The 169,963-nt window shown below is 60.4% G+C and carries 145 protein-coding genes, 1 tRNA gene, 2 rRNA genes and 7 pseudogenes (1 of these 155 cut by a window edge); 64 read left to right on the top strand and 91 right to left on the bottom strand.

Annotated elements, in window-relative coordinates; translation table 11 throughout:
• The 3 genes from ACQY1K_RS20155 to ACQY1K_RS20145 all read left to right on the top strand — a co-directional run.
• A 23S ribosomal RNA gene (locus tag ACQY1K_RS20155) occupies positions 1-1,076 on the top strand; it begins 1,738 nt to the left of the window's first position.
• Positions 1,077-1,331: 255 nt separating this feature from the next.
• A 5S ribosomal RNA gene (rrf, locus tag ACQY1K_RS20150) occupies positions 1,332-1,446 on the top strand.
• A 258-nt stretch (positions 1,447-1,704) separates the two neighbouring features.
• Positions 1,705-1,781: transfer RNA gene (locus ACQY1K_RS20145), tRNA-Met, on the top strand.
• Positions 1,782-2,103: 322 nt separating this feature from the next.
• Here the strand turns inward: ACQY1K_RS20145 and ACQY1K_RS20140 are convergent.
• The 13 genes from ACQY1K_RS20140 to ACQY1K_RS20080 all read right to left on the bottom strand — a co-directional run bounded on the left by ACQY1K_RS20140 (position 2,104) and on the right by ACQY1K_RS20080 (position 14,473).
• Positions 2,104-3,242 (bottom strand): IS3 family transposase gene (locus ACQY1K_RS20140; RefSeq protein WP_430257338.1). Its coding sequence is split into 2 segments (ribosomal slippage): positions 2,104-2,975 and positions 2,975-3,242, totalling 1,140 coding nucleotides; the frame shifts between segments, so codons are not numbered across the junction.
• Between the two features lie 159 nt (positions 3,243-3,401).
• Positions 3,402-3,893, bottom strand: coding sequence for a heme-degrading domain-containing protein (locus tag ACQY1K_RS20135; protein ID WP_184656073.1), 492 nt, complete (start codon positions 3,891-3,893; stop codon positions 3,402-3,404).
• A 64-nt stretch (positions 3,894-3,957) separates the two neighbouring features.
• Positions 3,958-4,710 (bottom strand): ribonuclease activity regulator RraA, encoded by a 753-nt coding sequence (locus ACQY1K_RS20130; RefSeq protein WP_184656074.1) that lies wholly within the window; start codon positions 4,708-4,710, stop codon positions 3,958-3,960.
• 44 nt (positions 4,711-4,754) lie between these two features.
• A complete protein-coding gene (locus tag ACQY1K_RS20125) occupies positions 4,755-5,507 on the bottom strand; it encodes an SDR family NAD(P)-dependent oxidoreductase (protein ID WP_430260521.1) in 753 nt (250 codons plus the stop codon).
• Between the two features lie 2 nt (positions 5,508-5,509).
• A complete protein-coding gene (locus ACQY1K_RS20120) occupies positions 5,510-6,580 on the bottom strand; it encodes an ABC transporter ATP-binding protein (RefSeq protein ID WP_430260519.1) in 1,071 nt (356 codons plus the stop codon).
• Between the two features lie 25 nt (positions 6,581-6,605).
• Positions 6,606-7,421: an aldo/keto reductase gene (locus tag ACQY1K_RS20115; RefSeq protein WP_430260517.1), complete on the bottom strand. Its 816-nt coding sequence runs from the start codon at positions 7,419-7,421 to the stop codon at positions 6,606-6,608.
• Between the two features lie 16 nt (positions 7,422-7,437).
• Positions 7,438-8,289: a carbohydrate ABC transporter permease gene (locus ACQY1K_RS20110; protein WP_158478640.1), complete on the bottom strand. Its 852-nt coding sequence runs from the start codon at positions 8,287-8,289 to the stop codon at positions 7,438-7,440.
• Complete coding sequence (locus tag ACQY1K_RS20105) at positions 8,286-9,146, bottom strand: carbohydrate ABC transporter permease (RefSeq protein WP_430260515.1); 861 nt, start codon at positions 9,144-9,146, stop codon at positions 8,286-8,288. Before ACQY1K_RS20105 ends, ACQY1K_RS20110 begins: the two co-directional genes overlap by 4 nt.
• A 65-nt stretch (positions 9,147-9,211) precedes the next feature.
• Positions 9,212-10,414, bottom strand: coding sequence for an ABC transporter substrate-binding protein (locus ACQY1K_RS20100; protein ID WP_246454187.1), 1,203 nt, complete (start codon positions 10,412-10,414; stop codon positions 9,212-9,214).
• Positions 10,415-10,477: 63 nt separating this feature from the next.
• The gene (locus ACQY1K_RS20095; protein ID WP_430260513.1) at positions 10,478-11,608 is read right to left on the bottom strand and encodes a mannonate dehydratase; all 1,131 of its coding nucleotides are present in this window, start codon (positions 11,606-11,608) and stop codon (positions 10,478-10,480) included.
• 89 nt (positions 11,609-11,697) lie between these two features.
• Entirely contained in the window at positions 11,698-12,897 is a 1,200-nt protein-coding gene (gene dgoD, locus ACQY1K_RS20090) for a galactonate dehydratase (RefSeq protein WP_184656082.1), read from the bottom strand.
• A gap of 14 nt (positions 12,898-12,911) precedes the next feature.
• A complete protein-coding gene (locus tag ACQY1K_RS20085; RefSeq protein ID WP_430260511.1) occupies positions 12,912-14,039 on the bottom strand; it encodes an iron-containing alcohol dehydrogenase in 1,128 nt (375 codons plus the stop codon).
• A 2-nt stretch (positions 14,040-14,041) separates the two neighbouring features.
• Entirely contained in the window at positions 14,042-14,473 is a 432-nt protein-coding gene (locus ACQY1K_RS20080; protein WP_184656084.1) for a VOC family protein, read from the bottom strand.
• A gap of 221 nt (positions 14,474-14,694) precedes the next feature.
• Between ACQY1K_RS20080 and ACQY1K_RS20075 the strand changes: the two genes are divergently transcribed.
• The gene (locus ACQY1K_RS20075) at positions 14,695-15,477 is read left to right on the top strand and encodes an IclR family transcriptional regulator (RefSeq protein ID WP_184656085.1); all 783 of its coding nucleotides are present in this window, start codon (positions 14,695-14,697) and stop codon (positions 15,475-15,477) included.
• A 21-nt stretch (positions 15,478-15,498) separates the two neighbouring features.
• On the top strand, positions 15,499-16,695 hold the full coding sequence (locus ACQY1K_RS20070; protein WP_430260509.1) for a mandelate racemase/muconate lactonizing enzyme family protein: 1,197 nt from the start codon (positions 15,499-15,501) through the stop codon (positions 16,693-16,695).
• A gap of 175 nt (positions 16,696-16,870) precedes the next feature.
• Here the strand turns inward: ACQY1K_RS20070 and ACQY1K_RS20065 are convergent, their stop codons facing one another.
• From ACQY1K_RS20065 to ACQY1K_RS20015, 11 genes are all read right to left on the bottom strand, one after another.
• Complete coding sequence (locus ACQY1K_RS20065) at positions 16,871-17,884, bottom strand: Gfo/Idh/MocA family protein (RefSeq protein WP_430260507.1); 1,014 nt, start codon at positions 17,882-17,884, stop codon at positions 16,871-16,873.
• Positions 17,881-19,065, bottom strand: coding sequence for a mannonate dehydratase (gene uxuA / locus ACQY1K_RS20060; protein ID WP_184656088.1), 1,185 nt, complete (start codon positions 19,063-19,065; stop codon positions 17,881-17,883). Before uxuA ends, ACQY1K_RS20065 begins: the two co-directional genes overlap by 4 nt.
• Before the next feature lie 124 nt (positions 19,066-19,189).
• Complete coding sequence (locus ACQY1K_RS20055; RefSeq protein ID WP_430260505.1) at positions 19,190-20,257, bottom strand: ABC transporter ATP-binding protein; 1,068 nt, start codon at positions 20,255-20,257, stop codon at positions 19,190-19,192.
• Between the two features lie 12 nt (positions 20,258-20,269).
• Complete coding sequence (locus tag ACQY1K_RS20050; protein WP_430260503.1) at positions 20,270-21,487, bottom strand: AGE family epimerase/isomerase; 1,218 nt, start codon at positions 21,485-21,487, stop codon at positions 20,270-20,272.
• A gap of 5 nt (positions 21,488-21,492) precedes the next feature.
• Complete coding sequence (locus ACQY1K_RS20045) at positions 21,493-22,386, bottom strand: carbohydrate ABC transporter permease (protein WP_184656091.1); 894 nt, start codon at positions 22,384-22,386, stop codon at positions 21,493-21,495.
• Positions 22,383-23,270, bottom strand: coding sequence for a carbohydrate ABC transporter permease (locus tag ACQY1K_RS20040; protein WP_184656092.1), 888 nt, complete (start codon positions 23,268-23,270; stop codon positions 22,383-22,385). Before ACQY1K_RS20040 ends, ACQY1K_RS20045 begins: the two co-directional genes overlap by 4 nt.
• Positions 23,271-23,396: 126 nt before the next feature.
• The gene (locus ACQY1K_RS20035; RefSeq protein ID WP_430260501.1) at positions 23,397-24,701 is read right to left on the bottom strand and encodes an ABC transporter substrate-binding protein; all 1,305 of its coding nucleotides are present in this window, start codon (positions 24,699-24,701) and stop codon (positions 23,397-23,399) included.
• A 101-nt stretch (positions 24,702-24,802) separates the two neighbouring features.
• A complete protein-coding gene (locus ACQY1K_RS20030) occupies positions 24,803-26,053 on the bottom strand; it encodes a neutral/alkaline non-lysosomal ceramidase N-terminal domain-containing protein (RefSeq protein ID WP_430260499.1) in 1,251 nt (416 codons plus the stop codon).
• Positions 26,050-27,192 carry an N-acetylglucosamine-6-phosphate deacetylase gene (locus tag ACQY1K_RS20025; RefSeq protein ID WP_430260497.1) on the bottom strand — a complete coding sequence of 381 codons (1,143 nt, stop codon included), beginning with the start codon at positions 27,190-27,192 and terminating at the stop codon, positions 26,050-26,052. The genes ACQY1K_RS20030 and ACQY1K_RS20025 overlap by 4 nt, the downstream gene beginning before the upstream one ends.
• Positions 27,192-27,962 carry a sugar isomerase domain-containing protein gene (locus ACQY1K_RS20020; RefSeq protein ID WP_184656096.1) on the bottom strand — a complete coding sequence of 257 codons (771 nt, stop codon included), beginning with the start codon at positions 27,960-27,962 and terminating at the stop codon, positions 27,192-27,194. Before ACQY1K_RS20020 ends, ACQY1K_RS20025 begins: the two co-directional genes overlap by 1 nt.
• A gap of 16 nt (positions 27,963-27,978) precedes the next feature.
• Positions 27,979-28,767: a 6-phosphogluconolactonase gene (locus tag ACQY1K_RS20015; RefSeq protein ID WP_430260495.1), complete on the bottom strand. Its 789-nt coding sequence runs from the start codon at positions 28,765-28,767 to the stop codon at positions 27,979-27,981.
• 218 nt (positions 28,768-28,985) lie between these two features.
• On the opposite strand from ACQY1K_RS20015, the gene ACQY1K_RS20010 reads away from it, so the two are divergent.
• Positions 28,986-29,990, top strand: coding sequence for a LacI family DNA-binding transcriptional regulator (locus ACQY1K_RS20010; RefSeq protein ID WP_430260607.1), 1,005 nt, complete (start codon positions 28,986-28,988; stop codon positions 29,988-29,990).
• Between the two features lie 285 nt (positions 29,991-30,275).
• Here the strand turns inward: ACQY1K_RS20010 and ACQY1K_RS20005 are convergent.
• From ACQY1K_RS20005 to ACQY1K_RS19990, 4 genes and pseudogenes are all read right to left on the bottom strand, one after another.
• Positions 30,276-31,374 (bottom strand): annotated as a pseudogene (locus tag ACQY1K_RS20005) (IS3 family transposase).
• A gap of 160 nt (positions 31,375-31,534) precedes the next feature.
• The gene (locus ACQY1K_RS20000; RefSeq protein WP_430260493.1) at positions 31,535-32,074 is read right to left on the bottom strand and encodes a hypothetical protein; all 540 of its coding nucleotides are present in this window, start codon (positions 32,072-32,074) and stop codon (positions 31,535-31,537) included.
• 76 nt (positions 32,075-32,150) lie between these two features.
• Positions 32,151-32,888: a CPBP family intramembrane glutamic endopeptidase gene (locus ACQY1K_RS19995; RefSeq protein WP_430260491.1), complete on the bottom strand. Its 738-nt coding sequence runs from the start codon at positions 32,886-32,888 to the stop codon at positions 32,151-32,153.
• 51 nt (positions 32,889-32,939) lie between these two features.
• Positions 32,940-33,338 (bottom strand): hypothetical protein, encoded by a 399-nt coding sequence (locus ACQY1K_RS19990; RefSeq protein WP_430260489.1) that lies wholly within the window; start codon positions 33,336-33,338, stop codon positions 32,940-32,942.
• 271 nt (positions 33,339-33,609) lie between these two features.
• On the opposite strand from ACQY1K_RS19990, the gene ACQY1K_RS19985 reads away from it, so the two are divergent.
• Complete coding sequence (locus ACQY1K_RS19985; RefSeq protein ID WP_430260487.1) at positions 33,610-34,299, top strand: permease; 690 nt, start codon at positions 33,610-33,612, stop codon at positions 34,297-34,299.
• 217 nt (positions 34,300-34,516) lie between these two features.
• Here the strand turns inward: ACQY1K_RS19985 and ACQY1K_RS19980 are convergent, their stop codons facing one another.
• The gene (locus ACQY1K_RS19980) at positions 34,517-34,657 is read right to left on the bottom strand and encodes a hypothetical protein (RefSeq protein WP_430260485.1); all 141 of its coding nucleotides are present in this window, start codon (positions 34,655-34,657) and stop codon (positions 34,517-34,519) included.
• Between the two features lie 41 nt (positions 34,658-34,698).
• On the opposite strand from ACQY1K_RS19980, the gene ACQY1K_RS19975 reads away from it, so the two are divergent.
• The gene (locus tag ACQY1K_RS19975; RefSeq protein ID WP_430260483.1) at positions 34,699-35,148 is read left to right on the top strand and encodes a phage regulatory CII family protein; all 450 of its coding nucleotides are present in this window, start codon (positions 34,699-34,701) and stop codon (positions 35,146-35,148) included.
• A gap of 88 nt (positions 35,149-35,236) precedes the next feature.
• On the opposite strand, the pseudogene ACQY1K_RS19970 reads toward ACQY1K_RS19975, so the two are convergent.
• Positions 35,237-35,523, bottom strand: a pseudogene (locus tag ACQY1K_RS19970) (IS3 family transposase); the annotation flags it as partial.
• Between the two features lie 638 nt (positions 35,524-36,161).
• Between ACQY1K_RS19970 and ACQY1K_RS19965 the strand changes: the two are divergent.
• On the top strand, positions 36,162-36,377 hold the full coding sequence (locus tag ACQY1K_RS19965; RefSeq protein ID WP_430260481.1) for a hypothetical protein: 216 nt from the start codon (positions 36,162-36,164) through the stop codon (positions 36,375-36,377).
• Here ACQY1K_RS19965 and ACQY1K_RS19960 read toward each other — a convergent pair.
• A complete protein-coding gene (locus ACQY1K_RS19960) occupies positions 36,345-37,076 on the bottom strand; it encodes an SDR family NAD(P)-dependent oxidoreductase (RefSeq protein WP_113111297.1) in 732 nt (243 codons plus the stop codon). The two genes, ACQY1K_RS19965 and ACQY1K_RS19960, sit on opposite strands and share 33 nt — an antisense overlap.
• Positions 37,077-37,158: 82 nt before the next feature.
• Here ACQY1K_RS19960 and ACQY1K_RS19955 point away from each other — a divergent pair, with 82 nt between their 5' ends.
• A complete protein-coding gene (locus ACQY1K_RS19955; RefSeq protein ID WP_430260479.1) occupies positions 37,159-37,551 on the top strand; it encodes a winged helix-turn-helix transcriptional regulator in 393 nt (130 codons plus the stop codon).
• A gap of 187 nt (positions 37,552-37,738) precedes the next feature.
• Here ACQY1K_RS19955 and ACQY1K_RS19950 read toward each other — a convergent pair whose 3' ends face one another.
• Both ACQY1K_RS19950 and ACQY1K_RS19945 read right to left on the bottom strand, forming a co-directional pair.
• On the bottom strand, positions 37,739-38,242 hold the full coding sequence (locus ACQY1K_RS19950) for a hypothetical protein (protein WP_430260477.1): 504 nt from the start codon (positions 38,240-38,242) through the stop codon (positions 37,739-37,741).
• A 484-nt stretch (positions 38,243-38,726) separates the two neighbouring features.
• Positions 38,727-39,092 (bottom strand): winged helix-turn-helix transcriptional regulator, encoded by a 366-nt coding sequence (locus ACQY1K_RS19945; protein ID WP_430260475.1) that lies wholly within the window; start codon positions 39,090-39,092, stop codon positions 38,727-38,729.
• Positions 39,093-39,189: 97 nt separating this feature from the next.
• Here ACQY1K_RS19945 and ACQY1K_RS19940 point away from each other — a divergent pair, with 97 nt between their 5' ends.
• From ACQY1K_RS19940 to ACQY1K_RS19930, 3 genes are all read left to right on the top strand, one after another.
• Positions 39,190-39,390, top strand: a complete 201-nt coding sequence (locus ACQY1K_RS19940) for a hypothetical protein (RefSeq protein ID WP_430260473.1) — start codon at positions 39,190-39,192, stop codon at positions 39,388-39,390.
• Positions 39,391-39,516: 126 nt separating this feature from the next.
• The gene (locus ACQY1K_RS19935; RefSeq protein WP_430260471.1) at positions 39,517-40,200 is read left to right on the top strand and encodes an EthD family reductase; all 684 of its coding nucleotides are present in this window, start codon (positions 39,517-39,519) and stop codon (positions 40,198-40,200) included.
• 329 nt (positions 40,201-40,529) lie between these two features.
• Positions 40,530-40,787, top strand: coding sequence for a DUF3253 domain-containing protein (locus tag ACQY1K_RS19930; protein ID WP_430260469.1), 258 nt, complete (start codon positions 40,530-40,532; stop codon positions 40,785-40,787).
• Between the two features lie 163 nt (positions 40,788-40,950).
• On the opposite strand, the gene ACQY1K_RS19925 is transcribed toward ACQY1K_RS19930, so the two are convergent.
• Entirely contained in the window at positions 40,951-41,592 is a 642-nt protein-coding gene (locus ACQY1K_RS19925) for a DUF2461 family protein (protein ID WP_430260467.1), read from the bottom strand.
• Positions 41,593-41,815: 223 nt separating this feature from the next.
• Between ACQY1K_RS19925 and ACQY1K_RS19920 the strand changes: the two genes are divergently transcribed.
• Positions 41,816-41,980 carry a DUF2256 domain-containing protein gene (locus ACQY1K_RS19920; RefSeq protein ID WP_113111302.1) on the top strand — a complete coding sequence of 55 codons (165 nt, stop codon included), beginning with the start codon at positions 41,816-41,818 and terminating at the stop codon, positions 41,978-41,980.
• A 334-nt stretch (positions 41,981-42,314) separates the two neighbouring features.
• On the opposite strand, the pseudogene ACQY1K_RS19915 reads toward ACQY1K_RS19920, so the two are convergent.
• From ACQY1K_RS19915 to ACQY1K_RS19900, 4 genes and pseudogenes are all read right to left on the bottom strand, one after another.
• Positions 42,315-43,452: pseudogene (locus tag ACQY1K_RS19915) on the bottom strand (IS3 family transposase).
• A 229-nt stretch (positions 43,453-43,681) separates the two neighbouring features.
• Positions 43,682-44,560, bottom strand: coding sequence for an ABC transporter permease (locus ACQY1K_RS19910; RefSeq protein WP_430260465.1), 879 nt, complete (start codon positions 44,558-44,560; stop codon positions 43,682-43,684).
• Positions 44,557-45,498, bottom strand: coding sequence for an ABC transporter permease (locus tag ACQY1K_RS19905; RefSeq protein WP_062459243.1), 942 nt, complete (start codon positions 45,496-45,498; stop codon positions 44,557-44,559). Before ACQY1K_RS19905 ends, ACQY1K_RS19910 begins: the two co-directional genes overlap by 4 nt.
• Positions 45,499-45,576: 78 nt before the next feature.
• On the bottom strand, positions 45,577-47,082 hold the full coding sequence (locus ACQY1K_RS19900) for an ABC transporter substrate-binding protein (protein WP_430260463.1): 1,506 nt from the start codon (positions 47,080-47,082) through the stop codon (positions 45,577-45,579).
• A 217-nt stretch (positions 47,083-47,299) separates the two neighbouring features.
• On the opposite strand from ACQY1K_RS19900, the gene ACQY1K_RS19895 reads away from it, so the two are divergent.
• From ACQY1K_RS19895 to cysG, 14 genes are all read left to right on the top strand, one after another.
• Positions 47,300-48,502 (top strand): ROK family transcriptional regulator, encoded by a 1,203-nt coding sequence (locus ACQY1K_RS19895; RefSeq protein ID WP_430260461.1) that lies wholly within the window; start codon positions 47,300-47,302, stop codon positions 48,500-48,502.
• Positions 48,499-49,293, top strand: coding sequence for a glucosamine-6-phosphate deaminase (gene nagB / locus ACQY1K_RS19890; protein WP_430260459.1), 795 nt, complete (start codon positions 48,499-48,501; stop codon positions 49,291-49,293). The genes ACQY1K_RS19895 and nagB overlap by 4 nt, the downstream gene beginning before the upstream one ends.
• A complete protein-coding gene (gene ggt, locus ACQY1K_RS19885; protein ID WP_430260457.1) occupies positions 49,280-50,869 on the top strand; it encodes a gamma-glutamyltransferase in 1,590 nt (529 codons plus the stop codon). Before nagB ends, ggt (ACQY1K_RS19885) begins: the two co-directional genes overlap by 14 nt.
• A 10-nt stretch (positions 50,870-50,879) precedes the next feature.
• Complete coding sequence (locus ACQY1K_RS19880) at positions 50,880-52,502, top strand: ABC transporter ATP-binding protein (protein WP_113166284.1); 1,623 nt, start codon at positions 50,880-50,882, stop codon at positions 52,500-52,502.
• 586 nt (positions 52,503-53,088) lie between these two features.
• Entirely contained in the window at positions 53,089-53,688 is a 600-nt protein-coding gene (locus ACQY1K_RS19875) for an ANTAR domain-containing response regulator (RefSeq protein WP_062463239.1), read from the top strand.
• Positions 53,689-53,707: 19 nt separating this feature from the next.
• Positions 53,708-54,991, top strand: a complete 1,284-nt coding sequence (locus tag ACQY1K_RS19870; RefSeq protein ID WP_430260455.1) for a CmpA/NrtA family ABC transporter substrate-binding protein — start codon at positions 53,708-53,710, stop codon at positions 54,989-54,991.
• 349 nt (positions 54,992-55,340) lie between these two features.
• Positions 55,341-56,639 carry a CmpA/NrtA family ABC transporter substrate-binding protein gene (locus ACQY1K_RS19865; protein WP_430260453.1) on the top strand — a complete coding sequence of 433 codons (1,299 nt, stop codon included), beginning with the start codon at positions 55,341-55,343 and terminating at the stop codon, positions 56,637-56,639.
• Between the two features lie 74 nt (positions 56,640-56,713).
• Positions 56,714-57,619 carry a nitrate ABC transporter permease gene (gene ntrB, locus ACQY1K_RS19860; protein ID WP_192079055.1) on the top strand — a complete coding sequence of 302 codons (906 nt, stop codon included), beginning with the start codon at positions 56,714-56,716 and terminating at the stop codon, positions 57,617-57,619.
• A gap of 10 nt (positions 57,620-57,629) precedes the next feature.
• Complete coding sequence (locus tag ACQY1K_RS19855; protein ID WP_430260451.1) at positions 57,630-58,427, top strand: ABC transporter ATP-binding protein; 798 nt, start codon at positions 57,630-57,632, stop codon at positions 58,425-58,427.
• Positions 58,428-58,432: 5 nt separating this feature from the next.
• Positions 58,433-60,880: a nitrite reductase large subunit NirB gene (nirB, locus tag ACQY1K_RS19850; protein ID WP_430260449.1), complete on the top strand. Its 2,448-nt coding sequence runs from the start codon at positions 58,433-58,435 to the stop codon at positions 60,878-60,880.
• Positions 60,881-60,884: 4 nt separating this feature from the next.
• A complete protein-coding gene (nirD, locus tag ACQY1K_RS19845; protein ID WP_430260447.1) occupies positions 60,885-61,220 on the top strand; it encodes a nitrite reductase small subunit NirD in 336 nt (111 codons plus the stop codon).
• Positions 61,217-61,699, top strand: a complete 483-nt coding sequence (gene cynS / locus ACQY1K_RS19840) for a cyanase (protein ID WP_348635233.1) — start codon at positions 61,217-61,219, stop codon at positions 61,697-61,699. Before nirD ends, cynS begins: the two co-directional genes overlap by 4 nt.
• Positions 61,700-61,715: 16 nt before the next feature.
• Entirely contained in the window at positions 61,716-64,373 is a 2,658-nt protein-coding gene (locus ACQY1K_RS19835; RefSeq protein WP_430260445.1) for a molybdopterin-dependent oxidoreductase, read from the top strand.
• Positions 64,345-65,820: a siroheme synthase CysG gene (gene cysG / locus ACQY1K_RS19830; RefSeq protein WP_430260443.1), complete on the top strand. Its 1,476-nt coding sequence runs from the start codon at positions 64,345-64,347 to the stop codon at positions 65,818-65,820. Before ACQY1K_RS19835 ends, cysG begins: the two co-directional genes overlap by 29 nt.
• A 115-nt stretch (positions 65,821-65,935) precedes the next feature.
• On the opposite strand, the pseudogene ACQY1K_RS19825 reads toward cysG, so the two are convergent.
• The 5 genes and pseudogenes from ACQY1K_RS19825 to ACQY1K_RS19805 form a co-directional block, all read right to left on the bottom strand.
• Positions 65,936-66,234 (bottom strand): annotated as a pseudogene (locus ACQY1K_RS19825) (ethanolamine ammonia-lyase light chain EutC); the annotation flags it as partial.
• 96 nt (positions 66,235-66,330) lie between these two features.
• Positions 66,331-66,675: an ethanolamine ammonia-lyase subunit EutB gene (eutB, locus tag ACQY1K_RS19820; RefSeq protein ID WP_430260441.1), complete on the bottom strand. Its 345-nt coding sequence runs from the start codon at positions 66,673-66,675 to the stop codon at positions 66,331-66,333.
• A 48-nt stretch (positions 66,676-66,723) separates the two neighbouring features.
• Positions 66,724-67,347, bottom strand: a complete 624-nt coding sequence (locus tag ACQY1K_RS19815) for an exopolysaccharide biosynthesis protein (RefSeq protein ID WP_430260439.1) — start codon at positions 67,345-67,347, stop codon at positions 66,724-66,726.
• Positions 67,344-67,658 (bottom strand): hypothetical protein, encoded by a 315-nt coding sequence (locus tag ACQY1K_RS19810; protein WP_244473955.1) that lies wholly within the window; start codon positions 67,656-67,658, stop codon positions 67,344-67,346. The genes ACQY1K_RS19815 and ACQY1K_RS19810 overlap by 4 nt, the downstream gene beginning before the upstream one ends.
• 927 nt (positions 67,659-68,585) lie before the next feature.
• Positions 68,586-69,389: a helix-turn-helix domain-containing protein gene (locus ACQY1K_RS19805; RefSeq protein WP_162734844.1), complete on the bottom strand. Its 804-nt coding sequence runs from the start codon at positions 69,387-69,389 to the stop codon at positions 68,586-68,588.
• A gap of 113 nt (positions 69,390-69,502) precedes the next feature.
• Here ACQY1K_RS19805 and ACQY1K_RS19800 point away from each other — a divergent pair, with 113 nt between their 5' ends.
• From ACQY1K_RS19800 to ACQY1K_RS19740, 13 genes are all read left to right on the top strand, one after another.
• Complete coding sequence (locus tag ACQY1K_RS19800) at positions 69,503-70,816, top strand: MFS transporter (RefSeq protein WP_197978126.1); 1,314 nt, start codon at positions 69,503-69,505, stop codon at positions 70,814-70,816.
• A 19-nt stretch (positions 70,817-70,835) separates the two neighbouring features.
• Complete coding sequence (locus ACQY1K_RS19795; RefSeq protein ID WP_192087472.1) at positions 70,836-71,579, top strand: HpcH/HpaI aldolase family protein; 744 nt, start codon at positions 70,836-70,838, stop codon at positions 71,577-71,579.
• Positions 71,580-71,624: 45 nt separating this feature from the next.
• Positions 71,625-72,533 (top strand): hypothetical protein, encoded by a 909-nt coding sequence (locus ACQY1K_RS19790; protein ID WP_113166296.1) that lies wholly within the window; start codon positions 71,625-71,627, stop codon positions 72,531-72,533.
• 34 nt (positions 72,534-72,567) lie between these two features.
• A complete protein-coding gene (locus tag ACQY1K_RS19785; protein ID WP_113166297.1) occupies positions 72,568-73,539 on the top strand; it encodes a DUF6282 family protein in 972 nt (323 codons plus the stop codon).
• Positions 73,536-74,414 (top strand): 3-keto-5-aminohexanoate cleavage protein, encoded by an 879-nt coding sequence (locus ACQY1K_RS19780; RefSeq protein WP_430260435.1) that lies wholly within the window; start codon positions 73,536-73,538, stop codon positions 74,412-74,414. The genes ACQY1K_RS19785 and ACQY1K_RS19780 overlap by 4 nt, the downstream gene beginning before the upstream one ends.
• A gap of 1,398 nt (positions 74,415-75,812) precedes the next feature.
• The gene (locus tag ACQY1K_RS19775; RefSeq protein WP_430260433.1) at positions 75,813-76,940 is read left to right on the top strand and encodes a transporter substrate-binding protein; all 1,128 of its coding nucleotides are present in this window, start codon (positions 75,813-75,815) and stop codon (positions 76,938-76,940) included.
• On the top strand, positions 76,937-77,518 hold the full coding sequence (locus ACQY1K_RS19770) for an ANTAR domain-containing protein (RefSeq protein ID WP_113111355.1): 582 nt from the start codon (positions 76,937-76,939) through the stop codon (positions 77,516-77,518). Before ACQY1K_RS19775 ends, ACQY1K_RS19770 begins: the two co-directional genes overlap by 4 nt.
• Positions 77,518-78,366, top strand: a complete 849-nt coding sequence (locus ACQY1K_RS19765; protein ID WP_430260431.1) for an ABC transporter permease — start codon at positions 77,518-77,520, stop codon at positions 78,364-78,366. The genes ACQY1K_RS19770 and ACQY1K_RS19765 overlap by 1 nt, the downstream gene beginning before the upstream one ends.
• Positions 78,366-79,286, top strand: a complete 921-nt coding sequence (locus ACQY1K_RS19760; RefSeq protein WP_430260429.1) for an ABC transporter permease — start codon at positions 78,366-78,368, stop codon at positions 79,284-79,286. The genes ACQY1K_RS19765 and ACQY1K_RS19760 overlap by 1 nt, the downstream gene beginning before the upstream one ends.
• Positions 79,287-79,308: 22 nt before the next feature.
• The gene (locus ACQY1K_RS19755; RefSeq protein WP_430260427.1) at positions 79,309-80,937 is read left to right on the top strand and encodes an ABC transporter substrate-binding protein; all 1,629 of its coding nucleotides are present in this window, start codon (positions 79,309-79,311) and stop codon (positions 80,935-80,937) included.
• Positions 80,938-81,123: 186 nt separating this feature from the next.
• On the top strand, positions 81,124-82,068 hold the full coding sequence (locus ACQY1K_RS19750; protein ID WP_430260425.1) for an acetamidase/formamidase family protein: 945 nt from the start codon (positions 81,124-81,126) through the stop codon (positions 82,066-82,068).
• Positions 82,069-82,091: 23 nt separating this feature from the next.
• Positions 82,092-83,750: an ABC transporter ATP-binding protein gene (locus tag ACQY1K_RS19745; protein ID WP_430260605.1), complete on the top strand. Its 1,659-nt coding sequence runs from the start codon at positions 82,092-82,094 to the stop codon at positions 83,748-83,750.
• A gap of 236 nt (positions 83,751-83,986) precedes the next feature.
• On the top strand, positions 83,987-84,421 hold the full coding sequence (locus ACQY1K_RS19740) for an RbsD/FucU family protein (protein WP_162734845.1): 435 nt from the start codon (positions 83,987-83,989) through the stop codon (positions 84,419-84,421).
• 253 nt (positions 84,422-84,674) lie between these two features.
• On the opposite strand, the gene atzF is transcribed toward ACQY1K_RS19740, so the two are convergent.
• Genes atzF through ACQY1K_RS19690 form a run of 10 tightly spaced genes read right to left on the bottom strand, consistent with a single transcriptional unit; the run spans position 84,675 to position 95,085 of the window.
• Positions 84,675-86,492 carry an allophanate hydrolase gene (atzF, locus tag ACQY1K_RS19735; protein ID WP_430260423.1) on the bottom strand — a complete coding sequence of 606 codons (1,818 nt, stop codon included), beginning with the start codon at positions 86,490-86,492 and terminating at the stop codon, positions 84,675-84,677.
• Entirely contained in the window at positions 86,489-86,842 is a 354-nt protein-coding gene (locus ACQY1K_RS19730) for a cupin domain-containing protein (RefSeq protein ID WP_062460034.1), read from the bottom strand. The genes atzF and ACQY1K_RS19730 overlap by 4 nt, the downstream gene beginning before the upstream one ends.
• Positions 86,835-87,503 (bottom strand): cysteine hydrolase family protein, encoded by a 669-nt coding sequence (locus ACQY1K_RS19725; RefSeq protein WP_184655908.1) that lies wholly within the window; start codon positions 87,501-87,503, stop codon positions 86,835-86,837. Before ACQY1K_RS19725 ends, ACQY1K_RS19730 begins: the two co-directional genes overlap by 8 nt.
• Positions 87,503-89,053 carry an ABC transporter ATP-binding protein gene (locus ACQY1K_RS19720; RefSeq protein ID WP_430260420.1) on the bottom strand — a complete coding sequence of 517 codons (1,551 nt, stop codon included), beginning with the start codon at positions 89,051-89,053 and terminating at the stop codon, positions 87,503-87,505. Before ACQY1K_RS19720 ends, ACQY1K_RS19725 begins: the two co-directional genes overlap by 1 nt.
• A 1-nt stretch (position 89,054) precedes the next feature.
• The gene (locus ACQY1K_RS19715) at positions 89,055-90,119 is read right to left on the bottom strand and encodes a ring-opening amidohydrolase (RefSeq protein ID WP_430260418.1); all 1,065 of its coding nucleotides are present in this window, start codon (positions 90,117-90,119) and stop codon (positions 89,055-89,057) included.
• A gap of 17 nt (positions 90,120-90,136) precedes the next feature.
• Positions 90,137-90,838, bottom strand: coding sequence for a biuret amidohydrolase (biuH, locus tag ACQY1K_RS19710; RefSeq protein ID WP_430260416.1), 702 nt, complete (start codon positions 90,836-90,838; stop codon positions 90,137-90,139).
• 9 nt (positions 90,839-90,847) lie between these two features.
• Positions 90,848-91,864 (bottom strand): formamidase, encoded by a 1,017-nt coding sequence (locus ACQY1K_RS19705; RefSeq protein ID WP_430260414.1) that lies wholly within the window; start codon positions 91,862-91,864, stop codon positions 90,848-90,850.
• A gap of 13 nt (positions 91,865-91,877) precedes the next feature.
• Complete coding sequence (locus ACQY1K_RS19700) at positions 91,878-92,804, bottom strand: ABC transporter permease (protein ID WP_430260412.1); 927 nt, start codon at positions 92,802-92,804, stop codon at positions 91,878-91,880.
• The gene (locus ACQY1K_RS19695) at positions 92,804-93,934 is read right to left on the bottom strand and encodes an ABC transporter permease (protein ID WP_062460021.1); all 1,131 of its coding nucleotides are present in this window, start codon (positions 93,932-93,934) and stop codon (positions 92,804-92,806) included. The genes ACQY1K_RS19700 and ACQY1K_RS19695 overlap by 1 nt, the downstream gene beginning before the upstream one ends.
• Before the next feature lie 23 nt (positions 93,935-93,957).
• Positions 93,958-95,085, bottom strand: a complete 1,128-nt coding sequence (locus ACQY1K_RS19690) for a BMP family ABC transporter substrate-binding protein (RefSeq protein WP_430260409.1) — start codon at positions 95,083-95,085, stop codon at positions 93,958-93,960.
• A 323-nt stretch (positions 95,086-95,408) separates the two neighbouring features.
• On the opposite strand from ACQY1K_RS19690, the gene ACQY1K_RS19685 reads away from it, so the two are divergent.
• On the top strand, positions 95,409-96,083 hold the full coding sequence (locus tag ACQY1K_RS19685; RefSeq protein WP_430260407.1) for a GntR family transcriptional regulator: 675 nt from the start codon (positions 95,409-95,411) through the stop codon (positions 96,081-96,083).
• Positions 96,084-96,286: 203 nt separating this feature from the next.
• Positions 96,287-96,964, top strand: a complete 678-nt coding sequence (locus ACQY1K_RS19680; protein ID WP_430260405.1) for an HAD hydrolase-like protein — start codon at positions 96,287-96,289, stop codon at positions 96,962-96,964.
• A gap of 13 nt (positions 96,965-96,977) precedes the next feature.
• Here ACQY1K_RS19680 and ggt (ACQY1K_RS19675) read toward each other — a convergent pair whose 3' ends face one another.
• The 10 genes from ggt (ACQY1K_RS19675) to ACQY1K_RS19630 form a co-directional block, all read right to left on the bottom strand.
• The gene (gene ggt, locus ACQY1K_RS19675; RefSeq protein WP_430260403.1) at positions 96,978-98,567 is read right to left on the bottom strand and encodes a gamma-glutamyltransferase; all 1,590 of its coding nucleotides are present in this window, start codon (positions 98,565-98,567) and stop codon (positions 96,978-96,980) included.
• Between the two features lie 91 nt (positions 98,568-98,658).
• Entirely contained in the window at positions 98,659-99,429 is a 771-nt protein-coding gene (locus ACQY1K_RS19670) for a glutamine amidotransferase (protein ID WP_113111371.1), read from the bottom strand.
• 96 nt (positions 99,430-99,525) lie between these two features.
• A complete protein-coding gene (locus ACQY1K_RS19665; protein WP_158481543.1) occupies positions 99,526-100,368 on the bottom strand; it encodes an ABC transporter permease in 843 nt (280 codons plus the stop codon).
• Entirely contained in the window at positions 100,365-101,309 is a 945-nt protein-coding gene (locus ACQY1K_RS19660; protein ID WP_062460010.1) for an ABC transporter permease, read from the bottom strand. The genes ACQY1K_RS19665 and ACQY1K_RS19660 overlap by 4 nt, the downstream gene beginning before the upstream one ends.
• Position 101,310: 1 nt before the next feature.
• Positions 101,311-102,381, bottom strand: a complete 1,071-nt coding sequence (locus tag ACQY1K_RS19655) for an ABC transporter ATP-binding protein (protein ID WP_430260400.1) — start codon at positions 102,379-102,381, stop codon at positions 101,311-101,313.
• The gene (locus ACQY1K_RS19650; protein ID WP_430260398.1) at positions 102,378-103,370 is read right to left on the bottom strand and encodes an ABC transporter ATP-binding protein; all 993 of its coding nucleotides are present in this window, start codon (positions 103,368-103,370) and stop codon (positions 102,378-102,380) included. The genes ACQY1K_RS19655 and ACQY1K_RS19650 overlap by 4 nt, the downstream gene beginning before the upstream one ends.
• Positions 103,371-103,374: 4 nt before the next feature.
• Positions 103,375-104,277: a ribokinase gene (locus ACQY1K_RS19645; protein WP_430260396.1), complete on the bottom strand. Its 903-nt coding sequence runs from the start codon at positions 104,275-104,277 to the stop codon at positions 103,375-103,377.
• Between the two features lie 6 nt (positions 104,278-104,283).
• Positions 104,284-105,141: a BtpA/SgcQ family protein gene (locus ACQY1K_RS19640; protein ID WP_430260394.1), complete on the bottom strand. Its 858-nt coding sequence runs from the start codon at positions 105,139-105,141 to the stop codon at positions 104,284-104,286.
• A 95-nt stretch (positions 105,142-105,236) separates the two neighbouring features.
• Positions 105,237-106,757 carry an ABC transporter substrate-binding protein gene (locus ACQY1K_RS19635; protein WP_430260392.1) on the bottom strand — a complete coding sequence of 507 codons (1,521 nt, stop codon included), beginning with the start codon at positions 106,755-106,757 and terminating at the stop codon, positions 105,237-105,239.
• A 196-nt stretch (positions 106,758-106,953) separates the two neighbouring features.
• Positions 106,954-107,724 carry a GntR family transcriptional regulator gene (locus tag ACQY1K_RS19630; RefSeq protein ID WP_192087449.1) on the bottom strand — a complete coding sequence of 257 codons (771 nt, stop codon included), beginning with the start codon at positions 107,722-107,724 and terminating at the stop codon, positions 106,954-106,956.
• Between the two features lie 301 nt (positions 107,725-108,025).
• On the opposite strand from ACQY1K_RS19630, the pseudogene ACQY1K_RS19625 reads away from it, so the two are divergent.
• Positions 108,026-108,317: pseudogene (locus ACQY1K_RS19625) on the top strand (FCD domain-containing protein); the annotation flags it as partial.
• A 111-nt stretch (positions 108,318-108,428) separates the two neighbouring features.
• Here ACQY1K_RS19625 and ACQY1K_RS19620 read toward each other — a convergent pair.
• Positions 108,429-109,478, bottom strand: coding sequence for a DUF2278 family protein (locus ACQY1K_RS19620; protein ID WP_430260390.1), 1,050 nt, complete (start codon positions 109,476-109,478; stop codon positions 108,429-108,431).
• A 171-nt stretch (positions 109,479-109,649) separates the two neighbouring features.
• Positions 109,650-111,116 (bottom strand): ComEC/Rec2 family competence protein, encoded by a 1,467-nt coding sequence (locus tag ACQY1K_RS19615; RefSeq protein WP_174197796.1) that lies wholly within the window; start codon positions 111,114-111,116, stop codon positions 109,650-109,652.
• Positions 111,117-111,722: 606 nt separating this feature from the next.
• Here ACQY1K_RS19615 and ACQY1K_RS19610 point away from each other — a divergent pair.
• Positions 111,723-112,751, top strand: a complete 1,029-nt coding sequence (locus ACQY1K_RS19610) for a four-carbon acid sugar kinase family protein (protein ID WP_062459990.1) — start codon at positions 111,723-111,725, stop codon at positions 112,749-112,751.
• A gap of 2 nt (positions 112,752-112,753) precedes the next feature.
• Entirely contained in the window at positions 112,754-113,458 is a 705-nt protein-coding gene (locus ACQY1K_RS19605; RefSeq protein ID WP_430260387.1) for a FadR/GntR family transcriptional regulator, read from the top strand.
• Between the two features lie 93 nt (positions 113,459-113,551).
• On the opposite strand, the gene ACQY1K_RS19600 is transcribed toward ACQY1K_RS19605, so the two are convergent.
• From ACQY1K_RS19600 to ACQY1K_RS19590, 3 genes are read right to left on the bottom strand one after another with little or no spacing between them, the layout of a single operon-like run.
• Positions 113,552-114,673: an iron-containing alcohol dehydrogenase gene (locus ACQY1K_RS19600; RefSeq protein WP_430260385.1), complete on the bottom strand. Its 1,122-nt coding sequence runs from the start codon at positions 114,671-114,673 to the stop codon at positions 113,552-113,554.
• Entirely contained in the window at positions 114,670-115,629 is a 960-nt protein-coding gene (gene pdxA, locus ACQY1K_RS19595; RefSeq protein WP_062459984.1) for a 4-hydroxythreonine-4-phosphate dehydrogenase PdxA, read from the bottom strand. Before pdxA ends, ACQY1K_RS19600 begins: the two co-directional genes overlap by 4 nt.
• Positions 115,626-116,822 carry a sialidase family protein gene (locus tag ACQY1K_RS19590; RefSeq protein WP_430260383.1) on the bottom strand — a complete coding sequence of 399 codons (1,197 nt, stop codon included), beginning with the start codon at positions 116,820-116,822 and terminating at the stop codon, positions 115,626-115,628. Before ACQY1K_RS19590 ends, pdxA begins: the two co-directional genes overlap by 4 nt.
• Positions 116,823-117,170: 348 nt before the next feature.
• On the opposite strand from ACQY1K_RS19590, the gene ACQY1K_RS19585 reads away from it, so the two are divergent.
• The 5 genes from ACQY1K_RS19585 (at position 117,171) to ACQY1K_RS19565 (ending at position 123,159) form a co-directional block, all read left to right on the top strand.
• Complete coding sequence (locus ACQY1K_RS19585; RefSeq protein ID WP_209899673.1) at positions 117,171-118,688, top strand: ABC transporter substrate-binding protein; 1,518 nt, start codon at positions 117,171-117,173, stop codon at positions 118,686-118,688.
• Between the two features lie 97 nt (positions 118,689-118,785).
• Positions 118,786-119,700 carry an ABC transporter permease gene (locus ACQY1K_RS19580; protein WP_092663432.1) on the top strand — a complete coding sequence of 305 codons (915 nt, stop codon included), beginning with the start codon at positions 118,786-118,788 and terminating at the stop codon, positions 119,698-119,700.
• A gap of 14 nt (positions 119,701-119,714) precedes the next feature.
• Positions 119,715-120,644, top strand: a complete 930-nt coding sequence (locus tag ACQY1K_RS19575; RefSeq protein ID WP_371816266.1) for an ABC transporter permease — start codon at positions 119,715-119,717, stop codon at positions 120,642-120,644.
• Complete coding sequence (locus tag ACQY1K_RS19570; RefSeq protein WP_430260381.1) at positions 120,637-122,262, top strand: ABC transporter ATP-binding protein; 1,626 nt, start codon at positions 120,637-120,639, stop codon at positions 122,260-122,262. Before ACQY1K_RS19575 ends, ACQY1K_RS19570 begins: the two co-directional genes overlap by 8 nt.
• A gap of 15 nt (positions 122,263-122,277) precedes the next feature.
• Entirely contained in the window at positions 122,278-123,159 is an 882-nt protein-coding gene (locus ACQY1K_RS19565) for a dihydrodipicolinate synthase family protein (RefSeq protein WP_430260379.1), read from the top strand.
• Between the two features lie 209 nt (positions 123,160-123,368).
• Here the strand turns inward: ACQY1K_RS19565 and ACQY1K_RS19560 are convergent, their stop codons facing one another.
• Positions 123,369-124,268 (bottom strand): LysR family transcriptional regulator, encoded by a 900-nt coding sequence (locus ACQY1K_RS19560; protein ID WP_430260377.1) that lies wholly within the window; start codon positions 124,266-124,268, stop codon positions 123,369-123,371.
• Positions 124,269-124,383: 115 nt separating this feature from the next.
• On the opposite strand from ACQY1K_RS19560, the gene ACQY1K_RS19555 reads away from it, so the two are divergent.
• Complete coding sequence (locus tag ACQY1K_RS19555) at positions 124,384-125,556, top strand: L-talarate/galactarate dehydratase (protein ID WP_430260375.1); 1,173 nt, start codon at positions 124,384-124,386, stop codon at positions 125,554-125,556.
• Between the two features lie 3 nt (positions 125,557-125,559).
• Here the strand turns inward: ACQY1K_RS19555 and ACQY1K_RS19550 are convergent, their stop codons facing one another.
• Entirely contained in the window at positions 125,560-126,585 is a 1,026-nt protein-coding gene (locus ACQY1K_RS19550; RefSeq protein ID WP_430260373.1) for a LacI family DNA-binding transcriptional regulator, read from the bottom strand.
• A gap of 240 nt (positions 126,586-126,825) precedes the next feature.
• On the opposite strand from ACQY1K_RS19550, the gene ACQY1K_RS19545 reads away from it, so the two are divergent.
• The 8 genes and pseudogenes from ACQY1K_RS19545 (at position 126,826) to ACQY1K_RS19510 (ending at position 136,183) form a co-directional block, all read left to right on the top strand.
• A complete protein-coding gene (locus ACQY1K_RS19545; protein WP_430260371.1) occupies positions 126,826-127,806 on the top strand; it encodes a Bug family tripartite tricarboxylate transporter substrate binding protein in 981 nt (326 codons plus the stop codon).
• Between the two features lie 62 nt (positions 127,807-127,868).
• On the top strand, positions 127,869-128,348 hold the full coding sequence (locus ACQY1K_RS19540; protein WP_430260369.1) for a tripartite tricarboxylate transporter TctB family protein: 480 nt from the start codon (positions 127,869-127,871) through the stop codon (positions 128,346-128,348).
• A gap of 51 nt (positions 128,349-128,399) precedes the next feature.
• Complete coding sequence (locus ACQY1K_RS19535) at positions 128,400-129,899, top strand: tripartite tricarboxylate transporter permease (protein WP_430260367.1); 1,500 nt, start codon at positions 128,400-128,402, stop codon at positions 129,897-129,899.
• Between the two features lie 49 nt (positions 129,900-129,948).
• The gene (araD, locus tag ACQY1K_RS19530; RefSeq protein ID WP_430260365.1) at positions 129,949-131,685 is read left to right on the top strand and encodes an L-arabinonate dehydratase; all 1,737 of its coding nucleotides are present in this window, start codon (positions 129,949-129,951) and stop codon (positions 131,683-131,685) included.
• Between the two features lie 20 nt (positions 131,686-131,705).
• The gene (locus ACQY1K_RS19525) at positions 131,706-132,416 is read left to right on the top strand and encodes a ribonuclease activity regulator RraA (protein ID WP_062577750.1); all 711 of its coding nucleotides are present in this window, start codon (positions 131,706-131,708) and stop codon (positions 132,414-132,416) included.
• 549 nt (positions 132,417-132,965) lie between these two features.
• Positions 132,966-133,301, top strand: coding sequence for a hypothetical protein (locus tag ACQY1K_RS19520; RefSeq protein ID WP_430260363.1), 336 nt, complete (start codon positions 132,966-132,968; stop codon positions 133,299-133,301).
• Positions 133,247-133,540 (top strand): annotated as a pseudogene (locus tag ACQY1K_RS19515) (histidine phosphatase family protein); the annotation flags it as partial. The gene ACQY1K_RS19520 and the pseudogene ACQY1K_RS19515, both read left to right, overlap by 55 nt.
• A gap of 474 nt (positions 133,541-134,014) precedes the next feature.
• A complete protein-coding gene (locus tag ACQY1K_RS19510) occupies positions 134,015-136,183 on the top strand; it encodes a methyl-accepting chemotaxis protein (protein WP_246454166.1) in 2,169 nt (722 codons plus the stop codon).
• Between the two features lie 255 nt (positions 136,184-136,438).
• Here ACQY1K_RS19510 and ACQY1K_RS19505 read toward each other — a convergent pair whose 3' ends face one another.
• Genes ACQY1K_RS19505 through ACQY1K_RS19470 form a run of 8 tightly spaced genes read right to left on the bottom strand, consistent with a single transcriptional unit; the run spans position 136,439 to position 144,895 of the window.
• On the bottom strand, positions 136,439-137,116 hold the full coding sequence (locus tag ACQY1K_RS19505) for an RraA family protein (protein ID WP_092665070.1): 678 nt from the start codon (positions 137,114-137,116) through the stop codon (positions 136,439-136,441).
• A gap of 7 nt (positions 137,117-137,123) precedes the next feature.
• Positions 137,124-138,140 (bottom strand): hydroxyacid dehydrogenase, encoded by a 1,017-nt coding sequence (locus ACQY1K_RS19500; RefSeq protein ID WP_430241594.1) that lies wholly within the window; start codon positions 138,138-138,140, stop codon positions 137,124-137,126.
• On the bottom strand, positions 138,140-138,985 hold the full coding sequence (locus ACQY1K_RS19495) for an HpcH/HpaI aldolase/citrate lyase family protein (RefSeq protein ID WP_192078861.1): 846 nt from the start codon (positions 138,983-138,985) through the stop codon (positions 138,140-138,142). The genes ACQY1K_RS19500 and ACQY1K_RS19495 overlap by 1 nt, the downstream gene beginning before the upstream one ends.
• Positions 138,982-140,187 (bottom strand): CaiB/BaiF CoA transferase family protein, encoded by a 1,206-nt coding sequence (locus tag ACQY1K_RS19490; protein WP_430260361.1) that lies wholly within the window; start codon positions 140,185-140,187, stop codon positions 138,982-138,984. The genes ACQY1K_RS19495 and ACQY1K_RS19490 overlap by 4 nt, the downstream gene beginning before the upstream one ends.
• A 7-nt stretch (positions 140,188-140,194) precedes the next feature.
• Entirely contained in the window at positions 140,195-141,271 is a 1,077-nt protein-coding gene (locus ACQY1K_RS19485) for an ABC transporter ATP-binding protein (RefSeq protein ID WP_062576983.1), read from the bottom strand.
• A complete protein-coding gene (locus tag ACQY1K_RS19480) occupies positions 141,264-142,982 on the bottom strand; it encodes an ABC transporter permease (protein ID WP_062576981.1) in 1,719 nt (572 codons plus the stop codon). Before ACQY1K_RS19480 ends, ACQY1K_RS19485 begins: the two co-directional genes overlap by 8 nt.
• 59 nt (positions 142,983-143,041) lie before the next feature.
• The gene (locus tag ACQY1K_RS19475) at positions 143,042-144,139 is read right to left on the bottom strand and encodes an ABC transporter substrate-binding protein (RefSeq protein ID WP_430260358.1); all 1,098 of its coding nucleotides are present in this window, start codon (positions 144,137-144,139) and stop codon (positions 143,042-143,044) included.
• Between the two features lie 3 nt (positions 144,140-144,142).
• A complete protein-coding gene (locus ACQY1K_RS19470) occupies positions 144,143-144,895 on the bottom strand; it encodes an IclR family transcriptional regulator (protein WP_430260356.1) in 753 nt (250 codons plus the stop codon).
• Between the two features lie 277 nt (positions 144,896-145,172).
• Here ACQY1K_RS19470 and ACQY1K_RS19465 point away from each other — a divergent pair, with 277 nt between their 5' ends.
• Positions 145,173-146,120 carry a YiiG family protein gene (locus ACQY1K_RS19465; protein WP_430260354.1) on the top strand — a complete coding sequence of 316 codons (948 nt, stop codon included), beginning with the start codon at positions 145,173-145,175 and terminating at the stop codon, positions 146,118-146,120.
• Positions 146,121-146,189: 69 nt separating this feature from the next.
• Positions 146,190-146,745: pseudogene (locus ACQY1K_RS19460) on the top strand (DUF1349 domain-containing protein); the annotation flags it as partial.
• A 341-nt stretch (positions 146,746-147,086) separates the two neighbouring features.
• Here the strand turns inward: ACQY1K_RS19460 and ACQY1K_RS19455 are convergent.
• From ACQY1K_RS19455 to ACQY1K_RS19435, 5 genes are all read right to left on the bottom strand, one after another.
• Positions 147,087-148,037 carry a DUF808 domain-containing protein gene (locus ACQY1K_RS19455; RefSeq protein ID WP_092665391.1) on the bottom strand — a complete coding sequence of 317 codons (951 nt, stop codon included), beginning with the start codon at positions 148,035-148,037 and terminating at the stop codon, positions 147,087-147,089.
• 152 nt (positions 148,038-148,189) lie between these two features.
• The gene (locus ACQY1K_RS19450; RefSeq protein WP_430260352.1) at positions 148,190-149,893 is read right to left on the bottom strand and encodes an ABC transporter permease; all 1,704 of its coding nucleotides are present in this window, start codon (positions 149,891-149,893) and stop codon (positions 148,190-148,192) included.
• 4 nt (positions 149,894-149,897) lie between these two features.
• Positions 149,898-150,875, bottom strand: coding sequence for an ABC transporter substrate-binding protein (locus ACQY1K_RS19445; RefSeq protein WP_430260350.1), 978 nt, complete (start codon positions 150,873-150,875; stop codon positions 149,898-149,900).
• A gap of 90 nt (positions 150,876-150,965) precedes the next feature.
• Positions 150,966-152,090 (bottom strand): ABC transporter ATP-binding protein, encoded by a 1,125-nt coding sequence (locus tag ACQY1K_RS19440; protein WP_430260348.1) that lies wholly within the window; start codon positions 152,088-152,090, stop codon positions 150,966-150,968.
• A gap of 223 nt (positions 152,091-152,313) precedes the next feature.
• A complete protein-coding gene (locus tag ACQY1K_RS19435; protein WP_174197535.1) occupies positions 152,314-152,694 on the bottom strand; it encodes a hypothetical protein in 381 nt (126 codons plus the stop codon).
• 729 nt (positions 152,695-153,423) lie between these two features.
• On the opposite strand from ACQY1K_RS19435, the gene ACQY1K_RS19430 reads away from it, so the two are divergent.
• The gene (locus ACQY1K_RS19430) at positions 153,424-155,499 is read left to right on the top strand and encodes a methyl-accepting chemotaxis protein (RefSeq protein ID WP_430260346.1); all 2,076 of its coding nucleotides are present in this window, start codon (positions 153,424-153,426) and stop codon (positions 155,497-155,499) included.
• Between the two features lie 132 nt (positions 155,500-155,631).
• Positions 155,632-155,760, top strand: coding sequence for a hypothetical protein (locus tag ACQY1K_RS19425; protein ID WP_430260344.1), 129 nt, complete (start codon positions 155,632-155,634; stop codon positions 155,758-155,760).
• A 199-nt stretch (positions 155,761-155,959) separates the two neighbouring features.
• Here ACQY1K_RS19425 and ACQY1K_RS19420 read toward each other — a convergent pair whose 3' ends face one another.
• From ACQY1K_RS19420 to ACQY1K_RS19385, 8 genes are all read right to left on the bottom strand, one after another.
• The gene (locus ACQY1K_RS19420; RefSeq protein WP_430260342.1) at positions 155,960-157,672 is read right to left on the bottom strand and encodes a hypothetical protein; all 1,713 of its coding nucleotides are present in this window, start codon (positions 157,670-157,672) and stop codon (positions 155,960-155,962) included.
• Positions 157,673-157,678: 6 nt separating this feature from the next.
• Positions 157,679-158,878 carry an HlyD family efflux transporter periplasmic adaptor subunit gene (locus ACQY1K_RS19415; RefSeq protein ID WP_062577794.1) on the bottom strand — a complete coding sequence of 400 codons (1,200 nt, stop codon included), beginning with the start codon at positions 158,876-158,878 and terminating at the stop codon, positions 157,679-157,681.
• 4 nt (positions 158,879-158,882) lie between these two features.
• The gene (locus tag ACQY1K_RS19410) at positions 158,883-161,090 is read right to left on the bottom strand and encodes a type I secretion system permease/ATPase (protein ID WP_430260340.1); all 2,208 of its coding nucleotides are present in this window, start codon (positions 161,088-161,090) and stop codon (positions 158,883-158,885) included.
• 84 nt (positions 161,091-161,174) lie between these two features.
• Positions 161,175-164,099 (bottom strand): BapA/Bap/LapF family large adhesin, encoded by a 2,925-nt coding sequence (locus ACQY1K_RS19405; RefSeq protein ID WP_430260338.1) that lies wholly within the window; start codon positions 164,097-164,099, stop codon positions 161,175-161,177.
• A 313-nt stretch (positions 164,100-164,412) separates the two neighbouring features.
• Positions 164,413-166,026 (bottom strand): TolC family protein, encoded by a 1,614-nt coding sequence (locus ACQY1K_RS19400; RefSeq protein ID WP_430260336.1) that lies wholly within the window; start codon positions 166,024-166,026, stop codon positions 164,413-164,415.
• Positions 166,027-166,373: 347 nt separating this feature from the next.
• Positions 166,374-166,811 (bottom strand): DUF6691 family protein, encoded by a 438-nt coding sequence (locus ACQY1K_RS19395; protein WP_430260603.1) that lies wholly within the window; start codon positions 166,809-166,811, stop codon positions 166,374-166,376.
• Positions 166,811-167,239, bottom strand: a complete 429-nt coding sequence (locus ACQY1K_RS19390; RefSeq protein WP_430260334.1) for a YeeE/YedE family protein — start codon at positions 167,237-167,239, stop codon at positions 166,811-166,813. The genes ACQY1K_RS19395 and ACQY1K_RS19390 overlap by 1 nt, the downstream gene beginning before the upstream one ends.
• Before the next feature lie 287 nt (positions 167,240-167,526).
• Entirely contained in the window at positions 167,527-169,545 is a 2,019-nt protein-coding gene (locus ACQY1K_RS19385) for a bifunctional diguanylate cyclase/phosphodiesterase (protein ID WP_430260332.1), read from the bottom strand.
• Positions 169,546-169,963: the final 418 nt, after the last annotated feature.

Raw genomic sequence — 169,963 nt, 5'->3', positions numbered from 1 at the left:
GTCGAAAGACGACGTATAGGGCCTGACGCCTGCCCGGTGCTGGAAGGTTAAAGGGAGAGGTGCAAGCTTTGAACTGAAGCCCCAGTAAACGGCGGCCGTAACTATAACGGTCCTAAGGTAGCGAAATTCCTTGTCGGGTAAGTTCCGACCTGCACGAATGGCGTAACGACTTCCCCGCTGTCTCCAACATAGACTCAGTGAAATTGAATTCCCCGTGAAGATGCGGGGTTCCTGCGGTTAGACGGAAAGACCCCGTGCACCTTTACTATAGCTTTACACTGGCATTCGTGTCGGCATGTGTAGGATAGGTGGTAGGCTTTGAAGCGGGGACGCCAGTTCTCGTGGAGCCATCCTTGAAATACCACCCTTATCGTCATGGATGTCTAACCGCGGTCCGTTATCCGGATCCGGGACAGTGTATGGTGGGTAGTTTGACTGGGGCGGTCGCCTCCGAAAGAGTAACGGAGGCGCGCGATGGTGGGCTCAGACCGGTCGGAAATCGGTCGTCGAGTGCAATGGCATAAGCCCGCCTGACTGCGAGACTGACAAGTCGAGCAGAGACGAAAGTCGGTCATAGTGATCCGGTGGTCCCGCGTGGAAGGGCCATCGCTCAACGGATAAAAGGTACGCCGGGGATAACAGGCTGATGACCCCCAAGAGTCCATATCGACGGGGTTGTTTGGCACCTCGATGTCGGCTCATCGCATCCTGGGGCTGGAGCAGGTCCCAAGGGTTTGGCTGTTCGCCAATTAAAGCGGTACGTGAGCTGGGTTCAGAACGTCGTGAGACAGTTCGGTCCCTATCTGCCGTGGGTGTAGGAATATTGACAGGATCTGTCCCTAGTACGAGAGGACCGGGATGGACATATCTCTGGTGGACCTGTTGTCGTGCCAACGGCATAGCAGGGTAGCTATATATGGAAGGGATAACCGCTGAAGGCATCTAAGCGGGAAACCCACCTGAAAACGAGTATTCCCTATCAGGGCCGTGGAAGACGACCACGTTGATAGGAGGCGTGTGGACGTGCAGTAATGCATGAAGCTTAGCCTTACTAATAGCCCGATTGGCTTCATCGTTCTCATTGACTATGCTCATCAAGGTGCTGCGCACCTTGATGATGACATCTGTTTTGTCCTGACGCGTGAACAACGCTCCGGACGGGCCGCCGGACGTTCGGCGACGGCCTCTGGCCTTGCGGAGCTACGCTCCGACAAACCAGCCGGCAAACAAAGACGTGTTCAACTAAGACAAAAGGGGGTTCGCCCCCGCCAGCTTCTCGACATAGTGTTGCAATGGTCGCCCATTGCAACGCATACATTGCCCTTAATCGACCTGGTGGTCATTGCGGGGTGGCTGCACCCGTTCCCTTTCCGAACACGGCCGTGAAACACCCCTGCGCCAATGGTACTCCGTCTTAAGACGCGGGAGAGTAGGTCGCTGCCAGGTCTATTAAAGGCAATGCCATCCATAAGGATGGACCAAACAATCTTCTCACACATAACAAACCGGCCCCTGGCCAAACCAAGGGCCGCTCCCAAAGCGGCCTTTTGTCGTTGCTGGGGTTTAACGAAATAATGGGACGTTCGGTCTGTAGCCGGTGCGTCCCTCACAGGAGACAAATCCTTCGGATTTGCTCCGGAACTACACGTAAACCGCAACGTGGTTTACGCAGACGCGAAATTTGGCAAAGCCAAATTCGCTTGGCGCGGGGTGGAGCAGCCCGGTAGCTCGTCAGGCTCATAACCTGAAGGCCGCAGGTTCAAATCCTGCCCCCGCAACCAAACAACACCTAAAATCACCCAAATCAAAGCCCCGCTCGGTCATCATCAGCGGGGCTTTTTGTCGTGCGCATCAGAGAACGCGATGGAGAAGGAAAGGGCGAGGGGGAAGGAGTCTTGCGGATGGCGACCGACCGTGTCTGGATTGACCTACGCCCTAAGCATAGCGATCTGCTCCCAAAAACCCCAGCGACCACATCCGTTAAGCACGCTCTAAAGCAAGTTTCTCACGCATGGTCTTCAACTCCTCAAGCTGGTCGTCAAAGAGCTGGCTCGGTTTGTCTGAACAGTTTCGGGCGTTTCGCTAAGTGGATTTCCGCCTCGATTATGCCGCCACCATCATTGGTGCCAGCGCGTTGAAGTAGGCCTGATCCGGCGTCCTCCGGTCAAGGGATGAATGTGGGCGTCGGCTATTGTAAAAGGTCAGATAGCGGCGGATGCCAGCGCGGGCCTCGGACACTGTTTTATAGGCGTGGAGGTAGACTTCCTCGTATTTGATCGAACGCCAGAGCCGCTCGACGAAGACGTTGTCCCGCCACGCACCCTTGCCATCCATCGAGATGGCAATCTCAGCCTTTTTCAGCACCGCCGTGAAGTCGACGGAGGTAAACTGCGAGCCCTGATCGGTGTTGAAGATGTCCGGCTTTCCGTAGCGGGCAAGCGCTTCCTCGACCGCTTCGATACAGAAGGCTGCTTCCATCGTGATCGACAGCCGCCACGACAAAACCCTCCGACTGAACCAGTCGACGACCGCGCAAAGATAGACGAAGCCCCGCGCCATGGGGATGTAGGTCAGGTCCATCGCCCAGACCTGGTTGGGGCGGGTGACCGCCAGCTTGCGGAGGAGATACGGATAGATTTTGTGACCGGGAGCCGGTTTCGAAGTGTTCGGGCGACGGTAGATCGCCTCGATGCCCATCTTCTTCATCAGCGTGGCGACGTGCAGCCGCCCAGTCTCCAGCCCTTCTCCCCTCAAGAGCCCTTGCAACATCCGACTTCCGGCAAATGGGTAGTCGAGATGCAACTCGTCGATCCGGCGCATCAGAGCCAGATCGCCGTCAGACACCGGACGCGGCGAATAATAGACGCTGCCACGGCTGAAGCCGAGAAGCTTCGCCTGGCGCACGACGGATAGCTTATGCTCGCGGTCGATCATTTCTTTCCGCTCAGCAATCCCGCCTTGCCGAGCGCTCCGGCTAAAAAATCATTCTCCAGCGTCAGCTCCCCGATCTTGGCGTGCAGCGTTTTGACATCGACGGTTGGACCCGCCGGTTCCGCCTTCGCTTCATCGCCGAAAACGCCTGTCGCTCCCTCAAGGAGCTGGTCTTTCCACTGCTTGATCTGGTTGGCGTGCACGTCGAACTGCTGGGACAGTTCCACCAGCGTCTGCTCGCCTCGAATGGCGGCGAGCGCCACTTTTGCCTTGAAAGCCGGGCTATGGTTCCGGCGCGGTCGTCTCGTCATGGTATCTCCTGTTCCTGGCATCTAAGCCGAAGTCAGGCAGAAATTCCACTTATCCCCGCTGTGCAGATTTCCCGAGCCACCTCTTCAAAGCCGGAATTTTCAATGCGGATCCGTCGCTGCAACTGCCCGCTCATCGGCGACCCGATGCGCGCGTCCTGACTATTCTCGCGACTCGTGACTGCCACGGCTTTTGAAGAGCTGTCTTAGTACTGACGTGACCAGTGCGTGATCCTCTATATCAGGTAGGCCACTGACCGCTACGACGCCGACGAGGCCGACGCCGCTCACCATGATGGGGACGCCGCCGCCGCTCGCGGCATAGTCCGCCTGCGCCAGGCGGTACCGGCTGTGGAAGTCGACGCCGTTCTTCTCACAGAGCAACCGCATATAGAGGGAGCTGTGCTGGAAATGCTCCACCACCAAGCGTTTGCGCCGGGCCCAGGCAATGTTGTCGGGCGTGGCTCCCGGCAGGAGCGTGGAAAACACCACGGCGCCCTGATGGGTGATCTCGATCGCGACCGGGAGGTTTGCCTCGGCCGCGATGCCGCGCATTTCGCTCCCCAGTTCCCAGGCCGTCCCGTAGTCAAACCTCGCAAGCGCAAGATCGCTTTCTTCGGCCATGAGGCCTTCGACAGTTTGCGGTGCTGGCATGGGTCTTCCTTCAATGGGCCGGGAGGGGCGTGACTGTCCTCCCGGCGATTGGAAACGGCAGGGATCAGAGACGGGATGCCTGTGCGTCCCGCCAGGCGAGGTACTCGTCCCGGACGCCCTCCGTGAGCGGATAATATTTGCGCAGGTCGCCACCCTCTGACAGCCGTATACGAGCAAATTCTTCCCATTCGGCGTGTTCGCTGGAACGCTCGATGACCTCGGGGGCCAGCGCCACGGGCACTACGATGACACCGTCGTCGTCGGCGACAATGATGTCGCCTGGCATGACCAGAACACCGCCGCAGGCGACCGGTACGTTGACGGCAAACGGGATCAGGTTTGTCTGGGCGTGGTAATTGGGCGTGACGCCGCGCACCCAGATGCCGAGATCGAGTTCCTTCGCCTTGGCGGAATCGCGGATGCAGCCATCCACCACGATGCCGGCGCCGCCACGACCGGCGAGGAAGGTCAGCATCATTTCCCCGAAGATGCCGCTTGCCATGTCGCCCCGTGCGTCAACGACGACCATATCGCCCGCCTGGGCGGGGTAAAGGACATGCCGATGCAGCTGGACTTCCGGGTTGTCGTACTCGTTGGCGCCGTAGAGGTCTTCGCGCTTCGGCATGCACTGCAGCGTCACAGCCGGCCCAGCCACCGATCGTCCATGATTTAGCGGCTGCGGGCCGCGGATCTGCGGGTCACGGATGCCCATGAGGCTGAGCTCACTGCTTGCGGTGGCGGTGCCGATCCTGGCGAGCGCATCGCAAAGCGCGCGGGGCGGGCGGGTGATGTCTTTGATGTCTGAAGGGGACTGCATTGCACTTAACCTCGATGTGGAGAATGGGCAGGTCGGCGGGTGGGTCAGACCCATCCGCCGTCGACGACGTAGTTCTGACTGGTGATGCCGCTTGCATCGTCGGATGCGAGGGAGAGCGCCAGCTTGGCGACATCCTCCGGCTGCAGCCGGCGCTTGAGCGCCTGCCGCTCGGCCCGCATCGCATCGGCCTCCGGTGTCAGCCAGAGTTCCAGCTGGCGCTTGGTCATGATCCATCCGGGCGTGATGGCATTGACGCGAATATCGAAGGGTCCGAAGTCACGCGCCAGGGAGCGGACAAGACCGATCACCGCGGATTTGGCGGCCGTGTAGAGCGGCATGCCGCCGAAACCTGCCATCCAGGTGATGGAGCTCATGCAGATGATCGAGCCACCGCCTGACTTCATGTCGGAAAACACCGCCTGCGAGGCGAAAAACTGATGCTTGAATTTGGTGTCCATGCGCTCGTCGAAATATTCCTCCGTCACGTCCTCGGCGGCATGGCGCTCGTCATGGGCGGCATTGTTGACGAGAACGGTGATCCCGCCGAAGGTTTCCCGCACCTTCTCGACGCCCGCCCGCAGGGCCTCGATGTGGCGCAGATCGACGGGCACGAAGAGCACGTGGCGCCCCTCTGCGGTGAGCGCCTGCATCAGCGCCTCGCCGGCTTCCACGTCGCGATCGAGAAAGCCGACGCGGGATCCCTGTTCGGCAAAGGCCCGCACGAGGGCAGCGCCGATGCCGCTTGCCCCGCCCGTCACCAAAACCGTCTTGCCCTGCAGATCCGGATAGATCGCCATGTTCAGGCCTCCGGAGACAGGGGGATGCGCAGGCCCGTTTGCGTATCGAAGAGGTGAATGTGATCGGGCATCAGCGAGAGCGCCAGGGTCTTGCCCGGCGCAAGCATGATGCGTTCGCGAAAGACGCCGACGACCTCGTGCCCGGCAAGCTGCATGAGAACGAGTGTTTCCGCTCCCGTCGGCTCGACGGTCAGGATTTCGGCGGGATGTCCCTGCGGATCGATGACCAGATGTTCTGGCCGGATGCCGAGCTTGACTTCCTGGCCCTCGAGGCGGGCTGCCGATGCAGGCACCGTCATGCGGGTTCCATCGGCGCCGAGGAAGTGACCGTCGACAATCCTGCCTGCGATGAGGTTCATGGCGGGCGAGCCGATGAAGCCGGCGACGAAGATGTTTGCAGGGCGGTCGTAGAGTTCGAGCGGCGACCCCACCTGTTCCAATCGGCCGGCGTTCATCACGACGATCTTGTCGGCCATGGTCATGGCCTCGACCTGGTCATGGGTCACGTAGACGGTGGTGGTCTTGAGACGATGGTGGTTCTGCTTGATCTCGGAGCGCATCTTGACGCGAAGCTTTGCGTCCAGATTGGACAGCGGCTCGTCGAACAGGAAGACTTCGGGGTTGCGCACCATGGCGCGGCCCATGGCAACGCGCTGGCGCTGGCCGCCGGAAAGCTGGCGGGGATAGCGCTGCAGGTAATCCTCGAGGTTGAGGGTCTTTGCCACATCGAGGACCCGATCGCGCACGTCCTGCTTCGGGGCCCGGGCGAGCTTGAGCGAGAAGCCCATGTTCTGCTCGACGGTCATGTGGGGATAGAGAGCATAGCTTTGGAACACCATGGCGATGTCCCGTTCCTTGGGCTGAAGCGCGTTGACGACGCGTCCGCCAATCGAAACCTCTCCGGCGGAGATGTCTTCCAGCCCTGCCAGCATGCGCAGGAGCGTGGATTTTCCGCAGCCGGAGGGGCCGACCAGCACCACGAATTCACCGTCGGTGATATCGATGTTGACGCCGTGCAGGACTTCCAGTGCGCCGTAGGACTTGCGAACGTCGTTGATTGTGAGCGGGGCCAAGAGTGTCTCCTGTCGCTGAAGCGGTTCAATCGTCCCAACGGGGAGATTTGGCGGGGTTGATGTGGCGCGCGCCGCGGTCAAGCGCGCCGATGCGCTGGATGTCTGCGTCCGACAGCTGAACCTTAAGGGCCGCGAAGTTGCGCTCGAGGTTCTGCCTGCTTCCGGAAGCCGGGATGACGGCATGGCCCTCGGCCATAAGGAAGGCGAGCGCAATGGCTGATGCCGTGACGCCATGGGCCGCGGCGATCTCCTGCAGCAGCGCGTCGTCGTTGACGGCACCCTTGTAGAGCGGCTGGTAGGCGGTGAGGCTCAACCCCTTGCTGCGGCAATAGGCGACCAGCCGCGGCGACTGGTGGTAGGGATGGATCTCGACCTGGTTGGTCACGAGCGCATCGGGTCCAAGGAGCGCCATGGCCTTTTCGAGCAGGGCGATCGGAAAGTTCGACACGCCGATCAGCCGTGTCAGGCCGCGCTGTTGGGCTTTGACGAGTTCCTGCATGTAGTCTTCGAAGGGCACGAGGTCGTCCTGCGACGGCCAGTGGATGAGCAGGAGGTCCACCTGGTCGAGGCCCAGCGTCTCCAGGCTTTCTTCCACGCTTGCCGCAAAATCCTGTCGCGCGAGATTTGTATCGGCCACCTTGGTGGTGATGAACAGGTCGGCGCGGGGCAGGCCGGAGCGGCCGACGGCCTCTCCCACATTGGCTTCCGTGCCGTAGCTCTGGGCGGTGTCGATGTGGCGGTAACCAATTTCGAGGGCGGCCAGAATGGCCTCGATGCCTTCCTCGCCGGTGCGCCCGAAGGTCCCAAGGCCGAGTTGGGGGATGGGGGACTGGTAGGTCATAGACTTCCTTTCAGTCTCAGCCCTTGGTCGCGCCGGCCGTGAGGCCGCCAACGAACAGGCGCTGCATGGATAGGAACAGGATGGCGATCGGGAGCGTCATGACGACGGATGCCGCCATGACGGCGCCCCAATCGGTGTTGAATTCCGTCGAGAATTCCGCAAGGCCGATGGGCAGCGTCTTCACCGAGGAGTCGGTCGCGAAGCAGAGTGCGAAGATGAACTCGTTCCAGGTGGTCACGAAGGCATAGACCATCACCGAAGCGATGCCCGGCAGCGACAGCGGGAGGGTGATGCGGAAGAGGCATTCGAGGCGGCTCGCGCCATCGATGATCGCCGCCTCTTCCAGCTCGACGGGAATGTTCTTGAAATAGCTCGTCAGCATCCAGACCGAGAGCGGCAGGGTGATGATCATGTAGACGAGGATCAGGCCCCAGTAGGTGTTGACTAGGCCTAGAAAGCGCAGCGTGATGAACAGCGGAACGATGATGGCCGCGGTAGGCAGGAGCTGGGCCACGAGCACCAGCGACTGCAGGAGCGGCTTGCCCTTGAACTTGAAGCGGGCAAAGCCGTAGGAGGCAAAGATCGCCAGGATCAGCGCAAGACCGGTCGAGCCCGCCGATACGATGACGCTGTTGAGGAAGTAACGCGGGATGTTCGATTGGAACAGCACGTTGCTGTAGTTCTGGAAGGTCGGGGTGTCGGGCCACCAGATCGGCGGCACGGTATAGAGCTCGCGCAGTGTCTTGACCGACGAGACGACCATCCACCAGAAGGGAAAGAGGCACACCAGCACCAGAAGCACGGAGCCGACGAGGATCAGCCATCCGGGCAGGCCAGGGCGGGTCAATTTAGAGGTCTTGCCGCTCATCGCGCTTCCTCCGGGTTGGAGGCCAGGGTTCGGATGTAGATAAAGACGATCACGATCGCGACGCCGAAGAACATCACCGAAAGGGCGACTGCCTGGCCGAACTGCATGCCGTCGAAGGCGGTGCGGAAGATCTGGATCGGCGTGATCAGCGTCTTGTTGGCGGGGCCGCCGCGGGTGATGGCGTAGATGATGGTGATATGGTTCAGCGCCCAGATGACCAGAAGCAGGGTGATGGCGACGATCACGGAGCGGACCTGCGGCAGCATGACGTACCAGACCTCTTCCCAGAAGCTGGCACCGTCGATCCGGGCGGCCTCATAGAGGTCGTTGGGAATGGACTGCAGGCCGGCCAGCACCATGATGGCCACGAAGGGGAACATCTTCCAGATGTTGATGGCGATCATCACGGGCATGACCGTGTTGCCGTTGGTCAGCCAGCCGATCGGCTTGTCGATCAGCCCGGGCGCCGTCAGCATGTAGTTGATGATGCCGAATTCGGTGTGCAGCATCCAGGCCCAGGTGGTGGCCGCCACGATGCCGGGCACCACCCAGGGCACCAGCGTCACCGAGCGGACGATCGCCCGCCCACGGAAATTCTGGTTCAGCAGGATTGCCGCCATGACGCCGAACAGGACCTGGAAGATGATTGAGCCGAGCACCCACCAGAGCGTGTTCCAGAAGGCAATGGGCGTGGCGCGGGCAGCAAGGACGCGGCGGAAATTTTCCAGGCCGACGAAGTTGCCGGCATTGTCCGTGACGCTGAGAAGTCCGGTATAGGCCACCGGGTAGGCAATCAGCATGCCGAGCACCATCAGTGCCGGCAGAATGAAGAGGTAGCCTGTCGATTGTTTTTGCATCGGTATCATCCTCCATCACCAGTGATCGGAGGGCAGCAGAAAGCCACCCTCCGGCCGTGCAGGCTTTAGAGGAGCCCTTCGATTTCAGAGGCGGCGCCATCCATGGCATCCTTCACGCTCTCGTCGCCGAGCAGGATGCGCTGAATGCCGTCGAAATAGGCCTGGGAGATCTGCACCCAGTTCGGATGGGCCGGTACCGGCCGCCCAAAGGGGAGCATGTCCTTGAAGACCTTGAGGATCGGATCGTTGAACCGCTCGGCGTTCATGGCCGAGATCCGCGCCGGGAAGGTATCGGTCAGAATTGCCTGGTTTTCCGACTTGGACAGAAAGGCAACGAGCTTCTTCGCTTCGTCCGGGTTCTTGGCGGAGCTCGGAACCACCAGGCTCCAGCCACCCAGGATCACGGCTGTCTTTGCCCCTTCCGGATGCGGAACGGGAATGACGCCGATGTCGATCTTCGGGTTTTCCTTGCGGATCGACTGGATGTCGAACTGGCCCGACTGGTACATCGAGACCTTCTCAGCGATGAAGAGACGGCGGTTCGCAGTGCCGTCATTTTCGAGCGTCGAGGACGGCGAAAGGTGGTTCTTGAAGAAGTCCGTATAGAAGCTGACGGCCTTCTCCGATTCCGGGCTGTCCACCAGAACCTTCTTGCCGTCGTCGGAGATGATCCCGCCGCCCAGCATCCACATGAAGGGGAGCGAGCGGAAGATGGTGTTGCCCACTTCGCCGCCGCCGGTGATGGCGAAACCGGACTTGCCGTTGACGGTCAGCTTCTTGGCCGCGTCAGCAAAGGCTTCCCAGGTCTGCGGGGGCTTGTCCGGGTCAAGCCCGACCGCCTTGAAGTCTCCCCGGTTGATGATGATCGCGTGGGTCTCGATCCGGTAGGGCGCACCCCAGAGCTTGCCGTTCCAGGTGTTGTACTGGAGAGCGGCGGGGATGTAGTCCTCGCGTTGCGTCACTGCCTCGTCGAGCGGAACGACCAGCTTGTTCTGGGCGTATCCGTTCACCCAGGCGTGCTGCACGTCGATCACGTCGGGAGCGGCGCCTGACTGGAGCGCCGTCAGGATGCGCTGGGGAAGGCCGTCCGTCGTGGTCGTCTCCAGCTTGACCGTCACACCCGGATTGGCCGCCTGGAATGTCTCCACCAGCTGGCGGGCCCGGGCCTCGTTGAAATTCGGCGTCCACCAGACTACCTGGCCCGCCCATGCGCTTGCCGACATGGCGAGAAAGGATGCCGTCGCGGCCATTGCCAATTTAATCGTCATCGTTTTCATGATCTCCTCCCAGAGTTCTTGCTGCATTTCCCAGACCTTGCGGCCAGTTCCGATCTATCGTGCGGACACCTTTGATGCTCGTGCCTCGACGTCTTGATGAAGCGGGGCCTGCGCCTTGGCGCGGCTCTCCTGCGCAAGGAGGCCTTTCATGTAGCCAACCGTATAGGCATGGCCGGCGTGCCAGGGTTCAGCGCAATCAAGCTCCGGAACATGGTCCGGCACCAGAACGCCGTCGTAACCCTCCTCCTTCAGGATGCGCAGGATCTTGCCCATGTCCACGTCGCCATCATCCACGAAGGTTTCGACGTAGTTCGGCACCGTTCCGCGGACGTTGCGGAAATGCACATAGGCAATGGCCTTGGCTCGGGCGAAGCGACGGGTCGTCTCGTAGATGTCGCCATCGGGCATTTCCGCCAGCGAGCCGATGCAAAACTCGAGCGCATTGGAAGGGCTGTCGACGATCGAGAGCAGCCGGTCGTATTTCGTGTGTTCGTTGACAAGGCGCGCCGTCCCCCGCAGCCGCTCGACCGGCGGGTCGTCCGGATGCGCTGCCAGCCGAACGCCGGCTTCCTCGGCCACAGGCACCAATTCCTGCAGGAACCATTCGAGCCGCGACCACAAGGTGGCGTCATCAACCGTTTCCGGCTGGGCGCTCTTCACCGCGGGACGATAGCGCATGTTCCCGACCATGCCGTCGGGCACCGGGGTCTGCGCCTCGATCTCGTCCATGGCGAAGACCGCTGTCACAGCGCCGCCGCGGGCGATCGGCTTGCGCTGCCATCCCCAGACGCCGGCGATCGAGAAGTTATAGCCGAGCACAGGGATGCCGGCGCGCCCCATATCGCGCACCATCTGCTGCAGATCGCGCATCTGCGCATGCTTTTTCGGACCGTCGAGCAGGATGTCTGACCAGAAATTGGGCGAGATGTTTTCCAGCGCTGCAATCCGCAAGCCGAGGCGCCCGAACATCTCAATGAGGGATGCCATGCGCTCGAAGCTCCAGAGCGGCGCGTCGATGCACTCTCCGTTGATCGGGCCGACACCTCCGGCTGCGTAGGCCGAACCATCTGCATTGCGCGTGTAGTCGGTCAGGTGAACGACAACGTCCTCGACGCCCAGCTGGCTGGCGAAGCGTGCGCCTGCCTCGCTCAGCAGCGGGCCGTAAAGGGAAAGTCCAATCCTCACGCAGCAATCCTCCGTTCGCCGCAGAAAGGTAGTTCAAATATGAATACTACCTGTTCTACATGTAACTATGTTGCCTGGGCCGGCATCTGTCAACGGTCTTGGCCGGGACCGGCGTCATTGCGGTCGCCCGAGAGCGTCTGCTTGCCGGTCGCAACGCCGCTGGTATTCATCGATCCATCGAAGAGCGGTACATTGGTCGCTTCATAGGGGAAGCGGGCGCAGGCTTCCTCGTTTAGCTCCACCCCAAGACCCGGTGCCGTCGGCGCCAGGATTGCGCCGTTTTCGAACTGCAGGGTTTCCCGCACCAGCTCCCGGCGCCAGGGAACGTCGATCGAGACGGTCTCGAAGACCGAGAAATTCGGCATGGCGACCGCCGCATGCAGCGTCATCGCGTTCATCACCGGGCCGACGGGATTGTGGGGTGCGACCGGGATGAGGTGCATGTGCGCGAGGTGAGCGATCCGCTTGGTTTCCGACAGGCCGCCGGCGTGGGAGACGTCCGGCTGCAGCACATCGACCGCCTTCTTGGAGAGGGCCTCGAGAAATTTGCCCGGCTCGTACCAGCGCTCGCCGGCCGCGATCGGCACGGGGCTTGCCGCCCGGACTTCAACCAGCGCGTCGATGCTTTCGGGCGGTGTCGGCTCCTCGATCCATGTCAGGTCGTAGGGCGCCAGCGCCCGGCACATGGCAATCGCAGTCGGCACGTTCAGCCTGCCGTGCACGTCAAGCATGAGGTTGATATCGGGACCCACGGTATCGCGGACGGCTTCGACAATCTCGATGGTCTGGCGCCGCTGCCGGCGATCCATCTCCAGATCCGCGGTGTCGAAGGGGTCCCATTTCAGCGCCCGGTAGCCCATGGCGACTGCCGCCTTCGCCTGGGATGCATATTGTTCGGGCGTGGTTGCGCCGAAGAACCAGTGATTGGCGTAGCATTCCACGCGGTCGCGGAACTTGCCGCCGAGCAGCTCATAGACCGGCACGCCAAGCGCCTTGCCCTTGATGTCGAGCAGGGCAGCTTCGATGCCGCCCAGGGCCGTGCGAAAGACCGCGCCGGTGCGCCAGTAGCTGTCCCGGTGCAGCTGTTCGACGATTGCATCGACTGCGAAGGGATCTCGACCGATGAGGACGCGCTCGAGCTCCTCCAGCGCCGCAACGATGGTCTTGGTCTTCCATTCCAGCGTCGCTTCGCCGACCCCGTCAATTCCGTCATCCGTATAAAGCTTCACGAAGACGAAGTTGGTGCGCTGGACATTGGCGACGAAGGTCTTGAGGGCCGTGATTTTCATGTACAGTCTTTCCTTCAGGCCAGGGCTTCCTGGAGCATCGTGCGATACTCCTGCCCGGACGGGGGAACAGGATTGGTGGCGTGGCTGTGGTCGGCGAGCGTCCGCTCGATCACGTAATCGGAGCAGTCGGGGGTGACGCCAAGGGCTGCGAGGCCGGTTGGAATGCCGAGCCGGCGGTTCAACTGGTCCAGCTCTCCTGAAATATCGGCGTCCGGCGCAAGTCCCATGGCTGCGCGCAGCCGCGCAAATTTGTCGACCGAGGCCGGCGCGTTGAACCGCAGCACGATCGGCATCAGGATGGCGTTCAGCGTTCCGTGGTGCAGGCGCGGCTCTTTCAGGCCACCCAGCGCATGGCTGAGCGAATGCACAGCGCCCAATCCCTTCTGGAAGGCGAGGCCGCCCTGCAGCGCGCCCATCATGACTTCGGTTCGCGCCTCGATATCACCGGGCGTGTCGAAGCTTCTGGGCAGGTTGCGCCAGATGCGACCGGCACCGTCGAGCGCAATCGCTTCGGCGGGCGGGTTGAAGCGGGGCGAAAGAAGGGTTTCGATGCAGTGGGACAGGCCGTCGAGCCCGGTTGCGGCAGTAAGCCCTGGGGGCAGTCCGAGCGTCAGAAGCGGATCGCAAATGGCGCGCCGCGGGATGAGGTGGGGGCTAATGAAGCCCAGCTTGCGGCCATCCTGAAGCGTCAGCAGGGAGGCGCGGCCGACCTCTGCCCCGGTGCCGGCCGTGGTGGGAATGGCAATGACCGGTGCAACGGCAGCGGTGATGCGGTCGACGCCGCCATAGATCGCGGCATAGGTTTCCAGCGGGCCATCATGGGTGGCCAGCAACGCCACGCCCTTGGCGAGATCGATCGGCGAGCCGCCGCCCAGCGCAACGATGCCGTCGCAGTCATGCGTCCGGTAAAGGGCAAGGGCATCCTGCACCGCCTGCTCGGTCGGATTGGATGGTGTGTCCAGATAGATCGCAGTCCCTTCCGGAAGCATCGCGCGGACCCGTTCCGCCAGGCCCGAGGCGGCAAGCCCCCGGTCGGAGATCAGCAGCGGTCGGGCAAGCTTCAGCTCGGCAATCGCGTTTTGCAATTGCTGGAGTTCGCCCGGCCCGAAGTCGATGGTCGTCAGATAGGTGATCCGCGCCATGATCAGTGTCCGTTCCGGCGTGCAATCGCCTGGGCCTGCATGCCGTCCGGCGCCATCTGCATGAGTTCGATGCGGTGGCCGTCCGGATCGGCGATCCAGGTCTGCCAGTTGCCGTCCAGGGCCTTGATCTTTGGCCGGATCAGAGCGATGCCCGCCGACTCCAGCTCGCGTACCGTCTGCTCGATATCCGGCACTGCGAGGCACATGTGGTTGTAGCCCAGCGCTTCCGGACCCGGAACGTTCTCGCCCTCTGCCTCGGGGAATATCTCCAGGTATTGATCATCGGTGATGCGCAGATAGACGAGCCAGAGCCGTCCATCGCGGTCGAGCCGCATCAACTCGCTGAAGCCGAGCTTGTCGATGTAGAAGGCAAGCGTGCGGTCGATGTCTTTGACGCGGATGGCGACATGGGCGATCGAGGAAACGGTCAGCATTTTAGAACTCCTATCGGTGTGCCAGACAGATCGGGAGGCATGGTTGGGCGCCGCGCGCGCAGCTGCCGGATGGGCCGGCAGCTGGGCGCAGACAAAGGTCACGAATGCTCCTCCGGGCGATATCCAAACAATTCCCTCCATGAATTATTCAGATATGAACTTTGACAGTTCAGATATGTATGCTAATACCGGAGCAGGGATTGTCAACAGGAAGGTTGCGGATGAGCGAAATCGTTGACGAAGGCGTGAGCAAGCATACCATTCCCGTGATCGACCGCCTGATGGACGTGCTCGGGGAGATCGAGAAGACGGACAAAGGGCTGACGATCAGCGATCTGACAAGCGCGCTCAAGCTTCCCCGCACCACGATCTACCGCATCGTCAACTCGCTCCAGCAGCATCAGGTCGTCTACCGCGACGAGAACGGTGCCTATCACCTCGGCCGCAGGCTGCTTGCGCTGGCGGCCCATGTGGGCGTGCGCGCGACGGACTACGATCTGGCGGCGATCAGCCAGCCGTTCCTCGACAAGCTTGCGGGGGATCTGGGCGAGGGCGTGAAGCTCAGCATTCTCGACCAGGACGGCGTGCTGGTGCTGGCGACGGCACAGGGCCGACGCGAATATGCGCTGACGGTGGCGCCCGGCCAGAGAATGCCGATCCATGCGGGGGCGGCCAGCAAGCTGCTGCTCGCCCATCTTTCGGAAGAGGATCTGGCCTACCAGATGTCGCGCCCGTTGAAGGGTTTCACCCCGAAGACCCTGACCGACCCGAAGCGGCTGCGCAGCGAGCTTGCCCGCATCCGCCGCCTCGGCTGGGCGCAGGACAAGGGCGAGAACGCGCCCAGCATCCAAGCCTATGCCACGCCCATCTTCACCCAGACGGGCAAGATGATCGCAGCGCTGAGCGTGCCTTTTCTCGCCGGTACGGCTCCCGGCCGGATGGAGGAGATCCGACTTGCGGCGCTCGCGACCGCCAAGGCCATCAGTGCCGCCATTCCTGTTTGACCCAGCCGCTGAGGAACAGCCATGAAGATCGTTGACGTCAGATGCGCCGTGATCGGCAAGAGCCCGGTCGTGCAGATTCTATCCGACGAGGGGATTTCCGGCTTTTCCCAGGCGGAAACCTGGAAACCCTATCTGAAGCCGCATATCCTTGCCTTCCGCGATGCGCTGATCGGCGAAGATCCGACGCTTGTGGAGCGTGTCATGCTGAAGATCCGCCAGCGCGGCGGCTTCAAGCCCTGGGGGAGTGCCGTCAGCGTCATCGAGATGGCGCTCTGGGATCTGGCCGGCAAGGCGGCGGGTGTGCCCGTGCATCGGCTGCTGGGGGGCAAGGTGCGTGACCGCGTGCGCGTCTACAACGGCTCGATGCGGTTTCCCTTCACCGGCCATGAGCCGCAGGACTATGCGGACGACATTGCCAAGATGATGGCGCTGTCTGAGGGCTTTACCATCATCAAGCAGCCGATCGGCTTTCATTCCGCGATGAAGCGGGAGGTGCCGGATTTCTATTACGGGGAGCCGAGTGCGAGCCCGTTCCATGGAGCGCTGGACCGCGGGCCGATCACCGAAAAGGGCCTGCGGCATTTCGTAGATTGCGTGGCGGCGATGAAGGAGGTTGCCGGTGACAAGGTCGGCCTTGCGCTGGATTGCGGGCCGGGATGGATGCTGCCGGATGCGATCCGGCTGTGTCGCATGCTCGAACCCTTCAACCTGCTCTGGCTGGAGGACCTGCTTTCCGGCGACTACACGCCCTGGGTCAACGCCGGTGTCTACAGGGAGCTCACCCGCGGCTCCACCACGCCGATCCATACGGGCGAGCAGATCTACCTGCGCCAGAATTTCAAGGAGCTGATCGAGAGCCATGCGGTGCATGTGGTCGGTCCCGATCCCGCCGATGTGGGCGGCATCGCCGAACTAAAATGGATTGCCGAATATGCGGATCTGCACGGCATCATGATGGCGCCGCATGGCACGGCAAACGGGCTTCTGGGCCTTGCCGCACTGATCCAGGTTTCGGCGACGCTGCCCGCCAATTTCATCGCCTTCGAGTATACGACGGCCGATCCCGCCTGGTGGTCCGACATCGTCCAAGGCCTGCCGACGCCGATCGTGATCGACGGAATGGTCGAGGTGCCCGACCGGCCCGGCATGGGCGTCACCTTCATCGAAGAGCGTGCCAAAGCGTATCTTTCGGCGGAGGATCAGGGCTTTTTCGATTGAAATTGCGTCTTCCTGGCAGAACTTCCTCAGACGACCGACACGCGCCGCCTCGACTTCGTCTCGACGAATTGCTTCGGCGGCCGTGATCGAACTAGGGCGGACGCAAAACGCGCCGTACGGGGCTTTTCGCGTTCTTGCGAACAGGCGGGGAGAAGCGTGCATCGATAGCCTGGATCTATGTCTCGGGTTGCCGCCTTCCGGCATCGATGATGCTACTGATAAAGGCTTGAGCACGTAGGGCGTCCTCTCCATCTACGGTGATGGGCAGCCCCGAGGTGATCGCCTTCACGAATTCTTCGATAAGCAGGCGATGCAACTCATGGCCGAATGCCATCGGGTCGCTTCCGCTTCCCGACGCGAGGTTTTGACCGGCCGTGATCCTACGGCCGCCCTGCAGCGTGGCGTCGAGACTGTCTCCGGTGAGGATCGCCGTCCCATTCGTGCAGATCAGCTCGATGCGGTCGGGGTAGCCGGGATAAGCGCAGGTCGTCGCGTTCAGCGTCCCCATGGCGCCATTTTCGAAATGAAACGTCGCATTCACCAGGTCTTCCTTTTCCATCCGGTGGATTGGGGAGGTCCGGACGGAAGCGGTGACGTCCAAGGGCTTGCCAGCGAGGGCCAGCAACAGATCGATCGTGTGGATCGCCTGGGTCAACAGAACACCGCCACCGTCGCGCGCAAGCGTGCCGCGACCTGGCTCGTCGTAATAGCTCTGCGGCCGCCAGTTGCGGACGCTCGCTGTCGCTTCAAGGATCGTTCCCAGCTGGCCTGACCGCAGAAGGTCCTGCGCCGTCCTAAACGATGATCGGAACCGGTTCTGCAGAACGACGGACAGCAGGACGCCGGCGTCGCGGGCAACCGAAACGATCGCTCGGGCACGCTCCAACGAGACATCGAGCGGTTTTTCGAGAAGGATGTGCTTGCCGGCCTTTGCCGCTTGTTCGACCAGTTCGAGATGGGTATTCGGTGGCGTCAGGATCAGCACCGCGTTGACCCGCTCGTCATGATAGATATCGGAAACTGTATCGGTCACCGGCAAGCCGTACTGCGCGGCAAAGGCAAGGCGGCGCGCCTCCGTCGGACTGTAGGCGGCGATCATGTCGACCTGATCGGCAAGGTCGATCAGGCTGCGGGCGTGGTGTCCCGCCGCCATGCCAAGACCGATGATCGCGACGCCCGGTTTCTTCATGATAGGCCCCCGAGTGCGTCGATGGTGCGCATCACGCCGCGCAGTTCGGCGAGACCCTTCAACCGGCCGATGCAGGAGTAGCCAGGGTTCACGCTCTTGCCAACGTCGTCGACGATCGCGTGTCCGTGGTCCGGCCTCATCGGGATCTCGTGATCCTGTCGACCCTCAGCAAGGCGGCGGCGCTCTTCTGCCATCAGCGCGTCGACCACGCGGATCATGTCAGTATCACCTTCCAGGTGCTCGGTCTCGTGGAAGGATCCGTCGCCTTGCTTCGTGACGTTGCGCAGATGCGCGAAATGGATGTCTGCCGCGAATTCCCGCGCCATCGATACCAGGTCGTTTTCCGGATTGGCGCCGTAGGATCCGGTGCAGAGCGTGATCCCGTTGGACGGCGAGGGCACGGCTCGAAGGAGGGCTCGCACATCCGAGGCCTTGCAGACCACGCGCGGCAGGCCGAAAAGAGGGAAGGGCGGGTCATCTGGATGGATTGCCATCTTCACGCCGGCCTCTTCGGCGACCGGAACGATCTCCGCCAAAAACTCGACAAGATTGGCACGAAATCCCTCGGTCGAAAGCTCGCCATAGACATCCAGCATGCGGTTGAGGCTCTGGCGGTCGTAGACGAATTCGCGAGCCGGCACCCATTCGATCAGGTTGCGCTCCAGCCTTGCGAGATCGCTCTTGCTCATGGCAGCAAGCCGCGCGCCGGCTTTGGCGATGCGGTCGGCCGGATGGTCGGTCTCGGCGCCTGGCCGCTTCAGGATGAAGACGTCGTAGGCGCAGAATTCGACGATGTCGAAGCGCAGGGCTGTACCGCCATGCGGCATCCGGTAGTCGAGATCGGTGCGTGTCCAGTCCGTGATTGCTATGAAATTGTAGCAGACGGTGCCGAGGCCGGCCTTGCCGACGGCGCGGATCGACGTCTTGTAGTTTTCGATGAGGTCGCGGTAGCGCCCCGTCCGTGTCTTGACGTCCTCGTGCACGATTATGCTTTCGACCACGGACCATGTCAGGCCGGCATCCTCGATCATCGCCTTGCGCTTGAGGATCTCATCCTCGGGCCACGCTCGGCCGTCGTTCAGATGATGCAGCGCCGTCACGACGCCGCTCGCGCCTGCCTGTCGTACGTGGGGGAGCGTCACTGTATCGTCCGGCCCGAACCAACGCCATGTCTGTTTCATTTCGCTGTGCCCTTGGCGAGTATCATCAGGGTATGCTCAACCCCGTATGCGTGGATTGATGAAAGATGTGCTGCGACGATCGTCCGGCTTCATTTGTAGCCACTTCTGTCCCAATCATCGGTGCTCAGCCGATGCGAATACCGGTATCGGTATCAAAGAGGTGGCCATTGCTCGGGTTGAAGCTGAGATGAAGCACGTCGCCGACCTTGATGATGACACGCTCGCGCAGCTGGGCCGATATCTTCTGTCCGTCGACCGTCCCCTGAACGAAGGTCTCGGCTCCGGTTGGTTCGACATTGGTCACGGTCATCGGAATGCCGTCGTCTGCCGCCGTGACGAACAGATGCTCGGGCCGGATCCCGTAAGTCACCACCGTCTCGGGTGAGGCCGTCACCTCGGCTGCCAGTGGCAGTTGGATGCCGTGCTCGGTGACTACACAGCGGCGGTCGTCGCCAACGCGCACGTTCAGAAAATTCATAGAGGGCGAGCCGATGAAGCTCGCGACAAACATGTTGGCCGGCCTGTCGTAGAGATCGAGCGGGGCGCCGACCTGTTCGACCAGGCCGTCCTTCATCACAACGATCCGATCGGCCATCGTCATTGCCTCGATCTGGTCGTGGGTGACGTAGACCGTCGTGGTTTTCAGCCGGGCGTGGATGTCCTTCAATTCGGCGCGCATCTGCACGCGCAGCTTGGCATCAAGGTTGGAAAGCGGTTCGTCGAACAGGAAGACCTTTGGATCGCGCACGATGGCGCGGCCCATGGCGACGCGCTGGCGTTGGCCGCCCGACAGCTGTTTCGGATAGCGTTCGAGATAGTCGGAAAGTCCGAGAATGCGCGCTGCATCCACGACCCGCTGGGCAATCTCATCCTTGGATTTCTTGGCGAGCCGGAGCGAGAAACCCATGTTCTCTGCAATCGTCATGTGCGGGTAAAGGGCATAATTCTGGAAGACCATGGCGATGTCACGGCTCTTGGGCTCGACATCGTTGATGATTTGGCCATCGATGCGCATCGTGCCGCTGGTGATCTCCTCGAGGCCGGCGATCATCCGCAACAGCGTGGACTTGCCGCATCCTGAGGGACCGACCAACACGACGAAGGCGCCGTCCGGCACTTCCACCGAGACGCCCTTGATGATTTCGAAATCTCCATAGGCCTTGCGGACGTTTTGGATTTCAACGGAAGCCATGATCTATCCTGACTATACGAGTGTAGCGGGCGTGAACTGGTCAGCAACGCGAATGGCTGCGAGCAGGCTCAGTCCGGTGTGGTAGGCCGGATCGAGATCCGGTGTGGCGGGCACGAAATCCACCGGGCCGTCCATGGTCATCGTCTGGTAGGCGATTGGCGGCGTGCCACGCCAGTAATGCCTGAAGAAAGCCGCGTGCGCAGTCTTCCAGAGGGCCAGGCTCTGGGCGCTGCCTGTGCGTCGGTGGACAAGTGCAGCGGATCGGATCGCCTCCGGCAGCGACCACCAGGGACAATAGGAGCTCTGCGGCTCGCCGGTCTCAACGGATACGGTGAGTGCAATGCCCGGTCCGACGAAACCCTTCTCGAAGGACGACAGGAGAATACGTTCGAGACTGGCGACCAATCCCGGATCGGCGTCATCGCCGAGATGGTCCATGGCGAAGCCGACGAACTCGATACCGTGACCGGGATTGCACGCATCTCCGCCCGGCACATTGCGCAGCAGTCCGGATTGGGCGTTAAAGTGCTGGTCGAGGATGTGGGCGATAAAGCGGTCTGCATAGCCAAGATGCGCAGCGTGGCCGAGGCGCTTCAGCATGCCGGCGGCGCCCAGCAGGATCATGCGCGGACCAAAATCGTCCGGCTGGTTGGCGATGCTGTCAGTGGAGAGCGGCCGGCGCTCGTCGATCTGGAAGTGCTGGGCCTCGATGGAGGCAACGACCCGATCGAAATAGGCAAGGTGATCGCCCAGATCAGGCAGGGCGTAGCGGCTTGCGGCTGCCACCAGGCCCTTGGCAACGAAGGCATCCGAATAGGAGTATATCAGCTCAGGTTTTTCCTGGGCGTGAACTACGCCGGATGCATCGGCATAGACCGCATTCATACTCTGGTCGTAGCAGAAATAGGCATGACCGCTCTGCTTATGCATGCTGGCAATCGCCTCATAGAGATGTCGGCCGGCAGTATCGAGTTTCCCGGCTAGAGGCGGCAGTTCCCGAGTGAAGAAATCTGCGTGAGTGACGAGGGCTTCGAGACCGCGTCCCTGGATCCAGCCATAGGTGTAAGCCGGCCCTCGAGCGCCATCGTCCAAACCGTAGTCCTGCAATGTCAGGCTGTTCTGCTTGGTATTCAGGAAACCGTTGCCAAGCGCCGGTCGTTGTAGCATCCAGTAGAGCGTGCCGGCGTTGGCTGCGGCATAGGTCCTGCGGGCCTCTTCGAAAAACTCCATCCCCGTCATTCCTTCAGACCGGTGCTGGCGACGCCCTGCACGAAATTGCGGCGCAGGATGACGAACAGCAGGATCGACGGAATGAGGACGGTCGCGGACGCAGCGCTCAGCCGGCCAAGATCGACGGTGAAGCCGGTCTGGAACAGGGCCAGCCCGACCTCGATCGTATAGCTTGATCGGGTTGTGGTGACGATCATCGGCCACGCGAAGGCGGTCCATGCCTGGAAGAACGCGAGCACCGCAAGCGCTCCGAGAGCGCCGCGCAGGAGCGGCAGAACGATGCGAAAGAAGATCCAGAACTCTCCGGCGCCGTCAATGCGTGCGGCTTCCAGCAACTCATCGGGAATGGAATGAATGACGTTCTGCCGGATCAGGAAGATGCCGAAGCTCATCACCAGATAACCGAGCAGGAGACCCCAGACAGAATTCAGGATGCCGAGGCTTTTGGCCTGGAAATAGAGCGGGATCATGTAGACTTCGAACGGCACGATCGCCGTCGCGAGAAACAATGCAAAGAGCACGTTCATCGTGGCGAAGCGGAATTTCCCGAAAACGTAACCGGCAATCGCTGACGTGGCGACGATGGCGATGGTCGACATGACCGCGAATGCGATGCTGTTGCCGATCCAGCGAAGCAGTGGCGTTTCCGAAAGAACCGCCTTGAAGTTGTCGAGCGTCGGGTCGCCCGGAACAATGGTTGGTGGCCAAGCGAGCATTTCTGCCGGCGTCTTGAAGGCGTTCGCGACAAGAAAGACGAGCGGCAGCAGCATCAGAACCGAAACGCTCAGGAGAAAGATGTCGATCGCCAGATTGGTCAGCTTCTTTTTTCGGCGCAGGCGTCCGCCTTCGGCCAGTTCCTCAGCAGTCTGCTCGGTGTGGCGCATGGTCTGGAAGGTCATGACTTGCCCCTTTCCCGCAGCATGGAAAACTGGATCAGCGTCAGTCCCAGCACGATGACCAGAAGTACGACTGCCTCCGACGCGGCATACCCGACGCGGTAATTGCGAAAACTGTTTTCCAGCATGTCGAGGACGAGCACGCGGACCTGCCGGCCCGGCGCGCCCTGCGCATCCGACGCCAGCACGAAAGCCTGCGCGTAGACATTGAAGCCGGAGACGAGCGTAACGACCGAGACGTAGAGTGTGATCGGCTTCAGCATCGGGATCGAGAGGTGCCAGAAACTCTGCGGACCGGAGGCACCGTCGAGCTTGGCCGCCTCATACAGCGAAACCGGCAGGTTCTTGAAGCCGACGAGATAGATCAGCACGGCATAACCGAGCGCCTGCCAGGAGCACAGGACGATGATGCAGATGACCGACAGCACCGGATCGAAAAGCCAGTTCTGCATCGGAATACCGATGAAATCGAGGAGCGCGTTCAGTGGCCCGAGCCGGGCGTCGAATATCCATTTCCAGGCCATCGCCGCCGGCACGAGCGAAACGACATGCGGGATGAAAACTGCGGTCTCGTAGAAACCCGCCATTCTCGAACGCGTCCGGTGAAAGAGCATTGCTGCGATAATCATCGCCATGGGAATCGTCAGGACCAGCACGCCGAAAGCGATGATCGTGGTGTTGACGAGCGCGTCGAGAAACAGGTGGTCGCCCATCAGTTCGCGGAAATTCGCGAGTCCGATGAAGGGCTTGTTCTTTGAAAGGATGTTCCACTGGAAGAGGCTCAGCCTCAAAGTGTCCGCGATCGGATAAAGCCGCACATAGGCGAAGATCGCCAGTGTCGGTAGGATCGCGAGGATCGCAAAGAAGAATCTCTTGCGCTTCAGCATGCGTTCGGCCCGTAGATCGTATGAGTTCGGAGCGGGGCGAGTCCGGCCGCTCTGGAGGCCGGACTTTGATTTTCATAATGGTTCGGCCGATCACAGGCGATCAGGCGAGCCTCAGACGCGACCGCGCTATTTTGTCAGCAGTCCCTCGCGATCGAGGATGGTGTTCACCTCGTCGCTGGTTTTCTTCAGGAAGGCATCGATCTTGGCGTCATCAGTGGCCATGGACGCGTCGGCGAATGCGACGACAAGCTGGGCCGCGACGCGGGTGAGAACTTCCTCGATCGGACCGATCGACGGCAGGGTGAAGAACTTGTAGCTCGTCGGATAATCGACGAAAGCCGTGAAGGCCGGCTGTTTCGCTGTCACCGATGTGTAGTCGATGCCAGCCCGGTTCGGCAGCCAGCCGACATTCTGCAGCAGCCAGACGAGGTTTTCTGGCGAGTTGGCGGCCTTGGCGAATTCCCAGCCGACCTTGCCGTCTTCACCGGCGACATAGAGGTTTGTCGGCAACGCGATCGAGCCTGTCGGTAGCGGTGCTGTTGCATATTTGAGGCCAGGAGCCTTCTTGGCGATGTCGCCGATCACCCAGGATTCGCGGATGAACATGGCAGTCTGGCCGCGCTCGAAGGCGTCGGCATCGGCTGGCATTTCCGGCGTTACGGACTTCTGCGTAAAGACGAGATCGAGATACTGCTTCAGCGCCTTTCGGCCGGCCTCGTTGGCGAAGTCGGTCTTCCATTTGCCCTCGCCGGCCGGCACCAGGATCGCGCCGCCGAACTGATGCAGGTTGGTCCAGAACTTTTCCGCGATACCCTGCCCACCGCCCGAAAGGCGCAGGCTCCAGCCCGACACTGTCGCCTTGCCGGAGGCATCCCGCTGGGTCAGCTTCTTGGCGTATTCTGTGAATTCTTCCATGGTCTTGGGCGGCGTGGTGAGGCCGGCAGCCTTGAACATGTCGGTGTTGTAGAAAAGCGAACCCTGGCCGCGGAACAGAGGCACGCCATAAACCTTGCCGTTGCTGCTTGCGATGTCGGAAAAGAACGTGCCGAAGTTCTTCGGATCCTTGACGAAGGTCGATATGTCGGACGGAGCTTCGGGCAGGAGATCGTTTTCGAGGTAGCGGGTCGCAGTCGATCCGGAAAGCTCGATGACGGTTACGCCGTCCTGGCCGCCGCCGGTCAGGCCGAGCGCGACGCGTTTTTCATGTTCACGCAGCGCGATTGCCTCGACCTTGACCTCAAGGTCGGGGTGGGCGGCTTTCATGCCATCCGCGACATGCTGGTAAAACGGCGCCATCTCGGGGTAGCCGCTCCAGACTGTAAGGGTCTCGGCAGAGGCGACCGTGATGCCGGACAGAAATGTTACGGCGAGAGCCGTGCTCATGGCGAGCGCGCGGGTGGAAATCTTGAGCTTGCTATATGCGTTTTTCATTTCCCAGTTCCCTTATGTTATTGCCAAAAAGCTGTCATGCAACCGGTTGCGTGTCAAGCATCAGATAGCCAATACTAGGCTTCACCTCGGCATCGATCTCTTCAGCGTCCAGGCGAGAGCGAGATTGCGCATGCGGCAAGTGCTTCGGCCGATCCCGGCGCGAAGGTCATCGGCAATCCGTAATACCGGTGTGCTTCATCCACCTCGTAGCCGCCGAATTCGAACTCGCCAGCCGGCGGGATATAGCCCGGATTGTCATCGGCAAAACCTATGACAAAGGCGGGTTTGCCGGGTCCGATTGCGGTGCGGATCGACAGCGCGGTTTCGGCGAAGATTTCCCCGGGCAGTGCAACTAGTAGCAGTCCGCCCCAGTCCAGCACCGTGACCCGCGCGGAAAGCGGAGAGGGCACAGTCGGCGCGACGCTTCGTGCCCAGGCGGCCCAGGAGCCGAGCAGGCTTTTGCGCGCCGGGTCTGCGGTGACCGCCTCTTGCCGCCAGCTTGTCTCGAGCACGTCGGGTGCTTCGGTCTCCCGGCGCTGAAACTCAAGCACCACATGGTCGTTGCGTGCAACGGCGTGTGGCGACATCGGGGTCTGCGGGGCAGACAGCGCCGCCTCCGCGATCTTGAGTCCGATCCGTTCCGCCGTTGCGTAGCTGCGCTCGGGATTGGCCGAGAGCGTGATCGAGGCATGTGCGGAATGACCGGTATTGGCGTCACCTGCACAGCCTGTCATGAACAGCGCCACCGCGCCGGGATGCGTCTCCTCCAACGCCTGCCGGACGAAATGCGGATAATCGGCGGTCCAGAGACGGTTATCAGCGCCCAGCACTACCGGATGACATGCATAGGCCGTCACCAGGGCGATCATGGCGCCGTCGGTGCCGCAAATGCGAAGGAGGGTCAGGGACGCGTCCACGGGTCCGCCCGGACGGCGCCTGTTGCGAGCAATCCCCGGGTCGTTACCCAGCCCAAAGGTGATGGTCGCCGGTCGTCGCGCTGCCGCAGCCGCGTCGATGGCGGCGATGCATGCATCTTCGAGACGCTCGAGATAGGCGGTATCGGTGGCAACACCCAGGCTGCCGGTCATGGAAGCTGGACCGCCATGCGTGTGGAGCGCAGCAACGACGATGTTGTCGCACTCCAGCACGCAACGTTCGCGGATCCGTGCGCTTATCGCCGCGTCGATGCCGATGACATCCGCTACCACGACTGCCGTATCGCCGATTACCACGGCGCGTGCCGTCAATGCGTCATGGGCGCCTTCGGCCGGCTGGTTGCGGGCGGCAAAGCCGGACATCGGAAGCCCGCATGTCGGCGTGATATCGATGATGGCCGCCCCGGCTTCTATCATCTGCCGAAGACCTTTTCGCCATGCACCCATGTCTCGCGCACATTGATGTTGCGATTGCCTTGGGGCCATCCGAAACGGATGAGATCGGCACGCGCTCCGACTTCCAGGCGACCACGCCCCCTGACGAGACGGCCGGGGTTTGCCGTTGCAAGCAGAAGTGCATCGGCAAGCGGAATACCGGCCATTTCGGCAGCCATGGCCACATTCGCGGACAGCGGCAGGCTTGCGCCGGCAAGATAGGGCGTCCCGGCAACGCCGATACGGCCTTCCGGCGAGACCTCGACATCACCACCAACCGGCTGCCGGTAAAGTCCGGGCGGCATGCCGGCGAGTGCCACCATGTCGGAAACGAGGATTGCCCGATCCATTCCCTTGGCGCGCAGCATCGCTTTAAATGTATCGGCCGGCAGATGCCAGCCGTCGGCGATAAAGCTTGCCGTGAGCCTGTCGTCGGCAAGCTGCGCCCAGATAAAATTCGGGTGACGTGGCAGGGTTGCGGCAGCTCCGTTGCCGAGATGAGTTGAGAGTGTGGCGCCCGCCTCAGCAGCCGCGTGAATCTGCTCGGGGGTCGCCGCAGTGTGGCCAAGAGCGACGATCACGCCGCGTGCGGTCAAGGCCCGGATGTAGTCCAGGGTGCCGTCGTGCTCGGGTGCCAGCGTGACCATCGACACAAGGCCGCCTGATACCCTCTGCCAGCGGTCGAATTCTGCGATCGATGGTGGCCGGACATGTGCCAGCGGATGGGCGCCGCGCGGACCGTCCCTGTCGGAAATCGACGGGCCTTCGACATGCACGCCAGGAACCATATCCGCGATCAGCTGATGGCCGGCGCGGCTTGCCGCTATCGCTTCCAGTGCCTGGGTGATGGATGCTTCGGAGGCGGTGATTAAAGTGGGCAACCAGGTGGTCACGCCGACGCTTAGCAGTTCCTTGCAGAGCGACAGCAGGAGGCTCGAAGTGACCGCGCCGGCATTGAGATCGAGACCATGGAAACCGTTGACCTGCAGATCGACAAGGCCTGCGGACAGGTAAGCGGTGGCGGTCTTTTCCGCCGGGCGTATGGCGGAAATCGTCCCATCGGCGATCTCGACCAAGATGCCCTTGCCGGTGCGGGGATCGATACCGTCGACGATCGCCATCAGAGTGCCTTCACCCGTCCTTGAAAGTTGTCGATGAAACGGCCGTTCGCCTCGTCGCCACCAGGCGCGTTGCCGCTGCGCCAGACGGGCGGTTCAATGCCCCGTTGGACAAGTTTCGCGACGGTGCGGATGACGAGGCAGTTGAGCGTGAAGGCGTTGGCGAAGGTCGAGATCGCAGCGATGTTTTCTCCCATTCCTGGCACTGAGACGACGGCATCGCCGATCGGAACCTTGCAATCGATGGCAATGTCGACAACGTCGTGCAGGTTCTGTTTCGTTGGATGGCGTGCCGGATGGCCCGGCGATGTATCGGCCGCATGCTGCCGTGAACTTATGCCAATCAGGAAGGCGCCACGCTTCCTGGCTTCGAGTGCCGCATCAATCAACGCAGCATTGATGCCATAGGCATTCACGAGGATCAGTAGGTCTGTATCTCTGAGGCGCTGGTTGGCGATCACCACCTTGCCGTAACCCGGCGTGCGTTCGATCGCCATGGAGCGCAGGGCGCCATTCGAGAGCAGCGTGCCCTCGTCGAGAATGGCGCTGACATGCATCAGCCCGCCAGCGCGGAAAAAGACTTCCTGTGCAGCGAGATTGGAATGACCGCCCGGCCCGTAGATATGGATCAGCCGGTCGGCGGCAATCTGATCGGCGAGCTTAGACGCAGCCTCGTCCAGTGGCACTTTTTCCTCGTCCATGACCTTGCGCATAAGGGCGTGGGTGGATGCGAGATAGCCTTCACAAAGCACATCTGCGTCGATTGTCGTCATGTCAGTGGCCGGGCGATCAGGCATCGGGGTCGGAGTCCTTGTCGATATAAAGCGTGCAGGCCGGGTGGTTGCGCAGGATGCTGGCCGGGCATTCCGTGGCGATCGGACCATAAAGCGTCTTTGCCACCGCTTCGCGCTTGATCGAGCCGGGCACGACGCAAAACAGACGTTCGGCGCGCAGCAGGCGCGGCACGGTCAGCGTCACGGCCTGATGCGGGACCGATGCGAAATCCGGGAAACAGTCGTCATCCACCTGCTGCTGGCGGCAGATATCATCCAGTACGACAACTTTGACGTCGAGCGGATCTTCGAAATCGGCGACCGGCGGATCGTTGAAGGCAATATGGCCGTTGACGCCGATGCCGAGGCAGACGATGTCGATCGGTGCCTCGTTCATCAGCGTAGCGTAACGGGCGACTTCCGCTTCCGCATTCGGTTCCGGCGTAATGCGGTGGACGGCGGCAAAGGGCAGCCGGTTGAAGACGTGCGCATCGAGCCAGTTGGCGAACCGCGCCGGTGAGGCCGGATCGAGGCCGATATATTCGTCCATATGGAAGGCCGTCACCCGATTCCAGTCAAGTCCGGGAACAGTGGCAAGAGCCGCCAGCATGTCGCCTTGGCTGGGGGCTGCCGCAAAGACCATGCGGACTGTCGGCTGCGATGCGAGGCGCTCTGCAAGGGCTGCCGCAATATCAGCCGCTGCGGCCGCGCCCATCTGCGCCCGCGTTGCAAAGCTTTCGACCGCCAGCTGGTCGAAGGTTCGCCGCGTTTTCGGCAAAGGACGAAGCGGGGTGGTAAGGCTCATGCGGTCTCCATTCCACGGCAGGTTCTGCCCATACGGAACTGGCCGTGCGGCGCTATTCGCTCGGCCGCATCCTTGCCGTTCCCCTGTTCTTGTTTATCGAAGACTTTCATGCAACCGGTTGCATGTCAAGTGGATGACTGGCAGTGTCCGGCTCGTCGATTGATGAGGCCGCGAACTTCGTGGTAATCGGCTTCAAGAGCGGAAAGTATCCAGAGACCATGATCAAGCGGGCGAAGGGCGTCACCATCAGCCAGGTTGCGGATGCAGCCGGAGTGGCGCGTTCCAGCGTCTCGCGCGCTTTCACCAGGCCCGACATGCTGTCGCCTGAAACCGTTGACCGGATTATGAAGGTCGCCGAGACACTGGGCTATGTGCCGAACCACACGGCGCGTGCACTCAGCACCGGCCGGCACGGCAATATCGGTCTGATCGTTCCCGACATCGCCAACCCATTCTTTCCGCCGCTGATCCAGGCCGGCCAGCTGGAGGCCGACCGTTCGGACTTCTGCATCTTTCTCGGTAATACGGAGGAGAATCCGAAGCAGGAGGACAAGCTGGTGGGGCGTTTTGCCGGCCAGGTCGAGGGCATCGTGCTGGTCTCATCGCGTCTTTCCGATGAGCGCATCCGGGCCCATGCTTCGCAACTGCCACTGGTTCTGATCAACCGCGATGTGGACGGAATCCCGCGCGTGCTGATCGACAGCAGCTCGGGTGTGCGGCAGGCCGTCGAACATCTGGCCGAGCTTGGTCACCGCAAGATCGTCTATGTGAGTGGCCCAGCAAATTCATGGTCAAACAAGCAACGCCGGACCGCAATCCGCAGTGCGGCGTCCGGACTCAAGGTGGACATCGAGACGGTGCCGGCCGTGCTTGCAAGCTACACCTCCGGCCGCAATGCCGTGAGCGCCATCCTTGCAACAGGCGCCACAGCAGCTGTTGCCTTCGATGATCTCACGGCGCAAGGCGTGCTGGCTGGGCTTGCCGAAAAGAAGGTCTCCGTTCCGAGAGATTTCAGCCTGATTGGCTGTGACGACGTCCTGGGTGCGGTGACCTATCCGGCGCTCACCTCGGTCTCGAACCGCTCGGTCGAGGCCGGCCGGGTCGCTGTGTCGCTGCTCATCGAAATGCTCCAGTCCAACGGGATACGTGATGCGCGCTACGTGCTGCAGACCCATCTGGTGATGAGGGAAACGACGATGGCGCTCGGGTACCGCGCGCCTTGACGGTGAAGTCGTCAGAGCCTTACCGGATCATTGGTCCAAACCATCACGGCGGCCGAAATTACAAGCCTCGGTGCCATCAGGCCCCCGCAACCAAATCATCATTATCGAAAAACACCCGTAGCCATAAGCTGCGGGTGTTTTGCGTTTGTGGCCTAACCGAAGCGCACTAACGACCGATACGGGTCTGCCAAAGACGGGTGACGCAGTATCCGATCGGTTTTGCACTTGACCTGAGACCCAACTCCCCTCCAGTTTTCGAGAGAGTCTTGGGTTTTCAATTTGGCCTCATGCTGCCTGTTTTTCCATAGCCATTTTCATTGCGAACTCTCTGGGTGTGATGTTGCCCAGCGACGAGTGGGGTCTGTTCCTGTTGTAATCCTCCTTCCATGCGGTGATGGCGGCGCGGGCCTGGGTGAGTGACGAGAACAGGGTCTCGTTGAGGCACTCGTCACGGAAGCTGCCGTTGAAGCTTTCGACGAAGCCGTTTTGCATCGGCTTGCCGGGGGCGATGTAGTGCCATTCGACCTTTGTCTCCTGGCACCATTTGAGGATGGCCATGCTGGTCATCTCCGTGCCGTTGTCCGAGACAATCGTCTTCGGCTTCCCCGTCTGACGATAAGGGTGTCCAACTCGCGGGCAAGCCGAGCGCCCGACAGAGATGTGTCGGCGACCAGGCACAGGCATTCGCGGGTGAAGTCGTCGACAACCGCCAGCACCCGGAAGCGGCGACCGTCGGTGAAGGCATCGCTGATGAAGTCCAAACTCCAGCGCTCGTTGGGGCGTGACGGCAGAGCCAGGGGGCGTCTTGTCCCCAAGGCCCGCTTTCGGCCGCCGCGCTTGCGCACCGTCAGCTTCTCCTCCCGATAGAGACGTCGAAGCTTCTTCAGGTTCATGACGATCCCCTGACGGTCGAGCATCACGTGGATGCGGCGATAACCGAAGCGTCGGCGCTCCGACGCCACTTTCGTCATTGCCTCCCGAATAGTCGCATCGTCAGGCCGCACGCTGCGGTATCGCATGCTCGACCGATCTAACGACAGAACCTCGCACGCCCGACGCTGGCTCACCCCATGCTGCGCACAGACATGAGCCACCACATCCCGCTTCACATCGGGCGTCACCATTTTTTTGACGCGACATCCTTCAGGATCGCATTGTCCAGCATGGCCTCGGCCAAGAGCTTCTTCAGCTTGGCGTTCTCGTCCTCGAGCGCCTTCAGCTTGCGGGCATCGGACACGTCCATGCCGCCATACTTCGCCTTGTATTTGTAGAAGGTTGCGTCCGAGATGCCGTGCTTGCGGCAGACGTCAACTGTCTTCGCACCCGCCTCCTGCTCCTTCAATATCCCGATGATCTGTTCTTCCGTGAACCGTGAACGCTTCATTCGTCCGTCTCCTCGTTGTGACGGACTCTACCAAAATCTGGCGGAAGTTTGGGGTCTCAGGTCACCCGCTCAAAACTTTAGTTTCTTAGTTGCGAGCTCAGGCGATCAGTCAAGTCGAGCGCGCAATTAAAATGGGTTCGTTAAATGCAGCTTCACACCGTTAATCGCGAACAACGCGTCTGAATGCACCGGACGAATCGAAGCGGCACTCGAACGTGGTGACCCGCGATCCCTCGGGTGGGAACTGGCCGTAGACAGTGAACCCGCCCCCCGTGCGCTCCACCGGGAGAGTAAGGATTTCCTGAGGCCTCCGACCGAACGTGGCTGATGCCTCTCCCTGGCAGAATTTACCCATGCTTCCGATGGAGACCCTCTGCCGCGACTTCGTTTCGATATCGCGTTGCGGCGGCGGTGAATACGCGTTGCCGCGGAACGGGAAGTCCGGCTTGTCTCCACGGGAGTTCGGACATTCGTAGCTCATGGAGTACCAGGTCACCGGTCCTGGAACGCTGTCGCCGAGGAGCCCTCCTGCGTGGCTCTCACTGAAGAGAACGTGGTATTCGCCACCGCAGACGCGCTGGGCCTCCTGGATGCATGCTCCGCTGCTGCCCTTGCACTTTGTCTGATGAACGTCGTTTGCAGACGCGGGGAGGGCCGACAGCAGGATCATTCCCATGAGAGATTTCGCTACGAGACGCATTCTAAGTCCTTTCGTTCGAACGTTGCGGCGCGAAGGCCATGAGTTGGATTTTTCGATGGCGACCGGCCTTCGGGGTTCACTCCACTGCATTGATGGGCACATGGCCGAACTCCAAAACGAAGACAAATCCAGTCCAGTCGTTGATGATATGGGCGCCCGCGGAGACCCAGAGATTTCTCGTGACGATATAGGCGAGCGTGAGTATCAGGCGGGCAAAACCGATGCCGATGAGAGACTGTGCAAAGTGCCAGTCATAGGTCGGCAGATGCGCCGCGCCGAAGAGCAGAGACGAAATGACAACGGCGATAACGATCCCCAACCTTCGTGACAGGTGCAAACGCTGCACGCACAGCCACAATACAGCGAGGAAAGGCAGTATTCCGAAAAGCTCTTCCCCTACCAACTGGATGCCGGTCACGAGAAGCGTGGCGCTCACCTGGGTTGCCGACATCGCGGCGATCGCATCCGCGACGGGATTGGAGTAAAGTTCGAAAAACTGTTGCAGGACCAAGCCCATCGCCATGGATCCCACCAGCGTAGCAACCCCGAACAGCACCATCAGCCCCACGGATCGAAATCCGACAGGACGGAACAGGCAGTTCCAGTGTGGCCCGGCTACCTTGCGAAGCGCCAACACGGGGACTGCGACGAACAGCAGCGCCGGAATGAGATTGTAGGGGAAGGTGCGAAGGGGAACGAGGGTGAGCACAAGCAGAGCGCTCGCCAACGATACAATGACAAGGAGCCAGCCCGGTCCATCAATTTCGACGGGCTTGCCGTTGTAGAACGGGAAATCGCGATCGGTTGAAATCACCCTTCGAACCTCGACATTTCCGGACGACCGTGTCGCACGCGGTTCGGATGACTACTCGACGTAGAGCGTGAGATCGTAACTCGCGGTCTCATTGCGCCTTGCGGCATTGCGCATCAGATAGACGTCGATGAGGTACTTGCCGCTGGACGGGATCGTGATGCTGGTGCCGTTTCCATCGATCGAACTGTTGTAGAGAGCCGCATCGGCGCCCGGAGCGGTCACATTGAAGTAGAGGCTTGTATTGCGGGAATCGAGCTGGACGCTCATCTTCTGGCCGGCCGTAACCGACAGCGCGTACTGAACCGTCTGGTAGCCTTTGACCGACGATTTGATGGTTGAGCTCGAGGATCCCGTAGCAAAACGAACCGTCTCGCGCCGCATCTCGTCGGCGACGGAGGGCACGGCTGCCATCATGGCGACCCCGAATATCAGGCTTTTCATCATCTTCATCGACTGGCTCCTCCCGTTCGATCTACGAGCAAAGTCTCTTGCACGGCTTGGCACCTTGACGAAGTTGCTCGGGTTCATGCGACGACCTCCCGGTGTCTATCTCAAAAACCTACATTAGCTGAAATGGCATGGGAAGCCTGTTCGGCCAAATCCTTCACCGTGGCAGCTGCACTGCCCGCGCGCAAAGACAGGGCACAGCACAGTGACGTCTGGTGCCGACACTGGTAAGAGGGTGCAACCACACGCAAGCATCAACGGGAAGGACTGGCACGTGGACTTCATGAAACTGCTGAAGTCGCTCGAAGAGCTCCTCTACGAGCTCGTGTCGTGGCTGGTCTTTTATCCCGTCACAATGTGGCGTGCCGTCGTCAGGCCACTCAGCATGATGCGCTACGCAGACATCGAACTCGCCGACGAGCCGGAAGAACAGTATCAGGACACGCTTAGTCCGCCCCTGTTCCTGCTCATTACGCTGCTTCTTTCACAGGCGCTGTCTGGAGCACTGCCATCGGTCTACGATCCGACGGAAGCTGCCCGCGAGCTCGGCTCGGGCTCCAATCTTCTGATCGCAAGGGGAGTGATCTTTGGCATCTTTCCGCTCTGCATGGCGGTGACTCTGCTACGATCGAAGAGGGTCAGGATCACCCGCAATTCGCTCCGCCCGCCCTTCTTCAGCCAGTGCTATGTCGCGGCACCCTTTGCCTTCCTTCTCGTGCTGGGCTTCGATTTTTTCAGCATGCCTCAGGAGCAGGGAAATCTCGCCGGCGGCGTCGCAGTTGCGGTTGCCACCATCTGGTACGCGCAGGCGCAGGTCCGCTGGTTCAGGCACGACCTCGGCGTCAGCGCGCTAAAAGCGATCGCTATTTTCGTCGGCGCATTCCTGTTTGCCACCATCACGGCGTTTACCGTTGCAGCGGTGATCACTCTCGACGCCAAGAGCATTGCTCCCGCCCCTGGTTGATTGACTGGTGGAGAAGAGCGACCGGTGGTGCCATGACGTCATTTTCGTCCGTGACGGATGATCAGCCACATGGGGATGAAAACTCCGATGACGGCCCAGAGAACTACGGAGGCACCGAAGTGAAGTCTTCCTGTTTCGGCAAGTGATATGCCGAGGACAATGGCCGCTACGGTTGTCACAAAGACTGTGACGGACATGATGATCCAGAAAAGCATTGTCATTCCATGATGATGTGATCGGCACGGTACTTCACAGGACCATCCCAGCCGACGGGGTCACGCCAGCCTTGCCGCAGATAGAATCTCAAACCGGCTCCGGCGATCAAAACGCGGGCGCCGTTTTGACGGCCTTGCAGCATCAGGGTCTCTGTGTGACGATCCAAAACTCAGGAGGGACCTCATGAACCGCGGCGAAGACTTTGCCCACATCGTCTACACGCTTCTCGTGGTGGAGAAGCAGATGTCGGTTGAGGAAGCGGCGGCCGCCTTGGGGATGAGCTACGCCTCGCTTCACTCGCGACTGATTGCTCGCAGCCCTTTTTCCGCCGACGAGATCCAGGCTCTGATCAGAGTGTTACCGGACCCGAGACTGGCGTCTTATCTTCTGGACGGAAGCGTCTTTGTGGCAGCGGAGCGTATAATGCCCCCGGTCGACCATCGCCTTGCCAACGAAGCGGTACAAAGGGGAGCGACAAAGGTCGTGGTCGAGGCGGCCGATATCCTTGAGCTTGTGGACGCTGTGTTGGCAGGCGGCGGTCTCGACCACCGTCACAAGAGGCTTCTACTGAAGGATATCGTTGAGGCCGAACGAGCGCTTGCAACACTTCGGTTGCAGATCGCAGATGCTTGACCGACGGAGACAGCAGGCCATCAACGATACAAGCGGTTCTGATCCAAGCTGCAAGATTGAACGGTGTAGCCGCCTGAAACCGTGTTTTCCAACTGATCACGAATTCGACCGCTTCGAAGTTCCCCCAAGGCCCGCCCCGATGGATGACCTCGGCTTGTAGAGACCGTTGATCGTTTCGGTGAGGGCGTTGTCGTAACTGTCGTCGACGCTTTCGATAGAAAGCTTGATGCCAGCTTCTGCCAACTGCATGGTGTATTTAACGCCCCTGTCCGAGTGATGCACGAGGCCGCCTCCATGAGCGGCATGCCGAGCTCGAAGAGCCCGCTTGAATGCATCGAGGACAAAGCGAGCATTCGCCGTCGGCTCGCCCGCCCACTCGTGCAGCGTGGCTGGCGAGCAGCCGATCTTGGCCGCTATAGATAAAACGGCAGCTCAGCGTGATGAATGCTCGGCTGGCGGTCCAGCACCATACGGATGGCAACCGCACGGACTTCAGGTGAAAACTCGTTCTTTGTCTTGGTCATGATGGCTCCACTTTCTCTGAAGTTGGAGCCTCCGGCAAACCCGGCGCGGTTCGAGCGCTCCTTCGACGGTGAGCGCCAGGAGAGCCATACTAAGGCTGAGAAGAACCACGAGCCCTTCGTGCTCTGTCAGCCTGACGGCGATTGCTCGGAATGCCGCGACAGACGGGTGAAGCGGCCGATACACTCTCGGGATCGCATTCCGGAACGAGTGGAGATGTGACCATGAAACGCCGGGAAATAGACGCAATCGGCAGGCACTTGAAACTGAACGACGTTGAGGTGCCGAGACCTGGTCCGAAGTGGTCTTGATAAACGGGAACGCAGTCGCACTGATTACCGTTACAGGATGGTTGTCGAGACAGGACGCGGACGCCTCACAATCTCCGATTCACGCCGTGCTCGGACCCTGCCGAAGAAGTCGTCGGTCTCGAAGAGGGTGCTGCACGGTTTGAATTGGGATCCAACGTCATCTCGGCGGAAACACCGGACTTGATCGACGGCCTGCGCACCGGTACTGCCCACACGCCTGCCTATCAGACCTTGTGTGGCTTCTGTCCGGGTGTGCTCGACGAATACGTCGCGATGCCGGATTCGACGGAAGACGCCAAAGCCCAGCAGGGACCAAGGATGTACCCGACCAATTTGGGACGGGTACATCGTTTCAGCGGCTTCTTAGACCTGCCGCAAGCCGCCGTCGACGCATAGTTCAGCACCGGCGATGTAGCTCGCGTCATCGCTCAACAAGAACAAGGCTGCCGCAGCCACTTCTGAAGGCCGCGCCATTCGTCCCATCGGGATTGGCGCAACAATTGCTGCGCGCGTGTCTTCGCCGACTGCAGCCATCATATCCGTATCTGTTGGGCCGGGTGCAACGACGTTGACCCGAATGCCCCTGGGTGCAAGTTCTGCCGTCCAGGTTCTGGCGTAGGATCGAACGGCCGCTTTGGTTGCGCAGTAGCTTCCGTAAGCCGCGTAACCCGCGTTCCCGGCAATGGACCCGACGAGGACAACCGCGCTGCCTTCTGGCATTGCTGGAAGAGCTGCCTGGAGGCCGAATACCATTCCGCGAACGTTGACGTCGAAATGGCGGTCGAAGTGCTCCGGTGTAATCTCGGTGATCTGCGAAGGTTCGGAAATACCTGCATTCAAAACAAGCGCGTCGATACGACCGTATGCTTTGCGCACTTGTTCGACAACGGCGACCATGTCTTCCGGCGAGCTTGCGTCGGCGGTAATGCCGACCGCGCCATGGCCGATGCCTTCGGCCGCCTTGTCGGCCTCTTCACCTCGACGGCTGGTGACGAAGACATTTGCGCCTTCTGCAGACAGCCGCTCGGCAATCGCGAGGCCAATACCTTTCGCGCCGCCAACGACCAATACAACCTTGTTACTCATGCGATCCATCGAAAATCCCTTTCACTGAGTAGTCTGGGAATGAAATACGATGGATATCTGATATCAATTACGCACCTGGAATAGCCTAGATATGGACGAGTATACCGACTTGGAAGCCCTCTCTCATCGCGCGCTTTGCGACATGCCCCTGGTTCGCCCGGTGCTCGATAAGATCGCTGACAAGTGGACAATCCTGATACTGACAGTCATCTGTCCACGACCCGCGCGTTTCAACGAAATCAAGCGGCGTCTCGACGGTATCACTCATAAGGCTCTGGCCGACGCATTGAAGAGGCTTGAGCGGAACGGCCTTGTGACGAGAACCGTACTCGCGACGCAGCCGATTGGCGTCGAATATGCGATCACTCCACTGGGCCATTCTCTGCGGCAGCCGTTTGAGGCATTGTGCGCGTGGGCAGCGGCTAACGGCGAGAAGGTCGAGGCAGCCACGCTACGCTATGACAAGACGGGTAATCGTCGTTGACCGTCTTGCAATGACCTCTGTTGGCGCCAAGCAAGCAAGTCGTCACAAATTTAGACGTCGGGTTTCGTCGCGCCAGGACGGATTGAACGCTCACCTCCGCGAAGTGGACGACTGCGTATTATTTCCGGTTATGTCTGCTGAATAAGGCGACAACGCTATGAGGATGCGTCATCCACAAAAAACAGTCTCAAGTTTCGCGCGGACTGATCGGCAGATTCACTAATCCTTGGTGGGAGGTCGTTCTCATACGCTGGAAGTTGTGTTTCCACACCGCCGGATGTGGAGACGATAGTTTTTGCAAGCTCTGCACGATCTTACATGGCAAGGTTTGCGCCTTCGCCCGCGAAAGGCGTGAGGATATTGACGTGACTTTGTGACACCACCCTATCGCCTTTGGAGGAATCGAGCCAATAAGCAGGGCTCTCAGGTCTTTCCGGTCAATTTCCGGGCGATTGCCGATAGGGTTGCCGGGACTGTCGAACAGAATACGACCTTCCTTGTCGACCACGCGTTTTGCATCTTCACCAGGCGGGACAAGATCAATGAAGGTGTCACAGAGCTCCGCAGCTTTCAGAGCGATCTGGCCGTTATGCTCATGGATATCGAGCAGCCCGCCTTGTCCTCTTGTTATCGCGGATAGCACTGCTTCATAGATGGTGGCGGGGGTGCCGTGGAGATGGAGTACGGGCAAGCGTCAGGCCACCGAGACCAGGGCCAATAATCGTAATTGCGTTTCGCAATGGAGCGCTCCTGCCAATGCATGCCTGTAGCGTTTGGAAACGCCGAGCCAGCTTGCCTGATCGCATAAGGCGGTTGCTTCGGGAGACGCTGATCAACCAGAACGCGGTGCTCGGCTGACTTGTACTCTATGGCCTAAAATAGCCAGTGGTTTTTCGCGGCACATATATAATGCATTTGGAACTGGAGAAAGAGAACGGTATCATGAGCGGTCGCACCGAGCGCTAGGCCATGTCCGCTGCTGGCGCAATTCTCAGGTTGTTGCGGACTTCTAACACCAACTAAGTCAAAGGTATTCTTGAGCAAGTCACGCTCGACAAACCTTAAAAGCTGTCTCCTATGACCAGCCCAATTCCTGTTCGCCTCCGACCAGCAAAGTCCAGCAATCCTTGGAGGCCGCGACGTCGCTGTTGAGGTCAAATCGGCGGCGCATCCGGTTACGCGGCGTCGCGGCCGTCGAACGCTTGGCGCGCCCGCTCCACCGCATCCAGATGCGCCATGGTCCAGGCATGGAGTGCCTGAAAAGGGCCGAGTAGCGAACAGCCAAGCGGCGAGATGGTGTATTCAACCCCAATTGGCGAGGTCTCTATGACCCGGCGGGAAATGAGGCCGTTGCGTTCCAGCCGCCGCAAGCATTGTGTCAGTGCCTTCTGCGTCACGCCCCCCAGGTGCCGCTTGATGCCATTGAAGCGCATAGGTCCCGCGTCCAGCACGCTGAGCACCATCATCGACCACTTGTCGGCGATATTGTCGAACAGCGAGCGGCTGGGACAGTTCTCATCAAAGTGCTGGCAGACGGGCATGGGGTTTCCTTGGTGATACCTAGGCGACTGTAAGTGCGTTCTTGCAACTTAGTAGCAGAAGTATACCTATCTCGCAAATCAAGGAGGGAGGCTCCCTATGACTTCAACCGACGGTCTGTTCCGATCCATCCGCGTCGGCTCGATGAAGCTAGCGAACTGGATCGTCATGCCGCTGATAATTCACAGCTTCGCCCCCACCGGATTCGCGGCCCGGCGCATCCCGCGTACTACCGGCTGCGGGCGGCAGGCGTCGTCGGCCTGCTCGACCGATCTGCTTCGTCTAACGTCGGTGAAGTAACGTGACGGGCCGATCAAGTCAGGGCGTTCGGTCAATCCCAAACAGCAAGATCATCCGCAGCCGGGAAAAGTCAGCCAGCTAAACAATTTAACCAAGTCAATCGACACAACACAGTCAGAACCTTCCGTGATCCGATTCTTCGCCCTCCTCCCCCGCCGCCCCGATATCGACCGCCAGCGCTTCCACGACCATTGGCGTCACCCGCACAGCACCATGGGACGCCAGATCCCGGGCATGCTCACCTACGTCCAAGGGCACCAGTTCGACACCGACCGCCTCGGCCCGGGTCAGGACAAGTACGACGGCGTTGCCATGCCGTCGTTCGACTCCCCGAAAGACGCCGCCGCACTGGTCGACGAGCCCTTGTTCGTCGACAACATCCGCCCCGACGAGCCGTTGTTCCAAGACCTGCCGAATGTCATCTTCTTCATCACCGAGGAGGATGTAATCGTCTCGCGGCCTCCAATGGGTGCCGTATCCGACGTTGATCGACAATGGGACGTGCTGGAGCGGCCGACCAGCATCCATCTCCTGCAGTTCGTGCACCTCGATGGCAATCCCGGCTGGGCGGGTGCTGATGACGCCGAGCTCGGCCTGCGGATCGGCGCGCTGCGTCACGCGGTGAACCGGCCGAGCGCCGAGGTGCACGGCGACGGCGCACCGTTCCTGGGCGCCCGCCAGTTGTGGTGGCCCACCCTGACGGCGTTCCAGGACGGCGTGGACACCGATCGGGCCGCCTTCGACGAGCTCCTCGCCCGAGCCGGTCAAGCCGTCACCATGTTGGCGGTCTCAGAGCGGTTTGTGCGGTGAGGCGGAGTTTTTTGGAGCGGCCGACAGGGCGCTAACCCTGCCGACCCTTTACGTCTTATCTGATCGGACTAACCCGCAGAGACACTGTCAAGCCGCTGCGGGTTAATCGGACTGAAGGGGAGCGCTGAAGGTCGCCATAGGGGGGTGAGAGGTTTTCGTATCGCTTTGCCTTAAGGAGGTCGATCTCTCCCCAGCTCAACACGGAGCCGTCCAGTCCACCACCACCGCTGTGAGGTGTATTCCGCAGAGATGGTCTTGCCTGATGCTTTGCTGAGACAATGTAACTGTCAAATGACCCGCGAGACAGTTCAATTAAATGGGGACGAGCCATGAGCGCGAATGCGGAATCGACCATTTTGAGTTTTGTCGCCAGTCGACCTGATGGGACGACGTGCCCGAGCGAAGTTGCGCGTAGCCTTGCAAATGATCACAATGCCCCGCTTGAGTGGCGTGACTACATGCCGGCCGTCCATGAAGCGGTTGATGCCTTGATTGTGCGAAGAGAGATCACCCTTTCCTGGAAATCTGTCGTAATGGGGGAGAGAGCCGGTCCATACCGTATAAGTGCTCGCAAGCAAAATCTCTAATGCCGAGACGTCTGCAGCCACCTTTTTAGCGTCCTAAACAATCTCAATGACAGGAAACCGATCAAGCACATCCCGACCGTGCTGATAGTCGCGAGCCTACTTTTTCGTCTCGATAAGCTTCGGGTCAGTAAGTGTGCGCGCAAGAGCCGTCCGGTTATCGGGACTACGGGAGCTTAGTCGTTGCCCGATTGATGTAATCGACCAGGGCGCGGGCAGCGGCGAATGATTTTACTATTTCCTCGACGAGATTGGAGGACACGAGCATCTCGTCAGAAACGTTGCGACAGGCTCCGAAGTTTTTGAGATTGAAAAAGTCGAGCGCGTCGTGATTTCTGACGTACCCGCTGGCGCTCAAATCATGACCGCCCGTCAGACCATTTGGGAAATATGTCCGAAATAATGGACCCTCGACGATCCCTCTCCATTTGCCGGTGTGGCTTGCGATTGTTTGCCGCAAAATGCGGGCAAGCCGTGGCGGGGGTAGCAGCGCTCCGCCTCCGCTGTATGAGCTGTGCGGAGAGATTTGCATGTAATATGTCGCGGCTGCGTTCTTCGAAGGCGAAACTCGCAACGTGATGCAGCAGGTGCCTTTCGAGATAGACGCGGCACTCAAACATTTGCGGGGATCTCGGTTGGCCTCATCTACGCGCTTGTCGATCGACCCTGTGCTATTAGCCAACGCTAGGGTGAATTCGATTAAGTCGCGGCGCGCGCAATCAAGTTCAGCTCGGTTGTCGTCAAGCCACTCGGCGCCGTGATTACTGGAGGCTTCCTCTAGAAAATCAAAAGTCGATCGGTTGATCATTCACTGTCTCAAACATGGCAAACTGGCCTGTCATAGGACAGGCGGAACATAAAGTGAGCGGAAATAGCTCAAGCGGACATGAAAAGAGTTGGAAGTCGGATGCTTCCAATCGCTGATTGCTACCCCCAGATAGGGTAGGGCTCGTGGAATTGCCACTTCGGTAACTGAGCGGCGATTGGTACGCTCGCATTTTCGTGAACACATTGTCTAGGAGAGGATCCATATGGCGAGAATGGTCAAGAAAGCGGATCTGCCGATAAAAACGTGTGCGACATGCGGCAAACCCTTTGCATGGAGGCTGAAGTGGGCCAAGAACTGGAGCGATGTGAAGTACTGTTCTGAACGCTGCCGCCGCTCTAAGCTAAAGCCACCACATCCAAAGTTATAGAATCCTGCCCGCCTGCAGATGCTTCGAAGGCTGCCGTACAAGCCGCGTCTGGCTATGGTGGAGCAAACTTAGGACATTCTGAGCTATTTTCGGTGACGAAAGATGGAGGCGAAGTGTCTTGGCACCATCACGGCTGCCGAAGAGATGATCCTAATGCCTTTGATCCTCTTGCTTTGCGGGTCGTATTGACCCCTGGCGCAACAGTGGCCCGATCAGGTCGTGACGTCTTCGCGCCCAGTCACAGCCGACATAACCCGGAAAAGACTGCCGAGTAGAGCTGGCTCGGTTTGTCTGAACAGTTTCGGGCGTTTCGCTAAGTGGATTTCCACCTCGATTATGCCGCCACCATCATTGGTGCCAGCGCGTTGAAGTAGGCCTGATCCGGCGTCCTCCGGTCAAGGGATGAATGTGGGCGTCGGCTATTGTAAAAGGTCAGATAGCGGCGGATGCCAGCGCGGGCCTCGGACACTGTTTTATAGGCGTGGAGGTAGACTTCCTCGTATTTGATCGAACGCCAGAGCCGCTCGACGAAGACGTTGTCCCGCCACGCACCCTTGCCATCCATCGAGATGGCAATCTCAGCCTTTTTCAGCACCGCCGTGAAGTCGACGGAGGTAAACTGCGAGCCCTGATCGGTGTTGAAGATGTCCGGCTTTCCGTAGCGGGCAAGCGCTTCCTCGACCGCTTCGATACAGAAGGCTGCTTCCATCGTGATCGACAGCCGCCACGACAAAACCCTCCGACTGAACCAGTCGACGACCGCGCAAAGATAGACGAAGCCCCGCGCCATGGGGATGTAGGTCAGGTCCATCGCCCAGACCTGGTTGGGGCGGGTGACCGCCAGCTTGCGGAGGAGATACGGATAGATTTTGTGACCGGGAGCCGGTTTCGAAGTGTTCGGGCGACGGTAGATCGCCTCGATGCCCATCTTCTTCATCAGCGTGGCGACGTGCAGCCGCCCAGTCTCCAGCCCTTCTCCCCTCAAGAGCCCTTGCAACATCCGACTTCCGGCAAATGGGTAGTCGAGATGCAACTCGTCGATCCGGCGCATCAGAGCCAGATCGCCGTCAGACACCGGACGCGGCGAATAATAGACGCTGCCACGGCTGAAGCCGAGAAGCTTCGCCTGGCGCACGACGGATAGCTTATGCTCGCGGTCGATCATTTCTTTCCGCTCAGCAATCCCGCCTTGCCGAGCGCTCCGGCTAAAAAATCATTCTCCAGCGTCAGCTCCCCGATCTTGGCGTGCAGCGTTTTGACATCGACGGTTGGACCCGCCGGTTCCGCCTTCGCTTCATCGCCGAAAACGCCTGTCGCTCCCTCAAGGAGCTGGTCTTTCCACTGCTTGATCTGGTTGGCGTGCACGTCGAACTGCTGGGACAGTTCCACCAGCGTCTGCTCGCCTCGAATGGCGGCGAGCGCCCTTTTGCCTTGAAAGCCGGGCTATGGTTCCGGCGCGGTCGTCTCGTCATGGTATCTCCTGTTCCTGGCATCTAAGCCGAAGTCAGGCAGAAATTCCACTTATCCCCGCTGTGCAGATTTCCCGAGCCACCTCTGTAAATGCCTCGGCAACCTCGATGAACAGGCTCCGTAGCGGCTGCTCGCCAGTCCACCTACAAAAGGCCCACCTCGAGTGAATCGGATTTCTACCCGATCGCCGCCACTGATTGCTTCAATCGCTTTTGCACCTTCGGTGACAAATCAGTCGTCGCGTCGCGGATCCAGCGCGTCGTTCAGTCCGTCTCCCAACAGATTGAAGCCCATGACGAGCAGGATGATCGCGACACCCGGCCAGATAGCCATCCAGGGTGACTCCGTCAGGAACTGCCGGGCGACATCGAGCATGGTTCCCCATGATGGAGACGGTGGACGTTGGCCGAGGCCAAGAAAGGCGAGGCTGGCTTCGGCAAGAACCGCAGTTGCCATGGTAATCGTCGCTTGGACGATGATCGGTGCCATAGCGTTCGGCAGGATGTAGGTCAGCATGATCTTCCTATGCGGCACTCCCAGCAGGCGGGCGGCGTCGACATAGTCTTCGGCCTTGACCGTCATGACCTGCCCGCGCGTCAGGCGCACAAAAATCGGCATGGCCGATATCCCGATCGCGATCATCGCGTTTTCAAGGCTTGCACCGAGAAAGGCGGCAAACGCGATCGCCAGCACCAGAAAGGGGCATGCGAGAAGCGCGTCCGTAATGCGCGAAATCACCATGTCGACGAGGCCGCCGAAATAGCCGGCGATCATGCCGAGCGGGACGCCGATGGCGATGGCGATGGCGACGGACACAACGCCGACAAGCAGTGAAGCCCGCGTGCCATAGATGATACGCGTCAGGATATCGCGGCCAAGGTCGTCCGTGCCGAACCAGTGAGCAACTGTCGACCCCTGCCGGATTGCCATCCAGTCGGACGCATTGGGCTGGTAGGGCGCGATCAGAGGCGCTGCAATCGCGACCAGCACGAAGAACAGGATGATCGTTCCTCCGATCATCACGCCGGGCTGGCGCAGGCACCGTGAAAGCACCGACTTTCTTGCACCTGACGTGCTCGGTAACTGAAGCGTGGCGTTCAACGTGTTCATCCGCGCAACCTCGGGCTTAGAATGACATAGGCAATATCGGCGAGAAGGTTCATCAGCAGGAAGAGTGCTGCCGAGCAGAGAACCACAGCCTGGACCACGGCGTAATCGCGGCTGAAAACACCATCGACGATCATCTTGCCAAAGCCCGGTATCCCGAACACCTGTTCGGTCAATACGGCACCCGACAGGAGTTCGCCCAAGTGCAGCGTGCTCATCGTGACGACGGGGACAAGGCTGTTGCGCAGGACGTGCCGCACGACGACGATGCGCTCCTTCAAGCCCTTTGCGCGGGCGGTGCGGACGTAGTCCTGCTTGAGCACCTGCAGCATTGCGCTTCTCGTATGGCGCATGACAATGGCCGCAGCAGCAGTTCCGAGCACTAGGCTGGGAAGAAGCGTGTGGCGCAGATTGTCGAGAGGACTATCGAAGAAGGCGACGTAGCCGCCAGAGGGAAACCATCCGAGCGTGACGGCAAAAAGCAGGATTAGCATGATGCCGAGCCAGAAGCTTGGCACGGAAAGCCCGGCAAGGCCGATGATGCTGACGCCGTAATCCGCCGCCGTTCCGCGCTTCAGCGCTGCGATGATACCGGCCGGAATGCCGATAAGCGTCGCAAGGATCATTGCCATGACCGACAGCTGGATCGTGACTGGCAGCTTCTGCGCAATCATCTCGCCGATCGGAAGCCGAGTACGGATCGATAGGCCGAAATCGCCTTGGACGATCCCGGCGAGCCACTTGCCGTATTGGACGTATAGCGGCTGATCGAGGCTGTACTTTTGCCGCAGATACTCGATGACGGCAGGATCGCGTTCCTCACCGGCCAGCGCGATCGCCGGATCACCGGGAAGGAACTTCAGCAGGCTGAAGACCAGGATCGAGACGAGCAGAAGTGTGGGTATGGCGATTGCCAGGCGACGCAGGACGTAGGAGAGCATGAGCTTTCTCGTGTGGTCCCGCCAGCACCACGGTCCGGCTGGCGGGATGATTTACACAATGCCCTGACGGGCTTGGGCTTACTTCGCAGGCTTTACGTCGGTCAGACGCAGGAGGCCGTCTGGATAAACCGTGATGCCGCTGACATCGGTGCGTGCCGCATAGAACCAGTTCGGGTGGTAAAGCGGAATCGTCGGCAGGTCGGCGAGGTAGATGCCGGTCGCCGTCCCGTAGAGAGCCTTACGTTTTTCGACGTCAGACGTCGCGCGCGCCTCTCCGAGGGCCTTATCCATTTCCGGGTTGCTATACTTGTTGACGTTCTGGCTGCCTTCCTTGCCGAAGAAGGAGATCAGTGTCGGGTCCGGATCGGCGCGGCCGCTCCAGTTGCCGATATAGGCCTGAAAGTTACCAGCGAGGTAGCGTTCGACGGCGGATGCCGTTTCGAGCGGAACCAGTTCGATCTGGAAGCCAGCTTCGCCCGCCATTGACTGGATGATCTGAGCAACGCGACCATCGGCGAGCGAGTTTTCGTAGGTGATCTCGACGACGGGTGCGTCGCCGCCGACTTCTTCAATGAGAGCCTTGGCCTTGTCGATGTCGCGGGCGGGAGCCGGATGCGCCTTGTCATAGAAAATGCTGGATGGCGGGATCATCTGATTGTCGGCAGAAAACTCGCCGGCGAAGGCAACCTTGTTGATGACGTTGCGGTCGATCGAGAGCTCGAGTGCCTGGCGAAGCCGTGGCTCCTTGCCGAGCGCGCCGCCCTTTTCGCCGTTGCCGACATTGATCATCAGATGTGAGACGGCAAGGCCGGGCGACGTGTGGAGCGCCAGCGCCTTGTTCCCGCGGACGGCGCCGAGGTCGGTCGGCGCGATGCGCTCGGCGATTTCGAGATCACCGGCCTGTAGCCGCGAAAGGCGCACGGTCGAATCCGGAATATAGAGGTACTGGACGTCATCGTAACCGATCGCCGCGGCATTCCAGTAGCCGTCGAATTTTTCGAGTGAGATCACGTCGCGCGCGCGGCGCTCCTTGAACTTGAAGGGGCCCGCGCAAACCGGGTTGGCGGAAAATTCCTTGCCTTCCGCGGCAGCCGCCGGAGACACCATCATGCCCGCGCGGTCGGACAGGACGGCGAGAAGCGGGGCGAAGGCCGATTTCAGCTTGAATGAAACATGGGTCGCATCAATAACGGTGACGGTTTCGACGGGCGAGAGCTCACCCTTGCGCTTGGAATCCTTCAGGGACTTCATGCGTTCGATATTGAACTTCACCGCGGCTGCGTCGAAGGGTGTCCCGTCCTGGAATTTGACACCGTCACGAAGGGTAAAAGTTATCTCCGTACCCTCAGCGTTCCAGACCCAGGCGGTTGCCAGCTGCGGTACGATCTCAAGCTTGGCGTCGATATCGACGAGCTTGTCGCACATTGCCGAAAATACGATACGGCCGGCGTAGGTGCCGGAGGTCGCGGGATCCAGCGCATCCGGATCGTCCTGCATGCCGACGCGTAAAGTCGCCGCCTGCGCGGTCGTGAATGTCATCGCGATCGCAGTCGCCATCATCGCCAGTTTGATGCTCGTTCCCATTATTTTTCCTCAAACCCGCGCAGAAGAGCGCTTTTTGCCCAGTTTTTGTACGTCGATCAGTGATGCACAGGAACATCCATATTGTAAAGCAGGATGACTAAATAATTTCCCTTCTTCACCGAACACATGGATTTCAAACGATTTTAGCCTTATTTCGATTGACAGACATATCCCGCCAGCTAACTTAGTCCGCAAAGATGACGAATTGAATGAGATCATGACCGATATTTCTGGATTGGCGCCCCTCACGCGACAAATCACCTCGCGTACCGTGCTCCGTACGATCATAGATAGTTCACCGATTTCACGCGCCGAGCTTGCCCGCGTCACCGGACTGTCGAAGCAGGCGATGTCGGAGATCGTGCGCGATCTCGAGGTCGACGGTTGGGTTCGTGAGACGGGACGCACACAAGGTGGCGTCGGGCGCAGCGCAGTCAACTACGAGCTCGATCCCGGCAAGGCTTTCCTCTTCGGCGTCGACATCGGCGGGACCAAGGTCCATGCGTCGATTGCGGACCTTTCCGGTAAAGTCGTGGAAGAAATCCTGGAGGCGACAGACACCCGTGGCGGAATGCATCTCGTCGAACAGCTGGCAGTGCTGCTGGACACTATGACGGCCAAGATCGGGATCGAGCCGCAGCTCGTGCGGATGGGCGCGGTCGGCATTCCTGGTGCGGTGGACCCAAAGACCCGTCGTATCACCATGATGCCGAATATCGCCGGCATGACCGATTTCGATTTCGAGGCGGCGCTGACCGGGCGCCTCGGCTTTCCGATGGTTCTCGAAAACGATGTCAATGTCGCGGCCAAGGGCGAGCAGGTCCTCGGCGAAGGGCAGGATATCGATAATTTCGTCTTCGTGGCGCTCGGAACCGGGATCGGGATGGGTATCATCAGCGAGAAGCGGCTCATTCGTGGTGCCCGTGGCGCAGCTGGCGAGATCTCGACCCTGCCGATCGGCGGCGACCCCTTCAATTCCTCTGCGTTCGGTTCCGGCGTGCTTGAAACATCTGTCGGCAGCGCCGCGATCCGGTCGCGGTATGCCGGAAACAGTGGCGTCGAAGGTTTGACGGTTCGCGAAATCTTTTCGCGACAAGACGGCGCTTCCCAGACAGTCATAGACGAAGTGGGCCGCACCGTTGCCGTTGCCATTGCGGCGATTGCCGCCGTGCTGGATCCGCAGCGGGTGATTTTTGGAGGCAGCGTTGGCTCCCGTGCGGAATTGATCGATCGGGTGGCGTACCATCTCACGCGCTGCATGCCCGTGCCGCCCGCCTGCGTCATCAGCTCGCTCGGAAACCGGGCTGGCATTCTTGGCGCCGTCGCAATTGCGCAGGAGGGGTTTTACCAAGCTCTGTTCGGCCTCCCTCTGCGCGGGGTCGAGCCGGTTACTCCGAAGTCCCTGGAAGGTGCTTTATGAACTCGATGCCACGGGACCTTCACCGCCCCACAATCCGGATCTATCAGACCCCCGAGCTTGCGTCCGAGGCTGTGGCTTCTCTGATACTGGAGCGGATTGCTGCGATGCCTGCCCTGACGCTTGGGCTTGCGACGGGTTCAACGCCACGAACGGTGTACAAGACGTTGATCGGTCAAACCGAGACGGTTTCATGGCGCGAGACGCGCTGCTTCAATCTCGACGAATATACCGGTCTTGGCCGGGATCATTCTGCGAGCTTTGCCTATTACATGCGCGAGCTGTTCTTCGATCATGTCGATGTCGACGTGACCCGAACGCACATTCCCGATGGCACCGCCACTGATCTCGACGCGGCCGCGAAGGCCTATGAACAGATGATCTCAGACAATGGCGGGATCGACTTGCAGTTGCTCGGCATCGGCCGCAACGGTCATATCGGTTTCAACGAGCCGGGCTCGGCACATGACAGCCGGTCGCGAAGGGTTCGGCTTGCGCAATCGACCATCGATGCCAACCGTCCGGATTTTCCAGACGGCGAAGATCCGCCGGAAACCGCGCTGACGATGGGCATCGGCACCATTCTCGAGGCACGTGAGATCGTGCTGCTTGCGACGGGGGCGGCGAAAGCCGAAGCCCTGGCGGCAGCGCTGCAGGGCCAGGTCAGCCTCGATTGTCCGGCTTCGTCCCTGCAACGGCATGCTGCAGTCACTGTATTCTGCGACGAAGCAGCCGCCGCCCAGCTGGACATCGAGCAATTGAAGATGACGGGGAATGTCCATGCAGCAACGTGATTTCTTTAGGCCGGGCCGGTCGGTGGCAATTTCCGATCGCGGTATGGCGGCAACCTCGCATCCGCAGGCAACCCTTGCTGCGGTGGACATTCTGCGCGCCGGCGGCAATGCCGTCGATGCGGCGGTGGCCGCTATCGCCCTACAATCGGTGATCGACCCCCATATGACGGGGATTGGTGGCGATTGCTTCGCGCTCTATACACCGGCTGGTGGCAAGCCGATTGCGCTCAACGGCTCAGGTCGTGCGCCGATGGCAGCCACACTCGATTACTTTTTCGAAAAAGGCATCACGAGCATTGCCGATGACAGCCCCCACGCGGTGACCGTGCCGGGCGCCGTTGATGCCTGGTGCCATCTCGTTGCGACCTATGGCGGGCGGGACATGGGCAGGGTGCTCGCCCCGGCTATTGAGGCTGCAGAAAAAGGCTATTGCATCACGCCGCGCGTCGAACTCGACTGGGTACGCTACGCCAACCGGGTGCAGAAATATCCGGATGCCGCCGCCTATTTCCTCCCGGGTGGTCGAGCACCAAAGACCGGCGAGCGGATGACCAACCTGGCGCTTGCGGCCACATTGCGTCGCATTGCCAGTGAAGGTCGCGACGCTTTCTATGCCGGGTCGGTCGCCGAAGAGATCACCACGCTGCTGAAGTCGCTCGGCGGACTGCACGAGGAGGGCGACTTTTCAACCTACCGTGCTTTCGAGACTGCTCCGATCAGCGCTTCTTATCGGGGCATGGATCTTCTCGAATGCCCGCCGAATGGCCAGGGGCTGGCAGCGCTTCTGATCGCCCGCATTCTCGGCGGCTTCGATCTTCGCGATCCCACCCTCTCGGAAGCGGACCGCATTCATCTTCTCGCGGAAGCCACCAAAGCTGCCTATGCGAGGCGCGACGCGCTGATCGCCGATCCGCAGCATATCACTTTCGATATCGCGGCACTTCTATCCGAACGATCGATCGAGGCGATGCGAGCGAAGATCAGCCTGGAACAGGCCACAGCACCCGGCATATGGGACGGTCCCGAGCACAAGGACACCGTCTACGTCTCCGTGGTCGATTGCGACGGCAATGCCATGTCGCTGATCAACTCGGTGTTCTTCGCCTTCGGCAGCGGCATCTATGCACCGAAATCAGGTGTACTTTTGCAGAACCGCGGCGCCGGCTTCGTCGTCAGGCAAGGCCACCCGAACGCGATCGGCCCCGGCAAGCTACCCTTCCATACGATCATTCCGGCGCAACTTGCCGAAAACGGACGCACCCGCATGGCCTTCGGGGTGATGGGCGGCCAGTATCAGGCGACGGGACACGCCCACCTTCTCAGCCAGATCCTCGACCGCGATCTCGATCCGCAGCAGGCGAGCGATCAGCCGCGAAGCTTTTGTCACAACGGCAAGCTGAGCCTCGAGCCGACGATTTCGCCGGACGTGAAAGCGGATCTAGAACGGCGTGGTCACGTGACCGAATGGGCGGACGAACCCATCGGAGGGTGCCAGGCAATCATGATCGACTACAAGCGCGGCGTTCTTCTGGGGGCATCCGACCACCGCAAGGACGGCATGGCACTCGGCTATTGAGGTAATCAGCATGTCATCTCCAATCCTGACGGTCAAAAATCTCCGGCTCGCGCTTCCGGAAGGCGGAGATCGCGAATATGCGCTCGACGATCTGACCTTCCATCTCGATGAACGGAAAATTCTCTGCATTGTCGGGGAATCCGGCTCGGGGAAATCGCTTTGTGCCCAGACCGTGATGGGCCTTTTGCCCAAAGCAATCCGCGTTGCCGGCGGAGAGATCCTGTTCGGTGGCCGCGATCTTCTGAAGGTCGACAAAGAGAGCCTGCGTGCCCTGCGCGGCAGCCAGATCGGAATGATCTTCCAGGAACCGATGACGGCGCTCAATCCGTCGATGCGGATCGTCGACCAAATCGCAGAAGTGTTCGAGGCCCATGGGCTGCTGACACCCGAGGAGCGCCGTGCGCAGGCGGTAAAACTCGCGACAGAAGTCGGCCTGCCTGATCCCGAGCGTATCATCCAGAGCTTTCCGCACCAGCTTTCCGGCGGTCAGCGTCAGCGTGCGATGATCGCCATGGCCCTGGCGCTCGAGCCTGTCGTGTTGATCGCGGACGAGCCGACGACCGCTCTCGACGTCACCACGCAGGCGCAAATTCTCCAGCTGATCCGAGACATCCAGCAACGGCGCGGAATGTCGGTGATCTTCATCACCCACGATTTCGGGGTCGTGGCCGATATTGCAGACGAAGTGCTAGTTCTCCAAAAGGGCATCGTCGTAGAGCAGGGCACAGCAGAAGACGTGCTGCGCCGACCAACCCACGAATACACGAAAGCCCTTCTTGCGGCCGTTCCGAACGGCGTTCCGCCGGTTCGTGCCGAGGTGGATGACAAGACCATCGCGATCTCGGTTGCCAACCTGCGCAAGACCTACGTGACAGGCGGCAGCCTGTTCAAACCGAAGCGCATTGTGCACGCGGTGAAAGATGTCAGCTTCGAGATCCGGCGCGGCGAGACACTTGGCATCATCGGTGAATCCGGTTCGGGAAAATCGACGGTGGCGAGGCTCGTCACAAGACTTGTCGAACCGGACAGTGGCAAGATCATGCTGGGAGGTGACGATTTCGGTGCGCTTCCGGCACGTGGCCTGCGCCATGCGCGCAAACGCATCCAGATGGTGTTCCAGGATCCCTTTGCCTCGCTCAATCCGCGTCGCAAGGTGGGCCTCAGCATCGCTGACGGTCCGATTGCCCATGGCGTGCCGAAAGGCGAAGCTCTGCAGCAGGCAGTTGATCTCCTGAAACTCGTTGGGCTCGATGCCCGTGCTATCGATCGCCTTCCGCACGAATTTTCAGGCGGCCAGCGGCAGCGTATCGGGTTGGCAAGAGCGCTTGCCCTAAAGCCAGACGTGCTGATCGCCGACGAATCCGTCTCGGCGCTGGATGTCACGATCCAGAAACAGGTCCTGGAGCTTCTCGAGGAACTGAAGGGAAAGCTAGATCTGGCGATGTTGTTCATCACCCACGACCTGCATGTTGCAGCCCAGGTCTGTGACCGCATTGCAGTCATGCAGCGCGGAGAGATCGTGGAAATGCGACCGACCCGAGAGTTGCTTGGCAATCCGCAGAATTCCTACACGCAGCTTCTGCTGGCGGCGATACCGGGTAAGTCGCTCGAACACCGTGTATCGATCAGCTAGTTGCTGATTTGTCGCGAACTCGTTTTCAGGCTGGCACGCCGGGTGCGAATACTTACCTAGAAGCGCCACACAACCCGTCTTACACCATAGAATCTTTGCAAACCTAGAGGGTAAGAAGAACTACTAGCGACCTCGTTGGTCCGATTCCTCCGAGTGCTGCACTTTGATTTGTGCTGGTGGCATTGCTGCCACCAGCGTTCGCCTGCGAGAGGGAATTGCGACGTTTCCTAGGCCAGCCACGGTTTTGCCCAGCTAGTTCTCTTTCCCATCACTCCAACTAGACACATGGCCTAAGAATTGCGTGTGACCGGGAGATAGTGAGCCGGGAGACGTCATTGGCAGTTTACGCGCCCATCCAATGCACCGTGATTGCGCTGAGCTGCATCGGAATGAGAGCGATCAGCGCATTTTCGCGCCATGATAGGATCAAAGCACTTGTATTGCGGGTCATTGCCGCACGCGATCTCGAAGTAAGGCATACCCTGACCGTCGTAAGCAACAGGAGTGCGTCTTTGCTCCGGGGTCGGGGGGCTGCGTCAAGCGTGGGTCGCTTGCATCTCGCATGCCATTGCTCTGTTGCCCCGGCATGAGCAGATCAAAAATCACCACCGACCTGACGATCCTGGTCATCGACGAGAACGCCATCCGGGGTTCGATCATTGAAGAGGGTTTGAACGAGGCAGGTCACCTGAATGTCAGGGTCATCCACGAAATGCAGGGCGTGGCGCGGCTGATCGAGACGATGGATCCGGATGTCATCATCATTGATATCGAAAATCCAAATCGTGACATGATGGAGCACATGTTCCAGCTCACCCGCATGATTTCGCGACCGATCGCCATGTTCGTGGACAGATCCGATACAGCGGCGATCGAGGCTGCTGTTGATGCCGGGGTTTCCGCCTATGTGGTCGACGGGCTGAAGAAGGAGAGGATCAAGCCGATCCTCGATATGGCGGTGAGCCGCTTCAATGCCTTCAGCCGGCTGCAGCGCGAACTCGCCGAGGCACGCAGTGCGCTTGAGGAGCGCAAGGTCATCGAGCGGGCCAAGGGCATTTTGATGAGGATGCGGGGGATGAGCGAAGAACAGGCATACGCGCTGCTACGCCAGACGGCGATGAACGAGAAGAAGAAGCTGGCAGACATCGCGCAAAGCGTCGTCACGGCTGCAGGAATGCTGCTTTGAGCGCGGCATCGATCGGAGAATGCTGGTGAGTGATCGTGTTTCCACGCAATCTGGCGACAGCGCCGTCAAAGCGCCGTCACGTGTCCGCGGCAAGGAGCAGAGGGTTCTGCGCGCGGGATACATCCCTTTGATGGATGCCGCGATCCTGATCGTTGCAGCCGAGCTCGGCTTTGCGGAAAGGGAGGGACTGCGTCTCGAACTGGTACGGGATGTCACCTGGGCCAATGTGCGGGACCGGCTGGCGTTTCGTCAGTTCGACATTGCCCATATGCTGTCGCCGATGCCGGTTGCCTCCATGCTGGGGCTGGGATCCAATCCTTCGCCGACGATCACACCCTTTTCGCTTGGCCGCGGCGGCAATGCCATCACGCTGTCGGCGCGGATCTTCGAGCGGATGAAGTCGTTGACGGGGCTTGCCGATGATGCGGGCGCGCTTGGCAATGCGAAGGCTCTCGCGGCTCTACTCGCCGACATGCGCGCCCGCGGCGAAGCCATGCCGACGCTTGGCATGACCTATCCGTTTTCCTCGCACAATTACGAGTTCCGCTACTGGCTGGCAGCTGGCGGCATCAATCCGGACCGCGACGTCAAGCTGGTCGTGGTGCCGCCGCCGCTGACATCCGATGCGCTTTCGGCAGGCGCGATCGATGGATTTTGCGTCGGTGCGCCCTGGAATATGATCGCCTCTGAACGCGGGACTGGCAGGATCGTCGCGGCCAAGCAGGACATATGGCCTCTGGCGCCGGAGAAAGTGCTGGGCATGCGGCCGGACTGGGCTGAGACCAATGCCGATACGGTGTCGCGCCTCATCGTCGCGTTCGACAGGGCGGCGCGGTGGTGCGACGACGCCCAGAATCACAACGAACTCGCAGAGATCCTCAGCTCTCCTGATTATATCGCTGCGCCAACGAGCATTATTCGAAGCGTCTTGAACGGAGAGTTCAATCTGGATGCGCAGGGCACGATGCGAGTCGTTCCAGGCTATTTTCTCTACCATGGCAAGGCGGCAAACTATCCGCGGCCGGATCAGGCAAGGTGGATCTATAGTCAGATGATACGCTGGGGGCAGACTGATTTCAGCGAAGAAGGCATGGCACGGGTCACGAGCGCCTTCCGGCCCGACCTCTACGAGATGGCGCTGGGCGCAAACGCGGCCACCCCGGATGAGCCGGGCGAACGAAGTGCATCGGGATATGAGGGCTTCATGGACGGGGAGATTTTCGACCCTCGTGATGTGCAGGCCTATGCGGAGCGTTTTGCGGTTCGCTCGACGTCATCAGGCGACGACGTGACCGAAGCGTAATCGCACGCGGTGCGCAAAGCTGAGGCATCTGCATCGAAAGTCAGGCTTCATAACGTGCAGCGCCGCTTGCCCTGCAATCGGCTACGCGTTCGGCAATTGCCCGAAAATGCAATCTAATCGTTCCCGTTGATGGCCTTATTTCGATCTGGCACGATGTTTGCTTGTATCTAACTGTCCGCGGTCAATGGCGATCGCAGGACAGATGAGCGCCCGATCAGGCGCAAATACCCATCCGACACCGACGTCGCATGCTCCCTTGCCGTCCGGCGCTTATCGCCCGGACCCGGCAGACGAGCACGCGGCGTTTTTCTGTTTCCGGATCTCCGTCACACCAGAGGGGCACAACGCTATGACGAAGACTACAGGAATGAACATCAACCGCCGGCAGATCCTGAAGATCAGTTCTGCCGTTGCTCTGGCAAGTGCTGTGCGTGCCGCATTTCCGTCCGGCGCCTTCGCCGCCTCGGCAGGTCCGGAAGTCAGCGGCCTCAAGATCGGCTACATCGCGCTTACCGACGCCGCGCCGCTGATCATTGCGCAGGAAAAAGGCCTGTTTGCCAAGCATGGTCTGCCGGATGTGGAAGTGCTCAAACAGGCATCCTGGGGCGCGACGCGCGACAATCTCGTGCTCGGCGGTGCCGCCAACGGCATCGACGGTGCGCATATCCTCACCCCGTTGCCCTATCTCATGTCCACCGGCAAGGTGACCCAGAACAACGTACCGGTGCCAATGTCGATCGTTGCACGCCTCAACCTCGACAGCCAAGGCATTTCGGTTGCCAAGGAATATGCCGGGACCGGGGTCCAGCTCGATGCTTCCAAGCTGCGGGAGGCGTTTGCCGCCAAGAAGGCTGCCGGCAGCGAGATCAAGGTCGCCATGACATTTCCCGGCGGCACCCATGATCTCTGGATCCGCTACTGGCTTGCCGCCGGCGGCATCGATCCGGACAAGGACGTGTCGACGATCGTGGTGCCGCCGCCGCAGATGGTGGCGAACATGAAGGTCGGCAACATGGACGCCTTCTGCGTCGGCGAGCCTTGGAACGAGCAGCTCGTCAACCAGGGTATCGGCTTCACTGCCTGCACCACCGGCGAGATGTGGAAAGGTCATCCGGAAAAGGCGCTCGGGCTTCGCTCCGACTGGATCGAGAAGAACCCGAATGCCGCGCGTGCGCTGATGATGGCCGTCATGGAAGCCCAGATGTGGGCCGACAGCATGGACAACAAGGAAGAGATGGCCGCCATTCTTGGCAAGCGCCAGTGGTTCAACGTGCCGCCGAAGGATGTTGCCGGACGCCTCAAGGGCACCATCAACTACGGCAACGGGCGCCTCGTCGAGAACACCGGGCTGGAGGTGAAGTTCTGGAAGGACCATGCCTCCTATCCGTTCAAGAGCCACGACGCCTGGTTCCTCACCGAGAACGTCCGCTGGGGCAAGTTCGCACCCGACACCGACATCAAGGCGCTGGTCGACAAGGTCAACCGCGAAGACATCTGGCGCGCGGCAGCAGCCGATCTGGGCATCGCTGCCGCCGACGTTCCGGCGTCGAGCTCGCGTGGAAAAGAGACCTTCTTCGACGGCAAGGTCTTCGATCCGGAAAACCCGAAGGCCTATCTCGAGAGCCTGACGATCAAGGCAAGTGCCTGAAGCAGCGGCCCCTCACGCGGCAGCGGATGAGGGGCCTGTCTTGTCCAGAACGAACATCACTTGAAGGGATCACCATGACTGCAACAGCCCGCAAGTCAGACCAGGCGACAACGCCAGAAACGCCGGCGGCGTCGGAGAAAAGCGCGACCGTTGTCATGATGGTCCAGCCCCCAGCCCGCAAGCTCAACATCCGGCATGCCGCCACTGCCGTCTGTCGCAACGTACTGCCGCCGCTGGTGGTGCTGATCGCGCTCCTCGCCATCTGGCAGATCGCCTGCTCCGGTGCTGGCGCTACTTTGCCACCGCCATCGCAGGTCTGGATCGACAGCTATGACCTGATCGCCCATCCGTTCTTCGATTTCGGGCCGCAGGACATAGGTCTTGCCTGGCGCGTGCTGATCTCGCTTCAGCGTGTCGCGATCGGCTTCGGGCTTGCAGCGGTGGTCGGCGTCTTCCTCGGCGCCCTTGTCGGGCAGTCGGTCTGGGCCATGCGGGGTCTCGACCCGATCTTCCAGATCCTGCGGACGGTGCCACCGCTTGCCTGGCTGCCGCTCTCGCTCGCCGCCTTCCAGAATTCCAATCCATCGGCGATCTTCGTGATCTTCATCACCTCGATCTGGCCTGTCATCATCAACACCGCCGTCGGCGTGCGCAACATTCCGGATGACTATCGCAACATCGCCCGGGTGCTGCGCCTCAATCAGCTCGAGTTCTTCATCCGCATCATGGTGCCGGCGGCAGCCCCTTACATCTTCACCGGCCTTCGCATCGGCATCGGCTTGTCGTGGCTTGCCATCGTTGCCGCGGAAATGCTGACCGGCGGCGTCGGCATCGGCTTCTTCATCTGGGATGCGTGGAATTCCTCGCGCCTCACCGATATCATCGTGGCGCTCGCCTATATCGGCGTGACCGGCTTCGTCCTCGACAAGCTGGTGGGCCTGCTCGGCTCGATCGTCACCCGCGGCACCGCCAGGAATTGAGGAGACGGCCATGAGCGCCTACCTGAAAATCGATCACGTCGACAAGAACTTCGAACGCGCCGGCACAAAAACAGAGGTGCTGAAGGACATCTCGCTCACCATCGACAAGGGCGAGTTCGTCTCCATCATCGGTCACTCCGGTTGTGGCAAGTCGACCCTGCAGAACCTGATCGCCGGCTTGACGCGGGTTTCCGCCGGTGCCGTCCTGCTCGAAAACGTAGAGGTCAATGCGCCGGGCCCGGAACGCGCCGTCGTTTTCCAGAACCATTCGCTGCTGCCGTGGCTGACCGTCTACGAAAACGTCAATCTTGCGGTCTCCAAGGTCTTTGCCGGCAGGAAGACGCGGGCCGAAAAGCATGACTGGGTGATGCGCAACCTGGACCTCGTCCAGATGGGGCATGCCAAGGACAAGCGCCCTTCCGAAATTTCCGGCGGTATGAAGCAGCGCGTCGGCATTGCCCGCGCGCTCGCCATGGAACCGAAGATCCTCCTGCTCGACGAACCTTTTGGTGCGCTCGATGCGCTTACCCGCGCCCATCTGCAGGATGCGGTGATGGAGATTCATTCCCGCCTCGGCAACACGATGATCATGATCACCCATGACGTCGACGAGGCCGTGCTGCTCTCCGACCGCATCGTCATGATGACCAACGGCCCGGCCGCCCGCATCGGTGAAGTGCTTGACGTGCCCATCCCGCGGGTGCGCGACCGCATCGCGCTCGCCGCCGACCGAACCTACCTCAAGTCCCGCGAAGCTGTGCTGAAGTTCCTCTACGAACGTCACCGCTTCGTCGAAGCTGCGGAGTAACCGACATGACGGAAAAGCTCGTTATCATCGGCAACGGCATGGCGCCCGGTCGCATGCTGGAAGAACTGTTCGAAAGGGCCCCCGGTCGTTTCGACGTGACCATCTTCAACGCCGAACCGCGCGTCAACTATGACCGCATCATGCTCTCGCCGGTGCTTTCGGGCGAGAAGTGCTACGACGACATCGTCATCCACAATGACCATTGGTACGCCACCCATGGCGTGACACTGCACAAGGGTGCAAGGGTCACTGAGATCGACCGCCAGGCGAAGACGGTCACCTCGGCCAACGGCATCACCGCAGCCTATGACAAGCTTGTCATCGCCACCGGTTCTCTCCCCTTCATCATCCCTGTTCCGGGCCACAAATTGCCCGGCGTTCTCGCCTACCGCGATCTTGCTGATGTCGAGAAGATGGTCGAGATTGCGGGCGCCAAGGGCCGCGCCATCGTCATCGGCGCCGGGCTGCTGGGCTTGGAGGCTGCTTACGGGCTGAAGCGGCAGGGCATGGAGGTGACCGTCATTCACCTCAACCCGACCATCATGGACCGTCAGCTCGATCCGCCGGCCGCCTATCTGCTCGAAAAGGCGCTGACCGAACGCGGCATCGACATCATCACCAAGGCCAATACCAAGCGGATCCTTGGCACCGACAAGGTCGAGGGTATCGAGCTGGATGACGGCCGCGTCATCACCGGCGATATGGTGATCATAGCCGTCGGCATCCGCCCGGCCTCGAGCCTTGCCAAGGATGCCGGCATCGCTGTCAACCGCGGCATCGTCGTCGACGACGGCATGATGACCTCTGACCCCAATGTCTTTTCGCTTGGCGAATGCGCCGAACACCGCGGGATCTGCTACGGGCTCGTTGCGCCCCTTTATGAAGCAGCCCGGGTTCTCGCTGATCGCCTCATCGGCGGGACCAGCGAATATCATGGCTCCGTCGTCAACACGAAGCTCAAGGTCACCGGCATCAACCTGTTTTCGGCAGGCGATTTTGCCGAAGCGCCCGACCGCGAGGAAATCGTGCTGCGCGATGCGTCCGCCGGTATCTACAAGCGGCTGGTGCTGAAGGACAATCGCATCATCGGCGCGGTACTCTACGGCGAGACGGCGGATGGCTCTTGGTTCTTCGACCTGATGAAACGCGGGACGGATATCTCGCAAATGCGCGACACCCTGATATTCGGCCAGTCCTACCAGGGAGGGTCTCCGCTGGACCCTATGGCGGCCGTTGCAGCCTTGCCGGATGATGCGGAAATCTGCGGCTGCAACGGCGTCTGTAAGGGCAAGATCACCACGACCATCACCGGTAAAGGGCTGACCTCGCTGGATGACGTCCGCGCTCACACAAAGGCATCCGCTTCCTGCGGCTCCTGCACCGGGCTCGTCGAGCAGCTGATGGCGCTGACGCTGGGCGATGCCTACAATCCGGCCGCCGTCACGCCGATGTGCACCTGTACCGAACTTGGCCACGACGACGTCCGCCGCCTAATCAAGGCCAAGGGTCTGAAGACCATTCCCGCCGTCATGCAGGAACTGGAATGGAAGACCTCCTGCGGCTGCGCCAAGTGCCGGCCTGCGCTCAACTACTATCTCGTCTGCGACTGGCCGGACGAATATGCCGACGACTACCAGTCGCGCTATATCAACGAGCGTGTGCACGCCAACATCCAGAAGGATGGCACCTATTCGGTCGTGCCGCGCATGTGGGGCGGTGTAACGAACGCCGCGGAACTGCGCGCCATCGCCGATGTCGTCGACAAGTTCGAAATACCGATGGTGAAGGTGACCGGCGGCCAGCGCATCGATTTGCTCGGCATCGAGAAGGAAGATCTGCCGGCCGTCTGGGCCGACCTCGGCAAGGCCGGATTCATCTCGGGTCAGGCCTATGCCAAAGGCTTGCGCACGGTAAAAACCTGCGTCGGTTCCGACTGGTGCCGCTTCGGCACGCAGGATTCGACCGGGTTCGGCATCCGCGTCGAGAAATTCATGTGGGGCTCGTGGACACCAGCCAAACTGAAACTTGCCGTCTCCGGCTGTCCGCGCAACTGCGCCGAAGCCACCTGCAAGGATATCGGAGTGATCTGCGTCGACAGCGGTTTCGAGATCCATTTCGCCGGTGCCGCCGGTCTCGACATCAAGGGCACGGATGTTTTGGGTCTGGTGAAAACCGAGGATGAGGCGCTGGAGCATATCGTGGCGCTCACCCAGATGTATCGCGAGCAGGGCCGTTACCTTGAGCGCATCTACAAGTGGGCCAAACGCATTGGCCATGACGAGATCCGCCGCCAGATCATGGGCGATCCCGAAAAACGCCGTGCCTATTACGACCGTTTCGTGTTCTCCCAGACATTCGCCCAGGTCGACCCCTGGTCGGAGCGTGTCTCGGGCAAGGACAAGCACGAGTTCAAGCCCATGGCGACCATCAGCTACAACCAGGCAGCGGAGTGAGGCGATGAACAGCAACTGGATGACGATCGGTCGAATAGACGACATTCCGCTGCGCGGGGCGCGTTGCGTAAAGACGCCGCAGGGTAAGGTTGCCGTGTTTCGCACGGCCGAAAACGAGGTCTTTGCAATCGAGGACCGTTGCCCGCACAAGGGCGGTCCGCTCTCCCAGGGCATCGTCCATGGCAAGGCAGTGACCTGCCCCTTGCACAACTGGGTGATCTCGCTTGAGAGCGGCCGCGCACTCGGCGCCGACGAAGGCTCCGTCGCGACACTGCCGCTGCGCAACACGGACGGCGAATTGTCCATCCTACTGGAGAGACGGCTGGATGCGGCCGAGTGAACACCCCCATCCCGCATATTCCCAAGGAGGCAATGATGCTGTCAAAATCAGACGTGACCGAGATGATCTACGAGAAGAAGCGGCAGGCCGGCCTGAGCTGGGCCTCGATCGCCGAAGGGATCGGCATGAGCGAGGTATTTGTTACCTCGGCCTGCCTTGGAATGAATGCGCTGCCACGCGTGAAGGCCGATCTTCTGGTGCGCGATCTCGGTCTGCCCCAGGAATGTGCTGTCGTCCTGGCGGAGTTCCCGACCAAGGTCTGGGGTCGCGATATCCCCACCGATCCCTGCATCTACCGGCTCTACGAGATCGTTGGAGTTTACGGCGAGACCCTGAAAGAGCTCATCCAGGAGAAATGCGGTAACGGCATCATGAGCGCCATCGATTTTGACATGGTGGTGGAGAAGGTTGCCAATCCGAAGGGCGACCGCATTGAGATTCGCATGAGCGGAAAATATCTCGGTTACAATAGTTGGTGAGATGCGGGAAGCCACCATGTCCGGTGTAACCAAGACGACCTGCCCCTATTGCGGTGTCGGCTGCGGCGTGATCGCCGCAGTCGACGACGAGGGCAAGATCAGCGTGGCGGGCGATCCTGACCATCCCGCCAATTACGGAAGGCTTTGTTCGAAAGGCTCGGCGCTGGCCGAAACGCTGGATATGGACGGTCGCGCACTTTACCCTCAAGTGCATGGCGAAAGAGCCGGCTGGGACGAAGCGCTCCATCTCGTTGCCGCAAACTTCCAGCTGACAATTTCCGAGCACGGGCCGGATGCCGTCGCCTTCTATGTTTCCGGGCAGATGCTGACCGAAGACTATTATGTCGCTAACAAGCTGATGAAGGGGTTTATCGGCTCCGCCAACATAGACACCAACTCACGCCTGTGCATGGCTTCGTCCGTTGCCGGTCATCGCCGCGCCTTCGGCGCCGATACCGTCCCGGCCTGCTATGAGGACCTGGAGCTGGCGGATCTGGTGGTCCTGGTCGGCTCGAACATGGCCTGGTGCCATCCTGTCCTTTACCAGCGTCTGGCGGCGGCCAAGGCTGCCCGGCCTTCCATGAAGGTGGTGGTGATCGACCCGCGCAAAACCGCGACCAGCGACATCGCCGATCTGCATCTGGCGGTGGCCGCCGATGGCGACATAGCCCTGTTCAACGGCCTGCTCACCTATCTGTCCGAGACCGGAGCGGTGGACGAAAGCTACGTGTCGAGGCACACATCCGGGTTCCCCGAAGCGTTGATGGCAGCGGCACCTGGCTCTGTCTCTGACCTTTCCGAGGCGACCGGCGTGTCCGGCATGCTCATCCGTCAGTTCTACCGTCTCTTCGGACAAACCGAGAAGGTCGTCACCTGCTACAGCCAGGGCGTCAACCAGTCTGCCGTCGGCACGGACAAGGTCAATGCCATCATCAACTGCCATCTCGCAACCGGCCGGATCGGTCGGCCTGGAATGGGACCGCTGTCGCTGACCGGCCAGCCGAACGCCATGGGCGGACGCGAAGTCGGCGGCCTCGCCAACATGCTGGCGGTCCACATGGCGATCGAGAACCCGGTGCATAGGGACCGGGTGCAGCGCTTCTGGAGTTCACCCACCATCGCCGACAGACCCGGCCTGAAGGCCGTCGACATGTTCGAGGCGGTGGCGGACGGGCGGATCAAGGCGATCTGGATCATGTCGACCAATCCGGTTGTCTCCATGCCCGATGCCGATGCGGTCAAGGCGGCCCTCAACGCATGCCCCTTCGTGGTGGTCTCGGACATCCAGCAGGATACCGATACGGCCCGGCTCGCCCATGTCCTGCTTCCGGCCACCGGCTGGGGCGAAAAATCCGGCACGGTGACGAATTCAGAGCGTCGGATCTCCCGGCAGAGACCGTTCCTATCTGAGCCGGCCGAGGCCCGCGCCGACTGGTGGCAGATGGCTGAGGTGGCTAGGCGTATGGGGTTCGGCCCGGCTTTCGATTACGGCGCTCCGGGCGAGATCTTCGCCGAGCACGCGGCCCTATCCGCGTTCGAGAACGAGGGCGAGCGCGATTTCGACATCGGCGCCCATGCCGCAATCAGCCACAGCGCTTATGAGGAGCTCCAGCCATTCCAGTGGCCGTCGCGTTGTGACGGTTCAACGCTTGCCCGTTTCTTCGCCGATGGTGGTTTCTTCACTGCCGATCGAAGGGCTCGTCTCGTACCGGTCGCGACACCCGCGCTGGAAAAGACGGATGCCTGTTTTCCCTTAACCCTCAATACGGGCCGGATCCGCGATCACTGGCATACGATGACGCGCACGGGAAAGAGTGCCCGGCTCTCCGCCCATATCGCGGAGCCCTTCTGCGAGATCCATCCGGCGGACGCGGCGAACGTCAGTATCGGCGATGCCGACCTCGTGCATGTCGAAGGCGAAAACGGCAGGTCGATCATCGTGCGCGCCCTGTTGACCGAACGGCAGATGCGGGGTTCAGTCTTCGTTCCCATGCACTGGACCGGCGAGACGGCGCCGAGTGCCCGCGTCGATACGCTTGTCCCCTCCCGCGTCGATCCGGTGTCCGGCCAGCCTGCCTTGAAGATGGCGCGCGTTTCCGTTGCCCGCCACGAGGCGCAGGCGCATGGCTTCCTGGTGACGGCGAAGCGTCCGCTCGACCTCCCGTTTGCCTATTGGGCGATCGCGAGAACCGAAGGCGGTTACCGACTGGAATTTGCGGGCGACCCGCCCGCCGATGGCTGGGAGGACTGGTTGCGGCGCAGCTTGCGGCTCGACGAGCGCCAGGACTTCTCCGGCTACCTCGACCGGCAGGCCGGGGATCACCGCCTGCTCGGCTTTGACGGAGAGCATCTCCTGGCAGCCTTGTTCGTGTCACGTGAACCAGTCAGCGTGTCGCGGCAATGGGCGGTCGAGCAGCTGAAGGAGCGGCATCTGGACAGCCGCACCCGTTCCATGCTCATAGCCGGCCGTCCGGCAGCGGGGCGACCGGACAAGGGCGCGATCGTCTGCTCTTGTTTTTCGGTCGGTATCAATGAGATTAGTGCCGCCGCCCATCGCGGTTGCCGTTCTGTGGAAGCCGTCGGCCTAGTCTTGAATGCCGGAACCAATTGCGGCTCCTGCCGCCCCGAAATCAGGAGGATCCTGGATGCGACGCAAACCCTTGCAGCAGAGTGACGGAAACGAACGCATCGCAGCACTCGCGAAGCTGCCGGTCTTCTGGAGCCTTACGGGCAAGCGGGCGGTCATGGCGGGCGGATCGGACGGCGCCGCCTGGAAGGCAGAGCTTCTGCAAGCCTGCGGTGCTGAGGTGGAGCTTTACTGCGAAACCGCCGAGCTTGGCGACACGATGAAGGCGCTGGTCGAGCGGACCGGGCTGACGCATCATGACCATCCCTGGCATTGCGGTATTTTCGCCGGGGCATCGCTGGCGCTCGCCGACTGCGAGACCGAAGCCGAGGCGCAGGCCTTCTACTGCGCGGCGCGCGCGGCTGGCATTCCCGTCAATGTGATCGACAAGCCTGCCTATTGCCAGTTCCAGTTCGGCTCTATCGTCAACCGGTCGCCGGTGATCGTGTCGATCTCGACGGATGGAGCGGCACCGATCCTGGCCCAGGCAATCCGCCAGCGGATCGAAACACTGCTGCCGCCGGCGCTGAAGCAATGGGCAGGCCTTGCCCAGTCGGTGCGGGAGGCGGTCAACCGCCGGCTTTCGCCGGGTCCGGCAAGACGCCTTTTCTGGGAGCGTTTCGTTGCCCGAAGCCTCTCGACCAACGAGCCACCAGCGCAAGATACCGCGGACCGGTTGCTCGCCACCGCCGAGCAGATCGCTTCGGTTCCGAGTTTGGGATTGGTGACCCTGGTCGGTGCGGGGCCGGGAGATGCCGAACTGCTCACGCTCAAGGCCATGCGGGCGCTGCAGGCCGCCGATGTCATCTTGTTCGATGATCTTGTCTCGCCGGAGGTGCTGGAACTGGCGAGGCGTGAGGCAAAGCGGTTCCTCGTCGGCAAGAGAGGCGGACGGGAGAGCTGTCGCCAGGATGACATCAACGACATGATGGTGCGGTTCGCAAAGGACGGCAAACGCGTTGTCCGGCTTAAATCCGGTGACCCGATGATCTTCGGGCGGGCAGGCGAAGAAATCGCCCGTCTGCAAAGCGAGGGCATTGCGGTAGACGTTGTGCCGGGCATCACCGCAGCGTCGGCCATGGCTGCGTCACTGAAGACATCGCTCACCAACCGCGACCACGCCCAGCAGGTCCGTTTCGTCACGGCCCATTCGCGGGATCATGAACTGCCCCAGACCGTCGACTGGGCCTCGCTCGCCAAACCCAACCAGACCTCCGTGTTCTACATGGGCGGACGCATGGCAGGCCAGATCGAGCAGCGCCTGATGGACAATGGGATGACAGCTGACACGCCCGTTGTCGTTGTCTCCTCCGTCAGCCGCACGCACGAACATCGCTGGGCTGGTCCGCTCGCAAGCCTTGGCGATGCCATGCGCACGATCGGCGTCGAGGAGCCTGTGCTGATCGGGGTCGGAGAGGTGTTCGGCGCGGTTGCCGGAGAACACGGTCAAAGTTTCGACCAGGAAGGGCAGGAGCATCGGGTTGGAAGCGTTTAAGCGATGCTGAGCGACGTCGCTGGGAGGGAGCGGCACTGGAACCGTTGAAACTCCCATCGATATCGACCGACCGATGCACCCGTCAGCAGCAAGCCCAATCCAAACCCCGACAAGCCTAGACGGGATCTTTCCGGTCATCGCTCAAGGCCGCCCGCGACAAAACGGCTGGATCGCTCTCATCCTTTAACTGCACTCCGGTGGCGCCTCGCGAAAAGCGCATTCAACGAGCCAGCTCAGCTTGTATGCTGCCGGCTCCGCATCAAGGCCTCCGGGCCTGATGTTCGACACACAGTTGCGATCGGCATCTGTTCGTCCAGGTTTGGGCGCGAGTGTCAGGTAAGCGCTGAGACTATCCGCGACCGAAAGCGCGGGTCGTTCGCCCACCAGGATGATCGTCATCCGCGCACCAAGTAAGTCTCAGCGCGGCGGTTGCGTCTCGCGGGATCTGGAGACTGTCGCGGATCACCGTTGCCGCAGCCTGAATCTTGCGCTCGGATATCGCGTCGCGCGTCATGCCGTCAGCCTCGGTAACCGGTGTTTCAGAGGGAGATCGCTGCGCAGTGAGCGAAGGCGGCCATCTTGATCTGCAATCTCCATGTCTTCAAGCCACCTAGCAAATTCCGGTGCCCGTTTGTCGCAGAGGAGCTCGTTGATGTAGAGCTGGTCATGGAACGACGTGGACTTGTAGTTCAGCATGGTATCGTTAGCGCCGGGGATTGCGATGATGTCGAGTGTCTGCAATTCTTGTCTCACTGGACGGTCCAGTTTGAACGGCTTTGCGTCCTGGACGCCTTTGAAGTCGCAGTCACGGATATCTGGGTGGACTGCGAGAAATGTGGCTGACGTCTGCTCCATTCTTTCAGCCCCCATGACGTTCGCACTTCCTGTCCGGGAGGGCGAACGTCAAAGCCACGGGATGGCGCCAGCCGCCATGTAAAGGAGCGCTCCCGTGATGCCGAGCGCGATGGCCGTCATACTAAGCCCGAGAAGAACCACGAGACCGTCGCGCTCGATCAGACCGATGGCGATCGCACAGAGTGCCGCAACGGGGGCAAGGTTTCCAAACGGGATTGGCAGAGCGACGGCGACTGCAAGGCAGAAGACCGGAAGCGCAAGCAGGTAGGGCATGCGTGGTCCGCCAAATGCCTTCATCCGACCCGGCCGGACAAATTGTTCGATCCGTCGGACCAACGGCGATGCATACCGCTCCAACGCTTCGAATGCCTTTGCCGATATGCGTTGATTGGCTAGCAGCGACGGAAGCCATAGGGATTCCAGTCCGATCGCGAATTGAAGCGAGACGATTGCGAGCGCGGAGCCGAATATCATCCCGAAAGGACCGGGGATCGGGATCAGCGCCGGCAGTGCCAGAAGAAGCATAACGAAACCGAAGCCGGACCTCCCTATGAGCTCGAGAGCGTCGGCAATCGTCAGGCCGTCCCGGGTGCGTGCGTTTGCTACAAGATGTGACAAGGTCTTGGACGCTGTGCCGGTATCGTGCTCGCCGTCGGGCCCTGCCAGGGTCAACCTTCCGCCTCGCGCGTATTTTTCGTGCTGATCAGTGCGCGCAACGCGCCGCAGCTCGGATCGGCACCATCAAACACCCGTTCAGGTGACATCCACCCAATCGAGATGCCGATCGCTGTAGCCGTCGCCCAGCCCGGCTCATTGCCGGCCTTGTCGATGAGGCGTGGAACCTCAATAGCGAGGCATTGGCGCGATTGCTGCACAAGCTCTACCGGCGCGTTAGCGTTATCGAGATGTTGCCGCATCTCGGCATGCAGCGGATCGATAACGAATAGCGTAAAAATCCATGCGGCAATGTCTGCGATCATCATCCTGGTCCCGTGTCTTACGGCATCTGTCGGTATGGGGTCCGACATCGTGAAAGCGCCGAAGACTTTCACCAGAGGGGCCCGGACCAGCGGGTCGAACATGATTTGGGAAGAGGAGTGGGAGTGTTCAAGGCTGTGGGGCCTTGACGGCGCAAGTCGGCCTGGTCGATCACACTGCAATCGCGTGAACAGAAAGCAATGCTGCATGCCATATTACCTCGTCACCCAGACGTCGCTCGTGGAGGGTGCGGATGAAGTTGAAGCCGCTCGGAAAGTCCTCACGAAGTTGAAGTCGGATTCCGCCGTGAGATTCACCGTCAAACACGATGAAGAGACTATCCGGCAGGTGACGGTTGCCAACGTCCCTGCATGGGAGCCGCGCAACCGACTGCGCAAGATCCTCGATCATCCCCGAAACGGATCCAGCAAGACATCGTGCTTGAGGCCTCAGGCGTCAATCAAGCCGATGCAAATGTCTCCAAGCGGCCTGTCCTGTCAGCCAGGAGTGTTATTCTAGGATTGAGCCTGTTTGCAGCCGGCGTAACAGCGGGGCTGGTCATCATGGCTTTATTTGATCGCACTCATGGATGATCCAAGGGAAACTTCCGGAAGACAGTTGAGAAGAGCTGCTACTGTTCCTTGAGGGGATCGTTCGGACTGGAAGCGTCACCGCCGCAACCGTTGAACTAGCCATGCGCCACAGCGTTTCAGCAAGCAGCTTTTTTTTGCTGCAAGCATGGTTAGGCATCCTGCCCTTCGAAGAAAATCGCAGAGGGATGATTTCGACAGCCGATGTCGGTTGCCTTGCGGAAGTGCTCGGTGGTGCTTTGACGGGATTCACGATGCGTTGGAAGTGACTTGCCCCCAAATTATCCAGTTTTGAGTTTGCTCTAGTGCAGTATAGACCCTCTTCGACTGAGCCGCATCGCATCACGTCGCGATTTGATGGTCTGAGCGAACTCTGCAGGTGTCAGCTACGTCTGCTTGGAACTGCTCACAACCGCTTGCGATCCGTAGTGATAGCTCATGAAGCGGTTCGCAGAATTTCGCTACTGCCTGCTCGACCGAAAAAGCCGAGTTGAAATAGGTGACGCCAACCGTTGCGAGGACTTTGTCATCCAGCATCACAGGCATCGCGATGGTGTTCGACGAGCGGGGTTCGCTCATCAAGTCGCGTAGCGAAAATCCTGCACGGCGGACGCGGCCGAGCATGTCTAGCGCATCCTGTCGCTCGACGCGCTCGTGGATGTCGAGGAGGTCCAGGAGCATTTCTCTCTCAGCTATTGGGCAGAAAGCTAAGTAGGCGCGACCTAGCGCCCGTGTAAGCAGGTCGAGGCGTAGGTTGATGGTGCCATGGAACGGAGAGTTAGGGCTATCTATGATAGTACTGAATCGCACAATGACGTTTCGTTCCTCCAGCGTGGCGACGGCAATCGGCCACTGATACTTGCGGGTGAATTCGATCGACCAAGGCCGAGCGGCTTCGATCACCAGCGGGTCGCGATGATAGCCGCAGCTAAGAGCCTTCACGTTCGACGTGACCTGGTAACCGCCCTGACGTCTATCGTTCGTAACGTAACCAGCCTCGCCCAGCGTTTTTAACAGGCGCACCAGAGTTGCCTTAGGTAGCCCTGTCGCCGCGTGTAGATCCTTCAGCGATGTGACGCGGCTGCGGTTCAATTCGCGCAATATATCGAACGCTCTGAGCACAGATTCAACGGTTTGACCGCTCATGCAAAATTCCACCAGGCGGAACAATAGATATAAGTCATGACCTGACCTGAGGGAATTTGCAACAATCGTTTTCGGAGAGGCACGAGCTTCGTGCAAGGGAGGAAAACATGTCAATGAGCTCATCAGTCAACGAGGCAAGTGTCATAAATCGCCTATCATGGCGGATCATGCCGATGGTGATCGGACTTTATCTTTGCGCGATCATCGATCGCTCGAACATCGGCTTTGCTAAGCTGCAGATGCTCGATGACCTGCATCTGTCAGAAGCAGGGTTCGCGTTCGGGTCCTCGATCTTTTTCCTCAGCTACGTTCTAGTGGAAGTGCCAAGCGCGCTGGCGGCCTACCGCTTTGGTGCCCGGCTGTGGTTTGCGCGCATCGCCTTGACCTGGGGACTGCTGACAGTCGTCCTCGCATTCTCGAATTCCGGCCTCACATTCTATTTCCTGCGTTTCCTGCTCGGGGCTGCCGAGGGAGGGCTTTATCCTGCGGTCATCTACTACCTGACGCTGTGGTATCCCGAACGCCATCGTGTTCGCGCCGTCGGTTTGCTGACGCTTGGAAGCGCTTTCGGCAACATGCTTTCGGCGCTGATCGCGGGTCCGCTGCTGGATCTGGATGGAGCGTTCGGCTTCACTGGCTGGCAGTGGGTGTTCATCGTCACCGGTATTCCGCCGATCCTGCTGTCCGTGGTGGTACTGAAATTTCTGCCGAACACGCCGGCCGACGCGACATTCCTGTCGGCCTCTGAAAAGTCCTGGCTTGGAACAAGCAATTCGGCTCCTAGGCACCATGCGAACCCGCTACGCGCGCTGATCGACCCCAAGGTCCTGTCGATGGCGCTTGTCTACATGCTCATCAATATCTCCCTGTTCGGGGTCATCTACTGGCTTCCGACAGTGATCAAGGGGTTCGGCGTCACCGGTACGCAGAACGGCCTGCTGAATGCCGTTCCCTGGGGCATTGCTGCGGTGCTGCTCATTACCCTGCCGCGACGGCTGCATACGGAAAAAGCGATCGTCAAGGCGACGATGGTCATCACGTTGATTGGCGTTATGTCGTTCGTGGCAGCCACGCAGCTCGACACCAATGTCCTTCGCTTCATCGCACTGGCCATTGGTGCCCCCTGCATCTCGATCCTCTTTCCGTGCTTTTGGTACTTTCCCTCGAAGCTCTTCCAGGGTGCACGCAGCGCAACCAGCATAGCGGTCATCAACACGATCGGGCTCATCGGTGGCTTCATTGCTCAGAACCTGATGCCGGGTGTCGCGCAGATGACCGGCACCGCCGTCGGCGCGATGATCGTGCCCGCCGCCTGCGTCGGCCTTCTCTTCATCATCACCGTCTTGCGCTTCCTGTCGATGCGCGGCGCCCCCGAGGCCGAAGTGCGGCCGGACTTTCACGCAACTGCAAGGCTCGATCATGACTGACATCTCGCAGAAAACCACAATGACCTTCCGTCAGCGCCTTATGGCCGGCGAGCGAATGCTCGGAAGTTTCATCAAGACGCCGACATCCCATTCGGTCGAGATTCTTGGCGATATTGGCTTCGACTTTGTCGTGGTTGACGAGGAGCATGCGCCCTTCGATCGAGCCGCAGTCGACGTCGCGGTTCTGGCGGCGAGGGCGGCCGGCACTGCGGCACTGGTGCGCGTCTCTTCCGAAGTGACGATCCTCAGCGCTCTCGACTGCGGGGCGGACGGCATTCTGGTTCCGCATGTGGCAAATGTCGCCAAGGCCAAATCGGTCGCCGCGGCATCGCGCTATCGCAATGGGACGCGGGGATACTCGCCCTCGGGGCGGTCCGGACGCTATGGCGCAGACGTGTCGTGGCCGTATATCGACCGGAGCGACGCCCGGATCGCGACGATCGCGATGATCGAGGATCCCTCCGCCCTGGACGATATCGACGCGATCGTCGCCGTCGACGGCATCGATGCGTTCTTCGTCGGTCGCGGCGACCTGACGCTGGCATTGAACGCCGCAAGCTCGTCGTCCGACGAGGTGACCGCGGCTGTGGTGAAAGTGTCCGTCGCCGCCGGAAAGGTGGGAAAGCCTGTCGCGGTGATGGCGGCTACGCGCGAGGAGGGCGATGTCTTCGCCGCGCTCGGGGCAACGGCCTTCATCCTCTCTTCCGATCAGGGCTTCATGCGCAAGGCCGGCCTTCAAATGCTGCAGGCATTCCGGGCCTAGCGGCTGCCCATCCCAGCCTCGATTTCAAAGAAAAGGACGTCTGTCATGTATGACGCAAGTGATCCACGTGCCAGTTTGGCGGCAGGAAAGCCTTTGAGTTCGCCCGCCGGGCCGGCCTTCCCGGCAAGCTATGCCCGGTTCTACGATCAGGAAGCGCAAGATACCGACGGGGCAGGGAAGACCTGGATCGTCCGGGGGCAAAATTTCGTCCTTCTCCACACTCAGGCAGAGGGCGAACTGCTGCTCGAGCGACGGGGCCAGCCGGACGAATATGTGCTGCTCATGCCGGACGAGGCCACGACGGCGGTCGTCGAAGCGGGCGGCGAAAACCGAACGATCGACGGTCACTCGCTGACTTTCCTACCACCTGGCGATAGCAGCGTACGTCTATCAGGTGGCGGCCATGTCGTTCGCCTGTTCACCAGCGCCGCCGGGGATCTTCTCGAACAGGCATCGAATGCTGCGCTCTATGCCACTGCCAACCCGGCCATCCCGCCGCTGGCCAGCTGGCCGGCGCCCGTGGATGGCTACCGCATCCGCAGCTACAGTCTCGCGGTTCAACCGGAGCCTGGACGCTTCGGCCGGATCTTTCGCGGTTCGACCTTCATGGTGAACTATCTCGAACCCAAGGACGGGCCTCGCGATCCGTCATTGCTGTCGCCACACGAGCACTCCGATTTCGAGCAGTGCAGCGTGGCCCTGTCGGGGGAATACATTCATCACCTGCGGTGGCCCTGGACGACCGACAAGGCGCAGTGGCGTGACGACAACCACGAGACCTGTGCCTCACCCTCGGTCGCCGTCATCCCGCCGCAGGTAATTCACACGTCGCAGGCGATCGGAGCCGGGATCAACCAGCTCGTCGACATCTTCTGCCCGCCGCGCGCCGATTTTTCCGCCAAGCCAGGCTGGGTCCTGAACGCAGAGGATTATCCGATTCCTGCCCGTCCGTGAGAGTTGCGTTCCTACCAGACAAGAGGTCAGTCCGATGAATATCGAACCGTTTCTGCCGCGCCATGACGGTGCATTCGAACTCGAACAGCCGGCGCGGGCCGGCGAGGTCGCGGACCTGTTGAAGGGTGCCGTCGACCTGCACTGCCACAGCGGCCCGGCGGCCATGCCGCGCATCCTCGACCACCGGGAAGCCATGCGCGAGGCCGCCGAGGCCGGGTTCCGGGCGTTGCTATTCAAGGATCACTATTATGTCGGCATGCCGCACGCGATCCTGTTGCAGTCCCTCTACCCGGAAGACCGCATCGAGCTATTCTCCGGAATTGCCTTGAACAACGCTACAGGGGGCATCAATCCCCATGCCGTCGACCACGCGGTCGCGCTCGGGGCAGCGATCGTCTGGATGCCGACACTGTCGGCCGCCAATCACTTGGCCGATGCCGGAAAGCAGACGAAGACATTTCCGAAGACGACCCGTAGAATGTTGCCCGTCGAGCCGCTGAGCGTGCTGGACGCGAATGGTGCACTGACCGATAAAACCAAGCAGGTTCTCGACATCATCGCCGAAGCCGACATCATCTTATCCGGTGGCCACCTGTCGGCAGGCGAGTTGCACGTCCTGTTCGAGGAAGCAGGGGCGCGGGGTGTGAAAAAGATGCTCGTCAACCACCCAACCTACGTGATCGGCTGCACCGACGAGGATATCCGCCAGCTTGTCGGGCTCGGTGCCCATATGGAGCATTCGATCGGCATGTTCGTCGGAGGCAAGTCACTGAAGTTCACCCCGCAGGATCTGGCTCATCTGATCGAGGTCGCCGGCATCGATCGCACGATACTATCGTCCGATCTCGGCCTCATCGGCAGTCCGCGCCCGGTCGCAGGCTTCCGCGCTGTTGTCCAGACGCTGCTCGATCTCGATTTTCCCGCCGCGGAAATCCGCAAGCTGATCGGCGGTAATGCCGCATCGCTCCTCGATCTGCAGCATATCGGAGAAGGCGCATTTCGATGAGAGCCACGATCCTCACCTGTGCGGTAACAGGCAACCTGACGGCGCGCGAACAGCATCCCAGCCTGCCGGTCACGCCCGACGAAATTGCCGACGCGTGCATTGCTGCGGGCAAGGCCGGAGCGGCGATCGCCCACATCCACGTCCGCGACCCGCACACCGGCAAACAGAGCATGGAGCTCGCCTATTATCGCGAAGTTCTCGAGCGGATTAGGGTAAGTGGCAGCGATATCATCATCAACCTGACGACTGGGCCGGGTGGCCGCTATGTGCCGAGCGACGAGGACCCCGGCATTGCTGCTCCAGCCTCGACCATCATGCCGCCGGAGCGGCGCGTCGAGCACATTGCTGCCCTGAGGCCGGAAATCGCCACGCTCGATCTCAACACGATGTTTTCCGGAACTGCCGTAGTGATCAATACGCCGCGCAACGTACGGATCATGGCCGAAGTCATTGTGGCGGCCGGCGCTCGACCGGAGCTGGAGGTTTTCGACAGCGGCGACATCCACCTCGCGCACGATCTGATCACAGATAGCACGCTTTCTTCGCCGGCCATGATCCAGATCGTCACTGGTGTTAAATACGGCGCCGCATCTACCCCCGAAACGCTCGTCTACATGAAATCCCTGTTGCCATCCGGCTCCCACTGGGGCGCCTTCGGCGTCGGCAGGCTTGCCTTCCCGATGCTGGCGCAGTCCTTCCTTCTAGGCGGGCATGTGCGGATTGGACTTGAGGACGCGGTCTATATCGAGCGAGGGCGTCTGGCGAAGGATAATGCTGAAATGGTAGAGAAGGGGGTGCGTCTCGTCCAAAATCTGGGTGGTGTGATCGCAAGCGCAACAGAGGCCCGAAAGATTCTCGGGTTGCAGGGCAAATAGGCATGGTAGCAGCCCATAGAGAGTTGTGCGTCGAGGCAACCAACCGCGTCAAATTCCTTGATCGACAGGCCCTAGTTGGTATCGACATTCAGGACTTTTAAAGTTGAGGTAAATGCACCCAAACATTTGGCCGATGGGGTTCCATACAAGTTTCTGAGCAATCAGGCTCCCCGCAACCAATGAAACGCGTAAATTCGACCATTCCGGATATCTGGTTTTGAGCTCCTCGTCACTACTGTCGAGGGGCTTTTAAAGTCTCTCTTCCGTGCCGGTTTCGCCAAACGCTATCCGCGCCATCGGATCGTTGCTGGCTGCAGCAAGGAACTGCTGTTTCAGCTTGGCAATCTTTTCCTAAAAATCCTCCGCCATCGCCTCTGTGTTGCCTAGTACTGAACTACCTTCTCTCTCCGGGTCTATCTGGGAAGAAATGACCGTGTGCAGGCTCGGCAGCTAGAAGCGAGCGACAGACGTACGAGCAATAGTGCTCGTCCCGATGGCAGCCATTGACCTGAAATCTCTGAACTTCATGTCGGATCAGTTAATTGGCGAGCTCAGGTTCCGAGTTCGAACGTAGGTAGACGACTGCACAAGAAATGACTGTGTTTCGCCGCTGAGATATCGCTTCCAGGTCTGCTTGTTTGCGCATGAGCTAAATTGAATCATCGAAGATCGCGATACGCCGAGGATAATTGTCGTCGACGACGGCAGCTAGTTCACGAGCAACGCAGTCCTGCAACGGACCGATCAGGTCAATGTCGATTTGCCATGCGTCGTACGTGGCAAGCCAATTTGAAACGCCTACGCCGAAAGCTCCAACAGGCAGCTGCGCGACGAGTTCTTTGATCCGTGGTTATCAAGGCCTTCAGACTGGCCAATCGTTGCAACCACCACCGACCGCAGTCTGGCATCTGCCGGCCTACACCTGCGTCGTGCGCTCAGACCATCGAACCGCTACGTGACGCGGCTCAAGGCGCCGTAAGTGCTACACACAGCCGGGCTACCGTCCAGGCTATACTGACCCGACACCGGTGGATCGACGCTAAGCTGGATAGAATTTTAAGGCGCGCTCCAACTGAGGCTCTTTCCGTTAATAGCAAACAATGCCTATGTGCTTGGTTCGCGCCGTCAGTAAATTACCCGGGCTCAGAGCGGTCGCCTCGTCCCTGTCGTCGACTGCCGCGTTTTGTGCCGCTTATGACGAAGCCATACGCGACACAGTCAAGTCGAAGACCCGTCGCACTTGACAACAGAGTGCTGCCTGTATTTTACTCAAGCTCGCGGAATAGGCATGCGCCGCCGCATCACATGACTTTGATTGTCTCCAGGCAGTTTCGCCTCACATCGCCCCGCCCCGTGCGGGATCTGCGTTGTGGGGTATTTTGGTTTTGGTGCACCCGCATGAACGACCCGATCAAGATTGGCATTCTCTTTTCGACAACCGGCCCCTATGGGTCGATGGGTCGGGACGCGCGCGACGGTGCCGATCTCGCGATTGCCGAATTCGGCGACGCGTCTGATGGCGGCGTCGATGCTGTGTTCTTCGATCCACACGCGGATCTTGCCGCCTATCTGGATGGTGCCCGCAATCTGCTACGACAGGGATGCCGCCACATCGTCGGCACCATCACCTCGGCTGCCCGCAAGGAAGTCCTGCCGCTGATCGAAAAGCATGACGGTCTTCTCTGGTACATGTGCCCCTACGAGGGGTTCGAGGCCAATGAGAGCGTCATCTATCTCGGCGGCTGTCCGAACCAGCACCTCCTGCCGCTGTTCGAGTATCTGATCCCCCGCTATGGCAAGCGGCCCTATCTGGTCGGCGCCAACTATGTCTGGGGCTGGGAAATGAACCGGCTTGCGCGAGAACTGGTGGGCAATGCCGGCGGCGAGGTTCTCGGTGAGCGTTACCTGCCGCTTGATGAAACCGCCGTCGAACGGATCATCGCGGAGATCGAGCAGCGGCGTCCGAGCTTCATTCTGAACAATCTCATCGGGCCGTCCAGCTATGCGTTTCTGGCCGCCATGCGGGCGCTGGCTGACAGGGATCCTGCGTTTCGACCCGAGGTCTGCCCGGTCGTCAGCTGTGACCTGATGGAATGCGAACTTGCCGATATCGCGCCGGGTGCTGCCACCGGGCAGCTGTGCGCCGCCTCCTATTTCGATACGCTGGCGACGTCCGAAAACCGTCGCTTCAAGCAGAATGTTCATGCGAGGTTCGGCGAGCGCCGGGTGTCGAGCGTCTTTGCGAGCGCCTATACGGCGGTCAAACTGGCGCTTGCGGCGATTGCTGCCGCTAAAACCGACGACCCGCGGGCCGTGCGACAGCAGCTCAGCCGCCAGCCCTGGCCGAGCCTGTTCGGGCCGCTTGCCATCGATGCGGAAACCAACCATGCGGCGCTGCCCTTCCATCTCGGCCGCATCAACGGCGACAACGGTTTCGACGTGATCGCTTCACGGCCGCCGCTTGCGGCAGATCCTTATCTCACCGGCGGCAATCGTCTGCAGCCGAGACTGCGGGTGGTGTCATGAGGCAGACCCCGACTTTCGCCGGCTCAAAGGTCACGATCCTCCACCGCGAAGACGGCAATACCGAAAAGCTCGTGCGCCAGCTTCGGCTGCTCGGTGTCGAGGCAAATGTCCAGTGGGCGCCGCTATCGCCCGGCGATCTGCCCGACATCATCATGGTCGATGCGGACCAGGGCTGGGACGATCTCCTGCCGTTCGACAGGCAGGCACCGCTTCGCCCCGTCGTCGCACTGCTCGGATCGGAAGCGCCCGGTCGCATTGCCTGGGCGCTGTCGCAAGGGGCGGGCGCCATCATCGCCAAGCCCGTCGCCAGTTCCGCCGTCTATCCCGCGCTCGTCATGGCGCTGTCCATCCAGCAGGAGCGCGAGGAAGCACAGGATCGCATCCGGCATCTGGAGGAGCGCTCGCGCCTGAGGCCGCTGGTCTATGCGGCGGTCGAGCGTCTGATGGTCTCGCATGCAATCGGCGAGGATCAGGCCTATCGGACGCTGCGCGAATGCGCGATGCGCCGCCGGTTGCCGATGGAGCAGATCGCTGCCTTTATCGTCGCCGGCGCCGAACCGCTCCCGGAGGCAATCTGATGCGGGTGATGAAAGAGCTTCTGAGGCAGCCGGTCGCGTTATTCGGCATTCTCATCGTCCTCACTGTCGTCATTGCAGCGCTCGCCGCGCCGATGATCGCGCCGTTCGATCCTGACAACCAGATGTTCGACGGGCTTTCGCTGGAGGGTGCGCCGCTGCCGCCGGGCGGAGCGTTCCTGCTCGGCACCGATACGCTGGGCCGGGATCTGTTCTCGCGTCTTCTCTACGGTGCCCGGACCTCGCTGATCATCGGGCTCGTCGCCAATGGCGTGGCGGTCACGATCGGGCTGTTCGTCGGCATCGTCGCAGGTTACGTGCGCGGCTTCTTCGGCACGCTCCTGATGCGGTTTACCGATCTGATGATGGCGTTTCCGGCGCTGCTGCTGGCAATCGTGCTTGCCGCCCTGCTTCGCCCGAGCCTCTGGATCGTCGCGATGGTGATCGCGCTGGTCAATTGGGTGCAGGTCGCCCGCATCGTCTATACCGAAACCCGCGGGCTGGTGGAGCGCGACTTCATCATGGCCGAACGCTCGCTCGGTGCGGGCCACGGGCGGATCCTGTTCCTGCATATTCTGCCGCATCTGATGCCGACGGCGATCGTCTGGGGCACGCTCGGCATTGCAACGACCGTGCTTCTGGAAGCGACGCTGTCCTTCCTCGGGATCGGCGTGCAGCCGCCGCAGCCGTCCTGGGGCAATATCATCTTCGAGAGCCAGAGCTATTTCCAGGCGGCACCGTGGCTGGTGTTTTTCCCCGGCGCGATCATTCTACTGACGGCACTCTCCTTCAACCTCGTCGGTGACGCCCTTCGCGACATTCTCGATCCGACGCAGCGGGGGCGAGGCTGATGGCGATGCTCTTTCTCCGGCGCGTGGTGCAGATGGCGCTGATCCTGCTCGGGGTCGCGGCGATCACCTTTGTGCTGCTCTACGCCCTGCCGGCGGATCCGGCCCGGATGATTGCCGGCCGCAGCGCAACGGCGCAGACGGTCGCCAACATCCGCCGCGAACTCGGCCTCGACCAGTCGTTGCCGGTGCAGTTCTGGTCCTATCTCTCCAACCTGCTGCAGGGCAATCTCGGTCGCTCCTATGCGCAGAAGACCGAAGTGGCGACGCTGATCATGGCGCGGCTGCCGGCCACCCTGACGCTGATGTTTTCCGGCATCGTCGTCGAAGTGGTGCTCGGGCTGACGCTTGGAACGATCGCTGCCGTCCGCCGCGGCGGGTTTGTCGACCGGGTGGTGATGATGGCATCCTTTGTCGGCGTGTCGGCGCCGCAATTCGTGGTGGCGCTGCTGCTGCTTTATGTGTTTGCCGCAACGCTCGGCTGGTTTCCGATGAGCGGCTACGGCACGTTTTCGCATGTGGTTCTGCCGGCCGCCACGCTCGGCGTGCTCGGTGCCGGGTGGTATGCCCGCATGGTCCGCTCGGCAATGATCGACGTGCTCAACCAGGATTACGTGCGCACGGCCCGCGCCAAGGGGTTGTCGTCGCGCCGCATCACCTTCCGCCATGCGCTGCCCAATGCGGTGCTGCCGGTCATCGCCATGATTGGCATCGATATCGGCCAGTTCATGGGGGGTGTCGTCGTGGTGGAGGCCGTCTACGGCTGGCCGGGCATCGGCCAGCTGGCGTGGCAGGCGATCCAGCAGGTGGATATCCCGATCATCATGGGCGTGACGCTCACTTCCGCGCTCGCCATCATTCTCGGCAACCTCGTTGCAGACCTTATCGCGCCGGTCATCGACCCGCGCATTAGAACCCGCTGACAGCAACAAAAAGGGGAACGACATGTTCAAACGCTGGCTTCGAAACACAACCGTTGCAACCATGGTGGCAATCGCCCCCGTGGGCACCATGTCCGCCATGGCGCAGGGCGCACCGCAGCAGGGCGGCGATATCGTCGTCACCTACAAGGACGACATCACCACGCTCGATCCGGCGATCGGTTACGACTGGGTCAACTGGTCGATGATCAAGAGCCTCTATTCACGGCTGATGGATTACGAGCCGGGCACGCCGAACCCGGTGCCGTCGCTCGCCGAAAGCTTCGAGGTCGCTCCGGACGGGCTGACCTACACGTTCAAGCTCCGCAAGGGTGTAAAATTTTCGAACGGTCGCGAAGTCGTCGCCTCCGACGTCAAATACTCGATCGAGCGTGCCGTCGATCCGAAGACGCAAGGCCCCGGTGCCGGCTTCTTCGGCGCCATCAATGGCTTCGAGGACGTGACGGGCGGCAAGTCGACGACATTGTCGGGCATTGAGACGCCGGACGCCGGCACGGTCGTGTTCAAGCTGTCGCGCCCGGATGCGACCTTCCTGCACGTGCTCGCCATCAACTTCGCCTCGGTCGTGCCGAAGGAAGCCGTTGAGGCAGCTGGTGGTGATTTCGGCAAGAGCCCTGTCGGCTCCGGCACCTTCACTCTCAAGGAATGGACGATCGGTCAGCGTCTCGTGTTCGAGAAGAACCCGGCCTATTACGTCAAGGACATGCCGCATATCGACAAGTTCACCGTGGAAGTCGGCCAGGAACCTCTCGTCGCATTGCTGCGTCTGCAGAAGGGCGAGGTCGATATCGCCGGTGACGGCATCCCGCCGGCAAAGTTCCTGGAAATCAAGAACTCGCCCGACGGCGCCCAGATCATTGTCGACGGCGCGCAGCTGCATACGGGCTACATCATGCTCAATACCAAGATGAAGCCGTTCGACAACGTCAAGGTGCGCCAGGCCCTCAACATGGCGGTCAACAAGGATCGCGTCGCGCGCATCCTCAACGGTCGCGCCACGCCGGCCAATCAGCCGCTGCCGCCGCTGATGCCCGGTTACGACAAGTCGTTTACCGGCTATGCCTACGACGTTGCCAAAGCCAAGGCGCTGCTTGCGGAAGCGGGCTTTGCCGATGGTTTCGAGACGGTGCTCTACTCGACGAATACCGATCCGCAGCCGCGCATTGCCCAGGCCATCCAGCAGGATCTGGCAGCGATCGGCGTCAAGGCTGAAATCCGGGCGCTTGCCCAGGCGAACGTGATTGCTGCCGGCGGCACCGAAGGCGAAGCGCCGATGATCTGGTCGGGCGGCATGGCCTGGATCGCCGACTTCCCGGATGCGTCGAACTTCTACGGCCCGATCCTCGGCTGCGCCGGCGCGGTACAGGGCGGATGGAACTGGTCCTGGTACTGCAACAAGGATCTCGATGCCCGCGCCGTGGCGGCAGATTCGATGTCCGATCCTGCAAAGGCTGCGGAGCGTACCGCTGCCTGGGGCAAGGTCTTCACCGACATCATGGCTGATGCGCCATGGGTTCCGGTGATCAATGAGCGCCGCGTCGTTGCCAAGTCGCTGCGCATGGGCGGTGCCGACAACATCTACATCGATCCGACTCGCGTCATCAACTACGACGCGATCTTCGTGAAGCAGTAGACGCTTTCGGCTTTCGCCTGAGGTCGATACCCCCTCTGGCCTGCCGGCCATCTCCCCCACAAGGGCGAGAAAATCCGCAGCGACGTCCAGTTTCGATCGCGGACGGAGCGGCAGGCTAGCCCCTTCCCCTTGTGGGGAGGGGTCGGGAAGGGGACTTGCCAACAAAAGATACCAGGGAGAACATTCATGTGCATAGCCTGTACCCACACCATTCACCGCGCTCAGCATAATTTCGGCTGGAACAAGGATTTCGAACCGGCCGTGGTCGCGAAATCGGGCGAGACGATCCATTTCGAGTGCCTAGACTCCTCCGGCGGCCAGCTCGGTCGCGATGCGACGCTGGAGACGCTGAACAGTCTCGATTTCGGCAAGATCAATCCTGTTTCCGGACCTGTTTATGTGGAAGGCGCCAAGCCCGGTGACGCGCTGAAGGTCACGCTGCGCAAGTTCATTCCGTCAGGCGTCGGCTGGACGGCCAACATTCCGGGCTTCGGTCTTCTGGCCGACCAGTTCAAGGACCCGGCGCTGCATGTCTGGACCTATGATACCGCCACCATGGCGCCGTCGCTGTTCGGCCCCGGTGGACGGGTGCCGCTGAAGCCGTTTGCCGGGACGATCGGTGTCGCTCCTGCCGAAGCGGGCACCCATTCGGTCGTGCCGCCGCGCCGGGTCGGGGGCAATCTCGATATTCGCGACCTGTCGGCGGGCGTCACGCTCTACCTCCCGGTTGAAGTCGAGGGTGCGCTGTTCTCGATCGGCGATACGCATGCCGCCCAGGGCGACGGCGAGGTCTGCGGCACGGCGATCGAAAGCCAGATGAATGTCGAGGCGACCATCGAGCTGGTCAAGGATGCAAAGCTCCAGTCGCCGCGCTTCACCGTGACCGAGCCGGTGACCCGCCATCTCGACGGCGCCGGATACGAAGTCACGACCGGCATCGGGCCGGACCTGATGACCGGTGCGCGCGAAAGCGTCATGCGGATGATCGATCTGCTGACCGTCGAGCATGGGTTGAACCCGGTCGATGCCTATATGCTCTGCTCCGTCTGCGGCGATCTCAGGATCAGCGAGATCGTCGATGCGCCGAACTGGGTGGTGTCGTTCTACTTCCCGCGGATCGTCTTCGCGTGAACGAGCATTCCGCCACAGCTGCAATGCCGATCCTCAGCGTCCGCGATCTCGATGTCGATGCGCGAACGCCAGAGGGGCGTAAGCCGGTTCTGCGAAACGTGAGCTTCGATCTGGCAGCCGGCGAAACGCTCTGCATCGCGGGTGAATCCGGGTCGGGCAAATCCGTCACCTCGCTGTCGATCATGGGACTGTTGCCGAAGGCCTCTCTCACTGTCACCGCGGGCAAGATCCTGCTTGGCGATCGCGACCTGACATCGCTTTCCGATCGGGCGATGCGCGCGGTGCGGGGCGGCGATATCGCGATGATCTTCCAGGAGCCGATGACCTCGCTCAATCCCGTGATCTCGATCGGCGCGCAGCTGACCGAAGCGATCCGCGAGCATCAGGGTCGCGACAATGCGGGTGCCGTGGCGCTTCAGATGCTCGACGCGGTGCATATGACCGAACCGGCGCGCCGGATGAAGCAGTTTCCGCACGAGCTTTCCGGCGGCATGCGGCAGCGGGTGATGATCGCCATGGCGCTGTCCTGCCGGCCGAAAGTGCTGATCGCCGACGAGCCGACAACCGCGCTCGACGTGACGGTGCAGGCGCAGATCCTGAAGCTGATGCGCGAGTTGAAGCGCGAGTTCGACACCTCGATCATCATGATCACCCACGATATGGGCGTGGTGGCGGAAATGGCCGACCGTGTCGTGATCCTGCAGAACGGCAGCATCGTCGAGCAGGGCGGCGTCATCGATATCTTCCACCGACCGCAGGCGGCCTACACGCAGCAATTGCTGGCCGCCGTTCCGATCCTTGGTGCGCATGCGGGAACCGACGGTCCGCCGCGGGTCTCGGCCGAGCCGAAGCAGCCGGTTTCCGCGCCGGATCGTTCGCCTGTCCTCAATGTCCGCGATCTCGGCGTCAGCTATGGCAGCGTCGCCGGCCGCCTGTTCAAGGGCAAGCCGCCGGTGAATGCGGTCAGCGACGTCGCTTTCGATATCCTGCCCGGCGAGACGCTGGGTCTGGTCGGCGAAAGCGGATCGGGCAAATCGACAACCGGAAAGGCGGTCCTCGGCCTTATTCCCTTCAGCGGCCATGTGATGATCGGCGGCCGCGAGATCGGCATGCTCAGCCAGCGCGATATGCAGCCGGTGCGCCGCTCGGCGCAGATGATCTTCCAGGATCCCTATGCCTCGCTTGATCCGCGCATGGCTGTCGGGCGCGCCATCGCCGAACCCTTGGTCATCCACGGTATCGGCAACAGAACCGAGCGGCAGGACCGTGTCGCAGACCTGCTTCGCCGCGTCGGGCTGCCGCCGGAGGCCGCCAGCCGTTATCCGCACGAGTTTTCAGGCGGCCAGCGCCAACGCATCTGCATCGCCCGGGCGCTGGCTCTCGAACCCAAGCTCATCGTCGCCGACGAAAGCGTTGCGGCGCTCGACGTCTCGGTCAGGGCGCGCGTGCTGGACCTGATGCTGGAACTGCAGGAGACGATGGGGATCGCCTATCTGTTCATTTCCCATGACATGGCGGTGATCGAGCGCATGTCCCACAATGTCGCCGTGATGCGCGGCGGGGCGATCGTCGAGATGGGCAGCCGCCGGGACGTCTTCGAACAGCCAAAGAACGACTATACGCGGGCGTTGATGGCTGCGGTGCCGATCCCCGATCCCGCTGCGCGTCGCCATCACGGTTAAGGCGACGCGTATTCGTGGATTGCCTGACCTCGATGCGGGACTGTCTTGCCACGGTGACGCGGCTGACGATAGACGCTTTACGACGAGGATAACGTTGGAGCGTCAACACGTATGCCGAACACAAGACACGGATTTCGTTGCTACTCATCGATTTTTTTGACAGCTTGTGCCGCAGATAGCCTTGGCCATCACACCAACGATACAACTCTATCAGCTATAACGGAACTCGTATGACAATGTTGAAGAACATCCCAAAGCATTTGAGCCCGGATGTGCTGTGGGCACTCGCAGCAATGGGGCACGGTGATTGTCTGGCTGTGGTTGATGCCAACTACCCAGCTTATTCTCGTCATCAACGTGTCTTACCGATTGTGGGAGTGCCGCTCGTTTCAATCATCGCCGATATATTGAAGTTGATGCCGGTCGACGACTTTCTCGAAAAACCCGTAGTTAAAATGGTCCCTGACGGAGACCCGAGCTACGCCGCGTCGGTTCATTACGATGTCGAAAAGATAGTAAACGATACGGAGGAGCGGCAGGTTAGCTTCGAGCCCGTCGAGAGGACGAAGTTTTACGACGTTGCGGCTCGCGCGTTCGCTGTTGTCGCGACTACGGATGACAGGCCCTTTGGTTGTTTCATTTTCACAAAGGGCGTCATCCGATCCGTCTAGTTTCCGTCGGCGCCGTCGGTTCGATTTTGCAAGACTTCTGATATGGTTAGGCGTCCTTTGATCTTTGATTCAGAGCTTTCGGGATCATGACGTGGATGCGCTTTTTCATGTTGACGACCTGCGTGATGCGAATATCGGCCGCCAAGCTGCAGCGGGCGTGCATGTCACCGGAGCCGTCTGCGGCTACGTCGGATCGAGTGCTGTCAGGTTAGAAGCAGATCGAGGTTAGGTAGAGACTACATGCCGCCAGCAATCAGCCGCTTTTGCAATAGGCGCGCCAGCCTCCGTATCGGCTAATGTCGTTTGCGCCTGTCTCGAGCGCGATCTGTTCGCACAGGAACCCCTTTGCCGACGTTCCGTCCGACAGCGAGACCGTGCCGATCCCGAGAGGCGCGGGGATTGCCGCCACAAACCGGCCGAAGGCTGCGGGCGTCAGGCGCCAGATCTCGACTTCGATCTCGGTACCCTGATTCTGGCCCACCTTCACCATGCCCGGCTTGGCGGGAACCGTGCCGGCGAGGGCGTAAAGGCGGTAGTCGGTGGACGTCCGTGTCGTTCGGGAGAATTGGCCGTCGAGGTCGATGAGCTGATGATTGAGCGGCATTCCCGAAAGATGCGCGCCGACCACGACCAGATCGATCAGATCATCTGCCGGCACGACAGGCGGTGCCTCGGTCGGAGCCGGTAGCGGCCAGCCTGTCGCGCCGAGCGTCAGCCCGCTCGCGGCGTGAAGATCGCGGGCAAGCGTCGCTGTCAGCCCTTCCTTGCCGGCCGGTGCGAGAAGGGTGACGCTTGCCGGCAGGCCGTCCGGTCGCTTCCCGGTCGGGACGGCGATGCCGCACATATCGAGCAGATTGACGAAATTCGTATAGGTGCCGAGGCGGGAATTCTCCCGGATCGGTTCGGCTTCCAGCTCCGCGACCGTGAAATGGCGCGGTGCCGTGGGCACGCAGAACAGATCGACGGAACCGATGACCGGCGCGAGTTTCTTCTTCAGCGCCTGCAGCGCATAAAGGCCGTTGAAAGCATCGGCCGCCGAGAGGGCTTTCGCTCCGCCATAGATGCTGCGCGTTACCGGATGGAACGTGTCCTCATGCGCGTCGAAGAAGTCCTTCACGGCTGCGTAGCGTTCTGCAACCCAGGCGCCTTCGTAAAGCAGGTCCGCTACCTCGTAGAAATCGGCAAAGGGAATTTCGACGAGCTTGTGTCCGAGGCCCGTCAGTGCGGCGAGGGCCTGTGCGTAGGCCGCTTCCATCGACGCGTCGCCGAAGAACCTCAGGTCGGCCGCTGCGGGAACGCCGATCGTCAGCACGGGAGGCGCCGCGCGATAGCCTGTGGTCGGGATCGCCCTCGAATAGGCGTCGGTCTCATCCGGTCGGGCTGCGACGGAAAACACGGTCCAGGCGTCCTCCACCGTCAACGCGAAGACCGAAACGCAATCCAGCGTCCGGCACGCGGGAATGACCCCCGTGGTGGAAAAGGCGCCAAGGCTTGGTTTCAAGCCGACGATATTGTTGAGGCCGGCCGGAATGCGCCCGGAACCCGCCGTGTCCGTTCCTAGCGCGAACGAGACGATACCGTGTGCGGTGGCAACGGCCGATCCTGACGATGAGCCGCCCGGCACGAGTGTCGGGTCAATGGCATTCTTCGGGACCGGGTAGGGCGAGCGCAGGCCGACAAGGCCGGTGGCGAACTGGTCGAGATTGGTCTTGCCGATCACCAGCGCTCCCGCCTCCTTCAGCAGGCGCACGATGGTCGCATCTTTTTCCGGCGTGTAGGCGTAGTCCGGGCAGGCGGCGGTGGTTGGCATGCCCGCGACGTCGATATTGTCTTTTACCGCAAAGGGTATGCCGAACAGCAGCTTTGCGGGATCGAAGGCGCCGAGCTTTTCCGCTTCCGCCAGGATCTCGAGTTTATCGCCCAGGTGGATGAAGATACCGGGGTCATCGACCTCGGCAATCCGGGCAAACACGCGCTCGACGATCTCGGTGACGGTGCCGCCGTTGCGATAGAAATTCGACAGCGAGACGATGTCGAATGCGGGTAGATCCGTCGATGTGGAGTAAGTCATGCCATGCTCTCTTCAAGTATCTTCACGGGCCGGTCCCACTGGATCAGCACCACACATCCCTTATCGCTCCAGACCGAATGCTCGGTGCCGGCGGCGTTGACCACGTAACTGCCCTCACCGTAATCCCCCGCTTCATCGGACTGCACGCCGTTGAGAACGAGGATGGTTTCGAGCCCCTGATGGAGGTGGCGTGGCACGGATGCTCCCGGCTGATACTTCAGGATCGCCACGCCCGGTTGGTCGCCCTCGAACGCTCTGATCCAGTGGATCGTCACGTCTTTGCGGAACGGTCCGAATTCCAGGTCCTTCCAGCCTCCAGACGTCAGCATGGCGCGTGTCGTTTCAGGCATGGGGCAGTCCCTTCAGGATGTCGTCGATATGCGCCGTCCAGCCAACGATGGCGCCCTGGGCGCGGATCATGGCGATGGCGGCGGCCTTGAATTCGGGGAAATAGCTTTCGGTCGCCTCCTCGCAGAGCAGGCATTCATAGCCGCGGTCGTTTGCTTCCCGCATGGTCGTCTGCACGCAGACTTCGGTGGTCACGCCGGCAAAGACGAGCTGGGTGATGCCCTTCTCCTTTAGGATTTCGCCGAGTGCCGTCGCATAGAACGCGCCCTTGCCGGGCTTTTCGATCACCTCTTCGCCGGCGATCGGGGCGAGTTCGGGCAGGATTGCCGTGCCCGGTTCTCCCGCAATCAGCACACGGCCCATCGGCCCTTCGTCGCCGATCCGGAGAGAGGGGTTGCCGCGATCCCGCTTGGCAGGCGGCAGGTCCGAGAGATCGGGCCTGTGACATTCCATCGTGTGGATGACAGGCAGGCCCGCGGCGCGAAAACCTTCGATAAGCCGCTTCACGTCCGGCACGATCCGGGTGATACGAGAGACGTCGTTGCCGAGGCTTGCGCCGAAGCCGCCGGCTTCGGCAAAATCGCGCTGCATGTCGATCACAACAAGCGCCATCTCGGCAGGTCGCAATGGAAAATCGAACGGTTCGGCCTTGATCATCGACATCAGTGGTGCCCCGCCATATGTGCCCCGATCACGCCGATGTCGGCGCCACGCGCCGGCGTCTCGTAGACGAGCCGTCCCTCGGAAATGACGATGATGCGGTCGGACATTTCGAGAAGCTCGTCGAGATCTTCAGAAAGCAGCAACACGGCCGTTCCAGCATTGCGCGCCTTCATGATGCGGGCGCGGATTTCTGCAACGGCCGAGAAATCCAGCCCGAAACACGGGTTGGAAACGATCAGCAGATCGACATCGCCTGTCAGTTCGCGGGCAAGCACGGCACGCTGAACATTGCCGCCGGAAAGCGCCGCAATCGGTGATGACGACGATGCGGTCTTCACCTTGAAATCGGAAATGAGCGACGTAGCCCGTTTTTTCATGCCGGCCTTGGAGAGCCACATTGCATCCCGGCCATCGGCCTTGAGGTCGAAGGTTCGGAAGGAAAGGTTCTCGCTGACCGTCATCCTTGGCGCGCAGGCATTTTGCAGCGGCTCTTCGGGAATGAAACGTACATTGTTAGCCCGCGTCTCGGCGCGAGTTGCCCCATAGGCCGAGCCGTTGACCTCGATGCTGCCGGCGCTGAGAGGTCGCTGACCGGACAGGATCTCGGCAAATTCCTTTTGTCCGTTGCCGGATATGCCGGCGATCCCGACGATCTCGCCTTCGCGGACCGAGAGGTCGTCGATCTCGATCGTCCTCAGCCCAGATCGATCCGGCGCCCTGACGTTGCTGAGCCTGAGCACCGTTTCCGCAGATTGGTTGACAGGCGCGCGGCTGTCGAGTTCGGCGAGTTTCACATTGCCGATCATCATCGCGGCCATGTCGGCGGTCGAGAGGTCACTGACCTTTCCCGTCCCGACCAGCTTGCCGCGACGCAGGATCGAGACGTCGTCGGCGAATTTGGTGATCTCGTGAAACTTGTGGGATATCATCAGCACGGTCAGCCCGCCGCTCTCCGTCATCCCGCGCACGAGGCCCAGCATCTCGTCGGCTTCGGCGGGCGTCAGAACTGATGTCGGCTCGTCGAGAATGAGGAAGGACCGGCCGAGATAGAGCTGCTTGACGATTTCAAGCTTCTGTTTCTCGCCAGCGGCAAGCTCGCTGACCGGTCGGTCGAGCGGGATCTTGAACGGCATACGCTCCATGAATTCAGCGAGTTCGCGGCGCTCCTTCGTCCAGTTGATCACGGCCGGCACTTGAGCCCGGCTGATCACGAGGTTCTCGGCACCGGTCAGCGAAGGGACGAGGGTGAAATGCTGGTAGACCATCCCGAGCCTGTAGGTCGCCGCATCCCTTGGAGAAGCGATCGCGACTTCGCGTCCGTCGACCGAAAGCGAGCCCGACGTCGCGTGGTAAAAGCCCATGATGCATTTGACCAGGGTCGACTTGCCGGCGCCGTTCTCGCCGAGAAGCGCGTGGAAGGATCCGGCTGGAACGCTGATCGAAACGTCATCCAGCGCCGTGAACGCGCCGAACCGCATGGTCATTCCCAATGTGTCGATGCTGGCAGCCTTGCCACGCTCCGGAAGAGGGGTATCGCGAACAATGCTCACTTCATCTCTCCTTTTCAACAATGATAGCGACAGGCCCGCCGCCGGGTGGTCCCTGGTGCTCGGCGCCACCAGAGACATAGAGATCGGTCATGCCGAAGACGCCCGCGAGCACGCCGCCGACAAAGGCGCGGGCATGGCGGGTGCCGGCAATGTCTGAATCGTCCAGCATCGTGTGACGCCGGCCACCGACCATGCCGGATGGGTCGGGTTCCGCCTTGGCCAGTACGGCGGCAATCGTCGTCCTTTCCGGCAGGCGCGCACGGGCGCCGTGCACGGAAGCAGTATCGATGGCGCTCGCCATGACGGCGTGATCGATCGCAAGCGGTCCGCTCCAGGCTCGGCTCATTCCAAGTACGATGATCTCGTGATCGGTCAGTTCGACGCCGGCGGATGCGGATGCGCGACGTGAAAAGAGGTCGTGACGGGAGCCGATGACCTCATCGGTAATGGTTGCGGCATCGACTTCGCCAAGTGCTAGGGCGACGCCCAGCGCCGAGGCTCCACGCGAAAGTCCCATGGACTTGAGTGTCTCGCGCGTGGCGACGGCGTGCCCCGTACTGTCTGCTTCGCCGATGCGGGCAAGCGTCAGAAGCGGGCATTTGATCTGGACGAAATGGACGTCCGCGGGGTCGTCGATGCCTGCATCCGCCATCGCGGTTCTTACGCCTTCGGCGACCATAAGCGCCTGTTCACGACGCCCGAGATGATGGAATGGGAGGTGGGGCGTTCTGGATGTACCGATGGCGAGAGCGGGCCCGCCTGCATCTGCGGCGTCATCAATCAAGCTCTCACGCGCAAAAACCGTCCAGTGTGGCGACAGGGCTCCTTCGGTGCCACCGGACATCACCAGCGAGACACCCTCGACGCCGTGGCGCGCGAACAGTGCCTCGAAACTCGCCGTGGCGAAGCCCCGCGTGAAATCGTTGACGCATCCGTTGCCCTCCGTCTTTCCGAGGATCGCAACGACGTTTTCCGGCTTCAGCCCTGCCGCGAACAGGGCTTCTACGCCCGATACATCGGACGGACCGCTCGCCGCAATGCGAAAGACGTGAGCACGCCTGGTCATGGTGGCGGCTTGCATCATCACGGGAGTGCCTCGATCAGCATTTTCGAGCTGGCCACCGCGCCGAAGACGCCGCCCTGCATCTTGACCATCTTGATCGCAGCGAGGTGGTTGCCGTAATCGGTCGCGCCGCAGCAATCCTCCAGAAGCAGGCATTCGAAGCCGCGGTCATTGGCCTCACGCATGGTCGTCGAGACGCAGACATCTGTTGTGATGCCTGTCAGAATGAGGTTCTCGATGCGCTTCTGGTGGAGGATCAGCTCCAGATCCGTCGCGCAGAAAGAACCCTTGCCGGGCTTGTCTATGATCGTTTCACCCTCGATCGGATAGAGTTCCGGGATGATGTCCCAGCCCGGCTCGCCGCGGGTCAGGATGCGGCCGCAGGGGCCGGGATCGCCGATGCCAGCACCGATGCGCTGCGAGCGCCAGCGCTTGTTGGCAGGTAAGTCGGCGAGATCGGGACGGTGGCCTTCGCGGGTGTGGATGATGTGGTAGCCTTTGGCACGCATGGCCGCGAGCACCGATCTGATCGGCTCGATCGGCGCCTGCACCAGCGACAGGTCGTATCCCATGTGGTCGACATATCCGCCTTTTCCGCAGAAGTCGGTCTGCATGTCGATGATGATGAGGGCGGTGTTGTCTGGCCGCAGCTTGCCGTTATAGGGCCAGGGATAGGGATCGGCGCCGATATAGGTTCCGGTTGTTTCAACCATTGTGTCCATGATCTTCTCCTATTCCGCTGCTGGCTTTAGGGTTTCGCCATAACGGCGCGACGGCTTGTCGAAACCGCAGGATGTGCCGTCGGTGACCTTGACCTCATTCTCCCAGGGCAGCCGGTATTTGCCGGCGATCAGGTCGTGCATGTAGCTGTAGGGTGCATCGCCGGCGCCGCCTTCGACAGCGACGTAGCCGCGGTGGCCGAACTGGTAGATGTTGTTTTCCACGCCCCAGCCGCGCCGTGCCTCGCGCACAAGATCCGGACGGACTTCGGCTGTGATGATTTCGTTCGGCCGGCCTGACGTCCCGTGGGCGATGACTGACCCGTCGAAATTGCAGATCATGCCTTCACCCATGCTGTCGAACGTACCGTCCGAGCCGCACATGCAGACATTGGCGGTGACCATGAGATTGCAGAAGGCATTCGACTGGTTGGTAAAGCGCCAGGCCTCGCGGATCGGCGCCGTATAGCCTGCCGTCCGGATCATGATTTCGGCACCCTTGTAGGCGCATTCGCGCGCCATCTCCGGGAACATGCCGTCATGGCAGATGATCAGTGCGAGCTTTGCGCCCTTGGGCCCGTCGATGACAGGTATGCCGAGATCGCCGGGTTCCCAGGGCTCGACCGGCACCCAGGGATGCATTTTGCGATAATAGAGCTTCAGCTCACCCTGGTCGTCGATGACGATGCCGGAATTGTAGGGCATGCCGCCCGGGTTCAGTTCCATGATCGAGAAGCAGCCCCAGATCGCATTTTTGCGGCAGGCTTGCTTGAACGCAGCGACCTCCGGCCCGTCCAGCGAGCACATGATCTCAGGATTGATGTCCATCGAGAGACCGTGCAGCGCATATTCTGGGAAGACGACGAGATCCATGCCGGGCTGGTTGCGCCGCGCCTTCGCGACGAGATCGACGATCACCTGCGTCTGGCGGGCAAGGTCCGCTTTCGTCACTGTCACCGGCAATTGCAGCTGCACGAGGCCGATGCCAACGCCGTGTTCGGATTTGTTGAGGCCGCCTAAGCCATTCATGTCGCAACTCCTATCATTTCGTCAGGGAAAGCGCGCCCGGCGCGCCGGAAAGCGCGCGGTGGGGCGAGGATGTGGCAATCAGTATGGCAAGCGTCAGCACGTAAGGCGCCGCGTAGAAGAGGTAGTAGCCCTGCGTCACGCCCACCGATTGCAGCGCCGGTCCAAGCGCGCCTGTCCCGCCGAAGAGAAGTGCTGCTAGGAAGCAGTGGATCGGGTTCCAGCGGGCAAAGATCACGAGCGCCACGGCCATGAGGCCCTGGTCGGAGGAAATGCCCTCGTTCCAGGAGCCGGGATAGTAGAGCGAGAGATAGGCTCCGCCGACAGCCGCCAGCGATCCACCGAGCGCGGTGGCAAGCAACCGCACGCGGTCCGGGTTGATGCCCATCGCGCGGGCCGCATCGGTGGAGTCCCCGACGACGCGCAGGATGAGGCCGGGACGGGTATTGCGGAAGGCCCAGAACAGAAAGAGAGAAAGGGCAAAGCCGATGAAGAAGAGGACATTGATATTCAACGCCGCCTGGACCTGCGGATAGGACGACCAGTTGCCGAGCGGGATGGAGGGAAGTTTTGGCGCAGAAGGCTGGATGAAGGGCTTGCCGAGGAAGAAGGCGAACCCGAGCCCGAACTGCATCATGGCAATGCCGATCGCGATGTCGTTGACGCGCGGGAAGCGGCAGATGAAGCCATGAATGAGCCCGAAGACCGCTCCTGCCGCCATGGCCGCGAGCACACCGAGCCATGGCGAACCGGTGAGGACGGCGACGGCGTAGGCCGTCATGGCACCGAAAACGAGCGTGCCTTCCAATCCGAGATTGATGCGTCCGGAACGCTCGGTAATGGCTTCGCCGAGCGAGACGAAAATAAACGGAGTAGAGACGCGGATTGCCCCGGCGAGGATCGCAAGCGGCACGCCCCAGAGACCAATGTTTGTCTCGTCCATCACGTTCTCCTTTTCCAGAGGTCGGGATTGAAGACCTTGAACCTGCCGTAAAAGGTCTCGCAGAAGAGGATGACGATGAAGAGCGTGCCCTGCAGCGCAACGACGGTCGCATCAGGCAGTCCCATCCGGCGCTGGATCAGGCCGCCGGATGCCTCGAGCCCTCCGAGCAGAAACGCGATCGGGATGATTGCCAGTGGATTGTGGCGCGCCAGAAATGCCACGAGAATGCCGGTGTAGCCGTAACCTGCCGCAATCGAGCCGTTCGCACTGCCCTGCACGGCCGCCACCTCCAGCATGCCGGCAAGCCCGGCGAATGTGCCGGCGATCGCCGTGAAGCCGACGATCAGTCGACCGACCGGCAAGCCCTGGATCTGTGCGGCGCGTACATTTCCGCCGGCCATCCGAGCGGCAAAGCCGTAGCTCGTCATCTCGATCAGGATCCAGGAGCCGACGCAGGCTATGATGCTGATGACGAGGCCCCAGTGAACATCCATTCCGGGGATATCGCCGATCATATATCCTGGTGGCAGCGGCATGGTGGAGGGCTTGTTCAGGCTTGCCGGATCCCGCAACAGCCCTTCCACGAGCTGGTTCATCAGCGCGATCGCGATATAGGCCAGCAGCAGCGACGAGATCGTTTCGTTGACGCCGCGGTAGTGCCGCAGAAACCCTACCGCACCGATCCAGATGCCGCCGACGATCATGGACGCAACCGCCATGACGATGAGCGCCGGATAGGGAGGAAGGAAGCCGGTCAGTGGTGCGGCAACCGCTGCGGCTGCAACGCCGCCGAGCACGAGCGCGCCTTCTCCGCCGATGATGACCAGACCGAGGCGTGCCGGCAGTGCCACGCAGAGCGCTGTGAGGAGGAGGGGCGCTGCGCGCGAAAGGCTGTTTTGCAGCGAAAACCAGCTGCCGAAACCGCCGGTATACATGAGCTGGAAGAGCGCGACCGGCGACTTGCCGATCGCGAGAATGAAGAGGGAAAAGAGCATGAGGCCTGCCAGAATGGCAGCAGACCCGATCACGACAGGCTCCGCCCGCCGCGCCAGCCATTCCAGAAGCGGGCGGAACGTGGCTCCTCCGCCGGCATTCAACGAGAGCGCTGGATCGTTTGCTTGTACCGTCATGACGCTTCTCCCTTCACCTGATGTCAGGAAGTGGAGCCGACCACGCCCTCGACGAGGTAGGCCATGCTTTCGAGATCGATCGCATCCTCCGCATAGGCCTTGTCGGCAGCGATTACGGCATTGCCCTTGTTGTCGTTGAGGGGGCCCTTGAACACGGAAAGCTTGCCGGTCATCGCCTCCGCAAGCGTCGCATCGAACATCTTGCGGCCTTTTTCCGATACGCCGGGACCGAGCGGGCTCATCTTGACGAAGCCGTCCTTCAGTCCACCACGAACGAAGTTCCCGAGCTTTTCTCCGGCCTGGGTCTTCTTGATGAAATCGGTATAGACGTTGCCCCAGGCCCATTCGGCACCGGTCAGGTATTTCTCTGGCGCAAGCGGGCTCTGGTCGGCGTGATAACCGCAAACGAACGCGCCGCGGCCGGCGGCGGTCTCGACAACGACCTTCGGGCTGTCGACGTGGCAGGTGATGACATCCACCCCCTGATCGACCAGCGCGTTGGTGGCTTCGGCTTCCTTGATGGCGAGCGACCACTCACCCGTGAAGATCACCTGGCAGGTGATGGTCGGGTCGACGGAACGAGCCCCGAGCAGGAATGCATTGACGTTCTGAACCACCTGCGGGATGGGCTTCGCCGCGACGAACCCGATCTTCTTGCTCTTGGTCGCGTTCCCGGCGGCAACGCCGTTCAAATATTGACCCTGATGGATGTAGCCGAAATAGGATCCCGTATTGGCCGGGTGCTTGCCCGCCTGCCACAGGCCACCGCAATGGCGGAACTGGGTGTCGGGATACTTCGCTGCCATAGCCAGCATGTGGGGATCGAAATAGCCGAACGACGTCGGGAAAACCAACGACGCGCCATCGAGGTTGATCATCGATTCCATCGTCTTCTGGACATCGACGGTCTCGGGCACGTTTTCCTCTTCGACGAGCGTGACACCCGGCATGGCCTTGATGACCGCAGCACCTTCGGCATGGGCCTGATTGTAACCGTAGTCATCCTTCGGTCCGACATAGATGAAGCCGACCGTCAGCGCGGTCTGCGCCAATGCCGTTCCCGGCGTGAGACCGGGAAGTGCGCTTGCGGCAAGTCCGGCCGCAGACACCTGCAGAAAATTCCGGCGGTTCATGGAAAGGAGTTTCGTCATCGTCATTCTCCCTCGCGGCGCTCGGCCGTTCGCTATTGGACAAGGGACAGCAAGCAACAGGCGTGCCACTTTGTAAGTCATTGAAAAAGCTGGTGCCGACTGAATAGATAACAAGAACTGACAAAACTGCATGCAGTTTTGGACGAGCGTGCTGATTTTAGTGTCACTGTATGAAAAATATTCGGAGAAACCGAGATGCGCTCCCAGCGCTATCTAGGATGTCTGGACGAAAAGCATTTAAGTTCAATGCATTGAGGAAAGCGTTGACATGGCGGAACACGAACTGCATCTGTATGCACTACGTCTAAAGCGCCGAGAGTGTCTTGACTGAGGTGAAGCGAAGAAGATTAGTCCGGGCCGGGACGACTGTGGAGCAGATGGTGAGAGCCATTGCCGATATGATCGTGACCGGCGAGATGCTGCCTGGCGAAAGGCTCGACGAGCTTTCTCTCGCCGCCCGGTTCGAAGTCTCCCGGACGCCTGTCCGGGAAGCGTTGCGGGAACTCGGCGCAATGAGCCTGGTTGGCCGGGAGCCCAATCGCAGCGCCGTCGTGATGATTGTGACGCAGGCCCGGCTCCACTCCATGTTCGAGGCCATGGCGGAACTGGAAGGCATCTGCGCGAGGCTCTCTGCCGAGCGCATGACGGTCGACGAGCGACGTGGCTTGGATATCGAACATCGCAGTTCGATACATCTCGTGCATTCGGGCTCGCCGGAGGACTATTCCGCTTACAACACCGAATTCCACAACAGGCTTTACCGAGGAGCTCACAACGATCACCTTCTCGAACTGGCAACACAGACCAGGGCAAGGCTGGCGCCATTTCGCCGCGCGCAGTTTCGTCTGACCGGGAGGCTCTCGAAGTCATACGATGAGCATGACCGGATCGTTACCGCCATTCTGCGCGCCGATTGCAAAGCCGCCGGGCAGGCGGCCTTCGACCATGTGTCGATCGTCAGCGACGCCAGCGCGGTTTTTGTTGCAGCGCATGGTTGAGGTTTTGACGTCGCGGATTTTCGAAAGGCTAGCTCTTCGAGAGGCGAGGACGACGGTTTGCTTCCCATCAAGGAGTGCGAATGTTGGGCTGTGACGAGATCTCCGCAAAATTGCATTGAGACCGTTGGGAAAGACTATATTTGTCTTATTCAACGGCATACCGATTGGTGCTGCTGTATGACCTGTCCAATGAAAGCGTTTTCATGCCGTATGCCGCCGCACCTGCAATTCTGCTAGATCTGGATGGAACTCTAATCGCGTCGGAACCCGGAATTCTGTCGAGCTGCAGGGCAGCCCTTCGTTCCCTTGGACATGATACTGATCCTGCCATGGACATCAGGTCGATCATTGGCCCGCCGATCGAGGACGTCATGCGGTACCTGCTCGGACAGTTCGGCGACGACCGGGTCACCGAAGGGGTCGATGCCTACCGGCAGGACTACGGGTCGCGAGGCCTTCTTCTGAGTGAGGTCTATGACGGTATCCCGGAAGCTCTTTCCAGGATGAAGAAAGAAGCCAGGCTTTTCCTCGCGACATCCAAGCGCGAAACGTTTGCGCGCCGCATACTGGAAGACAAAGGCCTAGATGCTCTGTTCACCGGTATTTATGGATCGACCCCGGCCGGCGACATCGACCATAAGCCTGAACTGATTGCGCACATCATCCAGCAGCATGAGCTTGACGCGGATCGTTGTGTCATGATCGGCGATCGAAAATACGATGTCACCGGCGCCCATGCCAACGGCATGCGGGCTGCGGGTGTGCTCTGGGGCTACGGTGAGCAAGCCGAACTGGAGAGCGCGGGAGCGGATCGCCTGGTCGTACAGACCGCGGAACTGGCCGATATCGCGCTTGGCATGGTGTCCAGCACCGAACGATAATCCAGGCTGTCGCTTAATAACCGAGCGCGATGCCGTCCTTGCGGTGGTCGGTGGCTCCCAGCAGAACGCCCCGCTCGTGGTCGATGTAGATTGCCTGCGCACCGCCGATCGGTTCGTCCGCCCAGACGGTTGTGTGGCCGCGACGTTCCAGATCCATCCGCACGTCGTCGGAAATGGTTGGCTCGAGACTGAGCTTGCCATCGAAATAGAAACTACGCGGCTGGTCGCTCGCCTGCTGCGGATCCATGTCTCGATCGAGGATTTGGCTCAGCAGATGGCAATGGCCGACCGCCTGGTATTGCCCGCCCATGACCCCGAAGGTCATGCGCGTCTTGCCGCCCTCGGCCAGCATGCCGGGGATGATCGTGTGGAAGGGCAGCTTGCCGGGGCCGATGGCGTTGGGGTGGCCTTGTCTGACCACGAAGCCCGCGCCGCGGTTCTGCAGCAGCACGCCGGAGCGTGGCGCGTAGATGCCGCTGCCAAATGCGAAGAAGATGGAGTTGATCAGCGAGACGGCGTTGCCGTCGCGGTCGACCACGGTCACGTAGACGGTGTCCTTATGCGTCGGACCTTCCCAAGTGCCAGCCGGAGCGGCCTTTTCAAGGCTGATCTTCGAGCGGATCGCGTCTATCGAGCGATCCGACAGGATGGCATCGACGTCGGCCGTCATATGGGCGGGATCGGCGATCACCTGGTCACGCCGGGCATAGGCTGCCTTCGATGCTTCGGCGAGAAGATGGATGCGGTCTGCCTCCGACAGCGTCGGATCGCGCAGGTCGAAGCCGTCGAGGATGCGCGCAATCATCAAAGCGGCAAGCCCCTGGCCGTTTGGCGGGCATTCCAGCACATCCCGGCCCCGATATTTGGCCGAGATGGGTGCGGTTTCAAAGGCGGCGAAACTGGAGAAGTCACTTTCCTCGTGCAAGCCACCTAGCGACTGCAACAGGCCGACGATCTCCTCGGCCACCAGGCCCTTGTAGAAGGCGTCGCGGCCGCCCGTCGCTATGGCGCGCAGGGTGGCGGCCAGCGCCGGGTTGGTCATCCGCTGGCCGGTCACCGGCGCCTTGCCGTTCGGCAGGAAGTAGCTTGCGGAGCCTGGGAACTTACCGACGCGGGGGCTGTAGCGCGCCCAATCGAGCGCGACGCGTGGGGTGATGCAATAGCCGTCCTCGGCAGCGGCAATCGCTGCGGCCAGAACACGGTTCATCCCGAGGCTACCATGGCTTTCGATCAGCCGGCACCAGGCATCCACTGCGCCGGGTACGGTTACGGCATGTGCGCTATCGTCGGGGATGGAGGAGAAGCCTTTGTCGATGAAATAGGCTAGCTCGGCCTTCTGGGGTGCACGGCCGGATCCGTTGAGCGCGACTGGCGTTCCGCCGGCCGGTGAATAGAGAGCAAAGCAATCGCCGCCGATGCCGGTCATCAGCGGGTCGATCACCGATTGCAGCGCCACCGCCGCCACCGCCGCATCGACCGCATTGCCGCCGGCGCGCAGGATATCGACCGCCGCCAAGGTCGCCTGGGGATGGGAGGTCGCAGCCATGCCGCGGTCCGAAATGGCGACCGAGCGTCCCGGCTTGAAAAAATCGCGCGATGTCATGGCATCTGCTCCTGATCTGCGAAGATTGGGTATCGGCGGCCGGCCGGTGGTCTCGCATCCGGCCAGCCGCGTGTTTCGTCGTGCGCTGCCGTCAGCGTGTTTCGGTCATCCAGCCGAGGATGTTTTTCCAGAGCCTAGCGTAACCTTCCCATTCGCAGAAAGCCGGCGAAAGCCAATGAGGGCCGATGTCCGAAGTCCACGCCACGGTGCGGCCTTCGCCATGGGTGCCGGTCACCAGCAGCGGATGGCCGCCTTGGTCTTCGGGCAGGCGGGCGAGCACGTCCACATCGGCGCGGTCGCGCACCTCCACCTCGTTGACGCCCAGAAGCAGAGGCCATTCGCCGCTAAGGCCGGCCATCACCGGATGGTCGGGCTTGAGGACGACGGCGGTCGAACCCTCGGGTATTTCAACCCGATCGTCGTAGGGCAGGCAGGTGACGGGCAGCGTGTCCTCTACGGCCGTGCGGCGCCAGCGTGCCTTGCCGTCGATGCCCTGGAACGAGAAATATCCGCCGACCATCAGCAGTCCTCCGCCCTTTTCCACCCAGGCCTTGATGAGCTTCAGCCGGTTGGGCACGGTCTTGGAATGCAGCCATACGGCCGGCGGCAGCAGCAGCGAGTTGGCGCCGATATCCGAGAGGATGATCGCATCGTAGGCGTCGAGCCCGGCCATCTCGAAGGGGAATTTCTCGACCGCGTCATGGGCCGGCATATAGGTCAATTCGTACTCGCTGCCATCGAGCGCCTTGACCAGCGGCTCGGCGCCGAGGTGGAAGGTGACGCTGCCGAACTGGTCGAAGCCCTTGTAATGGGTGGCGGAGCTGATCCAGCTTTCGCCGACGAGAAGCACTTTCTTGGTCATGTCTTACCGGTCCTCGTGAGGAGTTGGAATATCGCTCTTGGTGGCGTCGGTTGCACCTTGAGCGAGGTGGAAGATGGCGGGTCCAGTGGCATCGGCTCAGTCGCGCGGATCGAGACGGTCGCGTAAACCATCGCCGAAGATGTTGAAGCCGAGCACAGTCAGGAAGATTGCAGCACCCGGAAACCAGGCGAGCCAGGTTGCCTGGTCGATAAAGCTGATCGCATCACGCAGCATGCTGCCCCAAGTCGGGGTCGGCGGCTGGACGCCAAGACCGAGGAAGGAAAGATAGGACTCCGTGATGATCGACGAGGCAAGCAGCAGCGATGCCTGGACCAGGACGGGCGACAGGGCATTGGGCAAAACGCTGCGGGTCATGATCGTCAGATTGCTAAAGCCGAGCGCCCGGTTCGCCTTCACGTAATCGAGGCTGGAGACCAACATGGTCTGGGCGCGGGTCACCCGGGCGATGGTCGGCGTGTTGATGACGGCGATCGCGATGATCGTGTTGGTAAGCGACGCGCCAAGCGCCGCTGTGATGCCGAGTGCCAGCAGGATGCCCGGAAAGGCCAGTAGAACGTCCATGCAGCGCATCAGAACCGCATCTGTTCTGCCGCCCAGGTAGCCGGCAACAAGGCCGATCGGCAGGCCGACAAGAACCGCGCCACCGACACTGATCACGCCGACAAGCAGCGATACCCGTGCACCGGACAGGATACGCGACAGCACGTCGCGACCGAGATCGTCGGTACCGAGAAAATGATCGGCTGACGGTGGGGCAAGCGTTGCCATGAAATCGGCAGCGTCAGGCGCATAGGAGGACAAGACCGGTCCGAACACCGCAGCCAGGACAAGGATGCTGACCAGCGCCATGCCGAAGGCACTGCGGCTGTCTTCCACAAGACGGCGTATCAACGAGTGAGATGCGGGAGCTGTGGTCATGCACGTTTCCTCAGTCTGGGATCGAGCGTCGCGTAAAGAAGGTCGGTGGCAAGATTGATGAAGACGAAGAGTACGGCGGATGCCAGGATGGCGCCTTGCACCACGGGATAGTCACGCGCGAAGATCGCATCGACCGTCAGCTTGCCGATGCCCGGCCAAGCGAACACAGTCTCCGTTACCACCACGCCGCCCATCAACTGGCCGAGCTGCAGGCCGACCAGCGTCGTTACCGGGATCAGGGCGTTTCGCAGCGCATGTTTCCAGACCACACGTCGAAAGGGCAGGCCCTTGGCGCGCGCCGTCCGGATATAGTCCGCATTCAGCACGTCCAGCATGGCGGCGCGGGTCATGCGCATGGTCGACGCGGCCATGGCGACGCCGAGCGTGATCGCCGGCAGGGTGATGTGGCGTAAAGCGCCAACGGGATCTTCGCCGATAGGCACATAGCCGGAGGAGGGGAAAATCTGCAGACGGATCGACAGGAAGAGGACAAGCAGGATCGCCAGCCAGAAGCTCGGCAGCGAAAGGCCTGCCAGCGAAATCAGCGAGACGCTATAATCGGCGACGCTGTTGCGGCGTGCTGCGGAAATCACTCCGGCCGGAATGGCGATGACCAGCGAGATCAAAAGCGCCGCTAAGCCGAGCTGCATGGTCGGCACCATGGCGGTCATGACCATGCTGAGGACCGGTCGGCCCGACTGGATGGAACGACCGAGATCGCCGATCAGAAGATGCCCGAACCAGGAGATGAACCGGAGCGGCAAGGGCTCGTCTAGAGCAAATTTTGCGCGCAGCGCGGCGATCGCTTCCGGCGTGGCATCCATGCCGAGCATGGCGGTGATCGGATCTCCGGGGATCATCGCGAGCAGCGTGTAGGAGAGCACGCAGAGGCCGAAGAGGACCGGAATGACCGAGAGGACGCGGGTGACGATCAGCTTCATGTCAGATGTCCTCAGCCTGTTGCGTTTGGCGGTCACGAGCGCGGCGATAGGCGGCCATGCGGGCAGAGGCGGACGTGCCCGGCAGGGTGTCTGGGAGCGTTTCGACCTGCGGAAGCGTCGTGGCGAAGAAACAGGCCGACAGGTGGGCCGCATTCACGGGCACGAGTGGCGGCTCCTCCTGCGTGCATCGGTCCTGCACATAGGGACAGCGCGCGGCGAACCGGCAACCGGCGATGCGGTTGGTCGGATCGGGTGGCTCGCCTGTCAGAAGCACATGCGATTTTCTCTGGATCTCGACGCGGGGTGCAGCGGCCAGAAGCGCCCGGGTATAGGGATGCCTGGGATTGTCGAAGACTTCGCGGGTCGGCGCCTGCTCGACGATCCGGCCCGAATACATGACCGCGACATCGTGGGCCAGATGGCGAACGACGGCGAGATCGTGCGAGATGAAGATGAAGGCGACGCCGGTATCGCGCTGCAGGTCCTGCAGAAGGTTGACGACCTGCGCTTGCACGGAAACATCCAGCGCTGACACCGGCTCATCGCAGATAATCAGATCCGGCTGCACCGACAGCGCCCGGGCGATCGCGATGCGCTGCCTCTGGCCGCCGGAAAACTGGTGAGGGAAGCGGTCCAGCTGTTCGGCGGACAGACCGACCGCTTCCATCAGGGCGGCGGCGCGCTTCAATGCTTCCGGCCTGTCGCAAAGCCGATGCAGCAGCATGGGGCGGACCAGGACCTCGCGAATGCGTTCGCGAGGATCGAGCGATGCAAAGGGATCCTGAAAGACGACCTGAACCCGCCGACGAAAGCGGCGAAGGCCATTGCTGTCGAGAGCCATGGCATCCTCGCCGTCGAGACGGATGCTGCCGCTGTCGGGATCCTGAAGGCGCAGCAGCAGGGAGCCGACCGTGCTCTTGCCGCAGCCGGATTCACCGACGATCGCAAGCGTGCGGCCACGCTCGACCGAAATGCTGACAGTGTCGACCGCATAAAAGCGCTTCGGCTTTCCCCAGCCGGTGGAGACGGAAAACGATTTCACCAAATTTTCGGCGGCGAGCAGTGGCGTCATGCCAGGTCCTCCACGGGCGCGCGCCAGCAGGCGACATGGTGGTCGACGCCAATCTCGCGCAGTGGCGGGAGCTTGGCGCATTCGGTTGCAGCAAACGGACAGCGCGGCGCGAAACGGCAGCCGAGCTCCTCCTCCCAGGGCGGCGGCATGCGGCCGAGGATGGGCTCAAGGCGCTCCACCGTCGCGCCCAGATGCGGCATCGCTGCCAGGAGGGCCAGCGTGTAAGGGTGCTGGGCATCGGTAAACAGAGAGGCGGCCGGCGCTCTTTCGACAATGCGGCCGGCATACATGACCGCCACGTCGTCGGCGATTTCCGAAACCACGCCGAGATTGTGGGTGATGAACAGGATGCCCATGCCGGAGCGCTCGCGAAGCTCCATCAGCAAGGCAAGGATCTGCGCCTGAATGGTGACGTCGAGCGCCGTCGTCGGCTCGTCGGCGATCAGCAGCGACGGTTCGCAGGCCAGCGCCATGGCGATCATTACGCGCTGGCGCATGCCGCCTGACAGTTCGTGCGGATAGGCATCGAGCCTGCGCTCGGCGGCAGGAATATGAACGCTCTGCAAAGCCGCGAGCGCCTTTTTCCGGGCTTCGGCCGCGGATACCTTCTGATGAAGCTGGACTGCCTCGGCAATCTGGTCTCCGATTGTGAAGACCGGATTGAGACTGGTCATAGGCTCTTGAAAGATCATCGCCATGCGGCTGCCGCGCAGCTTGAGCATGTCGCGTTCGGTCAGAGTCTTGAGATCCTGGCCTTCGAACAGCGCCTTCTCTGCCGTCATTTCCGAAATATCGTCCGACATTAACCGCATCAGCGACATGGCGAAAACGCTCTTGCCGGATCCTGACTCTCCGACAACGCAAGTGATGCGGCCAGGGGCAATTTCCAGCGAAACATCCCTCACGATCCGAACTCGCTTGCCCGGCGGACCGAGGGCCACGGACATGCGATCGATGTCCAGAAGAAGGTTCTGTTCTGTTTGCGCCATCACGTCAGGCCTCCGTTTTGCAAAGGGCGGAGAGTTCGGCAGGGCTGGGCAGTGCGCGGAAGGCGCCGGGACGCGTGGCCGTGATGGATGCAGCAGATTGGGCATAGGCGATCGCTTTCTCCAACGAATGGCCGAGCGAGAGGGTCGCGCACAGCGCGCCGCAAAACGTGTCGCCGCAGCCGGTCGTGTCCCTGACCTTGACGGCAATCGCTTCGTGGTGCCGAGTGGTGCCGCTCGAGCGCACCAGACAGCCGTCGCCACCGAGCGTGATGATGGTGGTTTTTGCGCCTCGTTCGTGAAGCCTTGCAGCCGCAGCACGGGGATCATCCAGACCACTGATGGCTTCGGCCTCACCGCGATTGACGACAAGAATATCGCAGTGGGCAAGCAGCGGCGTGGCATCCCACCAGATCGGGGCCGGGTTGAAGACCGTATAGGCGCCGCGGTCGCGTGCGGCCTTGAACCCGGCAAGTGTCGTCTCCTGCGTCAGATTTCCCTGGGCAAGGAAGAGATCGCCTGCCTCAGTCTTGGCGGCGAAGCGGGACGCGGCTTCTTGAGAGAAGGCGGCGGCACAGGCGCCGGCGGTGACGATGCTGTTTTCGCCATCGGGCAAGACCATCAGGAGCGAAAAATCGCTTGAGCCTTCCGACCGCTGCGGTTCGAAGACCAGGTTTTGTTCGGCACCGAGGATTCGGATGATCTCCTCGCCCATGCCGTCATTGCCGATCGGGCCGGCAAAGCGCGTATCGGCCCCCGCGCGGGCGGCAACGACCGCCTGATTAAGGCCCTTGCCGCCAGGCGCACGCATGGCACCGTCGCCGAGCAGAGTTTCGCCCCGCTCGGGCAGGCGTGGCATCTGCAGGCTGATATCGAGCCCGGCATTGCCGAGTACAAGGACCTTAGCCACGCGCGGTCAGCTCCTTGCCTTCTTGACGGCCTGCATAAAGACGTTCAGGCGCTCGGGATCGACCGGGTTCCACCAGACGCCATCGCGTTTCAGGTAGCTTGCGACGATGACGGCGTCTGCGACCGAGAATATATCGCCGACATTGTCTGGCGTGACGCCGGAGCCGACGGCGACGGGAAGCGACGTGCCGCTATCGATGGTCTGGAGCTCTTCCATGGTGGCGGAATCGCCGGTGCGCTGGCCTGTGGCGATCGCTACGTCGGCGTCGAAGAATTCGTTGTCGCGGGCAAGTTCCTGGATGGTGCGGTCGCCGGTGATCGCATGGGCGCCGTGCTTGACGTGCACGTCGGCAAAGATCTTGATGTCGCGGGCGCGGAGGTACGCACGGTAGCGCGCAGCTTCTCCGGCAGGTCCGTCCATCAGGCCTTCGTTTGCGACATAGGCATTGGACCACTGGTTGACGCGCACGAAGGCGGCGCCAGCGGCCTTGGCGACGGCAATCGCCTGGATTGCCCCGTTGGCCAGAACATTAACGCCGACCGGAATGCCGGTTGCGCGACGCACCGCATCAGTCATGACAGCCATCGAAGCGGCGGTTTCCGGGCCGAGATTGTCCGGCTTGGCGAACGGGATGTCGCCGTGGTTCTCGACGATCAGGCCATCGACGCCGCCGGTCTTGTAACGCTCTGCCTCGGCAACGGCAAAATCGACAATCTCGGACATCGGCTGACCGTCATAATCCGGTGAGCCTGGAAGAGCGAGGGAATGGATCACTCCGATGACGGCCTTGCGGCGGCCGAAAATCTGCTCGATGGCATTTGGCTTCACGCGGAAGACCGGTTTTGCCTTTGGTGTTTCACTCATCTGGTTGCCTTTTTGCTTTTGCAGTCTTTTGGCACCGTCGCGACGCAGCAGGGCGCGCGACGGTGTGTCGTGAAGTTAGAGGAGAGCGGAAGGGGTCACTTCTGGAGCCACGCGTCTCCGAGGCGGAAGGCGGTGTCTGGGTAAGGGGTCCAGTGAAGCTTCTTGGTCGAGCCCTGCAGCGTCGAGTCAAAATGCAGGAACAGCATTCCGGCGTCGTCGGAAATCATCTGCTGTGCCTGCCTGTACATCGCCGCGCGTTCGGACTGGTCGGCGCTGACACGGGCCTTTTTCATCAGGCTGTCGACGTCATCATTGCTGTAGCCCGAGAAGTTGTTCGGACCGCCTTTGGTGAACCAGTTGTACATGTTGCCGTCCGGGTCCGGACGACCGGTCCAGGGTGACCAGGAGATATCGAAGTCCTTCTTCTGAAGGACCGAGATCAGGCTTGTCGCGTCAACCTGACGGACCGAGACCTTGAAGCCGGCTTCCTGCGCCTGCGCCTGGATGATCTGTGCGACGCGAAGCTGCAGGGGCGAGGCGACGACGGTGATCGCGAACGGCACACCGTCCGGATGGCCGGCCTCGGCTAGCAGTTGTTTGGCCTTTGCAACGTCACGCTTGTAGGGCTTGAAGTTCGGATCGAACGCCGAGGTGATCGGTGGTGGAACGGGGCCAAAGGCAGGCGAACCCGTATTGAAGTAGGCCACCTTGTTCACGACGTCCTTGTCGACGGAATACAGCAGCGCCTGACGGACCTTCATATCGTTGAAGGGGGGCTTGGTATTGTTGATCGAGAAGGCATTGAAGCCGAGGCCCGGAATGTCGGCCACATTGACAGATGGATCGGTCTTGATCTGCGCCAGGCTCTGCGGCGGGACGATGTCGACCAGTTGGAGATCGCCACTTTTCAGGCCGGCCGTGCGCAGCGTTTCGTCAGGGATTGGTCGAATGATGACCTTGTCGAGGGGGGCACGTCCCTTGTGATAGCCGTCGAAGGCAGAGAGCACCATCTGGCCGTTTTTGGTCCAGCTATCGAGCTTGAAAGGTCCGGCACCAACCCCCTTGGTTGCGAAATCAGGACCGAGTTTCTGCAGCGCGGTCGGCGAGACGAAAAGGCCCGCACGGTTCGTCATCACCAAGGGAAACTGCGCGTAGGGCTGAGAGAACTTGACGGTGAAAGCAAGCGGCCCCGTAACCTCAACCGATGCGATCGGGCCGAGATCCGAACGACGTGGCGAACCGGTCTTTTGGTCCAGCATGCGGTCGAGATTGAACTTCGCGGCTGCAGCGTCGTAAGGGGTTCCGTCCTGGAACGTCACGCCCGGCTTGATCTCGAACGTGTAGGTGAGGTCATCGACCTGTTTGTAACTGGCAATGCCCGGGACGACCTTGAGATCCGGCGTCATGGTCAGCAGGGGTTCGTAAATCAGGTATTGCTCGTAGAGCTCGAAATAGGAGGCGAAGAAGGCGGGATCCAGCGTCACGGGATCCGAGACGACGCCGATGTTCAGCGTGCCGCCTTTTTCGGGCGTCTGAGCGGAAGCTGCGACGGGCAAAAGAGACAGGGAGAGGGCTGCTAGGCCCAGAAACGAGCTGCGTATAGTCGTCAACGTCATGTTCCTTCTCTGGCGATTATTATTGTTGTTCTGTGTTCAGTATTCTTCGGGACGCACCTGTCCTGCGCCGGGAAGCCCGTCGGGACAGATGGATACGAATGTTGTGAGTATCGACGGCTGCCGAAACGGCACGGATAGCCGGCAGAGCCCCCGACCAAGCCGCGGGCTCCTGTGTTGCGATCAGCCTTTCGAGCTGTCAGGCTTTGATGAGCTTCACGTGGAAGCTGTAGCGTTCTGCGAGATAGTGCAGAACGACGTATTCCACTGGCTGCCTGTCGGGCATCCAGGAGGTTCGGTGGCAGATCAGCACGACCGCCGGCTGCCGGACGTTGAGGATGCGGGCCGTCATGGTGTCGGCCATTGCGGCTTCGATGCGTTCGTCGCCACCGGCGAAAACGATGTCGTCGCGCCGCAGTCTTTCGTAAAGCGAGCCGCTATCCAGTTCCTCGATCGTCGGAATACCCGACTTCTTGAACAGTTGCGGGCGCAGATATGTGATCGAGGTTGCAAGCGGCATGCCGTCCGCCAGCATTGTCCTGTCGATCTCCACCACGTCGTCGCCGGGCTGGAGTTGTAGCTCCAAAGCGATTGCCGCACTGGCGGACACGACCTTGACGGATCGTGTTCGATAGCCGGGTGTCAGACCGCGCCGACGCATGTCTTCCGAAAACGAGGAGATCTGGTTCAACGGACGCTCGACACGCGGTTCGATGACGATCGACCCGACGCCGGAGCGTCGCTTGATGAGACCTTCGGTTTCCAGATAGTCCAGAGCTGCCCGTGAGGTACTCCGGCTGACACCGAAGCGCTTGTTGATCTCCGCTTCCCCCGGCAGAACATCGCCAGGCTTGAAACTGCCGCTCTCGATGTCCGTCCGCAACCGGTCCGCAATCTGCGACCAGCGTGGTATCGGGCTTTCTTCAAGATCGGTATCATTCCAGCTCATGGCGATAGAGTATAACGTCATGACATTTCGTCAAGGCTATTTTTGAGCAATTTGCTGTGCGCTTAGTTTTTGGGCGAGTTGAGTATTATTGAACAGCGCTCGCCGATGGACGGTGCCGAGGTGGCCGTCGAAGTGCGGTCCCTCCAACGCGGTAAGTATGTTCGTGGTCGAGTGCTCCACCGCCTTGGAGCCCTCCATCTTGGGGTAAGGTCAAGTCGGGGCGGCAGGACGGCTCGTCAACATAAGCCGTCCCGTCGCAAACGGAGCGAGCGTTGCTCTTCCACCATCGCCAGCTTCCTCACATTCAAAAGCGCTGAACTCTGACATCATCGAACACCAACGCCGATCCATGGGAAAAGCCGAGGAGTTTATCGCAGCAGATATGCAGTTTCACACGCGCATCGCGCAGATCACCGGAAACCCGATCTTAATTGCAGTCAGTGAAGCGATGCTGGCATGGCTGATGACCTATTACACGGACGTGCTCATCTGGACCGGCAAGGAGAAATTCACGCTGGTTGAGCATGAAGAGCCTCCATCGACTGGCGGCTAAGGATGTTGGCGGTGCGGTCCTTACGCACCTTGGACGGTCGAGGGCATCGTACACGCGATAGCAAGACCATAAAGGGACGGATGTTCTGACGGCAGGTCGATGGTTCTCGTCCGTTCAACTTGAAGGCTCGGAAGCGGATGTCGCGATAGCGCTTCTCTGTGGTAAAGTTTGGTCACGGCTGAAATGGAATGGTTCGCCCAGGTTGGCGCGCCTGACCCTTGGTGTATGAAACGCCATGCACCTTGACGCCATCGACGTTCAACAGAGTTATGATCCCTCCCTTGTTAGACAAAGCGGCTGGTGACTTGATCTCGATGCTCATGGTCGCGCCAGCAGCGATCGTGCCGGACAGCGTCATCGTATTCTTCTGCTTATCCTTGATCATCCATCCATCGAGCTGAACGGCAACGTCGGCCGTATTCAGTAGGGTGACGGTCTCGCGTTCGGGGGTGCGCACGTCGTTGACAAGTGCTGCGATGATCCGCACCAGTCCATCAGGAACGTCAAACGGCGGAATTCGGTCGCGATCGACCGGCGTATGTGGCTCACCATCGTGAACTGGATTGGCCGGGACGATCGGATCGGCGCTATCGTCGTCGGAATGCCAAGCTTGCGTCTGAAACTTGAGGAAGATCGCCACCCACTGGTTTTCGTTCGGGAATTCGAAAATCAGCGCACCATCTTGGAATTTGCCGTTGTCGCTCGCGAATTTACCGGGCGGGTTACCCTGGTTCATATGGATATCATGAATGCCGCGACCTGGCTTGAAACCGAAATACTTGTCCGCTTTGTCGGGTTCTGGACCCCAGGTTTCGCCAAATGCATAGATCCAAGACTCTTCATCGGACATGGCGCGCTGCACATAAGCGTCGATCTTTTCGTTCAGGTCGTTGTCTGGCCCTGTGGCTGAAAGCGGCAAGGGCTTTAGCTCCCAAGGCTGCATGAGATTGCTCCGAATGAAGTTGAGAGCGATGCCATCTGGAACGCTTGCTGCGCGGTGAAGCCCCTCGGACAACGCCGCAATCTTTTCCGTGATCGGATGCTCAAAGGCCGAGCGGACCAAGAACTGTACTTCGCTCCCGTCCTGTGATCTGACATTGATCGCAATGCGATGCATGGTTCCGTTTTCGGATACCAAAACCTGATAGTGGGGATTTGCGCCTGTTGCGAGGCGGTTGTTCGTCGGACGTCCCTTCAGGACGGCGTAGTTTTTCAGCGGCATGTCAGGGCTCCCACAGTTAGAATTCATCGAATAGCAGTGTCGTGACAATTGCAGGTTGGTTGATCAGCTTGAGAACGACAGTTTCTGTAAAGTCTGACGTCCTCCGTTTGCGAGTGGATCAGTCAAAATGACAGGGCAAGCCAACGCGCCGCGTGCCTGCGGCAGTTTAGCCTAAAGCTTTGGCGCCGCCCGCCTCACGGCTTTTGCTGCGAACGAAATCTCGCCTGTGGCCGAGACCTTAAATCGATACGCCTCGTTCATAAATTTCTTGCCTGAGTGAGTGAAAGCGAGCACCCGCTCACCATCTGTCCTAACGTGAGAGATACCGAAATTGGTTCGCTCAAAAGCGAACACCTTCCTCGCGGCATCCTTGGGGTCATTCACAGAGCCAAGGACCTTGAAAAAAGCCGCGAGCTCAGTGCAGAATATGATGGAAGGTGTTGTTCGCCCGGCTTTTCCAAGAGCTGCTATAAGAGTGGCGCGTGGGTGAATGTATTCCTTAGCTTCGCTCTCGTCTCCTGACGAAATCAACGACACGACCGGAGAGACCTCCTTGAGAAACTCCATGTCGAAGTCGGCGGACCCATGGTGAGGCGCCTTCAGGATTTCCGCGCGGACGGCTGCACCGGGTAGCGCCTCTCGCAACCGTTGCCCGGCCTCCTGGTTCATGTCGCCGGTAAAGAGAAACCGAACGTTGCCGTAGCGGAGACGGAAGTTGATCGAATGTCCGTTGATCGTATGAGACGCGGAGGGAGAGCCAACCTTGGCGGCGACAGTCCCTAACATGAGATTTGCATCGTCCGGTGGTTCACCCAAAAACCGCAAGCCGACATCCTTGTCGATAATATCGGTAATGGGGCCAAGAAGCTCCACCGAGATATTGTCGGCGGCGAGAAAGTCGAAGGCACCTACACTTGTGTGATCAAGACGCCGCTTCTCAATCGGCTTCCCGGTTGCGCGTTCGACGCGTGGTCCCCACGCTTCGAGGGTCTCGACCCAAGTGTTGAACTTCCCGTTTCTGTCAACTTCCGGGACGGTAGCTTGATCGTCCACGAGGTCGACAATGAATATCCTTCCATCTGCCTCTACGGTCCTGCCGAACATCTCGGTTTCTTTTCGGCGTTCGCCGGTAAGCTTCTTCAGCGGGCGTTTCACGATGCCATTGTGAAAAATCCGCTTCGGGGCGACAAATATCCGCTTTTGAGGTCTCGTATCGGTTTCCGACTTTCGCAGTTCGGTAAGGCCATCAAAATGGTCGGCGTCACCGTGCGTGATGAGAATGAGATCGACAATCAGTGGATCGTCATCGCTTGTTTTCGGAAATCGCGCATTGGCATGCCGAGCAAAGAGCTGGTTGTCGCCGCCGTCGATGAAGATCACTTTACCGCTCGGCGTTTCGATGATCAGGCCATCGCCTTGCTGGACGTCGACCATCGACAGACGGAGCAATGCATCCGACCGAAGTCGAGCCCGCCCATCGATAAATCCTCGGTCTACAACTCCCCGGAGACCGACGATCTCAACCTCTTTCTTGCCCTCTGGCTCAGACAGGACATTGCAGCCATCACCCCAGTAGTACTGGGCTTCCGAACCGTCGGGTCGCCGAAGATTTACGATGTCGTCATCAAGATATTGCATCGAAACTCCTCCACAGAGAACGATCAGCAACAAAAGTTTAGATTAGTATTCTATCGAGTCAACTAGAGTCTAAGATTAAAATCGTTCAAAAGCAGTCATCAGTTATTCATAAGGTTCAAGAATACTGTATTTATTAATGCCATATAAAAAGAGTGACTGAACTCCGTCAAAGATGCGAAGCATAGGCCTTTAGTGCGGATCGCAGCGGTTTGCGCTTGCCTTGTCGGGTGGCGGATCGCGCACCGTGCTCTCTCGGTGTCCTGCTGAGGCGGGCAGTCAGGCAGGAGCATCAGTGTTATGTAAAGCAGCCGCGTGACGGCTGACGGCTCCTAAACCGATCGACCGTGTCTCAAATGGACGCGATCCAAGCCTGCCTCGATCTGGCAATTTGTGCGACAGATAGCAAGCTGAGGCTGTAGGAATGCTCCGGACGAAGACGCTCGCCAAGATTCGCAATGTCGACGAAAAAGTCGAGCAGCGCGTCAGCTGGCCCAGTCACGTCGTGGTTGACGGTGACCATACATTTGTCATTTCACTCCATACCCATGTTGACTTATAAGCGCTTTTCCGTGGTATAAAGCTTACAACATAGGTAGGTGGAGGCGTATGTTAGTCATTCTTGCGGACGACCTGACCGGTGCGCTCGACTCGGCGGCGCCTTTTGCCGGGCGAGGTATTCGCACCGACGTGGCGCTCAACCTTGATGCAATTACGGGGATCGTCGCCGATCGCCCCGACGTTCTGTCCATCAACCTCAACACCCGCGAAACAAGTGCCGGCGAAGCACGTGCCGCCACAGCTGCGACAATCACCTTGCTGCCGCCGGGAACGCGGCTGTTCAAGAAGGTCGATTCCCGCCTCAAGGGAAATATCGTTGCCGAACTGGACGCCATCCCTTTCACACGTGCCCTCGTTGCGCCTGGGATACCAGAGTTCGGTCGGGTGGTTGCGAACGGATGTGTCACCGGCTTTGGTATCGACGCTCCGATCGTGATCGCCGACAGGCTCGGTGCGCACACAGCTCGTGCCCATATCCCTGACGCTAGCTCAGCCGCCGACATGGACGTTGCGCTCGACGTCGCTGAGAACAACGGGACCGATCTGCTGATCGGCGCTCGCGGTCTTGCAGAAGCGCTCGCCCGTCGCATGACGAACAAGGTCGATGCGCAGGCAGCGACCATCCCGTCCGGTCCGATCACATTTGTCATCGGATCGCGCGATCCGATCACGCTTGCGCAGATCGACGCCCTGCGCAACGGCCACAGCCTGACGTATCTGCCTGCGCCGAACGGCCGGCTGGACGCGGAAAGTGGGACAAGACCTGATCTGACGCTGGTGCACGCGACGCCGGGTGAGGAAGAGCTCGATGCGCAGCTTGTGGCGGAAGCTCTGGCTGACGGCGTGCACGAGAACCTTGCCGGTTACGACGGAACGCTGCTTCTCTCCGGTGGAGCGACGGCCGAGGCGGTGCTGCGTCGGCTGGGCCTGTCGAGGCTGCGTCTGCATGGCGAATGCCTGCCGGGTCTTGGTCTTGCGTCGGCACAAGGGCGCTGCATTATTGCAAAATCGGGTGGCTTCGGTCATCCCCATACGTTGAAGCAAATTGCAGACATGGTCCTGCGAAAGGCAGGTTGACGATGGGACTGGAAACGGGAACCGCCCGCAAGGGCCTTGCGGATATCGTGTTCGAGCGGATGTTGCGCGCAATCAAGTCCGGTGCGTACAAGCCCGACGAGCGCCTGCCGACGGAACACGATCTGGCCGCCGAATTCGAGGTGTCCCGACCCGTCATCCGCGAAGCACTGAAACGGCTGCGCGACCAGAGCCTGATCTATTCAAGGCGCGGTGCCGGCAGTTTCGTCCGCTCGGTGGGCTTGCGCAATCCCCTCGGTTTCGGCCAATTGGAAAACGTCGCAGACCTTCTCAACTGTTACGAATTCCGCCTGACGATGGAGCCGGCTGCCGCCGCTGCCGCTGCCGCCCGTCACGATGCCGACAGTCTGAAGGCGATCCGCCAGGCGCTGGAACTGCTGCGCGATGCCACGAACCGTCAGTCACACCGCGAGGATGCCGACTTTCAGTTCCATCTCGCCATCGCCCGGGCCGGGCAGAACAATTATTTTACCACCGCCATGGAAGCCCTGAAGGATCATATTGCGGTCGGCATGAAATTCCATGGCGCCTCGATCAAGAGGGAAGCGTCCGGCCTGTCGCGCGTATTTGGCGAGCATGAAGCGATTGCGACGGCGATCGCCAACAGCAACGAGGATGATGCGCGCCGTCTGATGTTCGAGCATCTGAAGGGATCGCGGGAGAGGCTCTTTCAGTCGTCGCATCTCTAGCCTGGATCTTAAGGATCGCGAGCGATTTGACTTCGGTATGAGACGCAAAAGGCGGCGCTTCGCGGCACCGCCTTTTTCACTGGAGCGAGGTTCTCAGAAGCTCGCGCGATAGATCGCCAGAACGTCATCCACGCTCATATCGGCCGGGTTGTTGTCCATGAGGCGACGGATGGCATGCGCATCTGCGGCAAAGCGCGGAAGATCGGCTTTGGTCGCGCCATGTTTTGCCAATGACATCTCGATGCCGAGATCAGCACAGAAGCCATAGGCCTGCGCGGACAGGTCGGCCTGCGAGAGATTTTGGCCTAGCCCCAGCGCCTGTGCTACTTCCGCAGTCTTGTCCTTTGCCACTGGCGCGTTGAACGCCAAGACGTGGGGAAACACGATGGCATTGGCCAGTCCATGCGGCAGATGCAGCAGCGTGCCGAGCGGATAGGCGATGGCATGGCCTGCCGCGGTATTGACAGGCCCGAGGCAGATGCCGCCGTAATAGGACGCCAGCATCAGCCCTTCGCGGGCCTCACGATCTGCGCCGTCCTTGACCGCGCGGCCCAAGAACTTGCCGACGAGGTGAATGCCCATGCGCGCAAAACCGTCGATCATCGGATGCGAACGCTTGCTGGTGAAGGCCTCGACGCAATGCGCCATCGCATCGACGCCGGTTGCAGCGGTGACCGCCGGCGGAACCGAGTAGGTGAGTTCCGGGTCTAGCACTGCAAGATCGGCGATGAGGTGAGGGGATTCGACGGCAATCTTCGCGCCCTTTACGGGATCGGTGATCAGCGAGCGGATGCCGGCTTCCGAGCCTGTTCCGGCCGTTGTGGCAACCTGCGCCAGCCGCGTGCTGCGCCCTGCCACCTTGTTGGGGCCGGCGACATCGGACAGCGTCTGTTCGCTATCCCAGAGAGCGGCGACAAGCTTGGCCACGTCCATGACGGAACCGCCGCCGAGGCCGATAACGAGATCCGGCTTTGCGGCACGGGCAGCTGCCAGTGCGGCATCAAGCGTTTCGATCTCCGGCTCGCCGGGAATGGCATCGAACAGGGTAACCTTGCCCGGCAGTTTCAGTCGATCGATGAAGCCGGCTGTAATCGGTGTTGCGATTACCAGCGTGGAGGAAACCGCTCCAGCCCAGGTGCTGACCTCGCCGACGCTACCGGCGCCGATGACAAGTCGTTTTGGTTGATGCAAGACGATTAATGGAGCGCTGCTCATGTCTGCTCTCCCTTGCCGCCGGCTACCAGTTTGCGGGCATAGGCGATGGCCGACAGCATGTTTCCGTGGTTGGCGATGCCCTTGCCGGCGATGTCGAAGGCTGTGCCGTGGTCGACGGACGTGCGGTCGATGGTAAGATCGACGGAGACGTTCACGGCCGTATCGAAAGCGACGAGCTTGATCGGGATATGACCCTGATCGTGATACTGCGCGACGACGAGGTCGAAGCCGCCGGAATAGGCACGGTGGAACACGGTGTCGGCCGAGATCGGGCCATAGGCATCGATGCCTTCGGCGCGGGCGGCAGCCACTGCTGGCGCGATCTGGTCGTCATCCTCGGTGCCGAACAGGCCGTTTTCACCGCAATGCGGATTGATGCCTGCAACGGCGATGCGCGGACGCTCGTAACCGGTGCGCTTCAGGTGATTGTTGCCGGCCTTGATGGTGGCCAGCACCCGTTCGGTGGTTGCGCGGCGGATCGCTTCCTGCAGCGAGACATGGGTGGAAACGTGGATGACCTTCAGCTTTTCCGAAGCGAGCAGCATATAGGCGGCTGCCGATTTCGTCAGGCTGCGCAGCATGCCGGTATGGCCGTCGTAATGATGGCCGGCAAGGTTGAGCGCTTCCTTGTTGATCGGGGCTGTCACAATGCAGCCGATCACGCCGGCTTCGGAATCGCGCACGGCCTTTTCGATAAAGCGGAATGCCGCATCTCCGGCGACCGGTGAAAGCTGGCCCCAGGGTAGCGGTGCCCCTTCGATCGGCAGGTCAACGACATAGGCCGCAAGATCGATCTCGACGTTCAGCGCCTTGCGGGCGGCTTCCAGCGTCGGCAGGTTTCCATAGATGCGCGTGACCGCACGATCCGCGTCGCTCATTTCGGCCAGCGCCCGCACCGTGATTTCAGGTCCGACGCCGCAGGGGTCACCCATGGTGATGCCGATGATGTTGCTCATGCTTGTTCTCCCGCTGCTGAACTGGCCCAGCCTGGCGCCAGACGAACGTATTTGATGGAGCGCCTGTAATAGGTGTAGGCGATATGAAGACTGCCGTCGTTACCCTCAAGCAGCGACGGATAGGACATTTCCTTGTTGTGACCGTCGATCGAATTGTTCGACAGGCAGGTGCCGGGACCATCCTCGATGATGATCCGCTGCGAGAAGCTTTTTGCTCCGTCGTCGGAAATGCAGACGGCAACCGGCGCACGGGGCACACCCCAGATCGGCACGCAGCCGCCATCCGGATTGGCATCCGGCCGGTCGTCGCCTTCGCCCAACTCGTCGTAAAGCGAGGCGCGGCGGTCTGTGGACATGTCCGCATTGGTCGGGTTGCAGATCATCGCGATACGGCCATCCTGCAGGCGGGTTGCGGCGATCGATGAATTGTTGTTGGGAACGTCGGTCGCTTCGGGCGCGGACCATGTACGGCCGCCGTCGACACTCTCGGTGCGATAGACGAAATCGGCCTGCCTGCGGCGGAACACGGCGGCGTACTTGTTGTCTCCTATGGACACCGGGCTCATATGGACGCAGCCGGTCGACTGATCGAGGTCGTCCAGACGCCAAGTTTTGCCGTGATCTTCGGAAATGCCGAGGGCTGCGCGATCATGGCTGCCGTTCCATTTCTGGCCAGGACGCTGGATGCAGCGGAAGATCGGCAATAGCCAGGCTCCATCGTCGCGAACGGTCAGCGGTGCTCGAACGAAGCAGCCGCGCGGCAAATCGAGATAGCGTCCATCGCTGACCGTCAGTTTGGTCGCGTCACCGGCATCGCGATTTACCTCCGCCATGCGGATACGGCATTCGTCCTGATTGCCTGAAGGCTGAGACGTGTGGAACAGGAGCAGGCCGCCTTCAGGTGCCGCAAACAGAACCGGGTTCTGTTCGGAATGGGCGGGGTCGAAACTCAACCGCTGCGGCTCGCCCCATGTGTCAGACCCCGGCGCCAGAACGGAAGCAAAGATCGAGATATCCGACTTGCCTTCCAGCGTGCCGCCGAACCAGGCGCAGATCAGCGCGCCGTCTTCGGCGAGGTGCAGGAATGAGGCGTGGTTCTGGATCATCGGGGAAGCCAGCATGGCCTCGTGTCGTCCATTTCCGACGGCTTTCACCGTGCCGGTCATGACGGTTGCAATCTGTTCAGGCGTCATCGGCGTCTCCTCTGGCCACCGTGAAAATCACCAAAATAACAAAGTTGTCAAGTTTGAAGGACGTTGAAATTTGAAGATTGAGGCCAGTTCTTCAGCCTCATCATCATGATAATAAATGGATTTATCCTCACGAAAGTTTGTCCAAATCCTATAGCGGAATAATTAATTTGACAAACTTGGTCAGACATCAGATGGTCTGCGTCAGCCCGCTTATGTCTACGAAACGGACGGAGGCATCCCGACCGACGCACAGGGCCACACGGAGGAATGCCTGAAGCGCACAGTCGGGAGACCATCGCAAGATGAGCACTGACCAGTGCGATCCGCAGCTAGAGGGAGGAGAATGACATGAAAACTTCGCACCTACTCGGAGCCGTTCTGTGCTCCGTCCTCGCACTCGGTACCGGTTTTTCTCCGGCTCAGGCTGCGTCGAGTGACATCAAAATCGTCTTGCCTGAGGAAGCCGACCTGCTCGAGCCCTGCATGGCGACGCGCTCCAATATCGGCCGCGTCATCATGGAGAATGTCAGTGAAACGCTGACCGAGCTCGATGTGCGCGGCAAGCAGGGCGTTATGCCGCGGCTCGCCGAAAAGTGGGAGCAGACCGGAGACGGCACCTGGCGCTTTCATCTGCGCCAAGGCGTGACATTCTCCGACGGGAAAGCCTTCGGCGCCAAGGACGTCAAATACAGCTTCGATCGCATTTTCAGCGACAAGAACATCTGTGAATCCCGCCGTTACTTCGGCGGCATGAAGTTCGACGTTAAGATCGTCGACGACACCACCATCGACTTCAAGGTCGATCCGGTTCAGCCGATCCTGCCGCTGCTGCTGTCGCTGGTGACCATCGTTCCCGAGGGCACGCCGCTCGAATTCATCCGCGAGCCTGTCGGCACCGGCCCGTACAAGCTGTCCAACTGGACACCGGGCCAGCAGATCGTGCTCGACGCGCGTGACGACTACTGGGGCAAGAAGCCCGCCGTTACCAAGGCCACCTACCTTTTCCGTTCCGATCCGGCCGTGCGCGCCGCCATGGTTCAGACCGGCGAAGCCGATCTTGCTCCGTCGATCTCGCAGGTGGAAGCGACCAACGAGAAGACGGACTTCTCCTATCTCGACAGCGAAACCGTGTATCTTCGCATCGATGGCAATATCGCGCCGCTCAATGATGTCCGCGTCCGCAAGGCGCTGAACCTCGCCATCGACCGGGAGGCCTTTATCGGCACACTCGTGCCGCAGGACGCGGTTCTCGCAACGGCGCTTGTGCCGCCAACGACACTCGGCTGGAACCCGGATGTGAAAGTTTTCCCGTATGATCCGGACGAGGCGAAGAAGCTGCTCGATGAGGCAAAAGCTGACGGTGTTGCAGTCGACACGCCGATCACCGTCGTCGCGCGGACGGCCAATTTCCCGAACGTGACGGAAATCATGGAAGCCATCCAGGCTCAGTTGCAGGATGTCGGCTTCAAGATCGACCTCCGGTTTGTCGAAGTAGCCGAGCACGAGGTTTACTACTCGAAGCCGTTCAAGGAAGGTCGCGGTCCGCAGATCGTTGCCGCCATGCACGACAATTCCAAGGGTGATCCGTCCTTCACCATGTTCTTCAAATACGACTCGAAGGGCACCCAGTCGGGTTATTCCGATCCGAAGGTCGATGACCTCGTGTCCCGCGCCTCCGCTGCCACTGGTGATGAACGTGCAAAGTTGTGGTCGGAACTGATCGCCTACGTCCACGATGATCTCGTCGCTGACGTTCTGCTCTTCCACATGGTTGGTTATTCCCGCGTGTCCGAACGTCTCGACTTCAAGCCGAGCATCGCCACCAACTCGATGCTGCAGCTCTCCGAGATCGGCATCAAGAACTAACGCGGACCATACTCCGAGGACGTATTTTGATCGTCCCAATCGAAGTGAAATGGGCGGCGCTCCTGCCGCCGTCCATTCCAGCAAGATCGAGGTCACCATGCTCACTTTCGTTCGCAAGCGCGCCTTTGCCAGCCTCATCTCGCTCGTCGGGCTGCTGGTCATGGTGTTCTTCCTGTCGCGCCTGACAGGCGACCCGGCTTCCCTTTTTCTCCCCGTCGAAGCATCGGCCGAAATGAAGGCCGAGTTCCGTGCACTGCACGGCCTCGATCAGCCGCTTCTCGTGCAGTTCGGCCAGTATGTCGGCAATGTCGTGACCGGCGATCTCGGCGAAAGCCTGCGCAAGGCGCGCCCGGCGCTCGATGTCGTGCTCGAAGCCTTCACCTGGACGCTGTGGCTTGCCGTCATCACCATGACGCTGGTCACCATCGCGGCGATCGTCGTCGGCTCGCTTGCTGCGTTTCGCACTGGCGGCTTCTTCGACCGGTTTTCCTCGATGGTGTCGCTGATCGGTGCTTCCGTCCCGGATTTCTGGCTCGCGATCGTCGCAATCGTGGTGTTTGCCATCCAGCTGTCCTGGTTGCCGACCTCGGGCACGGGCACGCTCTCGCACTGGATCCTGCCGATCTGCGTTCTGTTCGTGCGCCCATTCGGTATCATCGTCCAGGTGGTGCGCGGCTCGATGATTTCGGCACTGTCTTCGGCTTACGTGAAGACTGCCCGCGCCAAGGGCGTCAAATCGGGGCCGATCATCTTTATCCACGCCCTGCGCAACGCCATGCTGCCGGTCATAACCGTCATCGGCGATCAGGCCGCCAGCCTTCTCAACGGCGCGGTGATCGTCGAAACCATCTTCGGTTTCCCGGGCGTCGGCAAGCTAATGATCGACAGCATCCTGCAGCGAGACTTCAACGTCGTGCTGGCGGCGATCCTTGTCACCGCTTTCGCCATCTTCCTCATGAACCTCGTGATCGATCTTGCCTACGCTCTGCTTGATCCACGCATCCGCTACTGAGGATCGACATGACAATGGCCGTCCCATCCCCCACGCCCGACAATACCATCGCCGCCGAGCCGGGCTTCTTCGTCCGCATGGCGCGTATGCTGTGGGCCGACAAGTTCGCGCTCTGCGCCGCGATATTTCTGGTGTTCGTCATTGTCATGGCGATCATCGGACCGACCCTTCTCGATGATCTCGCCACCAAGCAGAACCTTCGCGGCCGCAATCTGGCACCGTTCGATTTCAGCCGCGACTGGTTTATGTGGCTTGGAGCCGATGCGCTGGGTCGCCCGCTCTGGCCGCGCATCATTGTCGCCACGCAAAACACGATCATGGTCGCTGCCGGCGCCGTGCTGATTTCGGCTGTCATCGGCACGCTGCTCGGTCTGATCGCCGGCTTCGCGTCGGAGCGGACCAGCCAGGTCATCATGCGTATCGCCGACGTCATCATGTCCTTCCCGTCGCTGCTGGTTGCGGTGATCGTGCTTTATATTCTCGGCTCATCGATCCTCAACCTGATGCTGGTCCTGTCGATCACCCGTATCCCGGTCTATCTGCGCACCACCCGAGCGGAAGTTCTCGAAATTAAGAGCCGCATGTTCGTGCAGGCGGCCCGCGTCATGGGCGCATCGTCCAAGCGCATACTCTTTCGCCACATTCTGCCCGTCGTCTTTCCGACGCTGATGACGCTTGCCACGCTCGATTTTGCTTATGTGATGCTGGCCGAAAGCGCGCTTTCCTTCCTCGGCATCGGCATCCAGCCGCCGGAAATCACCTGGGGCCTGATGATTGCCCAGGGGCGCCAGTACCTCACCAATGCCTGGTGGCTGTCCTTCTGGCCCGGCCTTGCGATTATTCTGACCACGCTGTCGCTCAACCTTCTCTCCAACTGGCTGCGTATCGCGCTCGACCCGGTCCAGCGCTGGCGCCTGGAAATGAAAGGATCGAAACATGGCTGATCATCTTCTCGAGGTCCGCGATCTCTCCGTCGACTTTCACACCGTGTCCGGCACCGTCCACGCCGTGCGCAACATTTCCTACTATCTCGACCGTGGCGAAACGCTCGCCATCCTCGGCGAAAGCGGTTCTGGCAAATCGGTATCGTCGGCGGCGATCATGAACCTGATCGACATGCCGCCGGGCAAGATCACGTCCGGCGAGATCCTGCTCGACGGCAAGAATCTCTTGAAAATGTCTGGCGAGGCGCGCCGCGCGGTCAACGGCCGACGCATCGCCATGATCTTCCAGGATCCGCTCAGCCACCTCAACCCGGTTTATACCGTCGGATGGCAGATGCGCGAGGCGCTAAAAACCCACGGCATCAGCACCACACAGGCGCAGGCCGAAGCCTTGCGTCTCTTCAAGCGCGTGGCGCTGCCGGATCCTGAGGCTGCGCTCGACAAATATCCGCACGAGTTTTCCGGCGGCCAGCGTCAGCGCGTCATGATCGCCATGGCGCTGGCGCTCAAACCCGACCTGCTGATTGCCGATGAGCCGACCACCGCGCTCGATGTCACCGTGCAGGCGGAAGTGCTGGCACTTTTGAAGGAATTGCAGCGCGAAACGGGAATGGGTGTTCTGATCATCACCCACGATCTCGGCGTCGTCTCTGAGGTCGCCGACCGCGTCGTCGTCATGGAAAAGGGCCAGCTTGTCGAAAGCGGCACGGTGCGCGACGTCTACCGCAACCCTCAGCACGCCTACACCAAGAAGCTGATCGCCGCCGCCCCCGGCAAGGGCGACATGCACGAGCCGGACGCACACGGCGCATCGATCCTCAGCGTCAAGGATGTCCGCAAGTTCTATGGGGGATTCGAAGCGCTCAAGGGCGTGTCCTTCGAGCTGAAGCCCGGTGAAACCGTCGCCGTCGTTGGCGAAAGCGGGTCGGGAAAATCGACGCTTGCCCGCGTCCTGTTGCGCCTCGAAGAGCCAGATGGCGGCACTGCGCGCTGGAAGGGCAAGGACCTCTTCACGATGTCGCCGGGTGACCTGTTCAAGCTGCGCCGCGATCTGCAGATGGTCTTTCAGGACCCGACGCAGTCGCTCAATCCGCGCATGACGGTCTATCAGCTGATCTCCGAGGCCTGGGTCATCCACCCGGAAATCCTGCCCAAAGCCAAATGGCGGGAGCGTGCCGCCGAACTGCTCGATCAGGTCGGCCTGTCGCCTGAGCATATGGGGCGCTATCCGCACCAGTTTTCCGGCGGTCAGCGCCAGCGCATCGCCATTGCCCGCGCCCTTGCGCTCGAGCCGCAACTGATCGTCTGCGACGAGGCCGTGTCGGCACTCGACGTGTCTGTCCAGGCGCAGGTGATCCGGCTGCTCGACGGGTTGCGCAAGAAGATGGGCATCGCCTTTATTTTCATCGCCCACGACCTGCCGCTGGTGCGCGATTTCGCCGATTACGTGATGGTCATGCAGAAGGGCGAGGTCGTCGAGTTCGGCACTGTCGCGCAGGTCTTCGACAATCCGCAAATGCCCTATACGCAGGCGCTCCTCGCCGCGAGCCTCGATCCGGATCCGGATGTGCAGGCCGCAAACCGCAATGCCCGCCTCGCACGCGTTTCCCAGATTTGATCCCGGAGTAAAATAATGACCAAGAAAGCTTTCGTCGCGATCGTGACATGCTTCAACGACGACGAGACCATCAATTACGAGGCCACGCGCGCCCAGGTGCGCCGTCAGGTCGCGGCCGGCAACAATATCATGTGCGCCGGCACCAATGGTGATTTTTCGGCGCTCACCCACGGCGAAAAGATCAAGCTGCTCGAAGAAGTGGTCGATGAAGTCGGAGGCAAGGTCGATGTCATCGTGAACGCCGGCATGCCGGCCACTTTCGAAACGCTGCAGCTTGCCAAGGAATTTGACCGGATCGGCGTGACCGGCATCGCCGTCATCACGCCGTTCTTCATCGCCTGCACGCAGGATGGCTTGGTCCGCCACTTCTCGACGGTCGCTGATGCGGTCGACACCCCGGTCTATCTCTATGACATTCCCGCCCGTACCCAGAACCATATCGAGCCGGAAACCGCCCGCAAACTGGCGACCCACGGTAATATCGCGGGCATCAAGGATTCCGGTGGCGCGCAGGAAACGCTCGCCGCCTATCTTCAGGTCTCCAAGGACGTCGACGGTTTCGAAGTCTATTCCGGTCCCGACCATCTGGTGCTCTGGGCGCTGCAGAACGGCGCTGCGGGCTGCATTTCCGGTCTCGGAAACGCTATGCCTGACGCCTTGGCCGGCATCGTCGGCGGATTCAATTCAGGCGATATCGCAGAAGCCGAACGTCAGCAGGACATCTACACCGCTTTCCGCACCGATCTCTACGCCCACGGCTTCCCGCCGGCCATGGTCAAGCGCGCGCTCTACCTGCAGGACCCCTCCGTCGGCGCCAGCCGCCAGCCGGCACTGCTGCCGAATGCGGATCAGGACGCCCGCATCGGCGAAACGCTGAAGACGTTCGGACTGCTGTAAGCAACGACTGAGATATTGAAGGTCCGGACCGGAACCGTGCTGCAGTCATGCAGCGCTGACGCCTGATGCTGCGCTCAGCTATTCTGGGGCACTCGGCCATGAAGAGTGGAGTCAGGCAGCACGAGGCCCGATTAACGATCCAAGACTCGTCCGAGGACTGGATTGGCGAGGCATGCTCCCCAAATCGAGCGCCGGCTGCCTCTGCAGATCTAGCTGGAGAGATCACGCACTGCGGAGCTTCCAACAAGAGCGCGAATCTCCGGCAATAGGGGATTGCGGTTTTCGCTGCTCCATATGGCATGCAGTTCCGCGATGCATTCTTGCCTGAGGTCGAGCGGGCGGAAGACGACGTTGTCGAAGCATGCGTGGCGGGTTGCCGCGGGGACGATGGCGAGGCCGATGCCGGCGCTGACCAGCGACAGGATGGCCTGTGAATGCGTCATGCTCTGGACGATGTGGGGCGTGATGTTGTTGTCGGTCATCAATGCGGCGAGCTTTTCGTGTAGATAGCGGGCCTGGGGTGAGAACATGATGATCGGTTCGCCGTTCAGCGTCTCGAGCGGGGGCCTTCGCCTCGACGCCAGCGGGTGAGCCCGCGGGATGGCAAGCATCATCGGCTCCTGCACAACGCACAGGCTCTGCAGTTGATGCGCGCCGGAAAGCGGGCGGGAGAAGCCGAGGTCGACATCGCCGCGATTGATCGCCTGCAACTGTTCGGCCGTTTCCATCTGTACCAGGTCGAGTTCGATCTGCGGCGTAAGCGTCCGGGCGGCTGATATGAAGTGCGGCAGAAAGCCGTAGGTTGCGGCGCCGACGAAAGCGATCCGGATGGAGCCGGCGCTGCCGCGGGCGGCGCGGCGTGTTGCCGTTATCGCTGCATCGCCTTGTGCCAGAAGCTTTTGCGCTTCGGCTAGAAACGCGAGGCCCGCCGGGGTCAGCGTGACGCGCCGGCTGTTGCGCTCGAAGAGCGTCACGTCGAGTTGCTGTTCCAGCAATCTGATCCGCCGGCTGAGTGGCGGCTGGGTCATGTTCAACTGCCTCGCGGCGCGGCTGAAATTGAGTTCCGACGCGACGGCGACGAAGGATTTCACCTGAACCATATCGAGCATCTATTCAATTCCTGTATCGCTGAGCGACAATCTTCGGTTTGGACTTAAATGGATCGGACGCGTATTCGTCAAGCAGGACGCTCCTTGCGGGCGCACGACAGGAGGAGTTGGAGACATGGACGCGCAAATGGAAAAGAAGACTGCATCGCAGGCCGCCGTTGAGGCGGATAGCATCGCCTGGATCAAGCTGTCTTCGGTCTTCCTGCCGCTGAAGACACCGATCAGTGATGCGAAGGTGCTGACCGGGCGGCAACGCCCGCTCACCGAAGTGGCGTTCCTGTTTGCCGAGATCGAGACGAAGCATGGCCATTCCGGTATAGGGTTCAGCTATTCCAAGCGCGCCGGAGGACCTGGCCAGTACGAGCATGCCAAGGAAATTGCCGATGTGCTGATTGGCGAGGATCCGAACGATATCGGCAAGCTGTGGAACAAGCTGTGCTGGGCGGGGGCATCGGTTGGGCGCAGCGGGCTTGCGGTGCAGGCGATCGCGGCTTTTGATGTGGCGCTGTGGGACCTCAAGGCCAAGCGCGCCGGACTGCCCCTCGCAAAACTGCTGGGAGCGCATCGCGATAGCGTGCAGTGTTACAATACTTCTGGTGGGTTTCTCTCTTCTCCGATCGAGGAGGTTCTCGAGAATGTCGAACAGTCGATTGCCGACGGTATCGGCGGTATCAAGATCAAGGTGGGCCAGCCCGACCTAGCACTCGACCTCAAGCGAGTTGCTGCCGTGCACGAGCGTATCGGCGAGCGGGCGGCGATGATGGTCGATGCCAACCAGCAATGGGACCGCCCGACCGCCATGCGCTTCGGCCGCCTGATGGAGCCCTATCACCTGACCTGGATCGAGGAGCCGCTGGATGCCTATGACGTCGAGGGGCATGCCGCGCTTGCCGCCCAGTTCGATACGCCCATCGCCACCGGTGAGATGCTCACAAGTGTGCTGGAGCATGTGGCACTGATCCAGAACAATTCGGTCGATTTCATCCAGCCGGACGCCCCGCGAGTGGGCGGCATCACACCGTTTCTGAAGATCTGTGCGCTGGCGGAGACAAAGAAACTCCAGCTCGCCCCGCATTTCGCCATGGAAATACACCTGCATCTTGCCGCAGCCTATGAGCTGGAGCCGTGGGTGGAGCATTTCGACTGGCTCGATCCGCTGTTCAACGAACGGCTCGAGATCCAAGATGGGCGCATGCTGGTACCAAGTCGTCCGGGCCTCGGGATCACGCTTTCGGAACAGGCAGCCCACTGGACACGCGGCACGGCGGAGTTCGGCAAGCGGCCTTAAGGCTCAGGCGGTTCCCCGGGCGACGATGTGGAAATCGATGTTGATCATCGCTTCCACATTCTTGTCGCCCGCAATCTTTCTAAGGATCGACTGGGCCGCCTTTGTTCCGATATCGCGGCGGTCGATGCGCACGGTGGTCAGCGGCGGGTGGGTGTGAGGCGCGAAGTCGAAATCACCGAACCCGACGATGGCAAGTTCGTCCGGCATGCGGCATCCGCGGGCGTAAGCTTCCGCCAGTGCCCCGTGGGCGACGACGTCCGACGAGCAGAAAACGCCAAGCGTTCCTTCTCCGCGATCGAGAAGCTGTGCCATCGCCAGCCTTCCGTCGCGGAAGGTGGAGGGCGAATTCATTTCCAGGTCCGGCAGTTCGACATCGGCAACCCCCTTCAGCCGGCTGACGAAACCATCGCGGCGCTGGACGGCGCGGGGATCGTTGGCGCCAACCTGCGCATAACGGTCATATCCCCTAATGAGAAGATGTTCGGCAACCAGTGCACCGACAGCGGCATGCGAAAACCCGACGGCAGTATCGAGGGGCGAAGGTGTCGAATCCCAGATCTCGACGATTGGGAGGCCGGCGCCCGTCAGCATCGCGCGGGTTTCCTTGAGATGTGTGATGCCGGTAAGGATCACGCCATCGGGCCGGCGGGCAAGAATGGCGCGGGTCAGTTCCAGTTCGCGCGCTGGCTCATAGCCGGAAAGGCCGAGCAGAAGCTGATAGCCGGCAGAGACCAGTTCGGCATTGAGGCCTTCGATCGTTTCGGCAAAGATGGTGCTGGCGACAGAGGGAACGATCGCGGCGATGAGCCTGGTCCTTCGGGAAGCAAGGCCGCCCGCGAGAAGATTGGGCACATAGCCCGTCCTCGCAATGACCTTCTCGATCGCCTCCAGCGTCCGCGGTTTCACCAGAGCGGGCGTGTTGATGGCGCGCGACACAGTGACAGGCGAGACCCCTGCGAGCTTCGCGATATCGGCAAGTGTCACCGGGCTGTTGCTGGTCATGCGCTTGATATTGAAATCGTCTGTCATCGTGAGTGTCCCCGTCAAAATGAGTTACGCTTTCATTTCAGAACTAATCAAGTGGGCACGGAGAAAATCCTGCTTCTAGAAGCACAAAGCACTGATTCCAAACATTTTAAAAATTCACCTTGGAGGTTGCGATTGCGGATTTTGGCGATAGAATGAAAGCGCTACCATTTCTTCGGGAGGAGGGTTTCGAAGAGTGGTTTAATGGGACCGGCCAGATGCCGGACAAGTGGAGGAAGTATTATGAACCTCAAGCGTTTCATGACGTTGGCGGCCGCTACGGCCGTGATATCAGCAGTCGGCATGACGGCTAGCCGTGCGCAGGACTATCCGACCAAGACCGTGACCGTCGTCGTTCCCTTTGCGGCCGGCGGCAATACCGACACGTTCGGTCGCCTCGTCGCGGAAGAGCTCGACAAGCGGTTGGGCCAGCGTTTCATCGTTGAGAACAAGCCAGGCGCCGGCGGCAATATCGGCCTTGGCGATCTCGCGCGCTCCAAGCCTGATGGCTACACGATCGGCATGGGCACAGTCAGCTCGAACGCGATCAACCAGACACTTTACAAGAACCTGCCTTACGACCGGGAAAAGGGCTTTGCGCCGATTTCGCTGATCGCTAGCCTGCCCAACGTGCTTGTCGTCAACCCGGACAAGATCAAGGCGAACACTGTCGAGGAACTGGTCGCGTTCCTGAAAACGGAGCCCGGCAAGCATACCTACGCTTCATCAGGTGTCGGCACATCGATCCATCTTGCAGGCGAGCTGCTTGCGACAAAGACCGGCATCAAGATCACGCATGTGCCCTACAAGGGCAGCAGCCAGGCCATCATGGACGTTGTCGCCGGACATGTGGATATGATGTTCGACAATATTCCCACTGCCGCACAGCAAGTAAAGGCCGGAAAAGTGAAGGCGCTGGCCGTCACCAGCCTGGAAAAGGCCAATCTGCTCGCTGACGTGCCGACCATGGCAAGCGTCATCCCCGGCTTTGAGGCGACCTCGTGGCACGGGCTCTTTGCTCCTCCCGGCACGCCGCCGGAAATCGTCGAAAAGCTCAGCAAGGAAGTACAGGCGATCGTTGCCGATCCCGCGATGAAGGCAAAGCTCGAAGCGATGGGCGTGACGCCTATCGGCAATACGTCGGCCGAGTTCCAGGCTTTCATTGACAAGGAAACGACGAAGTGGGCCGAAGTCATCAAGACCGCCAACGTGCCGCTGCAGTGAGGCAATCTGCCGGCCGGGTCTAGTCTCCGGCCGGCACATCTTTCACACGCGAGTATCAAGCCATGCTGAAAATTAGAAACGGCCGCGACTTCGTCGGCGGCGTGACGATGATTTGCGCCGGACTGCTCTTCATCTGGTTCGGCCGCGAGCTCGAAGTCGGCAACTCGTTCCAGATGGGCCCGGGCTATTTCCCGATCATGCTGAGCCTGCTCCTGATCGGGATCGGTGGGCTGATCATCGTGCAGGCGATGATGGTCGGCGTCGAGGCGGGCGAGCGGGAGGTCTGGAACTGGAAGGCCTATGCCTTGGTGATTGCGGCGCCGATCGCCTTCGGCCTGCTGCTCGCGGGCCTTGGTCTTGCGCCCACGATGTTCCTCATGATCGTCGGGGTCGCGACCGCAAGCCGATACGCCAACTGGCGGCACTCGATCCTGCTGGGTCTGTTTCTCGCGGTCTGTTCCTCTCTGCTTTTCACAAAACTCCTTTCGCTTCCTGTCAGCGCCTTCGGCCCATGGGTTCCCTTCATCGGCGAACTCATCTGACGCCCGCATCTGATGCCTTAGGGCAGCCGACGAAACCGGATTGGATTGCATATGGATCTCTTTTCTAACCTCTGGCTCGGCGCCTCGACCGCCTTCATGCCGATGAACCTGCTCTACGGCTTTGTCGGCTGTCTGTTGGGCACCGCAATCGGCGTCCTGCCGGGGCTCGGGCCAACAGCCACGATCGCCATGCTTTTGCCGATCACCTTCGGACTTCCACCGGAATCGGCCCTCATCATGCTGGCCGGAATTTTCTACGGCGCCCAGTATGGGGGCTCGACAACGGCGGTGCTCATCAACCTGCCGGGCGAAAGCTCGTCCGTCGTCACCGCGATCGACGGTTACCAGATGGCCAGGAATGGCCGCGCCGGAGCAGCGCTCGCGACCGCAGCCCTTGGATCCTTCTTCGCCGGCACGGTCGCGACGATCCTGCTTGCGGTCGCAGCACCGCCGCTTGCGGCCGTCGCCCTCAATTTCGGGCCGGCGGAATATTTCTCGCTGATGGTTCTCGGCCTCGTCGCGTCCGTCGCGCTTGCCAGCGGATCGCTGCTCAAGGCATTCGCGATGATCGTGTTCGGACTGATCCTCGGCACGGTCGGTACAGACGTCGAAAGCGGAACCCCGCGCTATGTCTTCGACATTCCGGAACTCTATGACGGACTGAATTTCGTCGCCGTTAGCATGGGCATATTCGGTATCTGCGAGATCCTGCGCAATCTGGAAAGCGAGCAGGAACGCTCGGTCGGCGTCAAGAAGGTGACCGGCCTGATGCTGACCAAGGAGGATTTCAAGCGGATTATCGCGCCGGTCCTGCGCGGCACAGCACTCGGTTCCTTCCTCGGCGTGTTGCCGGGCGGCGGGGCGATGCTCGCATCGTTTGCCTCTTACGCCATGGAAAAACGGATCTCTCCCAACCGGGCAGAATTCGGCAAAGGGGCGATTGAGGGTGTGGCTGCGCCGGAAGCGGCCAATAATGCCGGCGCGCAGACCTCGTTCATCCCCATGTTGACGCTTGGCATTCCCGGCAACCCGGTGATGGCACTGATGGTGGGCGCAATGATCATCCAGGGCATTACACCCGGCCCGAACGTGATCTCCGACGAGCCGGAACTGTTCTGGGGCATGATCGTCTCCATGTGGTCGGGCAATCTGATGCTCGTGATCCTCAACCTGCCCCTGATCGGGCTCTGGGTGCGGATGCTGACGGTACCCTATCATTTGCTGTTTCCGGCCATCATCGGCTTCTGCTGCATCGGCGCCTACAGCATCAACAACAGCGTGTTCGACGTCTTCGTCATGGCAGGCTTCACCGTCGTCGGTTTTGCGCTCAGCAAGATGCGCTTCGAGCCGGCGCCGCTGCTGCTGGGCTTCATTCTCGGACCGATGCTGGAGGAGAACCTGCGTCGCGCGATGCTGATCAGCCAGGGCGATCCGTCGATCTTCGTGCGCAGCCCGCTCAGCCTGTCGCTGCTGATCTTCGCCGTCGCCGTTCTGGCGCTCGTTCTGGCACCGAGCATCAGCCGCAAACGCGAAGAGGCGTTTACCGAATAAGCGATCATCGTGATCTTGGAAGAGTGCCCTCGCGGCACGGGAGTTTGGAATGGCAGGCAGGAAGACTTACGAAGAACTACGCTCGGCGCGCTGGATGATGCCCGATGATCAGCGTTCGTTCGGACATCGGTCGCGAACGATGCAGATGGGCTATGCCCCGGAGGACTGGGAAGGCCGGCCGATCATCGCGATCATCAACACCTGGTCGGATGCGCAGCCCTGCCACATGCATTTTCGCGAGCGTGTGGAATGGGTGAAGCGCGGCGTGCTGCAGGCGGGCGGTTTCCCGATGGAGCTGCCGGCGCTGTCGCTGTCTGAAAATTTCGTGAAGCCAACCACGATGCTTTATCGCAACATGCTGGCCATGGAGACGGAAGAGCTTCTCCGCTCGCACCCCATCGATGGCGCCGTGCTGATGGGCGGGTGTGATAAAACCACGCCGGGCCTGGTGATGGGCGCGGTATCGATGGGCGTTCCCTTTATCTACCTGCCGGCCGGACCCATGCTGCGGGGCAACTATGCCGGCAAGGCGCTGGGGTCGGGCACGGACGGGTTCAAATACTGGGACGAGCGTCGGGCCGGCACCATCTCCAAGGAGGAATGGCAAGGGATCGAGGGCGGTATCGCCCGAAGCTATGGCCACTGCATGACGATGGGCACGGCCTCCACGATGACGGCGATTGCCGAAGGCATGGGGCTGACACTGCCGAACGCCTCTTCCATTCCGGCTGCAGATGCCAACCACCAGCGCATGTCGGCCACCTGCGGTCGGCGGATCGTCGAAATGGTGTGGGAGGATCTGACGCCGGACAAGGTGATCACGCCTGCTGCCGTCAACAACGCCGTGACGATCGCGATGGCGACGGGGTGTTCGACCAATGCGATCATTCACCTGATCGCCATGGCACGCCGGGCTGGTATTCCGCTGGAACTCGACGACCTCGACAGGATCGGCCGCACCACGCCCGTCATTGCCAATATCCGCCCATCCGGCAGCACCTATCTGATGGAAGATTTCTTTTATGCTGGCGGCCTCAGGGCTCTGATGAAGCAACTGGGCGACAAGCTCGATCCGACGGCGATCACCGTCACCGGCCTGCCGCTGACCGAAGGGCTGGATCAGGTGAAGATCTACAACGAGGACGTCATTCGGCCGCTCGACAATCCGGTCTATCATGAAGGGTCTCTCGCCGTGCTGAAGGGCAACCTTTGCCCGGATGGAGCGGTGATCAAGCCCGCCGCCTGCGATCCGAAATTTCACAAGCACCGCGGCCCGGCACTGGTGGCAAACAGCTATGCCGAATTGAAGACGATCATCGACGACCCGGATTATCCGCTGACGCCGGAAACCGTGCTGGTCCTGCGCAATGCCGGGCCTCAAGGCGGGCCGGGCATGCCGGAATGGGGCATGATCCCGATGCCGAAGGCGCTTCTGAAGCTCGGCCTGCGCGATATGGTGCGGATTTCCGATGCCCGCATGTCGGGCACGAGTTTCGGCGCCTGCGTGTTGCATGCCTCGCCAGAAGCCTTCGTCGGCGGTCCGCTGGCGCTGCTGAAGACTGGTGACATGGTGGAACTCGATATTCCGGCACGCAGCCTCAACATGCTGGTCGCGGGCGAAGAGCTCGACGCGCGTCGCGCCGCCTGGGTGGCGCCGGAGCCGCGCTATGAACGGGGCTACGGCTTCATGTTCACCAAACATATCGAGCAGGCCGACAAGGGCTGCGACTTCGACTTCCTGAAGACGGACTTCGGCGCCAAGGTGACCGAGCCGGCGATCAACTGAGCAAGCATCAAGGAGAAACTATGAACCCCGCAACCCGTGACAAACTGATGGGCGTCTCCGTCGCAACGCTCTGCTCGGCGCTCTACAAGCGTGGCCTCAGGAACCAGACGATTCAGGACGTGCGGCCGGTCAAGCCGAAGGGGCGCAACATGGTGGGGCCCGCTTTTACGCTGCGCTACATGCCGGCGCGCGAGGACCGCAATCCCATGACGGTGTTCCGCAACCCGCAGCATCCGCAGCGCCACGCGATCGAGACCTGCCCGCAGGGCCATGTGCTTGTGATGGACAGCCGAAAGGATGCGCGCGCAGCGTCGGCCGGCGATATTCTCATTACCCGGCTGATGGTGCGCGGAGGGGCAGGCGTCGTGACCGATGGCGGCTTTCGTGACGCAATGGTGATCGGCGAGCTGGACATTCCCGCCTATCATCACCGACCCTCCAGCCCGACGAACCTCACCCTGCACGAGGCGATCGACATCAACGTGCCGATCGGCTGCGGCGACGTCGCCGTCTTCCCGGGCGATATCGTCGTCGGCGACGATGACAGCGTCATCATCATCCCACTGGAAATCGCCGACGACATCGCTGACGAGGCAGTCGAGATGACGGCCTACGAGGATTTTGTCGCCGAACGGGTCAAGGCCGGCCACACGATCATCGGCCTGTATCCCGCCACGGACGAGAACAATTTGTCGATCTTCGCCGAATGGAGAAAGGCGAATGGTCGGTGAGGGGATGGAGGTCGGGGTCCAGGGTGACGGTAGGCCAAGACCTCTGGAGAAGGCGCTTGCGGAGCTATCCAGGATTTCCAGGATATTTCGTTGTGAGGATACGTGATCCGTGGGTGTGTGAGTTTCAAATTGCAACCAACAAGAAGCGCTCATCCGGTGTTAGAAAGCAGCGAAGGGCTAGCCTTGTCCGGTCAGCAGGAAGTTCTACAGGAAAAGTTGTAGACCAGATGCGAGTAGGTTCGGACCCCACCAAGGGTGGGTATGGCCGGCCACACGCCAAAACAGGGTAACGTCTTTAGGAAAGCCTGCAGCGCAACTGCGTTCAGAGGAATTACATGAACCGTTACCCCGTAACTGCTCCGACGTCGCAACATCAGTCGTCTGCATGGCATAACTCTTGAAAATCCATCTTCATTACGTCTCATGCTCGTCTGCGCGAATTTCCTTCGTGCTTATTCGCGAAATCATATCGTTTGACGATCTTTCAGGAAATTAGTTCCTTGGCATTCTCAACAAGACGAGGATGCTTTGACCAAAATCGGATTCAGAATGCTGGAGCGCACAGGCGCTCCCGTACCCCGCAACGTCATCGACGCCTTTCTTAGTATCGGCGTGGCTCAGGCGAGTGATTGCATGGGTCGTCTCTACGGCTCCCGAGAACTCACTGCCATCCACGGTACAAATCAGCGCATGGCGGGCACAGCGCTGACGGTAAAAACACGCCCTGGTGACAATCTCCTTATTCACCAGGCAATCGCCTCCGCGCAGCCGGGCGATATCATCGTCGTGGACGGTGGCGGCTGCACAGCCAATGCTCTAGTCGGAGAACTGATGCTGAAGCAGGCGATCATGCACGAGGCCGACACGGCCACGACAACGTGGTGATCGTCGGCCATGGTGTCACCAACCGAGCCTTCGAGATGAATTTTCTGCAGCATCCTGTCGACTGGTTCGAACGTTCGGACAATCCCGGGAATGCTGACATCACTCTGATCGAGGGAACGCGCGAAATGGGATACACCTCGACGCTGTGGCACCAGGCGACCGACCGTCAGCCTGGTCAGAACGATCTGCGACAGGCGTATGGCGCAGAGCTAACGATCAGGCCAGAGCCGGAGGCCTGAAATGCCTTTTCCAAACTGGACCTCGTTTTCGCCGGCGATAAATATCAAGCTGGGTATGGGTATCCCGATAACACCCACCGAATGACACTGCAGATCGATAACCGGGCTCGCTTGTCGGGTACCGCGAGCGGTGGCTGGTTCCGTTCAACGTCCCGCAAATCAGCGATGGTGACATACTGATGCCGGTGGCGGAGGATACCAGCTGACAATCGACTAATCGCTATTTTGGGCATTTGCCTTTGATATCAATTGTCATCGATGAGATTCTAGGCACGGTAACCAAGCCTCAATACGTTTTCTCTATCAGGTTCGGTATCGTCCTACATTTGAGCCTTGGCAGTTTTCCTGCAGCTCATTCAGCAAGATATCGAGGCCTACGTGAGGTTTTTTGGAAATTTGAAAATAAGGACGCGTGTCGTTCTTGTAGCGTCGATCCCGACCATTGCGTTGATCGCTGCTGTTGTACAGGACAATATGAAGCGCCTTGAGCAGGCTTCGGAAGCGCAATCTGTCGCCGAAATTTCTTCGATGGCGCCCGTTATCGGCTCAGCCATCCATGAAATCCAGAAGGAGCGCGGTGCTTCCGCTGGTTTCGTCGGTGCCAAGGGCCTCGGTGAGTTCGGGTCGCTCCTGGAGAAGCAGCGTCTCGCAGCGGATGCAGCACTCGCCAGTTTCAAGGCCTTGAACCTGACGACGAGCGAAGCTCCGGGTGGCCCTGAATTGCAGCAGCTTGCGCTCTCGGCCCAAGCCAAGCTCGACCAGCTCAAGACAATGCGTGACGAGGTTACGGCGTTAAAGGCAGGCGTGCCTGATATTGCGTCCTATTTCGAGGATACGATCGGTAGCCTCATCAAACTGATCGGATCCATGAGTTCGCTCACCAGCGACAGCACGATCTCAAACCGGATTGTTGCCTACTCGGCTCTTCTGCAGGGTAAGGAACGCGCTGGTCAGGAACGCATGATCGGCACTGCAGCATTCGCGGCCGGTAGTTTCTCGCCGGAAGGATATCAGCAGTTCGTGAAGTTTGGCGTCATGCAGAACGTCTACTTTGCGGATTTCAACAGCTATGCAGGCGCACCGCAGCGTGCCGCGCTTCAGACGGCCCTTGCGAGTGATGCCGGTCAGCTTGTCGAGAAGCAGCGCAGCGTCGCGCTGAAGGCTCCGTTCGGCGGACAGATGGGTGGAATTTCCGGTGAAGACTGGTATAAGGCTTCGACCAACCGCATCAACGCGCTGAAGACAGTGGAAGACCAGACCGGTCTGGAGCTAAAGGATTATGCGTCCGCTTCGGCTGCGGTTCAGCACAGGAATTTCCTGATTTCGGTCTTCACCTCGCTGGGCGTTCTGGCGGTCGTTGCTGTTCTCGCGACCATCGTCACCCGCTCCATCACCCGTCCCGTCACGCGGATCGTGCAGACGATGCGTGAGCTCGCGGCCGGCAACGCACAGGCTGAAATCGATGCCATTGCAGATCGAAGCGAAATCGGCGACATGGTCAAGTCTGTTGCCGTCTTCAAGCAGAACGCGCAGGACACCTTGCGCATGGAAGCGGAAGCGCAGGCTAACCGTTCGATGTCCGAACGTCAGCGCCTCGAGCAGCACGAGCGTCAGGCGGAAGAAGCAGCCGAAGTGCAGTTCGCAGTCGATACGCTCGCCGTTGGCCTCGGTGCCATGGCGAATGGCAAGCTGAACCATCGGATCGACCAGGCGTTTGCAGAACGCCTCGACAAGATCCGCGTCGACTTTAACGGTGCGATCGAGCGTCTCGAAGATGCGATCGTGGACGTCAGCGGCAACGCGCAGGCGATCTCGGCCGGTTCGAACCAGATCCGCTCCGCGGCTGACGACCTTGCAAGGCGCACCGAACAGCAGGCAGCATCTGTCGAGGAGACCGCAGCAGCCCTTGAGCAGATCACCACCACGGTTGCCGACACGACGCGTCGCGCAGAAGAAGCAGGTCGCCTGGTCAGTGAAACGCGCAAGAACGCCGAGCACTCGGGCCTCGTGGTGACGAACGCAATCAACGCAATGAATGCGATCGAAGCGTCATCCAACGAGATCTCCACCATCATCGGCGTCATCGACGAAATCGCGTTCCAGACCAATCTTCTGGCACTGAATGCGGGCGTGGAAGCGGCCCGGGCAGGTGACGCCGGCAAGGGCTTTGCAGTCGTCGCGCAGGAAGTTCGCGAACTTGCGCAACGGTCCGCAAGCGCCGCCAAGGACATCAAGAGCCTGATCGCCAAATCCGGTGAACATGTCAGAAGCGGCGTTTCCCTTGTCGGCGAAACGGGCGAGGCGCTTGGGCAGATCGTCGATCAGGTCAAGGCAATCAGCGTGAACGTCCTCTCGATCGTGGAAGCTTCGCGCGAACAGTCTACGGGTATCAAGGAAATCAACCATGCCGTCTCGTTGATGGATCAGGGGACGCAGCAGAATGCCGCTATGGTGGAAGAATCCACCGCAGCGAGCCATTCTCTCGCGAGAGAAGCCGAAACGCTCTTCCAGCTCGTTGGTATGTTCGAGACAGGATCAGTGGCAGGTGGCATTCACCACTCGCATCAATCCGGCGACTCTCCAGCTCCTTCGAACCGGTTGATGACCCGAGTGACCTCGTCCTTCTCCAGACGCGTGGCATAAGCTTCACGGCATCCCCCCGGCTAACGGCCGAAAGCACACGCAGAGAGTGAACCGTAAAAGCCGCCGAAGAAATCCTTTCGGCGGCTTTTGTATGAGGCTGATCCGTGCTGGTTGGTGAAAAGAAGCTTCCAGCTGTCACGACATCTTTCGCTTGATCTGCAGCCGCCAAGACACCCCCAGCCGCGTGCTCGTGTCATCGTGGCCGCGATGGACGAAGTGACAGTGAGAGACGCTTGTCTCCATGGCTCCGTCACATCACTCGATATACTCGCAGCCGGCTTCCTTCAGTACCTTGTCAACCCAGTCGCGGTTGACTGTACCAGCTTCGGTCTCGGCCATCTGCTTGGTTTCGGCGTCGTGCTTCTTGATCGTGGCCGTCAAAATATCATGCGCATCGACCTTCGGCACGCTGACGACGCCGTCGAGATCGCCAAGGATTAGGTCGCCCGGTTCTATGACGGTGCCGTTGATCGCAATCGGAAGACCGATTTCTCCAGGGCCGGTGCGATAGGGGCCTCGATGGGTCACGCCGACGGCGAAAGTTGGAATGTTCCGTTCCAAAAAGGCTTCGGCGTCGCGGATGGCGCCGTTCAGCACGAAGCCGGCCACGCCGCGCCGGATGGCATGGGCAAGCATCAGCTCGCCCATCAACGAATTGGCCAAATCCGCGGCAGCATCAACGACGATTACGTCGCCTGGCTGAGCCATGTCGATTGCCTTGTGCAGCATCAGGTTGTCACCCGGCCGGGTCCGGACGGTCAGCGCCGGACCTGCAAGGTTGCCCGACTTATGCATCGGCCGCAATCCTGTGCCGAGCGCACAGATGCGCGACATAGAATCGCTCACATTGGCAACGGGAAGGCTTCGGAAGGACTGGACAAGCGCCGGCTCGACGCGGTCCCAGTTTAGTTTGATGCGAAATCCGTACGTCATGAATACCTCAAGCAGAAAGTTCGGTTGGGCGTGCAATCGAGCGTTCGTCCGGCGCATTGCCGTCGAGAACGCTGATAATGTGATGCGCGGCGATGATCGCCATCGCATCGGCGGAGCCATATGTGACACCGCCGATGTGTGGCGTTGCGATCAGCGTGTTGAAGGTCCAGAGCGGGTTGTCGGCCGCCGGCGGCTCGGTGGCGAAACTGTCGAGAGCGGCGCCTGCGACAGTCCCAGCGGCAAGAGCCTCTGCAAGTGCCGCTTCGTTGACAATGCCGCCGCGTGCCGTGTTCACCAGAACCGCGGAATTCTTCATCATTGCGAGCCTCCTCGCGTCGATCAGATCGCGTGTTGCCGCGGTCAGCGGGCAGTGAATGCTGAGAATGTCCAGCGCCGGCAGCATGGCGTCGATATCGTCTGAAGTTGCGAAACCATCGGCTTCTGCTGCGTCCGGCGCGAAAGGGTCATAGACCACGACTTCCATGCCAAGAGATTCGGCCATGCGTGCCGTCTCGCGACCGATCCCGCCGTAACCGACAAGACCTATCGTGGCGCCTAGGAAATCCTTGCCGATAAATGTCGGCTTCGGCCATTCACCGCTTTTCACGGCGCGATCGAGCGGCAGTATTTCCTTGATCAGACTGAGCACCAGCGCGATCGTGTGCTCGGCGACGGCACGCGAATTCGAGCCCATCGCCCGAAGCACGGGGATGCCAAGCTTGGCGGCGGCGGTGATATCGACATTGTCGACACCGACGCCATGCTTGGCGATGACCTTGAGATTGGGAGAAGCGGAAATCACCGCTTCGTCGATGCGGCCTTGGCGCACCATCAGTCCGTCAATCTTGAGATCGGCGGCGCGCTTGGCCACCACATCGGACGGATCGTAGGGTGGCGAGAAGAACACGTCGATATCATGCGCATTCAACAGTCTGATCGCCTTTTCAGCGATCTGGTTGTGGCTCACAAGGATGCGTCGGCCACGCATGCCGTGCTCGACCCCTTGGATGATGTCATGGATCATCAGCTAGCGCGTCCTTTCTGCGATTTGCGAATTAGATTTTCGGCGCGCGTGACGATCGGTGCGTCGATAAACTTGCCGTCCAGCATGAAGGCGCCTCGTCCAGCGGCCGCCTCTCTCTCGTTAGCCGCAACGACTTTCAGCGCCCAGGCGACCTCCTGCGGACTTGGCGCGAAACCTTCGTTGAGGATAGGAACGACGGAAGGGTGAATGCAGCTTGCCCCGTCAAAACCGAAGTCACGCGCCTCCAGTACGGCGGCGCGAAGGGCCTCCTTGTCTGCGAAATCCGCGATGGTTCTGAGAAGCCCGAGAGACAGCACGCCGGCCTCCTTGGCCGCGTAATGGATCATGAGCTTGGGATAACGCAGCACCTCCGGCGTCGGCTTCGCATCCATGGCGGTCGCAAGATCCTCGCCGCCGCAGGCAAGGGCCATGACGCGCGGCCCCTTGGCAATGGACCGAACCTCGAACAGGCCCTGCATGTCCTCTATTAGCGGCACGAAGGCTATCGGCGAGCGATCCTTTTCGTGGTTTTCGAGGCTCTTCGCCAAACGGTCGAGAACATCGGGGCTGCAGACCTTCGGGACGTAAAGTCCGTCGGCACCGGCTTGCGTCGCGGCGATCGCGTCCTCGATCAGCCGCTCAGAGTGGTTGACGCGCACGAACACCCGGCCGCCGGCCTTCTTGATCGCCGGTACCCATCTCGCCAATCCATCTCGGGCTTCGGTCTTGGCTGCCTCGGGTACGGCATCTTCAAGATCGACGATAACGGCATCGGCCCCGCGCTGACCGGCCTTTTCCAGAAAACGGGGCGCGTTGCCCGGTACGTAGAGGAGTGACGAGATCATGCCTTGTCCTCCAGGTCAGCCAAGGTCATGCCGATCTCGGCAAGGATTTCTTCGGTCTGTTCTCCGATGCCCGGTGCCGGATGACGAAAGCCCCCTGGAGTCGTCGAGAAGCGCGGAAAGATGTTGTGTTGCGGAATGCTGCCGAGATCGGCATCTTCCACATCCACGACGATTTGCCGCTCGGCAAAATGCGGGTCTGTGCTGATATCGGCAATGTCATAGACCGGACCAACGGTTGCGCCAGCGGCACGCATGGCTTTCAACGCATCGTCGCGGGTGCGGGTGACGAACCACGCGCCGAGTGCTTCATCCACCAGCTCGCGATGGCGGACACGTTCGACATTGGTCGAAAACCGCGGATCGTCCTTCATCTCCGGGCGGCCGACAATGTCGAAAATCCGCATCGCGATGACCTGGGTCGATCCCGAAAGCGCCACATATTTGCCGTCGCTGCACAGATAGACGTTGCGGGGTGAGACCGTATTGGAGCCTGAGCCGGAGCGCTGCTTGACCTTGCCAGTGACGTTATAGATCGATGCTTCCGGCCCGAGCGAGGCGAAGATCGGCTCCAGCAGGGAAAGATCGATCACCTGACCTTCGGCGTCACCGCGTTCGCGGGCAAACAGCGCCATCATTACGGCATTGGCACCCGTCAGTCCTGAGATCATGTCCGCCAGCGCCAAAGGTGGCAGTACCGGTTCGCGATCCGGAAAACCGGTGCGCGAGGCAAAGCCGCTCATCGCCTCGACCAACGTGCCGAAGCCGGGCAGCTTGGCATAGGGGCCGGTCTGGCCAAAGCCCGAGATCCGCACGATGATAAGCCCCGGGTTGATTTCCAGGAGGCGTTGCGGCGAAAGCCCCATTTCCTCCAGCGTGCCTGGCCGAAAGTTCTCGATGAAAACATCCGCCGTTTCCAGCAGCTTCTTCAAGGTTTTCAGCGCCTGCGGCTGACGCAGGTTGAGCGCGATCGAGCGCTTGTTGCGGCCATAGGTTTTCCAGTGAAGCGAATGGCCATGGTCGCGCCATTCGCGCAGCGCATCACCCTGTGGCGGCTCCACCTTGACGACGTCGGCGCCGAAATCGCCGAGCTGCACCGACAGCATGTTTCCGGCAACCACGCGGCTGAGGTCAATGACCCGGATACCGTGCAGCGGGCCCTTTTGTTCCGGCTGAAACCGGACGGTTGTTTTCGTCTCTGCCATGAAAACCTCAATTCGCGCCGGGCTTGTCGGGGAAGACGGCGCAATGTTCCTGAGGAATGCGCACGAGGATCGAATCCTGCTTCAGCTCTGAAGGCGTCTGAACCCGGAACTCGATCGGGCCCGACCGGACTGCATATTGCCAGACCGAGCCGAGATAGGTCCGCTGATCGATCGACACCCGCATCGTGTTCGGGCCAGTCTCGTTCGTGAGCTCGATCTTTTCAGGGCGGATGGCAACGACGACGGAACCGTCCTTGCCTGCGGCACCGGGGGGCGTGACGAGCTCGCTGCCATCGGCCAAGCGGATGCGGGCTTTGTCGGCACCGTTCTCGACCATCGTTCCGTCGAAAAAGTTAGACGAGCCAATAAAGTCCGCGACAAAGCTGTCGGCTGGTCGCTCGTAGATTTCGCGCGGCGTGCCGAGCTGGCGCATCCGTCCCATGCTCATCACCGCAATCCGGTCGGAAACGGCCAGTGCCTCTGCCTGGTCGTGGGTGACGTAGATGGTGGTGACCTTCAATCGTTCCTGCAGCTCTCGGAGCCAGACGCGGGCACGCTCGCGCAGTTTGGCATCGAGGTTGGAAAGCGGCTCGTCGAGGAGCAGAAGCGGCGGGCGGTAGACGAGGGCTCGAGCAAGTGCGACGCGCTGCTGCTGGCCACCGGAAAGTTCGAACGGAAAGCGGTCCGCATAGGGAAGCATTTCCACGAGGCCGAGCGATTCCCGGATGCGCTCGTCACGCTCGGCTCTTCCAATCTTTCGGAGCGTCAGAGGAAAAGCGAGGTTCTCGGCCACGGTCTTGTGTGGCCACAGTGCGTAGGACTGGAATACCAGACCAATATTGCGCTTCTCCGGCGGCACCGTGTTTTTGGCGTTGCCATCGAACAGGATTCGGTCGCCGATGCGGATCGTTCCTGACGTAGCATGGTTGAGACCGGCGACCGCGAACAGCGAGGTCGACTTGCCGCAGCCGGACGGCCCGAGCAACGTCAGAAACTCTCCGGATTGAACATGGATGTTGAGGTTGTCGACAGCCGTGACGGCGCCGTACTTGATGGTCAGGTTCTGAAGGACGAGATCAGCCATAGATTTTGGCTCCCATGACGCGGCGAGCGATGATCACGAACGCGGCGGTAATGACGACTTGTATGGTTGCGAGGGCGGAGACCGGGCCGTTGTCACCTTGAGCGACAAGCTGCAGCATGGTGGTGCCGATGATTTCGGACCCCGGTTGATAGAGGAAGGCCGCCGTCACGTATTCCTTGAAGAAGTGGATGAACAGCAACGCATAGCAGCTGAACAGCGCGGGCTTGAGGATCGGCACAATGATGCGTGTCACGGTCGTCCACCAGTCGGCGCCGGAAATGCGCGCGCCGCGGTCGAGTTCCTCACCGACCTGAGCAAGCGCCGGCGCGATGGCACCAAAGCCGACCGGAATATAGCGGATCATGAAAGCAAGGATCAGCACCGCGATCGTGCCGCGGATGACGTCTGCTCCGGGCAGCCAGATAACTGCGTAGAAGAACCCGAGGCCAGCGATGATGCCGGGAAGCGCGCGCGGGAAGAGCGCGATATATTCTAGCGCCCGGCTATGCTTGAAATCCGACCGGCGGGCGACCAACGCGATGACCAGAATGAAGAATGTGCCGATCGCAGCACCGATCGTCGCGACCAGAACGGAATTGACGATCGAGCGCACGTAGGTGGCCGAGCCAAGAACCTGCTCGAAATTGGCGGTCGTCATCACCTTCCAGACTGGTATGAGCGGTGTGAGGAAGCTCACCGCCGAGCGCAGAAAAATGCCTCCGAAGATTGAAATGATCGTCAGGAATGCGAATGCGAAGACGAACAGGAACGCCGGCCAGCGCCAGGCACCGAGATCGAGCGTCGAGGGACGGCTTGCCTTGCCGCGCACGGTGACGAAGCGGCCAGCGCCTTTCATCAGAAAGCCCTGTAACCAGACAAGCAAGGCAACGACGACCAGTAGGATGACGGCAGCCGCGCCCACAATTCCGTATTCTGGCCGTACCGCAGCGTTGATGCCGGCGTTATAGAGAAAGGTCGTGACCGTCTGAATTCCAGACGGACCGCCGAACAGCAGCGGGATGGCCAACATCTCGATGCCAACGACGAAGTTCAGCACGGCCGAATAGATGATCGCGGGACGGATCATTGGGATGGTGACCGAAAACAGGGCTCGGAAGGGACCAGCTCCGGTCGAGCGCGCCGCATCTTCGAGCAGCGGGTCGGCCTTTGTGACGGCGGCAAGACACATGAGATAGGTGAGCGGCGCCTGGCTGAGACCTGCGACGATACCCATGCCAGTGACACTGTAGAGATTCCAAGGCGCACCGCCGAGATAGGTTTTCGCCGCCAGCGTCATGAAGCCTGACGGTCCGTACATGGTGAACCAGCCGAAGGCGATGACGAGGTTCGAGACGAACAGCGGCCAGATAAAGATCTCGCCCAGCCACTTGCGACCCGGCAGGTTGGTACGACCGACGAGCACCGCCATGACAGCACCGAAGACCTGCGCGACGACCATCGTCAACGCACCGAAATAAAGGGTGTTGAAGAAGACGCCGGCTATGCCCGGTTCGCTAAACAGGCGGCTGAAATTGCCGACCGTCATGACAGCCGTATCGTCGTAGAGCGGCTTGTCGAGGAAGGCCTGGAAGACAATCGGGGTGATCGGACCGAATACGAGGATCGTCGTCAGCGCCGCAACGCCCCAGTAGATCGCACGCGATCGGTCTATCCCCCGTCCGGCCGTGCCGGGGTGGCTGATATCCGTCATCGATATTTCCTGTCAGGGTTGATGGAAGGGCCGACGACCAGTCGGCCCTTTGGCTCGGCTTACTTGCCGGCGATCGCAGCGTTCCACTTTGCGACGAAGGGACCGGCTTCCGTAATCAAGCGCTGGTCGAAACCGGCCGTGATCACATTATCCTTGCCGACGATTTCGCTTATCTTCTGAAACGTGTAGCGAACCTGGTCCTCTGGAACGTCCTCGCGATAAGGCACAAGACCGCCCTTGCCGACCTGAGTCTGGCCATCCTGGCTCAGCGCATAATCGACGAAGAGTTTTGCTGAGTTCGGATTAGCCGCGCCCTTCGGAATACCCATGCCGCGCAGCATCATGATCGTGCCGTCGTCTGGAAAGGCAAAGCCGAGGATTTCGCCACCCGGCTGTTCGAGGCGCGGGAAGATGGTGATGCCGGAAACGGCAATGCCCATGAGATATTCGCCGGTGGTGATCTTCTCGTTCATCGGACCGCCCGAGGTTTCGCCGCGGATCATCGGACCGATCTTGCGAAGTCCGGCCCAGCCGGCTTCACCTTTCTTGTCCATATAGGCCCACCATGCGGTAAGGCCGAAGCTGTTGCGGGCCGCATCGTAGGTGGTAATCTTTTCCTTGAACGTATCCGGATCGGCAACGGCGTCTTCAACCAGTGAGGCGAAACCTTTCGGGCGCTGATCTTCCGGCAGAAGAGCGGCATTGTACGTGATGACCAGCGGATCGGTGGAAAGCACATTCACGCCGGGATAGGGGTGGGCGAATTCCGGGAGCTTGGCGATCTCGGGGCTCTTGTAATCCTCCATCAGGCCGTCTTTGCCGTAGGATGCCCAGCGGTCGTTGGCGCCAGAGACCAGCACGTCGGCGGTGCGGGCGCTCGAGCCTTTTTCGGCTTCCCAGCGCGAATGGACAGTGCCTGACCCCAGATCGACAGTCTCGATCTTCACCCAAGGATACTTTGCGTTAAAGCCCTTGATGAGCGGCTGCCAGTTGTTGTCGGCCATGTTGGAATAGATCATCAGGCCCTTTTCGGAGCGCGAGCCTTCGATGATCTTCGAGTAATCAGCGGGATAACCGGCTGGGGCATCCTGAGCCTGCGCGAAACCGGCAATGCCGGCCAAAAGCCCGGCCACGGCCGAAAATGTTACAAATTTCATTCCTTACCTCCCTTTGGATAAACGACGACTGCGGCGCGCCAACTCCTCGGTAATCGCGACTGCAGTTTCCCTGACCACGTGACTGATGCGGTCGGAATTTTGAATGAAGCGCCCTTGCGGGCCGGATATATTGAAAGCAGCGATGGCTTTGCCATTTGCAGCAATGATCGGCGCGGCAGCACCGGCAGCACCTTCAACGACACCCATCTCATTGACGTAAAAACCTGATGCGCGCGCACTGGCGATGGCTTCTTGAAGTTTCGACCGCTCATCCTCGGACAGAGACGACGCTTCCGCATAGGCTTCCACATCCGCATCGCTGCCCGATGCCAAGAGAACGACGCCGCTCGCAACCTTGTGTGCTGGACGCGTCGGCACGATGTCGCGATCGTAAAGGATCTCTCGCTTGGGTAGCACTTTGTTGAGATAGCGGATCGATGGACCTTCCAGCACGGCGATGAACCCGCTCTCCCCCGTCTCTTGGACGGCATTCAAGAGATAAGGTGACACAAGCGCAATCAGCGCCCCGTAGTTTGGACCGTCTGCAGAGATCTCACCCGGGAGCCTGATGAGTTGGTACTCACCGCTGCCCAGTCGGTGGATGTAGCCGCGCTCGGCCAGCGATTGCAGCATGAGAAGCGCGCTCGACTTGGGCATGGCAAGTGCAGCCGCGATCTCTGAAAGGCTCGCGCCCTCCGGTGAAGCCGCAAACCACTCGATCATATCCAAAACACGCTCGACACCACGACCGCTCACGATAACCTCTATCTTCAAAAGTTCAGCATAATGAACAGATACAGAATAGTGAAAATTGACGAGGTAGTCAACACGCGACCATTTTGTTGCGTCTCTCCGTCTCGTGCTGCGGCATGCTGAGAGGCTTGAGTATCAGAGCCGGATACAGCAGCGGCGTGAAGGTTGGCGGCTCATTGACCAAAGCCGCAGTCCTGCGAATGGACGCGATCCAAGCCTGGCCTTGATCTGGCGATCCAGCGCGACAAATAGCTGTCTGATCGATGGGGAAATGCATCCGATGAAGACGCTCGCAAAGGCGGTTACCGCCTCGGTTCTGGTCCTGATCCTTCAGGGTTCGGTCCCATATCTTTTGGGGACATGCCACGTACAGGCCCAGTCGCCACCCGATGCCACCGTATCTGACGCGGCGATGGGCAAGATGAACACGTACGTCGAGTTTCTCAACCAAACCCTGCGCGCGTCCGAGTCGCTACAGCGTTACGACAGTTGGGTCGACATGAAGAAGGGCCCGACCGGCAAGGAGCGCATCATCTATGGCATGTACTCTCTATACGACGTGAGAGAGTTGGCGGGCAAAGCCTTGGCTTCCGCTCAGGAAGAGCCAAAGCTGCCGGAGCTTGACGCTGCCATGACAGCCTATGTCGAGACCTACCAGCAACTGGCTCCCGTCATCGAGCGGGCGAACAAGTATTACGAGCGCCAGGACTATAAGTCGGACAAGATGGCAGACGGTAAGGCGTTCCATAAGGACATTGCTGCCCTATCGCCCGTCTATGAAGAACGCCGGAAGACAGTGGACGCCGCAATGAGGACCGAAAAGGTCAAGCTCGACCGCGCATCGCTACTCGCGCTCGAAAAGGCCAAGGGCAAGAAATCGCGCTGGCATGTGCGAAACGTCATGTTCCGGGCAGAGGCCGTGATGGACGTGATGCCGACAAACGAAAAGCCCGTGGTCGCCATGCCTGCATTCAGATCAGTGCTTGCCGACTACGCTCAGGCTGTCCGGGAGTTCGACGACTACGCTCTCCAGCATCCCAACTCATTCCACGTGTTTGAGTCCAGCCCGGCGTCGCTCCTGTCCAAGCTTCGCAATTTCGACGAAAAACTCGAAATGGCCAAAGGCGACGCCCGCAAAGGCGCGGGCGACGATCTCGAATGGCTTGTCTCTGACTACAACACGATGGTCTCCACCTCAGAGTCCGCTACGGTGTTTGCCAAGGACTGATATGCGTATGGCGATGATGGCGAAGGAGTGGCTGCATAGATGAGAACCCATCTCGAGAACGGAACCTAGGTCAACGAGCCTGCGAACTGGGAGGTCTCGGCCGATCGTCTTACCATGACGACCGACCAGAAGACCGACTTCTGGCAGAAGACGCATTACGGGTTCGAGCGGGATAGTGGACATTTTCTTGGAGTTTCGGTCAGCGAAGGATTCACAGCGCGGGTCCGGGTCCAGGGAGTTCCGATCCCTGTATGACCAGGCGGGTTTGATGTTGCGGATTGACGAGACACGCTGGATCAAGACCGGTGTCGAGTTTACGGACGGCGAGCGCTTTCTGTCAACGGTTGTCACCAACGGAAGCTCGGACTGGTCCGTCTCGCAGCCGTTTCAAGGATTGGAAGACTTCATCATACGGATCACGCTCAAAAACGGAGCGGCAAGGATACAGGCCTCGTCGGACGGCAAGGTATGGCCGCTTCTCCGCCTGGCGCCGTTCCCTTCCGCGGATCGCTATCTCATTGGACCGACCGCCTGTACGCCGGAGCGCGGCGGGCTGAACGTGCGCTTTTCAGACTTTGATGTGGGTGAGGCCATAAGGAGCGATCTCCACGATCTGTCGGTATGAGGCCAGCTTGGAGTGGTGAAAGACTGATGAGCGCTGCGTGGTTCAACCGCCACGGCTCTCTGCCCTCAGAACCAGTTCTTCAACTCAACGCCAGAAAGGCGGCAATCAGCGCCCTTAAGAATACAATAGGGATGCGAGAGAGGCTGTCCGTAAGCCGACGTTCGAAACCTTACAGACCAGAAAACCCGGGCTTTTTCGTACCTCGAAACGGCCAGCGGCATCGCGACGGCTCCTGCTATCACGCTGGACACCGATAGAGCTGATCCTCAATGTCCTGCACTCAGTCCGGTGAGTCCGCGGGCGAGCCACCCGTTCGATCTTTCCGAAGGGGTTACCGGACGTTACGCCGAGCGACGCGAGGGGAGCACCGCATGCACGGCCGTTACGCCAATGACGACGATGGCGCCAAGGATGATGCCCAGCAAAGCCTGAAGCGAGGATGTCGTAAGCCACCCGACCACAGCCGGAGCAACCCCGATGGTAGTCGTCATGAAATGGGATGCCCCTTCTATGACATGCTCGGGTGTTGACAGCCCGAGCCCATCCAGCCCGTGGACGACGATACTGCCGCCGACCCAGAGCATGGCCGCAGTGCCCACGGCCGCCAGGATCTGTAGAAACACCGGCACACCCTTGACCAGGCTGCGGCCGATCACCCGTGCCGTGCCAGATCCCGCCTTTGCCATGTGCAATCCGATGTCATCGGCCTTTACGATGAAAGCCACGACGCCATAGACGGCAACCGTTATCAGCACTCCTACGGCAGCGAGCACCATAGCCTGGGTATAGATGCTGGAATCCGCAACATCGGCAAGCGTCAGGGCCATGATCTCTGCGGATAGGATGAAGTCCGTGCGGATAGCCCCGGCGACCTTCTGTTCTTCGAGCGCGACCGGGTCAACCGGTGTCGACGAGTCACCCACATCGTGCGCGTGGGGGGCCAGCAGACCGTATATTTTCTCAGCGCCTTCGAAGCACAGGTACAGGCCGCCGATCATCAACAGCGGGGTGATCAGCCAGTTGGCGAAGTAGCCGAGCAGGAGGCAGATGGGCAGGAGGAAGACCAGCTTGTTGCGCAGCGAGCCCAGAGCGATGCGCAAAATTATCGGCAGCTCCCGGGCCGGTGATAGCCCAACGACATAGGTCGGGGTTACAGCCGTGTCGTCGATAACAACGCCTGCAGCCTTGACGCTTGCTTTTGCAGTCTGGGCCGCAACATCGTCCAGCGACGTAGCAGCCAGCTTCGCTATTGCAGCGATATCGTCGAGTAGTGCTATCAGGCCTGTCGCCAACGAAATGCTCCGTTAATTTCCGATTGGACACTCACAACAGATCAATAGCACGTCAAGTTCCGTCATCTCTTTCCCTAGCTTTTTGAAGGTAGGGCACGCCTTTACCCCGCATTTTCGAAGCTAGGAACTAAGCTTAAACCCCCGTACTTCAATCACTCCAACCAGGGCAGGGTGCCCTTCGGCATGCTTGAGCCAATCAATGTCGCTCCCCCGGCAAGGCTCAACACGAGGAGGGTTGAGAGAACTGCGACTGCCGCTGCGCCAGTCGAGTTTCCTTCATACTGCAGGGCAAAAATCATCACACCTATGGTTTCCTTTCCCGACGACCAGAGCAGTGTCGAAAGCGTCAGCTCGTTGAGCGCCGTCATCACGACCAGAATCGCCCCGGCAGCCGCGGCCGGTAGCACGCCGGGCAAGAAGATGGAGAGGATGCGGCGATTAAGACCGGCGCCGGTAATGCGAGCCGCCTCGTCCAGTGCGGGGTCGGCTGATTGCGCGGCGGCGGCCACGGGCCGGAGCACCAGCGGCAGGAAGCGCGAGAGATAGGCGATGACGAGGATCGCCATGGTCCCGTAGAGCGACAGCCCGATCAGCGGCAGCGGCTTGAGGAACGCGAGGATCATGCCGAGCGCGACAACAGTGCCGGGAACGACCCAGGGCCCCTCGATGACGAAATCAAGCAGCCGGAGCACAGGATTTGTACGGCGTTGAGAAAGAAAGGCCAGCGGTACGGCCACCAGCATCGAAATTGCGGCCGTGATCACGGCGAGCAGCAGCGAATTGGCAAAAGCCCTTCGCACGGTCGGATTGTCGAGCACGGCGCGGAACTGGTCGAGGCTTATCGTGTCGGGTCCGAAGGCCACCCCGATGGCCGGCAAGAGCGCAGTCATGGTCAGCGCCGCGAGCGGCACGAGCGACAGGATGAGCACCACGATCCACAGCAGGAACTCGAATACAGGCGCGCGGCGGGTAGGCACGAAGGGTGTCCCGGCCGGAAGCGGCACGGCGATGCGGGTCGTGACGATGTTGCGCAGGACGATGGCAAGCGCCGCCATGGCAGCGAGCACCAGCGCGAGTGTCGCCACTTGGCCGGCGGCGGCCGGGCCGAAGCCGTTCAACCGTTGGTAGATCAAAGTTGTCAGGACCGAGATGCGGCCCGGAATGCCAAGAAGTGCCGGCACGCCGAAATTGCCGATCGCCGCGGTGAACGCGATCAAGCTTCCAGCCAGCACCGAAGGCATGACGATGGGTAAGACGATTCCGAGGCCGATCCTGCCTGGCGAAATACCGAGGATGCGCGCGGCCTCGACAAGGTCGGCCGGCAGTGCCCGCAGCGCCGCCCGGACAGCAATGAAAACCAGCGGCATGTGTTCGATGCCCATCACAAGCGCGATCCCGCCGGTTGAATAAAGCGGGTTGGTGGAGCCCGGCGGTGGCGCAAGGCCGAGCGGTTTCAGGATCGGCGACTGCGCGCCAAAGAGTTCAATCCAGGCAAGCGCCATGGTTTGCGACGGCACGATCAGCGGGATCAGGATGAGAAAGGTCAGTGCGGCGCGGGTGCGGAGTTTCAAAAGGCTGACGGCAAAGGCGAGCGCCACGCCGATGACAGTCGACACGGCAACGGACAGAAGCGCGGTCTGCAGCGTTCCCGAGAGCGCCCTGAGTGCCGAGCGACTGGCGAGCGTGGTCAGCATCAGCCCGAGCGGCGTGCCGTCCTCGCCGGGTTGGAAGGCGGCGGAAAAGAGCCGCGCGAGCGGCCATAGCGTCGTGAAGGACACGTATAAAACGAGAAGGGAGACGAGCAGATGCTCGCCTCCCAAACGATGCGGCCGGCCCATAACGGGTCTGCGGATCATAGGGTCAACCGCCAAACAGTTCCGCGAACTTTTCCTTGGTTTCCTTGTCGGCCTTGAGCATGGCATCGCTATCGGCGGGCAGGATCTTCAGTGTGGTAAGCGCCGGGTACCCTTCCGGCTGCGCGACACCGGGCAGGATCGGGAAATAGCCCTGGGCGGCGGCCTGTACCTGGGCTGCCTTGGAGAGCTGCCAGGCGACGAAGGTCTTGGCTGCCTCGACCTGATCGGACCCCTTGAGCACGGCGACTGGCTGGGTGATCGAGCTTACACCTTCTGCGGGAAAGACGAAGTCGACGGGTGAACCCTTCTTCTTGGCGTTGAGGGCCATGTATTCGATGATGATGCCGTAGGCCTTTTCGCCGCGCGCAACGGCTTCGACAACCGTGCCATTGCCCTGGCCGGCAACGGCGCCGGCCTCGGCCAGCTTTTCGTAATACGCCCAGCCGAATTCAGGCTGCTGCGTTACCGTGCCGACATGGATGACGGCCGCACCGGAATAGAGCGGGCTTGGCATGATAAGGCTCTTGGCCGCATCGGCGGCAAGCAGGTCGTTCCAGCTCTTCGGGGCGGTCTTCACGAGGTTCGTGTTGTAGATGATCCCTGTGGTGATCACCTTGGTGCCGAAAAAGGTCTTGTCGGCATCGATGAAGGCCGGGTTTATGCCCGCAACCGGTGCGTCGGTAAAGGCCAGAAGGCGGTCGTCGTTCTTCAGCTGCGTCATAGCGACGGTATCAGCAATCAGGATGACGTCGGCCGGGCTGTTGCCGGCGGCATATTCAGCCTGCAGCTTGGCCATGACCTCGGTCGTGCCGGAACGGAAGAGTTCAACCTTGATCTCTGGATGGTCGGCGTTGAACGTCTCGATGACCTTGGTCATCTGATCCTGCGGCTGCGAGGTGTAAACGGTGATCGTGTCTGCGGCCGCGGCCTGGAAGGCGAGGCCGGCAAGAATGGTTGTGGCGACGAGCGTGCGGAAGAACATGAGAACCTCGTTGATAGGGCAGATTGTTTTGAACGCGGCCCCGCCCGGGCGATGGGGAGACGGCCACCGGTTCGGCAGATGCTGTTTCGCCTAGCTCACAGAGATGACGGCAGAACGACAGGTTGACGATCGACCAGTGACACGGCCGGCCCAGGTTTGGCCTGTTCCGCCGTCGCCGATTACCCAGCCGCCCGTAAGGACGAGTTCGATCGATGTGCCGGGCGCTAACCGCTCCTCGAGCGGCAGGCTGACGACGTCACCGTCAATCTCAGTCGGCAGACAGTGGCTGAGAAAGACGCCGTTCTGAAAGACCTGCCCCAGAAGCTCGACCTGCAAGTGGCCGCCCTCAGGCACGCGCTTGAAATCGGAGGCATGACAGCACAGCCAGCCATAGCCTGTCGGGGCCTCGCCCGGCATGTCGAGGAGCTGCTGGCCGAGCATGACCTTCGTTCGACCCGCTCCGGACTCAACCACTTGCACCGGCAGCGTCCGTCCCCGACCGATAAAACGGGCAACCATGCTCGAAGACGGCTGGCGGTAAAGCTCTTCCGGCGTACCGAGCTGCTGTAGCCGGCCCCGGTCCAGGACGGCGACATGCGTCGCAACCGCCATCGCCTCGTCCTGATCATGGGTGACGAATACGAATGTGGCGCCGGTCAGACTATGGATACGGCGGAATTCCGCGAGCATGGCCTCACGCAAATGGGCATCGAGATTGGCAAGCGGTTCATCGAGCAGGATGAGTTGCGGTCTGGTTGCGAGCGAGCGAGCAAGCGCTACCCTTTGCCGCTGTCCACCCGAAAGTTCGTGCGGCCGGCGGCCATCCAGCCCCCGAAGCCCGACGACGTCCAGAACCTCATCGATGCGTTGGTTTCGCTCCTGAACCGTGAGCCCGGCGACTTTCAAGCCGAACTCGATATTTTTTCGTACGGTCATCGTCGGCCAGAGCGCATACGACTGAAAGACCATGCCAACGCGACGCTTTTCCGGTGGGACAAAGACGGCATCACCGGCGACTAACTGATCGTCGAAACGGATCTCTCCTTGATCGGGATGCTCAAGCCCGGCGATCAGGCGCAGAAGAGTGGTCTTGCCGCAGCCTGAAGGTCCAAGCAAGGCGAGAAACGCTCCGTCGGGAATCGCGAGCGAGACGCTATCCAGCGCTGTGAACTGGTCGAAGTGCTTCGATATCGCGTTGAGGCATAGATGCGGCACGTAATCGCCCTCCGATCGTCAAGATCAGATTCCACGAATATGTGACGTGTGGATGACAGTCAGGTTCGAGGCATAGCCAGTTCCGACTGGGTAGGACAGTAGAACGAGGTCGATATTCTCGCTATCGAATTCGTACTGGAGGCCATCAGGCCCTTGGAAATTGCTGTGACGGACGTGCCCGATGGACGCTGAGTGCGTCGGATTGAGCGGTGCCTATCTGCACTCAATGGATGCCTTTAGACGGTTCGGGTAATGTCGCGTCCTCTCGAATGGCCGGAATAATCGAAACCGTGCTTTCGAGCCGGTTTCTCAGTTCCTGTGAAACAAGTGGAGCCGGACTGTTTTCGTCATCTGTCTCCTGAGTTTCTTCATCGACCCCCAGCGAGGACAGGCGATAGTCGATAGCAAGCGCGTAGATCGCTTCCAGCAGACCCCTCTCCTTGATGTCCGGGTCGGACAACGCAAACAGGGAGGCTTTGACAATGCGTTTGCTCGATGTCTTCGGGCATTCGTCTACGACATGAGCATAGAGTTCTTTGCCGGTTAGACCGTCGGCTGCGCCACTGACGAGCGCCTCGTAGACCTTGTTCAGTTTCTTGCCCATGAGGACGATTCCTTTTTCGGATGAAAGTTCGGTTCCGATGACGACGGTGTGCGAATGTCGTTCAGGGCAAATTGATCCTGACGACTGCCCGGCCTGGTGTCAAACTGGATCGGACAGACCTCGTGTCAGGATCGCACACGGGGCAGCCATCATGGCTCTCAAGTCCATCAGGGGACGCCCGCCCAGGATTACGCAGACGACTGCTTGGGCAAGGCCATCTTATTCCTCAAGCCGCGTCACAAAACTGAAATAGACCAGGGATAGCTGGAGACAGCATTGTCGCTTCGGCGCGTGTTGCGCTGATCGAGAGTGTTACCTGGAGACCCGGTCGTTGAGAACCCATCTCGAAGTTGTGCATGCTTTATCGGATCTATTGCGACGATTGCGGCTGAGGCCGCCGTCGCAGATTCGGTTTCGCACGATCGCAAACACGCCGACGACAGTGAAGTTTTCCAGGCACGAGCTACTCAACGCTCTCTATGCCCTTGAATACGAGGGTGTTATCGCACTCCACAATGATCACAGCTTCAGTGTGCTGAAGCCCTCTTCCGCAATCTAGCCGAGGGGGCAAGTGAGCTGCGCCGCACCGGCACGCACGCGGCTGTGTCACAGTAAATTCACACTCCGTAGACATTTGCTTAAGAGCCGAAGGGCATTGATGCCGCTGTTTTCTTGCCTTTGAGGTCTAAGCCTTTGCTCTTCGCCCATCTTCGAATCTCGCAGCGCGTCATGCTCCTGGCGGCGATGGCGCTCGTCGGTATCATCACGATCTGCGCCATCTTTATCGGTCAGCGCCACGTCGAGCACGGATATCGTGCCGCTGCAGATGCGCTTGCCGAGAGCAAAGCCGACGTTGCAAGCCTGTCGGCCAGCGTGAGCGCCAGCTACATGTTCCAGCAGGCATTCCTGCTCGAAAAAGAGATGGCCAGCACGGAAAAGTTCAAGGCAGCCGTTTCCGAAGGTCGTAGCGTGCTGGCGAGCCTTCGTCGTTCCGCCACTCCTGATCTCGCAGCCCAACTCGACCAACTGAGCATTGGCCTGACCGCCTACGAAGCAGCGTTTGATACGCTTGTGAAGAACAATCAGGACCTTGGTCTCGATCAGGACAATGGCTTGCAGGGCGCCATGCGCTCGGCGGTTCATTCGATCGAGGGACGTCTGGACTCCGTCGACGATACCGCTATTCGCGCCAGCATGTTGATGCTGCGGCGTCATGAGAAAGACTTCATACTGCGTGGCGATGCCTCATATCTGCAAAAACACACAGAGGAGGCTGAGACGTTCGCGACGCTTGTGAAAAACGCCTTCCGCCCAGGCGCGCAGCGCAGCCGGGTGCTCGATGGCCTGGAAATTTACCGATCGGCATTTCGCTTTTACGCCGAAGCCAGCATTGGGGAAGCACAGACCCGCAAGGATGTTGCAGCTGCCTACCTTGCGTTAGAGCCGCAGGTGCAGGCTGTCAGCGCAGCTTACGAAACGGAGCGCGAGACTATCCTCGTGGAAAATGAAAGAGTCGCGTCTCGCAACCTTACCGTCGTCGCCGGCCTGGTTCTGCTGGCGATCGTTGGGCTTGGTGGCGGCGTCTGGATTATCGGCCGGTCCATTACGCGGCCAGTCGCGGCGATGACCGGTGCCATGGGTGAACTCGCCGAGGGACAGACGGATCTTGCGATCCCGTCGTTTGGATCTCGCAGCGAATTCGGTGCCATGGCCGGCGCGCTGCACACGTTTCGGGAGGCTGCGATCACCAACCGTCGTTTGGAAGAAGAAGCAGCGACCGCACGGGCCAACGCGGAAGGTGAACGCGTCCGCCTGCAACGAGAGGCAGAGACCGAGGCAAGGGCACGCTTGAGCCATGCAACCGGAGGTCTCGCCGAAGGGCTGCGGCGTTTGGCAAGCGGCGATCTCGCTTTCGAACTGACCGAGCCATTTGCGCCGGACTTCGAAAATCTGCGCCGCGATCTCAATGCAACAGTCGCCCAGTTGGCCGATGTCATGAGCTCGATCGCCCATGCAAGCATTTCCATCGAGGGGGGAAGCCGCGAGATCGCCTCGAGCGCCGACGATCTGTCCCGCCGCACCGAGCAGCAGGCCGCATCGCTCGAAGAGACCGCGGCAGCGCTCGAACAGATCACTGCCAATGTCGGCAACGCGTCGCGCCGATCGCAAGACGCCCATCGTATTGCCAGCGAAACCAATGCCGCAAGTGAAAGCACAGCAGTGCTCGTTTCAAATGCGTTGAAAGCCATGGCACGCATCGAGATCTCGTCGACCAAAATCGGCGGAATCATCAGCGTGATCGACGAGATCGCCTTCCAGACCAATCTCCTGGCGCTCAACGCCGGCGTCGAGGCGGCAAGGGCGGGGGAGGCAGGACGAGGATTTGCGGTGGTTGCCCAGGAGGTCCGCGCTCTGGCAGGACGGTCGGCGGAAGCCGCACGAGAAATCAAGCAACTGATCCAGACGTCTGACCGAGAAGTTCTAGACGGCGTTCGCTGCGTCCGTGAGACCGGCGAAGGACTGACCGAAATCACCGGCCGCGTGGAAGCGATCACCACGCAAGTCGAAGCGATTGCCCTTTCGGCTCGCGAACAATCCGTCGGCCTCAACGAGATCAACACGGCCGTCAACATGCTCGATCACGGAACACAGCAAAATGCCGCGATGGTCGAGGAAAACAATGCGGCAAGCGCACTGCTCATGAACGAGGCGCAACGCCTACGCGGTCTCGTCGGCATGTTCCAGCTCGCGGTGGAAACGTCTTCGCGTGACACTCACGCGCGTGGGGTAGACCGCGCTGCGTGATTGAAACGAGGTTCGCGGAAGCTAGTAAAACATCCGCCGAAACGGCAAGATCGCTGCTCCCATGGCGGCTGCGTCGCTCGGTATCTCCGACACAATGAGCTTCGGTACGCACCATCACCCCCGATGCGTCCCGTGACGGCGGCTGACGATATCGTCATCGATGCCGACATCGCAGCCGAGCGCAAATTGGGCCAGCGAATTGCCGCCATCGTCCGCGGCCGGAAAACTATCGCCAGCATCATCCGCGTTATTCGCTTCTAAGTGATCTTCTCGCTGCGCGCCCCGGTCAGGGTGCATGATATGTATCAGCAGGCGGTACCCACACCCGCCGTTCGGCCAACACCGACACCAATTGACGAGGAGCATGGTTTCGTTCCGCTGCATATGTTCGAACCGGAAATGCGTTTGCAACTCCCGCTAGAACATCGTCGGCATTCTCCCGAATCCTTGCTGAGACGTACTATGACCCGGCTCCTCCTTGCCGAGAGACCAGCGATTTGAACGTCTCTTTCTCGTTCAGATACGCGCGATAGGCGATCAGCCCGGACAGATAGTGTTCCACATCGTCGATCCGGACGCGGAAAGCGTGGTGGCGGATGTAGAACGAACCCATGATCCGCTTTGGGTTGCGCATGAACATCGCCACCTCCGGGTAGAAATGACCGTTCAGCAGGTAATGAGCGCGTTTTTCGAGCGCTACCTCGAACGCTGCAAGGTCGATCTCGCCGAGGAGCGGAACAAGATCCGGGTTGTCAGCAATCCGCGACAGCGCCTGCCGGGTTGCCATTATCAGTTCCAGCAGTGTCGGAAAGGTGGTGATGCGATTGGCGACAAAATCGAGATAGGTGCTGACATTTTCGACGCAGAAGCGGAAATAGCGTTCCTCCGGCCGAAACAGCGTCAGTTCGTTGGCGCAATAACCCAGCCAGTGGTCGTGATATTGCATGTAGTTCCGGCGCAGGAAATGCTCGAAAGCTTTTTCAACCGCGCTGATCCAGCGGATATCGCGGGTGAGCGCATAAAGGCGCATCAGCGCGAAGGCGGCCTCGCCGTCGTAATAGACAGTGCGGAACTCGGCCTTGGTGGAAAGGTCCGGGTAAAGCAGGACGTGGCGGAATTCACCGGTCTTTGCGTCCTGCATATGAACGATACCGGTGGCGAGCTTATCCATCAGCGGCAGATATCGATCATCGCTCATGACACTTGTATATTTCGCGAGCGCCAGGAGGAAGACGGCATTGCCGCCGAGCTTTATCTCCGAACCAACGTCGATCAGAAAGGCGGCCTCGGCCCCATCAGGCAGTCTTGCGATCCGGGTAAGATGACCGGTCAGATGCCCGAGCGAGCGCTCTATTGCCGCTCTCGTCTTGCTATCCCTCGTTACCTCGTAAGCTTCGATCATTGCATAGGTCGTGCTTGCATGGCGCAGGACATTGTAGGTGCGGATCTCGCGGTCGAAGCACGGGTGATAGCCGTAGACGAACGCGCCGTCCGGCTTGACCTGAGACGCAAGATAGCTGGATGAGGTGTCGATCAGGCGATCGAGCATGGCACGATCAAGCGGCTGACCTTCACGCTGACCGCTTCCCGCACCTTCGCCGCAAAGACGGTAGTGTCGGCCTTCCTCATCGAGAAAAAAACCGCTCGTTGTAAACGCCCAGAGCGCTCTCGCCTCGGCGAAATCCGTTTGGAACGCGTTTCCAAATCGTGTCTTCGCATAGAGCGCGAAGTTTCGTTCGTTTAGAACGCAGTGCTCGACCTTGTTGCCACCATAAAGCATGGCGTTGGCGTTCAGTTCGTTGTCCAGGAACGCGGTTTCGAATTGGTCGTCGAGCGACAGTCCGAGCCGGAAGTAGTTTCTCTTGGTGCGACCAAGCTGTTTGTGAAGGGTCTCGACCGTGATCTTCTCGATCCGCACCGGCCAGTCGATCCGCAACAGACGGCCATCGAGCCTCTGGCTGTCCAGGAGGTCGCGGGCGGCAATTAGAGCCTTTTGCCAGGCTGCGTCAAAGCTGTCGGCGCCGACCGTTGCAACGGACGCTCGTCTGTCTCCGTCGCTGATCGAGACAAACAGCACATAAGCCGGATGCGGTGCGTCGAGTGGTTGGATGACCTGCCGAACAGGGTCTCGAAGGCGATCCATCCGCGCAAGGCCGAAAGTTTCTGCGGGCATGGTCACCTATCGCTCGCGCAGCGCCTCGCGCGCCTTGTTGAAGGGTTTGATCAAGTAGTCCAGCACACTCTTGCTGCCCGTGTTGACATCGACGGTTGCCACCATGCCCGGAACGATCGGCAGGCGCGTCCCTTGCGCGGTCACCAGCGCATCTGTGGTGGTCTGCACGAACACACGGTAATAGAACGTGTTGGGATCGACCTCGTCGCGCATGGTATCGGGGGAAATCGCAGTTACCCGTCCCTCCAGCCCGCCATAGACGGCGTAGTCATAGGCGCTGATCTTGACGCTGGCGCGCTGATCGGGGTGAATGAAGGCGATATCGCGTGGCGATATACGCGCTTCTATCAGCAACTCGTCGTCCAGCGGGATGATATCCATCAGCTTGCCGTTTGGCGGCACGACGCCACCGATCGTCGACACCTCGATATTCTTGACGATGCCCCGAACCGGTGAGCGATGCGTCAGGCGCTGCAGGCTGTCGGACCGTCCCTTGATGGTCGAGGACAGCGATGTGATGTCGGAATTTGCCTTGGCGAGTTCCTCGCGGGCGCTGAGGTTCTGCTTGGCGGCGATATCGACCTTCTTCATTTCAAGATCGACCAATTCCCGCTTCAGCCGGATGATCTCGACATTGCTGGCGGCGCCGATCTTGGCAAGCGACTCGCTCATTTCCAGCTCGCGTTTGGCCAGCACGATCGCTTGTTCCATCCATTCCAGAGACTGTTCAAGGCTTGTCGTCCGCGCCTCGAATTGCTGGGTTTCCGAACGGATGAGATCCGGATAGGCATTCAGCTCGGTCGGAAAGGTCAAAGCTGTCCGGTTGATCTCGGCCGTCAGGCGTGCGGCGGCCGCAAGCGAGGCACGGTATTTGGCCGATGATTCACCGACATCCGATTCGGTGATCGTCGGATCCAGCTGCGCCAGAAGCTGACCGGTTTCTACAATCTGGTTTTCGCGAACAAAGAGCTCCGAAACGATGCCCCCCTCAAGCGACTGGATGACCTGTTCGCGCCTGATCGGAACGACACGACCCGCGCCGGTGGAGACCTCTTCAAGCATGGCAAAATAAGCCCAGACCGTCGCGATTGTCAGGAGGATCATGGCCAGAAGAATGACGGTCTTTGCCTTTGACAGCTGGACATCGTCCTCGTCACCGAAAGCCCACCCGTAGTCCGAAGCCTTGTCGCTCGAGATCTCTGCCATGTCTTCAAATCCCGCCAGACGTGTTGTGAACAGGAACCAGTTTGGGTGGCACTGTTTTTTCTGGGGCGAGCGGCTTGATGCCCTTCAGCGTCGTCATCGCATCTGCCTTTGCCTCGTTGAGCACCAGCTGACCCTTGTCGAACACCATCACCCTGTCGACCAGTTCCAGAACCCGCATGCGATGGGTTGCGATGACAACCGTCTTGTCGCGCGACCAGGTCTGGAAGCGCGATATGAACAACCGCTCCGTCGCCTCGTCCATCGCGGCTGTCGGCTCATCGAGGAGGACGACATTGGGATCGCGCACCAGCAGGCGGGCGAGGAGGAGAGCCTGCAGCTGCCCGCCGGACAGCCCGTTGCCGCCCTCCTGCAACGGGTAGTCGAGTCCCTTTGGCAGAGCGCGGATAAATTCGTCGGCACCGACAATCGATAGCGCGTCGAGGATTGCGGACTGGGAGGCGTTGGAGGCACCGAGCGTAACGTTCTCCCTCAGGGTCCCGTGGAACAGGTGGGAATTCTGGGTCAGCAGCCCCACGTCACGGCGCAGATCCGACGGATCGATATGTCTCAGCGCAGTATTGTCGAGCATGACTTCGCCGGAACTCGGTTCGATCATCCCGGATAGCGCCTGCAGAAAAGTTGATTTCCCTGCACCGTTCTTGCCCAGTACGGCAATCTTGTCGCCAGCGGCGATCTTGAGGCTTCTCAGCACCAGAGCGGGTTTACTGGCAGGCTCCGCGTGGTGGAACGCGGTCGATCGAAATTCGTAGGTTCCGGCAATGGCGGAGATGGATATGCGTGTCTCGGCGACCGGATGGTCGACGGGCATCTGCATGATCGCGTCAAGGCTCTTCAGCCCGATTTTTGCCTGCTGGACACGGCTGAGAACCTGGGTGAGCTGCGCCATCGGCGCCATCATCCTGGAACCGAGAATGGAGCAGGCAACAAGCGCACCCGTTGTCATGTCCCCAGCCATGACGATCGGTGCGCCGAAGAATACGATGAACGCGTAAACGCTCGTCTGAACGCTGTGGCTCCAGCCGGTCAGAGACGACGTCAGAACGCGCATCTTCAGTTGGGCATCGGCATTGACCGCGTTGTAGTTATTCCACTTCTGCTGGAAGCGCTCCTCCGCCTGCAGCATCTTGATGTCTTCGATGCCCTGAATGCTCTCCACCAGGATCGCGTTGCGGAGCGATGCCTCGCGCATTGCGGCGCTGGCGCTCTGGTGCAGTCTTCGTTGTGACAGAATTCCAGGCAGGATAAGCAGCACGAGTGCGACCGCCGGGATGACGACCAGCATCCCGCCGACGAACCAGAAGATGACCAGAAACAGGAAGAAGAACGGCAGGTCCGCGACCGCGGCAACGGTGGTCGAGGTGAACACCTCGCGGACCTGCTCAAGATCCCGCAACTGAGCAATGAATGTTCCGGTCGATCTTGGGCGGACGCTGTTTTTCACACGCAGCGCGTGGCCGAAGATCAGATCGGACAGTCGCAGATCACAGCGCTTGCCAAGGATATCGATGATCGAACCTCTGATCTTGCGAACGACAAAGTCGAACAGCACGGCGAGCATGACGCCTGCAAACAGCACATAAAGCGTGCTCATGGAGTTGGCGGGGACAACGCGGTCATAGACCTGCATCGAAAAGATGACGCCAGCGAGCGACAGCGCGTTGGCGATCAGGGATGCGACCAGAACGTAGCCATAGGGGCGCAGGTCACCGAGCGCGAACCGTCTGAACCAGCTTTCGTCATGCGGGGCGATATAGGTGTCCACCCTCGAGTCAGGTGTGGAGCGTGCCGGCCTGGGAATGGCCGCAAGCGTTGCCTCGGCACACAGCACATCGATCGCCAGCGTCGTTTTCAGACCGTTGTCGCCAGCAAAGACGACTGCGCCATTGCGTTGCGCATCGATGGCGACAACCGTTGCAACCGACCCGTCCTTGAGCTGCACGATGACGGGAAGCCTCCAGCTGGTCATCATGTCCAGACTGGGTTGAGCCAGCTTCACACGAAGCCCGAATTTTTGCGCGAGCCGCTGGACGTATTTCGCCTGGTCTTCCAGCGAATAAGCCGCCGCAGCCTTGCGGGCCGCTTCGATCGAGAAGCCCAGTCCGTAAATCCGGGCAACCTGCTCAAACATCTCGATCCAGCCGTCCGCCTGGTTCTGCTGCACGACGTCGAACTGAGGTGTTGCTTGGGTCAATGCCGTGCCTTTCAAGAGTCTGCAAACGACGGGCGAGCGGGTGTCGTGCCGCTGCCGCAGAACCGGCAGCAGCACGACTGAGGGCTAGATCACTGAGGTACCGGCATGGTGCAGAGCGTCGTCGTCGAGCAGGCTGCCCACAGTTCCCCCCAGCAAGCCGCCATGCAGCACACTGTCTGCGGCCGAACCGTCCAGCAGGTCCACGGTCGTATCGTCCAAGATCGTGGGGACGAGGTTGCCGGCAAACTCGGGCAGGTCGGCAACACCGTCAGCCACGGCGAGCCCGCCGATATCAAGGTCACCGTCCACGACAAGGCCCGTGTCTCCGCTTAGAAGTTCGTGGAGGCCAACGTCGATCGGCAGTGCGCTGACGCTCCCGAGATCGATGAACTCACCGAGATCGGTGCTCACACCATCCAGCGAGATGACGTCTGTCAGATCGCCGAAACGGCCGTGGCTTCCGGTATCGAGATCCAGGAGGTCGAAGTCTGCGAACGCGGACGTCAGCATGCTCGGCTGCAAAGCTTCAGAGCCTGTATCGGCCGCCATCATCATCGACGTTCCGGCGACGGGCTCGGCCTGGTCGATGAGGATCGTCAACTCTGCTTCAACGACCTCTCCATTGGGATGAACGAGACGGTAGGTGAAGCTGTCGGTCATTCCATCAAGGCCGAGTGTGTCGTTCGGCTCATAGGAATAGCTGCCATCGGCAGAGACTTTGAGCGTGCCGTGATCACCCACGATGACGGTACCTGCGGCGGCCGGATCGACAAACACTGTCCCATTGGACACCTGGAAGTTGGTGAAGTTGGAGCCGAGCGTATCACCGTCCAGAACGTTGCCGACTGCCGCGACTACGCCATCGGAAATCACCGTTCCGAGGTCACTGGTCGACGTGGCGAGCTGCACGTCGATGTTGCCACCGATGTTCACGCCATCCTGCGATACCGTAACGCGGTAGTTGCCCGCGTCCAGGTCCTGTAGTTCCAGGCCTGTGGAGCCGCCAAGCAAACCGGCAAGCTCGGCCAGATTGGCACCTGTGCTGGTTTCGACGACCGTCCAACTGAGGTCAGCCTGCTGCATTTCGACGGCGATCGTCGTTGTCCCGAGGAGACCCAGAAGCTGGTCTGTGTCCGCGCCGATCTGAACCGTTGCCACGGATCCGGCGGCCACCGTGAACGTTCCCGTTTCACTTCCCCCAAACAGTCCCAACGAGACATCGAGGAAGTCGGCGTTCACGGCCTCCGTCACCGGGTGAGTGGTCACGACGGTCGCCGCCCCAGCGTCGTCCGTGGCGACAATTCCAAGGCTCGCATCCGCCGTTGGATCAATCGTCGAGAAGGTGAGGTTTTGTCCCTCGCTGTCGATCTGGACATGCAGTTCCGCAGTCGAAGTCGCCTGGGTTTGCGGATCGAAGATCGTGTATTCGAAGGAGTCTACCCGTCCGATGCCGGCTGCATCGGGGTTCGGGGTGTAGGTGTAGCTGCCATCCTGGCCGATGACCAGTGTACCGTGATCTCCCTGGATGGTTGCGCCTGCAGCGGTCACCGGTGTGGCATTGATGCTCTGAATGATGGTGCCGGGATTGACCGCGTCGATTTCGCCGCCGATACCTGCGTCGGTGATCACGTTGCCGCTGGCAGCAACTACGGCGATGGCGCCGATACTGGTTGTGTCGGTATCCGTCCCGGTGATCGTCAGCTCGCTTCCGAGGCCCGCACCCAGCAAGCCGTCATAGGCGATAAAGGCGCGGTACTGGCCCGGTCCAAGATCCTCCAGGCTCACTGTCGGTGCACCATCCAGCAACTGCAGGTCCAGCAGTGTGGCATTGCCGGTGCCGGTGCCTGTGACGTTGGTCCACTGGACACCGTCAAATCGTTGGATGACCACCTGATAATCGGACAGAACGCCGAGACTGAGGCCCTCGTCGAGTTCAAAACGTGCATCGAGCGTATGGCCCTCCTCGACGTTGAAATCGATCGTTTCGACGTTCGGAAGCACCTGGAGATCCAAGCCACCAAGGCTGACGGCAACGCCGTAAGTCTGGGTACCTATATCAACGTTGGTCACCACGGGGGAAAGGTTGATCGACGCGACGGCGGTATTGTCGTAGGCGGTTGTGTCTGCATCCGCATCCGCATCCGCATCAGCATCTGCATCCGCATCCGCATCCGCATCTGCATCGGCATCTGCATCGGCATCTGCATCGGCATCCGCGTCTGCGTCTGCGTCTGCATCGGCATCCGCGTCTGCATCCGCGTCTGCATCCGCATCGGCGTCAGCATCCGCGTCCGCGTCGGCATCCGCATCCGCGTCCGCATCCGCATCGGCATCCGCATCGGCATCCGCGTCCGCATCCGCGTCGGCATCCGCATCGGCATCGGCGTCTGCATCTGCATCCGCGTCGGCATCCGCATCGGCGTCAGCATCCGCGTCGGCATCTGCATCCGCATCGGCGTCTGCATCCGCATCTGCATCGGCGTCAGCATCCGCATCTGCATCGGCATCTGCATCTGCATCGGCATCTGCATCGGCGTCGGCGTCGGCATCCGCGTCTGCATCCGAGTCATCGTTGTCGTCGCCACCGCCGCCGCCTCCGGAAGCGAGAGCTATTCCTCCAGCTCCAAGCGCGCCGAGTGCAGCAAGGCCGAGAATGGATGCATCGCCCCCACCTTCAGCGCCACCCACCAACTGGTCGCCGCCGGCCGACTCGGTGAATGAGAAATCGGCTTCTCCGACGGTGTGGTTGCCATCCCAGACGACCCCGTTCTCATCCACCAGGACCAGCCTGCTTGATGCTTCACCAGGGCCGCTGGCGTAGAAATCGGCAACTCGGATCGCCTCACCGTTCTGCAGGCGGATGACGAGATCGTCGCCCTGACGGATGGTCGCAGCAATGTCTTTCGGGCCGACCTCAAGCTGAATAACACTTGGTTCACGGACAGAGATGTTTCCCGATGCGACGGTAATGCTTTCACCACTTGCGATATTCGTTACAACGGCAACCATGGATACATCCTCTTAAGGCCGTGAGCGTCACAGCGAAACTGAACGGACCTGGCGGATGGGCAGCGAGATGCGATGACACGGACCGTCAAAGGTCTGCGCCGGGCAAAATGTTGAATACCGAACTGGCTGGTCCGGCAGTGTCTCGATTGCTGTCAATCCTACCAAGAAACTCTGGGATAAGACTTGCTCAATTTTAGAACGTTATCAATTAGCGATAACTAATTCTCGCATCGGACGGTTGATGCAGGGTTAATGCCGGTCAGCGTATTTGCGTTTATGAAAGGCGGACAAAAACGAATTTGACCCCTACGGGCTAGAGAGCGCCGCGCAAAGCAAGCTCTTCAAACCGGTTTCCCTTGTCCTTAACGTCCGCGCCGATACTGGAGGCTTGAAGCGAAACGGCAAGCGCCTCGCTTAGCTCGGTCTCAACGTCTGCTCCGCGTTCGGCATTCTCTGCGGCAGCTGGTCCTGCCTCTATCGGCAGTGCTTGTCGCGCAGGCATCGCGACCGCCATTTCGATTGGCGTCTCCGACCTGGATGCGCCGCCGTTCACGACGGTCGCGGCCGTGCCCGGCTTCTTTTCGAGCTTGAAGATGTCCCGCAAGCGCCCCGCTGCGGAGGCACACTCGATATTCAGCTTATGGACATCGAACTGGATGTTGATTGCGTCGAAACGTGCGGCATGTAGCTCCTGATCGGCATTCAAGACATCGAGGAGAGTCCGCGTTCCCAGGTCGAGGAACTGCCTCTGATAAAGATCTCGGGTTTCGCGCATCAGCGTCTGTCGCGAGGCGAGTGTCGTGAGCAAAGCGCGCATTCCAGACAGCTGCGTGCGCGATTCCATCCAGCTCCGCTGCGCGCCTGTCCTGGCATTGGCGATGCCGGCCTCAGCGGACTGAACCGCGAACTGGCCAGCTTCGCTCCGGGCCTTATAAGAGCCGCCGTTGTAAAGCTTGCCGGTCAGTTTCAGACCGATCGTATAGTCCGGGCTGCCTGGTGAATTTCCGAGCAGATCCATGCTGCTACCGCCTTCAAGCGCCAGGGTGGGCAGGACATCGGCCTTGCTGAACCGCAGGTTGGCCTCGGCGGCCGTCTTCTTCGATGCCGCCGCCCGGACGCTCGGCACCGTACCCCAATCGGGCTCTTTGGCAGAGCAGGCATTGGGGAGGTCTGAGGGAATACTCGCTCCGAAATTGATCTTCCCGGACATACCCAACAGCGACGCCATGCTGCCCTGCCAGCGCTCCGACTGAGACCTGATCTCCAGTGCCGTGGTCTGGGCCATCTGCACCCGCGCTTCGGCCTGAAGCTTGTCCGATCTCGTGCTGGCTCCCTGTTCCGTTCGCGCGTTGACGAGCTCGAGGATTTCCTTCGTGTCGCGCACCTGATCGGACGCGACAACCGCCAGACTGCGGTTTCTCAGGGTTTCGAGGGACGCAAGCGCGGTGTCCCTGATCACGTTGTCGACCACGGCAATGAACTCGGCGCGCCGGGTTTCCTCTGTCGCCGTGGCACTGGCGACCTGACTGGAGACTTTCCCGAAGTCGTAGATCATCTGCGACGCCGTCACTGTCGCGGCCGGCTGAAAACCGTTCCCGAATGCGCTGCGCCTGCCGACATCGATCCCGCCCCCGATCGACGGAAAATATCCCGAGCGTGCATCCCGGATCGCCGCGCCTTGCTGGTTGAGTTCGCCCGCCGCCTGCATGATCGATGGCTGATAGTCGACCGCCCGCCGGACGGCCGCCTGCATGGTCAAAATCGTGTTCCGGTCCTTCACTGCGGGCCGAGAGCTCGGGACTGATGCGGTCGCGATACTGTCGACCGATGTCGTCCGCGCCCGCGTCTGCGTCTGCGCGCAAGACGCAACGCTGAAGGCGAGCGGCACAAATATCGCCGTCCGGACAACACGGGAAAGCATGCTCATCGTATCCCCCAAGCCCGCAGGTCCAGACGGACCTGCAAAGACAAACCACCGCCGCTCGACTACTTTCCAAGCCGAAGCATTTCAAGCAATTCTAATATACGTCTGAAGATGGTTAATGACTGCTTAACTGAGATCTCGTCAGTCTCTGGAGCATGATGATTGTGTTGTCGGAGTGGGCGGGAGAAGGCCGCGCCGCGGGCCGGACGAGAGGGCGAAGCTAAACTGGCTTCTGGTAAATGCTATGCTCGACAATGCGGGAGTAAAGAAACCCTTATACTGCCTTCAATGGTTTATGGGATGGTGGTTCGAATGCCATCGAGGTTGCGGAAGTTACCTTCTCCGTCCCATCAGGACCGCGCTGCCACAGTCTGTCGGGACGACACCATGCGATGGACAAACATACCGGCAAGCATGGCCGTGACGAACAGTGCTGCTTCCCAGCGGCCTGTAACGAGAGAGGCGATTGCGGGACCCGGGCATAGACCGACGAGGCCCCAGCCGAGACCAAACAGTGCAGCGCCTGCGACAAGCGGACGGTCGATCATGCGGCTCGTCGGCACATGGAACTGGGTTTCGAAGACCGGTCTCCTGCAACGACGCCGGATCGCATAGGCAATTGATGACGGGATCAGTGCCCCGCCCATCACGAAAGCAAGCGACGGATCCCAGTTACCGGTCACATCGAGGAACGCCAGAACACGGGCAGGATTGACCATGTCGGACACGACAAGGCCGATGCCGAACAGAATTCCGCAGGCGATGGAGACGACAATGCGCTGGGTCATCATGCCACTCCCATCAAATGTCGGGTTATGAAGACGGTTGCTGCCGCCACGATCATGAATGTTGCCGTCGCGACGATGGACCGGGGCGATAGGCGTGCCAGTCCGCAAACACCGTGGCCGCTGGTGCAGCCGGAACCAAGCCGCGTCCCGAAGCCGACCAGGAGCCCGCCTACCACAAGAACGGGAGGCGAGGCGGTGATCGCGAACTCTGCGTGCCGTAACAAGGTAAAGGCGGCGGCAGCTCCACCGAGTATGCCAACCAGAAAACCGACCCCGAGCGGACTGATTCCACTGCCTGTCCATCCGACAGCAGATGCGGCCAGACCGGAAATTCCGGCTATCCGACCGTTCAGCAGCAGGTAGATCGCGGCGGAAAGGCCAATCAGAAGGCCGCCGGACAGCGGCCAGATAAAGCTGAGATCAGACATGGGTCGTTTCCTTGGCGCCGACAGCGCGTTGACCGATATCTTCAGATAATGGATGCCGTTGTCTTCGGCCAGGGGGAACTGGCGCGCAGTCCCTACACGCTCAAATGACAACGCAGCAGCAGCGCGGTACTGCTAAACGCGTGATGGCCGTAAGCGCGTCCGAAACGACGCCGAGCAAGTTCCGTTACGATGACGCAGCGGTGGACGCATGCGTTTAAGTCTGCGCGTGGGGTCTTCCTGCCGGGGCATGGCATCAGAATGCAAAGCCCCAGCGTAACCTGTCCCCTTCAGGTTCGAGCCATCCGGGAGACGTATGCTGCAACGTCCTGGCGAGGAAGAGGTCGCGACATCAGAAAGCCCTGAAGATCGTCGCATCCAAGCCGTTCAAGTTCGGCACGCTGCTCGATTGTCTCAACGCCTTCAGCCGTTATCTTCAGCCCTTTCGCTCTGGCCATGCCAATCATCGCAACAACAACGGCCCTGCTGCCGCTTTGGTGCATTTCGCCGATAAACGACCTATCGATTTTGATGCGATCCACCTCGATATTCTGCACGCGCGAGAATGAAGAATACCCGGTTCCAAAGTCGTCTATGGCAAACCGGACGCCTGCTTTTCGCAGCATGGCTATGGTTCGCTTCAGGTCGATCGTGTTATCCGCAGTTGCAGTTTCGGTCATCTCGATCTCAAGCCTCTCGGGGCTTACGTTCATGTTTGCGAGGGTCGTCAAAACCCGCAGACTGTAGCCGGGAGAACCAAGCTCAAGCGGCGAAGCGTTGATCGCAATAGAGATGCCGGGAAGATCAGCAAGAGTCCTGCATGCATTGTCCAGCACAAGGGCGCCGATGTCGTTGATCAACCCGATGTCCTCCGCCAGAGGAATGAACTGGTCGGGACTTATGTAGCCCATCGTCGGGTGCTTCCACCGAGCAAGCGCTTCGAGAGAACAAATGCTTCCGTCGGTCGCATTGAAGACTGGTTGATAAAAAGTCTCGAGCTGGGTCCTGGTCTCGACTGCAAAACGGAGATCACTTTCCAACGCCCTGCGCCTGCGTAGCAGTTCGTCCATATGTTCACCAAACACCGCATGGGTATTCCTGCCGGCTGCTTTGGCATGATAAAGCGCGATATCAGCCTGGCGCGTCAGTTCGATGGGGTCACATGGGCCGGTTGCTAGAGCTGCTCCGACGCTTGCGCCAATGACGACATGCGTCGTTCCGATTTCGAACGGTGCCCGCAGTGACTGCACAATTTTCGATGCGAGATCTTCAGCATTCCTGGCATCATTTTCTCCCAGCAGAATGGTGAATTCGTCGCCTCCCACCCGCGCCAAAAGAGATTGCGGCAGGAGATCGCGCATCCGGTTTGCTGCCAAGCAGATCAGCTTGTCGCCAACCGGGTGACCGAACGTATCGTTGACAGCCTTGAAGCGATCAAGATCAACGAACAACACACAGTGGAGGGCGTCGGCGTGTCCGTTCGATAGTTGACGATTGAGTTGCTCGTTGAAGTAAGCGCGGTTTGCAAGCCCGGTCAGGGCATCGTGGCAGGCTTGATGTTTCAGTTCTGCGCGGCTCGCAGCCAGCCGCTCGGAGCGGCGCCAGATTGCACCTCCAGAAAAACTGGTCCCAGCGAAAAGTGCAATAAACGCGATAAAAAGGGCCGGGGCAGTGGCTTCGAAGACATATTGTCCGGGTTGGAATGGGTTCCAACGGAAGTATCCGAAGACTTGTCCGTCTCGTGCGACCAAGGGCACGTACGCAACATTCCGTTCCAGAGGTCGCTTAGAGGTGAATTCCAGTTTGGCGAACTCATATTCGGTACCGATGGCCAGAGGAAGATCGCCGTCGAGAAAGCGTATGCTCACATGCAGCATTTCCTCGCCCGGCGTCTGTTCCAGATCACCGGTGTCTGAAACGATTGGCTTTATGCTGACAATTGCAGGTCGAAATCCGACATAGCTTAGATCAGCTTCGCCAATCGAAAGCGTCCGTTCGCTGATACCCTCGGTATCTTCGGCAAGTAGACGCGCCTGAAGCTTTTTAGCGAGCGGCAAGTAGGCGTTGCGGAGATCATCTGGGGTAGGGGAATAGTCTGTCTCCGATGAAAACAGATATTGCACAGAGAGGTCCGGTCGAAGGACCAAGGCGCCATCATGCCCAAAATAGCTGTGCATCCATGAACCGAGGTTCGTCTCGATCCATTTCAGGTCGCCACTGGTTGCATGCCTCACGGCGTCGTCCCAGACAGTTGCGCTTTCCTGGTCATGCGCAATGCCAGCCGTCAGTTTCGCGACCGTAAGTTTCATGAGATCGCGCTGCCTTGCCGCGGCCACCTCATCGCTTGTAGCAGCCGCCCAACTCAAACTCAGTAAAAGCAGACCACAGACGACCAAAGAAACGAGAGCCGGCAGGCACCATCGTAGAAACCACTGACTCTGAAACTGTATCTTCATCCCGCAACCGTCATCTCTTATTTTACGTGATGGTAAAACAGAGGCTATTAAAGCACGGGTAAGTAAGGTGGTTACGTCTGCGTTAAATGGCGAAACAGCGGCACGACTTCCTCAGGCATCCTCCAATTAACGAGTGCGAAGAGCGGTTATGGAGTAAGCCTTGCCGCAAGGCATTCTCCGGACAAATCCGCTGGGTTAACTGGCATGCGCGAACTGCCTACCAGGCTTTGCCTGGACAACACCCATCAACCATTCACGGGCGGCCCGAAGC

The sequence above is a fragment of the Neorhizobium sp. IRS_2294 genome (assembly GCF_050500145.1).
GTDB classification, from domain to species: Bacteria; Pseudomonadota; Alphaproteobacteria; order Rhizobiales; family Rhizobiaceae; genus Neorhizobium; species Neorhizobium soli.
This window is presented reverse-complemented; position numbering and strand designations above follow the sequence as displayed.

Coding starts and splice junctions, on each gene's coding strand:
- ACQY1K_RS20135 (WP_184656073.1), bottom strand. CDS start 3,893: ATGCCAGCACCGCAAACTGTCGAAGGCCTCATGGCCGAAGAAAGCGAT.
- ACQY1K_RS20130 (WP_184656074.1), bottom strand. CDS start 4,710: ATGCAGTCCCCTTCAGACATCAAAGACATCACCCGCCCGCCCCGCGCG.
- ACQY1K_RS20125 (WP_430260521.1), bottom strand. CDS start 5,507: ATGGCGATCTATCCGGATCTGCAGGGCAAGACGGTTTTGGTGACGGGC.
- ACQY1K_RS20115 (WP_430260517.1), bottom strand. CDS start 7,421: ATGACCTACCAGTCCCCCATCCCCCAACTCGGCCTTGGGACCTTCGGG.
- ACQY1K_RS20110 (WP_158478640.1), bottom strand. CDS start 8,289: ATGAGCGGCAAGACCTCTAAATTGACCCGCCCTGGCCTGCCCGGATGG.
- ACQY1K_RS20105 (WP_430260515.1), bottom strand. CDS start 9,146: ATGCAAAAACAATCGACAGGCTACCTCTTCATTCTGCCGGCACTGATG.
- ACQY1K_RS20100 (WP_246454187.1), bottom strand. CDS start 10,414: ATGACGATTAAATTGGCAATGGCCGCGACGGCATCCTTTCTCGCCATG.
- dgoD (WP_184656082.1), bottom strand. CDS start 12,897: ATGAAAATCACGGCCCTCAAGACCTTCGTCGCCAATGTCCAGCGCACC.
- ACQY1K_RS20085 (WP_430260511.1), bottom strand. CDS start 14,039: ATGGCGCGGATCACCTATCTGACGACCATCGACTTCGGGCCGGGCGAA.
- ACQY1K_RS20080 (WP_184656084.1), bottom strand. CDS start 14,473: ATGCTGACCGTTTCCTCGATCGCCCATGTCGCCATCCGCGTCAAAGAC.
- ACQY1K_RS20075 (WP_184656085.1), top strand. CDS start 14,695: ATGAGCGAAATCGTTGACGAAGGCGTGAGCAAGCATACCATTCCCGTG.
- ACQY1K_RS20070 (WP_430260509.1), top strand. CDS start 15,499: ATGAAGATCGTTGACGTCAGATGCGCCGTGATCGGCAAGAGCCCGGTC.
- ACQY1K_RS20065 (WP_430260507.1), bottom strand. CDS start 17,884: ATGAAGAAACCGGGCGTCGCGATCATCGGTCTTGGCATGGCGGCGGGA.
- uxuA (WP_184656088.1), bottom strand. CDS start 19,065: ATGAAACAGACATGGCGTTGGTTCGGGCCGGACGATACAGTGACGCTC.
- ACQY1K_RS20055 (WP_430260505.1), bottom strand. CDS start 20,257: ATGGCTTCCGTTGAAATCCAAAACGTCCGCAAGGCCTATGGAGATTTC.
- ACQY1K_RS20050 (WP_430260503.1), bottom strand. CDS start 21,487: ATGGAGTTTTTCGAAGAGGCCCGCAGGACCTATGCCGCAGCCAACGCC.
- ACQY1K_RS20045 (WP_184656091.1), bottom strand. CDS start 22,386: ATGACCTTCCAGACCATGCGCCACACCGAGCAGACTGCTGAGGAACTG.
- ACQY1K_RS20040 (WP_184656092.1), bottom strand. CDS start 23,270: ATGCTGAAGCGCAAGAGATTCTTCTTTGCGATCCTCGCGATCCTACCG.
- ACQY1K_RS20035 (WP_430260501.1), bottom strand. CDS start 24,701: ATGAAAAACGCATATAGCAAGCTCAAGATTTCCACCCGCGCGCTCGCC.
- ACQY1K_RS20030 (WP_430260499.1), bottom strand. CDS start 26,053: ATGATAGAAGCCGGGGCGGCCATCATCGATATCACGCCGACATGCGGG.
- ACQY1K_RS20025 (WP_430260497.1), bottom strand. CDS start 27,192: ATGGCGATCGTCGACGGTATCGATCCCCGCACCGGCAAGGGCATCTTG.
- ACQY1K_RS20020 (WP_184656096.1), bottom strand. CDS start 27,962: ATGACGACAATCGACGCAGATGTGCTTTGTGAAGGCTATCTCGCATCC.
- ACQY1K_RS20015 (WP_430260495.1), bottom strand. CDS start 28,767: ATGAGCCTTACCACCCCGCTTCGTCCTTTGCCGAAAACGCGGCGAACC.
- ACQY1K_RS20010 (WP_430260607.1), top strand. CDS start 28,986: ATGATCAAGCGGGCGAAGGGCGTCACCATCAGCCAGGTTGCGGATGCA.
- ACQY1K_RS20000 (WP_430260493.1), bottom strand. CDS start 32,074: ATGCGTCTCGTAGCGAAATCTCTCATGGGAATGATCCTGCTGTCGGCC.
- ACQY1K_RS19990 (WP_430260489.1), bottom strand. CDS start 33,338: ATGAAGATGATGAAAAGCCTGATATTCGGGGTCGCCATGATGGCAGCC.
- ACQY1K_RS19980 (WP_430260485.1), bottom strand. CDS start 34,657: ATGCTGCAAGGCCGTCAAAACGGCGCCCGCGTTTTGATCGCCGGAGCC.
- ACQY1K_RS19975 (WP_430260483.1), top strand. CDS start 34,699: ATGAACCGCGGCGAAGACTTTGCCCACATCGTCTACACGCTTCTCGTG.
- ACQY1K_RS19960 (WP_113111297.1), bottom strand. CDS start 37,076: ATGGATCGCATGAGTAACAAGGTTGTATTGGTCGTTGGCGGCGCGAAA.
- ACQY1K_RS19955 (WP_430260479.1), top strand. CDS start 37,159: ATGGACGAGTATACCGACTTGGAAGCCCTCTCTCATCGCGCGCTTTGC.
- ACQY1K_RS19945 (WP_430260475.1), bottom strand. CDS start 39,092: ATGCCCGTCTGCCAGCACTTTGATGAGAACTGTCCCAGCCGCTCGCTG.
- ACQY1K_RS19940 (WP_430260473.1), top strand. CDS start 39,190: ATGACTTCAACCGACGGTCTGTTCCGATCCATCCGCGTCGGCTCGATG.
- ACQY1K_RS19930 (WP_430260469.1), top strand. CDS start 40,530: ATGAGCGCGAATGCGGAATCGACCATTTTGAGTTTTGTCGCCAGTCGA.
- ACQY1K_RS19925 (WP_430260467.1), bottom strand. CDS start 41,592: ATGATCAACCGATCGACTTTTGATTTTCTAGAGGAAGCCTCCAGTAAT.
- ACQY1K_RS19920 (WP_113111302.1), top strand. CDS start 41,816: ATGGCGAGAATGGTCAAGAAAGCGGATCTGCCGATAAAAACGTGTGCG.
- ACQY1K_RS19910 (WP_430260465.1), bottom strand. CDS start 44,560: ATGAACACGTTGAACGCCACGCTTCAGTTACCGAGCACGTCAGGTGCA.
- ACQY1K_RS19905 (WP_062459243.1), bottom strand. CDS start 45,498: ATGCTCTCCTACGTCCTGCGTCGCCTGGCAATCGCCATACCCACACTT.
- ACQY1K_RS19900 (WP_430260463.1), bottom strand. CDS start 47,082: ATGGGAACGAGCATCAAACTGGCGATGATGGCGACTGCGATCGCGATG.
- ACQY1K_RS19895 (WP_430260461.1), top strand. CDS start 47,300: ATGACCGATATTTCTGGATTGGCGCCCCTCACGCGACAAATCACCTCG.
- nagB (WP_430260459.1), top strand. CDS start 48,499: ATGAACTCGATGCCACGGGACCTTCACCGCCCCACAATCCGGATCTAT.
- ggt (WP_430260457.1), top strand. CDS start 49,280: ATGCAGCAACGTGATTTCTTTAGGCCGGGCCGGTCGGTGGCAATTTCC.
- ACQY1K_RS19880 (WP_113166284.1), top strand. CDS start 50,880: ATGTCATCTCCAATCCTGACGGTCAAAAATCTCCGGCTCGCGCTTCCG.
- ACQY1K_RS19875 (WP_062463239.1), top strand. CDS start 53,089: ATGAGCAGATCAAAAATCACCACCGACCTGACGATCCTGGTCATCGAC.
- ACQY1K_RS19870 (WP_430260455.1), top strand. CDS start 53,708: ATGCTGGTGAGTGATCGTGTTTCCACGCAATCTGGCGACAGCGCCGTC.
- ACQY1K_RS19865 (WP_430260453.1), top strand. CDS start 55,341: ATGACGAAGACTACAGGAATGAACATCAACCGCCGGCAGATCCTGAAG.
- ntrB (WP_192079055.1), top strand. CDS start 56,714: ATGACTGCAACAGCCCGCAAGTCAGACCAGGCGACAACGCCAGAAACG.
- ACQY1K_RS19855 (WP_430260451.1), top strand. CDS start 57,630: ATGAGCGCCTACCTGAAAATCGATCACGTCGACAAGAACTTCGAACGC.
- nirB (WP_430260449.1), top strand. CDS start 58,433: ATGACGGAAAAGCTCGTTATCATCGGCAACGGCATGGCGCCCGGTCGC.
- nirD (WP_430260447.1), top strand. CDS start 60,885: ATGAACAGCAACTGGATGACGATCGGTCGAATAGACGACATTCCGCTG.
- ACQY1K_RS19835 (WP_430260445.1), top strand. CDS start 61,716: ATGTCCGGTGTAACCAAGACGACCTGCCCCTATTGCGGTGTCGGCTGC.
- cysG (WP_430260443.1), top strand. CDS start 64,345: ATGCGACGCAAACCCTTGCAGCAGAGTGACGGAAACGAACGCATCGCA.
- eutB (WP_430260441.1), bottom strand. CDS start 66,675: ATGGAGCAGACGTCAGCCACATTTCTCGCAGTCCACCCAGATATCCGT.
- ACQY1K_RS19810 (WP_244473955.1), bottom strand. CDS start 67,658: ATGATGATCGCAGACATTGCCGCATGGATTTTTACGCTATTCGTTATC.
- ACQY1K_RS19805 (WP_162734844.1), bottom strand. CDS start 69,389: ATGAGCGGTCAAACCGTTGAATCTGTGCTCAGAGCGTTCGATATATTG.
- ACQY1K_RS19800 (WP_197978126.1), top strand. CDS start 69,503: ATGAGCTCATCAGTCAACGAGGCAAGTGTCATAAATCGCCTATCATGG.
- ACQY1K_RS19795 (WP_192087472.1), top strand. CDS start 70,836: ATGACCTTCCGTCAGCGCCTTATGGCCGGCGAGCGAATGCTCGGAAGT.
- ACQY1K_RS19790 (WP_113166296.1), top strand. CDS start 71,625: ATGTATGACGCAAGTGATCCACGTGCCAGTTTGGCGGCAGGAAAGCCT.
- ACQY1K_RS19785 (WP_113166297.1), top strand. CDS start 72,568: ATGAATATCGAACCGTTTCTGCCGCGCCATGACGGTGCATTCGAACTC.
- ACQY1K_RS19780 (WP_430260435.1), top strand. CDS start 73,536: ATGAGAGCCACGATCCTCACCTGTGCGGTAACAGGCAACCTGACGGCG.
- ACQY1K_RS19775 (WP_430260433.1), top strand. CDS start 75,813: ATGAACGACCCGATCAAGATTGGCATTCTCTTTTCGACAACCGGCCCC.
- ACQY1K_RS19770 (WP_113111355.1), top strand. CDS start 76,937: ATGAGGCAGACCCCGACTTTCGCCGGCTCAAAGGTCACGATCCTCCAC.
- ACQY1K_RS19765 (WP_430260431.1), top strand. CDS start 77,518: ATGCGGGTGATGAAAGAGCTTCTGAGGCAGCCGGTCGCGTTATTCGGC.
- ACQY1K_RS19760 (WP_430260429.1), top strand. CDS start 78,366: ATGGCGATGCTCTTTCTCCGGCGCGTGGTGCAGATGGCGCTGATCCTG.
- ACQY1K_RS19755 (WP_430260427.1), top strand. CDS start 79,309: ATGTTCAAACGCTGGCTTCGAAACACAACCGTTGCAACCATGGTGGCA.
- ACQY1K_RS19750 (WP_430260425.1), top strand. CDS start 81,124: ATGTGCATAGCCTGTACCCACACCATTCACCGCGCTCAGCATAATTTC.
- ACQY1K_RS19745 (WP_430260605.1), top strand. CDS start 82,092: ATGCCGATCCTCAGCGTCCGCGATCTCGATGTCGATGCGCGAACGCCA.
- ACQY1K_RS19740 (WP_162734845.1), top strand. CDS start 83,987: ATGTTGAAGAACATCCCAAAGCATTTGAGCCCGGATGTGCTGTGGGCA.
- atzF (WP_430260423.1), bottom strand. CDS start 86,492: ATGACTTACTCCACATCGACGGATCTACCCGCATTCGACATCGTCTCG.
- ACQY1K_RS19730 (WP_062460034.1), bottom strand. CDS start 86,842: ATGCCTGAAACGACACGCGCCATGCTGACGTCTGGAGGCTGGAAGGAC.
- ACQY1K_RS19725 (WP_184655908.1), bottom strand. CDS start 87,503: ATGTCGATGATCAAGGCCGAACCGTTCGATTTTCCATTGCGACCTGCC.
- ACQY1K_RS19715 (WP_430260418.1), bottom strand. CDS start 90,119: ATGACCAGGCGTGCTCACGTCTTTCGCATTGCGGCGAGCGGTCCGTCC.
- biuH (WP_430260416.1), bottom strand. CDS start 90,838: ATGGACACAATGGTTGAAACAACCGGAACCTATATCGGCGCCGATCCC.
- ACQY1K_RS19705 (WP_430260414.1), bottom strand. CDS start 91,864: ATGAATGGCTTAGGCGGCCTCAACAAATCCGAACACGGCGTTGGCATC.
- ACQY1K_RS19700 (WP_430260412.1), bottom strand. CDS start 92,804: ATGGACGAGACAAACATTGGTCTCTGGGGCGTGCCGCTTGCGATCCTC.
- ACQY1K_RS19695 (WP_062460021.1), bottom strand. CDS start 93,934: ATGACGGTACAAGCAAACGATCCAGCGCTCTCGTTGAATGCCGGCGGA.
- ACQY1K_RS19690 (WP_430260409.1), bottom strand. CDS start 95,085: ATGACGAAACTCCTTTCCATGAACCGCCGGAATTTTCTGCAGGTGTCT.
- ACQY1K_RS19680 (WP_430260405.1), top strand. CDS start 96,287: ATGCCGTATGCCGCCGCACCTGCAATTCTGCTAGATCTGGATGGAACT.
- ggt (WP_430260403.1), bottom strand. CDS start 98,567: ATGACATCGCGCGATTTTTTCAAGCCGGGACGCTCGGTCGCCATTTCG.
- ACQY1K_RS19670 (WP_113111371.1), bottom strand. CDS start 99,429: ATGACCAAGAAAGTGCTTCTCGTCGGCGAAAGCTGGATCAGCTCCGCC.
- ACQY1K_RS19665 (WP_158481543.1), bottom strand. CDS start 100,368: ATGACCACAGCTCCCGCATCTCACTCGTTGATACGCCGTCTTGTGGAA.
- ACQY1K_RS19660 (WP_062460010.1), bottom strand. CDS start 101,309: ATGAAGCTGATCGTCACCCGCGTCCTCTCGGTCATTCCGGTCCTCTTC.
- ACQY1K_RS19655 (WP_430260400.1), bottom strand. CDS start 102,381: ATGACGCCACTGCTCGCCGCCGAAAATTTGGTGAAATCGTTTTCCGTC.
- ACQY1K_RS19650 (WP_430260398.1), bottom strand. CDS start 103,370: ATGGCGCAAACAGAACAGAACCTTCTTCTGGACATCGATCGCATGTCC.
- ACQY1K_RS19640 (WP_430260394.1), bottom strand. CDS start 105,141: ATGAGTGAAACACCAAAGGCAAAACCGGTCTTCCGCGTGAAGCCAAAT.
- ACQY1K_RS19635 (WP_430260392.1), bottom strand. CDS start 106,757: ATGACGTTGACGACTATACGCAGCTCGTTTCTGGGCCTAGCAGCCCTC.
- ACQY1K_RS19630 (WP_192087449.1), bottom strand. CDS start 107,724: ATGACGTTATACTCTATCGCCATGAGCTGGAATGATACCGATCTTGAA.
- ACQY1K_RS19620 (WP_430260390.1), bottom strand. CDS start 109,478: ATGCCGCTGAAAAACTACGCCGTCCTGAAGGGACGTCCGACGAACAAC.
- ACQY1K_RS19615 (WP_174197796.1), bottom strand. CDS start 111,116: ATGCAATATCTTGATGACGACATCGTAAATCTTCGGCGACCCGACGGT.
- ACQY1K_RS19610 (WP_062459990.1), top strand. CDS start 111,723: ATGTTAGTCATTCTTGCGGACGACCTGACCGGTGCGCTCGACTCGGCG.
- ACQY1K_RS19605 (WP_430260387.1), top strand. CDS start 112,754: ATGGGACTGGAAACGGGAACCGCCCGCAAGGGCCTTGCGGATATCGTG.
- ACQY1K_RS19600 (WP_430260385.1), bottom strand. CDS start 114,673: ATGAGCAGCGCTCCATTAATCGTCTTGCATCAACCAAAACGACTTGTC.
- pdxA (WP_062459984.1), bottom strand. CDS start 115,629: ATGAGCAACATCATCGGCATCACCATGGGTGACCCCTGCGGCGTCGGA.
- ACQY1K_RS19590 (WP_430260383.1), bottom strand. CDS start 116,822: ATGACGCCTGAACAGATTGCAACCGTCATGACCGGCACGGTGAAAGCC.
- ACQY1K_RS19585 (WP_209899673.1), top strand. CDS start 117,171: ATGAAAACTTCGCACCTACTCGGAGCCGTTCTGTGCTCCGTCCTCGCA.
- ACQY1K_RS19580 (WP_092663432.1), top strand. CDS start 118,786: ATGCTCACTTTCGTTCGCAAGCGCGCCTTTGCCAGCCTCATCTCGCTC.
- ACQY1K_RS19575 (WP_371816266.1), top strand. CDS start 119,715: ATGGCCGTCCCATCCCCCACGCCCGACAATACCATCGCCGCCGAGCCG.
- ACQY1K_RS19570 (WP_430260381.1), top strand. CDS start 120,637: ATGGCTGATCATCTTCTCGAGGTCCGCGATCTCTCCGTCGACTTTCAC.
- ACQY1K_RS19565 (WP_430260379.1), top strand. CDS start 122,278: ATGACCAAGAAAGCTTTCGTCGCGATCGTGACATGCTTCAACGACGAC.
- ACQY1K_RS19560 (WP_430260377.1), bottom strand. CDS start 124,268: ATGCTCGATATGGTTCAGGTGAAATCCTTCGTCGCCGTCGCGTCGGAA.
- ACQY1K_RS19555 (WP_430260375.1), top strand. CDS start 124,384: ATGGACGCGCAAATGGAAAAGAAGACTGCATCGCAGGCCGCCGTTGAG.
- ACQY1K_RS19550 (WP_430260373.1), bottom strand. CDS start 126,585: ATGACAGACGATTTCAATATCAAGCGCATGACCAGCAACAGCCCGGTG.
- ACQY1K_RS19545 (WP_430260371.1), top strand. CDS start 126,826: ATGAACCTCAAGCGTTTCATGACGTTGGCGGCCGCTACGGCCGTGATA.
- ACQY1K_RS19540 (WP_430260369.1), top strand. CDS start 127,869: ATGCTGAAAATTAGAAACGGCCGCGACTTCGTCGGCGGCGTGACGATG.
- ACQY1K_RS19535 (WP_430260367.1), top strand. CDS start 128,400: ATGGATCTCTTTTCTAACCTCTGGCTCGGCGCCTCGACCGCCTTCATG.
- araD (WP_430260365.1), top strand. CDS start 129,949: ATGGCAGGCAGGAAGACTTACGAAGAACTACGCTCGGCGCGCTGGATG.
- ACQY1K_RS19525 (WP_062577750.1), top strand. CDS start 131,706: ATGAACCCCGCAACCCGTGACAAACTGATGGGCGTCTCCGTCGCAACG.
- ACQY1K_RS19520 (WP_430260363.1), top strand. CDS start 132,966: ATGCTGGAGCGCACAGGCGCTCCCGTACCCCGCAACGTCATCGACGCC.
- ACQY1K_RS19510 (WP_246454166.1), top strand. CDS start 134,015: ATGAAGCGCCTTGAGCAGGCTTCGGAAGCGCAATCTGTCGCCGAAATT.
- ACQY1K_RS19505 (WP_092665070.1), bottom strand. CDS start 137,116: ATGACGTACGGATTTCGCATCAAACTAAACTGGGACCGCGTCGAGCCG.
- ACQY1K_RS19500 (WP_430241594.1), bottom strand. CDS start 138,140: ATGATCCATGACATCATCCAAGGGGTCGAGCACGGCATGCGTGGCCGA.
- ACQY1K_RS19495 (WP_192078861.1), bottom strand. CDS start 138,985: ATGATCTCGTCACTCCTCTACGTACCGGGCAACGCGCCCCGTTTTCTG.
- ACQY1K_RS19490 (WP_430260361.1), bottom strand. CDS start 140,187: ATGGCAGAGACGAAAACAACCGTCCGGTTTCAGCCGGAACAAAAGGGC.
- ACQY1K_RS19485 (WP_062576983.1), bottom strand. CDS start 141,271: ATGGCTGATCTCGTCCTTCAGAACCTGACCATCAAGTACGGCGCCGTC.
- ACQY1K_RS19480 (WP_062576981.1), bottom strand. CDS start 142,982: ATGACGGATATCAGCCACCCCGGCACGGCCGGACGGGGGATAGACCGA.
- ACQY1K_RS19475 (WP_430260358.1), bottom strand. CDS start 144,139: ATGAAATTTGTAACATTTTCGGCCGTGGCCGGGCTTTTGGCCGGCATT.
- ACQY1K_RS19465 (WP_430260354.1), top strand. CDS start 145,173: ATGAAGACGCTCGCAAAGGCGGTTACCGCCTCGGTTCTGGTCCTGATC.
- ACQY1K_RS19450 (WP_430260352.1), bottom strand. CDS start 149,893: ATGATCCGCAGACCCGTTATGGGCCGGCCGCATCGTTTGGGAGGCGAG.
- ACQY1K_RS19445 (WP_430260350.1), bottom strand. CDS start 150,875: ATGTTCTTCCGCACGCTCGTCGCCACAACCATTCTTGCCGGCCTCGCC.
- ACQY1K_RS19435 (WP_174197535.1), bottom strand. CDS start 152,694: ATGGGCAAGAAACTGAACAAGGTCTACGAGGCGCTCGTCAGTGGCGCA.
- ACQY1K_RS19430 (WP_430260346.1), top strand. CDS start 153,424: ATGCTCCTGGCGGCGATGGCGCTCGTCGGTATCATCACGATCTGCGCC.
- ACQY1K_RS19420 (WP_430260342.1), bottom strand. CDS start 157,672: ATGCCCGCAGAAACTTTCGGCCTTGCGCGGATGGATCGCCTTCGAGAC.
- ACQY1K_RS19415 (WP_062577794.1), bottom strand. CDS start 158,878: ATGGCAGAGATCTCGAGCGACAAGGCTTCGGACTACGGGTGGGCTTTC.
- ACQY1K_RS19405 (WP_430260338.1), bottom strand. CDS start 164,099: ATGGTTGCCGTTGTAACGAATATCGCAAGTGGTGAAAGCATTACCGTC.
- ACQY1K_RS19400 (WP_430260336.1), bottom strand. CDS start 166,026: ATGAGCATGCTTTCCCGTGTTGTCCGGACGGCGATATTTGTGCCGCTC.
- ACQY1K_RS19395 (WP_430260603.1), bottom strand. CDS start 166,811: ATGACCCAGCGCATTGTCGTCTCCATCGCCTGCGGAATTCTGTTCGGC.
- ACQY1K_RS19390 (WP_430260334.1), bottom strand. CDS start 167,239: ATGTCTGATCTCAGCTTTATCTGGCCGCTGTCCGGCGGCCTTCTGATT.
- ACQY1K_RS19385 (WP_430260332.1), bottom strand. CDS start 169,545: ATGAAACTTACGGTCGCGAAACTGACGGCTGGCATTGCGCATGACCAG.